The sequence below is a fragment of the Sphingobacterium athyrii genome (assembly GCF_003071065.1).
GTDB lineage: Bacteria > Bacteroidota > Bacteroidia > Sphingobacteriales > Sphingobacteriaceae > Sphingobacterium > Sphingobacterium athyrii.
On sequence record NZ_QCXX01000002.1, the window covers coordinates 1 to 230,686 of the forward strand.

Annotated in this window: 183 protein-coding genes, 6 tRNA genes, 2 rRNA genes, 1 other RNA gene and 1 pseudogene (1 of these 193 cut by a window edge); 110 read left to right on the plus strand and 83 right to left on the minus strand. The window is 39.1% G+C overall.

All coding sequences use genetic code 11. From position 1 onward, the window contains the following. The 10 genes from DCO56_RS06475 to DCO56_RS06520 form a co-directional block, all read left to right on the plus strand. Positions 1-566 (plus strand): 23S ribosomal RNA (locus DCO56_RS06475); the annotation flags it as partial. 145 nt (positions 567-711) lie between these two features. After that, a 5S ribosomal RNA gene (rrf, locus tag DCO56_RS06480) occupies positions 712-823 on the plus strand. Between the two features lie 909 nt (positions 824-1,732). Further along, a complete protein-coding gene (gene ccoN, locus DCO56_RS06485; RefSeq protein WP_108632969.1) occupies positions 1,733-3,871 on the plus strand; it encodes a cytochrome-c oxidase, cbb3-type subunit I in 2,139 nt (712 codons plus the stop codon). A 4-nt stretch (positions 3,872-3,875) separates the two neighbouring features. Next, positions 3,876-4,070, plus strand: a complete 195-nt coding sequence (locus tag DCO56_RS06490) for a hypothetical protein (RefSeq protein WP_108632970.1) — start codon at positions 3,876-3,878, stop codon at positions 4,068-4,070. A gap of 3 nt (positions 4,071-4,073) precedes the next feature. Then, positions 4,074-4,967: a cbb3-type cytochrome c oxidase N-terminal domain-containing protein gene (locus tag DCO56_RS06495; RefSeq protein ID WP_108632971.1), complete on the plus strand. Its 894-nt coding sequence runs from the start codon at positions 4,074-4,076 to the stop codon at positions 4,965-4,967. A 15-nt stretch (positions 4,968-4,982) separates the two neighbouring features. Beyond that, positions 4,983-6,371 carry a cytochrome c oxidase accessory protein CcoG gene (ccoG, locus tag DCO56_RS06500; protein WP_108632972.1) on the plus strand — a complete coding sequence of 463 codons (1,389 nt, stop codon included), beginning with the start codon at positions 4,983-4,985 and terminating at the stop codon, positions 6,369-6,371. A gap of 11 nt (positions 6,372-6,382) precedes the next feature. Next, entirely contained in the window at positions 6,383-6,805 is a 423-nt protein-coding gene (locus tag DCO56_RS06505) for a FixH family protein (RefSeq protein WP_108632973.1), read from the plus strand. 9 nt (positions 6,806-6,814) lie between these two features. Then, entirely contained in the window at positions 6,815-7,504 is a 690-nt protein-coding gene (locus tag DCO56_RS06510) for a sulfite exporter TauE/SafE family protein (RefSeq protein ID WP_108632974.1), read from the plus strand. Positions 7,505-7,561: 57 nt separating this feature from the next. After that, complete coding sequence (gene cls / locus DCO56_RS06515; RefSeq protein ID WP_108632975.1) at positions 7,562-9,025, plus strand: cardiolipin synthase; 1,464 nt, start codon at positions 7,562-7,564, stop codon at positions 9,023-9,025. 118 nt (positions 9,026-9,143) lie between these two features. Next, positions 9,144-11,867, plus strand: a complete 2,724-nt coding sequence (locus tag DCO56_RS06520) for a carboxypeptidase regulatory-like domain-containing protein (RefSeq protein WP_108632976.1) — start codon at positions 9,144-9,146, stop codon at positions 11,865-11,867. A 346-nt stretch (positions 11,868-12,213) separates the two neighbouring features. Here DCO56_RS06520 and DCO56_RS06525 read toward each other — a convergent pair whose 3' ends face one another. After that, positions 12,214-12,819, minus strand: a complete 606-nt coding sequence (locus DCO56_RS06525) for a thymidine kinase (RefSeq protein WP_108632977.1) — start codon at positions 12,817-12,819, stop codon at positions 12,214-12,216. A gap of 234 nt (positions 12,820-13,053) precedes the next feature. On the opposite strand from DCO56_RS06525, the gene DCO56_RS06530 reads away from it, so the two are divergent. Further along, entirely contained in the window at positions 13,054-14,049 is a 996-nt protein-coding gene (locus DCO56_RS06530) for a hypothetical protein (RefSeq protein WP_108632978.1), read from the plus strand. An 82-nt stretch (positions 14,050-14,131) separates the two neighbouring features. Here DCO56_RS06530 and DCO56_RS06535 read toward each other — a convergent pair whose 3' ends face one another. Continuing rightward, positions 14,132-14,758 (minus strand): substrate-binding domain-containing protein, encoded by a 627-nt coding sequence (locus DCO56_RS06535; protein WP_108632979.1) that lies wholly within the window; start codon positions 14,756-14,758, stop codon positions 14,132-14,134. 99 nt (positions 14,759-14,857) lie between these two features. Between DCO56_RS06535 and DCO56_RS06540 the strand changes: the two genes are divergently transcribed. Both DCO56_RS06540 and DCO56_RS06545 read left to right on the plus strand, forming a co-directional pair. Further along, positions 14,858-15,163 carry a YbaB/EbfC family nucleoid-associated protein gene (locus DCO56_RS06540; RefSeq protein ID WP_108632980.1) on the plus strand — a complete coding sequence of 102 codons (306 nt, stop codon included), beginning with the start codon at positions 14,858-14,860 and terminating at the stop codon, positions 15,161-15,163. A gap of 10 nt (positions 15,164-15,173) precedes the next feature. Continuing rightward, positions 15,174-15,857, plus strand: coding sequence for a metal-dependent hydrolase (locus DCO56_RS06545; RefSeq protein WP_108633683.1), 684 nt, complete (start codon positions 15,174-15,176; stop codon positions 15,855-15,857). Positions 15,858-15,934: 77 nt separating this feature from the next. Here DCO56_RS06545 and DCO56_RS06550 read toward each other — a convergent pair whose 3' ends face one another. The 3 genes from DCO56_RS06550 to DCO56_RS06560 all read right to left on the minus strand — a co-directional run bounded on the left by DCO56_RS06550 (position 15,935) and on the right by DCO56_RS06560 (position 19,793). Continuing rightward, positions 15,935-16,756, minus strand: a complete 822-nt coding sequence (locus DCO56_RS06550; RefSeq protein WP_108632981.1) for a UDP-2,3-diacylglucosamine diphosphatase — start codon at positions 16,754-16,756, stop codon at positions 15,935-15,937. A 204-nt stretch (positions 16,757-16,960) separates the two neighbouring features. Beyond that, entirely contained in the window at positions 16,961-17,824 is an 864-nt protein-coding gene (locus DCO56_RS06555; RefSeq protein WP_104380805.1) for an N-acetylglucosamine kinase, read from the minus strand. A gap of 241 nt (positions 17,825-18,065) precedes the next feature. Next, positions 18,066-19,793: an MFS transporter gene (locus DCO56_RS06560; protein WP_108632982.1), complete on the minus strand. Its 1,728-nt coding sequence runs from the start codon at positions 19,791-19,793 to the stop codon at positions 18,066-18,068. A 294-nt stretch (positions 19,794-20,087) separates the two neighbouring features. Here DCO56_RS06560 and rho point away from each other — a divergent pair, with 294 nt between their 5' ends. Further along, positions 20,088-21,587 (plus strand): transcription termination factor Rho, encoded by a 1,500-nt coding sequence (rho, locus tag DCO56_RS06565; protein WP_108632983.1) that lies wholly within the window; start codon positions 20,088-20,090, stop codon positions 21,585-21,587. Between the two features lie 76 nt (positions 21,588-21,663). Further along, entirely contained in the window at positions 21,664-22,350 is a 687-nt protein-coding gene (gene pssA / locus DCO56_RS06570; protein ID WP_108632984.1) for a CDP-diacylglycerol--serine O-phosphatidyltransferase, read from the plus strand. On the opposite strand, the gene DCO56_RS06575 is transcribed toward pssA, so the two are convergent. Beyond that, positions 22,347-22,691 carry an Hpt domain-containing protein gene (locus tag DCO56_RS06575; RefSeq protein WP_108632985.1) on the minus strand — a complete coding sequence of 115 codons (345 nt, stop codon included), beginning with the start codon at positions 22,689-22,691 and terminating at the stop codon, positions 22,347-22,349. The genes pssA and DCO56_RS06575 overlap by 4 nt on opposite strands. Beyond that, complete coding sequence (folK, locus tag DCO56_RS06580; RefSeq protein ID WP_108632986.1) at positions 22,672-23,175, minus strand: 2-amino-4-hydroxy-6-hydroxymethyldihydropteridine diphosphokinase; 504 nt, start codon at positions 23,173-23,175, stop codon at positions 22,672-22,674. Before folK ends, DCO56_RS06575 begins: the two co-directional genes overlap by 20 nt. A 121-nt stretch (positions 23,176-23,296) precedes the next feature. Between folK and sppA the strand changes: the two genes are divergently transcribed. The 3 genes from sppA (at position 23,297) to DCO56_RS06595 (ending at position 27,488) form a co-directional block, all read left to right on the plus strand. Next, the gene (sppA, locus tag DCO56_RS06585; RefSeq protein ID WP_108632987.1) at positions 23,297-25,063 is read left to right on the plus strand and encodes a signal peptide peptidase SppA; all 1,767 of its coding nucleotides are present in this window, start codon (positions 23,297-23,299) and stop codon (positions 25,061-25,063) included. A gap of 111 nt (positions 25,064-25,174) precedes the next feature. Then, complete coding sequence (locus tag DCO56_RS06590) at positions 25,175-26,365, plus strand: phosphoglycerate kinase (protein WP_108633684.1); 1,191 nt, start codon at positions 25,175-25,177, stop codon at positions 26,363-26,365. A gap of 280 nt (positions 26,366-26,645) precedes the next feature. Continuing rightward, entirely contained in the window at positions 26,646-27,488 is an 843-nt protein-coding gene (locus DCO56_RS06595; protein WP_108632988.1) for an endonuclease/exonuclease/phosphatase family protein, read from the plus strand. Here the strand turns inward: DCO56_RS06595 and DCO56_RS06600 are convergent. After that, positions 27,485-30,334: a TolB family protein gene (locus tag DCO56_RS06600; RefSeq protein WP_108632989.1), complete on the minus strand. Its 2,850-nt coding sequence runs from the start codon at positions 30,332-30,334 to the stop codon at positions 27,485-27,487. The genes DCO56_RS06595 and DCO56_RS06600 overlap by 4 nt on opposite strands. A 644-nt stretch (positions 30,335-30,978) precedes the next feature. Here DCO56_RS06600 and mgtE point away from each other — a divergent pair. The 5 genes from mgtE (at position 30,979) to DCO56_RS06630 (ending at position 33,948) form a co-directional block, all read left to right on the plus strand. Continuing rightward, entirely contained in the window at positions 30,979-32,355 is a 1,377-nt protein-coding gene (gene mgtE / locus DCO56_RS06610) for a magnesium transporter (protein ID WP_108632991.1), read from the plus strand. A 256-nt stretch (positions 32,356-32,611) separates the two neighbouring features. Next, positions 32,612-32,685: transfer RNA gene (locus DCO56_RS06615), tRNA-Asn, on the plus strand. Between the two features lie 49 nt (positions 32,686-32,734). After that, positions 32,735-32,808: transfer RNA gene (locus DCO56_RS06620), tRNA-Asn, on the plus strand. Between the two features lie 94 nt (positions 32,809-32,902). Beyond that, positions 32,903-32,976, plus strand: a tRNA-Asn gene (locus DCO56_RS06625). 57 nt (positions 32,977-33,033) lie between these two features. Further along, complete coding sequence (locus DCO56_RS06630; RefSeq protein WP_108632992.1) at positions 33,034-33,948, plus strand: PfkB family carbohydrate kinase; 915 nt, start codon at positions 33,034-33,036, stop codon at positions 33,946-33,948. A gap of 7 nt (positions 33,949-33,955) precedes the next feature. Here DCO56_RS06630 and DCO56_RS06635 read toward each other — a convergent pair whose 3' ends face one another. The 3 genes from DCO56_RS06635 to murB form a co-directional block, all read right to left on the minus strand. Next, positions 33,956-34,201, minus strand: coding sequence for a cytochrome b5 domain-containing protein (locus DCO56_RS06635; RefSeq protein ID WP_108632993.1), 246 nt, complete (start codon positions 34,199-34,201; stop codon positions 33,956-33,958). A gap of 32 nt (positions 34,202-34,233) precedes the next feature. After that, on the minus strand, positions 34,234-34,743 hold the full coding sequence (locus tag DCO56_RS06640) for an RNA polymerase sigma factor (RefSeq protein WP_108632994.1): 510 nt from the start codon (positions 34,741-34,743) through the stop codon (positions 34,234-34,236). A gap of 261 nt (positions 34,744-35,004) precedes the next feature. Continuing rightward, positions 35,005-36,021: a UDP-N-acetylmuramate dehydrogenase gene (murB, locus tag DCO56_RS06645; protein ID WP_108633685.1), complete on the minus strand. Its 1,017-nt coding sequence runs from the start codon at positions 36,019-36,021 to the stop codon at positions 35,005-35,007. A gap of 104 nt (positions 36,022-36,125) precedes the next feature. On the opposite strand from murB, the gene DCO56_RS06650 reads away from it, so the two are divergent. Then, complete coding sequence (locus DCO56_RS06650; RefSeq protein ID WP_108632995.1) at positions 36,126-36,740, plus strand: TetR/AcrR family transcriptional regulator; 615 nt, start codon at positions 36,126-36,128, stop codon at positions 36,738-36,740. Here DCO56_RS06650 and DCO56_RS06655 read toward each other — a convergent pair. Then, positions 36,737-37,723 carry a YpdA family putative bacillithiol disulfide reductase gene (locus DCO56_RS06655; protein WP_108632996.1) on the minus strand — a complete coding sequence of 329 codons (987 nt, stop codon included), beginning with the start codon at positions 37,721-37,723 and terminating at the stop codon, positions 36,737-36,739. The genes DCO56_RS06650 and DCO56_RS06655 overlap by 4 nt on opposite strands. 30 nt (positions 37,724-37,753) lie before the next feature. Continuing rightward, positions 37,754-39,946: an FUSC family protein gene (locus DCO56_RS06660; protein WP_241254789.1), complete on the minus strand. Its 2,193-nt coding sequence runs from the start codon at positions 39,944-39,946 to the stop codon at positions 37,754-37,756. 257 nt (positions 39,947-40,203) lie between these two features. On the opposite strand from DCO56_RS06660, the gene DCO56_RS06665 reads away from it, so the two are divergent. The 4 genes from DCO56_RS06665 (at position 40,204) to DCO56_RS06680 (ending at position 44,829) form a co-directional block, all read left to right on the plus strand. Continuing rightward, on the plus strand, positions 40,204-42,780 hold the full coding sequence (locus DCO56_RS06665; protein ID WP_108632997.1) for a phosphoenolpyruvate carboxylase: 2,577 nt from the start codon (positions 40,204-40,206) through the stop codon (positions 42,778-42,780). Positions 42,781-42,855: 75 nt separating this feature from the next. Then, a complete protein-coding gene (locus DCO56_RS06670) occupies positions 42,856-43,401 on the plus strand; it encodes a hypothetical protein (protein WP_108632998.1) in 546 nt (181 codons plus the stop codon). A 391-nt stretch (positions 43,402-43,792) separates the two neighbouring features. After that, on the plus strand, positions 43,793-44,671 hold the full coding sequence (locus tag DCO56_RS06675; protein WP_108632999.1) for a Ppx/GppA phosphatase family protein: 879 nt from the start codon (positions 43,793-43,795) through the stop codon (positions 44,669-44,671). Positions 44,672-44,745: 74 nt separating this feature from the next. After that, positions 44,746-44,829, plus strand: a tRNA-Leu gene (locus tag DCO56_RS06680). A 111-nt stretch (positions 44,830-44,940) separates the two neighbouring features. Here DCO56_RS06680 and DCO56_RS06685 read toward each other — a convergent pair. After that, positions 44,941-45,390 (minus strand): SRPBCC family protein, encoded by a 450-nt coding sequence (locus DCO56_RS06685; RefSeq protein WP_108633000.1) that lies wholly within the window; start codon positions 45,388-45,390, stop codon positions 44,941-44,943. Positions 45,391-45,394: 4 nt separating this feature from the next. Then, positions 45,395-46,066 carry a DinB family protein gene (locus tag DCO56_RS06690; protein WP_108633001.1) on the minus strand — a complete coding sequence of 224 codons (672 nt, stop codon included), beginning with the start codon at positions 46,064-46,066 and terminating at the stop codon, positions 45,395-45,397. A gap of 317 nt (positions 46,067-46,383) precedes the next feature. Between DCO56_RS06690 and DCO56_RS06700 the strand changes: the two genes are divergently transcribed. From DCO56_RS06700 to DCO56_RS06725, 6 genes are all read left to right on the plus strand, one after another. Further along, positions 46,384-46,992 carry a TetR/AcrR family transcriptional regulator gene (locus DCO56_RS06700; RefSeq protein ID WP_108633003.1) on the plus strand — a complete coding sequence of 203 codons (609 nt, stop codon included), beginning with the start codon at positions 46,384-46,386 and terminating at the stop codon, positions 46,990-46,992. 74 nt (positions 46,993-47,066) lie between these two features. Next, a complete protein-coding gene (locus DCO56_RS06705; protein WP_108633004.1) occupies positions 47,067-49,820 on the plus strand; it encodes a TonB-dependent receptor in 2,754 nt (917 codons plus the stop codon). Between the two features lie 27 nt (positions 49,821-49,847). Further along, positions 49,848-51,122 (plus strand): parallel beta-helix domain-containing protein, encoded by a 1,275-nt coding sequence (locus tag DCO56_RS06710; protein WP_108633005.1) that lies wholly within the window; start codon positions 49,848-49,850, stop codon positions 51,120-51,122. 2 nt (positions 51,123-51,124) lie between these two features. Then, positions 51,125-52,201 carry an SO2930 family diheme c-type cytochrome gene (locus tag DCO56_RS06715; RefSeq protein ID WP_165308299.1) on the plus strand — a complete coding sequence of 359 codons (1,077 nt, stop codon included), beginning with the start codon at positions 51,125-51,127 and terminating at the stop codon, positions 52,199-52,201. A gap of 39 nt (positions 52,202-52,240) precedes the next feature. Further along, positions 52,241-53,632, plus strand: coding sequence for an aldehyde dehydrogenase family protein (locus DCO56_RS06720; RefSeq protein WP_245935786.1), 1,392 nt, complete (start codon positions 52,241-52,243; stop codon positions 53,630-53,632). 24 nt (positions 53,633-53,656) lie between these two features. Then, positions 53,657-54,247, plus strand: a complete 591-nt coding sequence (locus DCO56_RS06725) for an LOG family protein (protein WP_108633008.1) — start codon at positions 53,657-53,659, stop codon at positions 54,245-54,247. A 706-nt stretch (positions 54,248-54,953) separates the two neighbouring features. On the opposite strand, the gene DCO56_RS06730 is transcribed toward DCO56_RS06725, so the two are convergent. From DCO56_RS06730 to DCO56_RS06770, 9 genes are all read right to left on the minus strand, one after another. Further along, positions 54,954-55,748 (minus strand): (Fe-S)-binding protein, encoded by a 795-nt coding sequence (locus DCO56_RS06730; RefSeq protein ID WP_108633687.1) that lies wholly within the window; start codon positions 55,746-55,748, stop codon positions 54,954-54,956. A gap of 7 nt (positions 55,749-55,755) precedes the next feature. Beyond that, entirely contained in the window at positions 55,756-57,054 is a 1,299-nt protein-coding gene (locus DCO56_RS06735; RefSeq protein WP_108633009.1) for a 4Fe-4S dicluster domain-containing protein, read from the minus strand. Positions 57,055-57,248: 194 nt separating this feature from the next. Further along, positions 57,249-57,920: a TetR/AcrR family transcriptional regulator gene (locus DCO56_RS06740; protein WP_181390486.1), complete on the minus strand. Its 672-nt coding sequence runs from the start codon at positions 57,918-57,920 to the stop codon at positions 57,249-57,251. Positions 57,921-58,360: 440 nt separating this feature from the next. Beyond that, on the minus strand, positions 58,361-58,927 hold the full coding sequence (locus DCO56_RS06745) for an OmpH/Skp family outer membrane protein (RefSeq protein WP_108633689.1): 567 nt from the start codon (positions 58,925-58,927) through the stop codon (positions 58,361-58,363). A 103-nt stretch (positions 58,928-59,030) separates the two neighbouring features. Further along, on the minus strand, positions 59,031-59,564 hold the full coding sequence (locus tag DCO56_RS06750) for an OmpH/Skp family outer membrane protein (protein WP_108633010.1): 534 nt from the start codon (positions 59,562-59,564) through the stop codon (positions 59,031-59,033). 374 nt (positions 59,565-59,938) lie between these two features. Continuing rightward, a complete protein-coding gene (gene bamA / locus DCO56_RS06755) occupies positions 59,939-62,503 on the minus strand; it encodes an outer membrane protein assembly factor BamA (protein WP_108633011.1) in 2,565 nt (854 codons plus the stop codon). A 115-nt stretch (positions 62,504-62,618) separates the two neighbouring features. Beyond that, entirely contained in the window at positions 62,619-63,356 is a 738-nt protein-coding gene (locus DCO56_RS06760; RefSeq protein WP_108633012.1) for an undecaprenyl pyrophosphate synthase, read from the minus strand. Between the two features lie 234 nt (positions 63,357-63,590). Further along, positions 63,591-64,475, minus strand: coding sequence for an NAD kinase (locus DCO56_RS06765; RefSeq protein WP_108633013.1), 885 nt, complete (start codon positions 64,473-64,475; stop codon positions 63,591-63,593). 50 nt (positions 64,476-64,525) lie between these two features. After that, complete coding sequence (locus DCO56_RS06770) at positions 64,526-65,188, minus strand: CBS domain-containing protein (protein ID WP_121123996.1); 663 nt, start codon at positions 65,186-65,188, stop codon at positions 64,526-64,528. A 245-nt stretch (positions 65,189-65,433) separates the two neighbouring features. Between DCO56_RS06770 and glsA the strand changes: the two genes are divergently transcribed. Continuing rightward, positions 65,434-66,267: a lyso-glycine lipid O-acyltransferase GlsA gene (gene glsA, locus DCO56_RS06775; RefSeq protein ID WP_108633015.1), complete on the plus strand. Its 834-nt coding sequence runs from the start codon at positions 65,434-65,436 to the stop codon at positions 66,265-66,267. 5 nt (positions 66,268-66,272) lie between these two features. Then, the gene (gene glsB / locus DCO56_RS06780) at positions 66,273-67,232 is read left to right on the plus strand and encodes a glycine N(alpha)-acyltransferase GlsB (protein ID WP_108633016.1); all 960 of its coding nucleotides are present in this window, start codon (positions 66,273-66,275) and stop codon (positions 67,230-67,232) included. Positions 67,233-67,283: 51 nt separating this feature from the next. On the opposite strand, the gene DCO56_RS06785 is transcribed toward glsB, so the two are convergent. From DCO56_RS06785 to DCO56_RS06795, 3 genes are read right to left on the minus strand one after another with little or no spacing between them, the layout of a single operon-like run. Then, positions 67,284-68,018: an MIP/aquaporin family protein gene (locus DCO56_RS06785; protein ID WP_108633017.1), complete on the minus strand. Its 735-nt coding sequence runs from the start codon at positions 68,016-68,018 to the stop codon at positions 67,284-67,286. 9 nt (positions 68,019-68,027) lie between these two features. Beyond that, entirely contained in the window at positions 68,028-69,527 is a 1,500-nt protein-coding gene (gene glpK / locus DCO56_RS06790; protein ID WP_108633018.1) for a glycerol kinase GlpK, read from the minus strand. 26 nt (positions 69,528-69,553) lie between these two features. Continuing rightward, on the minus strand, positions 69,554-71,131 hold the full coding sequence (locus DCO56_RS06795; protein ID WP_108633019.1) for a glycerol-3-phosphate dehydrogenase/oxidase: 1,578 nt from the start codon (positions 71,129-71,131) through the stop codon (positions 69,554-69,556). 368 nt (positions 71,132-71,499) lie between these two features. Between DCO56_RS06795 and DCO56_RS06805 the strand changes: the two genes are divergently transcribed. Beyond that, the gene (locus DCO56_RS06805; RefSeq protein WP_108633021.1) at positions 71,500-72,006 is read left to right on the plus strand and encodes a thioredoxin family protein; all 507 of its coding nucleotides are present in this window, start codon (positions 71,500-71,502) and stop codon (positions 72,004-72,006) included. A 44-nt stretch (positions 72,007-72,050) separates the two neighbouring features. On the opposite strand, the gene DCO56_RS06810 is transcribed toward DCO56_RS06805, so the two are convergent. Beyond that, positions 72,051-73,442: a type III PLP-dependent enzyme domain-containing protein gene (locus tag DCO56_RS06810; protein WP_104380843.1), complete on the minus strand. Its 1,392-nt coding sequence runs from the start codon at positions 73,440-73,442 to the stop codon at positions 72,051-72,053. Positions 73,443-73,550: 108 nt separating this feature from the next. On the opposite strand from DCO56_RS06810, the gene argS reads away from it, so the two are divergent. The 3 genes from argS to DCO56_RS06825 are packed head-to-tail and all read left to right on the plus strand — an operon-like array spanning position 73,551 to position 77,619. After that, positions 73,551-75,335, plus strand: a complete 1,785-nt coding sequence (gene argS / locus DCO56_RS06815; protein ID WP_108633022.1) for an arginine--tRNA ligase — start codon at positions 73,551-73,553, stop codon at positions 75,333-75,335. Between the two features lie 4 nt (positions 75,336-75,339). Then, positions 75,340-76,416 (plus strand): oxidoreductase, encoded by a 1,077-nt coding sequence (locus DCO56_RS06820; protein ID WP_108633023.1) that lies wholly within the window; start codon positions 75,340-75,342, stop codon positions 76,414-76,416. A 57-nt stretch (positions 76,417-76,473) separates the two neighbouring features. After that, entirely contained in the window at positions 76,474-77,619 is a 1,146-nt protein-coding gene (locus tag DCO56_RS06825; RefSeq protein ID WP_108633024.1) for a BaiN/RdsA family NAD(P)/FAD-dependent oxidoreductase, read from the plus strand. Between the two features lie 89 nt (positions 77,620-77,708). Here DCO56_RS06825 and DCO56_RS06830 read toward each other — a convergent pair whose 3' ends face one another. Next, entirely contained in the window at positions 77,709-78,782 is a 1,074-nt protein-coding gene (locus DCO56_RS06830; RefSeq protein ID WP_108633025.1) for a helix-turn-helix transcriptional regulator, read from the minus strand. A 158-nt stretch (positions 78,783-78,940) separates the two neighbouring features. Here DCO56_RS06830 and rnpB point away from each other — a divergent pair. Both rnpB and DCO56_RS06840 read left to right on the plus strand, forming a co-directional pair. Then, positions 78,941-79,318, plus strand: an RNA gene (gene rnpB, locus DCO56_RS06835) — RNase P RNA component class A. A 65-nt stretch (positions 79,319-79,383) separates the two neighbouring features. Next, positions 79,384-80,775 carry a sigma-54-dependent transcriptional regulator gene (locus DCO56_RS06840; protein ID WP_108633026.1) on the plus strand — a complete coding sequence of 464 codons (1,392 nt, stop codon included), beginning with the start codon at positions 79,384-79,386 and terminating at the stop codon, positions 80,773-80,775. A 139-nt stretch (positions 80,776-80,914) separates the two neighbouring features. On the opposite strand, the gene DCO56_RS06845 is transcribed toward DCO56_RS06840, so the two are convergent. From DCO56_RS06845 to DCO56_RS06860, 4 genes are all read right to left on the minus strand, one after another. Then, positions 80,915-81,574 (minus strand): HAD family hydrolase, encoded by a 660-nt coding sequence (locus DCO56_RS06845; protein ID WP_108633027.1) that lies wholly within the window; start codon positions 81,572-81,574, stop codon positions 80,915-80,917. Between the two features lie 75 nt (positions 81,575-81,649). Then, on the minus strand, positions 81,650-83,551 hold the full coding sequence (locus DCO56_RS06850) for a DUF3857 domain-containing protein (protein WP_108633028.1): 1,902 nt from the start codon (positions 83,549-83,551) through the stop codon (positions 81,650-81,652). Beyond that, the gene (locus DCO56_RS06855; protein ID WP_108633029.1) at positions 83,548-85,524 is read right to left on the minus strand and encodes a DUF3857 domain-containing protein; all 1,977 of its coding nucleotides are present in this window, start codon (positions 85,522-85,524) and stop codon (positions 83,548-83,550) included. Before DCO56_RS06855 ends, DCO56_RS06850 begins: the two co-directional genes overlap by 4 nt. 66 nt (positions 85,525-85,590) lie before the next feature. After that, the gene (locus DCO56_RS06860) at positions 85,591-85,965 is read right to left on the minus strand and encodes a hypothetical protein (protein ID WP_108633030.1); all 375 of its coding nucleotides are present in this window, start codon (positions 85,963-85,965) and stop codon (positions 85,591-85,593) included. Between the two features lie 432 nt (positions 85,966-86,397). On the opposite strand from DCO56_RS06860, the gene DCO56_RS06865 reads away from it, so the two are divergent. Further along, positions 86,398-86,922 (plus strand): hypothetical protein, encoded by a 525-nt coding sequence (locus DCO56_RS06865; RefSeq protein WP_108633031.1) that lies wholly within the window; start codon positions 86,398-86,400, stop codon positions 86,920-86,922. A gap of 102 nt (positions 86,923-87,024) precedes the next feature. Further along, entirely contained in the window at positions 87,025-87,903 is an 879-nt protein-coding gene (locus DCO56_RS06870; protein ID WP_108633032.1) for an OmpA/MotB family protein, read from the plus strand. Between the two features lie 85 nt (positions 87,904-87,988). On the opposite strand, the gene DCO56_RS06875 is transcribed toward DCO56_RS06870, so the two are convergent. The 3 genes from DCO56_RS06875 to DCO56_RS06885 all read right to left on the minus strand — a co-directional run bounded on the left by DCO56_RS06875 (position 87,989) and on the right by DCO56_RS06885 (position 92,262). Then, positions 87,989-88,624 carry a gluconate 2-dehydrogenase subunit 3 family protein gene (locus DCO56_RS06875; protein WP_108633033.1) on the minus strand — a complete coding sequence of 212 codons (636 nt, stop codon included), beginning with the start codon at positions 88,622-88,624 and terminating at the stop codon, positions 87,989-87,991. Positions 88,625-88,627: 3 nt separating this feature from the next. Further along, complete coding sequence (locus DCO56_RS06880; RefSeq protein WP_108633034.1) at positions 88,628-90,364, minus strand: GMC family oxidoreductase; 1,737 nt, start codon at positions 90,362-90,364, stop codon at positions 88,628-88,630. Between the two features lie 305 nt (positions 90,365-90,669). Next, positions 90,670-92,262: an ABC-F family ATP-binding cassette domain-containing protein gene (locus DCO56_RS06885; protein WP_108633035.1), complete on the minus strand. Its 1,593-nt coding sequence runs from the start codon at positions 92,260-92,262 to the stop codon at positions 90,670-90,672. A 270-nt stretch (positions 92,263-92,532) separates the two neighbouring features. Here DCO56_RS06885 and DCO56_RS06890 point away from each other — a divergent pair, with 270 nt between their 5' ends. Continuing rightward, complete coding sequence (locus tag DCO56_RS06890; protein ID WP_108633690.1) at positions 92,533-93,873, plus strand: sigma-54-dependent transcriptional regulator; 1,341 nt, start codon at positions 92,533-92,535, stop codon at positions 93,871-93,873. Next, positions 93,870-95,597 carry a sensor histidine kinase gene (locus tag DCO56_RS06895; RefSeq protein WP_108633036.1) on the plus strand — a complete coding sequence of 576 codons (1,728 nt, stop codon included), beginning with the start codon at positions 93,870-93,872 and terminating at the stop codon, positions 95,595-95,597. Before DCO56_RS06890 ends, DCO56_RS06895 begins: the two co-directional genes overlap by 4 nt. 524 nt (positions 95,598-96,121) lie before the next feature. On the opposite strand, the gene yiaA is transcribed toward DCO56_RS06895, so the two are convergent. Continuing rightward, positions 96,122-96,589 (minus strand): inner membrane protein YiaA, encoded by a 468-nt coding sequence (gene yiaA, locus DCO56_RS06900; RefSeq protein ID WP_108633037.1) that lies wholly within the window; start codon positions 96,587-96,589, stop codon positions 96,122-96,124. A gap of 143 nt (positions 96,590-96,732) precedes the next feature. Between yiaA and DCO56_RS06905 the strand changes: the two genes are divergently transcribed. After that, entirely contained in the window at positions 96,733-98,241 is a 1,509-nt protein-coding gene (locus tag DCO56_RS06905) for a hypothetical protein (protein WP_108633038.1), read from the plus strand. Here the strand turns inward: DCO56_RS06905 and DCO56_RS06910 are convergent. Both DCO56_RS06910 and DCO56_RS06915 read right to left on the minus strand, forming a co-directional pair. Continuing rightward, a complete protein-coding gene (locus tag DCO56_RS06910) occupies positions 98,235-98,858 on the minus strand; it encodes a murein L,D-transpeptidase catalytic domain-containing protein (protein ID WP_108633039.1) in 624 nt (207 codons plus the stop codon). The genes DCO56_RS06905 and DCO56_RS06910 overlap by 7 nt on opposite strands. A 61-nt stretch (positions 98,859-98,919) precedes the next feature. After that, positions 98,920-100,023: a DUF695 domain-containing protein gene (locus DCO56_RS06915; protein WP_108633040.1), complete on the minus strand. Its 1,104-nt coding sequence runs from the start codon at positions 100,021-100,023 to the stop codon at positions 98,920-98,922. A gap of 212 nt (positions 100,024-100,235) precedes the next feature. Here DCO56_RS06915 and DCO56_RS06920 point away from each other — a divergent pair, with 212 nt between their 5' ends. The 10 genes from DCO56_RS06920 (at position 100,236) to DCO56_RS06965 (ending at position 110,781) form a co-directional block, all read left to right on the plus strand. Then, a complete protein-coding gene (locus DCO56_RS06920; RefSeq protein WP_241254786.1) occupies positions 100,236-100,712 on the plus strand; it encodes a BON domain-containing protein in 477 nt (158 codons plus the stop codon). Between the two features lie 13 nt (positions 100,713-100,725). Beyond that, positions 100,726-101,145, plus strand: coding sequence for an SH3 domain-containing protein (locus DCO56_RS06925; protein WP_108633042.1), 420 nt, complete (start codon positions 100,726-100,728; stop codon positions 101,143-101,145). A gap of 177 nt (positions 101,146-101,322) precedes the next feature. Further along, a complete protein-coding gene (locus DCO56_RS06930) occupies positions 101,323-102,192 on the plus strand; it encodes a hypothetical protein (protein WP_108633043.1) in 870 nt (289 codons plus the stop codon). Between the two features lie 269 nt (positions 102,193-102,461). Next, a complete protein-coding gene (gene tyrS, locus DCO56_RS06935; protein ID WP_108633044.1) occupies positions 102,462-103,664 on the plus strand; it encodes a tyrosine--tRNA ligase in 1,203 nt (400 codons plus the stop codon). A 132-nt stretch (positions 103,665-103,796) separates the two neighbouring features. Then, positions 103,797-105,554 carry an aromatic amino acid hydroxylase gene (locus tag DCO56_RS06940; protein WP_108633045.1) on the plus strand — a complete coding sequence of 586 codons (1,758 nt, stop codon included), beginning with the start codon at positions 103,797-103,799 and terminating at the stop codon, positions 105,552-105,554. 81 nt (positions 105,555-105,635) lie between these two features. Next, a complete protein-coding gene (locus tag DCO56_RS06945; protein ID WP_108633046.1) occupies positions 105,636-105,995 on the plus strand; it encodes an S-adenosylmethionine decarboxylase family protein in 360 nt (119 codons plus the stop codon). Positions 105,996-105,998: 3 nt separating this feature from the next. After that, positions 105,999-107,435 (plus strand): hypothetical protein, encoded by a 1,437-nt coding sequence (locus DCO56_RS06950; protein WP_108633047.1) that lies wholly within the window; start codon positions 105,999-106,001, stop codon positions 107,433-107,435. 14 nt (positions 107,436-107,449) lie between these two features. After that, positions 107,450-107,668 (plus strand): DUF350 domain-containing protein, encoded by a 219-nt coding sequence (locus tag DCO56_RS06955; protein WP_108633048.1) that lies wholly within the window; start codon positions 107,450-107,452, stop codon positions 107,666-107,668. Continuing rightward, a complete protein-coding gene (locus DCO56_RS06960) occupies positions 107,661-109,175 on the plus strand; it encodes a polyamine aminopropyltransferase (RefSeq protein WP_108633049.1) in 1,515 nt (504 codons plus the stop codon). The genes DCO56_RS06955 and DCO56_RS06960 overlap by 8 nt, the downstream gene beginning before the upstream one ends. Then, positions 109,153-110,781, plus strand: coding sequence for an FAD-dependent oxidoreductase (locus tag DCO56_RS06965; RefSeq protein WP_108633050.1), 1,629 nt, complete (start codon positions 109,153-109,155; stop codon positions 110,779-110,781). The genes DCO56_RS06960 and DCO56_RS06965 overlap by 23 nt, the downstream gene beginning before the upstream one ends. A 102-nt stretch (positions 110,782-110,883) precedes the next feature. On the opposite strand, the gene DCO56_RS06970 is transcribed toward DCO56_RS06965, so the two are convergent. Then, positions 110,884-111,786, minus strand: coding sequence for a flavin reductase family protein (locus tag DCO56_RS06970; protein ID WP_108633051.1), 903 nt, complete (start codon positions 111,784-111,786; stop codon positions 110,884-110,886). A gap of 13 nt (positions 111,787-111,799) precedes the next feature. Further along, positions 111,800-112,774, minus strand: coding sequence for a fumarylacetoacetate hydrolase family protein (locus DCO56_RS06975; protein ID WP_108633052.1), 975 nt, complete (start codon positions 112,772-112,774; stop codon positions 111,800-111,802). Positions 112,775-113,087: 313 nt separating this feature from the next. On the opposite strand from DCO56_RS06975, the gene DCO56_RS06980 reads away from it, so the two are divergent. The 8 genes from DCO56_RS06980 to DCO56_RS07015 all read left to right on the plus strand — a co-directional run bounded on the left by DCO56_RS06980 (position 113,088) and on the right by DCO56_RS07015 (position 123,098). Then, complete coding sequence (locus DCO56_RS06980) at positions 113,088-114,245, plus strand: homogentisate 1,2-dioxygenase (RefSeq protein ID WP_108633053.1); 1,158 nt, start codon at positions 113,088-113,090, stop codon at positions 114,243-114,245. Between the two features lie 29 nt (positions 114,246-114,274). Then, positions 114,275-115,402 (plus strand): 4-hydroxyphenylpyruvate dioxygenase, encoded by a 1,128-nt coding sequence (gene hppD / locus DCO56_RS06985; RefSeq protein WP_108633054.1) that lies wholly within the window; start codon positions 114,275-114,277, stop codon positions 115,400-115,402. Further along, positions 115,374-116,642 (plus strand): Glu/Leu/Phe/Val dehydrogenase dimerization domain-containing protein, encoded by a 1,269-nt coding sequence (locus DCO56_RS06990; protein WP_241254785.1) that lies wholly within the window; start codon positions 115,374-115,376, stop codon positions 116,640-116,642. The genes hppD and DCO56_RS06990 overlap by 29 nt, the downstream gene beginning before the upstream one ends. 789 nt (positions 116,643-117,431) lie before the next feature. Next, positions 117,432-118,211 (plus strand): N-formylglutamate amidohydrolase, encoded by a 780-nt coding sequence (locus DCO56_RS06995; RefSeq protein ID WP_108633055.1) that lies wholly within the window; start codon positions 117,432-117,434, stop codon positions 118,209-118,211. After that, a complete protein-coding gene (locus DCO56_RS07000; RefSeq protein WP_245935787.1) occupies positions 118,201-120,033 on the plus strand; it encodes a peptidase MATCAP family protein in 1,833 nt (610 codons plus the stop codon). The genes DCO56_RS06995 and DCO56_RS07000 overlap by 11 nt, the downstream gene beginning before the upstream one ends. Positions 120,034-120,046: 13 nt before the next feature. Beyond that, complete coding sequence (locus tag DCO56_RS07005; RefSeq protein WP_108633056.1) at positions 120,047-121,060, plus strand: ATP-grasp domain-containing protein; 1,014 nt, start codon at positions 120,047-120,049, stop codon at positions 121,058-121,060. A gap of 238 nt (positions 121,061-121,298) precedes the next feature. Then, the gene (gene lplA, locus DCO56_RS07010; protein WP_108633057.1) at positions 121,299-122,282 is read left to right on the plus strand and encodes a lipoate--protein ligase; all 984 of its coding nucleotides are present in this window, start codon (positions 121,299-121,301) and stop codon (positions 122,280-122,282) included. Positions 122,283-122,330: 48 nt separating this feature from the next. Then, positions 122,331-123,098, plus strand: coding sequence for a methyltransferase domain-containing protein (locus DCO56_RS07015; protein WP_108633058.1), 768 nt, complete (start codon positions 122,331-122,333; stop codon positions 123,096-123,098). An 11-nt stretch (positions 123,099-123,109) separates the two neighbouring features. Here the strand turns inward: DCO56_RS07015 and ybaK are convergent, their stop codons facing one another. Both ybaK and DCO56_RS07025 read right to left on the minus strand, forming a co-directional pair. Further along, positions 123,110-123,586 carry a Cys-tRNA(Pro) deacylase gene (ybaK, locus tag DCO56_RS07020; protein ID WP_108633059.1) on the minus strand — a complete coding sequence of 159 codons (477 nt, stop codon included), beginning with the start codon at positions 123,584-123,586 and terminating at the stop codon, positions 123,110-123,112. Between the two features lie 8 nt (positions 123,587-123,594). After that, the gene (locus tag DCO56_RS07025; protein ID WP_108633693.1) at positions 123,595-125,256 is read right to left on the minus strand and encodes a DNA polymerase/3'-5' exonuclease PolX; all 1,662 of its coding nucleotides are present in this window, start codon (positions 125,254-125,256) and stop codon (positions 123,595-123,597) included. A gap of 259 nt (positions 125,257-125,515) precedes the next feature. Between DCO56_RS07025 and DCO56_RS07030 the strand changes: the two genes are divergently transcribed. Further along, the gene (locus DCO56_RS07030) at positions 125,516-126,640 is read left to right on the plus strand and encodes a lipid II:glycine glycyltransferase FemX (protein ID WP_108633060.1); all 1,125 of its coding nucleotides are present in this window, start codon (positions 125,516-125,518) and stop codon (positions 126,638-126,640) included. Positions 126,641-126,643: 3 nt separating this feature from the next. Here DCO56_RS07030 and DCO56_RS07035 read toward each other — a convergent pair whose 3' ends face one another. Then, entirely contained in the window at positions 126,644-127,900 is a 1,257-nt protein-coding gene (locus DCO56_RS07035) for a BamA/TamA family outer membrane protein (protein WP_241254783.1), read from the minus strand. 288 nt (positions 127,901-128,188) lie between these two features. On the opposite strand from DCO56_RS07035, the gene DCO56_RS07040 reads away from it, so the two are divergent. From DCO56_RS07040 to DCO56_RS07050, 3 genes are all read left to right on the plus strand, one after another. Continuing rightward, positions 128,189-128,617, plus strand: coding sequence for a nuclear transport factor 2 family protein (locus DCO56_RS07040; protein ID WP_108633061.1), 429 nt, complete (start codon positions 128,189-128,191; stop codon positions 128,615-128,617). A 73-nt stretch (positions 128,618-128,690) separates the two neighbouring features. Beyond that, entirely contained in the window at positions 128,691-129,068 is a 378-nt protein-coding gene (locus tag DCO56_RS07045; protein ID WP_245935753.1) for an ISAon1 family transposase N-terminal region protein, read from the plus strand. Next, positions 129,061-130,044, plus strand: a complete 984-nt coding sequence (locus DCO56_RS07050) for an ISAon1 family transposase (protein ID WP_245935752.1) — start codon at positions 129,061-129,063, stop codon at positions 130,042-130,044. The genes DCO56_RS07045 and DCO56_RS07050 overlap by 8 nt, the downstream gene beginning before the upstream one ends. A 108-nt stretch (positions 130,045-130,152) precedes the next feature. Here the strand turns inward: DCO56_RS07050 and DCO56_RS07055 are convergent. The 3 genes from DCO56_RS07055 to DCO56_RS07065 all read right to left on the minus strand — a co-directional run bounded on the left by DCO56_RS07055 (position 130,153) and on the right by DCO56_RS07065 (position 131,460). After that, positions 130,153-130,226, minus strand: a tRNA-Ala gene (locus tag DCO56_RS07055). A 77-nt stretch (positions 130,227-130,303) separates the two neighbouring features. After that, positions 130,304-131,053 carry a BlaB/IND/MUS family subclass B1 metallo-beta-lactamase gene (gene bla / locus DCO56_RS07060; protein WP_108633062.1) on the minus strand — a complete coding sequence of 250 codons (750 nt, stop codon included), beginning with the start codon at positions 131,051-131,053 and terminating at the stop codon, positions 130,304-130,306. Between the two features lie 68 nt (positions 131,054-131,121). After that, positions 131,122-131,460, minus strand: a complete 339-nt coding sequence (locus DCO56_RS07065) for a cupin domain-containing protein (protein WP_108633063.1) — start codon at positions 131,458-131,460, stop codon at positions 131,122-131,124. A gap of 198 nt (positions 131,461-131,658) precedes the next feature. On the opposite strand from DCO56_RS07065, the gene DCO56_RS07070 reads away from it, so the two are divergent. Then, a complete protein-coding gene (locus DCO56_RS07070; protein WP_342749292.1) occupies positions 131,659-133,599 on the plus strand; it encodes an AAA domain-containing protein in 1,941 nt (646 codons plus the stop codon). 49 nt (positions 133,600-133,648) lie between these two features. Here DCO56_RS07070 and DCO56_RS07075 read toward each other — a convergent pair whose 3' ends face one another. Then, the gene (locus DCO56_RS07075; RefSeq protein ID WP_108633065.1) at positions 133,649-135,172 is read right to left on the minus strand and encodes an acyl-CoA dehydrogenase family protein; all 1,524 of its coding nucleotides are present in this window, start codon (positions 135,170-135,172) and stop codon (positions 133,649-133,651) included. A 183-nt stretch (positions 135,173-135,355) separates the two neighbouring features. Then, entirely contained in the window at positions 135,356-136,222 is an 867-nt protein-coding gene (locus DCO56_RS07080; protein ID WP_108633066.1) for a helix-turn-helix domain-containing protein, read from the minus strand. A gap of 378 nt (positions 136,223-136,600) precedes the next feature. On the opposite strand from DCO56_RS07080, the gene DCO56_RS07085 reads away from it, so the two are divergent. Both DCO56_RS07085 and DCO56_RS29210 read left to right on the plus strand, forming a co-directional pair. Beyond that, positions 136,601-137,809 carry an exo-beta-N-acetylmuramidase NamZ family protein gene (locus tag DCO56_RS07085; protein WP_108633067.1) on the plus strand — a complete coding sequence of 403 codons (1,209 nt, stop codon included), beginning with the start codon at positions 136,601-136,603 and terminating at the stop codon, positions 137,807-137,809. Positions 137,810-138,091: 282 nt separating this feature from the next. Further along, a complete protein-coding gene (locus DCO56_RS29210) occupies positions 138,092-138,262 on the plus strand; it encodes a hypothetical protein (protein WP_181390487.1) in 171 nt (56 codons plus the stop codon). Between the two features lie 29 nt (positions 138,263-138,291). Here the strand turns inward: DCO56_RS29210 and DCO56_RS07095 are convergent, their stop codons facing one another. Both DCO56_RS07095 and DCO56_RS07100 read right to left on the minus strand, forming a co-directional pair. Next, positions 138,292-138,642, minus strand: a complete 351-nt coding sequence (locus DCO56_RS07095) for a DUF2200 domain-containing protein (RefSeq protein ID WP_108633069.1) — start codon at positions 138,640-138,642, stop codon at positions 138,292-138,294. A gap of 62 nt (positions 138,643-138,704) precedes the next feature. Beyond that, positions 138,705-139,274, minus strand: a complete 570-nt coding sequence (locus tag DCO56_RS07100; protein WP_108633070.1) for a hypothetical protein — start codon at positions 139,272-139,274, stop codon at positions 138,705-138,707. Positions 139,275-139,499: 225 nt separating this feature from the next. On the opposite strand from DCO56_RS07100, the gene DCO56_RS07105 reads away from it, so the two are divergent. Together DCO56_RS07105 and DCO56_RS07110 are read left to right on the plus strand one after the other, a co-directional pair. Then, on the plus strand, positions 139,500-140,249 hold the full coding sequence (locus tag DCO56_RS07105) for a HesA/MoeB/ThiF family protein (RefSeq protein ID WP_108633071.1): 750 nt from the start codon (positions 139,500-139,502) through the stop codon (positions 140,247-140,249). A gap of 100 nt (positions 140,250-140,349) precedes the next feature. Next, positions 140,350-141,039: a hypothetical protein gene (locus DCO56_RS07110; protein ID WP_108633072.1), complete on the plus strand. Its 690-nt coding sequence runs from the start codon at positions 140,350-140,352 to the stop codon at positions 141,037-141,039. A gap of 14 nt (positions 141,040-141,053) precedes the next feature. On the opposite strand, the gene DCO56_RS07115 is transcribed toward DCO56_RS07110, so the two are convergent. After that, positions 141,054-141,815: a helix-turn-helix domain-containing protein gene (locus tag DCO56_RS07115; protein WP_108633073.1), complete on the minus strand. Its 762-nt coding sequence runs from the start codon at positions 141,813-141,815 to the stop codon at positions 141,054-141,056. Positions 141,816-142,586: 771 nt separating this feature from the next. Here DCO56_RS07115 and DCO56_RS07120 point away from each other — a divergent pair. The 3 genes from DCO56_RS07120 to DCO56_RS07130 all read left to right on the plus strand — a co-directional run bounded on the left by DCO56_RS07120 (position 142,587) and on the right by DCO56_RS07130 (position 150,715). Next, a complete protein-coding gene (locus DCO56_RS07120; protein WP_108633074.1) occupies positions 142,587-145,724 on the plus strand; it encodes a GH92 family glycosyl hydrolase in 3,138 nt (1,045 codons plus the stop codon). A 398-nt stretch (positions 145,725-146,122) separates the two neighbouring features. Beyond that, complete coding sequence (locus tag DCO56_RS07125) at positions 146,123-148,441, plus strand: GH92 family glycosyl hydrolase (RefSeq protein ID WP_219929338.1); 2,319 nt, start codon at positions 146,123-146,125, stop codon at positions 148,439-148,441. Positions 148,442-148,471: 30 nt separating this feature from the next. Then, positions 148,472-150,715, plus strand: a complete 2,244-nt coding sequence (locus tag DCO56_RS07130; RefSeq protein WP_219929339.1) for a GH92 family glycosyl hydrolase — start codon at positions 148,472-148,474, stop codon at positions 150,713-150,715. Between the two features lie 79 nt (positions 150,716-150,794). On the opposite strand, the gene DCO56_RS07135 is transcribed toward DCO56_RS07130, so the two are convergent. The 3 genes from DCO56_RS07135 to DCO56_RS07145 all read right to left on the minus strand — a co-directional run bounded on the left by DCO56_RS07135 (position 150,795) and on the right by DCO56_RS07145 (position 152,204). Then, complete coding sequence (locus DCO56_RS07135; protein WP_181390488.1) at positions 150,795-151,337, minus strand: GNAT family N-acetyltransferase; 543 nt, start codon at positions 151,335-151,337, stop codon at positions 150,795-150,797. 38 nt (positions 151,338-151,375) lie between these two features. After that, a complete protein-coding gene (locus DCO56_RS07140) occupies positions 151,376-151,879 on the minus strand; it encodes a YfbM family protein (protein WP_108633077.1) in 504 nt (167 codons plus the stop codon). Positions 151,880-151,970: 91 nt separating this feature from the next. Further along, complete coding sequence (locus DCO56_RS07145; RefSeq protein ID WP_108633078.1) at positions 151,971-152,204, minus strand: hypothetical protein; 234 nt, start codon at positions 152,202-152,204, stop codon at positions 151,971-151,973. Positions 152,205-152,571: 367 nt separating this feature from the next. On the opposite strand from DCO56_RS07145, the gene DCO56_RS07150 reads away from it, so the two are divergent. After that, on the plus strand, positions 152,572-153,075 hold the full coding sequence (locus DCO56_RS07150; RefSeq protein WP_108633079.1) for a hypothetical protein: 504 nt from the start codon (positions 152,572-152,574) through the stop codon (positions 153,073-153,075). A 19-nt stretch (positions 153,076-153,094) separates the two neighbouring features. Further along, positions 153,095-153,973 (plus strand): hypothetical protein, encoded by an 879-nt coding sequence (locus DCO56_RS07155; protein WP_108633080.1) that lies wholly within the window; start codon positions 153,095-153,097, stop codon positions 153,971-153,973. Positions 153,974-154,084: 111 nt separating this feature from the next. Here DCO56_RS07155 and DCO56_RS07160 read toward each other — a convergent pair whose 3' ends face one another. Continuing rightward, positions 154,085-155,185, minus strand: coding sequence for a glutaminyl-peptide cyclotransferase (locus tag DCO56_RS07160; protein ID WP_108633081.1), 1,101 nt, complete (start codon positions 155,183-155,185; stop codon positions 154,085-154,087). A gap of 538 nt (positions 155,186-155,723) precedes the next feature. On the opposite strand from DCO56_RS07160, the gene DCO56_RS07165 reads away from it, so the two are divergent. Continuing rightward, positions 155,724-156,470 (plus strand): DUF72 domain-containing protein, encoded by a 747-nt coding sequence (locus DCO56_RS07165; protein WP_108633082.1) that lies wholly within the window; start codon positions 155,724-155,726, stop codon positions 156,468-156,470. 15 nt (positions 156,471-156,485) lie between these two features. Here the strand turns inward: DCO56_RS07165 and DCO56_RS07170 are convergent, their stop codons facing one another. The 5 genes from DCO56_RS07170 to DCO56_RS07190 form a co-directional block, all read right to left on the minus strand. Continuing rightward, positions 156,486-156,818, minus strand: a complete 333-nt coding sequence (locus DCO56_RS07170) for a hypothetical protein (RefSeq protein ID WP_108633083.1) — start codon at positions 156,816-156,818, stop codon at positions 156,486-156,488. A gap of 11 nt (positions 156,819-156,829) precedes the next feature. After that, complete coding sequence (locus tag DCO56_RS07175; protein WP_108633084.1) at positions 156,830-157,150, minus strand: hypothetical protein; 321 nt, start codon at positions 157,148-157,150, stop codon at positions 156,830-156,832. Positions 157,151-157,186: 36 nt separating this feature from the next. Beyond that, complete coding sequence (locus DCO56_RS07180; RefSeq protein WP_108633085.1) at positions 157,187-157,501, minus strand: hypothetical protein; 315 nt, start codon at positions 157,499-157,501, stop codon at positions 157,187-157,189. Positions 157,502-157,828: 327 nt separating this feature from the next. Beyond that, positions 157,829-158,836: an alpha/beta fold hydrolase gene (locus DCO56_RS07185; protein WP_108633086.1), complete on the minus strand. Its 1,008-nt coding sequence runs from the start codon at positions 158,834-158,836 to the stop codon at positions 157,829-157,831. Positions 158,837-158,861: 25 nt separating this feature from the next. After that, a complete protein-coding gene (locus DCO56_RS07190; protein ID WP_108633087.1) occupies positions 158,862-159,971 on the minus strand; it encodes an L-dopachrome tautomerase-related protein in 1,110 nt (369 codons plus the stop codon). A gap of 255 nt (positions 159,972-160,226) precedes the next feature. On the opposite strand from DCO56_RS07190, the gene DCO56_RS07195 reads away from it, so the two are divergent. From DCO56_RS07195 to DCO56_RS07220, 6 genes are all read left to right on the plus strand, one after another. Then, positions 160,227-160,823: a sigma-70 family RNA polymerase sigma factor gene (locus DCO56_RS07195; RefSeq protein ID WP_108633088.1), complete on the plus strand. Its 597-nt coding sequence runs from the start codon at positions 160,227-160,229 to the stop codon at positions 160,821-160,823. 64 nt (positions 160,824-160,887) lie between these two features. Further along, positions 160,888-162,072 carry a FecR family protein gene (locus DCO56_RS07200; protein WP_108633089.1) on the plus strand — a complete coding sequence of 395 codons (1,185 nt, stop codon included), beginning with the start codon at positions 160,888-160,890 and terminating at the stop codon, positions 162,070-162,072. Between the two features lie 50 nt (positions 162,073-162,122). Next, positions 162,123-165,572, plus strand: a complete 3,450-nt coding sequence (locus tag DCO56_RS07205; RefSeq protein ID WP_245935788.1) for a TonB-dependent receptor — start codon at positions 162,123-162,125, stop codon at positions 165,570-165,572. A gap of 2 nt (positions 165,573-165,574) precedes the next feature. Next, positions 165,575-167,242, plus strand: a complete 1,668-nt coding sequence (locus tag DCO56_RS07210) for a RagB/SusD family nutrient uptake outer membrane protein (protein ID WP_108633091.1) — start codon at positions 165,575-165,577, stop codon at positions 167,240-167,242. A gap of 22 nt (positions 167,243-167,264) precedes the next feature. Beyond that, positions 167,265-168,764 (plus strand): Gfo/Idh/MocA family protein, encoded by a 1,500-nt coding sequence (locus DCO56_RS07215; RefSeq protein WP_108633696.1) that lies wholly within the window; start codon positions 167,265-167,267, stop codon positions 168,762-168,764. Between the two features lie 7 nt (positions 168,765-168,771). Then, positions 168,772-169,749 (plus strand): Gfo/Idh/MocA family protein, encoded by a 978-nt coding sequence (locus DCO56_RS07220; RefSeq protein ID WP_108633697.1) that lies wholly within the window; start codon positions 168,772-168,774, stop codon positions 169,747-169,749. Positions 169,750-169,843: 94 nt separating this feature from the next. Here DCO56_RS07220 and DCO56_RS07225 read toward each other — a convergent pair whose 3' ends face one another. Further along, entirely contained in the window at positions 169,844-170,554 is a 711-nt protein-coding gene (locus DCO56_RS07225) for an alpha/beta hydrolase (RefSeq protein ID WP_181390489.1), read from the minus strand. 231 nt (positions 170,555-170,785) lie between these two features. Then, positions 170,786-171,850 (minus strand): NADH:flavin oxidoreductase, encoded by a 1,065-nt coding sequence (locus DCO56_RS07230; RefSeq protein ID WP_108633092.1) that lies wholly within the window; start codon positions 171,848-171,850, stop codon positions 170,786-170,788. A gap of 111 nt (positions 171,851-171,961) precedes the next feature. On the opposite strand from DCO56_RS07230, the gene DCO56_RS07235 reads away from it, so the two are divergent. Further along, entirely contained in the window at positions 171,962-172,297 is a 336-nt protein-coding gene (locus DCO56_RS07235) for a winged helix-turn-helix transcriptional regulator (RefSeq protein ID WP_219929340.1), read from the plus strand. A 44-nt stretch (positions 172,298-172,341) separates the two neighbouring features. Here the strand turns inward: DCO56_RS07235 and DCO56_RS07240 are convergent, their stop codons facing one another. The 4 genes from DCO56_RS07240 to DCO56_RS07255 form a co-directional block, all read right to left on the minus strand. Further along, positions 172,342-173,085 carry a hypothetical protein gene (locus DCO56_RS07240; protein WP_146190993.1) on the minus strand — a complete coding sequence of 248 codons (744 nt, stop codon included), beginning with the start codon at positions 173,083-173,085 and terminating at the stop codon, positions 172,342-172,344. A gap of 14 nt (positions 173,086-173,099) precedes the next feature. Beyond that, positions 173,100-173,630 carry an NADPH-dependent FMN reductase gene (locus tag DCO56_RS07245; RefSeq protein ID WP_108633094.1) on the minus strand — a complete coding sequence of 177 codons (531 nt, stop codon included), beginning with the start codon at positions 173,628-173,630 and terminating at the stop codon, positions 173,100-173,102. Positions 173,631-173,884: 254 nt separating this feature from the next. Next, positions 173,885-174,418 carry a GNAT family N-acetyltransferase gene (locus tag DCO56_RS07250; protein ID WP_108633095.1) on the minus strand — a complete coding sequence of 178 codons (534 nt, stop codon included), beginning with the start codon at positions 174,416-174,418 and terminating at the stop codon, positions 173,885-173,887. Positions 174,419-174,579: 161 nt separating this feature from the next. Next, positions 174,580-174,975 carry an NUDIX hydrolase gene (locus DCO56_RS07255; protein ID WP_108633096.1) on the minus strand — a complete coding sequence of 132 codons (396 nt, stop codon included), beginning with the start codon at positions 174,973-174,975 and terminating at the stop codon, positions 174,580-174,582. A gap of 103 nt (positions 174,976-175,078) precedes the next feature. On the opposite strand from DCO56_RS07255, the gene DCO56_RS07260 reads away from it, so the two are divergent. The 3 genes from DCO56_RS07260 (at position 175,079) to DCO56_RS07270 (ending at position 177,837) form a co-directional block, all read left to right on the plus strand. Continuing rightward, entirely contained in the window at positions 175,079-176,782 is a 1,704-nt protein-coding gene (locus DCO56_RS07260; protein WP_181390490.1) for an N-6 DNA methylase family protein, read from the plus strand. Between the two features lie 94 nt (positions 176,783-176,876). Further along, positions 176,877-176,950 (plus strand) — tRNA-Ile (locus tag DCO56_RS07265). A gap of 590 nt (positions 176,951-177,540) precedes the next feature. Continuing rightward, the gene (locus tag DCO56_RS07270) at positions 177,541-177,837 is read left to right on the plus strand and encodes a hypothetical protein (protein ID WP_108633098.1); all 297 of its coding nucleotides are present in this window, start codon (positions 177,541-177,543) and stop codon (positions 177,835-177,837) included. A gap of 316 nt (positions 177,838-178,153) precedes the next feature. Here DCO56_RS07270 and DCO56_RS07275 read toward each other — a convergent pair whose 3' ends face one another. Then, positions 178,154-178,549: a hypothetical protein gene (locus DCO56_RS07275; protein ID WP_108633099.1), complete on the minus strand. Its 396-nt coding sequence runs from the start codon at positions 178,547-178,549 to the stop codon at positions 178,154-178,156. Between the two features lie 537 nt (positions 178,550-179,086). Between DCO56_RS07275 and DCO56_RS07280 the strand changes: the two genes are divergently transcribed. The 4 genes from DCO56_RS07280 (at position 179,087) to DCO56_RS07295 (ending at position 182,838) form a co-directional block, all read left to right on the plus strand. After that, positions 179,087-180,058: a hypothetical protein gene (locus DCO56_RS07280; RefSeq protein ID WP_146190995.1), complete on the plus strand. Its 972-nt coding sequence runs from the start codon at positions 179,087-179,089 to the stop codon at positions 180,056-180,058. Between the two features lie 264 nt (positions 180,059-180,322). Further along, the gene (locus tag DCO56_RS07285; RefSeq protein WP_108633101.1) at positions 180,323-181,024 is read left to right on the plus strand and encodes an RNA ligase family protein; all 702 of its coding nucleotides are present in this window, start codon (positions 180,323-180,325) and stop codon (positions 181,022-181,024) included. After that, a complete protein-coding gene (locus DCO56_RS07290) occupies positions 181,025-182,131 on the plus strand; it encodes an AAA family ATPase (RefSeq protein ID WP_108633102.1) in 1,107 nt (368 codons plus the stop codon). 134 nt (positions 182,132-182,265) lie between these two features. Beyond that, positions 182,266-182,838: a Crp/Fnr family transcriptional regulator gene (locus tag DCO56_RS07295; RefSeq protein WP_108633103.1), complete on the plus strand. Its 573-nt coding sequence runs from the start codon at positions 182,266-182,268 to the stop codon at positions 182,836-182,838. A gap of 34 nt (positions 182,839-182,872) precedes the next feature. Here DCO56_RS07295 and DCO56_RS07300 read toward each other — a convergent pair whose 3' ends face one another. Next, positions 182,873-183,358 carry a hypothetical protein gene (locus DCO56_RS07300; protein WP_108633104.1) on the minus strand — a complete coding sequence of 162 codons (486 nt, stop codon included), beginning with the start codon at positions 183,356-183,358 and terminating at the stop codon, positions 182,873-182,875. Positions 183,359-183,926: 568 nt separating this feature from the next. On the opposite strand from DCO56_RS07300, the gene DCO56_RS07305 reads away from it, so the two are divergent. From DCO56_RS07305 to DCO56_RS07315, 3 genes are all read left to right on the plus strand, one after another. Then, the gene (locus DCO56_RS07305; protein WP_108633105.1) at positions 183,927-184,427 is read left to right on the plus strand and encodes a DUF2199 domain-containing protein; all 501 of its coding nucleotides are present in this window, start codon (positions 183,927-183,929) and stop codon (positions 184,425-184,427) included. 434 nt (positions 184,428-184,861) lie between these two features. Beyond that, positions 184,862-186,253 (plus strand): 3-keto-disaccharide hydrolase, encoded by a 1,392-nt coding sequence (locus DCO56_RS07310; protein ID WP_108633106.1) that lies wholly within the window; start codon positions 184,862-184,864, stop codon positions 186,251-186,253. Positions 186,254-186,264: 11 nt separating this feature from the next. Beyond that, complete coding sequence (locus tag DCO56_RS07315) at positions 186,265-187,680, plus strand: Gfo/Idh/MocA family oxidoreductase (RefSeq protein WP_108633107.1); 1,416 nt, start codon at positions 186,265-186,267, stop codon at positions 187,678-187,680. 547 nt (positions 187,681-188,227) lie between these two features. Here DCO56_RS07315 and DCO56_RS07320 read toward each other — a convergent pair. Then, positions 188,228-188,587 (minus strand): winged helix-turn-helix transcriptional regulator, encoded by a 360-nt coding sequence (locus DCO56_RS07320; RefSeq protein WP_108633108.1) that lies wholly within the window; start codon positions 188,585-188,587, stop codon positions 188,228-188,230. Positions 188,588-188,747: 160 nt separating this feature from the next. On the opposite strand from DCO56_RS07320, the gene DCO56_RS07325 reads away from it, so the two are divergent. After that, positions 188,748-189,272: an NAD(P)H-dependent oxidoreductase gene (locus DCO56_RS07325; protein ID WP_108633109.1), complete on the plus strand. Its 525-nt coding sequence runs from the start codon at positions 188,748-188,750 to the stop codon at positions 189,270-189,272. A 779-nt stretch (positions 189,273-190,051) separates the two neighbouring features. Here DCO56_RS07325 and DCO56_RS07330 read toward each other — a convergent pair. The 3 genes from DCO56_RS07330 to DCO56_RS07340 all read right to left on the minus strand — a co-directional run bounded on the left by DCO56_RS07330 (position 190,052) and on the right by DCO56_RS07340 (position 195,359). Then, on the minus strand, positions 190,052-191,725 hold the full coding sequence (locus DCO56_RS07330; RefSeq protein ID WP_108633110.1) for a M1 family metallopeptidase: 1,674 nt from the start codon (positions 191,723-191,725) through the stop codon (positions 190,052-190,054). A gap of 3 nt (positions 191,726-191,728) precedes the next feature. Continuing rightward, positions 191,729-193,903 (minus strand): S9 family peptidase, encoded by a 2,175-nt coding sequence (locus tag DCO56_RS07335; protein WP_108633699.1) that lies wholly within the window; start codon positions 193,901-193,903, stop codon positions 191,729-191,731. 67 nt (positions 193,904-193,970) lie between these two features. Next, on the minus strand, positions 193,971-195,359 hold the full coding sequence (locus DCO56_RS07340) for an aminopeptidase P family protein (protein ID WP_108633111.1): 1,389 nt from the start codon (positions 195,357-195,359) through the stop codon (positions 193,971-193,973). Between the two features lie 544 nt (positions 195,360-195,903). Between DCO56_RS07340 and DCO56_RS07345 the strand changes: the two genes are divergently transcribed. The 4 genes and pseudogenes from DCO56_RS07345 to DCO56_RS30045 form a co-directional block, all read left to right on the plus strand. Further along, the gene (locus DCO56_RS07345) at positions 195,904-196,788 is read left to right on the plus strand and encodes an AraC family transcriptional regulator (protein ID WP_108633112.1); all 885 of its coding nucleotides are present in this window, start codon (positions 195,904-195,906) and stop codon (positions 196,786-196,788) included. A 337-nt stretch (positions 196,789-197,125) separates the two neighbouring features. Beyond that, on the plus strand, positions 197,126-200,359 hold the full coding sequence (locus tag DCO56_RS07350; RefSeq protein ID WP_108633113.1) for a SusC/RagA family TonB-linked outer membrane protein: 3,234 nt from the start codon (positions 197,126-197,128) through the stop codon (positions 200,357-200,359). A 45-nt stretch (positions 200,360-200,404) separates the two neighbouring features. Next, positions 200,405-201,916 carry a SusD/RagB family nutrient-binding outer membrane lipoprotein gene (locus tag DCO56_RS07355; protein WP_108633114.1) on the plus strand — a complete coding sequence of 504 codons (1,512 nt, stop codon included), beginning with the start codon at positions 200,405-200,407 and terminating at the stop codon, positions 201,914-201,916. A gap of 106 nt (positions 201,917-202,022) precedes the next feature. Then, positions 202,023-202,202: pseudogene (locus DCO56_RS30045) on the plus strand (transposase); the annotation flags it as partial. A 465-nt stretch (positions 202,203-202,667) separates the two neighbouring features. On the opposite strand, the gene fabF reads toward DCO56_RS30045, so the two are convergent. From fabF to DCO56_RS07375, 3 genes are all read right to left on the minus strand, one after another. After that, positions 202,668-203,906: a beta-ketoacyl-ACP synthase II gene (gene fabF, locus DCO56_RS07365; protein WP_108633116.1), complete on the minus strand. Its 1,239-nt coding sequence runs from the start codon at positions 203,904-203,906 to the stop codon at positions 202,668-202,670. A 63-nt stretch (positions 203,907-203,969) separates the two neighbouring features. Continuing rightward, on the minus strand, positions 203,970-204,563 hold the full coding sequence (locus DCO56_RS07370; RefSeq protein WP_108633117.1) for a TetR/AcrR family transcriptional regulator: 594 nt from the start codon (positions 204,561-204,563) through the stop codon (positions 203,970-203,972). Between the two features lie 85 nt (positions 204,564-204,648). After that, entirely contained in the window at positions 204,649-205,275 is a 627-nt protein-coding gene (locus tag DCO56_RS07375) for a helix-turn-helix transcriptional regulator (RefSeq protein WP_108633118.1), read from the minus strand. 197 nt (positions 205,276-205,472) lie between these two features. Here DCO56_RS07375 and DCO56_RS07380 point away from each other — a divergent pair, with 197 nt between their 5' ends. The 5 genes from DCO56_RS07380 to DCO56_RS07400 all read left to right on the plus strand — a co-directional run bounded on the left by DCO56_RS07380 (position 205,473) and on the right by DCO56_RS07400 (position 210,056). Continuing rightward, on the plus strand, positions 205,473-206,099 hold the full coding sequence (locus DCO56_RS07380) for a superoxide dismutase (protein ID WP_108633119.1): 627 nt from the start codon (positions 205,473-205,475) through the stop codon (positions 206,097-206,099). A gap of 45 nt (positions 206,100-206,144) precedes the next feature. Then, on the plus strand, positions 206,145-206,636 hold the full coding sequence (locus DCO56_RS07385; RefSeq protein WP_108633120.1) for a DUF2480 family protein: 492 nt from the start codon (positions 206,145-206,147) through the stop codon (positions 206,634-206,636). Between the two features lie 7 nt (positions 206,637-206,643). Then, on the plus strand, positions 206,644-207,216 hold the full coding sequence (locus DCO56_RS07390; RefSeq protein ID WP_108633121.1) for an NADPH-dependent FMN reductase: 573 nt from the start codon (positions 206,644-206,646) through the stop codon (positions 207,214-207,216). 255 nt (positions 207,217-207,471) lie between these two features. Continuing rightward, entirely contained in the window at positions 207,472-209,418 is a 1,947-nt protein-coding gene (locus DCO56_RS07395) for a sensor histidine kinase (protein WP_181390491.1), read from the plus strand. A gap of 14 nt (positions 209,419-209,432) precedes the next feature. Further along, positions 209,433-210,056, plus strand: coding sequence for a response regulator transcription factor (locus DCO56_RS07400; protein ID WP_108633123.1), 624 nt, complete (start codon positions 209,433-209,435; stop codon positions 210,054-210,056). A 17-nt stretch (positions 210,057-210,073) separates the two neighbouring features. On the opposite strand, the gene cydB is transcribed toward DCO56_RS07400, so the two are convergent. Both cydB and DCO56_RS07410 read right to left on the minus strand, forming a co-directional pair. Beyond that, positions 210,074-211,150 (minus strand): cytochrome d ubiquinol oxidase subunit II, encoded by a 1,077-nt coding sequence (gene cydB, locus DCO56_RS07405; protein ID WP_108633124.1) that lies wholly within the window; start codon positions 211,148-211,150, stop codon positions 210,074-210,076. Positions 211,151-211,156: 6 nt separating this feature from the next. Further along, positions 211,157-212,500, minus strand: coding sequence for a cytochrome ubiquinol oxidase subunit I (locus tag DCO56_RS07410; protein WP_108633125.1), 1,344 nt, complete (start codon positions 212,498-212,500; stop codon positions 211,157-211,159). Positions 212,501-212,750: 250 nt separating this feature from the next. Between DCO56_RS07410 and DCO56_RS07415 the strand changes: the two genes are divergently transcribed. Further along, a complete protein-coding gene (locus DCO56_RS07415; protein ID WP_146190996.1) occupies positions 212,751-213,734 on the plus strand; it encodes a hypothetical protein in 984 nt (327 codons plus the stop codon). A 640-nt stretch (positions 213,735-214,374) separates the two neighbouring features. Continuing rightward, entirely contained in the window at positions 214,375-215,739 is a 1,365-nt protein-coding gene (locus DCO56_RS07425; RefSeq protein WP_245935789.1) for a sulfatase-like hydrolase/transferase, read from the plus strand. A 65-nt stretch (positions 215,740-215,804) separates the two neighbouring features. Here DCO56_RS07425 and bglX read toward each other — a convergent pair whose 3' ends face one another. The 5 genes from bglX to DCO56_RS07450 form a co-directional block, all read right to left on the minus strand. Next, positions 215,805-218,081, minus strand: a complete 2,277-nt coding sequence (bglX, locus tag DCO56_RS07430; RefSeq protein WP_108633129.1) for a beta-glucosidase BglX — start codon at positions 218,079-218,081, stop codon at positions 215,805-215,807. A 179-nt stretch (positions 218,082-218,260) separates the two neighbouring features. Beyond that, a complete protein-coding gene (locus tag DCO56_RS07435) occupies positions 218,261-219,646 on the minus strand; it encodes a glucoamylase family protein (protein WP_108633130.1) in 1,386 nt (461 codons plus the stop codon). 78 nt (positions 219,647-219,724) lie between these two features. Continuing rightward, complete coding sequence (locus tag DCO56_RS07440) at positions 219,725-221,155, minus strand: RagB/SusD family nutrient uptake outer membrane protein (RefSeq protein ID WP_108633700.1); 1,431 nt, start codon at positions 221,153-221,155, stop codon at positions 219,725-219,727. Positions 221,156-221,174: 19 nt separating this feature from the next. Beyond that, on the minus strand, positions 221,175-224,282 hold the full coding sequence (locus DCO56_RS07445) for a SusC/RagA family TonB-linked outer membrane protein (protein ID WP_108633131.1): 3,108 nt from the start codon (positions 224,280-224,282) through the stop codon (positions 221,175-221,177). 266 nt (positions 224,283-224,548) lie between these two features. Then, positions 224,549-227,434, minus strand: coding sequence for a triple tyrosine motif-containing protein (locus DCO56_RS07450; RefSeq protein ID WP_108633132.1), 2,886 nt, complete (start codon positions 227,432-227,434; stop codon positions 224,549-224,551). Positions 227,435-227,755: 321 nt separating this feature from the next. Between DCO56_RS07450 and DCO56_RS07455 the strand changes: the two genes are divergently transcribed. Then, positions 227,756-230,686, plus strand: partial view of a SusC/RagA family TonB-linked outer membrane protein gene (locus DCO56_RS07455; protein ID WP_108633133.1) — the 5' portion only. It continues 171 nt past the right edge of the window; the window shows 2,931 of its 3,102 coding nt (coding positions 1-2,931); the start codon lies at positions 227,756-227,758; its stop codon lies beyond the right edge, outside the window.

Sequence of the window (230,686 nt, forward strand, 5' to 3'; positions counted from 1 at the left end):
GGAGTGCAATGGCATAAGCTTGCTTGACTGTGAGACCTACAAGTCGAACAGGGTCGAAAGACGGACATAGTGATCCGGTGGTTCTGTATGGAAGGGCCATCGCTCAAAGGATAAAAGGTACGCTGGGGATAACAGGCTGATCTCCCCCAAGAGCTCATATCGACGGGGAGGTTTGGCACCTCGATGTCGGCTCGTCACATCCTGGGGCTGGAGAAGGTCCCAAGGGTTGGGCTGTTCGCCCATTAAAGTGGCACGCGAGCTGGGTTCAGAACGTCGCGAGACAGTTCGGTCCCTATCTGTTGTGGGCGTTGGAAGTTTGAGTGGATCTGACCTTAGTACGAGAGGACCGGGTTGGACAGACCTCTGGTGAACCTGTTATGCCGCCAGGTGTACGGCAGGGTAGCTACGTCTGGAATAGATAAGCGCTGAAAGCATCTAAGTGCGAAACTAGCCACGAGATGAGACTTCCTTATAGGGTCGTAGGAGATGACTACGTTGATAGGCCATAGGTGTAAAGGTTGAGAGACCAAAGCCAAGTGGTACTAATAGCCCGAAGCTTTCTCAAGCAGACAGACACTGTTGTCTTCCTCTTTAATTTTTGAAGTAATCTTTCAATATATATGTCATTTAGACGTGGACATGGATACGTGCTATCTGGGACCTAACAGGATCTCAATACTCATATCTCATATCTCACATCTAAAAAGATCTTTAGGTGCCTATATCGGCGGTGTCTACCTCTTCCCATTCCGAACAGAGCAGTCAAGCCCGCCAGAGCCGATGGTATTGCCGTAACAGGTGGGAGAGTAGGTCGGTGCCTTTTTTTACACGGAAGCCCTTGCTGGAAACAGTCAAGGGCTTCTTTCGTTTAGGTCATATCTCCTTTCCGGAAGATCTTTTATTTGTCCCCCAGTTCTTTTATCCCCCTTTGCCGATACTATGCTTCCGGCCGATGTTCTCTATGAAGAAGCGCCGGGCAGGGAAACCCTGGGGAACAGCTACGGAACAAGGATCCAAAAAACCATTCAGAATAGCATTCCTCGAAAGAACTGGGTTATGATCTAATCCCACAACCGATCTTAATACATTTGATTGTTAAAAATACATGTTCGATGGTAGGTTATTCACGGCGATCCGAAGTTTTAGGAAAAACGATACATCATTACGATGGCTAGAGTCGCCGGAGGTCGGTCATATATCATAGGACTGACTTAGCACATGTTAAATTTCTCTTTTGATGGAGCTGAAGAGAACAAGCAAAGAGAAATCGAATGGGCAACACGTAATCCATGCGAGCGAGTTTGGCTATTCTGTCTACTACAAATACCTATTTGCCGCCAGAATGAATCATAATGGTACAAGAATCTTAACTTTCTTGCATAGCGGGGTATCCCGAAAAGAGGTATAGAGAGGAGAGAACAAAATACGACAGGAAATTAGGCTAAAAATGAGGGTAAATCGAGTTTCCAATGTGCTTTCCATAGTAATAACAACCTAGCGATTCTATTGGCGAAAGTGACAGATATCACTTTTATTCCTAGACTTTGTACAGTAAACTATTTTATTTCTTACGTTTTTGATTTAAATATCTTGAAATCAACCAAAACAGACGACAGAAAACAGATTATCGCAATTTATATAAAGTGATGTACATCACTTTTGTACGCCTTGTACATCATTAGATTGTCATAAAATGCTGCTTACTTTTGATTCAGAATCAACAATTTAAGTAATGCAGTTAGAGCAATTTAATTACGACAATAAAATTGTCAGAAATTTCGGAATCGCTACCATTATTTGGGGGATAGTTGGTATGACCATAGGATTGCTTGTGGCAACGCAGCTTGTTTGGCCTCAAATGAACTTCGGATTACAATACACAACGTTTGGCCGTGTACGCCCAGTACATACCAACGCCGTGATATTCGCGTTCGTAGGTAATGGTATTTTTATGGGAGTCTACTACTCCTTGCAACGGGTACTTAAAGCGCGAATGTTTAGTGATGCTTTAAGCAAGCTCCATTTTTGGGGTTGGCAGTTAATTATTGTCGCCTCGGCTATCACTCTTCCACTAGGACTTACTTCAAGTCACGAGTATGCCGAAATGGAGTGGCCAATTGATATCGCAATTACCCTTATTTGGGTGGTGTTTGGGATCAATATGTTTGGTACAATTATCAAAAGGCGTGAACGTCATATGTACGTCGCAGTTTGGTTCTATATTGCCACATTTGTTACGGTAGCGGTGTTGCATATCGTCAACTCCATTCAACTGCCGGTGGCAGGATGGAAAAGCTACTATGTGTATAAAGGTGTACAAGATGCACTTGTGCAATGGTGGTATGGCCATAATGCTGTAGCGTTTTTCCTAACTACTCCTTACTTGGGAATGATGTACTACTTTTTGCCAAAAATGGCTAATCGTCCGGTTTATTCCTATAAATTAAGTATTCTGCACTTTTGGTCATTGATCTTTATCTATATCTGGGCCGGACCTCACCATTTGTTATATACCGCATTACCAAGCTGGGTTCAGTCCCTAGGCGTAGTATTTTCGATTATGCTGATTGCACCAAGTTGGGGCGGTATGATAAACGGTCTGTTGACCCTGCGTGGTGCCTGGGATAAAGTACGGACTGAACCTATGTTGAAATTTATGGTCGTCGCACTGACCTGTTACGGTATGGCAACGTTTGAAGGACCGATGCTGTCTTTAAAGCAGGTAAATGCGATTGCACACTTTACCGATTGGATCGTTGCGCATGTACACGTTGGTGCATTGGGCTGGAATGGTTTTATGACATTCGGTATCCTCTATTGGCTAATCCCACGTATTTATAAAACAGAACTTTACTCTAAGAAATTAGCCTCAACTCACTTTTGGATCGGTACACTTGGAATTCTATTTTACGCTATTCCGATGTATTGGGCAGCGGTTGTACAAGGGCTAATGTGGAAAGAGTTTACACCAGAAGGCGTATTGAAATATCCAAACTTCTTAGCAACAACATTGGAAATTTTACCAATGCATATGATGAGAGCTTTGGGTGGGGCACTTTATTTATCAGGTGTCTTCCTGATGACGTTCAACCTGATTAAGACCATGAAGCAAGGTAAGCTCATGGCCAATGAGCCTGCCGAAGCACCAGCTTTATTACCGGTTCAGGTCAATGAACAGTCCCAGCACCGTCGTCTTGAGCGTAAACCCATATTGTTCATGGTACTGGCGCTTATCGCGATTCTGATCGGTGGTATGGTTGAGATGGTTCCTACATTTACCATTTCCAAAAACGTACCGACGATTGCAAGTGTGAAGCCTTATACAGCACTGGAACTGCAGGGACGTGATCTTTATGTCAGAGAGGGCTGTGTCAATTGTCATACACAAACAATCCGCCCGTTTAGATCGGAGACTGCCCGTTACGGTGAATATAGCAAAGCTGGCGAATATGTATACGATACACCATTCTTATGGGGATCGAAACGGACCGGGCCGGATTTACATCGCATTGGTTCCAAATATCCAAATAAATGGCATTTTGATCATCTTTTGGATCCAACCATAACTTCTCCGGGAAGTATTATGCCTTCTTATCCTTGGCTAATAGACCAGCAGTTGGATAACTCTATTTTGAAAGATAAAATGGAAGCTCTCCGCAAACTAGGAATTCCCTATACGGATGTGGCGATAGCGAATGCGGAACAAGATCTGCATAAACAGGCGCAAAAAATTGCTGACGATCTGAAACAGAATCAAGTCAATGTATTGGCCGATCGCGAAATTATAGCAGTAATCGCTTATTTACAACGACTCGGAACGGATATAAAAGCAGCTCCGAAAGCGGCTGAGGATGTTAACGTAATTCAATAAGACTATGTTTAAACAAATCACAAATTTGAACGGAAGTGAGCTTTACCTTATTGTATCACTTTGGATATTCCTGATTTTCTTTATTTCGGTCGCAATCATGTTGTTTCGCATGAAAAAGGACTATGTAAACTATATGAAGGAGCTGCCTTTGGAGGAGGAAACTGAAAAGGAAACGAATCATTCACCTGAAAGTATATAGTATATGAGTTTATTATTAGATACTGCACCTGCTACAGTAGAAGCCATTCCGTCTTCTTGGGGTTTTGGTACAGATAATTTATACACAGATATCTTAATTATCGTATTGATAGTCGTGATGTTGGCCCTTCTGGCCTCGGCACTCATGGTTAACCGCGCAATGAAATCTATTATTAAGATTACGATGCCTGAATTGATCAAAGAGGGAGAGCTCAAGAAATTAGCCAATAGAGGATGGTTGAAACGATCTTGGAATAAGATCATGGGAATAAGACCTATCTCTGAGGAAAAGGACATAGTCATCGATCACGAATATGATGGTATCCGGGAACTGGATAACCCCATTCCAATCTGGTTTAATTTTTTGTTTTATGGAACAATCTTTTTTGGGGTGGTCTACTTATTCATCTATCAGGTTTCCGGGATTGGTATGAATCAAGATCAGGAGTACGCGCATGAGATGGTTGTTGCGGAAAAGGAAAGACAGGCGTATTTAGCTGCTTCTGCCAGCAATGTTGATGAAAATACGGTTGAATTTGAACCAGACATGGCGGTTGAAGGAAAAGCAATATTCGCTGCAAACTGTGTCGCCTGTCATGGTGGAAACGGGGAGGGTGGTATTGGCCCCAACTTGACGGATAAATTTTGGTTGCATGGCGGTGAGATTAAAGATCTCTTCAAAACTATTAAGTACGGTGTTCCGGATAAAGGAATGGTGCCTTGGGAGCAGACCTTAAGTCCGGCGCAAATTGCACAGGTGGCAAATTACATAGTTACGCTGAGGGATACACACCCTGCCAATCCAAAAGAACCACAAGGAGAAGAAGCTACCTATGGAAATGCTGAGGGTACAACCAAAGCAAATGACGGCACTGGGGCAGAAAAAAAAGCTGAATAGTAAATCAAGATTGAAATGAGTACAGTAGTAGTTAATAATGCCAATAATGGTGGATCTAAGTCAAAAAAGAGACAGTGGATCTATGCAAAAAAACCGCAGGGAGCACTTTATAAAAAGAGACAGTGGGTTGGTTATACACTACTACTGTTCTTATTTGTAGCTCCTTTCGTCAAAATAAATGGTGAGCCGTTCTTAATGTTCAATATTATTGAACGGAAATTTTCGATTTTAGGAAACCTTTTTTACCCCCAGGATCTCTATATATTTGTTTTTGGGATGCTGATCGTCATGGTCTGCGTGGTGTTATTTACAGTGGTCTTTGGACGTGTCTGGTGTGGATGGACATGTCCACAAACAATTTTTCTCGAACTGATCTTCAGGAGGATAGAATATTGGATCGAAGGGGATTGGCAGCAACAAAAAAAGGGCGATGAAGGTCCCAATACCGATCAGAAACAGATGAAGAAGCTGTTGAAGCATGGCATATTTCTGATTATTTCGTTTTTTATATCGAACATCTTTTTGGCTTATATCATCGGTTCGGATGCATTGATTAAAATAGTCACCGATCCATTGGATCAGCATATTGCCGGCTTAATCTCCATCATCGTATTCACGCTGGTATTTTATGCGGTATTTGCCTATATCAGGGAAATCGTCTGTATTGCAATTTGTCCCTATGGAAGATTGCAAGGTGTCCTTCTGGATGATCAAAGTATCACAGTGGCCTACGATCATAGACGTGGTGAACCCAGAGGAAAGCAGCAAAAAGGCGCTTCTACCTCGCATGGGGATTGCGTGGACTGCAAACTCTGTGTGCACGTTTGTCCTACAGGAATTGATATCCGTAAAGGCCTACAATTGGAATGTGTGAGCTGCACGGCATGTATTGATGCCTGTGATGCTGTTATGGAAAAAATCGGAAAGCCCAAAAAGCTGATCGGTTTTTACCCCATGGGGGAGATTGAAGGTACGCTCAAGAAGAAAAGCAATATGCGGGCGGTGGCATACACCATTGTCTTGGTGCTGTTGCTATCGGTATTTGGTTTTTTGCTGTTCAATCGCTCCCAGGTTGATGGTCGATTGTTACGGGCAAAAGGAAGTACCTATCAGCTTCGGGATGATAAGACAATCAGTAATCTTTACGCCCTGGAGTTAATTAACAAATCTGGCAAAGAGATGCCTTTTCGATTAGTATGCGAGGATCCGAGACTCAAAATTCAACTGGTTAATCCTATCCAAAAGCTTGGTAAAGATGGACATGCAACTTTAAGCTTTTTTCTGATTATCGCGAACAAGGATGTCGAAACATATAAAAGTAATATCAAATTATCTATCTATTCAGGAGATAAAAAAGTTGAAAGCTTAAAAACAACTTTTATTGCTCCTCCCGGGATGAATTAACAAATAGAACAATGAATTGGGGTACAAAAATTTTTTTGATCTTAGCGGTATTTATGTTGTGCATCGTTGCGGCTGGATTTTACATGGTCACTCAAGATACGGACAGCTTAGAAGAAGACGATTATTATGAACAAGGCTTGAATTATGATCAGGCTTATGAAAAAAAACAGAATGTGCTGAGCATGAAAGAGACGCCGACGGTTGAGCTCAGAAAAGATACACTTTATATACATTTTGTCTCGAAAGTGAACAAAGGGAAACTATTATTTCGTAAACCATCGGATAGTAAGCTGGATAGGGAGCTGCCATTCCAGACAACGGGCAATGTGCTGGCATTGCCTATTTCCACATTCGACAAAGGAATGTGGAATTTGTATGTTGACTGGAAAAGTGAAGGCAAGGATTTTTTATTTGAGGAGCATATTTTATTTTAAACCGGGAGCATGAGCTATACCTACTTTGCATTCTTTATGGGTTTATTTGGAAGCATACATTGTGCTGTCATGTGCGGTCCCTTAATTTTTGCCATTGAGGGCAGGCATGGGCTGAGTTGGTCTATTTTTCTGAACAAGGTAATGTATCAATTAGGCCGGGTTTTGACCTATGGTAGTCTGGGATTTCTTTTGGGAACCATTGGTACATTTGCACAAATTCAGGGCTGGCAACGCGCATTGAGCTGGGTCACAGGGGTAATATTGGTGCTGATCGCTGTGTTTCAGCTTGTAGGGAAAAACAACCTTATTATAGCCCGCTTGCAGACTCGTTCCGTGCAGCCCTTTGTCAGACTTCTGTCGAAATGGTTGTATAGACCGGGGGGGAGTTTTATTGCGGGCATATTGAACGGATTATTACCTTGTGGTATGGTATATATGGCGTTAATGTCCGCAATGAATGCCGACAGCCCACAACAGAGTTTCCTATTTATGTTGTGTTTTGGATTGGGTACTATTCCACTGTTGTTTTTGTTTTCCTTATTGGGGAACTTCTCCAGATCTTTCAAAATTAGCTTTTCAAAATGGGTACCTTTTTTATATTTCCTATTGGGGATCTGGTTTATACTTAGAGGGGCGAACTTAAATATCCCTTATTTAAGTCCTCTTATCCATATTGACGGTGCAATAAACTGTGCTTAAGGGCATACAATTTGTCGGGGCTAAGTATTATATTTGATATTAAACTTAGCGCATCATATGGAGGTACTTCATTATATTTTACAAATTGCTTTACAATATTACTGGATTCCCTTACTTGTCTTATATATTGGTGTAATCGGCACCATCTTGATTGAAAACCGTAATCCTGCCAAAACGATCGCTTGGATTATGGTGATTGTTTTTCTGCCTGTAATCGGTCTGCTCAGTTATTATTTCTTTGGTCAAAAATTTAAGAAAGTTAAAAGAATGAAGCGGATGTACCGCGAGCAATCAAAAAAATTACTAGATGCCTGGCGCAAGGAATCGGAAATTATGGAGGAACATATTGATACCCTGAACGAACGCATAGGGAGTTTGGCTATGGTCTATCGGTACCTCAAAAACCAGAAAATATCCACATTCTCCCTAAATAACGATGTGACATTGTTTATTAATGGCGAGGAAAAATTTCCGGTATTGATTCAGCAACTGAAAGATGCGAAACATTCCATTCATATGGAATACTATATTTGGGAAATGGATGAGGTCGGACGCGAAATATTGCAAATATTAGAAGAGAAAGCAAAAGCAGGAGTGACAGTACGTTTGATCCTGGACAGTTTTGGTGCTCCTGATGTAATTAAATATTTACATAGACATAAGCCTGATTTTCTTTTTGAGCCCTTTCTTCCCGTCACTTTTTCTTCCTTGGCCAATAGCAATTATCGAAATCACCGAAAGATTGCGGTCATCGATGGAAAAGTAGGTTTTGTTGGGGGAATCAATATTTCAGATCGTTATATCAATAATGGAAAAAATGATATTTATTGGCGCGATACAGCAATGATGATCATTGGAGCGGCCGTAAATACCTTGCAAATTCAGTTTTGGAATAGCTGGAATCAAACGGATGCAGAATCATTTGAACTAGGTAAAGGCTATTTAAATAGATTTCCGATCGCTGATGAGGACGCGAGTGGTGTTGGCTTTACAGCGAGCGATCCCGGCTCTCCGGCTCCATTCAATATGGAGGCAATTATTGCCGGAATCAATGAAGCAAAGGAATATGTACAATTGTGTACACCTTATTTTATTCCGAGTGATCAACTGACGACAGCATTGATGCTGGCAGTTTCTTCAGGGGTTCGCGTTGATCTGATGTTGCCGGCAAAATCTGATTCCTTTTTTGTACAGCATGCTTCCTTTTCCTTTATCAAGCCGCTGCTCGAAAGGGGAGTAAATGTATATCTTTATACCAAAGGATTTCTACATGCCAAAACGATCTGTATCGATGGTAAACTAGCCTATATTGGCACGACCAACCTGGATATCAGAAGTTTTTATATCAATTTTGAGATATCGGGGATTGTTTCTGACAAAGCGCTTTGTGAACGTCTGAACAATCAATTTCTTGCGGATATTGAAGCTTCGGATTTAATCACAATTCGTAAATGGATGCAAAGAAGCCGCTGGAAACGGGGGGTCGATTCCATCTGCCGTTTATTGGCGCCTTTACTTTAGCAGTTTGCTTGAATGCAGGTATAATGTTATAATAAATGTTAAAAATGCCATAATAGGACTGGCCTTTGGGTAAAATTGAATATATTTAGCTATTCTTTTTTTAATTCTAAGACTTTCAATGAAGCACATAAAACTATTGACTTTATCGATAGGGATTTTAGGAGTCGGGTCAACATACGCACAGACTGCACCTACATTACCTATTAATACGATCGTAGAACGAGTTCAAAAATATTTTCAAGGTTACCCAACAGAAAAAGTACATCTGCACTTTGATAAACCTTATTATGCCGTGGGGGACACGCTATGGTTTTCTACTTATTTATCCCGGAATCTTCCAGAATATGAGCCGAGCAAAATCGCCTATGTAGAAGTTTTGAATAGCCGCGATTCACTTATTCAGACCTTTAGGGTTCCGTTGGATAAAGGTGTTGGCAATGGCCAGATGGTGCTCGATCCACAGTTCATGGTGCAGGATAACTATCGCTTCAGAGCTTATACCAAATGGATGTCAAATTTTGACGCTTCTTACTTCTTCAATAAAATTGTTCCAATAGGTGATGTGATCAATAAGAAATTGACCACAAATATTGAATTTCAGAATAACCTCAGTGGAAATAAAAGTCAGGCCGTCATACAGTTCAGGGATCGTACAGGCAAGCCTATGATTAATTCAAAGATCAACTGGGAATTTGTGTCTGGATGGGAAACTGTCGATAAAGGCAAAGGTGAAACGGATGCCATGGGGAAGGTGACGATCAATTTATCGGCAAAAGAAAAGGCTAATCTGGAGAAAGGACAATTAAAGGTGAGTATCCAGGAAAATAAAAATGAAAAACCGCTGTCCAGTTCTTTTCTACTGAAAAATGCCCTCTGGGATGCGGATGTGCAATTTTTTCCTGAGGGTGGAGACTTAATCGCCGGACTTGCTAAAAAGGTGGCTTTTAAAGCTGTGGGATCTGATGGCAAGAGCCTGAAAGTAAAAGGCTCAATTCTCGATTCAAAAGGAAAATCTGTTGCAGAATTTGAAGATTTTGGATCGGGAATGGGGTATTTCTCCTTGTTGCCTTTAGCTGGAGAAAACTACCAGGCCGTCATCAAATTTGACAATGGACAGGAACGTAAATATAAGCTTCCGGCTGTTGCTAATGATAAGGCAAATGTTGTATTTGTCAAGCAGGATGAAATAAATGCCGAATTTGCTGTTGTGACTAGCGAGGATAATTTTTCGAAAAACCCTGCTCAATCTTACTATGTATTGGTTCAGTCGAATGGTCATCTCTGTTTTGGCGCTCAGGTTAATCTAAAATCTTCATCTGCGCTGGTCAATATTCCAAAAGAAAGATTACCTAACGGTATCGTTCAGGTCACTTTAATGACTCCTGACGGCAAACCTGTAAGCGAACGCCTGGCATTTGTACAGAGTGAGAAATTACTCAACATTCAGATCGCCAGTGACAAACAAAGTTATAAAGCGAAAGATCTGGTCAATTTAAAGCTTTCCGTTGATAATAATGGACAGAAATATCCAGGCAGTTATTCCGTTTCAGTAATTGATGAGTCTAAGGTCCCTTATAATGACCAAGCTGACCTCTCCATCGTTAGCAATTTCCTGCTGACTTCGGATCTGAAAGGAAATGTCGAAAACCCGAATGCTTATTTTGATGAAAAAAATCCAAACCGCGAAAAGGCCTTGGATGCCTTATTAATGACACAGGGCTATCGCCGTTTTGATTATCCTGCATTAATCGCTGAAAAGTTACCTCCGGTTAGTTTTCTTCCTGAACAAGGGATCGAGTTATCGGGGATTCTGCGTATGAATACCGGTCGTCCATATCCGAACGGAGGTCTGTTGTTGTCTGTACCTTCACGGAATATCAAAAAGGATGTATACACCGATCAAAATGGCCGATTTACATTCAAAGACCTTGTTTTTCCTGATTCATCTAAAGTGACTGTAAATGCGCGGTCAAATGATAATTACCGGAGCTTGGTGATCAATATGGATCAGAGTTATTATCCCGAAATAGATAAGAATAATGGCTATAAAAGCTACTTTGTCCCCAATATAGACCAAGCAATTGCGCCTTATCTGGATAATAGCCGAAAAGAGTACCGAAAATCCATTCTGTTGGATGAAGTAGAGGTGACGGGAGTTCAGAAAAAGGTCATCACCAATAAGGATTTTCCATCGATTTCGGGTTTGTCTATGCCTGAACATCGTATCGAGCCAGAACGCTTAACAGGGTGTAATGTGTTGACTATGTGTCTGCAGACTGTTTTAACGGGAATCACCTACGACCCCCAAACATTGAAATATTATGTTTCGCGTGATTACAATGCGGGTGGACGTACACCCGTTCAGTTTTTCCTAAATGGTATGGCTATAGACGAGCCCGGATTGAATAGCATCAATGTAGCAGATATCGAGGGAATAGAAATCTTTTTGCGTGACGAATTGGGTACGGTATCAAGAATGTATCAAAACAATGGTGTTGTCTCTATTTATACTAAGAAAGTGGAGGCCAAGAAACCTCGGATGGCTTTGAGTGAAATTGAGAAACTCCTGCCAAAATCGAATGTTATAGACATGTTCCCACTAGGCTATGTTAAAGAACGTAAGTTCTACACGCCAAAATATGATACACCAGAGCGAAAATCGGCAAACGACCTACGGACCACCATTTATTGGAATCCAAAAGTAACAATCACCGAGACTGGTGAGGCCGCCGTTCAATTCTACAATGCGGATGGAAACGGCAATTATAAAGTGATTGTCGAAGGGATGGATCAGACGGGTAATATCGGTCGAAAAGTGATCAACTATCGCGTACAGCCCTAATGAGATTGAGCTTAACGTAATACAATATAAACGCTGTTCTTGAAAAAGGCAGCGTTTTTTTTTAGCACAAAAAAACACCTCCTTGATGGGCAAGGAGGTGCAAACTAACCAATTATAAACCTAAATTATGAAAAGTATTTTGTCGCTTTTGAAAGCGTATATCTTCTTATTTGTAAAGTATATTTCAAATCCTATGCCAAATTGATTCTGGGTCTATCTGGCAGTTATTTCTAACAGAAATGTTATAAATAAATCCGGTAAATGCAATCGGCAAGCAGCTGTTTTTGATCGGAAGGAACGACAGATGCCCAGTAGAAGAATGAAATGACTAGTGGAGGTCGTATTCCTAACGTTGATTACGCGAGTGACCCTGTTGATCCAAATGGTAATAACATTGCCTACAGCGTGGTTCATAGGCTTCCTTTTCACCGAGTAGCACGGTTTGTGTGTCATCTGTGAGCCGATAAGAATAATTCGCTGGAGCGCCACATTGCATGCATACTGCGTGAACTTTGGTGACATGTTCAGCTACCGCCATCAAACTAGGTATTGGACCGAAGGGTTGACCTTTATAATCCATATCCAATCCGGCAATAATCACACGAATTCCACTGTTTGCCAATTTGACACACACTTCTGTCAATCCGTCATCAAAAAATTGTGCTTCATCTATGCCAACAACTTGAGTAGCCGAACTCAATAGCAGGATTGCTGAAGAATTTTCAACCGGAGTAGAGGGGATACTATTGCTGTCGTGGGAAACGACCAATTTTTCATCATATCGTTTATCGACTGCAGGCTTGAAAATTTCAACGTTTAGGCGTGCATATTGTGCGCGTTTTAGCCTGCGTATCAATTCTTCGGTTTTGCCTGAAAACATTGATCCACAGATAACCTCAATACTTCCATATCGAGCCGGTCTCAATGTCAGATTATGTTCGGAAAAAAGCATTTGATTAAATTATTTTTTTCGGATGGCCAGCAAATAAGGTATTATTTGTCCATAGACCTCCTATTATATTCTGTTTTTGACAATGCTAATATCAGAATTAAATATTAAATTTGAGTAGCAAAAAAGTGACTGCAAATTCAAATATTTATAAATCAAAGGATTGAGTTTTCCACTTTTTAAGGTAAGGAATGTAAAGGAATTATAAACGATTAACAGGCGATTTCAAATAGAATTATGGGTACTAAAGAAGAAATTTTTAATAAGATAGGAGATTTATTACAGGATTTGAATGCACAGTATTTGGATTTGTCGGAAAAAGACGGTACTGCTGAATTAAGTGATTGGGTGAGTTTGGAAGCGAAAGCGCAATCTGTGGCAGCTTATATCACTTTACTTAAGACAGACACTGTATTACAAGGCGGGCAAGTTCAAAATACCTTAAAAGAATCGGCGTTGGAGAGCAAAAAAATAGCGTTCAATGATTATTTTACACCACCTTCTTCGATACGGATAGCTAACCCGCCCATTGTTGAAACTGAAAACACCGTACAGCATATTGTGGATAGCGGCACATCTAAAAACTCAAATGAAGCTGCTGTTGAAGCACAAGCGGAAGTAGAAGAAACAGTGGAGCTGCCAGCAGTCTCGTATACGCCAAAGATCGCTGATGAGGCTAATTCAACAGCCGTTGATCAGGCTCCACCTACAACACCTGAAGCTACTGTAGAACCTGTTGAAGAAAATCAGTATACCATAAATGAACCCAAGATAGATCTCATTGATGAGGAACCAGTGGTGGTGACCGAGGTTATAGAAGAACCAAAACAGGTGATCATCAAAGAAGTTCAAGAGAACCTTATCCAGGAAGAGGTCAATACGGTAATGGAGGAGGCTCCTTCCAGACCGCTCACCTTAAATGAGATTATCTCACAGCAAAAGCAGGCCGGAGTACAGAACCGGGTATATCAAGTCAATCAATCCGGAAGTTCAGATAAACTGACAGATATCAAAACCGGAATAAGTTTGAACGATAAGCTTTTATTTATTAAAGACTTATTTAATGGCTATAGTTTGGCTTATAGCGAAGCGGTAGAGTTATTAAACAGATTTAGCAGCTATGCAGAAGCTGATGCATTTTTGCAAACCAATTACGCGATCAAAAACAGGTGGGCAGATAAACCCCATACCGTTGAAAAGTTATACGAGGTATTGCGGAGAAGGTATAGCTAGTGCGTAATTTCATCACAAAAAAAGCATCTTTAATCAATTTAAAGATGCTTTTTTTATGAAAGAGATATTAAATTGTTCACTACTATTTCAATTGAAATTGTAACCAGTCTTTGCCTTCGTGGCCATAAACGAAATATTTTGGCTGAAAGATCTCCGCTAACGATTCCAGCTCCGTAAGGTATTCGTATCCCGGGGTCTGGGCAAAACCGGGTTTTGTCATGATAAAAAGCTGATCGAGTTCAATTGCCTTTGATTGTGCAATTGAGGGATCATTTAATAATAGCGGAATACGGGTAAATACAGTTTCGTCGCTGTCGATAAGGATAATTTTATCTGCCTCATGCGGAGTTGTCGTAGGAATTCCGCCTGCTATTTTGATAGACTCCTGAAGATAGGCCGATTCATTGATTTCCAGTGGTTCAATTTGATCTAAAACCAATACTTTGGGTCTGTCACTGGCCGTTATAAATTTGAGCTTGTGAACCAAGATGCTGGTTTCATCTTCTATTTTTTCAATAAGCTCATTGATGTTTTCTTCGCTGTTTAATTCTTCGCCAAGCGTATTGATATAAGCAATGACGTCTTCGATGCTCACGATTGCCGATTGCTTTGCTGCTAACTTAGCGTATGTTTCCGGTGAGAAAGTGCTATTATTTAGATTCAGCTGTTCCAAAAAATGGGCAACTAATTTTTCCTGATTGCTTTGCATGCTGCAAAAATACAAAAAGGCGAGCATTAGCGAAAGTAAATTAGCAATAGTAGGTATTGGAGGATTTTTGTAAATTGGCATCAAATAAATGTGATAGATATGTTTGACAAATTATTTCAGGCACAGCAAAAGGCAGAAGAAATCAAGAAAAGACTAGATACAATTTCGGTATCCGGTGAGGCTGAAGGTGGTTTGATCCGAGTAGTAGCAACAGCCAATAAAGAGATTAAAGAGATTACGATAGATCCTGTTTTTTTGTCTAATGCAGATAAAGAAGAATTGGAGGAATTATTGGTTGTTGCTTTAAACAAGGCAATCGTCCAAGCAGAGAGTATCAGTCAGGCTGAAATGCAGGCAGCGAGTAAGGATATGTTAGGCGGTTTAGGCGGCTTATTTAATCAATAGCAATATGATCATGAAAGCAACTTATTACGGTCAATCTTGTGTTGAGTTTGATTTTGATGGAACGAAGGTATTATTGGACCCGTTCGTAACGTATAATCCACTGGCGAAAGCAATTGATGTAAATGCGATTAAGCCCGATTACATCTTTTTAAGCCACGGACATCAGGATCATGTCGCAGATATGGCGACCATCCAAAAGAATAGCGATGCTACAGTATTGGCCATTGTAGAAACAGCGGCATGGGTAAGAAGACAGGGCGTGCCAAACGAAAAGGTGATTGAGTTCAACCTTGGCGGTACGATACAGCTGCCTTTTGGCACTGTCAAGATGGTTTATGCTGCACATACGAATAGTACGCCCGATGGGCAATATGGTGGATTTCCGGTTGGATTTGTCTTTAATGTACAGGGGAAAAAGATCTATTTCGCCGGCGATACAGCGTTGACCATGGAAATGAAACTGTTGGCAGATCTGAAATTAGATTGGGCATTTTTACCAATCGGTGGATATTATACCATGGATGTCGATGACGCGATCAAAGCAGCGGAGTTTATTAACTGTTCACGTGTGGTAGGGATTCATTACGATTCATTTCCGCCAATTCAGATTGATAAACAAAAGGCTTTAGACAAATTTCAAAACGAAGATATTTCACTTTCTCTTCCAAAAATAGGGGAAACAATAACGTTGTAAAAGATAAAAAGGCCGAACTAGTTCGGCCTTTTTTGCTTAAATAAGTTCTGTGCAGCTATGTGGCACCCATTTTCCGCCTAGGATGAGATAACGATTTTCTTGAGATCTTCTAAGCTGAAAAGGGGAGTGTCAATGATTTTGTTTTTAAGGATATGTTCCTTATTCTCTTCAAAATAGAATAGCTTCCATTCACCATTTTTGTATTCTAAGCTACTGAGATTTTCGATCCAATCACCGGAATTCATATAGGTGCAGGTGCCTTTTCGGGTGATAACTTCCTTTATCTGGGGTTGATGAATATGACCGCAGATCACGAAATCATAATTTTTTTCAATCGCCAGTTCCGTTGCTGTATGCTCAAAGTCCGAGATGTATTTGACGGCCTTTTTAACAGAGTTTTTTATCTTTTTTGAAAGCGAATATTTCTCTTTTCCCATTTTATCCAGGCAATAGTTAATGACATTGTTGAGCTGTATCAGCTTATCATAACCCCAGCCGCCAAGTTTTGCCAGCCATTTCGAGTGATGGATGGATGCATCGAAAACATCCCCGTGAAAGATCCATACTTTTTGATTATTGAGTGAAAGAAGGAGTTTGTTGCTCAGTTTGATATTACCAAGTTTAAGATCCGTAAATTTGCGGAGCATTTCGTCGTGATTGCCGGTTATGTAATGGACTTCGGTACCCGTTGAGCTCATGTCAATGATCTTCTTGATAACCTTTAAATGATCCTGCGGAAAGTAGCTTTTCTTAAATTGCCAGATATCGACAATATCGCCATTGAGGATCAATATCTTGGGTGCGACAGATTCCAGGTAAAGTAAAAGTTCTTTGGCTCTACTTCCGTATGTACCTAAGTGTATGTCTGAGAGTACAAGTATATCAAGGCTTCTTTTCATCGGAATAAACTATAAATATTCTTTTTACAAAAAAAAGGTAAATTTATTGTGTACTGATGAAATTCCTGTTATTAAATCATTAAAATATCCTGTAAAGCAGTATAAGTAAGTTTATTAGAATTTAATATTAGCTTTTTTATTCAATAAAAAAGGTGTCTGATCCAGATCAGACACCCTATAATATGTTAAAGATTATTTACCTTCTTATTTGGCAACTGCAGCTGCTCTATCAATGTGGAACTGGACAAGATCATCAATTGGAGAACGCAGGATTTTGCCTACTTTCATACCATATTGTTCTGCCTTTTCAGCCAGTACGTTTCTGAAATTGTAACCTACTGAACCAATGCAATTGAAGGTATAGCTTTGATAATTAGGGTATTTGCTGACTAAATTTCTAAAGAAAGCTTCAAATGCTTCATCGACAATATTACGTGTATACTCAATGTTCACATTGTTGTCATAGACGAATTTGCTGAAACTTGCACAGAAACGGTTAGGCATTGGTTTGGTATAAACCGCATCCATGATTTCGTCTTTTGTCATTTTGTACGTGTTCCAAAAAACTTCTTTAACATCTTTGGGCATTAAATTACGAACATAGTCTGCAAGTAATTTTTTACCAATATAACTACCCGATCCCTCATCACCTAAAATGTAAGCTCCGGAGTCAATATTTAATGTAATTTCTTTACCATCATAGAGACAAGAATTTGTTCCTGTACCCAAAATTGCAGCAAATCCGGCTTGAGATCCTAATAATGCTCTTGCAGCAGCAAGTAGATCGTGTCCTACTTCCACTTTCGCAGTAGTAAATACTTGTTTTAAAGCATCAACTACAATTTGAGCTTTTTCTTTATTATGGACACCAGCACCATAATAATTTACTTCCGCGATTTTTTCAAAAGGTAAATCCTGCGGTAATCCTTTTTTTAGGGAGTTTACAATGTATTCACTGTCAACAAAATAAGGGTTATAACCCTCGGTATTGAAGTAGATCTTTTTATTTGAATCATCTAACAAACACCAGTTTGTTTTTGTTGATCCCCCGTCAGCAATGATTATCATTATTGAGTAGTTTTAATTGTGTTTATCGTTATAAAATGAGTAATCAATTCATTAATCAATTCCCCGAAAATACATTTTTTAATTTTAAATATCATAACTTATCCATGTATTTTTAAAAAAATAAATTTTAAGAATTTGCTCATTATATAAAAAAACTGGCTTAACGGTGTTGTTAAGCCAGTTTTTGAATAGTGTAATAAAATTGTTTAAATAGTGTACTATTTACAATTAGTTGATGCGATTAGTGACCTCCTTCAGCCTCGATTTCATCAATATTGATTCCTTGTTTGGTTAAAATTCCTTTGACAAATACAGCAAAGAAAACAATATAACAGAATCCGATTAATGGTAGGATATAGGAGTTGTGTATTCCGATAAGATCGGCCAATTTTCCTTGGATAGGAGGAAGGACACCACCACCAAGAATCATCATAACCAAGAATGCTGAGCCCTGAGCGGTATATTTTCCAAGACCAACGATTGATAAACTGAAGATGGATGACCACATAATTGAACAAGCAAGACCTCCTGATAAAAATGCATAAATAGCAATTGTACCTGAAGAGAAAAGCCCGATTAACATGGCAATGATTCCAAATAAACCAAAAATAATCAATGTACGTGCAGGTTTTTCTTTACTTAGGTAGAAAGCCACGATTTGCAGAATAATACAGATCACATAGTAATAAAGGTGTGACATTTCGAAGCCTGCAAGTGTATTGACACCAACAATGATCGAAAACGCAACCAAAGGGACGATGATTAGTAAACCGTTTTTAGTCGATTTGCTCAGGTTGAATGCAGTAATTGCACCTGCCCATCGACCGATCATCATACTTCCCCAGTACATGGATACATAGGGTGTGATCTGAGAAGATTGTAGGTGACCAAATTCTTTTAAAGTCAACAACTCACCTAAGTTGCTACCAATCGCTACTTCAATACCAACATAGATAAATAATGCAAGCATTCCCAATGCTAGTTGTGGGTATTTCATTGCTCCCCATCCTTCCGGATTCTTTTTAGCACTTCTGTTTGAAAAGAGTAAGCCGCCGATGACAACGATTAAAGCACCTGCTAACCATAGCATACGTTGTGTTTCCAGCGGTTTGGCAACTTCCTTAATGTGTGCTTTTAATTGATCTATCTGAACCTGGTCGGTCAGGCTTGCTACTTGTTGGTGTAGTTGTTCGATGTGCAATGCAAGGTCACTCTTGTAACTTAAAAATACAGGTGCGAACATGCCGAATAATAACACCGTCATGATGATCAAAGTGCGTAAAGCCTTGTTGGCTTTTTCCATTGGCTCATTGCTGATTCCAGCCGGTACTTTTTTGCTAAAGTTGAACAATGCCGCAGCGAGGAGAAACAACAGACCCACACCAACGTAGAGGTAGACCACTTTATTTAAAGGTAGATTGGCAATCTCAGAATCAGAAATAGGTTCGAATGTTCCGAAAAGGGAGAACCCAATCACTAAGGGGCCTATGGTTGTTCCAAAGGAGTTGATACCACCACCAAGGTTGACACGGGAAGCTCCTGTCTTTGGATCCCCTAATAAGACGGCGAAGGGATTGGCTGCAGTTTGCTGCAAGGAAAATCCCAGTGCAACCACAAATAACCCCAACAACATGCCAATATATAGATTCACCTCGACTGCCACAATCATTGCTGCCGCACCAAGTGCTGAAAATAATAGACCATAAACGATACTTTTTTTGTAACCCCATTTTCCAACGAGATCTTTGCCGCCTATCGAACTAAAGATGAAAAGGAGCAATGCACCGATATAGTATGCCGTATAAAAGGCAAAGTCTATAAGTTGCGATTGAAATTGGTCCAGGTGAAAATAATTCTTGCAGAATGGGATAAATACGCTATTTCCCGCCGCAATAAACCCCCAAAAGAAAAACACAATAATCAATGTGTAGAGTGCGGGGTAATTGGTTTTAGTTTGTTGCTGTTCCATATAAGGGATCTAAAAACTTAAATTTTGAAAGGTACGAACTTATGAAAAAAAATATAAAATTCAATCTAAAAATGTTGTTAAATCGTTTTACTAGCTACAATAGTAAATATTTTTTTTGAAATATTTTGAAATAACAAAATTTGTTTTTTTCTTTGTCTAGGTTCTCAAGATTTAATCCACTTCGGTTTAAAAGAAATCATTAAGTTCTTCATTCACTTAAACAAGGAAACAAGCTTAAGTGTGTAATCAGAATAAAGCTCAAAAGAAAATCCAAAAATCATACACAACACATTAATGGATATTAACGAATTAAACGCTAAACTCGTATCGGAATTGCGCGAGATTGCTAAGTTGATCGGTATCGCAGATGCTGATAAATTGCGTAAGCAAGAATTAATAGAAAGAATTAGCAATACCGGTGGGGAAGAAGAAGCAGCTCCGGCTTCTACAGAAAATGTTGCTAAAGTGGAGGAAGACAATCAGGAACAGGCTGAACGTACACGTAAACGTGTGAGAACGGTGAAAACCGCAGAGCCTGTGACTGTAAGAAAACGTGAGGCTGTCGAAAGTGAAGAAAGCAGTCCTGCGGTAGATACAACTCCGACAACAGATAAAGGTTCCCAACCTGAAAAAACTCTTCAAACTCCTAAAGCTGAAAATACTTCCTCCAGTACAGATTTCGACAATGTTATCGTTAATGAGGGTGTTTTGGAAATTATGCCTGATGGCTATGGTTTCTTGCGTTCTTCGGACTATAACTACTTGACATCTCCGGATGATATTTATGTATCACAGTCTCAGATCAAATTATTTGGTCTGAAAACAGGGGATACCGTTCGTGGCTGTATTCGTCCGCCAAAAGAAGGTGAGAAATATTTTCCTTTGGTTAGAGTAGAAGCTATTAACGGACAGAATCCTGCAGAAGTACGCGACCGCGTGCCTTTTGACTATTTGACTCCATTATTTCCGGATGAGCGCTTAAATTTAGATATGGGTATGGGTAATTACTCTACACGTATCATGGATTTGTTTACACCTATCGGAAAAGGTCAACGTGGACTGATTGTTGCGCAACCAAAAACAGGTAAAACAAATTTGTTGAAGGAAGTTGCTAACGCAATCGCCAAGAATCATCCTGAAGTATACCTTATCATCTTATTGATTGATGAGCGTCCTGAGGAGGTTACGGATATGGCAAGAAGCGTACGTGCGGAGGTTGTTTCATCTACTTTTGATGAACCTGCTGATCGTCACGTAAAGATTGCTAATATCGTATTGGAAAAAGCGAAGCGTATGGTAGAGTGCGGTCACGATGTGGTTATCCTGTTGGATTCTATCACTCGTCTCGCTCGTGCTTACAATACTGTTGCTCCCGCTTCGGGTAAGATCCTGTCCGGTGGTGTGGATGCAAATGCGCTACATAAACCAAAACGTTTCTTTGGTGCGGCTAGAAATATCGAAAACGGCGGCTCATTGACAATCCTTGCGACAGCCTTGACAGATACAGGTTCCAAAATGGATGAGGTGATCTTTGAAGAATTTAAAGGAACTGGTAATATGGAGCTGCAATTGGATCGTAAATTGGCAAACAAACGTATCTTCCCTGCAATTGACATTACAGCATCTAGTACGCGTCGTGATGATCTATTGACAGACAAAGAATCATTGCAACGCATTTGGGTGCTTCGTAATCACTTGTCGGATATGAATTCTACAGAAGCAATGGAATTCTTACAGGGACAAATGCGTGGTACTAAATCAAATGAAGAATTTTTGATCAGTATGAATGGGTAATCCCATCAAATTTTGATATTTTAGCCATCATTTCTAACCGAATGATGGCTTTTTTTATAAAAAATAAATCACTTAGATGAAAAAACATATTCCAAATTTGCTGACCTGTCTGAATCTTTTTAGTGGTTGTATTGCTGTGCTGATGGCCTTGGAGGGGAATCTTAAAGCAGTGACCATCTGTGTTCTTGCCTCTGGAATATTTGATTTTTTCGATGGCATGGTTGCCAGACTACTCCATGTAAAATCACCTATTGGCAAAGAATTGGATTCGTTGGCTGATATGGTCAGTTTTGGATTTTTACCGGGTACGATCATGTTTACATTGTTGCAGAAAGCGCTTCCTGATGCTTCCTTACTGCCGTATCTAGGGTTTATTATAACCGTATTTTCGGCTTTGCGTTTGGCCAAGTTTAATTTGGACGAACGACAAACTTCCGATTTTATTGGACTTAATACCCCAATGAATACTTTTTATGTACTTTCATTGCCTTATATTGCGGATAAGTATCCTGAACTCATTATAAATCCAATATTTTTGATTTGTAGTGCACTCTTGACTAGTTACTTGTTGATTAGCGAGATTCGACTGTTTTCGATGAAATTCAGTTCAATGGACTGGGCGACGAATAAATATCGCTTTATTTTTCTATTCTTAACTTTGGTTTTATTTGCAATCGGGCAGTTTATGGCTTTACCAGTTATTCTACTTTTGTATTTTATACTGTCGGCCTTGCACTTCAATAAAAAAAACGATCTGGCTTAGATCGTTTTTTCGTATTGTTCAAGTTCAAATAACAGTTCTTTCATTTCGATATCCAAGACGTGAAAAGTCGCTCGGAGTCCCTCTAAGGATTCCTGATTTTTGGCATTCATTTCCAATTCTTCAAATTTGGCTTTTAAATGGAATGCCCCGATATAGTCCATCGTCGGTTTGATGTGGTGAGCGGCATCAGCAATTTTTTGATGGTCACCTTCAGCTAGTGCATTTCGTAAGTTGTCCAAATCTACGGGGGTTTGAATAAGATACATTGATACAAATTGTTTGATCAAATCTGAATTGTCAAACATGTTTTGCTTGATCAGGTCAATGTCGATATGGTTCATCGTTGCTAATTTTCTTTACGGGTAATTCGTCCTTGCAGTTATGCAATAAATATACGTTATTTTTTTTGTAAACGGGGTGAATGTAGTCCGGCGCTATTTCTGCTAAGGGCGCTAAGGTGAACCGTCGTTCTGAAATAAACGGATGTGGTATAATTAGATTTGGGTAGTTGACAATTTCGTCGTTGAAATAAAGTAAATCAATGTCAATCGCTCTTTGGCCCCATTTCTTTAGACGTACTCTTCCCAGATCCGATTCAATCTGCTGTGTGCGATTCAAACAATCCATTGGGGATAAACCGGATTTTATTAAGATGACCTGATTTAGGAATGCGGGTTGGTCTTCAACACCCCAGGCGGCGGTTTCATAAATGGAAGATGCCATCAAAATTTCTCCAACCTGTTTTTCAAGCGCTTGCTTTGCCCGTAAAAGTTGTCGCAGACGATCTCCCAAGTTGGTCCCTAATAATATAAAAATCTTATTCATCCTACTAAATTAAGGCTTTATAGAATAAAATACTGGGGGAATAAAAAATATTGCACTACCTTTAGTGTAAAATAAATCTTTTCATTTGCAAGATTGTAAAAATTGGGATTAATTATAAAATATGAGATCATTTTTTAAGTATGTATTGGCTACGATTACAGGGATTGTGATATCTTTTGTGATTTTGTTTATTGTTGTTATGGGTATCATCGGGGCGCTTATCAGTTCGGCGTCTTCGGAGCCGGAGGTTGTTGTCAAAAGCAATTCGGTGTTATTTTTATCCTTTGACTATGATATCAATGAACGGAACGACAATAATCCTTTTGGAAGCTTAAATCTTCCAGGTTATTCCACCAAGAGTATTGGTTTGGATGATATCCTGGGTAGAATCAGATATGCAGCAACGGACGGGAGTATTAAGGGAATTTATATCGATGCGGGAAGTATCGGGACTGGTTTTGCGAGTTTGAAAGAGGTGCGGGATGAACTGCTGGCTTTTAAGAAAACAGGGAAGTTTATCGTTGCTTACAATGCCGGCTACAATCAAAAAGCATATTATGTGGCGAGTATTGCGGATAAAGTGTATGTCAATCCACAAGGAACCATTGATTTTAGGGGGCTTGCGAGTTCGACCATGTTTTACAAAGATCTATTGGATAAAGTGGGGGTAGAGATGCAGATTGTGAAAGTAGGTACATTTAAGAGTGCGGTGGAGCCCTTTTTCTTAAATAAAATGAGTGATCCAAACCGTCTACAGGTGACATCATATCTGGGAAGTATATACGAAACTTTTATTAATGAGATTTCGACAAGCCGGAATATTCCTGCGGACACGTTACGCGGTATAGCGAACAATTACCTGGTTAGAAGTGCAGATGATGCGGTGCGCTATAAGCTCGCGGACGCTAAGATTTATAAAGATGAATTGTTGGCTGATTTAAGAAAACGACTGAAGATAGGGGAGAAGGAAGAAATATCATTTGTTTCGTTATTAGATTATAATAGGAAGCTGAAGGATGATGGTAGTGGATCTGAGGTGGCTGTTCTTTATGCGGTTGGAGAGATTGTGGATGGCGAAGGGACGCGCCCGGGTGAAATTGGTGGCGATAAATTTTCAAGGGAATTACGTAAGTTGAGAGAGGATGACGCTGTCAAGGCTGTTGTGTTGCGTGTGAATTCTCCCGGAGGCTCAGCCCTTGCCTCGGACATCATCTGGCGTGAGGTCATTTTGACTAAAAAGGTTAAACCTGTCATTGTTTCAATGGGTGATGTTGCCGCTTCAGGAGGATATTATATATCGGCTGCTGCCGATTCAATATTTGCCGAGCCAACGACCATTACAGGATCAATCGGCGTATTTGGTGTAATACCGAATTTCCAGAATTTAATGAACAATAAAATTGGCGTGCACTACGACGGTGTGAAAACCGGAAAATTTGCGGATTTGAATACGACTTTTGATCGTCCTTTGACAGCTGAAGAAAGGGATATCATCCAGCGTGAGGTTGATAAGGTATATGCTACCTTTACAAAAGTTGTAGCGGAAGGGAGAAAGATCCCCTTGCCAAATGTTGATAGCATTGGTCAAGGCCGGGTTTGGACAGGTGCTCAGGGCTTAAGTAATAAATTGGTTGATCGTTTGGGCAATCTTGATGTTGCTATTCAGGCAGCAGCTAAAAAGGCTAATCTAAACAAGTATAAAGTAACGCAATATCCTGAAAAGGAAGATCCGTTCACTTCGATATTGAACAATTCAAAGGAAAAAGTTCAGGCTTGGGTAGCGAAAGAACAAATGGGCGAATACTATCGTTATTTCGATGTGATGCGGCAGGCAACTACACAAAGCGGTATTCAGGCAAGGTTACCTTACACCGTAGAAATTCATTAATGATAATTTAATCCGATAAAAAGGCATTTATTTGATGAAAATAAATGCCTTTTTTCTATATTTAGCTGTTCGTTTGGCAAACGACAGATCCTAAAACATTAAAGTTATATGATGAAAACAGTAGACGATTTAAATTTTGCAGGTAAAAAAGCCTTGGTTCGCGTAGATTTCAACGTTCCTTTGGATGAGAATTTCAATATTACGGATGATAATCGTATTCAGGGAGCTGCTCCGACAATAAAGAAAATTTTGAATGATGGCGGAAGTGTGATATTGATGTCCCACTTAGGAAGACCAAAAGATGGTCCTACTGATAAGTATTCATTAAAACATATTGTTGCTCACCTCTCTAAGGTGTTAGGTACAGAGGTTCAATTTGCCAATGATTGTATTGGAAATGAAGCTGTAGAAAAAGCTGCGGCATTGCAAGCTGGTCAAGTTTTATTACTTGAAAACCTACGTTTTTATAAAGAAGAAGAAAAAGGTGATGTAGGATTTGCTGAAAAGCTTTCAAAGTTAGGTGATGTATATGTGAATGATGCTTTTGGAACTGCGCATAGAGCACATGCTTCAACGGCGATTATCGCACAGTTTTTCCCTTCAGCTAAATATAGCGGTTATTTGATGGCTGCTGAAGTAGGTAATGCGGAGAAGGTGTTAAATAATCCGGTTAGACCGTTTACAGCGATTATGGGTGGTGCGAAAGTTTCTGATAAAATCCAGCTCATTGAGGCATTATTGGATAAAGTGGATAACTTACTGATTGGTGGAGGTATGGCGTATACGTTTATCAAAGCAAGAGGTGGCGAAATCGGTAAGTCATTGGTGGAGATGGACAAGCTTGACCTAGCCAATGAATTGGTAAAGAAAGCGAAAGAAAAAGGAGTAAATTTGGTTATTCCTACAGATGCGCAAATCGCTGATGCATTTTCTAATGATGCAAATGTATATGATGGTCCAAATGATCAGATTCCTGCAGACCTTCAGGGCTTAGATATCGGTCAGGATTCGGCAGCGAATTTTGCGTCTATTATCAAAGATTCAAAAACAGTCCTTTGGAATGGTCCGATGGGAGTTTTTGAGTTTGATACTTTTGCAAAAGGTACGAAAGCTGTGGCCGATGCGGTTGTCGAGGCGACGAAAAATGGTGCATTTTCTTTAATAGGAGGTGGAGATTCGGCTGCTGCTGTAAGTAAATTTGGTATGACTGAAGATGTCAGTTACGTGAGTACGGGTGGTGGCGCATTGCTGGAATATATGGAAGGAAAAGTTCTTCCCGGTGTAAAAGCACTGGAAGAGTAATAGCTTAAAAAAAATAGTATGGAAAAGGGATAATATTGTGTTATCCCTTTTTTATTGCAAAATGTTTCTTATCCATGCATTGAAACTTGTTTCGGTTGAGAAGCATGCTTTAGTATTAGGCGCCAATGGTTTTGAAAAAGACAGCTTTGGTTTAGAATGAGCCATATTTTCTCGCTAATGTCAGATTTAAATCAATTATCTGTTAAATATCTGTATGGCAGTGGCGAGTATTTATTGTATTTCTTAAATTTATGATGACATGATTATATAGGTTTTATTGATGGATGCTAATCACAAAAAAGATAAAGATAGTTCGGGTTTTTTTTCGGTGTTGACTTATAATGTAGCGGGATTGCCGGGGTTTATTTCTTCTGCGATTACGGGTAGAAGCAGAAGTATTGCTGAAATAGGCAAAAAGATTAATCCTTTTGATATTGTGAACGTGCAAGAGGATTTCAATTATAACAATAGTCTCTATTTGGGCGGGAATCAACACCCTTATCGTACCAAACCTAAGGGACGCGTACCCTTTGGAGACGGTCTCAATACCTTGTCCCATTTCCCTATGTCGGATGTTGTGCGAGTTCCTTGGAAAAAGCGTACCGGAGCTGATTTTCTGACACCCAAAGGTTTTACCCTGGTCAAGGTGGAGATCGTTGCTGGGATATGGCTAGATGTCTATAATGTACATGCGAATGCCCAGAATAATAGACGGGCTTCCAGTGCGAGAAGGGATAATCTTAATCAGTTGCGTGATTATATCGGCGAGAATTCTAGTGAAAACGCGCTGATTGTTATGGGGGACTTTAATGCACATTATAGTTTCGGTGATGATAACCTGCACGATTTTATGGAGTCAACCACATTAGTAGACAGTTGGGTTGAACTCCAGAACGGAGGACTTGTACCGGAAGCAAAGCATGCGTTTAAACCGCCTCATATGCTGTCAATCGGTAATCAGAGCGAATCAATAGACAAGATTCTCTATCGTAGCAATAGCCATCTGAGTTTGGCCGCCCGTGATTATAATATAGAACACAACCTATTTACGAATGTCAGGGGCTTGCCTTTGTCAGATCACTATGCTTTAGCGGCTAATTTTAATTGGGCCGTTCATCCTTAATAGGTGTAATTTAAACTTACGGTTGGTACGATGCGCTGTGTTGTCGTATTATCATTGATGTAAGTGCCTTTCACGACAAACTCAAAGTCGGGCAGCGGATATCTAAAAGCATTGAAATCAAAGGAAAGGTATGCTCCAAAGCTCTTCGGTGCCGCTTCCTTATGTTTATGGATATTCTGATAGTCCGCAAATAAACCACCTTTTATACGTTTTATATAGGCTAGTGATCCTACCCCAAAATCAGGATAGGCAATAGGGAATCTATAGTTGATCAGTAACGTGTTTTTCACTTTCTCATATTTATAATAACTAAACCCGCTGACCAAGGGAATGTCGTTGATGTATTCATAGATACCTGTTCCCGCCTGTGCGCTTAAGCGGACCTGAAATCCATGGTTATTCATGAATCCGGGGAGATAGAATACCGTTCGTGCGGATAGAATTTCACCTTTGGCCTTGTTTTCAAAAGGAGTGTGTCTGTAGGTTACACTAAAATTCTGTCCCCATCTCGGATATTGGTCCATCGTTGCCATGCGGGCATTTCGATTGAAATAAAGTTGGTAAGTCAATGGAAATGCAGTCTCGTAATTAAAGTTTTTAAGGTCATTGCGACTTAAATTGTAGCGTTTCAAATAAGCCGTTGCAAAATTGAATCCCATTGAATAATTGTAATCAAGTCTATAAAAGGACAACGGGATGGAAATCTGTGACGAAACGTAATGTTCTCTCCAGTCGAATCTAATGCTGCTGTCCGGTTTGTTGGGAATCGTCGCAGCTGCGATCTGACCTCTGTTTTCATAACGGAGGGAGAATTTTGGAAAATATTTATTATACGTTAGCTCGGCAGAATAAATACCTTTTCGGATGTCCGTGTCGTATTCGTAACCAAGTGCAATTTGGGTGGTGTTTAAAATGTTATTTGAAAGCCAAAAAATACCCGGTTTGAAATTGTCGAAACTTTCAAAATTGCTGCTGCTTAGTGAGAGACTATGGAAGTTGAATGTTCGGCCGGGTCCTTTGTAGGGTGTGATGATGTATTTTTGGCTGGAATCCGGTGCAGTGGCGGCAATATTGAATATACTGTCCTTTTGTACAGCTGCGGAATAGTAATGGGAAAAATAATCAGTTTCCGGTTTGATTTCAAAGACGGTGTCTATGTTTGTCTGACTGATTTTATAGCCATTATACTGATAGTTATTAAAAAGTAATCGCTTGGTGTCCTTATCATAAAAGGGATTAAAAGCACCAAATGGCGCTTTCGTCAAGAGCTGTTTGGCGCCCGACTGACGATCTATCTTGTAAATGTTGTCAATACCATTAAAGTTTGCTTTGACAAGGATATTCATACCCGGAAGGTATTGAGGTCGTTCGTATTGTTGGTTGCCCCAAGGAGTCAGGTTTGTTATTTTATCATTTTTAAGATCAATCTCACAGAGTGCCGTTCCAATTTCTGAAAGGCGGATCGCAATGATTTTATCGCCTGTGGCATTAAATGCAGGATGCTGAAGCTGCTCGGACCCCGGGGTTTTTACACGCTTGATTACAGAGCCGTTTTTAAGGCTTATGAGCGTAAGATAGCTTGTGTTGGATAAATCTACTTCGATGCAGGCGATAGACTCTTCTATGGGGCTAAATACGGGTGAGTAATACCTGGATTGCTTGGTAAGTGTTTTAATTTCTCCAGTTTTCCGGTTCATTAAGTTGATGACACTGTATGTTCTCTTATTATAACGTGGATCTTTTCGGAGTTCATCCCATACGATGTATGTGCTGTTGATGTCGAAATGCGGTGTCAGCTGGATACCTGTTTTTACAAGTTGTGCTTCCGATTTCTTATCGTTGTCATAAGTATATATCGCATTTGTTTTTTCTGGATTTTGCTTGATGAAGTAAATCAAATTTCCACTTGATTTTGGTAATAGATTGTTGTTGTAATAGCGGTTATTTTGACCAGAAATTTCAACGTAATTTTGGGCGGAATAATTTGCTGTTTTTGCCTTCCATATCGTGTCCAATTTTGCGATCGTTTTGTTAAATAAATAACTGCTATTTCCACCTATTTTTTTCTTCAATACACGATTGATATTATAGGGGTAGAGCGGCCGTTTGTTGAGCTCTGAAAATAAATCTGCTTCGTAATTTGATGGCAGTTCAGACTTCAGCGTTGATGTCATCAGGTAGCCAATGGTGTAGTAACTGGGGACAATATCCTTAAAGGATCCGAGTAAGTATTTGTTGAAACTGTAGTTGTGTTTCGATTGGAAGTTGGCTTTGATCGGCATTTCAAAAGAAGGCAATCGCCCCCTTCCGCCATGAGAATAAATGGTTTCAGTTAGTGTGGCGTCACCCTCAAAAAACCAGGAAGGAACTGTAAGTCCATAATAAGCTAAGGCTAATTGTTCAAAAAAAGGAGCTCCCAATTTTCCTGTCAATTTGTCAAATTGACTAACGTGTCTAGACTCGTGGAGGATCAGATTAGGTAGCCAAGTTTGGTTGTCGGGTTCAGCTCCGGCGGTGCTATAGAGTTCGGATTTGCGAGGAGATAATTGCACAAAACCATTTGTCTCTAGGTTCGTGTTGTGTATAATGAAAGGAATTTTTCGAGGTGTTATTTTGTAATTTCTACTTGTTGTGCGCAAGGAGTTGTGGACCTGATTTGCTAGGGTAGGGGCTTTGTCTTTCATCTCTTCAGGGAAAATGAGTTTAAAATTAGGTGTCTCAATTTTGAACCATTTCTGACTTAAGGGGGCTTGGCTATCCTCAAAAAACTGTGCAAAAGCACTTTTTGAAGATATTGTTAATGTTAATAGTGTTAAAGCGCTGGTAATTATATTTTTATACTTCATTTATATGGCTATTTTTCAATTTGCTATTTTTTTTAGCTAAATATTTTGATTTTATATAAATCTTATGTTTTTATTGATTTTATAAATATGTTGATTTATATATATTTATGGTTTTATTGTGTTTATGTTTTTTGCTGTCTATTTGTTGTTTTTTATTGATTTTAGTTAACTGCTTTCGTCGTGGAAATTTGTTTTTCAACTGGAAAGAAGTATGTGACGAATATACTTAAATATTCATCCATAAGATAGCGCGTGTCAAAAAATATTTGGATATTTTTTGCAGCTAAGAATTTAGAGATAAGGTCTGACGAAGCTGCAGTTCTTGTAGTGTTGTACTTGTGGATCCTTTAAATTTTCTGATGGGTTTTATAAAGGAAAAAGCCCGGGGGAAGATTTTATTGAGAAGTGGCCCTTCCATTTTTCTTGATCGAATCCTGGGTTGTTTTTGTGATACATTTGATGATGACAAAATGTCTTTATTTAAAAGAACTGCATTTGTTAGGTGCATGATTGAAAGAGGGATTTTACCACAGTTTCGATATCTTTTTATTATTTATTTTTTTATTCAGAATTTACGTTAAAAAAGCGATTTTTGTAACATATAATTTTTTACCGATGTAGGATTTTAAAATCGAAAGGAAGATATGGAAGAACTGGAAATGCAGGTAAGTCAAATAGAACAATTGATAGCAAATGAAGACTTTGTTGGGCTGGAGGAATTCCTAAATGAATTGAATATTTCTGAAGTAGAGGAGCTGATTGATGAACTGCCTGAACATGGTCCACTCTTTATCGAATCCTTAAATTTAAATCGTGCGGTAAACGTTTTTCGTATCCTGGATTTTCCTACTCAAAATCGAATTTTTAAAAGACTTTCTAAGGCTAAAATAAGTGCATTAATTAATGAATTACCTCCTGATGATCGGACCTCTTTTTTCTCCGAAATGAAGGATGATATTAAGCATTTAATATTACTATTACCGCCTAAAGATCGGGTTGAGGCGCTCGCATTATTGGGGTATCCTGAAGACAGTGTCGGACGGTTAATGACGCCAGATTATATTACGGTAAAAGCACACTGGAGTATCGAAAGAATATTAGGGCATATCCGTCGATATGGGAAAGATTCTGAGACCATAGATGTGCTTTATGTCATAGATTCAAATGGTAAATTGATCGATGATATTCGTATTAAAGATGTTTTGATGGCGGAGCCCGAAACAATTGTAGGGGACCTTATTGATTACCGCTTGATTTCCCTGAATGCTTATGATCCGCAGGAGGAAGCCATTAATATTTTCCGGATGAACAATAGGGTTGCGCTTCCGGTTGTGGACGGGCAGGGGGTGATGCTTGGGATCGTTACCGTGGATGATATCTTATGGTTGGCCAATGAGGAGTATACGGAGGATATGCAGCGTATTGGAGGGACTGAGGCGTTGGATGAACCCTATTTGGATGTTTCTATTAAAAACCTCGTGAAAAAGCGGGCTGGCTGGTTGATTGTTTTATTTCTGGGGCAGTTGTTGACCGCGACGGTCATTGAGCATTTCGAAGAGCAGATGGCAAGTGCCATCATGTTATTCGCTTTGATGCCGGTCATTATTTCCAGTGGTGGCAATAGTGGCTCACAGGCTTCGACATTGATCATCCAGGCGATGGCATTGGGTGAGGTGACTCTTTCGGATTGGTGGCGTGTTATGCGCAGGGAGATATTGTCCGGTCTGCTGCTTGGGCTTATTTTGGGTGCATTGGGCTTTTTGAGGATTATGGCCTGGCAGTCTTTTGCGCATACCTATGGTGAATACTGGGTATTGGTCGCTTTAGTGATTTCATTATCCTTGATCGGTGTTGTTCTGTGGGGGTCGCTTATGGGTTCCATGTTGCCCTTTGTGATGAAAAGATTGGGAGCGGATCCGGCGAGCTCATCGGCACCATTTGTGTCCACGCTAGTTGATGTTACAGGTCTTCTCATTTATTTCACGGTGGCCACACTCATCCTGAAAGGGGTGTTGCTCTAAAGGTCCGTTTGATTTGATTCGTTGGGAGCAATCGCTAAAGGTGTCTTTTTATGTGGCAGTAAAACCTGGATTATGCTGTTTGAATTGCTTAAAGGAGGTTTTTGCCCATGATTCCAAAAAAGGAAAATAAATTATTCTTGTTGGATTTTAGGAAGTTGTAAAAAATGTGTTCAAAAAATTTGTAGTATTCTAATAATCTTCCGATACTTGCATCACGGAAACGCGATAGAGTCTCCGGAAAAATTGAAAAAAATACTCCTGAATAGCTCAGCAGGTTAGAGCATCTGACTGTTAATCAGAGGGTCGCTGGTTCGAGCCCAGCTTCAGGAGCAATTAGAAACTTACATAACCGGAGTTTTTAAAGTATTTAGTTTTTCATTCCTGAATAGCTCAGCCGGTTAGAGCATCTGACTGTTAATCAGAGGGTCGCTGGTTCGAGCCCAGCTTCAGGAGCAATAAGCAAATGATAAAATTATTTGCGAATACTATAAAAATGTGCTATTTTTGTGCATTCGATGAGAAAGAAGTTTCTCGGAAAAATAAAAATTCCTGAATAGCTCAGCAGGTTAGAGCATCTGACTGTTAATCAGAGGGTCGCTGGTTCGAGCCCAGCTTCAGGAGCAATATTGAAACCGGCTTTATGCCGGTTTTTTTGTTTACCATGCTTATTAAAAAACTATGAGTTTAGTAATTATTGGTACGGTGGCTTTTGATACAATTGAAACACCGTTCGGTAAAACTGACAAAATTCTAGGTGGTGCCGGTACCTTCGCGGGTATAGCGGCATCCTATTTATGTGATCAGATCAAATTGGTCAGTGTTGTTGGAGAAGACTTTGGAAGCTCCAATCTAGCACTTATAAAAGATCATGGTATCGATGTTTCAGGTGTTCAGATAGTTCCGGGAGGACAAACATTTTCTTGGTCCGGAAGATATCACAATGACATGAATAGCCGCGACACGTTGGCGACTGACTTAAATGTACTGGCAGATTTCGACCCGATTATTCCTGATAGTTATCAGGACTGTGAGTATCTTCTGCTCGGGAATCTAACACCTCAGGTGCAGTTAACGACGTTGGCCCGTCTAAACAGGAAACCAAAACTGGTGGTGCTGGACACGATGAATTATTGGATGAATGTTGCCTTGGATGATTTAAAGAAAGTTCTCCAAAAGGTTGATGTCTTGACAATCAATGACGCTGAGGCTAGACAACTATCAGGTGAATATTCTCTGGTCAAAGCCGCAGAAGTTATTTTGGCAATGGGCCCAAAATATTTAATCATCAAAAAAGGGGAACACGGTGCATTGCTTTTTGGTGAAAATCAGATTTTTTCTGCGCCAGCACTACCTCTAGCCGATGTATTTGATCCTACAGGAGCAGGAGACTCTTTTGCAGGTGGTTTTATCGGCTATCTTGCCAAAGTGAAAAGCATCAACTTTAACAACATGAAAAACGCCTTGATTTTTGGGTCAGTATTGGCTTCCTTTTGTGTAGAGAAGTTTGGGACAGATCGTCTTGTAGAGCTCACCGATGGAGACATACAGAAGCGTCTGAATGCCTTTGTTGCGCTGTCACAGTTTAGTCTATAAGTTCTAATTAGCCTTTCAAGATTCCAATAACTTCGAATTTAGAAAATACAGTATCTGAATGAGGAGCATCTATGAGCTCCTCAGTTAGATCTTGGCCTGCCCAATGTTCATAGTGCAAGCCATTTTTCCAAAGCCTACTATCACTCACATCATAGATGTAACTATTATAAGCCACCCAAATTTGCGGCTTATCTTGTCCATTTCGCAATGCGAGCTGGCTCTTACTATATTCGGGTAATCCTTCTTTTGTCATCACGATCTATCAGAAGGCGAAGATAGAAAAAACTAGGCGACTTTATAAGCAGATAGTGACCGTTTCATTAATTTCCGTGCCACATGTATTCTTGTCTTTACAGTTCCGATAGGGATGTTTAAATGTTCTGATATCTCATGGTATTTAAATCCTTCGAAATAGAGGGAAAAGGGGACGTAGTATTCTTCTGAAAGATTAGACAGGGCTTCGTGAATATCCTCCATGACAAACTTACTTTCTCCTTGGTTGCTTGAAGCGGATATTAATAGATTTGAATTGGAGATATCCTCATCCTTTGTAATAAAGGAGTTCGTTTTTACAATCCGTCTATAGTTATTTATAAACGTATTTTTCATGATGGTATAGAGCCATCCTTTTAGGTTAGTGCCCTCTTTAAAATTTTTGAAATAGGTTACAGCTTTGAGGATGGTGTCCTGTACAAGATCATTAGCATCTTCATAGTCGCTGGTAAAATTTCTGGCGTAGAGTTTTAGTGAGTCCGATTGCTCAATAACCATGCTGTCAAATTCATTCTTTGTCATAGCTTAATGAATTATAACTGTTCTTTTTAGAAAACAGTAAGTTTATAAATGCGGTTCGTTAAGTATGAGGCAAATAATGCGCCAAAATCCTTAAAAAATGGATTTCTTAATGTAATTTTAAGATTATTTTAAGGCATGCAATCGTGTGCGTGTATTAACCCTAAGTAAATAAGACGGGCTTTAGTTGATGTTGAGATGAAATAGAGGCTATATTATTGTTCTTTTAAGTTTCTAAGCGATACAAATATTTTTTTTGATTCTTTACAATAAATTAACTTCGCGCTCGAGCGTAATGCCAAATTTGTCTTGTACATCTTTAATAATCTGGACAGAAAGGTTGTAAATTTCCTGACCGCTAGCATGTTGTCTATTTATTAGTACAAGCGCCTGATTTTTCCAGACACCAGCTTGACCATAATCTTTTCCTTTCCAGCCGCATTGTTCTATTAACCATCCGGCGGCCAGTTTTGTTTGTTGGTCGGGCATCGGATAATGTGGGATCGCTGGATAAAGTGCCAATAACCTTTCAAAATTATCCGCAGCGATCACTGGGTTTTTAAAAAAGCTTCCGGCGTTGCCAACTGTACTTGGGTCCGGTAGTTTTTCCACACGAATTTTTGATACTATGGTTGCGATATCAGCGATGGATGGTTGAGTTATATTTTCTTTTACGAGTTCAGCTTCAATGGCACCGTAGCTTGTATTTATTTTAGGTGTAAGACTTAGTTTATAGGTTACCTCCGTAATAATAAAGCGGCCCTTGTACTCCGTTTTAAAAATACTGTCGCGGTAGGAAAAATTGCAGTCTTCCTTTTTGAATGTTTTAAATGTGCCCAGTTTGGTGTCAAAAGCTTCGCAGGTATGAAAAACATACATTAATTCGGCCCCATAAGCACCGATATTTTGTACGGGCGATGCACCTACAGTTCCGGGAATAAGAGCCATGTTCTCTATTCCTGCATAATTTTGTCTGATGCAATGCCAAACAAAGTCATTCCAAATCTCCCCGGCTTTTGCGGTGACATATACATGATCCGATTCAATTTTGGCCTGTATACCTTTGCTGGTCATTCGGATAATATACCCATCAAATGGTTTGGTGAATAAAACATTGCTTCCCGCGCCAAGAACAAAAAAGTTTTTGTTGAAAAGCCCTTGTTTAAAAATTTCGGTCAATGTCTCGTTATCATTCACTTCGATCAAGAAATTTGTCTTTTCTTCTATTCCAAATGTATTGAAAGGTTTCAAAGAGATATTCGATTGAATGTTTAATTCCATATTGACTTTAGTTTTCAAAAATTCAAAAAAATCCGCTATCTTTAGCATGATAATCGGTAAAGATAGTATAAACCGTTTATTTAACGATAAAAAATATAAGTTTAATGGGTAACGCAGATGTAAAAAGGATCAAAATTCTAGAAGCTGCAACAAGGCGCTTTGCACACTTTGGAATGGCTAAAACGACAATGTCGGAGATTGCTAAGGATCTTAATTTTTCAAAGGCACTGCTTTATTATTATTTTCCCGACAAGAACAGTCTGTATTCTGCTGTTTTTGAATATGTTATCGATAAGATGATCGAGGAGATCGAAACAGTTATCGACAAAGGTGGAAATTTTGAAGAAATCATGATGTACTCCATTGATATGCGTGTCAAGGCAATCAATCAATATTACAATTTGTTTGAATACACCATGAAGATGGTCAAAGAACTTCCGGATGAATTGGAACAAGTATTCAAAGAATCTTATCTACGGGAGGTTGAAATCATTGAAAAAATTCTGAAGATTGGAATAGACGCCCAGGAGATTCAGGTAGATGATCTCAACGAGACAGCCCGTATTTTATTGTATTCGTTATTTGGTATGCGAATGGGGATCTTGAAAGATATGAAAAATATGCTCTTCCCCACGAAAGAAGAATTTGATCATATCCTCAGTTTACAGAAGAAAATGATGAAAATCTTCTTAAATGGTTTGCGGTATCAACAGCGTTAAATCGGCATTGTTTGTATATGTTCGATGATCTGCCTGGCGTGGATACGTGAATTTTCAATAAACCAAAGGTGGGTATTTAATCCACCACAGACAACCCCTGCTAAGTATAGGCCTTTTATGTTTGTTTCCATTGTCTGCTCATTGTGGCAAGGGATGCAAGGAGCCTGTTCTGGGATGTCAACTCCTATTTTGCGTAGAAAGTCAAAATTTGGCCGATATCCAGTCAGCGCAAGTACAAAATCATTTTCGATTTCCAGGATGCCTGTCGGTGTTTGAATGGTGACGCTTGTTTCGGTAACCGCTGTTAATTCACTGTTGTAAAGTACATCAATTTCTCCCGCAGCAATTCTATTTTCGATATCCGGCTTTACCCAATACTTGACTCTTGGGCTGATTTCATTGCTCCGAATGACCAATGTTACCTGAGCACCTTTTCGAAATGTTTCCAGGGCAGCGTCTATGGATGAATTGCTTGCTCCAACAACGATTACTTTCTGTCCGCTGTAGTAATGCGGATCATTGTAATAGTGTCGTACTTTGCCAAGTTCTTCTCCGGGGATATTGAGTAGCATAGGGATATCATAGAAACCCGTAGCAATAATGACTTTTTTTGTCGTGTAATTACGTTTATTGGTTTTGACGTTAAAATAAGCAGGATCTTTTTTTGTAATATCCAATACTTCTTCAAACAGGTGGGTATCCAGTTCAAATTTTTGCTGGATACGTCTGTAATATTCCAGCGCTTCGGTTCTTCGCGGTTTTGGATTGGTGGTCACAAAGGGAATGTCCCCAATCTCCAGTCGCTCAGAAGAAGAAAAAAAGGTCATATTTTGCGGATAGTTATAGAGCGAATTGACTAAACATCCTTTTTCCAGAATAAGATAGTTGAGATTGGCCTGTTTTGCTTCCAGGGCACAGGCGAGACCGATGGGGCCTCCGCCAACGATAATGATGTCATAGGAGGCTGTTGTATGTTCACTCATAATGTAAATTTCGTGAATTTTTGGGATAAATTAGCTTGCCAGTTTAGATAATTCCGTTGCTTGTTCGGCGGCACTTTTATCATGGAGATCCCGAACAATCTTATTTAAATCCTGGGCAATCTTGTACAGGAATTCCAATTGCTCTTCCAATAGTTTTCCGTCAGCAGAATTGATGTCGCTGTTGTCGAAGCGATGATTCGATATTTCGATTTCCATGGGCGAAAATACGCTACTGGAATCTGATGAATAAAGCAATTGAATAGATTGGTCCAGGCTATTTAATATTTTCCGTATGGTCCGAACATGGTCTTTGTTGAGGTAGTTATTGTCCATTTCATCCAGATGGTTCATCAGTGTAACAGAAAAGGAGGCCAGAATATGGTTGAATATGACAAACTTATTGACCTCTTTGCTGTATTTTTGCCTTTTTTTGGGTTCAGTCAGCATACGTTGAAAAGTGGAACCCATATTTGCGGTTTCGACATAAACGGCTTTTCTTGCTAACTTGTAATCTGTAATCGATGGCGCCTGGCCCGCAATTTCCTTTAATGCCTGAAAGATATAATTATAATTGGCGATCAAAAGCTTGCGCATGGATTCCTTCACTTGCATGCTTTCCCAATTCGGGAAAATAATATAGCTGGAGAGGAAGGCGATCATTCCCCCAATAAATGTGTCCAAGATCCTTTCTTTGGTTACTTCTAGCGTATTGGAACTGATAAAACTGAACATGATCAATACATAAGGCGTCATGAAAAGTACAGCAACGACATAATTGACTCTGAATAAGCTGTATGCTGTCAGGAAGAAAAACACCAGCAGTACAAATAGTATGGTTGGATCATGTATTGTCAATAGGATGCCGGCTCCGATCAATCCACCGATGGTCGTTCCGATAAGGCGTTGTATATTACGTTCTTTCGTAAGGCCAAAACCGGGTTTTAGGATAACCATGATCGTCAGCAGTATCCAGTAGACATTGTTGGTGATATTGGTTGTCTCAAAAACGTAGTAGGTGACCGACATCACGATTGCCATGCGGCAGGCATGTCTAAAAATTGTCGATTTTAAGGTCAGGTTTTCACGGAATTTCTTCAGGTCGATGGCTGAACTTTGAACGAAACGTTTGGCGTCATCAATTTCTTTCTTTTTGACGTCGTCAGGTTGCAGGTGAGAATAGCCGTAGATATTTTTTATACGACGGACCAGGTCACGTAAATTGATCAGTACTTTACGCAGGGCAAAGGTGCTGTATTGATTTTCTTTGTCAAGCTGGTCAATTTTAGCATGGAGACGTGTGAGGTCTGCATCGAAATCATAGAGGGGTTTGGGCTGAATATTCGTGTTGAGCTGGTAGGCCAAATTGTCGAGTTCGTTCGTGTATTTTAAAATAACGTTCTTGAAGTCCTCTAGGATACCCGTTGGGCCGAAACGTTCGCTAATCGTGTTGTAATCATAATGCGCGGCCATACTTTGCTCAAATAGATCGACAATATCGTTAAAGATCAAGGTGAGATACCGGCCTACTTTTGTGGTGTCTTTAATGGATCTTTTGCTTTGGAATAATAAGTCCCTTACATTTTCCTGATGTTGGTTCACTTCAACCTGTTTGTCAATCAATTTCAGGTAATTTTTGTCATTGTCAATTTTCGCATCGTAAAAATTAGCTTTCAATCGAATATAATCGGCAACATAACGGATGGTTTCTGCAAGTTCCTGTTCGGCTAACCGATAGGGGCGTACCTGTGTAATAGAAAGACTGATCGCAATATACCAGAGTCCACCAAGGGTGTAAAAGCCCAGATAACTGATGGCTTGATCCAAGGGATAGTGCGTCTGCACGTGGATTAGCATCATCAATATGCACATTAGGCCAACATTGGCTGCCCGGCTATTGAATACGGCAAACATGGCAAAGATAAAGCAGGCGATTCCGATGAAAATGGCAAGGAGATATACATTTTGATTGACAATATTGGTCAGGATAAATGTCAGGGTGGTCAGTATGGCCCCGGCAAACATACCTTTTCGTCTATGGCTTGGTGCTCCGGGCGTATCGGATAGCCCGACCAAAAGGGCGCCCAGGGATACAATGGTTCCATTGGTAAACTGGCCTATGGTGGCAAAAATGAGGACAGGTACAATGCATCCGATGGTAATTCGCAATCCATCCGCAAAATATTGACTATAGAAAAAACTTTTTATTTCTTGTGTCTGTTTCATAATGTATAGCACAAATATACGAGATAAGGCTATATTAGCCTGAGGTTTCCCTGCTTGTTGCGATAATATACTAAAAACGAAAAATTACGAATTTTCATTAATATCTTTATAATATTTTGATGTTTTTTTTGATTAATTTATATTTTTTTATTTGTTTAAATATAATATTGCTATATTTGGTGCGTAGGGTAATTTCAGATAATACAGAAAATCAAGAGTCGCCTAAACTCTCTTGACCATTTTTCAAAGATTTAAATATGAAGCAAAGTAAAAATGAAGCCGTCTTTCAGGACGAGGTATTGACACGCTTTGAGCTTTTTAAAAGTTTGTTTTTAACATTGCCATTCCAACGTGTTAAGGATACAGGTACTTTATTGCCATTTTTTGCAAAGCAATGTGAGAAGGGGGTTGACCAACATTTAACTCCAGATGAGATTATAAAGAGTTTTTTTGATCAGCATGAAGAGTTTTCTTCGGAAGAACAGCGTATTGATTTATTGTTTCGTTTTGTGCAGTATATAGAACGCCAGGTGGTATTGTTTGATGCGATAGAGGATTCATCATTTCAAATGGTGGGCCGCGGCGACGATGAAAATGTATTGGGTGCATTGATCAAAAATGCCGAAGGCAATGGTGACATGCGACGCAAAATCGTTTCCAAATTAAAGGATTTCTCCGTTCGTCTGGTACTGACAGCACACCCTACTCAATTTTATCCAGGGCCAGTACTGGGGATTATCAATGATTTGATTGATGCGATAAAGACCAATGATCTTCATAGCATACATTTATTACTGCAACAGCTTGGCAAGACGCCATTCATCAATAAAAATAAGCCAACACCGGTAGATGAAGCTGCCAGTTTAGCCTGGTTTCTGGAAAATGTATTTTATAAAGTCGCTTCAGAGATCCAGTCTTTTATTGACGATGAATTGGATGTCGATACGGAGGAAGTAAAACAGCTGATCGAATTGGGCTTTTGGCCAGGAGGAGACCGTGACGGAAATCCAAATGTCAGCGTTGAAAGCACCAAGAAGGTGGCGGCTTTATTGCGTACTATTTTGTTTAGATGTTATTACCGCGATTTCCGTATTGTAAGACGCCGCATTACATTCAGAGGGGTCGAAGAGTATATGGAGAACTTGCAGACCTTATTTTACGACAATAGCTTTAATCCTGTTGAAAACCCCGCAGATGAAACGGATAACATTATTACGAACTTAAAAGCTATTAAAAATGTTCTGGAAGAATATCACAATGGTCTTTTTGTTGAGATTGTCGATGACTTGCTTCGTAAGGTAATGACATTCGGTTGTTTTTTCACGACTTTAGATATTAGACAGGATAGCCGTATTCTACGTGAAGCAACAAATTATTTGATTCAACAAAATCAGGAGGCCACTGGCGTTCCATTGAATTATTTGGAACTGAATGAAGCGGATAAACAAAAGGCGTTGAAGTTTAAGGAATTGGATCTAAGTGTAGGTGATGATGCAGATCCATTGACAAAAGACACCTCTGGCGTAATCAAATTGCTTAAGGAGATCCAACGTTCGGGGTCTGAGCGCGCTGCACAGCGTTTTATTATTAGTAATTGCCAGCAAGCAAGTGATATCCTTGGATTGCGTCAGTTGTTTTTGTGGTCTGGCTGGAAGAAAGATGCATTAACAATTGACTTTGTACCACTATTTGAAACAGTGGATGATCTGACCAGAGCTGCTGATGTCATGAAAACGCTATATAGCAATAAAGAATATAAGGCACATCTGAAACGCAGAGGAAACAAGCAGACCATTATGCTGGGCTATTCGGATAGCACAAAAGACGGGGGATATCTGATGGCAAACTGGTCAATCTATAGAGCGAAAATAGAGTTGACTGCAATATCGCGTGAATATGATATTGATCTTGTCTTTTTTGACGGCCGTGGTGGACCTCCGGCACGTGGAGGAGGTAAAACACAACGTTTTTATGCTTCCATGGGTAAGGAAATTGCCAATGATCATATTCAATTAACGATACAGGGACAGACGATCAGTAGCCAATATGGCTCGTTGGATACGGCTCGATTTAATATCGAGCAGCTCCTACATGCCGGTATTATCTCTGATTTAAAACAACGGGTAGGGGATACGCTGACCAAACATCAGCAAGAAATTATTGATAAATTGGCCGAATTGAGCCATCATAAATTTATGGATCTTCGTACCAATAAGTTGTTCCTGCCTTATCTGGAAACGATGTCTCCGTTGAAAGCACTTTCATCCATCAATATTTCAAGTCGTCCCGTGAAAAGGAATTCGGGACGTGAGTTGCGTCTTGAGGATTTACGGGCGATCAGTTTTGTGACTTCGTGGAGCCAGCTGAAGCAAAATATCCCTGGATTTTATGGGGTAGGGACTGCTTTGCAATGGGCCGAGAAAAATAATCTATGGAAAGACGTGCAACAGCTATATGTTTCTTCGGGCTTCTTCCAGACCTTGATTGACAATTGTATGATGTCCATGACCAAATCTAATTTTGATATCACAGCTTATATGAAGGACGATAAGGTGTATGGTGAATTTTGGAAAAATCTTCATGCGGAATACCAGATTACCAAAGAGTATCTGTTAAAACTCAGCGGGACATCTAAATTGATGGAGAACTACCCCGTCGATCGTGAGTCAATTTTGGCGCGAGAAAGCATCGTATTGCCTTTGTTGGTGATCCAACATTATGCGATTCGTGCACTCAATTCGGATAAATTAGATGAGGCACAGCGTGAGGATTATTCAAAACTGATCGCACGCACAATATTCGGTGTGATTAATGCGGGAAGAAATGTTGCTTAATTTTTGCTTCTTTTCGCCGATTAGGTTTCGAAGAATGTATATTTTATCTACTTTTGTATAATTAACAAAATTGATATGAAGATTAATAAGTTATTTATTGTAGCTGCTTGTGCGAGTACTTTATTTGCGTCTTGTGGTGAAACAGCTGCAAATAGACAGCGTCAATATGCCAATGCATCTTTAGCAGACGGCGATGCCTTTGCCATGATTAAATTCGTTGGTGAGGAAGGAAACTATTTAGTAAATCTTGCTGATGTGGCTGCAAAGCAATCCGCATCAACAGAGGTGAAGAATGTAGCAGCTAAAATTAAAGAAGCTTACGCGACTGTATTGCCCGAGTTGGACGGTTTGGCAAAAGAACTGCATGTAGGTGATGCACAACGTGGTGTGCCTGCTTTTCAAACTCCGGCGTCAATCGGATCAGATAGCACTGCGGCATTCAATGATAAAGCGTTTTTAGCATTGGTATTGGAAAAACAAGGTGAGATCAATAGCAGATTGTCTCACGAAGAACATAACACCAACAAAGAGGTTATTCATATTTCGGAAGAATCTTTGAAGAAAGTTGAAGAAATCTATAAATTGGCTGGTGGTAAAGTTGAAGGGCACGGTCATCACTAATTAGCGACTATATAAGAAGAAAAAGGAATATTTACTCCGGTGAATATTCCTTTTTTTATGCGATTGTTTCCTTGTCATTCCCTGTAGATAAATGATTGGTCTATACTCATAGCAAATAAGACCGCTGTGAAAACGATTGAACTGCACGAAGATCTTTACTGGGATTTTCAAAAGATTTCTGAGTCTCATTTTAAACGCTGTAATTCAATATAGGGTTTATTTTTCGGGGTGGGAATAGATCCGGTTTTCCATTCATGCAGGAGAATCAAAAAAGAAATAATTTGTTGAGTTGTTAAATTAATAATAACTTAACATTACTATAATGCAGTTGTTAATAACTGTGTTTATTTTAGCATGATTTAATCAAATAATATATAAGAAACAACATAACGTGAGATACGCTGCTATAGATATAGGCTCCAATGCGGTCCGTCTTTTGATCGCTGATATCATTGGCCAAAAGGATCAATACAATTTTAAAAAAAATACGCTTTTACGTGTTCCTTTACGTCTGGGCGATGATGCATTTATTCAACAGGAAATTTCTCCCCGAAAGGCGGAGAGCTTGATAAAAACAATGAAGGCATTTCGTGAATTGATGGATGTTTATCAAGTGGAAGACTATATGGCTTGTGCGACCTCTGCGATGCGTGATGCCAAAAATGGTCCGGATATTGTTGCGGAAATTAAGAAAAACGGGATCAATATAGATATTATCGAGGGGGCTAAGGAAGCTGAGATTATCTACAATAGCCATTGGGATAATAAGATGGAAAAAGATAAAGTGTATCTTTATATTGATGTAGGTGGTGGTAGCACTGAATTGTCTTTATTTGCGAATGGTGTTCTGGTAAATTCCAGGTCCTTTAATCTAGGTACGATACGTATTTTGGATAATCAGGATAAAACAGAGACCTGGGACGAGCTCAAAGAGTGGGTCCGGAGCAATACGCATATGTATAAACAGGTCATTGGGATCGGAACAGGAGGCAACATCAATAAATTGGCACGGTTGTCTGATGAAAAAGTTGATAAGCCATTATCATACGCCAAATTAAAAGCTGTTTATGAGCATTTGGCATCATTTTCTTTAAAAGAACGTATTATTTTATTGGGACTCAACGAAGATAGAGCTGACGTCATCATTCCTGCAAGTGAGATTTTTCTGACGATTATGAAGCATGGCAGGCTAAAACAGATCATTGTACCCCGCGTTGGATTGGTTGACGGAGTAATTAGAACCTTGATCAATAGGAATTTAGTGAAATAAAGCATTAAAAAGCATTTTTCGCCTTGCAAAAGAAGGAAAAATATTTATTTTTGTGATACCAAAGGCGAATATGAGCCCAGGTGGCGAAATTGGTAGACGCACCATCTTGAGGGGGTGGCGCTCGTATGGGCGTGGCAGTTCGAATCTGCTCCTGGGCACTTAAAAAAGGCCAAATCTTAATTAAAGATTTGGCCTTTTTTCTATTTCAACGATCCCATCTTTTTTAAAAGAAGAGATTGGATCAAGCATAAGATTGAACTTATCAATTGCTATTTCTCACTGATTTCTTTCAGTATTTGTAATGCTTTTGGCCATGTTTCGTCAAAGTAATCCAAATACTCTTCATTGGTGTCCAAATCGATCTTTAACAGGGTTTTACTGCCAAGATCCTCAAAGGTGTAATTTTCAAACGAACCGGCCCAGTCTTCGACTGCGGGTCCTTCGGTAATCTCTTTGCCTTTGTTTAATATACCGTAATGACGAATGGATATGTATTTATTTGGAATATGATCGGCTATCTCCGCAACCATACCTTCTTTTTCACCATCTTTATTAATGCCTATAAAATAAATCTTGGCACCCTTTTCCCAGCTACCTTCAAAGTCAGAAGTTGGATTGAAAGCAGCCGTCCACTTTTTATAGGTTTCTTTATCGAGCATGGTTTTAAATACATGATCGACCGGCGCGTCGATGGTGATCTGATAATTCATTTTCTTCATATTCTTATTGTTTTGGGAAGTTAGGATCTGCTTTTACCTCTGCAATCTGTTTGGTATGTCGAGCACAATGTGCGGCAATAAACATTAAACCTTGGTAACCGTCGACGACGCCTGTCGGGTAATCGTTGATATGACTGCGAAGGTCTTTTGCATCCGCTTTCGTAATGTAATCGATCACTGGTTGTCGCGCAGCACGAAAATCAGCCAATGCCGTTTTTGAATCTTTGTATATGCCGGTTGGTTGAAGTTCTTTTGGAGCCTGAAATTTATGGCTTCGATCTGTAATTGTCGTTTTTAGATTGTCGTCGGTCATTTGCACCTCGCTCTTTCTTTCGGGCTGTGGCGCCTTGGTCAATGCGGCCTTTGCCATGTCAAATATCATTCGTTCAGATAGTACAATATGTTCCAGGCATTGGCTGATTGACCATTTGTCCGGAGCAGATTTAAATTGTAACTGAGCTTCACTGAGTCCTGAAACTTGTTTTTCGAGTTCGTTCGTCGTCTCATTGAAGTACTGCAATAGGGAATCTGTGCCCTCTTGCTCTTTTGTGCGTGTAGTTTGCTCAATTGCTTCAATAGCATCGTGCTGACTTGCTGCTTGTCTTGGAGCTGGGGTTGATGAAAGGAGTACTGCGCTAAAGCCGGCAATCGCTATCATATTCATAATCTTGTACATGTTTATAATTTTTTTAATTGTTAAACGTCACTTTCTTTTTACAATTATAATTCATTTTTGTTTTTTTATTCTTTTCATAAGGCAAGAAATAGGATAGGATGTATGCCTTTAAAGACTGCCTTTTTTACGATAGTAAATCTAAAAATGCTTATGAAATGTTAAATTTAATTTATAATAAGAATAGGCCGGAATCAATAGGAGGACCTAATGGCTTATTTAAAAGGACTATAGGTAAGATTTATTTTATATATTTTCAATTTTCAAACATTTTATTAAAATGTTTGAAAATTGAAAATATATAACTAACTTTAATTCAGATGAACAAAAAGGAACAGGTTAAGGTGCGGATTGGTCAGGCCGCAATGGAGTGTTTTGAGCGATATGGCTTGGAAAAGACAACATTGGACGATATCGCAAAAGCGGTTGGATTGAACAAAACGTCTCTTTACTATTATTACAAGAACAAGGAAGATATTTTTATAGAGGTTGCTATCCGTGAAGGGGAATCCTTTATAGGTGCGTTGCAGCAGAGTACATTAAAGAAAAAAGGAGTGGAGCATCAGATTGCCTTTTATCTGGAATCAAGATTGAACTATTATACGAATGTACTGAATATGAATCGGGTATCGGTAGAGTCACTGGATAAGATTTTACCTCGTTTTTTTGAACTGTATGATGCGATGATGGTGCAAGAGAAAGACTTTCTGACAAAGCTTTTAGTGCAAGCCACCGTTCAAGAACAGCTAGATATGGAAGATCCGGATAATACGGCCTCGGTATTGATCAATTTTGCGAATGCGTTAAAGCATAGTACCGAGCAACAAGCAATCCTAAAGAAGCAAGTCGAAATCGACTATACGCAAAGTCTTCGGGATACTAAATTTTTGGTTTCCCTGATTTTTAAGGGAATCAGAAAGCGGGGATGATGACCTGTTTTAGGGAATCATGGATGGGTAAAGTGAAGCATTGAAGCGAATATTATACGCTAACCAATATAAACATGAAAAAAATTACCTTATTCATCCAGATTCTCTGTTTCTGCGCTCCACTGTCGTTGGTTGCGCAACAGACGATCAACGGGCGCGTGCGTAACAGCCTGACCGGAGAAGCAGCTTATGCAGTCTCCATACGTATAAAAGACGGTAAAGAAGGCACCTTTTCGGACGATCGAGGTCGTTTTCAATTGAAAACGACCAAAACTTTACCACTCATCCTATCTATTTCTGCAATCGGTTTTGAACCCAAAGAGGTTGTTGTTGAAAGTTTGGCTTCCACGTTGGAGATTCCGCTGAATGTTTCGCCGATCTTAGGACAGGAGGTGGTGGTTTCTGCAAGCCGAACGGTGCAGACCAAACTTTCTTCTCCGGTAACTATTGAGCAAATCAGTAATAAAGATATTCATAACGCAGCGCAGATAAATTACATGGATATGCTGCAGGGGCTGCGGGGAGTCGATGTTACCGTATCGAGTATTGGTTTTACGAGTGTCACTACACGTGGGTTCAATACGAGTGGAAATACAAATTTTACACAGATTGTTGATGGGATGGACAACCAAGCTCCGGGCTTAAACTTTCCGTTGGGTTCCGTGATTGGCCTGACCCAACTTGATGTCGACAATATTGAGTTATTGTCTGGCGCATCTTCCGCTTTATATGGCTCACGAGGACTCAATGGAACCATGATCGCTACAGGAAAGAATCCATTCAAATATCAGGGATTAAGTGTATTGGTAACTCAGGGGGTCAATCATTTAAATCCTAAAAAGAACAATGATCCAGTCCCCACTTCACCCTACTATGACTGGTCCGTTCGCTATGCCAAGCAGCTCAGTAATCGGATTGCTTTTAAGATCAACGGTCAATATACACAAGCAAAGGACTGGGTCGCCAATGATGAGACAAACAAAAACGGTTTGGGTACAGCGCTCACAGATCCCAATTATAATGGTGTGAATAGGTATGGTGGGGCAACTTCGGTAGATATCAATCCTTTCCTGGAAGCTGCTCTTGCAGGAAATCCGGATTTGAGGCCTATTGTTGAACCTTTACTTGCCCATCCAAATTATGTCTCGCGGACAGGCTACCCTGAGTATGGATATCTCGATAATCGGGCAAAACTTTTTAAGGTGAACGGCGAATTTCGTTACAAAATTTCACCTGATATCGAAGCGATTGCCTCAGCGACTTTCGGTACCGGAAATATTGTGTATACCAATGATACCCGCTATCAGTTGAAAGGATTTAAAGTAGGCCAATACCGTTTGGAGGTACGGAGTGACAAGTGGTTTGTCCGGGCGTATACGACTCAGGAAAATTCAGGCAAAACACTCGTGGCCGGACCGACTGCGCAATATATCAATGAGTCATGGAAAACCAGTTACGATGGCAATGTAGGGGGCTGGTACCCTGAATATACTGCTGGTCTCCTTCAGGCACTGGCCTCGGGGACAGCACTTACAGATGCCCATCTGCAAGGACGTAGTTTGGCGGATCAAGGACGGGCGGAACTAGGTACTGCGCTATTTAATAGACTCAAAGACAGCATTAGTAATACGCCAATTTCTGAAGGGGGAACGTTATTTCTGGACCGAAGTAAGCTATATAATACCGAAGCACAGTATAATTTCTCGGAACATATCAAATTTATGCAGGTCATAGCAGGCGTAAATTGGCGTTTATATAGCCTGAATTCTAAAAATACTTTATTTCCGGATAAGGATAAACCGATTCACGTCAATGAATATAGTGCCTACCTTCAACTCGCGAAAAAGATTATGGAGGAACGGATGCATATCGCTACTTCTTTTCGGTATGATAAGAATACCTTGTTTGCTCAACCGAAACTTACATCGCGTGCATCAATGGTATACGAAGTGCTAAGACAGAATTATTTACGTTTTTCTTATCAAAATGCGTATAGCTTTCCTTCAAATATTCAGGCGCTCCAAAATACATTGAACGGCTATAATAGTTTTTCATCCGGTGGATCCTCGCTATTATTGATCGATAATTATCAATTTGACCGTTATCCTCCTTACACATTGGAAAGTGTGCAAAAATTTCAGGCGACAAATGATCCGAAGGTACTTCAGCAATTTAAGTTTGACAATATAAAACCACAGTCCGTAAATGCTTTTGAACTGGGATATGCAGCCGTGTTTGGTAAGCGTGTCATGGTTGATGTACTCGGTTATTTTTCAACATGGAAGAATTTTATCGGTTATGCCAATGTCGCAAATACACCGGGCACTGACGATATCAATGCTTTTAAGGATCATGCAACCTATGTCCAATATAATGTGGCCTTTAATGGTGGAGAAACCGTAAATACATACGGCTATGCCGCAAGTGTGAGTATAGATCTAGGTCGGAATTTTATGACAAAGGCAAACTATTATTCGGATTATCTTAAGAACAAAAATAATAGCCAGATCAACAACTTTAATACACCGAATTATCATGTCAATTTTGAATTTGCAAATAGTGGATTCGGTAAAAAGCAGGTCTGGTCTTTTAGCACATCCCTTCGTTATAGACCCGGATATTATTATGTTGTTTCAGGCGGTCTTGCTGCGGGACAGGTGCCTAGTTCGACAGTAATTGATGCGCAAGTGAGCTATAAGTTTATTAAAGCCCGTTCTGGTATTCGCGTCGGTGGAACAAATATTACGAACAAATACTATTCTACAGGTATCGCAAACCCTCGCATCGGTGCGGTGTATTATGTCACCTATGCTTATAATATTTTTTAACCAAAATAAATCATAAAAAAATAAATCATGAAAGGATATGTAAAAAACGGGCTCATAATGGTGTTCATAAGTTTCGCCTTTTGGAGCTGCAAGAATCAACAAAGTAAAGATTATCATGTGCTGACTTTTGGTCCCGGGCAGGAGGAAGCAATTGAAGAGGCTTTTCTGTCGATTAAAGATAGTACAAATATACATTTGAAATCAGGTAAATATCGTTTTGATAACCTGAGTATAGCCCAGGTCAACCATATTAAAATTGAAGGCGAGGGGCACGAAAAAACCATCATCGACTTTTCGGGCCAGACACAGGGGGGAGAGGGCATCCGTATTACTGATGTCAAGGGGCTGACAATCGGAAAGATGACGATCCGGGATTCAAAAGGAGATCTATTGAAGATAAACAACAGCCAGGACATTATTATTGCAGACCTGCATAGTATATGGAGTTCGGCTGACTCTACCAGTGGCGGATATGGAATTTATCCGGTGCTCTGTAAGAATGTTCTTATCGAGAATTGCTATGCCGAAGGCGCTTCTGATGCAGGTATTTATGTTGGGCAAACCAAAGGAGTCGTGGTAAGAAAATGTAAGGCATCCAAAAATGTAGCTGGCTGTGAAATTGAAAATACGACTGATGCGGAGGTGTATGACAATGAGTTTTATGGAAATACCGCCGGTTTTTTAATTTTTGATTTGCCCGACCTGTCCCAACGGGGCGGACGAGTGAAGGCTTATCGTAATAAGATTTATGATAATAATTTTAGAAATTTTGCAAAAGGAGGTAGTTTTGGGACATTTTGGGGTGTCGGAAATGCCTCTCCCGGAAGTGGAATTATTATCCTTTCCACATCAAATATCGAATTGTATAACAATACGATTGAACACAATAATACTTCGGCTATTACCATAGCTTCTGGTTTTGCTGTGGATGAGAAGGCCGCTGAGCGCATCAATAACAACTACTCGCCAATACCCTCGCAGATTAAAATCCATGGAAATAAAATAAGCATGGGAGACAAGTTTCCTCAGCCTGCTTATGAACACCGCATTGGCCAATTAATTATTGCTACTGAGGCGCAGCTCAATGTCGTGGAACCCAATCGTTCAGTGAAAAGAATTCCTGCAATTCTATACGATGGTATTTCCAGTAATATTATGACAAATGGTACTGCCCCAAATCCGGATGCTATTTGCATTGATCAGCCCGGCGAAAATATGTTTGTGTCCGCAGATTTTAAACATGCGGGCCAGGGAGACAAATGGAAACCATCAAGCAATGTGAAACCATTTCAATGTAAATAGCCGTGAAAAATATAAAACTAACCCTAGTTGGGATTGTTATTTTGTGTGTGTTCCTATTGATTTTACAACAAAGCTGCCGGCAAGGGAAAAATAAATCGGAACAGGTCAGTAGTTCATTCGTGTTTAAAGAAAAGCTTTCTGATTATGGATTTTTCAAGGGAAGGTTGAGTGATCTATTGCCGAAAGAAGGTATTCTCCCTTATGAATTAAGTACACCTTTGTTTTCAGATTATACTGTTAAAGATCGTTTTATTGTTCTTCCTACTGGAAAATCAATTGCGTACACGTCACAAGGACCTTTAGATTTTCCGGATTCAACAATAATCGTTAAAAATTTCTCCTATATCAATGTTCAGGGGCAGAAGATTATTATTGAAACACGTTTATTGGTCAAAGACCCCGCAGATCATAACTGGAAAGTCATGAACTACCTTTGGAATGTGGAGCAATCAGATGCGATTAAGCATATTCGGGGGGCAAAATTGGCGATCACTTTGGTCGATAACAATGGGAATAGGAATAAGACAAATTACATGGTGCCAAATACCAATGACTGTAAGCGTTGTCATAATAATGCATCGAAATTAATGCCAATAGGTCCTAAAGCCCGTAATCTGAATTTTGTCCGTTCAGGCGATTCTGTCAATCAATTGGCTCACTGGAGTACCAGGGGATTGTTGAAAAATATGCCCGACTTAAAACATGTCGCGCAATTGCCGATATGGACGGATAAGACCAAATTTAGTCTCGAAGATCGTTCCCGGGCTTATTTAGATGTCAATTGCGCCCATTGTCATACAAAGGGCGGGGATGCGTTTAATACAGGATTATTCCTCAACTACGAAGAGGATACACCGGCACATCTGGGTGTGGATAAGGCTCCTGTATCAGCAGGAGGAGGAGCAGGTGGATTAAACTATGATATTATACCCGGGGATTCGGAGCATTCTATCTTGTTGTATCGAATGAATAGTATAGAACCCGGGACAGCAATGCCTGAATTGGCCCGAAGTATAATCCATAAGGAAGGTGTGGATTTGATTCGGCAATGGATAGATAATATGCCAAAGAAAAAGTAACATTATTTTCACCTTCCGATTTATATTAATTCGAATAGCATGATCGATCAAATAGATTCCATATTTCAGCAACAGCAACTCTTTAAAATTGAATTGCGACATAGCGATGTCCATGAACGGATAGAAAAGTTACGCAGATTACGCCGCGTAATTGAAAGCAACGAAGATTTAATTTATGAAGCGCTGGCAAAAGATTTACGCAAATCAAGAAATGAAGCTGCAATAAGCGAGGTATTATTTATTTATGGTGAAATCGAGTTTGCCATTCGTCATTTGCGAACATGGATGCGGCCAAAACACGTGGGGAGGTCAATGACGAACCTACTGGCAAAAAGTTCGATTGTATATCAGCCCAAAGGGGCTGTTCTGATTATATCTCCCTGGAATTATCCCTTTCAGCTTACCATGAGCCCTTTGGTATCAGCCGTTGCTGCAGGTAACTGTATTGTTTTGAAGCCGTCTGAACACAGTCCATATACTGCATCCCTAATTCGGACGATGATTTCCGAAGCATTTGATGTCAAAGAAATCGTTTGTATCGAAGGTGAAAAATCTACAGCGGAGACACTTCTGAAACTTCCTTTTGATCATATTTTCTTTACTGGTAGTTCAGTGGTGGGCAAACAGATTATGAGAGCTGCTTCTGACCATTTAAGTTCCGTAACCTTGGAACTCGGCGGGAAATCACCGGTTATACTGGATGAAACAGCTCATCTCGAAAAGGCGGCAAATAAAGTCGCCTGGGGGAAATTGATCAATGCTGGGCAGACTTGTATTGCTCCGGACTATGTTCTTCTTCCAACAGGATTGCGTGATGAATTTGTAAAACATTACTTAAATGCTGTGAAAAAAATGTTTTTTACAGGGAGCGGTGAAATAGACCCGACGCGTTACGCGAAGATTATCAATCAGAAGCATGCTGATCGCCTCAGTACTTTGATCGCCAGATCGGTTGAAGATGGGGCAACGTTGGTTGAAGGAGGCCAGCTGTCGGAGGATTTAACTTTAAATCCGACCTTGTTGACGGGTGTTTCTTTGGATAATGCGATCATGAGCGAAGAAATATTTGGTCCCATCCTTCCGATTATAACTTATGACAACTTGGAAGATGCAATTTCTATCGTAAATCAAGGCGAAAAACCATTGGCATTGTATATTTTTAGCGAAAGCAGGCATCATACCCAGCTTATCATCCAACAGATAGCTTCCGGAGGTGTCTGTGTCAATGATGTGCTGATCCATGTCTCTAATCCCCATTTACCATTCGGAGGAGTCAACGGTAGTGGCCAAGGAAGCTGCCATGGTTTTTTTGGCTTCAAGGCATTTTCACATGAGCGTGCTATAATGCGTCAATCTAAATATGATCTTTCGAAATGGATTTATCCGCCTTATAAAAATGGAATATTTAAATTGCTAAAAAAATGGATTTAGGCTGCTTATTTTTTATACTTGTATATGAATAAAATCAAAAGCATTGTTGTATTTTGCGCTTCCAGTTTGGGCAATTCCACCATATATGAAGATCAGGCGAAATACGTAGGTCATACTTTTGCGCAACGGAATGTTCAATTGGTATATGGCGGTGGACGCGCTGGATTAATGGGCGTGGTTGCAAACGCCGCTTTGGAAAAAGGTGGCTCGGTCATTGGCGTTATTCCCCATTTTTTAAACTCAAAAGAGCGGGAACATCGAGGTGTAACGAAGTTAATCATAGTAGACAGTATGCATGATCGTAAAAGAATCATGAATGAATACGCTGAAGGAGTAATTGCACTGCCCGGTGGATTTGGAACACTGGAGGAGCTTTTTGAAATGACGACCTGGGCGCAACTGGGGCTACATAGAAAACCTGTGGGATTGTTGAATATTAACGGGTTTTATGACCACCTAATCAAGTTTATGGACCACATGGTTCATGAAGGTCTTTTAAGGCCGGAGAACCGCGAGATGCTGTTGGTCGGCCAGACAATTGAAGAACTTTTAGATAAGATGGAAAACTATGCCCCGCCGGCAGTAACGAAATGGATCGAAAAAAATGAGATTTAAAAAAACGTTGTTGTTTTAACGGGGGTGCTTTCTAATATGGTCTTCATATGGCTCTTATTCTTTGTGGAGACCATTCTTGTTGCATTTTGATATTGTTTCGGAGTTTTGTAACAAAAATTCTTTATCTAATTATGCTATAATTCAAAAGCCTTGCTATACCTTTATTAATTACTGCTCCTTTCTGTCTTGATGCACGGAGGATTTCATGTGACAGTTATTGCTCTCTCCCAATATGATCCATGAAGTAAAACAAGTTTCCAATGCATTCATTTGTCTATAGATTATCATGTTATTGTTTTCTGGGATTTACATTTGTAACAGACAAATTTGATTTTGTTTTTACAGGTCTGATAGCCCGGACGTTCCCTTAAATGTTATGCTGAAATATTTCGCTACCTCCTCTGGGGAACGATTGTTTTTTTTTTGAAATTTACAATTTGATCAATTTTTTCTAGAAAATGGTCAATAGATAATTTGGCAATGCGCTCTATCTTTGAAATGGCTATCAACTTGGTTTGATTGATGGGGAATAAGAGAAATTTACCCATCGTTAGCTCGATCATAGGTACCCATATTTTAACCGGCGGGGTGCCTATGACAGCTAACTTTTAGCAAACGTTAAAGGGTAGTGTCCTTTTAACAAAAAAGGCTTGATCTTCGGATCGAGCCTTTCTTATTTTATATCGTGATTTCTAAACTGAAATAGTTAAAGTTTATTTGCCCGGGCTGTTATTTCTGCAATATCGAGTACCTCTATTTCGGACTCTTTCTCTTTTATTTTTACACCGTCTTTTAACATCGTCATGCAGAAAGGGCATGCCGCAGCAACAACCTGTGGCTGTATTCCTATTACCTCTTCAATGCGCTCAATGTTGATGTCTTTCTTGCCCGGTTCGGGTTCTTTAAACATTTGGCCCCCGCCGGCGCCGCAGCATAGACCGTTGCTCTTGCAGCGTTTTAATTCAACAAGTTGTGCATCTAGACTTTCAAGAACTTTTCGAGGTGCTTCATAGACTTCATTTGCGCGCCCTAGGTAGCAGGGATCATGATAGGTTATTTTTTTTCCCTTAAAAATATTATTGTCAGCCGGTTTCAACTTGCCCTCGTCGATGAGACTCTGGATCAATTGCGTATGATGAATGACTTCATAATGACCACCCAAAGCAGGATATTCATTTTTAAGCGTGTTAAAACAGTGGGGACAAGCGGTTACGATTTTTTTGATTTCGTAGCCATTCAAAACCTCTATATTCATCATGGCTTGCATCTGAAATAAAAACTCATTTCCACTTCTCTTAGCAGGATCACCGGTACAGCTTTCCTCTGTTCCAAGAATAGCATAGTTAATACCAACGTGTTGGAGAATTCGACAGATATCACGTGTTATTTTTTGCGCGCGTTCATCAAAGCTACCGGCACAACCCACCCAAAATAATATATCGGGAGTTTCTCCCTTAGCTAACAGTTCAGCGACTGTTGGAACTTTCAATTCATTTTCCATCATTAAACTATTGTTGTTGAGTCCAATTTGCGCGGTCCATTTGTGCATACTTCCATGGAGCACCATTATTCTCAATGTTTCCAAACATATTATTAATACTTGCGGGCGCCTGAGATTCCTCCATAATCGCAAACCGACGAAGTTCTATGATAATGTCCAATGGGTTAATATTGACAGGACATTGCTCTACACAGGCATTGCAGCTCGTACAAGCCCATAATTCTTCCCGACTGATATAGGTATCGATAAGAGACTTGCCATCCTCCACGAAGCTGCCGTTTACCTTAATGTTATCACCTACTTCGGTTAGCCTATCCCTTGTGTCCATCATTATTTTTCGTGGTGACAGAAGTTTTCCTGTGATATTGGCAGGACAGGAGGATGTGCAACGGCCACATTCGGTGCAAGTATAGGCATCCAAAAGGCTTTTCCAGGTTAAATCCTGGACATCTTTGGCTCCAAAACGAGCTATCCCATCCGAAGATGGTGGCGTAAAGCTTGGATCAAGCATTGCTTTTACTTCATTTGTCACAGCAGCCATATTGGATAATTTCCCTTTGGCATCCAAATTTGAAAAATAGGTGTTCGGAAAAGCGAGTATGATATGCAAGTGTTTTGAATAGGGGAGGTAGTTTAAAAAAGCCAATACACCTAATATATGAAACCACCAACAAGATCTTTCGATGGTATATAAAGTCGCAGTTGAGGTAGGCAAATAGGGCAAGAGATAGTGACTCACCGGAAACGAACCAACAGACTTAAAATGCTCGAATCCATAAAGCTGTAATTTGAGATCGGTCGCATTCATCAGCAGAAAAGCCGACATCAGCAGAATTTCTGTGACCAAGATGATATTAGCGTCGGTTTTGGGCCAATTATTAAGCTCTTTACTGCTCAGGCGATTTACCCGAATGACATTTCTTCGAATCAGGAAGACTAAGCAGGACACCAGTACCCCAAGTGCCAGCCATTCAAATGAACCGATCAAGAAATTATAAAAGCTTCCCATAAACGAAAATACCCGATGGGTTCCGAATAAACCATCAATAATGATCTCTAGCATTTCAATATTGATGATAACAAAGCCTAAATAGACAAATAAGTGCAGAATGGCAGGAATAATGCGCTTAAACATCTTCTTTTGCCCAAAGGCAACCAAAAGCATTGTTTTCCAACGCTCCGAAGGCCTATCAGAACGATCTAACTCCCGACCTAATTTGATATTACTATAGATCCGCCGTGCATTTTTACTAAAAAAAAATAACGCGCCCAGAAAACAAACTGCAAATATTAGTTGACCTATCATATGCTCGAATATTGGTTACATAACAAATATACCATATTATTTTGTTATGCTAACATAGTAAAAATAAATCAAAAAATTAGATTGTTCATATCATTTTCTGAAAATATTTAAGGAAGAGATAGCGGGAATGGGAAAAGAGACTTCCAAGAAATTATCGGCATTTCTTGGAAGCTGAGGTTATTTTATTTATCAAGTTATTCTACGTCGGAAAATGTCTGCTTAAGAATTCTTCCAATCGTTTTTTCGATACGTGTTTTTCCTTCTTCTGTATTGATATCTATGCCACAGAACGTGCTGCCCGTCGATTTGGCCTGTAAGCTGAGGTAGTAAATTCCACTAACCAATAAAGCTAATGTCGCTCTTATATCGTTTTCAGAATTTTCAAATTTTGGATCAAAGTATTTAAATAATTCTTCGCCAAGAGCTTCACGGCGATCAGCTATATTTTTTAGTGCTTTTGTTTTTTCACCCAGCCCCCAATGGATGATTTTTTGTTTGGTTTTATCTTTTAAAAATGTATTCAACTGGGATTTAAGTAATTCATTTACCAGGTCAACATCAATATCCTCTGGATTTGATATCATCTGTTCCAAAATTCCTTTATCTCCGATTTGCCAAAAGTCCTTTTGTGTCAGATAAGCTTCAACCAATTGGTCAAGACCGCCAAAATAGTTCCAGATAAGCGCTTTATTTAAACCACATTCAAGTGCGATATTCGGACCGTTCAAGGCATGATAACCTTTCTTTTGGATGACTTTTCCTACCGCAGCAATCATCCGTGCTTTGGTCCGTTCTTTGTCCCGGATGGGACCAGATGTTACTTTTCTTTCTTTCTTTGGATGATCCTCAGTTACTTTCTTTTTCATTAGAATAATTTGTTTATTCATTACCAATTTGTTTTCAAAGGCATTCATGCTGCCTTCGTCGGTTTAATAGCACTGAAGCTATCATAGACTGAGTTATATAAGCCTTTGAGCTGATTTAAGCCCATGATAATTTCATGCGATTAAAACCATTTTTAGCAATGAAGCTTTCATAAGCTGTCCTCTTTGTTCGTTAATAAACAAATTTGAGCTCATGATGTTTTCATTAGGGTAGATATGTATTTTTTTACAATATCTAAATTTTAGCTGGTAAATGCAAGAAAATCGTATGACAGATTTTTTTTCCTATTGATGAGTCGACTTTAGTAGCTATTTCTGTAACATTATTAACTGCTAATTTCAGGGAGTGGGTAATAAAAAGAGGCAATAAAAAAGGGATTATTCATCTGAATAATCCCTTTTTTATGCTGTAAAATATGTTATTATTTTTTCGCTGGTGCTGCAGGTGCTGCTGTAGCAGAAATACCTAATTTTGTTTTAACGGCAGCAGTCAAATCTTCGCCACCTTGGAAATAAGGAATATTGGTGCTTGAGATATCAAATACATAAGCCATACCTTTTTCTTTGGATACTGCGCTTACCGCCTCAGCCACTTTTCTTTGAATAGGAGTAATTAACTCATCTTCTTTTTTACCCAACTCCTCTTGCGCAGCTTGTTGTGCTGTTTGAATACGCGATTGAATATCTTGTAACTCTTGTCCTAATTTATTGATTTCAGGATCAACGGTCTCTTTATTCGCTTCACTTCTGTTACGTAATTTATCATTGGCCTCTTTTTGTTTGGTTTGATAAATGGTAACCATATCTTGAATTTCTTTTGTTTTACCATCGCTCAATGTTTTCAATTGGCCTTCAGCTGTTTTATAATCTGAAGTGGATTGAATGATTTCAGCGAAATTGATATGACCAAGTTTTTGCTGAGCATTTGCGAATTGAGTTGAGAAAAATACTGCCACTATAGCAACCGCACCTTTTAATAAATTTTTCATGCTTTTCATTTTAATCTAATAAGCCATCTCTATGGCAATCTTTTAGTTTTCTAATTAATTACTATTTGTATTACTTGTGTCCACAATGATAATAAACTCCAGCTTAGTTTGCAAGACTAGGATTAGGTTTATAACCTAATTTTGTAATGACTTCATTACTTTTGTTCAATTTTTGGTTCGCATATAGGAATGTGGACTCTTTTCCTTTATCCATAATGAAATCAATATTCTGTGCCGAAGCCACTTCTTGTATTGCTTTTGCAACACGGTCCTGAATAGGCTTTACCAGTTGTATACGTCTTTTAAAAAGTTCACCCTCGAATCCGAATTTTTGTTTTTGATAATCTTTTACTTCTTTTTCTCTGGTAACGATTTCGTCCTCACGACGGCGACGCATATCTTCGTTTAATAAAACTTGATCTTTTTGATAAGCCTGATATAATTTTTCTATTTCAGCATATTTTTGATCCACCTCTTCCTGCCATTGCTTAGAAAGATCATCCAATTGTTTTTGTGCGGCGGTATATTCGGGGACATGTTTTAGGATATATTCTGAATCTACATACGCAAGCTGTTGAGCAAATGTCGCTGTAGCACTCACGACTACAAAAGCTATAACTAACAATATTTTTTTCATATTTCCTGTAAGTTTTATAGACTATAATTTATTATTTAACATTAATTTACTTTATGACAATGTACAAGCTCAAAAGTTTAATCTGACAAATTGCCTTAAATAAATTTACGGCTCAAAAATAACAAAAAAGATGCAATCTAACAGATATTTCTCGGGTTTAACACTATTTAACTTGTTGGCCGATTCTCACGATGCCTTTCTAGAAAGGGCGGTATGTCTAACCTTTGTTGCTGAAAATAAGCTTGCTTCAATATAGGAAGATTTAAATATATCTCGCATCAAATTTGAAAATTAATTTGATACAAAAAAAGCTATCGTAGTTTGTACGATAGCTTCTTTATTAAGATTGATCTAAAGGGTGTAATTATCCCCAATTAGAATCCACCCATATTTTGCATAATGCTAAATGTAAAGTTTTGTTTCCAGGTACTGCTCGGTAATCCTGGGATAGGATCGAATGCGTGACCGTAGTCAATTCCCAGCATACCAAAGATAGGTAGGAAGATACGGGCACCTACACCTGCTGAACGACGTACTTTAAATGGATTGTATTCAGTGAATTTGTTCCAGGTGTTACCCGCTTCGGCAAATGCCAGTACGTATACCGTCGCCTGATCATTTAACATCACAGGATGGCGCAATTCCATTTGATATTTCGTATAGATCGGGCTACCTGAGTTTCTTGCTACATTTACATTTTGAGTACCTTCTGGAATAATCACACCATTTGCATAACCACGCATAGCGATAATTTCTGAACCCTGAAGGTAATCAAATCCCTGCATACCATCACCACCAAGCTTGAATCGTTCGAAAGTGGAAATTTCTGTTTTGTTGGAATACTTACCTAAGAAACCAAACTGTGCCTGAGCTTTGAATACTAACTTTCCTACAATTTTTGCATACCATTGTGAATCGAATTTCCATTTGTGGTATTCAGTCCAGCGGTAACGATCTTGAGGAGTACCGTTTTTATAGTCAATATTATTGAACAATGAATAAGGAGGCGTTAATTGCACTGAGAATTTGATGTTCGAACCCGAAGTAGGGTAGATCGGTGCATCTATCGAGTTCCGGCTAAATTCTTGTGTCAAGTTAATATTGTATGCCGTACCATTGTCAAACAAGAAATAATTACCATAATTTTGAAGTTTGTAACGTTGGAACGACAATGAAGTATTGGCTTGGAACCAGTTATCTGGCCATTGTAAACGCTTACCTAAGGTTGCCGTAATACCTGTCATCCAAATCCGGTTCAACTCCGAATCTTTTACAATTTGCTCACCAGTATAATAATTGAATCCACCATAGGATGAACTAGAGGTATAAGCACTTAAACCAAAATAGATAGGTTTTTTTCCACCTAACCAAGGTTCTGAGAAAGAGAAGCTGTATGATTGGTAACGTTTACCAGAAGTCTGACCACGTACACTTAATTTTTGACCGTCACCACGAGGAAGGGGTTTCCATGAACTTTTATCAAAGAAATTACTTGTAGAGAAGTTATTAAAGGTTAATCCCAGTGTACCGATGATCTGTCCAGCTCCATAACCTCCCGAAAGCTCTACTTGATCAGAGGGTTTCTCTGTCACATTGTAAACAATATCTACCGTTCCTTCTGCATAGTTCAAATTGGTTGGAACCGGATTTGTTTTTTGCTCATCAAAATTTCCTAATTGGGCAATTTCACGCACACTTCGCATAATTTGCTCTTTTGAGAATTTTTGCCCCGGTTTCGTATAGATAGAACGTAAAACCACACGGTCATTCGTGACATCGTTACCTTTTACAATAACGTTGTTAATGGTATATTGAGCACCTTCATAGACGCGTAAATTCAAATCAATGGTGTCATTATAAACACGTGTCTGTTCAGGATCTACGGAGAAAGTCAAATATCCATCGTTCATATAGATTGATGAAATATCATCGGAATTTCGACCACCGCCCAACAATTTGGTATTCAGTTTTTCTTCGGAGAATACATCTCCGCGTTTAATCCCTAAAATCTTATTCAATAAGGTATCGGAATATTTTGCATTTCCTGTCCATACAATATTACCAACGTAATATTTAGGTCCTTCGTAAATATCAAAATTTACCAATACATTTTTTTCTCCATCCCGAATGACCGTATCCTTTAAGATTTCGGCATCACGATAGCCTTTGGCCGCCAGTTTTTTGATCAGGTTCTCTTTACCTTCCTTATACTTCTCTTCTTTGAATTTACCCGGGCCAAAAATGCGGTACCACATTTTCTGTTTGATTGGTTTGGCCATTTTCCGCAGTTCTTTCTGAGAAAAATGCTCGTTGCCCGTAAAGGTCATTTTTTTAACCCTTACCTTGTGTTTTTTATCCACATCCGCAATCAGGATTTCATTGTTGGCCTGTGCCGAATCCTTAACTGTTCTTAGTTTAATCTCCGGATATAAGTATGCTTTTTCCTTTAAAAAGCGTTGGATTGTTGCCCGTGTGGTGTTCATCAAATTTTCATTGACGATTTTACCCGTATTGCTATTTAAACGTTTACGGACTTCTTCCGTTTGGCTTTTGCTCAGTCCATTAATGTCAATACGGGTCAAACGAGGGCGTTCTACTACGCGGATGGTCAAAAAGATGTTTTCGCCTTCAATTTTGTCTGCCCATAATTCGACATCGTCGAAGAGGCCTTGAGCCATCATATCTTTTACTACTTTTGCAGTCGCTTCACTTGGCACTTCCAAATATTGACCTACCGACAATTTAGATATGGTAATTAATACGTTTTTATCCAAAAATTGTGTTCCGGTTACATCAACAGCACTAATTACATAGTTTTTAGGGTTGAGATAACTGATTTTTTCGGGGTCATTTAAGTTGAACGCACCTTTTTCCTGTCCGTAGACAAGTTGCATTGATGAGAGACCAAAAAATAGTATTACGGGTAGTATACGCTTCATTTATCTTGAATTATTGGCGCTAAAGTACACCAATCAGTTGTTAATTTTTGTTAATTAAGAAAATTTAACCAGCTTGTTTTTTATTCAAATCAGTTGACAAATTTAATAAAATCATTTATAACTGTTCACTTGTTTTTCCAAACCTTCTTTCTCGTTGCTGATATTCTACAATTGATTTATATAAATCTTCTTTTGTAAACTCTGGCCACATCTTGTCTAGGAAGCATAGTTCAGAATAAGCAATTTGCCACAGAAGGAAATTACTAATCCGAAGTTCTCCGCTGGTTCGGATCAATAAATCTGGATCCGGAAGATCTCGGGTATAGAGATTAGCGGAAAAGATATCGTCATTGATATCTTCAATGGCTATTTCACCTGCATTTACTTTTTTAACCAAATTTCGGGTGGCTTCCACAATTTCCTGACGTGAACTATAGCTCAGCGCAAGCGTTAATGTACAATGTGTATTGTCTTTGGTGGCGTCAATTGTTTCCTGAAGTTTTTTTTGTGCATTTGTTGGGAGCTTGCTGATATCTCCGATGGCATTTAATCTAACACCATTTTCCTGAAATGTCTTGATTTCTTTTTTTAAAGAGGAGACCAAAAGTTCCATCAGTGCGATCACTTCTAATTTTGGCCGATTCCAGTTTTCCGCCGAAAATGCGTAGAGCGTTAAAAATTTGATGTTGGCCTGAACACATCCTTCTAAGGCTTCTCTTACTGCTTTCACGCCATTTTGGTGTCCGAATACACGGAGTTTGCCTTTTTGTTTTGCCCAACGGCCATTACCATCCATGATAATGGCAATGTGCTGGGGTAATTTAATTTTATCAATTTGATCTAAAAAGCTCATTGTTGCTATTTTCAATAAATTAACACTTTAGCTTAGTCACAGCTTATTTGCGTGTTAAAAACCAGATACTGGTTGTCTGTGTATTATCTTTAAACGAATTTTGACCTCGCAGAATGAATTCGTTTGATCACTAGTGTTGAATCCTCATTATAGATACCTTATGTACCTTATTATGCTTATTTGTTCCAAATATCGATTTTTAATTGGAAATTCAGAAGTACAATATGATAAAGATTAATAGTTTCTGACATCGATACCCCAGAGCAGCTTTTCTCTTAATGTGCTAAAAAAGCTTTCGTGCGGAAGACGAATCAGATTAATCGTAAATGGGGCTTGTTTGATTGTCAGTTTGACAGAGGTGTCAATAGACTCGTTTTTTGAGTCACAGCTGAGTATGTATTGATTGCTTCGGCTCTCAATTTCAAGTTCAAGCGTGAATTGATTTGAAATAACGATTGGTCTGACATTAAGGTTGTGTGGTGAAATCGGTGTAATGACAAAATTTCCACTTTCGGGCATAATGATCGGGCCTCCACAGCTCAGTGAATAGGCTGTAGAACCAGTAGGGGTGGCGATAATCAAGCCATCCGCCCAATAGGAATTGAGCAGTTCACCGTTAATTCGTGCATTGACTGTGATCATGGCAGAGCTGTCATAACGAAATACCGTAATATCATTAAGCGCATAATGATTGCCCTGGAACAAATTGATCTGTTCAGACTCTACGGAAAGAAGAACGCGTTTTTGGATATCGTAACGATTGTTTAATATATCATCTATTGCATGTTCGAAATCATTTTTATTAATGGAGGCCAAAAAGCCCAAACGTCCAAAATTAATTCCTGCAATGGGAATCCCAGAGTCTCTAATGAGTGATACGGCGGACAACATCGTTCCATCGCCACCTAAACTGAGCATAAGATCTGCACTGTTTTTAATTTCCTCGTATGTATGGTAAGTAGGGAAATTAAAATCACATTCAAACTGCGTTGTCAAGAACTTATAAAAGGGTGCGTAAACCCAAATATCAACGTTTTTACTAACGAGGTATTTAAATAAGTGCTTCACATGTGCTATAACGGAGGGTTGAAACTCTCGTCCATATATCGCAATTCTCATATTTTTTGAATTTATGGGGCAAAGATGAGAAAAAAACTAATCTTAACTAATTAAATGTTGATGTAATTCATAAGCTGCTGATACCGTTCGGCTGTGTCATCAAATGCGGCAACAGTATTGTGTGTCTCCATAATTATATAATTATGTCTTAAGAATGAATTAAGCAATGCATTGATATTGGATTTATCTACTTTTAGCGTAACTTCAATCGAGTCGCTTTCGAGATTTATTTTTGTAGCGCAATTGAGGATTCTACAGTTGTCACTTTCTACCAGGTGCGCAATTTGAGATAATGAAAAGTCATGTAATCCAATTGATAGGACAATAATAGCTCCGGATTCATTTTGAGACTGGATCAATGAAATTGCTTTTAAAATATCTAATTGTGTAGAAACACCAACATATTTGTTATCCTGGTCCAAAATAGGCACCAATGAACTATTATATACAGTCATCATGACCAGGCCATCATAGGGATGTTGGTTAAATTTAAGCTGTATCGGCGCCGTATTAATTTTAATAGCGGAAATAGGAGCTTCTTCATTGTCGGCATCCAATAAAATTGACTCGTTGACGAATCCAATATATTCATCTCCATTTAAAACAACCAATTCTTTACAAAGCATGTCCTGTAGTTTTTCTAATGCCTGCTGTATTGAATCAGCCTTTTGAATGCTGAAATCTGCGTTTGAAAGAAATTGTCCTATTAACATACCCAAACTTAATAAAAAAAAATGATGTGAAAGGGAAATTTTTACAGATCCGATTCCTTCAGGAAACATTGGCTTTTTTGAGTTTAACGGATAAAATAAAAGTAAGTAATCACATTATTGCAAATAAGTACAATTTTAATGTTTAAAATTGTACTTTTATTAGCATTCTGTTAGTATTTTTGTCAGCAATTTGATATATGCTTAAATAGGGCAAGTAGGTATTTTTAGTCAGAAAAATAAGATTGATGATTACGAGTGAGAATAAAAAATTTATTGATATACGCGAAGTTATTCACAAAAAAAATGCTGGACTAGCAAAATGGATTCCATCTTTCCTGCTGAACTATCTGAAGAAAACGATCCATGAGGATGAAATCAATGATATCATGACACGCTTTGCCGATTTGCAAGGGCTGGACTTTGTCGACGCGTTAATCAATGATCTGGGGGTAAAGGTGAACTTATACGGCGCAGAAAATATTCCGGTGTCTGATTCGGTAATTTTTGCATCTAACCATCCTCTGGGTGGATTGGATGGTATTGCATTTATGCATGCGATCGGAAAGCATCGCCGGGACGTGAAATTTTTGGTCAATGATATCTTGTTGAATATAGGTAATCTGAGGCCTTTATTTGTGGGGGTGAATAAATTAGGGAGTCAGGGTAAACAAGCCATTTCGGCAATTGAGGAAGCTTACGGTGCGGATGATGCCCTGCTTGTATTTCCCGCGGGGCTAGTTTCTAGAAAGCAGAAAGATGGGCGTATTGAAGACCTGGAATGGAAAAAAAGTTTTATTAGTAAAGCGAAAAAATATAAAAAAGATGTCATTCCGGTACTGATTGACGGCAAAAACTCTAAGTTTTTTTATAATTTTGCAAGGCTTAGACAAAAAATAGGTCTTAAGGTAAACATTGAAATGTTATATTTACCCGATGAAATGTTTGCCCAGCGCGGGCATACCGTTAACATTATAGTAGGAAAGAGAATCCCTTATACAGCGTTTGATCAATCAAAAAACGAAAAGACTTGGGCTGAAGAAGTGAAAAGAAGGGTTTATGGATTAGCTCAAGAAAAATAGAATTTATGCAAGAAATTATACCTCCAGTTGATAGAGAATTATTGAAAGCCGAATTGAATAAGGAGGTTTTTTTACGCTATACCAACAATGGAAATAACGAGATATACTTAATCAACTATCATAACTCACCAAATGTGATGCGTGAGATCGGTCGGTTACGAGAGTTGACGTTCCGTGGCGCAGGAGGAGGTACAGGGCTTTCCATCGATATTGATGAAAACGATACATGCGAAGACTGCTATGATCAATTGATCGCTTGGAATCCTGAAGATGAAGAAGTTGTTGCGGGATATCGCGTGATTAAATGTGCCGAAGCAGGAGAGTCAAACGGTATTCCCAATTTATCTACAGCTCATTATTTTCAGTTTTCTGACCAGTTTACAAAAGATTATTTACCGTATACAATTGAACTGGGCCGATCGTTCGTGCAGCCTAGGTACCAGCCGGCAATTGATAATAGAAAGGGGATTTTTTCGCTAGACAATTTATGGGATGGTTTGGGCGCTTTGGTTATGCTGAACCCTGAAATTAAGTACCTTTTTGGAAAAGTAACGATGTATCCGCATTATAATAAGGATGCTAGAGATATGCTGCTTTACTTTATGGATTACTATTTTCCAGATCACGATAAATTGGTTGTTCCACTTCCTGACCTTGAAATTAAAAATGACTATGATCGTTTTGTGGGTGTTTTTGACGGATTGGATTATAAGGAAGGGTATAAAATATTAAATAGTCATGTCAGGGCATTAGGTGAAAACATTCCACCCTTAATCAATACTTACATGAACTTGTCACCAACGATGAAGTCTTTTGGCACTGCCCGAAATGATGAGTTCGGTACAGTAGAAGAGAAAGGGATATTGATTGTTATTGAAGATGTTTATCCAGTAAAAAAGGAACGACACATGAATACTTTTGAGCGGGACCGTGAATATGGTTGCCGAAAACCAAAACGGGTATAAAATAACAAAGGGATTCAATTTATTGAATCCCTTTGTTATTTTATACTTTATTTATTTTATTAAAATATAGACAACAAACGCTAGCACCGCTCCGGTGATAGGTCCTATAATGGGAATCCATGCATACGACCAATCCGAATCTCCTTTCCCTTTAATTGGCCAGATTGCGTGAAATAGACGGGGACCCAAATCCCTTGCAGGGTTAATTGCGTAACCTGTTGTTCCGCCTAATGATAATCCAATAGCCCAAACCAAAAAAGCAACAGGTATGGCACCTAAAGAGCCCATTCCAATAGGTTCAGTCTTTCCATTGATGGTCACATCTTGTCCGGTGATAAAAAAGATGACAAAAATTAAGACGAAAGTCCCGATGATTTCACTCGCTAGATTCGTCGCGGTATTTCGGATGTTTGGGATCGTAGCGAAAACACCTAGTTTTGTGGTAGGGTCGGCTGTGGCATCAAAATGATCTTTGTGTATAATGTAAGTTAGCAATGCTCCACAAAAACCGCCCGCAATTTGGGCAAGAATATAGCCCGGTACTTCTGTCCAGGGTAGCGCTTTATGAAGTGCCATGGCGATTGTCACTGCCGGGTTTAAGTGAGCGCCTGTGTAAGGGCCTGCGAATACGACTCCGATGTATACGGCTAAAGCCCATCCGGTAGTGATGACGATCCAGCCGCTGTTTTCTCCTTTTGTTCCTTTTAAGATCACATTCGCAACAACACCGTTACCAAGAAGTAGAAGGAGTGTGGTGCCGATAAATTCTGCTAAATAATGGTTCATAAGTATTGGTTAGTTTTCGGTCCAGAATTGTAATGCTTTAACACCTTTGGTCCATTGCTTAATAATTTGCTGGGTTTGTTCTTCTTGTTCTTTTTCCGGTTCAAAAAGACGGTCTTGCGCCCAGAATTTTGAAAGTTCTTGTTCGTCCTTCCAAAAGCCAACTGCCAATCCTGCCAGGTAAGCTGCTCCCAGAGCTGTTGTTTCAGTGATTTTAGGTCTAATGACATTGCTGTTCAGTACGTTGGCCTGAATCTGCATCAGAAGATTATTTGCCGTTGCTCCGCCATCTACACGAAGTTCCTTGATCGGTATTCCGCTGTCAGCTTCCATGGCCTTTAAAACATCACTGGTTTGGAGTGAAATAGCTTCCAGTGAAGCTCGGGCAATATGCCCGTTTGTCGTTGCTCGTGTTAGTCCGAATATCGTGCCTTGTGCCCTAGCGTTCCAGTAGGGCGCGCCCAGCCCCGCGAAAGTGGGAATAAAGGTTACTCCACCGTTATCTTTTTCGGAGAGTGCCAACTGTTCAATATCCGCGGATTTGTAAATAATATTAAGATTATCCCGTAGCCATTGAACCAGCGCGCCGCCTATAAATATACTTCCTTCTAAAGCATATTCAGTTTTTCCGTTAATCTTCCAGGCTACGGTTGTCAGTAGGTTGTTTTTGGACATAATTGGCTTATTGCCAATATTCATTAACATGAAACATCCTGTGCCATAAGTATTTTTTACCATGCCTTTTTCAATGCATTGTTGACCAAAAAGCGCTGCTTGTTGATCCCCGGCAATTCCGGCAATTTTGACTTTATGTGCGAAGATTGTTGTTCTGGACTCACCATATATTTCGCTACTTTCCTTCACCTGAGGTAGCATGGAGGCGGGGATATCAAATAATTCAAGAAGCTCGGCATCCCAGTCCATGGTATGGATATTGAACAGAAGTGTACGTGAAGCATTGGTCACATCGGTAATGTGAACATCTCCGCGTGTAAGATTCCATACCAGCCAGGTGTCAATAGTGCCGCAGATCAGCTCACCATTTTGGGCTTTTTCTCTTGCGCCATCGACATGGTCAAGAATCCATTTTATTTTCGTCGCCGAAAAATAAGGATCCAGGATAAGTCCCGTTTTTTTCTGGATCATTTCATGTTTGCCCGATTGACGGAGTTCATCACAATAATCCGCAGTACGTTTATCTTGCCATACAATGGCATTGTAGATCGGTTTGCCGCTTTCCTTTTCCCATACAACAATAGTTTCCCGTTGATTGGTTATTCCGATGGCGGCGATGTTTTTGCCATTCAGTCCGGCCTTTGTTGTTGCTTCGGCGGTGACACCGGCTTGTGTGGACCAGATTTCATGTGGGTCATGTTCTACCCATCCCGGTTTTGGGAAGATTTGTGTAAATTCTTTTTGTGCAATTGAAACGATATTTCTTTCTTTATCAAAAATGATGGCTCTGGAGCTTGTTGTACCCTGATCCATGGCCAAGATGTATTGTTGTTCCATAATTGATTACTGCTGGTTATTTTATATTAGTTTAAGATATAATTTTTTGCTACTTTCTCGAAGTTTTCGATCTGATTTTTTTGCCAGTTCTCGTCTTTGCCTAATTCTTGAGCGATTATTTTAGCGACTTCAGGAGCTGCGGCAATGGCTGCTCTGGCATCGAGAAATAGAATACGTACACGACGTGAAAGTACGTCTTCTACCGTTTGTGCCAATTCATTGCGAACAGCCCACACCACTTCTGCTTTTTTAAATTCTAGATGATTCACTATTTTTTCATTCCAGACAGGATTTTCTTGCGCGAGCGCATGTATCGCTTCCTGGTCAGCGCCATAAATATACATGTGGTTGCTTCTGTCGGTTGTAGGGATGGCGCTATAAATCTTTTGTGTCGCTGAGTTGCTTTCCTTTTTGGGTAAACAGCCAATTTTAATTGCTTTATCGACTGTATCTTGTCCCATTCTGCGAAAGGTAGTCCATTTTCCTCCAGTTAGCGTCAGTAATTTTGAATCGCTGACAATAACTTTGTGGCTTCGGGAAATTTCTTTGGTTTTGTTGGAATTTCCGGTTGGAGCCGCGAGGGGTCGAAGACCGGCAAATACAGCAAGTGCATCTTGACGGGTGGGCTGCTTGGTGAGATAGCGTCCAGCAGTTTTTAAGATGAAGTCGATTTCTTGTTCGAGTGCTACAGGTTCAAGACTATGTTCGTCAATAGGTGTATCTGTGGTTCCTGCAATAACCCGATTGTGCCATGGAACAAGAAAGAGCACCCGGCCATCGTCCGTTTTAGGGATCATGATCGCATCGTCACCGGGGAGGAAAGATTTGTCAAAAACAAGATGGACACCTTGACTTGGCCTTACCATCTGTTTTGCTTCGGGTTTATCCATTTTTAGAATATCATCGACAAAAATTCCCGTAGCATTGATGATAGCTTTGCCTTGGATTGTGAAAACTTCTCCAGTGTCAGTATCTTGTGCAATAACACCATTTACTTGGCCTGCATTATTTTTGGTAAGGTTGGTTACGCGTATATAGTTCAATGCTACACCACCCATTTGAATACAGGTTTGTGCCACATTGACCGCGAGTCTTGAGTCGTCAAATTGACCATCCTGATAAACAACGCCGCCATAGAGCCCTTTTGTCCTCACTGTACTGATTCTTCGTTGTGTTTCCTCCTTATTGATATGTATGGATTTTCCTAGACTTAGTTTGCCCGCTAGGAAATCGTATATTTTCATGCCGATAGTGTAGAAAGGGCCGTCAAACCAACTGTAATTAGGAATTATAAAAGATTGATTTTTAACTAGATGAGGTGCGTTTTGCTGTAATAGCCCCCTTTCATGAAGTGCTTCTCTGACTAAGGAGATGTCTCCTTGGGCGAGGTAACGTACACCGCCATGGACAAGCTTTGTTGCTTTGCTGGATGTACCTTTTGCAAAATCGACTTGTTCCAATAATATCGTTTTGAATCCTCTACTAAGTGCATCTAGTGCCACACCTAAGCCACTAGCTCCACCTCCTATCACAATAACATCCCACTCACTTGTGTCTTTTATTCTTTCTATTAATCTTGACCTTTTGAATTCTTTTTGTTTCATTTTGTTTCGTTTTTGGTCCTGAGGTTATATCCCTTAGTATGAATCGTTTTAGCCGATTAGTACTAAGTTATAGTATATTTATGAGATTTTAAAGGAATTTGTTAAAATTATTTAAAAACATTTTATGTTTTATTTTCTTTTGTTTTGTTTTGATATCTATATTTTTAGTGTTTTAAATAGTTCGTTACCACCGGTGTTTTTTGTGAAAATTTTAAAAATAATTAAGGTAACATTGTTACTATGGCCCTATATATGTCCCTTGCCTTTTTTCGAAAAGAACGATATAATGTTTAACCATTATAATAGGCTTATGTTTTGGTTTGGGAAAATGATTTTGTAATTTTAAATCATTAATAATTTGTTGAATAATGAGAAGGATTAAATTGTTGTTTTTAGGAATGGGGGTATTAATGGGTGTCCAATTGCCGCATTCAATTGCCTTTGCGCAGGAAGCCCCGAAGATTCAATCGGAACTTTCCAAGCCATATCATCCAGAGGCTGATGCACAGAAAGACATTGATAGCTTATTGAAATTGGCCAAGAAGGAAAAGAAGAATGTCATTATTCAGGCCGGTGGGAATTGGTGTGTATGGTGTCTGCGATTTAATGATTATATCCATAAAACGGCAAGCATAGACAAATTGTTAAAAAGTCGTTTTCTCTATTATCACCTAAATTATTCGAAAGAAAACAAGAATGAGATGGTTTTTCAGAAGTATGCACCTGAGGGTGGAAAGTTAGGATATCCATTTTTTATTGTATTGGATATAAACGGAAAGACACTTCATGTACAGGAAAGTGGCAGTCTGGAAAAGGATAAAAGTTATGACGAAGAAAAAGTATTGAAATTTTTCAATGCCTGGGTGGCTAAATAAAAAAATCCTGTCAACTGACAGGATTTTTTTATAATTTTTTATTTTTATTGGTAGCCCAATAATTTCATGACCTGTTTGGAATTTTGTTCCTCCCCAAAGACTTCGTAATTGAAAGTTTCATCTCTATTTCTTCGTACCAATACATGTTTAGGCGAAGGAAGCAGACAATGATGAATTCCACCGTATCCACTCAATACATCTTGATAAGCTCCGGTGTGGAAGAATCCTAGGTATTGTACTTTACGTGTTTTAGGCATAAATACAGAGTTCATGTGTGCTTCCTGATTGTAATAATCCTGGCCATCACAGGTGATCCCACCTAAGTTCACACGTTCATATTCCGAATCCCAATTGTTGATTGGTAATAAAATGTATTTTTGGTTTAAAGCCCAAACGTCTGGTAAGTTGGTGATGAAAGACCCGTCAATCATAAACCAACGTTCGCGATCATTTTGTTGCTTACGTCCCAAAACTTTATAAAGAATTCCTGACGCTTCAGCGACTGTATATTTGCCAAATTCAGTAATGATATCCGGCTCCATGACTTCATGGTGCGCGCAAATCTGTTTGATCCTGTTGACAATTTCATTGACCATATATTCATAATCGAAATCATGTACCAATGAATCCTTAAAAGGCATGCCACCACCAATATCCAAAGTGTCTAAATCAGGATTTATTTTTTTGAATTTACAATAGAGCGTGACGTATTTCTCCAACTCATTCCAGTAATACGGTGTGTCTGATATACCCGAATTAATAAAAAAATGAAGTAGCTTCACCTTAAAATTTGGATTGTCAACAATCTTATTATTGTAAAAGTCGATGACATCTTCTTGCCGAATGCCCAATCTGGAGGTGTAAAATTGAGAATCTGGCTGCTCCTCTGAAGCGACCCGGATCCCCAAAGCACATGGTTCGTCTAATTCAATCTCATCATCATAGAGATTGAATTCCTCCTTATTGTCCAAGACAGGAATAATGTTTGTATAACCATCATGGATCATATCAACAATATACTGTTTGTACTGATAGGTTTTGAATCCATTACAGATGACTGTAATGTCTTTTGTTACGGTACCTTGTCTTTCCAATGAATCGATCATCGGCATGTCAAACGCAGATGAAGTTTCAAGGTGGATATCATTTTTCAAGGCTTCTTCTACAATGTGCTTGAAATGGGAAGATTTAGTACAATAACAGTATTTGTAAGATCCGCGATAGTTGTGTTTCAGAATTGCGGTCTGAAAAAGGATTTTCGCTTGTTGAATTTTTTTGCTGACGATAGGCAAATAGGTAAAACGTAACGGCGTACCGTACGTTTCTATCATTTCCATTAAATTCAAATCGTGGAAATACAATTCGTCGTCGATGATTTCGAATCCGTCCTGGGGAAAACCAACACTTAAGTCAAGAAATTCCTGATAGCTCTGCATTTTTTATTATTTTTGCAAAGATATACTTTAATGGTGAATACCTAAATAAGGAATGTTATTTATTTCCAGTTCACTATCAGGAAGTTGTAAAATTTACAAAATCATTAAATGGCAAATTCTATTCAAAGGCGACTTGTTGAAGTCACAGTACAGGCTGTTAAAGCGCTTTACAATGCAGATATTTTAGAACATCAGATAGCTTTACAAGCGACCCGAAAGGAGTTTGAAGGGCAGATTACGATCGTAACTTTTCCAGTAACGCGCTTCTCAAAATTGTCTCCGGAGCAGACCGGAGCAGCAATCGGTACCTATTTACAGCAGCATATTACTGAAATCTCAGACTTCAACGTAATAAAAGGCTTTTTGAATATCGTGCTTTCTGATGACTACTGGGTTTCCTTATTGAACAATACGATTGTTGCCAGAGATTTTGGCATCTTTCCAGCTAATGGAAAGAAGTTGATGGTGGAATATTCTTCGCCGAATACGAATAAGCCTTTACATCTGGGGCACATCCGAAATAATCTATTAGGGTATTCTGTTGCTGAAATTCTCAAAGCCTATGGTTATGAAGTCATCAAAGCCAATTTGGTGAACGATCGTGGTATCCATATTTGTAAGTCCATGTTGGTCTGGCAGAAATTTGGTGCGGGGGAGACGCCTGAATCCACAGGCATGAAGGGTGATCACCTTGTCGGTAAGTATTATGTCGTTTTTGACAAGGAGTATAAAAAAGAAATAGAGTTGCTGAAAGCCGAGGGGCAATCCGAAGATGAGGCGAAAAAGAATGCGCCATTGATGAAAGAGGCTCAGTCTATGCTTCAAAAATGGGAGGCAGGAGACGAAGAGGTAATCAGGCTTTGGAAAACCATGAATAGTTGGGTCTATGCCGGTTTTGAAAAAACCTATAAGCAGTTGGGGGTAGACTTTGATAAATATTATTACGAATCCGACACCTATCTTTTGGGTAAAGATATTATTCAGGAGGGACTGGACAAAGGCGTTTTCTTTAAGAAAGAAGACAATTCGGTCTGGATAGATCTGACAGACGAAGGATTAGACCAAAAATTGGTTCTCCGTGGGGATGGTACTTCAGTCTATATTACACAGGATTTGGGTACTGCACAGCTTAAATATGATGAGTTCAAAATGAGTGAATCCATTTATGTTGTCGGTAATGAGCAGGATTACCATTTCAAGGTCTTGTTTTTGATCCTCAAAAAACTGGGTAAATCATGGGCGGATGGTTTGTTCCACTTATCTTATGGCATGGTTGATTTACCTTCCGGTAAAATGAAGTCACGTGAGGGAACGGTGGTGGATGCCGACGACTTAATGGCCGAAATGCTTAAAACAGCACAGGAACGTACGGAAGAACTTGGGAAAACCGAAGGCTTGGCTGAAGATGCCAAGGCTGCACTTTATAACACCATCGGGATGGGTGCGTTGAAATACTTCTTATTAAAAGTAGACCCAAAGAAACGTCTATTGTTTGATCCAAACGAATCGGTAGATTTTCAAGGTCATACCGGACCTTTTATCCAATATACACATGCGCGCATCAAATCTGTTTTGAGTAAGGCTGAATTTGATGCGAATAGTCCGGTATCGGTACTTCCTTCAATTTCATCTTATGAGCGTGATCTGATTCAGCAGTTGGGTGCCTTTCCGGAAACTATTGAGGCATCTGCACAGGAATTTAGTCCAGCGCAATTGGCCAATTACGTTTACGAGGTTGCCAAGTTATATAATAAATTTTATCACGAAGAGAGTATATTAAAGGCCGAAGCCAACGATGTAAAGAATTTTAGATTACATCTATCAGCGGCAGCAGCGAAAGTTATCGCCAAAGGAATGGGGTTGTTGGGTATATGTGTGCCGGAAAGAATGTAACGATATGAGGAAGATTCGTGTTGGCCTTATAGGCTTTGGTATTTCAGGACAGGTTTTTCATGCTCCTGTAATGCGTTCTATCGTGGCACTGGAACTTGTAAAGGTTACCGCGCGCAAGGCTGAGCAACAGGCGCTATTGAAAGAGCGCTTTCCGCAAGCGGAGACTGCACTGTCCGCTGATGAAATTTTTGCTGATGAAACCATCGAACTGGTCGTGATTGCTACCTCTAACGATATGCATTATCCAATGGCAAAACGTGCTTTGGAGGCTGGAAAACATGTCGTTGTTGAAAAACCGTTTACAAATACGGTAGAACAGGCAGATGAGTTGATTGCGCTCGCCAGAGAAAAGAATTTGGTGCTTGCTCCCTATCATAATCTGAGATTTACTTCGGATTATCGAACGGTAGAGAAAATTATAAAAGGTGGCCGATTGGGACGGATCGTAAATCTGGAATCAAGATTTGACCGTTTTCGGAATTATTTGAGACCCAATGCATGGCGTGAAGAGAATTTGCCCGGATCAGGTATATTTTACGATTTGGGTCCGCATCTTATCGACCAGGCTTTGCAATTATTTGGAAAACCGAATGCTGTATTTGCAGACCTTGCGATACAACGGGATCACGCAAAGACCATTGATAATTTTGACTGTATTTTGTACTACGATAATTTGAGAGTTTCGCTCAAAGGATCAATGCTTGCGAAAGAACCGACTCCACGATATCGCCTCTTTGGTATGAACGGAAATTTTGTAAAAAATGGTGTTGATCCCCAAGAAGCATTATTGCGGGACGGTAAGTTCCCTGATGAGGACCCCAATTGGGGCGAAGAGGAGCCCAGTATCTATGGTAAACTGAACATTGTTGAAGAAGGTAAAGATGTGGAAGAAATTATTGTATCAGAAAAAGGTTCTTATCCTGACTTTTATCAAAATGTTGCGGATACTATTTTAGGTCAAGCCACCTTAATAGCTTCGCCGGAACAGGCTCGAGATGTGATTCGTATCATCGAACTTGGTTACCAGAGTCAATCGGAAAGACGGGTCATTTCTACAGAAGATCAATTGATTGCTTATTAATATAAGACTGTGAATACATACGATGCGATTATAATTGGCGGTGGTGCCTGTGGTTTAATGTGTGCGGCACAAGCTGGACTGTTGGGAAAGAAAACATTGTTGTTGGAACGCAATGATAAAGTGGGAGCCAAGATCCTGATTTCAGGTGGCGGAAGATGCAATTACACAAATACCGGAACTACAATTGCTAATTTTATCTCTGAAAACCCGGATTTTTTGCACGGCATATTTAAGCAATGGACAGTCGAAGATACCATTGATTTTTTTGAAGCATACGGTATTAAAGGGCAAGAAAAGACTTTAGGGCAATTGTTTCCAGCAACGAATAAAGCGAAAGATATCGTTGCGGTATTTTCGAAGATTCTTTATGAAACTGAACAGGATATAGCGCTCAGCACGCTCGTGAAATCGGTGGAAAAGAATGCTGATGGGTTTACGGTTCATGTAGAAAGTCCGAAAGGAGAGCATCTGTATAGAGCTAAAAAGCTGGTGATTGCTTCAGGGGGGCTCCCAGTTCAGAAGCTGGGCGCATCTGATTTTGGATTACGTATTGCAAAACAGTTTGGCTTGGAGCTTGTTGCTACGGCTCCTGCATTGGTTCCTTTGACAATCACGGGAAAAGATGCAGATTGGTACAGTTCGTTGTCAGGGAATTCCGTGTTCTCCAAAGTATCTGTTGCGGGTATGTCTTTTGAAGAGAATATTCTGTTTACGCACTGGGGATTAAGTGGCCCGGCAATTCTTCAGATATCAAGTTATTGGCGGCCGGGGCAGGAAATTATCCTTGATCTGCTGCCTAATTTTAATTTAGATAATCTTATCAAACAAGAGCGCCAAGTCGGGGGAAAGAGGCTTGTTTCACAACTGCTGAATGACTATTTTAGTCGAAAGTTGGTGGATGCGCTCGGCAAATTCCTTGCATTGGATATCAAAATAGCATCCCTGAGCAAAGCTGACGCTAAGTTGATTGTTGATACGGTTCATCGTTTTAAGGTCAAACCTGCAGGTGATAAGGGATATGATAAAGCCGAGGTGATGCGTGGTGGTGTTTCCACAGCGGAATTGCGCGGCAAGACATTAGAATCCAAGAAAATACCCGGTCTTTATTTTGGAGGTGAGACTGTCGATGTTACAGGCTGGCTTGGTGGCTATAATTTCCAATGGGCCTGGGCAAGCGGTTATGTGATTGCGCAAGCTATTTAGCGCCCAAGATAAACAGCCGGCTTACCGGGGAAATGTCCTGAAGGTGAACTGCGGAACGATCATAGCTCAATACCGTTACATACAGATTTTTAGGAAAGACGATTAGAAGCGTGCTGATTCTGTGCGGTATCAGTTGGCTTTTCCGACCGATCTAGATATAATTGAGCTGCCGCAGTTAAACGTTGTCTTATCCGGCTTTGTAAATTGCGCGGAGTCAATACTTTGATCGCTTCGCCAAATCCTAAAATTTCCCGCTCCAATTCAAAATTCAGGACAACATCTATACGGATTAAGACTGATCCGTCCTCCTTTTTGTCTAAAATCTGCTGAGAGGGATGTATCGGTTTGGTTTCTACATAAGGCGCATTTCTGGCGTTGATCTCTAGTATCACACGTTGGCCACGATCTTTTTGTGTTTTAGTAACTCCTATGGTATCGGAAAAGTATCGTTCAAAATCTATTCCTGTATAGGCGATGTATGAATTTTTACCCATCTCCTCAATTGTATTAATTCGGTCCAACGCAAGTGTCATCAAACCCTCGCTTTTTTTATGGTGGCCAATCAGAAACCATCGGTTACGGTATTCTTTTAAGAGATAGGGTGAGAAAATGAGGTCCTGCCGTTGCGTTGCTTTGAAAGACTGGTAACTGATGAGAAGTGGTGTTTTTTCACGAATGGCCTGATGGAGGGGACTAATAAATGATAGCCCCTTCAAAAGATTGTTACTCTCCATTTGGATAATGGCGGGTTGATTGTCTTTTTTAGTGTGTATACTGTCCTCAAGGCGTGCGACTATATCACTCATTTCGTCGAAGCTTGAAAAACCGCTGACATGTTTTAAAACCTCTACAGCTTCCTTCATTTTTTGCATATCTCCAACAGAGATAGGCGAGTTGCTGATACTGTATTTTGGGTCTTCGTAGGTGTAAAATTTGCGATGTGTGACAATAATGGGGGCATTATATCCCAATTTATTGCTTCTCATCAACTGTATATCGCCCTGAATAGTTCGTTTGCTTATACCGTTTTTGATTCCTTCAAATTCATAAAGTGCATCGGAAACCTTTTCCATTAAGTCTTCTAAAGTCCATTTACGATGTCTTAGACGCAGACAGCTGTCTATTGTTTTGTAACGGATAAGTGCGAGTTTATTTAATGCCATATGTTTACTGATGGAAGTTTAGATGAAAATACAAACTTTATATTATCTACGCAAAGGGACTGCGTAAATTTTAACTGTCTTCAACGCGTTAAAGGAGCAGCATTGAATTTTTAAGGAAATTCGCTGTTTATCCAAGTAAAATAGCTACTTTTGCGGAGAAGCAAACTGGTTCTATCGCTGCTCTTTCGGGAGGAGAGGAAAGTCCGGGCAACATAGAGCGACACGCTTCCTAACGGGAAGGATGCTATCAAAATAGCAGACAGAAAGTGCCACAGAAAATATACCGCTTTTCGGAGTAAGGGTGAAAACGTAAGGTAAGAGCTTACGGTCTTGTATGGTAACATATATTACGGTAAACCTCGTGTGTTGAAAGACCAAATAGGTTACGAAATCTGAAGGCTGCTCGTCTTCTTTCAATTTATTGGAATTCGTAATGGGTAGGTTGATTGAGTTTGTCAGCGATGGCAAATCTAGATAAATGATAGAAATTCCACTTCGGTGGTCTACAGAACCCGGCTTACAAGGTTTGCTTCTTTTTCGCTAATTGCTAAAAAAACCTTATATTGATTTCCATAATTGAAAATAGCATAACGCTGAATTTATGAGTACAATTTTAATCATTGACGATGAACGCGCCATCAGAAGTTCTCTGCGTGATATCTTGGAATATGAAGATTATACGATTTTAGATGTTGACAATGGCCGGGATGGATTGGATATTTTAAAAAAAGAAAAGATCAACTTGGTGCTATGTGACATCAAGATGAATAACATGGACGGAATGGAGGTGCTGTCCGAAGCACATCAGACCAGCCCAGACATTCCTTTTATTATGATTTCCGGTCATGGCACGATTGAAACAGCAGTTGAGGCGGCAAAAAAGGGTGCTTTTGATTTCCTTGAAAAACCATTGGATTTAAACCGATTGCTTATTACGGTTCGAAATGCATTGGATAAGAGTTCACTAGTCACCGAAACCAAGGTATTAAAACGTAAAGTCAGCAGTTCAAAGACAAAAGATATATTGGGTGAATCCGGAGCAATTAAACGGATCAAAGAAACAATAGATCGTGTTGCTCCGACGGAGGCAAGAGTATTGATTACAGGGGCAAATGGTTCGGGTAAGGAGCTTGTGGCCCGTTGGCTGCATGAAAAATCAAATCGTTCACAGGCACCATTGATCGAGGTAAACTGTGCTGCGATTCCTTCGGAACTGATTGAATCCGAATTGTTCGGGCATGAAAAAGGTTCCTTTACTTCGGCGATTAAACAACGGATAGGTAAGTTTGAACAGGCCAGTGGTGGAACATTGTTTTTGGACGAGATAGGTGATATGAGCCTTTCTGCTCAGGCTAAGGTTTTGCGGGCTTTACAGGAACATAAAATTACCAGAGTGGGGGGAGATAAGGAAATTGATGTGAATGTACGTGTTGTCGCTGCAACCAACAAAGATTTGCTAAAAGAAATCGAAGAGGGTAATTTTAGAATGGACTTGTATCACCGTCTTTCGGTAATTTTAATCCATGTGCCGTCATTAATTGATCGCGTTGATGACATCCCTTTGCTTTCCACCAACTTTTGCGAAGAAATATGTATGGAGTACGGTATTCCTGTGAAGGAAATAACGAATGCTGCAATGAAAGAATTGAGCCATCTCCCCTGGACAGGAAATATTCGTGAATTGCGGAATATGATCGAGCGTCTAATTATTTTGAGTGATAAATCCATTACTGATAAAGATGTTGTTGCATTCGCTAATCCTTCGCGTGAGCCAGTAGGTGGAGTTGCCTATGAAAAAGGGGCAGTAAATTATGGGTTGGATATGGATTCGTTTGATTCGTTCCAGGATTATAAGGATCATGCGGAAAAAGAATTTATAAAATATAAATTGGAAAAGAATAATTGGAATGTGTCCAAGACTGCGGATGACCTCGATATACAGCGTAGTCATCTCTATAGTAAAATTGAGAAATTTGGTCTCAAAAGAGATTAATATAAAATAAGGGCTTTCAAAAGAAGCCCTTATTTTATATTAATCTAGCGATGTATTTTACATTAAAAATCATGGTTAAGTAGCTGTATTGTTAAAATAATCTTAACATGATTTAATAAGCTGTCTAATCAAGATTTTTCTATTGCAGTATTGCTTTCACATTTGCTACTGAAATCTCAGTATAGTTTCTGACATAAGTATCGCTTACAGGAAGCTCTTGTTGTTTATGCGTTGATAATACAGCAACAACCTTCATTCCCGCATTCTTAGCAGCTGTAATACCCGAAAAGGAATCTTCAAATACAATACATTTTTCAATCGGCATACCAAGATTTTCAGCTGATTTCAAGTAAACTTCGGGATGTGGTTTATGAAGTTTCACATCTTCGCTGCTTAATGTGGACGAGAAAAGATCCCGGATCTTTAACTCATCCAAGATCAGATCCATATTTTCCTTGGGTGCAGATGTTGCTACTGCAAGTTTAAATCCATTGTCTTTTAACTCTTTTAAAAATTCTATTAAACCTTTAATAGGAGCTACATGTTCTTTGTAGATCACTCTAAAAAGCTGTTCTTTTTCAAATTCAAGCGTACGCAATTCTTCAGGAGATATTGGTCGTTTAAAAAAATGCTGCATGATATAGCTGTTGTGTTTGCCATACATATGCTGTTCAAATTCTTCTTCAGTAGCCTGCTGTACGTTATGGTTTTTAAAAAAAGCTCTGAAAGCTTCTGCGTGGAAGGGATTTGTGTGACTTATAACCCCGTCCATGTCAAAAATTGCCGCGTATTCTGTCATTTGGCTAATATACAATAATTGCTTTATTTGATTGTTTGTCGACTTTCATATTCCAGTAAATATTTTAGGATACTGTTACAATATGCCTAGATTATAACGACCTTTATCGGAACTGCTTACTTCTCTATGAAACTGGAAGAAATCTTCGTAGTTACTTGCTGGATAATTCCCTTCGAAGAGCTCCAATTTTCGATACGTTAATAATTTATTTCCTTTTATTTCTGATTTAAATTCATATTTACCAAATGGTTTTTCGATGATCTTCTGTTCAGGTGTTATATTTTTTACGATGTTGTCCGGGAGTGTGATGCTAATGCTGTCAATGTCAATAAACCCACGTTCTATAAAAATATCCTCTGTACGATTTTTATTCTCAGAAATGCTGGATTGTGTATTGAAGATATTGGGCTGGATCAGCATTTTATTACCATTTTTCACAGCATAATTTTTAATGAAAATCGTTAGGTTTTCTTCAATAAATGGTTTCTCCTGTTTGTGTTCGGCGTATTTTACCTGGTCGAAATTGATATTGTCGATGTTATAATACTCGGCCAATAATTTGGTTTTCTCATTGTTGTTCGCTAAAAGTATCTCCATATGGTTTTCATATTGCGTGCCATAAAACTTCGTGTTTAAAACACCTTTTATGCTGCCGTCATCAGCGAGTGTCAGGTCAGCATTGCGAAGCTGGAGATTGGTTGAGTTACTATATTTTGGCGTATGCATAATCACCCCGCCATTTTCGGTACAGGCAATGACGTCCCTGTCATCCGTAAAATTGCTGAGGAATCCAAAAGGAAGGTTCTGACTGGTACATTCCAGCCAAGTCGTGTCATTTTTGAAGGGGACGCATAGGATTGCATGATTGCCATCCTGTACGTTTGCAAATGTCTTGTGGAAATTCTCCTTGCGTTTTCCGGCTTCAACCATACAATAGTAAGAAGGTATATCAACTGCTGATAACATACTTCTCATATAGTTCACCAGGGCTTTGCAATCACCATATCCTAAACGGTCAACCTCAGATGCAGGAAAAGGTTCAAGTCCGCCTATTCCGATCTGAATGCTGATGTATCTCGTGTTTTTTTGCAGATAATCGTATAGAATTTTTGCTTTTTCCCGATCCGATGAAGCATTCTTTGTCAGTGATATGAATTTCTGTTTTGAGGCTTCGGTAAGATCTTCCTTTTTGCTCAATAATTTGGTTGTAAACCAGTCTCCGTATTCTTTCCAGTCGCTAAAGTTGCCTTCTTTTCCGTAGTAGACAAAGTTTTTAGGAACGATCAATACACTTGTTCTTTTTAGATTGGGATTGGGGCTATAAGACTCCTCTTTTTTAGCGGGAATTTGTTCTGTGCTCCAGATTTTGCTGACTGTTTTGTCGGTTTTCTCCTCTTTAATAGCACCTTTATAGTTTTTTGACTCGATGCGGAATTCAGTGCCAATCGGTGTTATAAATTGATAGCTGCTTTTTTCAATGGAAACATTGTTCGAAACTTCAGGAGTCCATGAAGGAATAATCAAGTTTTGTTTATGTTTTACTTCGTATTGATATTCAATTGTATAGGGGTAACTGTGGTAATCGGGAACATAGAGCTTCATCCTCGAATCCGCAAACATCGTACTGTTGTCGACAGCACTAAGATCTTTAAAATCCTTACTTGCTATTTTTTTCTGTAATATCCCCATCTCATTATAAATCGCTCCTTTGATGCTCTTGATCTCATTTGATTTGTTATAATGTATTGGAAGGGCAGCATAGTAATCCCCATTTTTATTATAAACGGTAATGGCGCGCGTGACGGTTTCAATAACTTGCTCCGGGGATTTTACGTCCACCACGGTTTTGTCATTTCTAACGGTGGCTACGGCCCGGCTCTTTAATGCACTCGGAATGTTGGCAATATCATAGTTATCTTGTCCAATAGCGGCAATTGGAAGGAGGAAATAGATTAAATTGGCAATTAACGTTTTCATTTTTTTGTGGTTAATCTAATATCTAATTTTTGCTGTTGTATAATACGTGAATAAAGCTCTTTTAAGGAGAAGTACTCGTCTACCGTGAATATGGGCTTGTTAAAACTCAGGCTTCCCAGAACTTCCAGTTTATTGTCATTTAGTTGTGTCATATATTTATATCGCGCAGCGGATTCAGGAAGAGCCAAAGATACGTTTTGAGGTTTATCAGTTACGTCATATTGTTCCGGGATTTCCAATTGGATAGTATATTGAAGCTTAGACTTAAATCCCATATCTACCGGATAGGTACGGTCCTGAATTTTGAATGGATTATAGGATATACGGTCGATGACGTTAGGAGCAAACGATAATATAGTACTTCCTTCTTGCTTATTGACATCTAGTGTAATATCAAATGTCTCGTTTAATACCTGATCAACCTCGTTGAGATGTTCAATTTTAGCATTTGTAAGGCTGACGTTGGGCATCTCTTCATCCAGTTTCTCCCAATATTCTTCGAGGGAGTTGAATTTGGCGATATGTTGTCTTTTCAAAAGCGCTTTATTGCCTTGACTGCTTATGGTGAGTGTTCCTTTAAGCTGGCCTTGGTCGTTTAGTACGCCTATCAAGGTATAGTATTGTTCGGATATCTCTTCGGAAGCTAATGGAAACCAGTCTGAACTCTTTTTGGAGTATATGATTCTGCCGCGTTCATTGAGACATTGTAGTGGCAATGAGCCAAAGGGAAGATAGGTGTTCGATGCATCCAGTTTATATTTTGTTCCATCGATGTCAACGCAGGCGATAACATAGTCAAAATCTGATAATACAGGGAATAGTGAATTTGGGGTGCCATTTCGTCTAGTCGATAGAATAATTGGATAAGCGTCTAAATCCGCAGCCTGTAAAGCCGTGACCAGCGCTAAATTGATATCACCAATATTGCCGGTTCTTTTTTCCAAAGCTTTTTCGATTCCGCTTTCTGCATATTTCCCGAGATAGTTATTCCATTTTATCTGTTTCTTGATATAGTCATAGATTTTGTTGGCCTTTACCAATTTTGAATCATTTGGAGATAAAAGCGTTGACAAGGTAGTTTTGAAGAGATCTGTTTTCTTCAATTGTCCACCAAAGGTCTTCTCATTCATTAATTCTGTGTCAACATCTTTCCATGTCTTACTAAAGGTTTTTTTAACACCGGTACTTGGATAGAATATAGATTCGAGTTCATAATATATTGCGGATTTAAAATTTTTTGGAGAAGTCATAAAGTCTTCTTCAATAAAAGCTGGAATATTGGACATCGTATAGGTGAGCTTTGAACAATCCATTCTTATTCCATCCAAAAAGAGATATTCCTTCAAAACTTCTCCTTTTTTTTGGTCATCCAGTTTATATGGACCACGCAATACGACATTATAAGTAAAAGATGCAGGTATAATAGCGATACATTGGCTCTTTAATTTAGGAATATCATCCTGAAATACCCATGTCTTAAAATTAAATAGATCCTGTTCGAGTGTTCGATAAGAAACTTCTATGATGGATCCTTCTTTAATATTGGGAAGCGTAAATTTATTCAGATCAAGGTAAGCCGAGTAATTTTCTTTAAAAACCTTTTTATTCTCAAGTTCTGTTCGATTGATCTGCCCGTTTTCCAAATTGTAGGTAACAGCCTTTAACTCGTCCAGATGGTCACGGATATAACTCCCTCTTTTGTAGGATGGTATTTCGAAGTTAGCTTTTTTAAATCCTTCTTTGTTATTTATACGAATAAGCACATGGTACTCATGCATTAATTTTACCCGGTGGTCATAGTCATCGACGAAGACTGCGCTTTGCCCAAATTCTTTTAAGACAATAGCATCGGCATTACTGTCGAGTGGCGTAGGCGAAAAATCCGAAATAGAGATTCTACCAAAATCGAAATTTTGACCAAATATAGTTGGACAAAAATAAAATATTAAAAATAGCGTTAAAAAATGGCGCATAACTTAGGCGTAATTTGTTTACGAATATAAGTTTTTGTCCAAAATTAAACGATAGCTTTAAAAATATTATTTGTCTATTTGTAGTAGATTGTTAATGACTTCGGTGATATTATCGATATCTTCACCATCCTCCAGCATCGAAAACGCGAGATATGTTGCATAGATCTCAGGACTGAATTTAACATGTTTGTCTGAAATAAACTTGTCGATCTGCTGCTCATTGCATTCGAAATTTATACTTTGCAACTCGTTGAACAGGTTGGTTGAGATTGTTTGATGATTTTCCCCACAGGCAAATCCTGCAATAATATGGAATAGAAATTTATCGGTTATTTCGTCATCTTCCTTTTTGAACATAGCACGAATATGCTTATAATCGAATTTAGTTTTTGCACTATTGACTATAGTGTCCCAAATCTGATACTCCGCTTTTGTCTCCATAGCTCACTTTAAATTTATATTGGTATAAGCAATATACTAAAAATAATTTTATTTTGGGCAAGGATGGAAGCAAGATTTCTTTGGAAGTGGCGTGTATGCTATTTTTTTTGTACGCCATCCAGACGCAAATTAAGACATTAAGAGGTTGAAAATCATTTCACCTAATAAACATCCCAATAAGATGCCGGAAATAACGGATAGACTTATTTTTAACCAGATAGGGCTTGTTGTTAACGCTAATTTCATGCTGTAAAAATGCATTAAAAAAATCCGTTAAGAAAGAATTTTGCTGGAGAAAAAGCCTATTGTAGTCATATCATGACATGAAACTATGGGCTTTGTGGTATGATAATTGAAAATTAATATTTGAATTCGATTTTTTTAGTAATTTAAGTCGGAAAATGATTTTTTGAAATAGCCTGATTTATAATTATGATGACACGAATAGTATTGACAGTATTTCTGTTTACAATGGCAAAGATGGGGCTGGGGCAGCAGTTGAATATTGATAAGATCCGGAAAGATTATGCTGAGGCCGTTAAGGATGAGGATTTATGTGAACGGAATTTTGAAATACTCGATGAAGGTGCTAAATCCACTACAGAAAAAGTTTACCGGGCGGCTTATGAGATATTAATGGCTAAACACATGGGTAACCCCTTTAAAAAAGTCGGTCAGTTTAAAGAAGGTAAGAAGCATTTGGAAGAATTGATTAAAGATAATCCCAATCATATAGAAGCCAGGTTTATTCGATGGAGTGTGCAGGTCCACGCGCCTTCATTTTTGGGATATAAAGATAATATTATTGAAGATAAGAACTTCCTTATCAAAAATCTTCATAAGTTGCCAAATGAAGAAGCAAAATCAATCATTTACAATTACCTGAAAGGAGCCAATTCCTATCTGAAAGGGGGGCAGATATTCACTACGGTTGATTTAAAGGAACTTGGACAATAGACGTTAAAGGATGTTAATTCAATAGAATGCTATTTTTTTGGCTGCAATATTGCTTTATTTTAGTTCGACGAATTAATTCAACATCTACAAAATTAGAATGCTATGAAGAATATAGTTTTTCCGATGTCCATACTGACCGCAAGTTTACTTTTTACGGCATGTGGTGTCAGTAAAAAAACATATGTAGGTTTGCAGACAGAGTATAAAACCTTGCAGACACAATATCAGGATAGCCAACTTCAATTGACTGAAAGTCGGTCACGGATTAAGAGTTTGGAAGATCAATTGGCTTCAGAACGGCAAAATAATGCTGATCTTAAGGCGGCTTATGCAGCGTTACAAAGTTCTCTGGATAAGAGTATCAATCAAAACTCACAGGGAAATGTCAATATTTCCAAACTTGTTGATGAAATCAATGCTTCAAATAAGTATATCAAACATCTTGTTGAAACAAAGAACAAGTCTGACTCGTTGAATTTGGTGTTGACAAATAACCTGACTCGATCACTGAGCCGTGAGGAGTTACAGGAGGTTGATGTTCAGGTTTTAAAAGGTGTAGTATATATATCGCTAGCAGATAATATGCTGTACAAGTCTGGTAGTTATGAAATCAGTGATCGTGCTGACATGACGCTGAGCAAAATAGCGAAGATTATTCAGGATTACAGAGATTACGAAGTATTGATTGAGGGTAATACAGATACTGACCCCATTTCAAAACCAAACATCCGGAACAACTGGGATTTAAGTACATTAAGAGCTTCTTCTGTTGTTCAGGCCTTACAGACTAAGTACGGAGTGGATCCCAAGCGATTGACAGCAGGGGGTAGAGGAGAGTATAATCCTGTTGCAGATAATTCAACCGCTCTTGGAAAGCAACGCAACCGTAGGACACAGATTATTATTACACCGAAGCTGGATCAATTTATGGAATTGATTGATAAAGCCCCGGAGCCAACTGAGGTAACACCGGAACAATAAGTTAATCCCAATATCGCTCCGTGGAGCGATAGGAGATACTGTTTAAATAAAAAATCCTTTCCGATCTTTGGAAAGGATTTTTTATTTACCCGAAAAATTTACTTGGATCAAAACCATGTTCCTTCAGTACATCGTCTGGAACACCGTTCCAGACCCCCGGTTTATTGCCGGCATATCCTATATCTTTGATACCTATCTCACTGGTATAAAATCCGGAAGAGGTGAGGTTGCGCATCAATGAAAAGAACGCGGCGCCCTGTTGCATTTCTGGTTTTGCCAGCTCAGGATAAGCAATTTCATCTACGAGTGCAAGTTGATCTTTGCTGGCACACTTTATAAATACATTACCATACCGTCTTTTAGACTGAAGATCCAGCCAACGTAGACCGCCCCGCATCGGGATCTTATTGTCGGGTAAATCTTTGACAATAAACTCGATAAAATCGGGCACTCCCGCCTCTGAAGCACTTCCTGATGTGCTGTCCTTTGGAATAATGATATCGGCTAAAACAGTAATTGTTGCCATTTCATGTTCATCAAAAAACTTTTCTGCCTTTAACTGCGCTGTCCTTTCATATTCAAAATCCTGAACACCGGGCAATTTATCCGCATTATTTGCAGTTGTAGCGTTTTTAGCGTCTTTGGAATTACAAGCTGCGGTTAAAAGACCAGATCCAGCCGCAATAAAGCCTAATGCTTTTAGAGATTCTCTTCTATTCATGCTTTAACCATTTAATTTTTTCTTTTCCTGTAATATGTATTCTGCCGTGCGCATTGATAGAGCCAGAATTGTCCATGTGAGATTTTTATCACCTTGTTGTACAAATGGACCGGCGTCTACTACATAGAGATTTTTGCAGTCATGGGCTTGTCCCCATTTGTTTAATACTGAAGTTTTAGGATCATTGCCCATTCGGGTTGTGCCCCCTTCATGAATAATTTTTCCTGGGGCTTCCAAACCGTATAAGGTATCTGCACCCGGAATTTTAGACGTAATGACAGCACCCATTTCATGCATAATGGATTGAAATGTTTCTTGCATGTGTTTGGCTTGTGCTATTTCTTCATTTGCCCATTTGTAATTAAAGCGGAGTACCGGAATGCCAAATTTGTCAACTTGGTTAGGGTCAATTTCACAATAATTATCTTTTCTTGCCAATGCTGTACCGCGACCTGCCATACCAACATTTGCACCATAGTAGCTGCGGAAATCTTCTTTCAGCGCTGTGCCATATCCGCCTTTCGCTTTTGTTTTTCCATTGGCACCTTTTCCGGTATCATTTACGTTTGGTACCCAGTTTAAAAAGCCATAGGATGGCATATGCAAACCACCGCCGTATTCAATATGATAACCTCTTGGGAAATTCAGTTTTGCGTTGTCTTCCCACCATGGTGAATAGATATGCACGCTCCCCACCCCGTCTTCGTTATATCTCTTACGATCGAGAAGTTGGGGTAAATATCCAGACAGGCTGGCTCCAGTCGAATCATGGAGATATCTTCCGACTAAGCCACTGCTATTTCCTACACCGCCGGGGTGCGATTTCGATTTTGAATTTAGCATGATCCGGGCGCTTTCGCAGGCACTCGCACCCAGAATAACCGTTTTTCCTTTTACGGTATATTCTTGTAAATCTTTTGTGTCAACATAGGAAACTCCAGTAGCGATGCCCTCATCGTTGGTCAATACTTCCCGAACCATTGCATTGTCGATCACTTTTAGATTCCCGGTTTTCATTGCTGGAATCACCAGGCAAGATGATGATGAGAAATCCCCATATACTTTACATGCACGGCCGCATTGTCCGCAATAGAAACAGGTCCCTCTGTCTTTAATGTCTTTGGAAACCTCGGTCAGTACCGCACCACGCCCCGGAATGACAGGTACACCGGCTTTCTTGGCGCCTTTTGCAATATATAATTCGTTGAGTCGAGGTTTTGGAGGTTTCATAAAAATACCATCAGGTTCGTTATGTATGCCCTCCGCTGTTCCATAAATACCGATCATGCGGTCTACGCGATCATAAAATGGTTTCACTTCATCATAAGTGATCGGCCATTCATCCGTGACCCCATCTTTCGGTTTAAAATCATCAGGTCCCATCCGCAAAGATATACGTCCCCAGTGATTTGTTCGACCACCCAGCATTCTTGCTCTGAACCATTCGAATTCGGTTCCATTTACTTTACTGTAAGGCTCGCCCTCAAGTTGCCAACCGCCAAAGGCAGCGTCGAAATCGCCAAAAGGCCGTGTGGTACCGGCTCCTCTTCGTGGGGACTCCCATGGCCAACGTAACTGTAACGAATCTTTTGCCGGATCATAAAAGGGACCAGCCTCCAGCATCAATACTTTGAGACCTGCATGCGCCAGGATATATCCGGCCATACCCCCTCCGGCACCAGAGCCGACTACGATCGCGTCAAACAATTCGGGATTTTCTTTAATTTGATAATTTGACATAATTAAATTGAGTAATTAATTGAATACCCGATGAGATACATTTCTTGAGCGATTTAGCTATCTATGGGACGGTTCAATTAATTGATGGTTATTGTTTCATGTTTAAAATCATCGTGAATATATTGATAAAATTTTATTTTTTTTCAATTTAATTTATCGTTTTAGCAAGTTTCTAAATAAAGAATAGAAGATTGTTACAAATGTCGTGTTGATTATTTGAATGAAACGAGCATGATGTGGGTGCCCAGCGTAAAATGGTACCGATATTACTCGCACAAGAAATATCGGTTACCGCTTGATCTGACTTAATTTTTTAAGTTGATTGTGCTATCTATTCCAATCTCTTGCTGAAATATTTCATCATGCGAAATAACAAGCAGTGTACCCTTGTAACCTTGAATTGCATGGGTAAGTACACGAATATTTTGGATATCTAAATTATTGGTAGGTTCATCCAATACGATCAGATCCGGAGCCTGCTGTTTAATTGTTAGGCAGCACAGGATCAGACGCATTTTCTCTCCGCCACTTAGAAATTTACAAGATTTGTCCCAGTCATCTTTCCCGAATAGAAAACGGTTGAGTCTAATTTTGATTTCGTGTTCTGGTAAGGATTCTGTATTGTAATTTTGAGCCTGTTCATAAACGCTCAGCTGCGGATCGATAAGTGAATACTCTTGGTCGAGGTAGATAGCGCTGAAGTTATGTCGTTCAATTCGACCTTGCGTAGGAGTGAGACGGCCTAAGAGCAATTTAACCAATGTCGTTTTGCCGGAACCATTGTTGCCCTTTATAATAACTCGGTCTCCACTGAATAGCTGTAAGTCAATATTTTCCTTCCATAGTGCAGTTGAATTGTATTGAAAATTGATGTCTGTGGCTTTAATGATGCTTTTTCCGAGTGGGAAAATACTGTTTCCCAAATCAATTTTGATTTCATCCAATGCAGCTTTTGTACTCCTAAGCCCTTGGAGATTGGATTGGATATCGCCAATTTTGTCTTGGTGAACACTTTTGATTTTGGCCGTGCTTTTTTCCGCATTGTTCCGTAATGTGTTCATCATAATACGGGCAACACCTGCTTTCTCCTGTTTTTTTTGACCGCGGTTGTTTAATCTATTTTGCCTTTCAATGGTTTCTCTTTCTTTTTCTTTTGCAATTTTGACTGCTTTTTCCTGATGTTGTATGTCCTGTTGTAAAGCATGACGTTCTATTTCTTTTTGCGACTCATAAAATGCATAGTTTCCGCCGTACCGTTTGATGCCCTTTACTGTCATTTCTAAAGTATCTTCCAGAAGGTTGAGGAGCATTCGATCATGGCTGACGACTATGATGGTTTGCTTTGAAGATTCTATCCAGCGATAAAGCTGCTTTTTGCTTTCAAAGTCCAAATGATTGCTGGGTTCATCTAAAAGAATAAGTTCACAAGCGTGAATCTGGATACCGGCCAACAGTATTTTAGTTTTTTGTCCGCCGCTGAGATCGGACATTTTCTTTTTCAAATGAATTTCTGGTAGATTCCAATACCTGAAAGCTTCCTGACAGCGTTCTTCCAGTGTCCAGTCCTCTTGAAGATCATTGAAATTTTGTTCGGAAGCATCGCCTTCTAGAATAGCATATAGTGCTTCCAGCTTTTTGTCAATGCCCAAAGCTTGGGCAACAGTAAACTCGTCATACTGTCCGGTAACCTGCGGGACGTACAAGGGGCGGGTATCGCAGTGTATGCTTCCTGCACTGGGAGATAGATCTCCGGCCATCATACGCAGTAATGTGGATTTACCGACACCGTTGTTGCCAATTAATGCTATTTTCTCTTGCGAGTTGATTGATAGACTTATGTTTTCAAACAATAAATCTTTATTTGGATGTATATAGGATACCTGTTGTAATGAAATCATGCTAAAATTCTTTAAATGTTAAAACAGACCATTTCGATAAGCCATTTATCGCTGGTATTGATGACGTTCTAAAGAATTTTAATCTTACATACAGTTTTATTTAGTTGTGGTACTGCAAATATACAGCTTTATTTTTGATCTCAAAAGTTTGTTTTTGATCTATAGTCAAATTCCTTAATACTTGGCTACAAAAATATAGGGTAATAGGTTGAATTTTGAGTGTATATTATTGCTGTTTGCGTGGAACAAATCGTAATTTTGAAAAAAAACATGGTAAATAAAATACTTCTTATAGATGACGAGGAGAAACTTCGTAAACTGCTCGCTAAGATTATCACTTTGGAGGGGTTCGAGGTAATCGAGGCCGCTGATATTAAATCTGGCTTGAAAAAGCTTGATGTTTTCGATATCGATGTTGTATTGTGTGATGTTAAGTTGCCCGATGGCAATGGCGTGGAAACCGCAAAACTGATCAAGGAACGTTATCCTATTGTTGAAATTATACTATTGACTGCCTATGGTAATATTCCAGATGGAGTTAAGGCAATAAAAAATGGTGCATTTGAATATATAACCAAAGGTGATGACAACAACAGGATTATTCCTTTGCTCTATAAAGCCTGTGAGAAGGTTGCGCTCGCCCGAAGGGTGAGACAATTGGAAAAGCAGTTGGGTGCTAGACTCTCATTTGATAAAATTATAGGAAGCTCTGCTGCCATAAAGTCTGCAATCGCTTTGGCTCAAAAAGTTTCTGTTACGAATACGACTGTGCTTTTAACCGGGGAAACGGGGACAGGTAAAGAGGTGTTCGCACAAGCGATCCATCAAGCTAGTCCGCGAAAGGAACGTAGTTTTGTCGGAATAAATTGTGCGGCTTTCACGAAGGATCTGTTGGAAAATGAATTGTTCGGACATAAATCAGGTGCATTTACGGGCGCAACAAAAGACCAGCGAGGTCTCTTTGAAGAAGCGCATTTGGGGACCATTTTTTTGGATGAGATCGGGGAGATGGCGATCGAACTTCAGGCCAAAATCCTACGTGTACTAGAGACAGGGGAATTTTTAAAAGTAGGTGATTCCAGGCCAACAAAAGTGGATGTCCGTATTATTGCCGCAACCAATAGGGATCTTGAAGCTGAAATTGATGCCGAGCATTTTAGAAGCGATTTATTTTATAGACTATCGGTCTTTACGATACAGCTACCGCCTTTGCGCCAACGTGTTCAGGATATTCGGTTATTGGCCCAATATTATGCCGATATTTTCGCCCTAAAATCGAATATCAAACCTTTACAAATGACAGCCGAATTTGTCGCTGCTCTCGAACGAAATGTGTGGCGGGGAAATATCCGTGAACTAAAAAATGTAATTGAACGCAGTGTCATATTAAGCGAAGATGGACGGCTGGATGTCGACAGTCTTCCTTTTGGAGTGAATAGTTCGAAAGCCAACGATGTGTTATCCTCCAGTTTTTCCATGACAACTGTAGAACGCCAGCATATTCAGCGCGTATTGCAGCACACAAATGGAAATAAAGCAGAAGCAGCGCGCTTGTTGGAGATCGGTGTAGCCACCTTGTATCGAAAAATTGAGGAATATAAAATACAATGAAACTTAAGGCAAAGCTGACTTTCGGTGTAGGTTTTTTATTTTCCATGATCCTGTTTTTGGCCGTTTTAAGTGGCTGGAAAATCAGTCGTTTAAAACAGGATACCAATAATATTTTAGTTGCAAACTACAATACACTACAGTATTCAAGGAATATGCTGCTTGCCTTGGAGCAACTTCATGCCGACTTGAGCGGGCTGGAGCTTTTTGCACAGAACTTAAAATTGCAACAGCAAAATATGACCGAAAATGGAGAAAAAGAAGCTACCGCACGTGTGAGTTTACATTTTTCAGCACTCCAACGGCAGCCATCAAATCTTGTTTTAATCGCTGATCTCAGGAAAGATATATCTCAATTGATGTATCTGAATATGGAAGCGATTGAGCACAAAAGTAAAATAGCAGATGACACGGCAGAAAAAGCAATTCTAGCCATATCGGTAGCAGGAACGATTTGTTTTATGATTGCTTTTGTGCTGCTTATTAATCTTCCTGCGACAATCGCAAACCCAATTGCCCAATTAACGGAGAGCATACAGCAGATCGCCAATGGAAATTATCGACGACGCTTGCGTTTTGAGCGAAATGATGAATTTGGTCTCGTGGCCCAGTCCTTTAACACCATGGCTCAAAAGCTTGAAGAATATTCCGAAAGTAAGCTGGGGAAAATATTGGCTCACAAAAAGCGGATTGAAGCATTAATAGCGAATATGCATGATGCGGTTATCGGCGTTGACGAAGAGGGGAAAGTACTTTTTGCGAATGAACAAGCCTGTCTGATAACTGGGGTAAAATTGAATGATTTTGAGGGAAGAAAATTGCAGGACATTGCTCTGTCTAACGATTTGGTAAATTGTTTAACAGGTAAGCTGTCGCATGAGCACCGAGAGAAAACGAATGCAGACCCGATTAAGGTGTTTGTCAATGGTAGGGAGAGTTATTTTGAGGAAGAGATTATCCCTATTAACATTATTCCAACAGGAGAAAGTGATTTTCAATATATAGGACAGTTTATCTTATTAAAGAATATAACCACATTTAAGGAGCTTGATGTCGCCAAAACAAATTTTATCGGAACAGTTTCTCATGAGTTGAAAACACCGATTGCTTCCATACGAATGGGAGTCCAGTTGTTAGAAAATAAGCAGATCGGTGCGTTGAATGACGAACAGAAAGAATTGCTTGTTAGCATTGCCGACGATACAGATCGTTTGTTACGTATCACTGGTGAGCTGTTGAATACGGCTCAGGTCGAAAGTGGTGCAATTCAGATGAAACTGATTCCAGTTGATGTAGCACCAATAGTAGAATATGCTGTATTGGCCAATAAGTCGATGGCTGAGCAGCGAGGAATTCATGTTGATGTTCATGTAGCGGAAGATTTGCCGTTAGTCATGGCAGATAGTGAAAAAGCGGCCTGGGTATTGACGAATTTACTGTCTAATGCAATCCGGTATTCCAATGAACGGACTTCAGTTTCTATTCTAGTCAGCAAGCACGAGTCAGGAGTGTTTATAAGTGTACAGGATGCAGGGCAGGGAATCGCGCCACAATACCTTGCCAAAATTTTTGAACGATATTTTCGTGTTCCAGGGACAAACAAAGAAGGTACAGGCTTAGGGTTGAGTATTAGCAAAGAATTTATTGAAAGTATGGGCGGGAATATTAGCGTGGAAAGCGAATATGGTGCTGGAAGCACATTTTCATTTTTTCTCCCTGTAGCCTAAATAGCGCAACCCTATCAATCTTTAAATCTATTTTCAAAATAGAGCGGTTTTTCCATTCAGAGGCCTTTTGGTTGGTCTTTTTTACGACCAAGCTTGGGGTAACATAGCACATTTATTGCCGTTTACTTACTCTTTCATTACTTTTTCATGGTCAATACAGCAACGAAAAGGCAACGAAACAACAACCAAATACCAGAGAAATAGCAAAGAAATAGAGAAGCAGAAGTAAAGCAGAAGCGAGTCAGGTCCCTAGAAAGTACGAAGAAACGGCCTATAATAACCAAAGAATCACCAAAGAATCACCAAAGGATAACCAAAGGATCACCAAAGAATAAGCGATAAATAAGCAGAGAAATAGTAATAAATAAGCAAAGAATAAGCAAAGAATAACCAAAGAAAAAGGCCATATCTCATTGCTTCTTTTTGAAAAAATCGCTTTTTGATATGACCTTTTTCTGTTTTCTTTAGTGATCTACAATAAATCCTGCGGCGTGCCAAGCAGCGGCCGCAGGACAGGCAAACCGCTAAAGTTTTATTTCATTATCGTCAATAAGCTTAGCGTCCCGTGTGTTTTTCTGAACGGCAATCGCCGAGAATATACTTAATGAAAAAGACATGGCGTAAAACCCTTTTTCGCTCAGCAGCAAATCTGCGTTCCATAATCCTACCACAAGTAAGACTACGGCGGCAATGGTTGCAAACCAACTTAAGCCGTAATAAAGTTCAGTTACTGCAAGCCCTTCGGTTTTATCTCTGACACTTTTCTGAACAGAGATAACTGCAAATAAGGCAAACAATAGGATGGTAAAATAATATCCTTTTTCATTTAATGCCATTGAGGCATTCCATAGCCCGATGCAGTAACCAATAGTTCCAACCAGCAATGCGGTCCACGATGCGCCAATGAACGCTCCTGTTGGTTTGAAAGGATTTCTTGTGTTTGAATCCTTTTTCGAAATTTTTTCTTCAATCATGTTTTTTAGCGGTTCCATAATTTTTATTTTTTATTGTTGTTTTTTTTTTATTTGTTGATTCAAATATCAGAAGGATCTGAGCTAATAGAAAATCAAGTTATTTAAAATACTGATGATATTTTTTTATTTATTAGATTTGATTTTGATGTAAATTTGAAGTTATGGATTCAATTGCAGAACTTATTGGTATATTAAATAATGAAGATATTAAAGAGTTTAAGGGGTTTTTAAAAAAGAAAAACAAACGAAACGATGTCAAGAATATCAGGTTGTTTGAAATTTTAGAAACTGATGATATAAATAGATTAAAAAAACTTTATGGTTCTTCAAAAAATAAAGATGCTTATCATGCACTAAGGAAAAGATTACATGATAGTCTTTTATTTTTTATTTCAAACAAGACTTTTGAACGCGATAATAGTGAGGCACATGAAGCGCTGAGATTGCTGATCGTTGGCCGTTTCCTACTGGAAAATCACCTGATAAAACCGGGCTTTAAATGCTTACAACGGGCTGAGCATAAAGCTTTACTTCTGGAGCAGTTTAGTCTGCTCAATGAAATCCTACAAGTTAGGTTGCAATATGCCTATCTGGAATCTCATCCTGAATTAGAACTATTGGTGGATCGTTTTAGAGTAAACCAGCATAAAATGCAGCAGGAAGCAAAGTTTCAAATTGCTTATGCAATTCTCAGGGTCGAATTGCAGGATATTCATTTAAAGGGGAAGATTGTAGATCTGAATAAATTAGTGCTTGATACAATCGGTAAATATGATATTTCATTACATGAATTATTGTCTTTTAAGTCGCTTTATCAGCTTTTGTTTATCGCTAACGAGTATGCAATGATCCATCAGAATTATGCGTTGGTTCGGTCATTTTTGAAAACAAGTGACGAATTTATAACAAGGCAAAAGGTAAATTCAGTGCATCACTCGTTTTACTACCTGCATATCCTTTATTACCTTGCAAATTTCAATTTACGGAATAAGCTATTTGATGAAAGTCTAACCTATTTAGAACAGTTGATTGCAGGCTGTCCTCCGGGGACAGTGCTTCGTGCTCAATTTCATTTGCGTTATTATTTACTAAAGGCCTTAAACTACCATTATATGGGCGAAGGAGTACAGGCCCTTGCTATTTTAAGACTTGGGATCCAGCAATCAACATTGAAGTCCAATGAAGCTGATCTTGCCGACTTACAATTATGTCTAGTTATGTTTTTGACGCAATTTCAAGATAAACTAGCATTGACAGAATTAAGGAAAATGATTAGGACGGATGCTTGGTATGAGAAGAAAATGGGTATGCTCTGGACGATCCGCAAGAGTTTGTTGGAGATATTGATCCATATTCAATTTGGGGATATTGACCTTGCAGTTTCGCGTATGAAAAGCTTTAAGCGTCGGTATAGAAGATACTTGGAGACGGTTCGGGAAGGTCGCGTTGTCCATTTTTTAAGACTGGTTGAAAAGTATCTCCAAAACCCGGCGATGGTGAAAAATAAAACCTTTATCGCCGCCATTGACAGCATGGCTCAAGATAACGAAAATCAAGATTTATTTGTGCTGGGATTTATTGCCTGGTTAAAATCATTGATCACATCGGAAAGTCCTTATCAAGCTTTATTGCATCTGGTCGGAACATTGAAGTTGAAAAAAGATCAATAATAAATAGTCAAGATGATCTGTTTTGGAGAAGGGTCAATAACAGCCTGCAATCTTTCGTAGAATTTTACATTTACCATCGGGCAGCCCTGGCTCAAACATATGGAAGCAACCTGTTCATCATAGGGCATGCTATTGTATTTATGCAAAACAATGTTTCTGCTATAGGCATTGCTATTGGAATCTTCAAGTCCATACAACTTATAAGCCTTTCCGAAGTGGCCATTGTAAGATGGGCCGATCGAGTACATGCCTAATGAAGTAGCATAAGAGTTTTCCGTATTACTGAAATGAAGTTGACCAGCTTTTCCGGTTTCCGAGCCAGAGCCATGAGCCACTAAACCCTGATCCAGTATCCGGTTGTTTTGAAGGTCGACAACAAAAAAACGATTCCTGCCTGAGGGTCTTCTCATATCGAGAAGAAAAGCAATCTCTTCATTGTATTTTTTTTTATTTTCAACCAGGCTTTTGACCCGATTGAAGGCTTTATTATACCGCTCCTGGTCTGATAAGGTCGTGTTTTCAGTGCGCTCTGCAAAGGACCAGTTATTAGTTCGGGATATTTTGAAAGCGATTAAACCGATCCCGATTATGATCATGAACGCAATAAGTTTATTCATTTATTAGAAATAATTTCTTGTTTATAAAGGGATGCCTATCTATTTTTTGCGGTTTATATCGTTATTCCACTGTTCTGTTAAATCGCTCAAAAGATTTCCAATATTTATCTTTATAGATTGTATAGTCTATCTGGAGCTGATTTTGATACTGTGTTATTAGCTGATCTATCGTTTGGGAGGATTTTCTAAATTCCGTGCAAGCGAGATAAACTTCCCTTAAATTGTCCGCAGTTTCCCGGCCAATATTGAGGTAGCCAATATCATGTGGAAGACTAGCCATGAGTTCATCCTCAAATTTATCCATTAAGTCGTATGTTTTCTGGTCAGGCATACCGTTTGTGGCAGTTCCGTCATAATTGATCCGTAATGTTACGATCCAGGGGTGTGAGGCCTTTCCGTCCCAGTCTAATAGTGTTGTGTTTATTATGGCTAAAATAGGTAGGTCATTTTCCATTACACCCTCAAAAGCAGCGTAGGAATCATTTTCGATTTCGTGTCTTATATCTGTATATTTTTCAATAAATTCTTTTTCCCGCCATATTAAATAGTCTTTTAACTTGTTCAGCGGGATGAGCTCTCCAGTTGCTTGTTGGCTTGACGTGACATTTAAGTTGTCAATGGTGATGATCGAATTTAGCTCGCCGATATAATTATCCAAGAAGATTTCAACGCCATGAGCGATGTTAGCTTTGTTTTCTTCCGTATAATCGGGGTGGACAATAATTATATCGACATCATCGGGACGGTATCTATGCTCGATGGGGTAAAAATACATCGTGTTAATATCAAAGGAAAATCCATACATTGTTATTTTGAATTTCTCCATATCCTCGATTGCCGGTTTTAAAGCCGTGAATTTCCAGTTTGGAAGGGGAGGCGCTGCATCAACTAGGGCCTCAACGAATGCGATATTTTTTACAACGCCATCAGGAGTAATGACAAGTTCAGCTGTATTATCGTTATACATTCCTGTTAAAAAATAGAGCTCTTTTCGGAGTGCGTCAATTCTTGGAGAAAGTTTGCTGAAAAAATTCTGATCGATATCATCACTATTTTTTACTGTTTGGAAAAAAGCCTGCTCGTTTTTTGTAAACCAATTCCAGAAATCCTGTATACTATCTTTTTTATTTTCTTTCTTACCAAAAATATTGTTCAAAAATCCCATAATTCCTATTTATTCGATTGAATCCCTATATTGTATGTAAAAACTGTTACATCTTTGCTATTAAAATTAATGATATAATTAGGATCCAACAAGTGATTTGCTGTTTAAAAATTATCTGACAAACAATTGATCGATCAGTTTGTTAAGGATATTGTTGGAAATTATAAATTAATATTGAGCATATGAAATTTTGCAAATTAACATTTTGCCTTTTGGCAACATCTGCAGCACTTTCTTTTTCTGCATGTAAATCAGGATTATCGGATGATAAACTAGAGGAAAAGATAGAAAATGCACTTACGGGACGTAAAACTGTTGATGTTGAGGTCGAAAAAGGAAAGGTAATCCTTAGCGGCACTGTAGCGTCAGAGGAAGAAAAACAACAGATTGAATCGATCGCAAAAACAGCAGGGGATAAGGATGTCAAATCTATTCAAAATGATATCGTTGTGAGTGCACCTGTTGCAGCAACACCGGCACCGATTACAGTATCGAATAATGATGCTACACTTGGCGCAGCCGTAAATACGTTTATGAAAGATTTTCCATCCGTTCAGGCGAGTGTTAAAGATGGGGTTATTTCGGTAACAGGAACGTTGGAACAGGCAAAGATTGTTACATTGAAACAAGGTTTGGATAATCTAAATCCAAAAAAAGTGGATTTGAGTGGTATTGTTGTAAAAAAATAAAATAGCAAAAATTATGTCATTACAAGAAAAATATAAAGTTCTTTTGGATACTGCGCAATCTTCAGGTGTTAATGATCTGAATTATGCTGAAATGGATGGTGTGCTTCAGATTAGGGGTACTGCGCCTACCGCTGATGTGAAAAATAAACTGTGGGAAATTTATGGAAATATAGATCCAAACTTTCAGACAGGTGATGTCGTCTTAAATGTTGATGTGGCTACAGAGGTGCCCGGAAGCCAGGTGAAGGTAATTACAGAGAATAGCAACTTAAATATTCGAAAAGGCCCCGGAACTGACCAGCCTATTGTAGGAAAAGCAGCGAAGGGCGAAATTATCACATTGATTAGCAAAGCAAACGACCAATGGTGGTTAGTGAGGACCAACGATAATGAAGAAGGGTACTGTTATGCTCAATACCTTGAGTCGGTCTAATAAGATCAGTTCCTGAATAAAATATAAGGAGATCTATCTTAGGGATATTTCTCCTTTTTTTTTCTGTATGCTGTTGTTTTAGCGCTTTATATTCCCTGTTTAAATTTAGTTTCATCTGGACTTGCAGTTTTTGGTGTAATAATTGTACTATATGTTTTGCAACAAACTTATTACAATATGTCGAAATTGAAATTCTTCTTGTTCCCATGTATTGCTTTGTTGGGACAAATAGTCGTAGCTCAGGAGTATGTTCGTTTGGATAAAGACAGGTATCAGTTACATTTATCAGAATCTCCAAAAGATACTATTAACATCGTTGAAAAAGGACAAGTCACTAAATTGAAGCAAGGAAAATATATTGTGCAGCAAAATCAATTTATGGGCCCGTCTAATGCCTTTATTGCGGTCAACAAAGACGGTTTAGTGGATGGAAATTTTAAGATTGAAAAGGAAGGAAAGCGTGCTTTGGTCCAGGTCAGGCACGGTGTGATGCAGCAAATGGAGGTGAAAGCGGATGCAGTAATGGATTTTCAGTATACGATTACGGATACTTCAAGTGTACAGCGCGATTTTCGAAACGGTAAAATCAGCCAGGAAAAGATAGTGATTTATCAACCTAATATAGGAAAGAAGAAAGTATTAAAGACTTTTTTTGACAGCTACTATATCGTTGAAAACGAGTTTGACCACAGTAAATCGGAGTATGGCCTGGATAACAAGTTGCTTTATAAAGCGAAGTTGGATTGTGTCGGTCAGGTCGTCGAATCGAAGTCGTTCAACAGGGACGGCCAACTACTTAAACATACCTATAAAAAAGATAAAGTCAATTACACCGACTTATATCAGCATAATAACCTTGTCGAGAGACTGTACAAATTCAATGGTTCGAGTTATAGGGAATATTTTAAGAACCAATTATTATTGAAGAAAATTGTTGAGAAAAAACGAAATGGCCGAGTTGAAAGATATGTATATAATGCCGAGGGTAAATTGCTGGAGAAAAGTGAAGGCAGCAATTTGAAAAAGACAGACGGGAGTAATGTATAATAGCGTTTTTGATCAGTAGGAAGCAAAACCCGGCCTTCGGTAGAAGCTGACCACGTATTATACCGCCTTTTTTGAATTTTAAAATTATAGCATTACCTTTGCCTAGGCAATGAAGAAAATGAACAACATATTACGTCTTCCATTTTTCTTTAATTATTATCTCCCGATAGTAGTTCGGGAACCTTATGCCTATTAAAATTTAGAAAATTTAATTATTTATATAGCTAAGCCCGAACATAACGTTCGGGCTTTTTTGTTTTTATAGCATTATGTTAACAGATTTAGAAGAAAACATTGAAATTATGTTGCCAAAGGGTGGGCTGAGGTCCAAATTGCAACAATCTAAAGAAACTGGGCGTCCGCTGATTATTAAACTGGGCTTTGATCCTACTGCTCCGGATCTTCATCTGGGGCATGCTGTCGTGTTGAAAAAGCTTAAGCAATTTCAGGAATTGGGCCATCAAATCATCGTTTTGGTTGGGAGTTTTACTGCGCGGATAGGAGATCCAACTGGCAAAAATAAAGCGCGTAAACCGTTGAATCAGGAAAAAATAGCTGAGAATGCTGCAACCTATATCGCACAGTTAGCCAAAATTATCGATATGTCAAAGACAAAGGTTGTCTTTAATGGCGATTGGTTAGATAAATTGGATTTTTCGGAGGTTATTCAGCTTGTTTCAAAAGTGACAGTAGCGCAGCTTATGCAACGACATGATTTTCACAAGCGTTTTACGGAAAATCAGCCTATTGCCATGCATGAACTTATCTACCCGATACTACAAGGTTATGATTCGGTGCACATCAGAAGCGATATTGAGATTGGGGGGACAGACCAATTGTTTAATTGTACAATGGGGCGACAGCTTCAGGAATCTTTCGGTATGGATCCTCAGGTTGTGCTCTGTATGCCACTGCTCAGAGGATTGGACGGTAAGGAGAAAATGAGCAAATCACTGCACAATACCATTGGTCTGTTGGATGAGCCGAATGAAATGTTCGGCAAAGCAATGTCTATTCCCGACAGCTTAATCCCGGATTATATTGATCTCACAACAGACTTTACTGCGGCGGAGAAGAAAATGCTAAAGTCACGCATGGAAATGGGCGAAAATCCGATGGAAGTCAAAAAGCTTATTGCACATAATCTTGTATGTCAATATCACGACCAGCAGGCGGCAATGGACGCAGCGGATTTTTTTGCCAAACAATTTCAGCGAAAGTCTTTTGATGATAAAAGTTTTGTAGAGGTATCACTGCCACTTGCCAAGACACAATTGGGTCCTGTTACAAAGCTTGTTGATCTTTGTCACTTTTTAAAAAAGGATCAGAGCAAGTCCGCTGTCCGTAGACTCATATCCGAAGGAGCAGTTCAGATTGATTCGACTAAATGTCTGGATCCGGATCTGCCTATTGACCTGACGACTGGTTTTAGAATTAAATTAGGAAAAAGAAGTTTTTTTAGATTTGTTTAGGAAGGTTTTATGAGTCATACCTTTGATATATTTTGTAAAAAAGCACGAGAATATAAAGTTGCCCTTTCGGAAACCATAAATATTTTCTACCTTCATACAAAGTCTCACACTTTATTTTGATACCGATTATAAATGGAAACATATAATAATGTTGTTTTGGAGCAGTTGCCCAAACATTTAAAGCGCTATGTAGTCGCCCAGCAATACGAACGTTATACGGCTTTGGATCAAGCCTTGTGGCGCTATGTCATGCGCCAAAATTATTCCTTTTTAAAAGATGTCGCTTATTACCCATACATACCAGGATTGAAGAAAGCGGGGCTTTCCATTGCGCACATACCGGATCTGCAACAAATGAACGATAGTTTGAAATTAATCGGTTGGGGGGCTGTAACGGTTGATGGATTTATACCACCGGCAGCTTTTATGGAATTTCAGGCGCATCGGGTATTGGTCATTGCCGCAGATATCCGACAATTGGAGCATATCGAATATACACCAGCACCGGATATCATTCATGAATCTTCTGGACATGCGCCCATTATTGGTGAGCCCGACTATGCTGTTTATTTACAGTACTTTGGCGAAATCGGGACAAAAGCATTGTCGTCCCGGAAGGACTTCGAATTATATGAGGCTATTCGTCATTTGTCAATTTTAAAAGAGCATGCGGGCACAACCGAAACCGAATTGGCGGAAGCTGAAAACCGGTTGAAGATTGTCCAGGATAATATGGGCGAACCTTCGGAAATGGCTTTGCTAAGTAGATTGCACTGGTGGACTGTGGAGTATGGTCTGATCGGTAGTCTGGAAGATCCCAAGATTTATGGTGCGGGGCTACTCTCTTCCATTGGTGAAAGTGCCAGCTGTATGCAGAAATCGGTACCTAAGCTTCCCTATGATTTAAATACTGTAGCATATACCTATGATATCACTAAGCCACAGCCACAGTTGTTTGTAACACCCGATTTTGAACATTTAATGGATGTCCTGAATCAGTTTGCAGATACTATGGCCTTCCGGGTTGGCGGAAAACAAAGTTTGGAAAAAGCGATTGACTGTCAGGCTGTATGCACGATTGTTTATAGTTCTGGATTGCAGGTGTCCGGTGTTTTTAAGGCGGCAAATGCAGATCAGTCTATTTCCTATATACAAACAGTAGGCCCCACTGCATTGGCGTGTTCTGGGAAGCAATTAGAAGGACACGGGATAAATTATCATCGGGAGGGCTATGGTTCTCCGGTCGGTCTTCTCGCAGATAGCAATAAAGATTTGGAGGATTTCTCAGACGAAGATTTGACCACTTATGGTATTAGTCAAGGAAAGCGATGTTCTTTACGGTTTTATTCAGGGGTTGAAGTTGAGGGCGTTGTTTTGAAGGTTGTACGTCAGGCGGGTAAAGTTGTGTTGATTTCGTTTGAAGATTGTGAAGTCTACCGAAATGACCGGAGGGAAGTTTATTTTAAACCTGAATGGGGAGTTTACGACATGGCTGTAGGGACCGAGATTATTTCAGTATTTGCGGGGGCTGCCGACAAAGATGCTTATGAGTCTATTGAAGAAGAGACGGAGAAGCCATCCGTTTTATCGTATACGCAGATTGAAGACTCAAAATTGCTTGTCTTGCATGCACAGATCGGAACACTCCGCTCGGGATCTTTTGATGCTGAGCATTGGACGGCTATCTTTGGTCAGCTGGATTCCGACACCACAGATCACTGGCTCGCGCTCGTCGAGCTTTACGAAATCGCCTGGGCACATCATGCCTATGATTTAGCTGAAAGTGCTGAACGCAAGCTTCTAAATATTATTACAAGACGACCCAACTTGAAAAAGCTGATAGATGACGGTATCCGGGTAGCGAAAGAAGAACCCTTAAATAATCATTGAGTGAAATGATTGATTCCCATAGTATAAAAATCTGGTAAAACTTTTTATATTTGGAACGTTTAATTTATCCAGTTATTTCTGATGAACGAAAAGTATACTCCCGGAAAACACCTGTTGATGACATTGCAGGTAGAGGAGGTATCGTTATTGACAACCATAGATGCTTTTTTGGAATTTACCAAAAAGCAGATGAATGTCCATAATTTGCAAATTGTAGGTATTTCCACCCATTCTTTTGAGGGCGGTGGATTTACCGCTGCTATTTGTTTAATGGAATCCCATATCTGTATCCATACCTGGCCGGAATTTGGACAATTGACATTAGATGTTTATCTCTGTAATTATCTAAAAGATAACAGTGAAAAAGTTTTGCATTTGGGTAAGCTCTTCAAAACTTATTTTAATGCGATAGTTATTAACGAAACTGTGGTTAATCGGTAGTTTATGGACGTAATATGTAAAAAATGTGGCCATGCACACCGATTTAAGATCGAGGTAACCGACTTTTCAGGTTTCGTTTGTGCAAAATGCCATAGTTATTTTAAAGGTAAGACAGTTGAAACCTTAACGTATGTGAAGGAATTTTCGGCCCCTTTAGCCATGCAATGGGCTACGTTAGGTGAATCCGTTCAATTCAAGAGAAATAGTTATTATATTATCTCCAAGATACAGCGCTTTACAAAAAGCGGCGAATATGGAAATGAGTTTGTGGGGTTAAACGCGAATCAAGACGATATTTATTTCAGCGATGGCGTAGACTATGCTTGTGCCTTACATACCATTGATCGAGAGCAGGTGACGCTTTTACCAAAAGGCAACACCTGTAAGTTTGGTAATAGACACTATGATCTGGAGTATACCGAGGAGCAAACTGTTGTCTATGCGGAGGGCTTTGTATTTGAAGATCTGGAATCGATGTCAACGACCCTTACCTATATTCAAACAGTTAATGAGGATCGTTTTATTTCTCAGGAATTTATTGATAACGATGTACAGTATTATCAGGGAATTTACCTGGAGGATGAGAGCTATTATAAAATTTTTGACACCTATAACGACTATATTGCCCAAAAGGAGATTGTAGGGACGAAGCTGAGAAATATTGGTGTCTTTGCTGTTTTGCTATTGGCAGCTCTATTCTGGATTTTAAACTGGGGACAGATCGGTAAGGATACGTATAAGTTTGATGAAAAATTCCCCGGAAAAAAGGCAAACTCGGAATTTGTTGGCGCCTCTTTCGAATTAAAAGGCGATAAACCCAAGAAGCTGGTCCTGGAGGGAATATCTGAATCTAAAAGCCATCCTATCCAGCTGATGATCAAATTGGTCAATGAAAAGACAAATGAGATTATTGAGTCAGGTACAGCTGTCCACGAGAATAATGATGTTAATTATGCCAGTGGATTGACTGTCGATTTTTGTCGTATCCAACCCGGGATCTATCACCTGGTTTTTGTGACCTCTTCAACCAATGGTGCCGCCGATATGGATGTTAATTTTGAACTCACAGAGGACTATAAATTAACATACGGAGGTACCAGTTATACCTTTTTGATTCTTTGTTTGGTGAGCATTGTTATACTTGTGGGGATTTTTAGACATAATATTCTGGCGATTAAAAATAAAGATTTTGTTGCTCGGGCTGAAGGTTTAGGTTATTTCGATATCTTAAAATTTGATCGGCTGGGTGTAGCTTTAGTTGCTTTTTTTGCCTTTTTTGTTGCTGTTAACCTATTTGTAAATTCCTCTACAGATTGTAAGACTACAATGCGGACGAGCACCTTGGAAGACCATACTTATACAGGATCAAGATCGCATTATCGTCGATCCTTTTATGGTAGCGGAGGTAGTTATAGTGGATATGGTTCAGGTCATAAATAAAAATTAATATAAAAATGAATTACGAATTGTTTTATAAAGGAATTGCAGCATCATTGATTTATTCGCTTATTGGAATTGCTGTATTGTTATTGGCCTATTGGCTTATCGAGCGATTGACACCGGAACAATCTTGGCAGGAGATCGTAAAGAACAAGAATATAGCTTTAGCGATTGTTTTTGCGGCTTTTATATTAGGCATATCGATTATAATAGCTGCGGCAATACATGGGTAAAAAGAGCAATCTGCCCATTTTTCTCTTATTTGCGGTATTTGTCATTGCAACTTGCGGGCTTATTTACGAGCTGGTTGCGGGTGCATTGGCGAGCTATTTATTGGGAGATTCAGTCAAGCAGTTTTCATTTATTATCGGTACCTACCTGTTCTCGATGGGGGTGGGATCTTTTTTAGCGAAGTACATCACCAAAAACCTCTTTGACCGGTTTATTGATATTGAACTCTTGATCGGGGTCATTGGCGGTTGCAGTTCTGTCGTTTTATTTTTACTGTTTCAGCAGGTTGAACACTTTCAATTTGTACTTTATTTCTTTGTTTTTCTGACAGGCTGTCTCTGCGGTATGGAGATACCCTTATTGATGAATATTCTAAAAGATAGGGTTCAGTTTAGGGACTTGGTTTCCAATGTATTTGCTTTTGATTATATCGGCGCTTTGATCGCTTCGGTACTGTTTCCTATCCTGCTGATTCCGAGGCTGGGCGTGATGGGAACATCCCTGTTTTTTGGGATCATCAATATTTTAGTAGGCGTCTTTCTATCATTCTATCTTGCTAAAAGACTTAAAAATCCCAACTGGATTAAAGCTAAGTCACTAGTTTGTCTGGTATTGCTTTCGGTTGTATTTTTTTATTCCGATGATTTGCTTAAATATTCCGAAAGTCAATTATATGGGAATAATATTGTCTATAAGCATTCTACACCCTATCAACGTATTGTTCTGACGGAGAGTAAGGGTGAATATCAATTGTTTCTAAACAATAATTTACAGTTCAACACCAAAGATGAATATCGGTATCATGAGGTTTTGGTGCATCCGGCGATGTCTATGGCCAAAGATGTATCGCATGTATTGGTGTTTGGCGGTGGAGACGGGCTTGCTGTCCGGGAGGTTCTTAAATATCCAGGTGTAAAAAAGGTTACATTGGTGGATTTGGACGAGGGTATGACCAAATTGTTCCAGACAAATGAATTACTAGTCAGTCACAACAAGGGCTCGCTGAACGACGCAAGGGTAAAAGTGATCAATCAGGACGCATTTATCTGGGCAAAATCTGCAAAGGAAAAATACGATGTCATGATTATAGATTTTCCGGATCCGTCAAACTATAGTCTTGGAAAATTATATACGACAAGTTTTTATCAAAGTCTATTGCCGCTTATGACACCTTATACCATGGTGTCGGTACAGACAACTTCGCCTTATTTTGCACCCAAATCTTACTGGTGTATCCATGAGACAATCACCACGGTTTTTCCAAATACTGTCGCCTATCATACCTATGTGCCATCCTTTGGCGAATGGGGATTCTGTCTATTTTCAGCAGATATGACACAGCAATTTAAGCGTGTTGCCCGACGGGTGGATAAGCTGCGTTATTATAACTATCATTTTGGGGAATTGACAGAGTTTCCGGCTGACATGCGGGCGGATCATGTAGAAATAAACCGTTTGGACAATCAGATTTTAGTGCGGTATTTTGATGAAGAATGGAGTAAGATTTAATCCCTCGCGGCGTGGTTTTCTCAAGCTTGCATTTTTGGGGGCAATCGGCCTGCAGTTTGCTCAGGCCTGTAAGAAAAAGATGAACCGTATTTTTTTGCGTCTCACAGGGACAGATCATATTTTGGGGCATCGTCTGCGATTCCCGGATTTTCCCAAATCTACAAAAGTTATTGAAATACCCATTCTGATTCTCGGTGGTGGTGTAAGCGGACTATCTGCTGCCTATCGTTTGCAACAAAAGGGAATGAATGATTTTCTACTTTTGGATATGGAATCTGAAGTAGGGGGTAATGCGCGTCATGGCGAGAATGATTATAGCCGTTATCCGTTAGGAGCACATTATCTTCCTATTCCGAATGCTTCCAATAGGGAACTGCTGCAGTTTTTGGAGGAATCGAAAATTATCGTCGGCTGGACGAATGAGGGTGTTCCATTATTTGATGAGGAACAATTGTCCTTTGCGCCTCATGAACGACTTTTTATCCATAACATCTGGCAGGAAGGCATTGTTCCAAGTTATGGATTAACCCCGCAGGAGACGGCCGAAATAGAACGTTTTATGGTGAAAATGAGTCAGTTTAAACACTTGAAAGGTGCTGACGGAAAGTATGTTTTTGATATCCCGATGCGCAATGCTTCGCAGTCTGACGATCTCAAAAGATTGGATGTCCTGACAATGCGTTCATGGATGGAATCAGAGGGGTATAAGACGGAGCCTGTCTTTAGTTATGTGAACTACTGTTGCCGTGACGATTATGGAACGGGTATCGCGGCCACTTCTGCTTTTGCTGCTATACATTATTTTGCGAGCCGAAAGCACGATTGGTCTGCCTATCAGGATCTGGTGCTCACCTGGCAAGAAGGGAATGGACGATTGGTCAGCCATTTGAAAAAATATGCGGATGGTAGGGTATTGAATCAACATCTGGCTTATCAGATACATGTAGGGCAAGATGCTGTGGAAGTGTCCGTCTTCGATGATAAAAAGAAATTGTCAAAAACCATTAAAGCCCAGAAGGTGATCAATTGCTGCCCACAATTTGTCAATCAGTATCTGTTGCCAAACCGTACGGCATTGACGAAAAAATTTCATTATGCACCTTGGATCGTAGCGACTATCGTATTGCATCGTTTCCCTTTTACGGATGGTGCGACACTTTCCTGGGAAAATATTATTTATAACGGAAAGGGATTGGGTTATGTGTATGATCAACACCAGAGCCTGAATCAGCTGCAAAGCCCTTTTGTGATTACCTACTATCATAGCCTGGGAGATGGGGACCTTAATGGAAACCGGAAGCAGCTATATCAGTGGACAGACCAGCAATGGAAAGAGTTTATTATGGAAGATCTGGAGAAGGCACATTATGGAATAGAAAATGAAGTCATCAGTATAGAAGTCTTTCGACACGGACATGGTATGATCAGCCCTGTCAGTGGTTTTCTATCAGACGAAGCGCGTAGAGAACTGGCAAAACCTATTGCTGATAAAGTCTATTTTGCACATTCTGATTTAAGTGGTATATCTATTTTTGAGGAAGCCTTTTATCAGGGAATCACCGTAGCCGATCAGGTTTTCGCTGACCTTGGTCAAAAAGAAGCATAGCTGTCTGTCTATGCTTCCGGATTTCTGTCGGGCTGCTATAGGTATTGCGTACCCGATATTTTTATAGGTTTGCTTATTTGTAGTATTATGCAACGAAACTTTTTATAGGCTTAATAATACCTGCCATGCTTTGTCTAATTGCTCCGTATCCAATAATTGCGCAGCGTAAGCATGTACTTTTTGTGTTAATTGCGGTGAACCTTGTTGAAAATTCAGTCGGAGATAGTTTAAATATTTATCCTCTTGGGTGGCTTGCTCTAGAACTGGTAAGGATTCTACATTGGCCAATAAGCCGAGATGGTTTCCAGTAAGTACTTTGGAAAGTCGAATACCTTCGGGCAGCTGATCTACGCCAATACCCAGACTGCGCAGTGGTTTAGGAACAATAAAGAGGTTTTCATTGGTTACACGGCAGTACCAGTCACCGCCGAGACGGGCGACCAGATCTAGTTCCTCTTGTTTTATCGTATTGTTTTTGTGTAAGAGTTCTTTGTGTACATGCATATAGAGTACTTCCGCAATAACGAGATTTCCTGCTCCGGGTTCGTCACTTAGGGCGATCACTTCTCTCACACGACATTCCAGTTGAACCGGAGATTCCGCTACCCGTGGTGGGCGAACATGTAATGATGGGATCGGTGTAAACCCAGATTTGTCAAATTCATTTACCTCCTTGCTATACTCTGTACTGGCCAGTGACTGTTGCTGTACCATCGCATAGTTTACGATATTGATGACAACCTCATTGACTTCCTGAATATTGTCCAGTGTATGTTTGGTACTGCCATCACGCATGCGACGCAAGGGTGAGAATACACATATTGGTGGTTGGTGTGACATCAGGTTGAAGTAGCTGAAAGGACTCAGGTTGACATTGCCCGCCGCATCGATGGTGCTCGCAAAACAGATGGGACGAGGTGCAATGGCATATTTGATTAAATTATCAATGATGGCCTTATCAGCCGAGGATTCAAAAGTGACTGTATCGAAAGAAGAAGAATTCATTTTTTGAATAGATTTATTGGTGGTATAATACTACGGAATTGGAAAGTTTGCCCAAGCCAGTTATTTCGAGCTCGACCTGATCGCCTACCTGTAGCCATTGATCCTGATGAGCGGGATTCTCCATGCGCCCAGTGCCGTTGAGTTCCAAAAAACATCCTGTTCCAACTGTTCCGGAGCCGATCACATCTCCCGGAAAGAGACGTACACCATAGGAGACGCGTTCGATAATTTCGGCAAATGTCCAGTGCATTGTAGCAAAATTACCGGAAGAAACCTGTTGACCATTCACGCGGCATGACATGTCGAGATTGTATCTGTCACCAATATGATCTCCTGAAGAATTAATTTTATAAGGTTCCAATTCGTCCTTGGTGACTAACCATGGACCAATTGCCGTAGCAAAATCCTTTCCTTTTGCGGGCCCCAAGCTCAATTTCATCTCGTCCATCTGGAATTTTCGTGCGCTAAAATCATTCATGATCATGTATCCGGCAATATATTTATCAGCCTCTGAGGCAGGGATATTTATACCTGTTTTATTGATCACGATGGCCACTTCAAGCTCAAAATCCAGTTGCTCAAGATGCAGTGGCATACATTGTATCGGGCCGGGACCTTGTATGGCCTGATGATTGGAGAAGTAAAAAACAGGAAATTCATCGAATTCAGGAATCATATCCAGTCCGCGGTTTCTTCTTGACGTCGCTACGTGCTGCCGAAAAGCATAGGCATCACGCACTGATGTCGGATGCGGTATCGGTGCAACAAGCTGAATATCTTGCAATAACTGGTAAGGTCTGGACATCCGTCCCTCCAGCAATGCACTTTGATAATACTTTAAATCATTTATGGCTTCATCTCCACGGATCAAAAAATCAGCCATATCGGTCGGAAGGGAAGGTGCTATCTCCGAGCAGGTGTATACCCGGTCATTGATTACAATACCTAATTCATGTTGGCCATTTTTCGTGCACGTAACAATTCTCATATCAGAATATTCTATTGGTTATTCAATCTTTGAATGCGACACAAATATATCGTATAAGTTTTGAAAAAAATATTTCTTCGCTTGAAAATAGAAAAATATTCTTACCTTTATTATAACATTATAAACTAGTAAAAATGATCAATCGTGGAATACATCGCTTTGCGTCATCCATGCCCTATATTGCTTTTAATAGAGCAATTATAGCTGATATCGTTTTTGCCCAATACTAATCCCTTCGAATTTTTTGCCAATCGATGCTATTGGCAACGTTGATATTCATTTATTTTTTATAACCCTTTTAAATCGTAGAATTATGCCATTTTATGTTAAACAAGGGCAAATTCCAGCACAGCGACATACTGTTTTTAGAAAGCCCGATCACACGCTTTATGCAGAAGAACTGGTTTCTACCCATGGCTTTTCCAGTCTTTATTCGCTCGTGTATCATTGCCACCCGCCTACGTTGGTCAAACAGATCCGTGAACCTTATGATGTTACTCCAAAGATTGCCCGTGAAAAACATCTTAAACATACCAGTTTAAAAGGATTTCAGGTTCAGGCCAAAGATGATTACCTGGAAAGCCGCACACCTGTTCTGGTCAACCAGGATCTACACATCTCACTGGCTGCCCCCCGTCAGTCCATGACGGATTATTTTTATAAAAATAGCCAGGCCGATGAGATTATTTTCGTGCACCATGGAACAGGGAAACTCAAGACGGGATACGGAAGCATTTCCTTTCAGTATGGTGATTATCTGGTTGTCCCTAGGGGTACAATTTACCAGATGGAATTTGATCAGACTGACAACCGATTATTTATTGTTGAATCGTTTTCCCCGGTACGTACGCCAAAGCGGTATCGGAATGAATTTGGTCAGCTGATGGAGCATGCACCTTTTTTCGAACGTGATATCCGTGTACCACAGGATCTGGAAACTTTTGACCAGCTGGATGATTTTGAAGTGAAAATCAAGAAACAGGGATTGATTTATCCTTACATCTATGGAAGCCACCCTTTTGATTTTATTGGTTGGGATGGCTATCATTTCCCTTGGGCATTTTCCATTCATGACTTTATGCCAATTACTGGAAAATTGCATCAGCCACCACCTGTTCATCAGACCTTTGAGACCGATACCTTTGTGTTGTGTAGTTTTTGTCCACGTCTGTATGACTATCATCCAAAAGCTGTACCTGCGCCTTATAACCACAGCAATGTAGACTCAGATGAAGTGCTATATTATGTGGATGGTGATTTTATGAGCCGGAAATCGGTTGAAAAAGGACAGATTACATTACATCCGGGCGGTATTCCGCATGGACCACACCCCGGTACGGTCGAAAAAAGTATTGGACAAGTTAAAACCGAGGAACTAGCGGTCATGATCGATCCTTTCCGTCCCCTGATGCTGACCGAAGAAGCGTTAAAAATTGAAGATCCCGATTACTTTAAATCCTGGATGAGTTAAGTTAAATACGAATAACCTTTATATAAATTATGGCAAATACATTTGCAGAGAAGATTGCCCAAGCGCAAGATTTTCTACCTATTAATGGAACTGATTACATTGAATTTTATGTGGGGAATGCGAAGCAGGCTGCACATTACTACAAAACAGCCTTCGGTTTTCAGTCGGAGGCTTATGCAGGGCCAGAGACCGGTATTAGGGACCGGGCGTCTTATGTCTTAAAACAAGATAAAATTCGATTGGTGCTGACTACGGCACTTAAATCGGACCATCCTATCGCAGAACATGTCAAAAAGCATGGCGACGGTGTCAAAATATTAGCTTTATGGGTCGATGACGCCCGAAAATCATTTGAAGAGACGACCAAAAGGGGAGCAAAGGTTTATCAAGAACCGCAACTTCTCAAAGATGAACAAGGGGAGGTCTGGACTGCAGGGATATACACCTATGGAGAAACGGTACACCTCTTTGTAGAGCGAAAAAACTACAGTGGTTTATTTATGCCCGGATATGAAAAATGGGAAAGCGACTATAACCCTGCAGAGACTGGTTTGCTCTATGTCGATCATTGTGTAGGCAATGTAGGCTGGAATAAAATGAATGAAACGGTCCAATGGTATCAGGATGTGATGGGCTTTGTCAACATCTTGTCCTTTGATGATAAGCAGATCAATACTGAATATTCGGCATTGATGAGCAAGGTGATGAGTAATGGCAATGGTTATGTAAAGTTTCCGATCAATGAGCCTGCGGAGGGGAAAAAGAAATCTCAAATCGAGGAGTATCTTGAATACTATGAAGGTGAAGGTGTGCAGCATGCGGCATTGGCGACGAAGGATATTGTACGTACAGTGAGGGAACTCAAATCCCGGGGTGTCGAATTTCTGGGAGCTCCTCCCGAAGCATACTATGACATGCTACCGGAAAGGGTCGGAACGATAGATGAGGAAATCCGGATCATCCAAGAACTGGGTATTTTGGTCGATCGTGACGAAGAGGGGTATCTACTCCAAATTTTTACCAAACCTGTAGAAGACCGACCTACCTTGTTCTATGAGATTATTCAGCGAAAAGGAGCCCAGAGTTTTGGTGCAGGTAATTTTAAGGCACTTTTTGAAGCAATCGAACGTGAGCAGGAACGCAGAGGTAATCTATAAGGATATGTTGGGTATGAAAGAATTATTGCGCGCATTTGAGCACAGGAGTCCAGAAATCGTATTTGAGTGGAAAGATAGTGAAACTGATGCCAAAGGATGGATTGTTATCAATTCGTTGCGGGGTGGTGCAGCAGGTGGAGGTACACGGATGCGGGCAGGCCTGGATCGGCATGAAGTAGAGTCCCTTGCCAAAACAATGGAAGTAAAGTTCACGGTTTCAGGTCCCGCTATTGGTGGTGCCAAATCTGGTATTGACTTTGATCCACATGACCCACGCAAAAATGAGGTTTTAGACCGTTGGTTTAAAGTAGTGACACCGCTATTAAAAAATTACTATGGGACAGGAGGGGATCTTAATATCGATGAAATTCATGATGTCATTCCATTGACCGAAGAATATGGGCTATGGCATCCGCAGGAAGGAATCTTGAATGGACATTTTAAGGTAAATGAGAGCAACCGTATCCACCAAATAGGACAGTTGCGCTATGGCGTTTCCAAAGTATTGGAGGACAATACCTATAGTCCGGATTTAAAGCGTAAATATAAGGTTGCAGATATGATAACAGGCTATGGAGTCGCCGAATCTATCCGTCATTATTATCAGCTTTTTGGCAGTGACTGTAAAGGAAAACGTGCAGTTATTCAGGGCTGGGGAAATGTTGCTGCCGCCGCGGCTTTTTACCTCTCTAAGCTGGGGGTGAAAATTGTCGGAATTATTGATCGGGCCGGTGGTTTAATCAATCGTGAAGGTTTTAGCGAAGCAGAAATTACGCACTTATTTCTGGATCGTAGGGGAAATGAACTGAATTCACCTGATTTGATTTCATTTGAACAGATTCAGAAGGAAATATGGGGATTGAGGACGGATATCTTTGTCCCGGCAGCTGCATCACGGTTGGTTTCCAAAGATCAGATCCAACAGCTCATGGAAAACGGGCTTGAAGTCATTGCTTCTGGCGCAAATGTACCTTTTGCTGATCAGGAAATATTCTATGGTCCAGTGATGGAGTTTGCGGATCAGCATGTTGCGGTGATACCTGATTTTATTGCGAATTGCGGTATGGCACGGGTGTTCGCCTATTTAATGCAACGGAATATAGAAATGAGTGATGATGCGATCTTCTCTGATGTTTCAAAGGTGATTTTTGAGGCTTTGAAAAAGATAAGAGATTCTTCCGCCGATCGCACACAGATTTCTTCTAGAGCATATGAAATTGCCTTAAAACAACTGATTTAATTCTTTTACAGGAGTCGTTAAACGAAAAACACTTGAAGCGGGGAACTTCAAGTGTTTTAACTAACCAATTATTAACCTAAATTTATGAATGCTTAAAACAGTGCAATACCTGTGCCAAAACTTATTTACCTAAGATGAATAAATTGTCATTTTTTTGTTAACTTATGATTTCACTTCCAATTTGGACAAACACCTCATATCGTTGATTCTTAAAAGTTAATTCTCGATTGAATCGTGATCAGTTACAGTCGGATTAAGGTTTGTAGGGTATTGAGAATTTTTACCATTTTTTATTGTTTAAGATACTGATAAACAGAAACTCCTGAAGCGGGGAGCAACAGGAGTTTTCCTAACCAATTATTAACCTAAATTTATGAAAAGTACAAGTATAACGTGATCTCAACATAAAATGTTTCAACTATTTTCACTTTTCTGGATTTTTTAACATTTTTTAGTATTTCTATATTGATTTTCGGTAAGACTTTATAGCAAACATCTTCTTTTCGTATTAGAAAAATAAAAAACCTGTTAGCGGGGACTAACAGGTTTTTTATAAACTAACTAATTATTAACCTAAATTTATGAAACTAGTAAATAACTTTCAATAAGAATGCCAAGGCATAAATCGACCTGCCGGTTTAACGATTTTTAACGCTTTATATATACAGGCGATAGGCAAGAGACTTTAACCTTAACCTGTTATTTTATTTTTCAAACCTTTTATTGCCTGTAAACGTTTACTTAAGCAGAGTGAGCAAATAATATGTGAAACTGTTTAAAATAAAGTACATGTCGCTGTCCTATCTTTATCAATTCGAAAATTATAGAAGTCCTTTTTGGGCTTTTGCAATCCACGATGGCCATCATATCGATGCGGATTTAGAACCGCATTTGCATATTTCTCCCGAAAATCGGTTACGAGAAGAGGATCCGTATACTGCTATTTTGGCAGAATTGCCTTTCAATCGCTTTGTTTGTGGCACATCGAGGTTTCAATTGGATTTGAATCGGAATAAAGACGGAGCAATTTATTTGACACCTGAACAGTCATGGGGAATACAGGTATGGGAAACAGATTTGCCACAGCAGTATAAAGATCAACTGTATGAATCTTATGATCGCTTATATCAAAAAATAGTACAGCAGATTCAAAATACCATCGATCGGTATGGTTATTTTGTCGTTTACGATATTCATAGTTACAATGCACGCCGCGATGGTCCGGATACAGTTGTTGACCAAATCAACAATCCGCAGATTAATATTGGTACAGAACACAACCACAGCAAATGGCAGGAATTGACCCGCTCATTTATGGATGTACTTCGTACTGGTAAAGATGGGCAGGCTTATGATGTACGTGAGAATGTTAAATTTAAGGGCGGCTTTTTGTCATCTTATTTAAATGAGCAATTCGGCGATAAGGGTTGTGTTTTCTCTATTGAGTTTCGCAAGGACTTTATGAATGAATGGACAGGAGAGGTCTACCCTCAAAAGCTACAGGAGTATAAACAGTTGTTAATGCAGAGTATAGAAACCCTTGAATCCTATTTTGCCTATGAAAGATGATGCAAAGCAGCTGGCGGGCATTCTAAAAAAGATCAAAAATAAAGAGGTTTTTCATGTTCAGATACCGCCAAAGAATAAAATGGTGTTCAATCAGGTTGTACCTTACTTATTTCTTTATCGACAGTTTTTTAGTCCAGATCCGATGCTGGCGGAATTAGTGAAATCAGAGCCCGCATATTTTAGGGTGAAGGATTCCGAAATGAATGTGTCAGACTGGATTGCTCCAATTCTCAATCAGCTTGTAGAAGAATTTGGAGCCTGCCTTATTATAGAGGCATGGACCGCAGGGCAAGGCCAGGAAGAGGATATCCAGATCCATATTGCCCGGAAAAATGTACAATCCATTGCTCAGTATCTTGGAAAACAATTGGAAACAGAGGAATCTATTGCCAAGGTTGAGATTGTGACCGAATCGAAAACCAATGCGACACAGAGTCTTTCACCTGCAAGTATTCAACTGGACAAGTTAAATAGCAATATTTTGTACATGGGGCTGGAAATCAAACCAAAGTATCTGTTAGGGACTAATCAGCAAATACTGCCGATTGACCTGCGGCATTTTCGAGAAGCGATATCTCGAAGCCTGTCCAAGACTTTTTTTGAGTTTATTCGGATACATACCCTCTCAAAACCGACATCGTTTAAAATAAGTCATCCCAAAAAGATGCTTCCATTGGCTTGGGAAATTGATCAAAAATTGGCGCGTGAAAGTCAACGCTTTGATTTTCTATTATTAATTACACCGACAAATTCTTACGATGCATGGCTACAGTTCAGAAAAGGAAATTATCGCAAAGTACCTGTTTTTCGTTACCGGCCGATGCCCATTGACCCCGATATTATTAAACGCAATTTGTATAATTTGCATATTGAAGATCTCTACGATCCATCGATTGCTTATTTGTTCCGGGATAAACGCAAAGAGCTTGATCAGATGATGAGCATGCTGAGCGAACGGGGAAAAGAGGGATTTTTACTCGGCAGCATGCAGGTGTTTGGTACCGTCAACGAAAAGCTGTTGGAAAAAGCGCAAGCCATATTAACAATTACAGCGACGGACAGAGAACATCGTACAAAGGAAGAGGATATCGTCTATGCAGAAGAGTTTGCGAAACTAGCGCAAGAGGAACTGGATTATTTAAAAAGTCAGGATCCGAATTTTTCAACTACTGTACGGCTTCGGGATGATATATACGGGGTCATGGTCAATCAGGGGGTGCTAAATATCAGTAAACAATATAGTTTGCCAAGGCATAGGGTGCAGGCATTAATCCAGCACGAAGTAGGAACACATATCGTTACTTATTACAATGGCAAACAGCAACCTTTCAGTCTTTTTAGATTGGGTGTGCCGGGCTATGAAAAGCTTCAGGAGGGTCTGGCAGTACTCGCCGAATATTTAGTTGGCGGATTGACAAATAATCGGTTGCGTATATTGGCCGGTCGGGTCGTCGCGGTATATCACATGCAACAGGGAAATACGTTTTTAGATACATTCACGCTGTTGGTTGATAAGTATCAGTTCCTACCGGAAACAGCTTTTCAGATGACCATGCGTGTTTTTAGAAGTGGCGGACTCACAAAAGATGCGTTATACCTCAGTGGTTTGATTGAACTAATAAATTATATAAAAAGTGGCCGGGATCTCACCCTATTGACCATGGGTAAGATCAGGGAGGATTATATTCCGATAGTCGAGGAACTGATGCTTAAAGGGATTCTGAATGCTCCGGTCTTGACACCTAAATACCTGACATCCCCTTATAGGGATGTACTGGCCAACCTAAAGAAAAGTAAAGGAATATTTCAGATGATACAATAATTAACGACACTATATGAAGATAGCATTTGTTATTAATCAAACGCATAAAGAAACGGAACGTTTCACAACAACTCTGCTCGCATTGAAGGCGCATCAGCTAGGACATGCGATTTATTACATCGGATTAGCAGATTTTTATTATGAATCTGCCCATATTGCTGCCCATGTGCGGGAAGTATTGCCTGAGCAGAAGGTTACTTCAGCCAAGCGGTTGATGGAGGTGCTACGAGCCACGACAAAGACAAAAATGAATATGGAGAAGATGGATGTGGTTTGGCTTAGATTCGATCCGGTTTTGGATATGGTGAATAGACCCTGGGCAGCTTCATCCGCGCTGCAGTTCGCCTCCTTATTAAAAGAAAAAGGGGTACAGGTCATCAATGATCCAGATAGTTTGAGTAGGGCAAGCAACAAATTGTATCTCGAAGGTTTTGACGAATCTATTCGGCCTAAGACAATTGTAACCAGGAATTATGCAGACGTAGTCGAGTTTTTTGAACAACAAAATAAATTGATTATTCTAAAACCCCTAAAAGGTTCAGGCGGGAAAAATGTGTTTTTGATCAATAAAGACAATCAACAAAATCTAAAGCAGACAGTAGAAGCCATAGCGCGGGACGGTTATGTGATCGGGCAGGAATATCTTCCCGAAGCGGCAGGTGGTGATATCCGTTTTTTTCTGTTGAATGGTGAACCCGTCTCCATCAATGGAAAATATGCTGCTGTTCATCGTGTGCAGCAGGGGAATGAGATCCGGAGCAATGTACATCAAGGGGCAAAAACTCAAGCCGCGATAATCTCGCCGGAGCTGCTACTTATGGTTGATAAAATCAAAGACAAATTGATACAGGATGGAATGTACTTCGTGGGGTTGGATATTGTGGGCGATCATATTATGGAAATAAATGTTTTTAGTCCGGGAGCTTTATGCCAAACAGAGGAGATTGTAAAAGAAGATTTTTCCGCATTGATTATCAAAAACCTTGAAGAAAAAATAGGATCTGCTAGAAATTCATCGGGTGTATGAAGGAGATTATATGTAATTGGTTTTATAATAAGGGAGCAGAGATCAATAATTGAACGGACTGTCTAAAAGCATACCTGATTCTGAGAACTCAGTTGTTTTTGGCGTTATTTGAAATCTCTTGGCGGTAATTAGGATTGTAGTAGGAAACTGACAAAACGCGGGATTGATGAAAATTATGAGTTTGAGATGAATCAAGCCAGTTGAATTCTTGCTAATTTTAAGAAAATAAAAAAATACGATGTTTATTATAGATTCACCTTCTCATGATGCTTATTTTAATATTGCTTCGGAGGAATATCTGCTCACCAAATATCCCAAAGAGCCTATATTTTTGCTGTATATGAATGAACCGTCAATTATCATTGGTAAATTCCAGAATACGCTCGCTGAAATAAACCTTGATTACGTGAACGATAATAAGATTAAGGTCGTTAGGAGGATGTCCGGTGGTGGTGCTGTTTATCATGATTTAGGAAACCTCAATTTTTCCTTTCATACGCTATTGGGAAATTTGGATTTTATGGATTTTTCGACTTTCACACAACCTATTGTTTCGGTTTTGAATAAATTGAATATTCCAGCAAGACTGGAAGGAAGAAACGATCTCTTGGTGGATGGAAAAAAATTTAGTGGGAATGCGAAACTCGCGAGAAATGGTAAAATGATCCAACATGGTACTATTTTAATCGATTCGCAGATGCAGATATTGAATGATGCACTGAAAGTAAATCCGCTTAAATTTATTGATAAGGCTGTCAAGTCGAACAGGGCGCGTGTAACAAATCTGATCGATTATCTCCCACCGGAATTTACAACAATAAAATTTAAGGAACTCTTGATCGCAGAGATGCAGCGTGAAAATCCGGATGCGAAGGTCATTCATTTCTCAGCAACTGATATCCAGAATATCGAACATCTGGTGAAGGAAAAATATGAAACCTGGGACTGGAATTTCGGTTTCTCTCCGAATTATAATTTTAAAAAGGCAATCAAGATTCCTGCGGGTTTTATCGAATTACACTTAGACGTACATAAAGGTTATATTGAACATGCCAAGATTTTTGGGGATTTTTTTGCTTCTAAATCTATTCACGAGTTGGAAGAACTCCTAATTGGCGAAAAGCATCAGTTGGAAGAAATTGCTGCTCTGCTGAATTCGATAGATGTAACTTCTTATTTTGGAAAAGTTGAAGCGCCTGAAATACTGGAATTGTTTAAATAAAAATTGTTTTATCAGTCCTGTAGGGCCTGAAATAAAAAAAAAGTTATTATGCCTTGGAACCCAGATGTATATAATCAGTTTAAAGACATTCGATTCAAGCCTTTTTATGATCTATCCGAACTAATAGCTTCGGAGGTAACGATGAAAGCCGTGGATCTCGGATGCGGAACCGGCGAGCAAACGGCTATTTTAAGTGACAGATTTCAACAGGCAACATTTCTTGGAATAGATTCTTCTCCGGAAATGTTATCGGCGAGTAGTAAACTCGAAAATGAGCGTCTAAGGTTTGAGAACGGCAATGTTGAAAATTTTTTGGAAACGGCGGGTTCATGGGATCTAATATTCAGCAATGCGGCGTTGCAATGGTTGGATGATCATCGTGTACTTTTCCCACGGCTCATTTCCAAATTGAGCCGTGGCGGACAGCTAGCTGTCCAAATGCCTTATCAACCGGACAATGTATTAAATAAAATTTTGTTTGACATGGCTGAGGAAGAGCCTTATCGAAATTATTTAGCTGGCTGGAACAGACCTTCATCCGTGCTAAGTATAGACGATTATGCATCAATTTTGTTTGATTCGGGCTTGAAGGAATTGAACCTGTCCCTTCGTATATATCCAATTATTGCAGCAGAATCGGATACACTTTATAACTTTATTTCTGGATCGGCATTGATTCCTTATATCGAACGATTGGACGAAGATAAGCGCCCTGATTTCATTGCTGATTTTAAAATGCGCATAAAGCAATTTTTTTCGAAATTTCCGGCGATCTACGCTTTCAAACGTATTCTATTGTATGGACGGAAGGATTAAAAAGGAAAATTTTAAACACTAATTAAGTCTGACCAGATGGCTTGTGTCAACGTTGCGAGGTCATTAGGATTTAGTATCATCTGAAGGCCCCTTTTTCCTGCGCTTATAGAAATTTCCTCTTCTAACTGAGCGGCTTCTTCGATAAATGTCGGAAATAATTTCTTCATACCAATAGGGGAGCAACCCCCACGAATATAGCCTGTTACAGTTAGCAGGTCTTTCATGGGGAGCATTTCGCAATTTTTATTGTTGGCGGCTTTTGCGATCTTTTTTAAATCGAGCTGAGCATTTCCGGGAATTACGGCAACAATGTATGGATCTTTATTTCCTTTTAATACCAGTGTTTTATAAAGTGTTTCAGGGGATAGACCCAAGGATAAAGCCACATGATCAGCACTTACATCATGATCATCAACTTCATATTCTCTTAAACTATATTTTACTTTTGCCGTATCTAAAAGACGAACGGCATTTGTTTTATGTGACATGACGATCTCTATACGCTTTTGCGATTTGTAAAATAGTTTGTAATCTCTGCCAACGTATATGTATTAAGGCAATTTTTTGACTCAAGTCCACCTTTTTGTGCAACAAAAATACCATACTGCATGTCCAGTAGACCCTCAGTGCGATGCGCATCGGGGTTAATGGATAACAATACACCTTTTTCCACAGCATAGCGATGCCATCTCCAATCTAAATCTAGTCTTAAAGGGTTCGCATTAATTTCAATGACGACCTGATTAGCGGCGCAGGCATCAATTATTTTTTTAAAGTCGAGTGGATAGCCCGATCTACTTAATAAAAGACGGCCTGTTGGATGTCCCAAAATTGTTGTATATGGGTTTTCAATTGCTTTAATCAATCTGGCGGTTGCTTTTTCCTCATCCATCTTTAAGTTGGAGTGAACAGAGGCGACAACAAAGTCAAATTGTGCTAGTACCTCATCGGGGTAGTCCAGTGATCCGTCGCTTAGAATATCGGATTCTATCCCTTTAAAGATTTTAAAAGGCGCTAGTTTTTCATTTAAGCTGGCAATTTCCTTCCATTGTTCTACCAATCTCTCGATGGAAAGGCCATTTGCATAGACGGCAGTCCGTGAGTGATCACATATTCCAAGATATTCAAGACCTAGTGTATCTTTACAATGAAGAGCCATTTGTTCTAAATTATGTACACCATCACTGTAGGTTGAGTGATTGTGTAGTGTTCCCTTAAGATCTTTAAATTGTATTAATTGTGGTAGAGTATGGTTCTGAGCGCGTTCGATTTCGTCGAGACCTTCACGTAATTCTGGTTCAATATAATCAAGCCTTAAATTGCGATAAATTGCCTCTTCGCTGGAAAGTGAAGGTAGATCAGAAAGAATGTTGAACAGAAGATCCAAATGTGCAGCAGAACCTGTACTGAGAATGAGGTCGCGATAGAAATCATTGATATTCGTACTGAAAACCTTGAATGTAAAACCGAATTCATCTGTGATTTCCAAAGAATTTTCTGTTTTCTCTACCAATGTGTAATTAATCAGAAATTTTTCTACGGCTTCAATGCTTTCGGAAATGAGAAGATCTACCGTACTTAATACTTCGCATTTTCTTCTAAAATCTCCTGTGAAAGATAAGAGCGAAGAAGGAAAGTGTGTTTTTAGAACAGTGTAGAATACATCGGCCTGAGGCAATACCTTTGCATACAGAAACCACCCTTGATTCGATATTGAAAATTCGATGGATTTTTTTATTTCTTCCTGGGTTTTTAATCCAAATCCCTTGGCTTCAACAAGACGGTTTTCATTGCAGGCATACAGTAGTTCACCGACGCTTTCAATCCCTAGGTCTTGCCAGATAATCTGCACCTTTTTGGGGCCTAGACCTTTTATGTTTAGCATTTCAACAACCCCTGATGGCGTATTTGCCAATAACTCATCAAGCTCCTTAAACATTCCCGTTTGTGCCACCTCTTTTGCTTTTTCGGCTGTACTTTTTCCTATACCCTGTTGTGCACTCAATTCTTCAAGCGAGGCTTCATCGATACGAAAAGGTAATTTGTCCAATTTAAAAGATGCACTAGCCATTGCCTTTGTCCGGAACGGATTTTCGTTGTGAAGTTCCATCAATTGGCTACACAATTTAAAAATTTTAGAGATCGCTTTATTGTCCATCATTGTCGGTGAGTTGTTAGGCTACAAATATCCTAAATTTTGAACCAAAATACCAACGAAGTTGACAATATAATCCCGTTAAATAATGTGAAAAAGCCGTTTTTTATTAGAATAATTCCCTGTTTTATTAAATTAACAACAACGTGACAAATGAACACCTGTATAACCGAGCATTTTGGCTAAGTTTGTCGTTTTTGGGTATTGAAATCGATAGAGGATATTGTGTTTTTTGAAATATCCGATAACAATTAGTGGTGTTATGATAGCAGATATAAGTGACAAAGAGGTCAGCGGCCTTTACAAAACAGGTATTATTCAGCAGACAGCCTATTGGTCCGCTGTGAAAAAGATGCAGGGGATAGCGTCTAAAGCGTTTAATTTCAAATCTAAACGTTCGGATCTTTATATAGGAGTTGAAGAGGATACTTACTTTGTGGGAGATCTGTTGATTATAATCCAGACGATAGATCATGAACATAGCATAGCTTATGTACCGTATGGACCTGAAATTGAACCATCAGAAGAAAATCAAGGCCATTTTTTAGAGCAACTTTCCGAGAGTTTACGTGGGTATCTGCCTCAAAACTGTATTATGATACGTTATGATTTATCCTGGGAATCACATTGGGCGAAGGATGATGATTGTTATGACCTTTATGGAAATTGGTTAGGTGTTCCAGAAAAACGAATTCAGGAAATGCGCTTTAATTTTAATACGGAACATTGGAATTTTCATAAGGCAAATACGGATATTCTTCCTTCTAATACCATTTTTATGAACCTTAAGGGCGAAGAAGATCATTTGTTGGCCAATATGAAATCAAAAACGCGATATAATATTAATCTGGCACAAAGGAAAGGTGTAAAGGTGCGTTCCCTTGGCCTGGAAAGTCTGGAGATCTGGTATGAATTATATCGGCAGACAGCTGCCCGAAATAACTTTTTCTTACATGATATCAACTATTTTAAGATTGTGCTTTCAGCAAGAGCAAACGATACATTGTCGCCGGCGGACGTTTACCTGTTGGTTGCAGAGGTGGAAAGTCAGCCCTTAGCTGCAATGTTTCTCGTCATAGCGGCAAATCGGGGCACCTATTTATATGGGGCATCGGCTTCTGAAAATCGTAATTATATGGCTACTTATGCTTTGCAATGGCGTGCCATGCAGGTTGCAAAGGAAATGGGGTGTACCGAATATGATTTCTTTGGTGTATCTCCCCAAGCTGATCCATCACATCCCCTATACGGACTTTATAGATTTAAAACCGGGTTTGGAGGTGAAATTTATCATCGTATGGGCTGTTGGGATTATCCATTAAACAAAGAAAAGTATAGATATTACGCCTCCATGGAGTTTAAAAACCAAAGTTATCACTTGAGTTAAGTATTAAAATACTTCACCCAAAGTCAGTCTCACACCACGGTGATTCGTACTGATGCCGTAGTCAATGCCAATATTGGTGCCTGAATTTTTGTTGAATTTAATTCGGGCACCTGCACCTGTACCAATATTCCAGTCTGCAAACATGCTGTTTTTGGGGCCGTTCACAGTCGTGAAATTCATAAAAGCAACAAAGCCAAACAGCCCATTGCTGCTGATGTCACGACGATATTCTGTTTCCAGATAATACAATGATTTACCTCGGAATCTACTTACGGGGAAACCTCTTCCAGAACTATTGTAGGGGTCCCAGCCCAAATTGGGTAAATCAAGATAGGGCGCTTTACTATTGAAAACAGTCCAGAAAAAGCTACGTACAGCAATCATATTCTGCTTGTTGGGATCCTGAGTCAATCGGTGATATCTTCTGATTTCGAGAAATAAGGATTTCCAATTTTGATCACTCCCCATAAAAACCGGATTTACGCGAAATTGTAAATTGGCATAATTGCCAGACCAGGTATTAATAGAATTCGCACGCGTATCATAAATGAGATTGAGACTCAGACCCGATGAAACAGTATGATCTTTTAAATCCGTGCCATAGGGATAGGAGGTGTAGTCTGCAAGCGGAATATCACCGGTAGATTTGATGTTCATTCGGTAATCCAGATCATAACCAATTCCCATAAACAGTCCCCCGTGTATTCTTTTTAGCGCGTGTTGATATAACCTAAAATAGCTATAATCCAAATTGATCTGCTGGTCACCATGATGTTCTTTTCCGATTCCCCAGGTTTCATGGGGGTATTTTAATAGTCTGATATCACCATCAATCACCCAGGTATTATCTTTCAGCCATACATAGGAGCGGATAGGGAGGCCAAATCGCTTTCCAAAATTTGTATAGGGTGTGAAAGTGACTTTTGACATATAGGTGCTCTTGCGTTCACCTAGGTAGAATCCGGCTGTGGTACTTGTGATCAGCGCATGCCCACCTCCCGGAACGTTTGTTGAAAACGGCAAAAAAGAAAAGTAAAACTTTTTTCCTGTGCTATCGACCGACTGCGGTGGCTTTATCTTAAGGATTGCTTTTCCAATATCGATCAGGTCGCGCTGTTTACTTGTATCTGCAACATGTTTGGTAATTTCTATTTCATTGACTGGTCGTTGTGCGTATAATTTAGATTGGTATATCACCAACGAAACCATCAAAAGGGTGAAAATAGTATAAGAAGTATGTCGTCTGTCGTAGTGTGCCATGAAAGCACGCAATCTAAGAGGAATTGGACAGAATTGCAATATTCTGTGTAATAAATTATTCTTTCTGTGGAGTTTTACCGATAAGTCGACAAAGCCGAATTTTTATTCACCTACAAAAAAACGGCATTTACCGATTTTAATGTAATGTTAATCTAAATGTAATGGAATCAACACATGAGTTGTCTTAAATTTGAATCAGAAAGTAAATGAAAAAAAAGCGCAACAAATTTAGGTTGTGTGCGACTATAGAATAAGAAAATATACTAATACATTATAAATAGAAAAGATATGAAAACTTTAGTAAAAACATTTGTGGCAACAGCAATGATAGCAATCTCCACTTGCTCAATGGCTTCGGTTAAACCAGAAGAACGTAATTTAATTACAGCTGATTTGGCAATTGATGAATATGTTGGCGCAATGACCGAAGGTCAGGTAGCGAATTTAGATAGGCTATTCACTTCTGATTTTAATCAGAAAATCTGTGGTAAACAAGATTTAAATCACAGCCGATCGGAGATGATTGAGTTCTTGAAAAAACAAAAAGGAATAAAAATGAACTGTAAAACAACAACGCAGATCGTTGAAGAATTACCAGATTATGCTATTGCGAAAGTAACCATGCAATTTGATGGTTTCTCTAAGACCGATTTGATCACACTTGTGAAGGAAAACGGTGCTTGGAAAATTTCTAAATCAGTTAACTCTTACAAATAGGAATTACTGCCACAAATTGAAATGATGGGATCAAGCAGAATTCTTGGGGGGAATTGAAAAAATACTTAGTTTAGTGTTTTTAAAAACTAGAGAACACTTGGAAGCTGCCGAACGTAAATTATTATCCTTGTTAATGCCCGAAGGGCTATTAGAATATTTTCAGATTTTAGAAGTAGATCAGGTAGAAGATCAACTTCATATCTATTTAGATGAGCTTAATATTACTCCAGCGGGTTATGAAAATAGTAACCTAGAATCAAAAGGTTTTATGCCTTCTACGGAGATTTCCGATTTTCCCATTCGGGGGCAGAAAGTTACCCTGCATATCCGTCGTCGTCGTTGGACTGTTTTGGACACTGGAGAGATTATCACAAGAGATTGGAATCTAGTACGTGAGGGTACCCGAATGACAACAGAATTCGGGCTTTTTTTAAAGAAGATATTTGGATAACCATCCTGTAAGTGCCCAGTTAGTAGGTTTGTTCTTTCAGATGGATGGCAAGCTGCTACAAGATCAATATAAGAATCATCTGAGCGATTTCCATGATTGGGATCAAAAATCACATGCAGAGAATTGGACACTATTTCCACAGAATATAGCTGAACACTTAAGTATTGATGAGACCAGTTTTAGTAATGGTGAACTTTATACCATTGTAAGTAGTAAATCTGCAAAAGGTAGGAAAGGAACCATTCTAGCGACAATCAAGGGAACAAAAGCGGAAGATATTATCGCTGTATTAGAGCGAATTCCTCTTGGTACAAGAAACAAGGTTAAAGAGGTGACCATGGATATGGCTCCTAATATGGCTAAGGCTATCCGTAGATGTTTCAGAAATGCCAGGCGGGTAATAGATCGTTTTCATGTTCAAAAGCTAGCATACGATGCTGTTCAGGAACTACGGATCCAGTATCGCTGGGAAGTATTGGATATAGAAAGCCAAAAAATAAAGGATGCAAGAAAGCAAAGTCTTCCTTATGAGCCAGAGGTATTATCCAATGGAGACACCATCAGGCAACTATTGGCTAGATCTAGACATCTGTTGTTCAAGCACCCTGGGCGGTGGACAGAAAGTCAAAAACATCGTGCAGAGTTATTGTTTATTCGCTTCCCAAAGCTAAGACAAGCATATGATTTAGGGATTGCTCTGGGTGCTATTTTTACCAAATGCAAAGACAAAACACTTGCCTTTACCAAATTGGGTCTGTGGCATAATCAAGTGGAGAATGCGGGCATCCTATCTTTTGAGAGTGTAGCAAAGTCTATTGCAGCACACCACCCTGAAATCCTGCATTACTTTGACAACAGGAGCACAAATGCTTCAGCTGAGTCTTTCAATGCTAAATTAAAGGCTTTTCGCAGTGTATTCCGTGGTGTAAGAGATACTACTTTTTTCTTGTATAGGGTGATGAAATTGTATGCCTAATTATCTTTAACCCCCAAACTTTCGGTATGATCCAAATGATGTTTCGGGAAACTGAGCAATGTATAAAAACAAAAGAGGCTACTTGTGAAAAGTAGCCTCTTTTGTTTGTGGAGCATATCAGGATCGAACTGATCACCTCTTCACTGCCAGCGAAGCGCTCTAGCCAGATGAGCTAATGCCCCCTTTGTTTTTCTGTCGCTAAGATAATACCTTTTTTGTAAAAACAAAATTGCTTTTTTATTTTTTTTAGTATTATTATTTATTGCTTCTCGTTAAGCAACTCTTCGGTACGTTGTATCTGCTGATTATCCTTCCATTCATCATGTCCAGGGATAACCATTTTTATCTGGGGATACTTCGCTAATAATCTGGCTAATGCAGGCTTCCAGGCTTTGACGTCACCATCAACAATATTACCTAAATTTTTTGCCTCCGAGCTTTTGATAAAGCAACCCCCATCCAGAATTTGATAGTCCGGAAACCAGACAACGACATTATCCAAAGAATGTCCTGCACCAAAAAAGTTCAAAACGAAGGACTGACCACCGACTTTATAGGTCTTGTTGATTTTGACGAGATGCGTAGCTTGGGCTTTATGATTTGCCTTAAGCAGGTCGTTGGTCATTTTTGTCGCATAAGTTGGAATGCCGATACGATTATAATATGCAAACCCTCCCGCGCGATCCTCATGCCAATGTGTGGCATATACCGCAATGACAGGTAGTTGATGCTTTTGTTTAATACTGTCCAAAAGCGGTTGATATTGTGTCGAGTCCCAAGGCGTATCAAATAGAATAACACCCTTCTTGGTGATTAGATAGACCGCATTAGCGGCATATTTGGTGCCTTCAAAGGTATTGTAAGTCGTATAAAGATATAGCTGTGAATTGATCTTTTCAATGGATAATGGTTTTTCCTGTGCGCGCAAAGATGGCAATACACAGCAAGAAAGACCGAGAAGTAGCGTAGCTACTTTTGCGGAGAAGAGCGAAATAGTATTTTTGAACATAAGTAAATAAACGATTGTTCGGAACGAATATTGTTGAGTTGGACCTGTTTAATTCCTTTTTTTACTGGTTACAATGACCTAACGAAATCTTCTCGATGTGGCGTGAAAGAATCTATCAATTCGCCTTCTTCAAGGCATTCACAGCCGTGGATTAAATCTGGATGAATGATACAGGAATCACCGACAGTTAAAATCTCGTCTTTGCCATCAATGTGGTACCTAAACTTTCCGGCGCTGACATAAGATATTTGTGTATGTGGGTGTCGGTGTAAGGCACCGATCGCACCTTTTTGAAAACGGACTTTCATTAACATCAATTCATCGTTATAGACCAATATTTTACGTTGTACACCATCGCCTAGGTTCGTCCAGCTCTGCGCATTATCGTGTAGGAATATCTCACTCATTTTAATCGTTTATATTTTGAAAAATTAAGCAACTAATCGTTATTGCCAATAATAGCAAATAAATATGACTTTTGTAGCTCAGCTTGAAAAGTTGTTGAACAGCATCTGTCGTTAAAGAAAAATAACCTGATTTATTCGAGAAAAATCCGATAACATCTAAAAACTGATCGGCAAGGTGTTGGAAAAAACTGTTACTTTGTGTCTGATCAAAGCGAATGCACAGGTATGAATTATTTCGATGAACTTATTTCCCTATTAAATGAAGAACAGCAATATGATAAGATGCAGCATGAAGCAATATTGTTGCAAAGCAGTTTAAATGAAAGAAGGATGCAGGGGATGACTTGGTTTCCCATTCAGATTACAGATAGTGAACTGGGGCGGGGAGATTATCTGTCAGTTAGTTTAAAAAAAACAAATCATCTCGATGTTGATCATCGGTTCCGTTTCGGGATGCCTGTTTCTCTATTTTCAAACCATGACCCAAAGGCGGACAGGATAGATGGTGTTATATCTTCAGTTAATAAGGAAAGTATGCGGATTTCATTTCGTATAGAAGAACTGCCAGATTGGAGCAGAAGAGGAAAACTCGGTGTGGACTTATTATTTGACGAGCATTCATACCGTGAAATGACTAATGCGTTGCGACAGGCAAAGGAAATCGCGACTGATCCACGACAAGGCAAATTGATTAGAAAGCTTATTGGTGCAGAACAATTATATACAGAAGAAAAAGAATTATTTTTTGAGCATCCAGACCTCAATGACGGCCAGAATAAGGCGGTTCAGCGGGTCTTGGGCACAGCAGACATAGCACTTTTACATGGCCCTCCCGGCACGGGGAAAACGACCACATTGATAAAGGCAATAGCCACGTTGTTAAAGAGCAATAATAAGCAGATACTCGTTGTAGCACCGAGCAATACTGCGGTTGATCTATTGACGGAGCGTTTGGATGCTGCGGGCATAGTCGTCACACGAATCGGTAATCCCGTTAAAGTATCTGAACACCTACAGGAGTTGACCCTTGACAGTAAAATAGATCGACACAGCGCAAATAGGGATATAAAGTCTTTGCAAAGGCAAGTTCGAACCTATACGGATATGGCCCAAAAATATAAACGTAATTTTGGTAAGGCCGAACGGGAGCAAAGGAAAGCATTGTTTGACGAGGCTTACAGAATTCGTAAAGATGTGGATAGGATTCAGGATTTTATCGTGACGGATATTCTCGATCGCTCTCAGGTAATAACGGCGACGCTGGTAGGGGCAAATCAAGATGTCATCCGAAGTCGGTCATATGAGACAGTTGTTATTGATGAAGCCGGCCAGGCGCTGGAACCTGCTTGTTGGATTCCGATATTAAAGGCCGATAAATTGGTGTTGGCTGGGGATCATTGCCAGCTTTCGCCAACAGTGAAATCAAATAATGGTATGGACAATAAGCTTAGTAATACGCTTTTTGAGAAGCTTGTCAATCTTTATCCTCAAGCAGTTTCGTTGCTCGATACCCAATATCGGATGAATGAACAAATCATGAATTATCCTTCCTCAGCTCTATATGGAGGTCTGTTGAAGGCTGATCGCTCAGTAGCGCATTGGACAATAGCAAACGATACGGAACCGATCGTATATATTGATACAGCTGGGGCAGGTTTTGAGGAAACCGAAAGTGATGGTGCAATCTATAATCTTGGGGAGGCCAGTTTTCTGAAATCTCATTTAAAGACAGCCAGCGCAACTTGGGTACGATCTTCTCCAATCGAACAATGGCCTAGTGTTGGGATAATAGCACCTTACCGGAAGCAAGTGTCCATATTAAAGGAAATGTTGGAGCAGGATGAGGAATTACGGCCGTATGCTGCCATTATTAAAGTACAAACCATAGATAGTTTCCAGGGGCAGGAGAAAGATATTATTTATATCAGTTTGACGCGAAGCAATACCGAACAACAGATTGGTTTTTTATCCGATGTGCGCCGGATGAATGTCGCCATGACAAGGGCTAAGAAAAAGTTGGTTGTCATTGGCGATAGTGCAACGATAGGGGTTCATTCGTTTTACCAGCACTTTATTGCTTATGCAGAAAGTCTCGGCCAATACCATAGTGTTTGGGAATGGGATATTGCGGAGATGTAATAGAAAAGAGGGACTGTGGAAAAATTCTTTTCGCAGTCCCTCTCGATTTTTATAAAGAGGTGAAATTCATCCAGTCAGCCTTTTCGTCATAATTCATGAGCGGCTCTGCATTATTGTTATTAGATAGTTGACCTACCAACATATAAAGGTCCATACTAACGTGTTGACGTGTAATTTCAGTCATTTTATCATTAAAACCAGCGTTATTGATTTGTAAGACATATTGGAAGCAAACAACACGGGCAATTATTTTTCCTAAGGTGACCATCTCGCGCTGTTTAGGTTGAAGTGGGAAGTCGAAATTTAAAATGGAGGAGAAAAATGGAGCCGCAAGTTCGGTTGCAGGATTTATTTTCAGGAATGAAAGTAGATTGCTCTCCTTGCTTTTGCGCATCAGTTTAGCAATTGCCTCCGCAACCTGCGAATAAAGCATCTCGTTTGAACCTTCAAAAATTTGGAAAGGTCTACTATCGACTAAACCGCGTCCGGCAACATGATCCAGTCTATAGCCATTTGCCCCAGACAACTGTACGCAGATCTGTGCAGATTCGTGCATAAGATCTGTTACCAGTGCCTTGACACTGTTGGCGTCTACACTGTGGCCAGAAAGATCATTCTGAATTGAACTGATCGAACTACTATATGCACACATCGCCGAACATATCGTAAAAGCTGCTTGTAAACGGGACAATTGAAACTTCACAGCATCCAATTCATTTAAAGGAATTCCACTGACACGTCTTTCGGTACAATGTTTCATGGCCTCATCCAACATCCGTTTTATGAAACCCATACCCATGCCCGGAAATTGAAGCCTGCTTCGATGCAAGGTGTCCAACATGAGTTTTATACCAGTGCTCTCCGGGGTTAAACGGTAATCTACCGGTACTTTGATGTCTATTTTATTGATGCCGTAAGGAATGGCATATAGACCAAGACTATTATACTTTTTCAGTACTTCAATTTTCTGCTCTTCGATGGAATTGTCGGTCACAAAGAAATCTATATCCCGTACAAGTTCACCATGCTCATTTTTCTTTCGAGCAGTAACCAGCCAAAAGTCTGCAGCACCTGTCAAGCCTTGCCAATGTTTTTCTCCCCTAATATGATATTTATCTCCCGCTTGTTGGTAGGAGGTACGCATATTGAGGGCATCGCTTCCGTAAGCTTGCTCTGTGATCATCAATCCGCCCATGGCTTTATTCTCTAAAAATTGATGGAATACTTTTTCCTGAAGTAAAGTATTGCCATACTTGGCAAAAGGTTCCAAAAATAAAGCGATATTGATACCGAAGATCAGGGAAAGTGACAGAGACTCATAGGAAGCAGCGGCAAGCACCCCCAGACATTCCTTTACATGTAATCCACGGCCACCGTGATGTTCAGGAATAGCAACGGACAATGGTCTCATTGCCATGATTTCGCTTAAAAACTGCGGGGGTAAACCACGTGTTAAACTCAGGTTATTATAGTCATATTCCGTATGGAATAAGCTTGACAATCGCTCTTTGAATTTTCCGATATATAAATCGAAATCTTCGATCTGTTTTTTTTGTCCTAAAACGTTAGACATCGCTAGATATTGATTAAATGATAAAACATTTGCAATAGTAGATGTATACGATATATCCCTTATTTAAGATAGCTGTGATTTACTCCTAACATCCCATCGCTATACAAAAATAATTCATATCGCTGTGATTGGTCTGTCCACTTTTGTATAAAATATAGGACAAATCGTGCATGTCTAAAAATGTTAGGTTGCCTTGTTTCGATAAGAAGTAGGGGAAATTCCTACGATTTTTTTGAATAAACGGGAGAAATAGGAGGGGTCAGAAAAATCCAGCTCATAACAGATATCGGCAATGCTTTTATTTGATTCAAACAGAAGAAATTGACTATGCATGATAAGTACTTCTAAGATCAGTTCTTTAGAGGATTTTTTGAACACTGAAAATACACAGCGATTCAGGTAATTGGTCGATACTGCGAGCTTATCTGCATAAAAAGCAATATGCTTTTGTTTTTTGAAGTTTTTGTGCACAAGCTGTTTAAACATCATTGCAATTTCCTGCCTTCGGTTGAGCGCCTGGTTTGAAGAAGATAGCTTAATAATCTTTAATAAAAGGGATTTTAGCAAACTTTCAAACAATTCTTTATAAGGCGACTCAGAAAGTAATTCGTTGTAAAGTAATTTGAAGAGTTCGTTAAGATCTGTGCTGTCTTGTGTAGATAGGTTTAGTAGAGGCGAAATATTAAAAATATTCAGGATCTCTTGTTCCCTAAATATGGAAGTCATGGCGTTGTCATTGATCAGTACACAATGTCCCTTTGCCGATTTGTCAACAGATTTGATCGTCGAAATATTGCCGTAATTGCTAATGAGAATCGCCGGTGCTTTTACGACATATTCTTTTGCTCCAATCTTGTGTTTAAAATAACCTTCTGTTATATGTACAAGGAGATTGTATCCCAAGAAAATGGGAGGAGTGGGGAATTTGATATAAGGGGCAATTTCACTAAGCTGGAATATTTTAACTGGAGACTGCTGGTACCTCAGGTGTTCCAGACTACCTGTCATAAACCGATCTACAAATTCACCTGCGTTTACCTGCTTTTCCATTGTTGTCCATTATGTTTTTGCAAAACATCAAATTCTCCTATTTTCTGATTAATATGACGCGTTGCAAACGGATTTTACGTAATATCAGTATAATATTTCAAAGGTAATGCGATAAAATAGCTTTGTCAATATAAAATGTATGATGATTTTTAAAAATAGGTGCAATATGCTGCCATTGCTGCCAATAGCGGCACTCCATGATCGTTTTTATGCAAGGGTAAAAAACTAATCGGATTTTCTAACCATTTAAGACCTGGGCGATAGTTATGATCGATAAAAAATGATTTTGGAAAACGAAGGTTTATCATTAGCTTTAATCTTTAGCAAAATCTGAATCGTTTGTTTCTCAACGACTTCTTTATTATAAACCGAGCGAGTATGAAAATTGTATCTGTTTTTTTATCATTATTTTTTTCTTTTGTTGCTGTTCGGGCGCAGGACCGGATCAATTACTGCAATGATTACATCCAAACGGGTGCAGAACGAACTGAGCAATATATACCTTACCTCAATGGAAAGCGTGTAGCTATTTTGGGTAATCCATCTACCGTGATCAAGAAAAAACATCTTGTGGATAGCCTACTTGCCAGGGGAATTAAAATCGTAAAAATATTTGGACCTGAACATGGATTTCGCGGAAATGCCAGCAACGGAACGAAAGTGGGGGATGAAATCGATCCGACAACTAAAATTCCGGTGATCTCACTTTATGGAAATAAAAAGAAGCCTTCGGCGAAAGATCTAAAAGATATTGATGTGTTTATCTTTGATGTGCAAGATATGGGGGTGAGGTTTTACACGAATATTAATACACTTCGGGACATCATGGAAGCCTGTGCCGAAAATGAGAAGGAACTCTTGATTTTAGATCGCCCCAATCCAAATGCGTATTTAGTTGATGGCCCTATACTGGATATGAAACATAAATCGGGTATTGGTCAGTTTCCGGTTCCGATTGCTCACGGGATGACAATCGCTGAGTTTGCCCAGATGATTAACGGCGAGGGCTGGATGGCAACGACAAAAAAATGTAAGCTAAAGATCATACCCGTAGCGGGATATAATCATCAAATGTTATACAAGCTTCCGGTTAATCCTTCTCCAAATTTAAATACCGAACAGAGTATTCTACTCTATCCAAGTACCTGTCTTTTTGAAGGAGTAAAGATAAATCATGGGAGGGGAACAGATTACCCCTTCACGGTTTTTGGAAGTCCGGTTTATAAAGGATTGTATAGTTTTTCGTTTACCCCCGTGAGTAAAAAAGGAATGAGTGAAACGCCACTCTTTATGAATGAAAAATGTTATGGTTTGGATTTACGGGAATATGATTTGCAGAAGCTGGTGGATAGTAAGAAAATAAATCTTTCCTGGATGCAAGAGCTTTATCAGAATTCTCCTGAAAAAGATAAATTCTTTGATCAGTCATTTTCCAAGCAGATTGGCAGTATAGAAAAATTGGTTGGTGTTGATTCCTTTCGACGACAGATTGCAGATGGGGTTTCGGAAGCGGAAATTCGAAAAAGCTGGGAACCGGGATTAGGACGTTACAAAGAAATGAGAAAGAAATATCTTATTTATCCCTAACCTATTTATCGGTACCGGAAGCTTTTGCGCGGAGTTGTCAATGTCCTTGCAAAAGTGATAAATGCCTATGCCCCAATTTATTGGGGAATTACTATTTAACCCTCAAAAATAAATGATGTTTGATCAAAGATATTATTGCTTTTATGTTGTTTTCTTATGGGGGCTTATCGCAAATTTAAGCGTGGTCTCCGGGCAACAGCTAGCGCGAAGCGCGGACCGTCTTAACTATATCGCTGCCGCTGAAATTCGTTCGCAGCCAGTAAAAGAAATCGCCGTCTATTTGTGGATGAAAAAGGAAAATTAAAGACCAATCTGCAACAGAAGTATGGAGATAATATCAATAGGTTGTTCGCCGCCTATTTACAAATGGGCAGTATCTTTTCCACGATCTGGATAGAACACGGGACGCTTTATTTTGGGGCCGCAGACGGCGCTATTTATGCCGTTGAATAATCTCTGTATGGTCGTATTTTGGAGTTGATTTATTTTCTTAGAATTTTTTCCATTGATTTACCCTTTGCCAGTTCATCAATCAGTTTATCTAAATAACGAACTTTTTGAACAAGAGGATCTTCAATATCTTCTATACGATAGCCGCAAATAACACCAGTAATCTTTGTTGCATTGGTATTGAAATGGGGCGCTTGGTTGAAAAAATGTTCAAAGTCTGTTTTGTCGGCGATGAGCTGTTGTAAAGCCGGTATATCATAACCTGTTAACCAAAATATAATTTCATCGACTTCTTCCTTTGTGCGGCCTTTTTTTTCCGCCTTTTGTATATAATGTGGATACACACCGGCAAATGACATGCGATATATTCTAGTATTGTCCATTTTTCTTTTAATGATCGTTGATGTTTTTTGTTAATTTATCGTTTTTTGAGTATGGAACTTCTTTAAAATATAATTTTCCCTGTTCTTTTATCAAAAGTAATAGTTTTGTTGGGGCTTCCATAAAAAAGTGTTATGCGAAGTGTTGTATCCGTTTCTGAATTGAAAATGATATCTTTTGTGTTTCCTATTCTTGTCGCTGTCCCGTCATGATTTAATGCATTGTCGGTACAGCTAAAAACTCTTTTTTCAATAATTCCTTTTTTTTCAATTACTTCTAACCAGGGTGCGGATAAAACACTATACCCAACGATTTGGGCGCGATAATTTTCGCCTAAATCTTTCGTCATCTCCAAGCCGAAAGGAGACATAGACAATATCAAGGTATAAAAGGGTAGCATCATTGGCAGGATGCTACAAATTAACCCCAATATTAATCCGGACAACATAATCTTTGCCAGTATCTTTTTCCAGAAGACGACAATCACGAGTATACTCAGTCCTAGCCATGTCCAAAAAAGTAGGACGTCACTATAATAACCGATTAAACTTATCTTTTCCAGGTAGTAAGCGAGCATATCTATACTCAGTAATAACGTAATGATAATATATAGTAGTTGTATTTTTCTTTTCATTATAGTGATTTGTTGTTTAAAACACTTCTTCTTGCGTAGATTTTGTTCATATCGCTCCTATGCTTGATTCTATTGTAACAGTAAATATAGTGAACGTGGGCGTAATATACTTATTTACTGTTAGATGTCCGTCAGAAAGAATCTTTGACATTAATCGGTAAAGATGATGTAATAATTTTTAAATTATAGTCCTATCTTTATAGGATACAAAATTGTCGTTAAAAAATGAGTTTGAGGTACAAACGTAATACCATTCATATAAAAGAAGGGGAACAGCGACGCATTCAGGATTTTCGGGTGCTAATTGGGGGCTGCGGTATTGGTAGTTATATCGCTGAGTGTTTGTTGCGCATGGGGTTTGAAAATATGACCATCATTGACGGCGATATTGTCGAACTGACAAATCTTAATCGCCAGAACTATGTGGAGGGTGATATTGGGGTAAATAAGGCTATTGCTTTAAAAGACCGATTGATAGCCATTCATCCAGATGCAAAGATCAAGGCTTATCCCGAATTTCTTGATACAAACAATTTGTATAGCCTTGATTTGAACTGTGACGTAGCTATTAATGCCTTGGATTTTTCTTCAGATATTCCTTTTTTATTTGATGAATATATGGCACAGAAAAATATCGTTGTTGTTCATCCCTACAATTTGGGCTGGGCGGGCTTTTTAACTGTTATTACCCCCGAGAGCCGCAATTTGCGGTCTTTGGATAAAGAGCACCATGCATTTGAGATAAATGTCGGGAAATATATTGTCGATAGGCTAAAGGAAAAAAATATTGATACGAATTGGCTCGAAGATTTTCTTTTGGAATATGGCAAAATCGCAATGGAGTCTCCACCGCCACAGTTATCATTGGGTCTATATTTATTAGCCGGGATGGTTTGCCAAGTTGTGTTCAATATTGCTACGGATAAAGCGATAAGAGTTTTTCCTGAATCGTACTATTTATCTATGCGTGAGTAAAAGAAGCTAAATAAGTATTACCTTTTGTATTGAATCTACTTCTCTGTGAGGATCTAATCAACAAATCTATTTTAATAAAGCATTTCTGAATTTCAACTGCATGAACTGGACGCCCGAAAATTATTATTTTACCAAACTTAATAGTGCAGAACTGCCTGAACTTATTCATTTTTATTTGGTTACCGTCCAAGAACATTATAAACTCGAGGAGTATTCCGAAGAGGATTATGATATCGATTACCAATCTTTGATCGGGGAGGATTCCGTCTTTTTTGATCGGTCCATTTATTATGTTCTGCGGAATAAGATAAATAATGCGATCCATGCTTCAATTCGGATTACCTATTGGGATAAGGAAACTTGTTTGCCTATTCAGAAGTTATTCGATATTAAGACCGAAGACCTGTTGATACCCAACGTTGACAATTTTTGGCATATTGGACGCTTTGTAATTTCTGGGAAAATTATTGGAAATCGGATTAATATTCTTAAAAAAATGCTTTTCGATGCTTTTTATGGTCCTTATAGTTTAGGCAGCGGCTTAATAATTGCAGAATGTGACCGGAAGGTGGTGAACACGTTGCGTAAGCTGGAAATTGAATCTTATCAATTGGGAGATGCTATTATTTACTTTTATTCCGAAACATTGCCTATATATATTAAATCTCAATGGCTGGAAACCTTTATCAAAAAAAATAAACTTTCACATTCCAGTACCGAAAATGATAAGGACATTCAAAAATTTATAACGATGTCAAAAGATATGTTGTTCGATTCCAAAAAAAATTAGTACTGAAAGAACTATTAAAAGAGAGACAACTCGATAGCTAAAGCAGTAGCTTCCGTTATACTCTTTACTTTTAGTTTTGAAAATATCTGTTTTTTATGAAATTTAACGGTATCAATAGATACATAGAGCCTGTCTGCAATCTGATCCATTGTAAGACCCTGCGCTGAAAAAAGTAGTATATTCTTTTCTCGCGGTTTTAATTTTACACGCGGCGTTTCCACCCAGATATCTTTGACCAGATCATATTCAAATTGTCTTCCATCTTCATCAGATTTAAATCTGATGTTACCTGCATTTGCATGCGAAGACATAGAAACTAAACAAAGCGCAATCCAAGGGTTTGAATGGTTGTCCAGCAACAGCGGTTTCAATTTATGGTTAACAAGTAAAGGTTTGCTGCCGGGCTGCTTCAGATGAAAGTCGTATGATATAGAATACTTTAAACGATCATCAGCGCCTAATTTACCATAGAAATCAAAACCAACATCATTTATTTTCTTTAATAAATGAAGATCGCCTTCTGGAACATTAGTTACATAGTGATTATATCCTTCTTTCATTACTTCTGCAGGGGAACTTCCGCATAAAAAAATGGGATTGTCGGAAACAAATAAAAAACTTTTCTTTGAATAATCTATAAGATAGATGCTTTGATAGGTTAGTCGGCTTAGGGATCTTGCGAAATTAATAAATGCGTTTACGATCTCATAATCATCTTTGCTAAAGTTGTCTTTAACATGTATCGGCTTAAAAAAATCTTCAATTTTTATTTTCATAGTTTAAATCACAAAGATGATCTATTGTCACTTCGAAATTTCCAATTAGACTAATGTTATTCTCGCAAATGCAAGAATAAGCTTTCAGCCCAAAGTAATTAACAAAAAACAGGCTTTTCTGACCTTAGTCTATCTAGTACTTTGGCCAAAAGAGTATTTAATTTTTCTTATTAAACCCTTCTAACATAGCGGAGTAATATTCTACACAAATGGGTAGAATATTACTCACCATGATAAAATGTTGTATTTTACTTTGTACCTTTAATATCTTCAAAGCAATTAATATGATATAAATATACTCTATTGGATTCAAATACCCAATGGTTAGCTTTGCTTTTAATGGGAATTTTTAATGCGATACCAAATCGTAGCGAAATTATCTCCAAATTGTTTCAATCCTACTCTCCTTCTTAACATGCTAAATGATCATTATAATTTACGTCGTGGACCTTAGTAGGTATGTAAATACTTGATTTATCCCTTTTAAATAGCTTATCTATATGTATGTACATTTAATTTTTTTTTGTTTGATATTTATTATTATTTATGGTAATATTGTATGCTAGATCTATTATTTTAGGGATTTATTATGTTTTTAAACAACTTTATTGTTGTTTTTTATGTATGTACAATATTATTTTTGAGGATGATTTTCTGTATTGATGGGTGTTTTTTGTTTTTCATCTTCATTCCGATGCAAGCAATAAATGGAAACAAATAACTGTCTGAACAAAAAGACTCGCATATTTTTTATTCTAAAATCCATCAATTATGAAAAAGCATTTTCTCACTACCATTCTCACAAGCATGTTGTTGATCTCAGGGCGATTTGTTTCGGGGCAGGAGAATACTGTTTGGCAGCTGGGCAATCCAGATGGCTCCAGTAAGGAATTCGCCTTGGCTCCGCACGATTACAAGGGATTTCTTGAACATGATTTTGGTTATGAGGACAAATACTTTATTGTTGGCCAGTCTTCGTTATCCCGGGATCTTCCTTATGTATTGCCCGGACCTGCCAATGAATGGGGTGGGACAGGTGGAACTTCTGGTCTAAGAACCCACTTTTTGAATTTATACAGTGTCTTAGGTGGTCATATTGAAAATGGGAAATGGGTGCTGGAAGTAAAATTAGCAAATAACGACCCCAAAAATAAACCAACTTTACAAATCGCAATCAATGGTAAACCTTATAATTACGAACTGAAGAATGGGGACGGCCCTGCTGATCCGGCAGGTACAGGTTCAAAGCCCGGAGCCTCTACGATACGGATCACGTTACCTGAACATCTTATTTCCGAAGGATTTAACCAGGTTACACTGACCGTAATAAAGGGGGGATGGGTCGAGTTTGATTCCTTTAAATTATTGGGGCCTGATCAAGCGAAATTGTTGACAGATTACACTTCAATAGTCAAAGCAGTACGCCAGTCGGATTTTGAGCTAAAAAATGGGAACGAACGCATCCAGTATATGCTCGTTGATCTATTGAAATTGAAAGATCAGGAGCGCATAAAAGTATTGTTGGATGGAAAGAAAATTTATGATGGAACCCATGAGAAGGGATTGTCGCGACTTGAAATCCCAATGCCTTATATATCGAAAGAGATCCGAAGCAAATATGCGATATATGTCAACGATAAATTGATCAGCTCATCTTCCATACAACGTTCACCCAAAAGATTAGGCGGAGTTTCGGATTACGTCAATACCATGATAGGGGCGGCACATTCGAGATGGATGCTGGCACCGGGGCCATGGATGCCATTCGGAATGGTGAAGATCAGTCCGGATAATCAGAATATTGGTTGGCAAGCGGGGTATGAACCTTCAATAGAATCCATTGGTACATTTAGTCATATACACGAATGGACAATGGCTGGACTGGGGACATTTCCGACAGCAGGCCAATTGAGAACGAATGTGGGGGATCAATATTCTGTGAATTCAGGCTATCGTTCTGCAATAGATAAAACAAGTGAGCAGGCGCCATTAGGCTTTTATTCTGTCCATCTTCTCGATCAGGATATTGATGCAAAACTAACTGCGGGCACACGATCCAGTTTTCAAAAATATACTTATCATAAGTCGGATACCGGACGTGTAATGATTGATCTTAAAGTGAACGGCGAATATGATTATAAAATCAAAGATCTTTCCCTTAAAAAAGTTTCTGACTATAAGGTTATTGGCTACAGTAGCCCGTTGTCCGAAAATGTCTGGTCTACGGATGCAAAGCAAGATTATGTTGTCTATTTCGTAATGGAGTTTGATAAACCAATTATCAATTTTGGAACTTGGCATGACGGTAAAATAACAGCTAAGTCTGATCTAGTTGCTGACAGTGCTCAATTTGCGGGTATGTATGTTGAATTTGATGTCCGCAAAGATAACGAGGTACAATTGCGGACCGGAATTTCCTATGTTAGTGTAGCGAATGCTGCTGAAAATCTGAAAACAGAACTTTCTGATCCGTTTGGTTGGTCTTTTGAACGCGTGGTCGCCAATCAACATCGGGTGTGGAATGATTTATTGGGGCGCCTGGAGATAAAGAGCAATGACTATTTGGAAAAAGAGAAGTTTTACACAAATATGTATCGAACCTTGGCTAGTCGCAATACATTTAGCGACGTCAATGGCCAATGGCGGTCTTCTGACGAGGCAATCAGAACGATGACACATCCGGGAGATCTGGCCTTGGGCTGTGATGCTTTTTGGAATACATTCTGGAACTTAAATCAGTTTTGGAACCTGGTTACTCCAGAATGGTCGAATAAATGGGTGCGATCACAGTTGGCTATGTATGATGCCAATGGTTGGCTGGCAAAAGGACCTGCTGGGATGGAATATATTCCAGTGATGGTTGCTGAACATGAGATTCCTTTAATCGTGGGGGCATACCAGATGGGAATACGGGATTATGACGTTACCAAGGCATTTGAAGCGGTTAAGAAAATGCAGACAACGAGTCCGCTAAAATTTGAAGGAGGTTTTGCTGGTAATCGGGATTTAGATATCTATTTGAAGTATAAATATGTTCCTTATGACTTGGGGCGTTTCTCGAATTCGATGGAATATAGTTTTGACGATTGGACAGTTGGCCAATTCGCTAAATCATTGGGAAAAGAAAAGGAGTATAGCTATTTTAATGATCGGGGAAGCTGGTGGAAGAATGCAATAGACGTCAAAAGCGGCTACGCAAGGATGAAAGATGCTCAGGGAGAATGGTATCAGGATTTTGATCCCTTTAAATCCGGGGCCAATCATCATTATGTTGAAGGCAATGCCTGGCAATTGACGTTCTTTGTACCTCAGGATATTTCCGCGTTGGCAAAAATGATCGGAGAGGATGTTTTTCTAAAACGTTTGGAATGGGGATTTGGAGAGAGTGAAAAATGGCGCTATAATGGACCAAATGATCAGTATTGGGATTATCCGGTTGTCCAGGGAAATCAGCAGTCCATGCATTTTGCTTATATTTTTAACTGGTTGAACAAGCCATGGCTTACACAAAAATGGAGCCGGTCTATCGGCGAACGCTATTACGGACAGGGTATTTCTAATGCCTATTTAGGAGATGAGGACCAAGGGCAGATGAGCGCCTGGTATATCATGAATGCCATAGGACTATTTCAGTTGGACGGAGGGACACGAACAAAACCGATTTATGAAATTGGTAGCCCATCTTTTGAAGAAATTAAAATTAAGTTGGGACGACAATTTGGTCGAGGGGAGCAATTCATCATTAAAGCTAAAAATGCAAGCAAAAAGAATATGTATATCCAGCAAGCGACTTTGAACGGGAAGCCCCTGCACACATTCTATTTTGACGCCGAGGAACTGTTGAAAGGCGGCGAATTAGTTTTAGAAATGGGAGATAAACCAAATATGCAATGGGGATTGTCGCATTAGTACTACTATGTCTTTTGTCGAAAGACTATGCTAACCTTATTGTTTACTTTTTCAAAAAGCCGAAATTTTTGTTAAAGTTTGGTTAAACAGGGGTGCGGAAGATAACAATATCTGAGGAGTGGCGTTATAAGTGTAGTTTTCATAATTTAGGTTAATAATTGGTTAGTTAGTAAAAATCCTGAAGTTCCCAGCTTCAGGATTTTTTTTGTGGAGGTGCTTTTCGCTGTTGAGCTAATGCTGCACGGACCATTCCATTGGAATACGCTGACTTTACTTTGTAAGGGTCGACTCATCGAATTCAATGCCATTTTTAGTTCTGCTAAAACCTATTAACATTGTAAAATGATAGATATATGTGTCGTGGATATTTGTAAATCTTTGGTATTATCTGTAGTATTGTGACTACACTTAAAAATGAGCAACTACTGTTCCCTATTTATGGACAGGTCGTTTGCCTTTATCAAGATATGATCAAATTTATCCGTTATTTCCTTTTGGGATTATTTGTTTGGGAGAATGCGTCTGCGCAAAAACTACCGACAGACTATGTCAATCCTTTTATCGGTACCAGTAATTATGGTACTACCAATCCGGGGGCTCAAGTACCTCATGGTTTAATGAATGTATCCCCCTTTAATGTAATGGGATCATCACTTAATGCCTTCGATAAAGATGCACACTGGTGGTCTACGCCTTACGAACATAGCAATAGCTATTTTACAGGCTTTTCGCATGTTAATCTAAGCGGCGTAGGTTGCCCTGATATGGGAAGCTTGCTATTGATGCCAACGGCCGGAAAATTAGAAGTTGACTACCATCAATATGGAAGTACTTATACACAGGAAGAGGCCCATCCGGGCTATTATAGTAACGTGTTAAAAAAATACGGTATCAAAACGGAGGCATCCGCAACCGTCCGTGTGGGAGTATCTAAATTTACTTTTCCTAAAGGACAGGCTAATATTCTGCTTAATTTAGGTGAAGGACTGACGAATGAAACAGGTGCCACAGTTCGTTATGTCAGTGATACGGAACTTGAAGGTTCGAAATTATTAGGTTCGTTCTGTTATACCAATAATCAGGCTGTGTATCCGATTTTCTTTGTGATGCGAGTAAATAAAAAGCCCACTAAGAAAGGTTACTGGAAATTTCAGCGTGCTGGTGAAAAATGGGAGAATGATTGGAACAAAGATGCGGGCAAGTATAAGATTTTTACCGATTATTCGGATCAGTTGTCTGGAGATGATCTGGGCGCGTTTCTGAGTTTCGATGTTCAGGAAAATGAAAGCGTAGAGGTTCAACTGGCTGTATCCTTTGTGAGTGTCGAGAACGCTCGAAAAAACCTGCAGGCCGAGCAGCCAAGTTTTGGGTTTGAACAAACAAGAAAGGAAGCATCATCCCTATGGAACGGCGAGCTATCGAGAATTGAGGTAGAAGGAGGTACCGAAGATCAAAAGACGGTATTTTATACGGCCATGTATCACGCGATGATCCATCCAAATATCCTACAGGATGTCAATGGTGAATACCCTGCTATGGAAAATAGGAGGACACTCGTTGCGGATTACAACCGTTATACAGTATTCTCCCTATGGGATACCTATAGAAATGTACAGCCTCTTATGTCTTTGGTCTATCCGGATAAACAGGTGGGCATGATTCGTTCCATGATTGATATTTATAAAGAAAATGGATGGATGCCTAAATGGGAACTTTATAGCCGTGAAAGCTATACAATGGACGGTGATCCAGCGGTTCCTGTCATCGTGGATGCCTGGATGAAAGGCATTCGGGATTATGATATCGATACCGCTTATGAAGCATTTCTGAAGTCAGCGACCACAATCGATTCGACGAATCGAATTCGTCCTGACAATGCCGATTATGTAAAATATGGCTATGTTCCTCTTCGCGATTCTTTCGATAATTCAGTTTCTCACGCGATTGAGTATTATATGGCTGATTGGAACTTGGCGCAGCTGGCCAACTCACTGGGGAAAACTAAAGACGCACAAACTTTTGGCAAGAGAGCGCAAGGATACAAACTTTACTATTCGCCGGAATATGGTACATTCCGCCCTATTCTTCCAAATGGATCATTTTTGACCCCTTTCAATCCATTGATGGGCGCTAATTTCGAACCTAATCATGGATTCCATGAAGGGAATGCCTGGAATTATAGCTTTGCAATACCATTTGATATCCCCGGCTTAGTTCAATTGATGGGTGGTAAGAAAAAATTTGTAGACAGATTACAGACAACCTTTGACAAGGGGTATTTCGATGTCACAAACGAACCAGATATGCTCTATCCGCATGTTTTTTCGGAAATAAAAGGTGAAGAATGGCGCACGCAAAAGTTGGTGAAGCAAATTCTGGACAAACATTTTACGAATAGTCCCGGAGGGATTCCCGGTAATGATGACACAGGCACAATGTCTACCTGGGCATTAATGAATATGATGGGAATTTACCCTTTTTGTCCCGGTAGACCAGATTATACGATTGTGAGTCCTGTATTTGACAAAGTCACTATTCAACTTGATAAAAAATATTATCCTAAGTCTGATAAGGTAACCATCAGACGCGAAAAACAAGGCGATGGAGAATATATCAAAAAAATTGTGGTTGATGGAAAGTTATTAGCAGGCTTTAAGATAAGCCATCAGGTTTTGGTCAACAGCAAAGATATCCTGATTGTTACCGGAAACAGATAACACATAAAGATTAAAGAAGCTATCTACACTATGAAATATATGAAATACCTGGCATGCGCAGGGTTATTGGGTATCCTGAGCTGCGCTTCACAGAGAGATTCAGCAGAAGGTTCTTATGCAAAATCTGTCAATCCATTTATAGGGACAGATTTTACTGGAAACACCTACCCCGGAGCACAATCCCCCTTTGGTATGGTACAATTGAGTCCAGATAATGGATTACCCGGTTGGGATCGTATTTCGGGGTATTTTTATCCCGATAGTACCATTTCTGGCTTTAGCCATACCCATTTAAGTGGGACAGGTGCCGGGGATCTGTACGATATATCATTTATGCCCGTTACATTGCCTTATCAGGAAGCAGCAGCACCTTTGGGTATCCATTCCAAGTTTTCGCATCACAACGAACAGGCATATGCGGGCTACTATAAAGTCAAGCTGACAGACTACAATATTGATGTAGAGCTAACAGCAACTCCACGTTGTGGTATCCAACGCTATACATTTCCTGAGGCACAATCCGCTATTTTTTTGGATCTAAAAAAAGCCATGAACTGGGATGCGACAACAGATTCATACATCGAGGTGGTCGATTCGGTCACTGTACGGGGCTATCGATTTTCTGAAGGATGGGCGAGAGGGCAACGTGTTTATTTTGAAACCCGATTTTCAAAGCCATTCCACGCAGTTCATATAGACAGTTCAGCAATACAGTCAAGTGTTGACACCATAACAAAAACGAGCAGGCGTATCGGTACGGCTTTCAAGGCACGTTTTGATTTTAAAACAACTGCTGGCGAGCAGATAACGCTTAGTACAGCCCTTTCGGGAGTAAGTATGGATGGGGCTTCCAAAAACCTGAAAGCTGAGGTGGTAAAAGATGACTTTGATTATTATCTCAAGCAAGCTGAAGATAACTGGAATGAGGAGCTAGGGAAAATTCGTGTCCAAACGAGTGATAAAGATGAAAAAACAAAATTTTATACAGCATTGTACCATTCGATGTTGGCTCCTACCATATTTGGAGATGTGGACGGAGCTTATTTCGGTGCTGACCGAAAAATACATCAAGCAGAGGGCTGGACGAATTACAGTACTTTTTCGCTTTGGGATACCTACCGTGCTTCACATCCCTTGTTTACCTATCTTGATCCAAATCGTGTAAATGATATGGTTAAATCATTTATAGCATTTTATGAACAGCATGGTCGCCTGCCGGTATGGAATATTTATGGTAGTGAAACTGATATGATGATTGGCAATCATGCAATCCCGGTTATTGTAGATGCCTATCTGAAAGGAATAGGTAATTTTGATGTTGAAAAGGCATTGGAAGCCTGTGTCGCAACAGCGAATATCGATAATTACAGAGGTATTGGAATTTATAAAAAGTTAGGTTACGTTCCCTATGACGTTGTTGATAAATATAATGCCGAGAACTGGTCTTTGTCACGTACGCTCGAATACGCTTTTGATGATCATTGTATTGCTGTTATGGCACACAAGATTGGAAACAAAGAGGTGGCCGCTACGTTCTCTAAAAGGGCAAAAAATTATAAAAATGTTTATAATCCGGCGACATCATTTATGCAACCCCGTAACAGCCAGGGTGCTTTTGTTAGTCCATTTGATCCGGAGGATTACAGTGCTCATATCTGCGAAAGCAACGCTTGGCAGTACTTTTGGTCTGTTCAACACGACATCCCGGGGTTGATCAATCTCGTCGGCGGAAAAGAACGCTTTGGACAGAAATTAGATAGTATGTTTACCTTCCACCCGTCAGATACTAGTAAACTGCCTATTTTCAGTACGGGTATGATCGGACAATATGCGCATGGAAATGAACCAAGTCATCACGCAATATACCTATTTAACGCAATTGAACAACCCTGGAAGACGCAGCAATATGCTGCTGAAGTGATGCATAAACTCTATCTAAACAACCCGTCGGGACTAAGCGGAAACGACGACTGTGGACAAATGTCTGCTTGGTATGTATTCAGTGCACTGGGTTTTTACCCTGTTGATCCGGTAAGTGGGAAGTATGAAATCGGTACACCATTGTTTGAGCATAGTGAATTTAAACTTGCGAATGGGAAGAAGTTTACTGTGAAAGCAAATCATGTAAATAAGACCAATATTTATATTCAGTCGGTTACCTTGGATGGAAAACCCCTCGAGACAAGTTATATCACGCATGAGCAGATCATGTCCGGAGCTACCCTCGTTTTCCAAATGGGAAGTAAACCCGGTCCCGTTTGGTATAAAAAATAGCTGACAGCAATTCTTTGTTTTTGCCTACAAAATCTCCAATAAGTTCACGCTTATTGGAGATTTTTTTACGAATAGAATACTATTCAAGATTTTTATAAAAATAGGTTGTACTACAAGGGGTGCCATCGGGAAAAAGTGCGTAATTTGGTATATCTCCTACAACTTTCCATCCACATTTAAGGTATAGGGCATGAGCTGGGCTATTTGTTACAGTATCCAATACCAACAGCGATTTTTTCATTTTGCATGCGATTAACTCAAGGTGTTGCAACAGACTTTCAGCGATGCCGAGGCGTCGAAAAGATGAGTGTACCAACATCTTTGCAACATCGGCCCGGTGAGGCTGATTTTGAGGAAGATCTATCTGTAATTGTACAGTGCCTATAATCTTGTCCGATAAGGTGTCTTTTGCAATAAGTAGTACTATTTTTTTCTGTTGTACCTTTGCCAGCACTTCGTTCCAGAACTCAAAAGCTCTTTCTTTATTTATATCTTGCATAAAACCGACTGATGCTCCTCCCCGGACAATATTTAATGTTAATTCTACAAAGTCCGAAACTACGGTGTTATTCGTTTCCTTTAGTTCTTCGATGAGGATATTCCCCCTATTAGAAATATGCATGTTTTTTTTGTCTTTAGTACGTATGAAATAGTTGTTCATTAATTGAGAAATAGAATTACGGCTTCATTTTGCATGTATGCCATCTGATAAAATGCTTTTAAATCTTCGAAGTATTGAAGCAGATAATCTAATGCATTTTCATCATCCCAGATATCGGGGTAAATATCTTTTTCCAGCATGGTAGCCGCGTCAAAACGCTGAGATAACTCTTCCATGGATATATCTTGTAGTGCTAGACTGATCTGTCGTGTTTGTTCAATATTGGTATAGGTAGCTGGGCCGTAACCCATATCCTGGTTGCGGTCGATGTCATTAGGGCCAACTAATATCCATGATAAAGGGGGGGATGCCTGATCATAGGTGCCAATTGATTCTCCTGTCAATAGAAAGAAAATACCTTCCCAGGCTTTATCAATATCTATCAAATTGTCCAAATGGATGGTTTCTTTACTATATACCATATCGCTTAAGACACTGCTATCAGCGAGAAAGCTATTTAATGTCTCCAAATTGACCCGGAGAAAATTCTGTATCATACTCATGACCTCTCATTTTGTTTGACTGCATTATGATTTCAGTTTTACAACCTATGTTGTACCACTAGTTCTATTATGAAAATGAAATGTATAATTATTATTTGTCGCTTCTTGTAAACGCAAAATAGATTACATATAGCCAGCCCAAGATACCGTGGATAAGAGCCCAGAGGATAGATTTGTTGCGATCCCACGAAGTAACCACGGCAATTACAGAACCAAGTCCAATTCCGGATTGTGTAATTGTCTGGGTCGTAGAACGGTCAATTTCTTGTCCGAAAACCACGTTAGACATTACGATGAGCATGATCAATAAAGCTAATCGTTTCATATTGTTTTATTATTAGTCCTTCTCAATTTGATTCATTATTGATTTCCTTAAGACCACTAAAATCAAGGAACTTCTGATTTGGTCATATTCTATTTCTAAGTTCTGTATTTCTTTTGTAAGAAACAAGTCAACGCACTTGACCTATGTCGCTGGATTTTCTTAATGATAATTATCTTCTATTATTTTACTGTTTCTGCTTATTGTATTTCACTAAAAATAAGTTTCATATATTATTAATTGTAGGTTTTTATTTGATTGAGCGGGAAGAGCGGGCAAATTGACAACGAATCTTAAAAGATCTGCAACGAATATTAATTACTAGGGATAATGGCAATTGAAAATACGTTATTTGTTGAAAAATCAAGAAATGAGAATTATTATTTTGACCTTAATCATCAGTATATTCGCGTTGACATCCTGCGGCGGTAATTTGGAATTCGGCTATAACGAGAAGATAGCTGGCCTTTTTCATGGCTGTAAAGAGAAGTTAGATGAGAGTTATAACAAACTGTTGGAAGGTAACTATGATGTGGACAAGGCTGACGAATTATCATACGAAATGAAACTAAAGGAGGCGCAGGCCCTGAGCAGTTATGTCAAAGGCATAAGAAGTGAAGTGAATGAACTAAAACCCAGTGAAGCTGCAAAGAACTTTCATTTGACCACAATCGCTTATATGACAAGAATTGCCGATGGTTATGGAACATTGTTGATCAAATATGTAGACGAACAGAAAAAAGGGGCAAGACAGGCCTTATTAAGGGATATCACAGACGAAAAAGATAAAATAGCCGCTTTGGCGGATACTTGTTTGCAGAAACAGGTGGAGTTTTTAAACAGGGCGGGGATAAAGGTAAATGCTGTGCAGTAACACGATTAATTTCTAATAAATGGGAATATCTTTAATCAATCACAGATTTTATTTAATTGGAGTATTACTCTCACTTGTTGTATCCTGTAAAAGCAAAGCTATAAAGCAGAAGGCCAGCTTTCTCCATCAACAGGAAATTGCACGACCAGACTGGTTAGCTGAAAAGTATTCACAGGTGACAATGATTGATGATGACCATGTGGCTGTATTAAATGGGAATTACCTCGTGGACATGCCTTTGCAGTTTAATACAGATTCAAGCTATGTATTTTATTTGAACGCAAAAATTCCGGTAGAACTCTTTAAGGAATCATTGGGATTTTACCCCGAATTAAAGCAGTTTATTCTTATTGTCCCCGACTGGAAATTCTATGCTGAGGTCAGTAAAACGACGTCAAAGGAGGGGATGTGCGTTGAGCCAGAAACGACCAATTTTTACTACTATATCAGACGTGAAGAGGATAATGTAAAAGTTGATAGTACTCGACTTGGAGGGCTGGAAAATCCAGCACTTGATTTTGACAAATCTGTGGTGCCTGACGATATGCTAACCGTGTACCGAAAGGAAAGCTATGGTTCTGTCTGTTGCCCCCGTGATCCAATGTGGGATATCGCTGATCAGGATAGTTCCTTTGTCCGTGGCTTTGAAGAAAGAAATAAATTCAAGGTAACTATGGGGAGATATATTCAAATGCAAGGGAAAGAAGGCGAAAATAGTATATATTATACATTGCCAGGCTTGACACCACTGCAGCGATTGCAATTTCTGCTTGAGAAGCGTGCGCAATGGAGGTTAAATAGAGAGGACAAGAAAATGCCGCTTTCGCCTCAATTGTTTACACCTCAATTGCATCAAATGGTAACAACGGGGTTTAACAAGTTTGAAGAAATGCCTTGACAGATGAGACATAGTTCTGAGCCGAAGACTTCTGCTTTTTAATTGTAAACAATTGAGGAAATAGCACTTTATGAATTAAAATAATTAGGTTATAAATAGGGTAGATAACGGTTAGTCCGATAGCTGTATTTCAAATGTTTTGTCCCAATTTTTTCCTGTTACAAAAAAGGTATTTGATTTTTTATTGTAGGCAATTCCGTTCAGTACATCAAGATCGACGTGTTGTGTCACATTTTCTCGTAATTTAGACAGGTCCACTAAACCTTCTATGGCCCCTGTTTTCGGATTGATAATTCCCATGACGTCTTCCATAAAGAAATTAGCATAAATTTTCCCTTTTACCCATTCCATTTCGTTGATCTGATTGACGATTTTCTCATTTGTAGCAACACGGATATAATCAATTTTAGAAAAATTATTGGGATTTAATACATAGATGTTTTCTGAACCGTCGGACATATACAAATTTTTGCCGTCTGAGGTCAGTCCCCATCCTTCCATATTTTGGAAGTATGGTAGTGTTTTAATTGTCTTTAATGTTGCCATATCATAGACATAGGCGAGGTTGTTTTTGTAAGTCAATTGATATAATTTGCCATTTAATATGGTCGCACCCTCGCCAAATATTGAGTCGGCTAATTCGACCTTTTTGATCAGTTCTCCTGTCTTTGGATTCACAATACGGATACTTGACTTCCCTTTACTTCCACTTACCCCAACACCATTGCCAGTGCTTTCCATTAGGTTATCTCCGAAAAATTCTAGGCCTTGTGTAAATGCCTTGATGTCGTGCGGGTAGGTGTTTACAATACGATACGTTAAAATTTGAGGTGGGTTTGGAGGTGAAAAGTCTATGTTTACGGTGTTTTCTTCGGATTCTCCGTTGCTAAATACTATCGCTTTAATAATTTGTTTGCCAAATTTCTCTTGCGATAATCTATAGGTTATCCTCGTGTTTTCTAAAACTTTAGCAATTGGCTTATCATTGATATAATAGTGGATGGAATCAACTTTTAAATTAGGCGTCCTTGTAATCTGAAACGATAATTCTTCATTTGTTGTATAATCTTGTTTGATCCCTTCGAAACTAAAGTTCGGGTTATTTTTTGGTAGGGTATCTGAAGAAGGTGATGTCTTTTTTTTACCGTTTTCTCCGCATCCTATAAAAAGAGATGCTACTGTTAGCAAAAATAAGGAGGGAATCGTTTTCATTTTTAAAAAGCTTTAGAATAGTAAGATTTGTTTTATACCTGAGGTAAGATAAATATAATTTCAAAAGAAACCTAAATCATGGTCGGGGAAATATTAGGTATTGAATGAGTTGATTTTCTGCTTGAAGAAGTTTCTTTCTGTTATATTCCTCTTTGATTAAATCCAGGACGTTGTTTTAGCAATACAAAAAAAACGAGATCCTACTGTGGAATCAATATTCTTTATGTTTAAATTTTTCCAAAGTTTAATAAAACAGGCTGTACGGTTTCTTCGGCCAAATAAGAGGACCTGGTTTTATTGAATGCATATTGGTATACTTTGGTGCTCCATTGATCAAAGTATACTCAAATTTTTGAATATTTAGCGAATAATTAATTCCAAAGTGTAGACTTGGCGTCTCTAAATATGGCGAAACTAAATGACTTAATTTGGATAGCGTTTTTTATCCGTCAAAACGTTAGTATGATGAGACTTGTTTCTAAAGAAACCTATAGTGGACTGTTTGAACTATTGTCCTGGTTTTAATTGTTATTGCGTTATGGAGATCCGATATTTTTCAGGCACAAGTGGAATTCTGTTGCCGTATAAGAACAAGAGCTATTATCCGAATGATTTAAAGGATAAGAGCAGACTTGCTGTATACAGTCTATTGTTCAATTCTTTAGAGGTTAACAGCTCATTTTACAAGATACCCCGCAGGGAAACTGTTGGACGATGGTCTCTAGAAACGAATGATAACTTTCGTTTTACTTTTAAGCTTTGGAAGGGAATTACGCATCAAAAGGATTTAATGTTTGATCATAGTGATGTTGTTAAATTTTTGGATGTCATTAGCGCTGTGGATAAAAAGAAGGGATGTTTGTTGATACAATTACCTCCATCAACCACATTCTCTTCGCTAAGTCATTTAGATAAACTTTTAAGATGTATTGCAACGAATATGCTAAGTTTAGGCTGGCATGTATGTGTTGAATTTCGGCATCAGTCTTGGTATTGCCAGCAAACAATGGCACTATTAAATTCTTATGGTATGAATCTGGTGCTACACGATAAAGATGCTAAGGGAATAGCCATACAGTACATTGGTAGTGATATGGTCTATATGCGTTTTCATGGACCCGAAGGTAATTATAAAGGAAGCTATGAAGATGACGTATTACATGAATATAGTGGTTATATCAAGGAATGGTTAGCTGAAGGAAAAGAAGTTTATGTATATTTTAACAATACTATCGGTGCCGCTATCGCTAATCTCAGAACATTAGAAGATTATATTAAACAATGATAATTTAGGAATGGTTTAAAATATACTCCCACGGATATATTCCTTTCCCATATAGCCATCCCAGCTTTCATGGTCACGCATAATGTGATGATAGACTGCCGCTAAAGCCTGTGCTTTGGTAAATAACGGGATACCTTTACGAATACAGTCATAATCTCCATAAATTCCATCAGAGTCATTCCATTGAAGCCACTCGAGTAATTCCTGCCGTTTCATGAGTGAAAGTCTGTCGAAAAGAGTTTTATCTTTTAAATCCAGTAGCTGATAACGCCAATCTTTTCGCTGTGATTCCATTGCTAGGATTTTTGGCAGTTGATAACCGATAATCTGTTTGATGAAAGATTCCATAAATTCAGCATTTAGTTGTTAAACATAAGTTGTATTGAGCCATTCGAAAAATTATTATATAGCTTTTTCGTATGATTTCGTAAGATCTCTCTATAAGTATATTCGACAGCCTTTGATTTGCAAAGTGGTTTTACGCCATTGTCCATGCATTTACGATCTGTGTAATTACCCTTTGGATTGTACCATTGCAACCAGTCAATAAGGACCTCCCGATCCATCACTTCAAGTCGTTGGCGTAAACCATTTATTTCGCTGTCTTTAAGCCGTTCTCGCCAGTCGGACCATATTGATCGTGATATGAATTCTCGGTTTGCTTTGAATTTATTTTCCATTGTGTTACTTATAAATTATTTTTTGTTTGACTTTATTTAAACGATCAGCTTGCTTATGATCGCATTCCCCAATTTACTTTTCATAAATAATGCAATTTGTTGTAATAATTCCGGGCTGACTTCAGGAACTCTTTCCAGATCCCGAATAAACCATTTTTGGATTACAGGATAATGTTTAATAACTGGGTCAAATTTTACTACTTCGGCTCTGGATGATTTCCCTTCAGGATCATAGTATGACCAAAGTACAATAAAGATAGTATCAGGATCCTCATCGGGATAGGGGGTATGGAAGCGAACAATATCGCCAACATGCAATTCCTTATTGTCATATCCTTTTGCCTGTTCCATAAAGACGTTGTCTAAAATTGATAGTCAAATATACTAAAAATATTAGTTTTAAAAAATTTTATTTATTTTTTTTGCTAAGTATATTAATGGTGTTCAAAGGAGCTGATTAGCATTTTTTTTATGCTAATATGTCAATGTGTTTTTATTTGCCTGCTTGAGCGATCATGTTAAAAATAGTTGCAGCGCTGATCTATCGCGTAGATGGTTTCTCTCTTAGAGAAAACATCTACGCGATAGATATTAAAAGGCGGAGTACAGAGGTTATTCTGCATTAATACAAAAGAGAAGGTTGTTTGTGCGTATGATAACCTTAAGGAAGCGATAGAATCAGTCTTTTAAAAAAGAAACAAGGGGCTTGATAAATCGCTCGAAAGCTTCAATATGAGGTAAATGTCCAACATTGTCGAGCTCAACGAGTTTTGATCCCTTGATTTTTTGTTGTGTTTCCTTTCCTAAATGCTGATATAATCCCATTTTTGCGGCCACTTTTGGATCTTTAACACTAGCTTTGCCAATGGCTGTTCTATCCCTTGTACCAATGATGAGTAGGGTGGGTGTTTTGATATATTGAAATTCGTAGACAACAGGTTGGGTAAAGATCATGTCTGATGTCTTTGCGTTCACCATGGCAACAATGGGATAATCCTTAGCTTTTGTCCAGCCCGTGAGTAGGTATACCCATTCATCATATTCTGGCTTCCAATTGTTATCGTAGTAAAATCCGTTTTGGTATTTTTTTGTAGATTCATACCCCGCTTTTAATTCCGTTTGAAAATTTTGGTCAATGGAAGTGTAGGGAGCGACAAGTTTCCAGTCTTCGAGTCCAATGGGATTTTCTAAAATAAGTTTTTTAACAGTCTCAGGATACATCAATGTGAATCGGGTAGCAAGCATCCCACCCATGGAATGTCCAAGTAAATTGATCTTATCAATACCTAATTTGTCTAGCAGTGCTTTTGTGTTTTCAGCCAGTTGCTGAAAGCTAAACTGATAATCTGCAGGTTTCGAGGATTTACCAAATCCGATCTGGTCAGGCACAACAATGCGATATCCTGCTGTATTTAAAGCTTGGATGGTTGTTTCCCAGTACGCTCCGTTAAAATTTTTGCCATGAAGCAGCAATACTGTTTGACCATTTGGCTTTTGTGACTTGACATCCATATAGGCCATCTTTATTTCTTCTGTTTGACTTTTGAGCGACAGATAATTTACTTCATAGGGATATTGATAGTTGTTGAGCATAATATCCAGCACAGGACGATCTGTCTGCGCTTTGGACAGCGAATGAACAAAGATGAGTAGCAATAGAGAGAACTGTTTGGTCAATAATTTCATTTATGTATGCTTAAGATTCAAGTAATCAATTCGGCAATTTTATTTTATAAACACGATAGGGTAATTCAACCCGGTCTACGCCATTGTTCCATTGCGGATCTCTGGATAGTTGTGCACATGAAAAGTAAAGATAACCATTACCATCTATACCCAAAGAATCGGGCCATAACAATCTGGGGTCCTGTGTCAATAGATGAATTTGTCCGTCCGGACTCAAGTATTTGATACTGTAATCCATTGAGGTGGTCAAATAAATATTACCGTTCCGGTCAGCAAGCAGGCCATGTGTAACACCTACATTTCCCATGTTTTCTACTTTGCTCTGTAACTCTTGTTGGGAGAGTTTCACATCCGAAAGATACTTTGTTGCGACGCGATATAGGTGATTTTTATTGATCGGTTTAAAGTAAAAGTAATTAAAATCATGACTTAGTGCTATTCCGTTCACATGGGAGAGGAATGGAGCGCCGTTCTTATTGCGCATTTCTATACCCGAATAGGAGATAACAACTTCGGGATCCGCTAATGTGAAGGAGCTTTTTTCCAGTACTTTTCGGCTATTTCCCGTTTGGAGGTCAAGGACAATGATTGCCGCCTGTCCTGGGTCTGAAAGATACGCCAGATTTTTTTGTATATCAATGCGGACATCGTTCAAACCCGATTTCGTTTTGTCCAGGTCATCAAATGTGTAGATACGCATGACCTTATTGTTTTTTGTGTCGATTTTTAGGAGTTTGAATTGTCCAGTGGGAGCTGCCCCATCTGGACCGAAAATGGACCCCGAAGTTGATGGTTTGGAGTCTAATACCCATAAGTAATCGGCTGCATCTACAAATATATCCTGAACATTTACAAAATGGGAATCTTCGTTCCCTTGTTCATTCCATGTTTGGTTCGGGTAGGGGATGGGTTTGCCATCGATGATTTCTGTCAATGCATACTGATAGTCTTTGTTCAGTTTAGGAAATGAGACGAATAGTCTGTTTGTTGAAGTTGCGCTAACTCCTATGGGACGATAAGAGTCAAAAGATGCCGCAACTTCCAGTTTTGAATCGAGTGCGAGTTTGTCTTGTGCTTGCATTTTAAAGCTTAACAGATGGACGGATAGGATAAAAAATGTAAGTTTTTTGAGCATATCAGGTATTTATTTAAGATCTGGTCATTGTGCCGAATAACGATAATGGTTTTTTAAAAACGAATACTCTTTTTTATAACTTCATTTTCTGCATTATTGCTTTAAGAGATGCATTGAATGGAGACTTTGTTGGTCTACCTTATTCATTAAGAGCAGGTCTGTTTTTATATATTATCTCAATGGAAGAAATAATTTAATTAAATTATTTTACATAAATTTTTGTAGTTTGGTCTTTCCGATGCATTTATCTCGACCATGATCAATAGTACCAAATCACTGGATTGTGAAAACCTGAATAAGTTAAAACAAGGAAGCGAACTAGCGTTGACCTTTTTCTATAATAAATATGCAAAGAGGGTATATGCCATGGCTTTCTATATTATCAAAGACCGCTTTTTAGCTGAGGATATTCTTCAGGAGGTATTTGTCCATCTTTGGAATTGCCGGGAGCGTCTCGGTGAAGAAAAAGAACTTTGGCTGGTTTTGTATGTCATGTGTAAGCAGAAATCACTTAACAAATTACGTAGCGTTTTGCGTTATAAAAAGCACAAAGAACACCAAGTGGATCAGATGCAAATCAATGAATCTTTTGTTGAGAATCACTTCGGGGTCAAAGATATAAAAAAACTGTTGGAGCTGGCTATGGCTGAGATGACGGTCATGCAGCGAAAAGTGTTTCAGATGAGTCGGGAAGAGGACCTGACTCATGCTGAGATTGCACAGCGCTTATCTATTTCTCCAAATACAGTCAAAAATCATATGGTGGCTGCTTTGGCTATACTAAAAGTGCATTTTAAAGGTCATGAATTTATCACCATTACTGTATTCCTTATCTCGGTTAATTTTTTTTAAATTTTTCTAGTCCTCCTGTATTACCAGTGGTGTACTCTATATAAACCTAACAAGAAAATTGGTCATGGAGTACAACAATAGATTGAAGTTTTTGCTGAGAAAATATCTTTCTGAAGATTTAAGTGCGGAAGAACACATAGAATTCTCGCAATGGATTGAAAATTTAGAGCAACAACAACTTTATGATCTTTATGACGAAGTAAATACAACGGATCCTTTTTTTGAAAATCTAGAGATCGGGTATGCACATGATCGTGTCCTTCAATCTATTCATCGCGAGATAAAACCATTCTCAAAATCAACATATCCATTCCGGTGGCTAGCAGCGGCGGCAGTTGCTGCTATATTTCTTTTTTTCATACGTGGGGATTTGTTTTTTGTTCCCGTGAAGAAGGACAAGACACCGGTTGCTTTTCAACCTGATTCATCCATACCTATATTGGACAGTAGCAGCACGGTACTTCGTCTGGCCGATGGGGAGGTGATAGACCTAAAACAACAGAACCAATCATCCGTATATTATAAAAATGGATGTCGAATTGATTTTATAGCGGGTGGGGGAATACGTTATGCTCTAGCCCCTGCTATCCCTATCATTAAACATAAAAACGTCGGGATGAACATCTTTTCTACAAAGAGAGGAGCGACATCGAATATTATATTGGAAGATGGTACTCGGGTTTGGCTTAATAGCGGCAGCTCGCTTAAATTTCCGGTCAGCTTTACTGGCGGAACCGATAGGACGGTTGAGGTTGTGGGCGAGGCATATTTTGAAGTAGCCCACAATCAGCAGAAGCCCTTTATCGTTGTATCTAATTATTCGAAAGTAACTGTTCTTGGTACTAAATTTAATATTAAAGCTTACCCAAATCAAAACCAGATACAGACCACTCTTCTACAGGGATCCGTGCGTATTAATTCTTCCAACGCGAGTTCACTACTCGTTCCGGGGGAACAGGCGATTGTGAGGAAATCGGGTAATATCAATCGCTCCAATGTCAATGTAGAAGATTTCATTGCTTGGAAAACCGGTCTTATTTATTTCAATAACCTATCTGTCGAAGAAATTGTTGGCGAATTAAGTCATTGGTTTGACATTCGGGGTATCGACAATAGGAGCCTGAACCGCGACCGGTATACTGGTTCGTTCAATAAAAATAAAACCATTGTTGAAATATTGAGTCAATTGGAAAAAATTTCCAATAACCATTTTACAATCAAAGAAAGGAGGGTGTTGATCAGAGACTAGACTATTTATAACCATCAACTACTTATAATCTAATTTTTATACCATTTATTATGATAAAGAAGTTTAAATCATCCGCGATGAAAGGCTGTTCAGGTTATTTTATAGGATGCCGTTCCTTGTCCCGGGTAATGACGATCTTATTGACAAGCAGCTTTGTACATGTATATGGACATGCTTACAGCCAAAAGTTGACCCTTAATATGAAAAATGCTTCACTGAAATCTGTATTATCACAGATTCAAAAGCAAACCAATTATGATTTTCTTATCGGCCAAAAGCAATTGGATAGAATATCAAGTATTAATCTGGTGTTTAAAAATGCTGATATTAATCATGTTCTGCACAAATGCCTGGGTCCCTATGACCTTGTCTATGAGATTAAAGATAAGACGATTTTTATTCGTGAATCGTCTACAACGAATTCCTACCCTTCTACTGGAGCAAGACAAAAAAAAGAGTTGAAAGGAATTGTAACAGATTCTTTGGGTAACGTTCTGCCTGGAGTCACTGTAAAGGTTCAGGGAACAAACAAAGCTACCTCAACCGATCAAAACGGCAACTTTTTGCTTGAGAATATTGAGCTGAATCAAATACTTGAAATCAGTTTGCTGGGTTTTGATGCATTAGAATGGAAGGTTCAAACTTATGACTTGCAGCAGATCATATTACAGTCCCAGGTGAAAGGGTTGGACGAGGTCGTTGTCGTTGGATATGGTACGCAACTCAAACGTGATCTTACGGGGGCGGTAGACCAAATATCAGGTAAAGAATTACGGAATATGCCCGTAAGGAATGCGACAGAAGCACTTCAGGGCCAAGCTGCAGGCGTACAAATAACTTCTACCGGTGGAAGTCCTGGAACTCCGCCGGCAGTTCGTATCCGCGGTATAGGGACTGTGAATGACAACAATCCATTGTACGTTGTCGATGGATTGCCCCAATCTGATATAGGTTGGTTAAACCCCAATGATATACAGTCCATGGAGGTGCTTAAAGATGCTTCAGCAACTGCTATCTATGGATCCAGGGCGGCTAATGGTGTTATTATGGTCACTACGCAAAAGGGAAGCCAAGGGGGGGATAAACTGTCCAATCTGATTGGTTTTGATACTTATTTCGGATTTCAGAATCCTGTAAAGGTATATGATATGATGAATGCGACTCAGTTTATGGACTATAAAAACCTGGCAAATACCAATGCAGGATTAGCACCTTATTTTACGGAATCAAATAAACAAGAGGTTCTTAAATTTTTGAGGAGCAATAATGGTGATGAAGAAGGAACAAATTGGTGGAAAGAAGTGAATCAAAAGAATGCATTGATCCAAAATTATGATATTTCAATTGCTGGCGGAATGAAAGACTTATCTTATCGGACAAGTCTCAATTATCTCAATCAAGAAGGGATTATTAAGGGATCTGATTATGACCGGATTTCCTTCAGAACAAATATCGAACATAATCTTAGGTCCTGGCTGAAATTGTCTGTCAACATTGGTATCGTGAGCGAAGGAAGAGGAAATGTGCTTGAAAATAGTCCAGGTTTTAATACCGCATTCATTGCTTTTGTTGCGGATCCTATTTCTCCGGTATACCGCAATAATTTAAAAGATATTCCGGGATTTCTAAAAGATGCACTTTTCCTGGATAAGATCGATATCAATAACCCTTGGTCTTTCTATAGTCCAATTTTAATGACGAATAAAGAAAATCCTGTTGCACAGACTGCTATTTATGAAAAGAATAGATGGAAAGGAAAAGCTATCAAAGGAGGAGGAAGTATCGATGTGAAACTAACGGATTGGCTCAAATTTAGGAGCAATTTGGGCTTGGATCTTGCAAATGGGGGATCCAATTCGTTCGCACCCAAATACTATCTCAATGGAAACCAGTTTAATTCGGATGCCACCGTGGGAGCCTATAACTCTAAAACAGATTACTATGTATGGGAAAATACGTTCAGCTTTGAAAAAAAATGGAATGACCATCATTTTACAGCTCTTGTGGGGACCTCGGCCGAACAGTGGTCATTCGAATCTTCGGGGGCATCGAAGCAAGGCTTTGTATCAAACGCTCCAAGCCAATGGATCATCGATGCTGGGACAATTAATCCTCAGGCTTCGGGTACCAAATGGGAAAGTGCGCTTAATTCCTATTTTGGACGTGTTTTTTATTCCTACAAAAATAGATATATGTTTACGGGGAACTTCCGTTACGACGGTTCTTCCAATTTTGGAACCGATAAGAAATGGGGGGCTTTCCCTTCTCTATCTGTGGGGTGGAATTTTGCGGATGAAGATTTCGTAAGCGAGATTACCTGGCTTTCAAAAGGTAAATTGCGCGCGAGCTGGGGAAATATAGGTAATCAGAATATTGGTCGGGGAGCTTATTTGACAACCTATTCAGGTAATCAGGGCTATTATTACTTCGGTAATTATGTTCCTCAATTAAGTGGAGGTAGTAATTATTTTGGAAATAGCAATATTCAGTGGGAAAAAACAGAGCAGCTTGATGTCGGTTTAGACCTTTCATTTTTGCAAAACAAGCTGGAATTTAATATTGATTATTATAAAAAGGACACCGAAGGAATGTTGCTGACTGTACCGTTGCCGAATTATTTGGGTTACTCAAACAGTCCCTGGACAAATGCAGGATCTGTCAGAAACAAGGGGGTGGAATTTGCTGTCAAATATCACGATAAGATAGGTGCGTTTGGCTATTCCATTGGTGCAAATGCTTCTACATTTAAAAATCGCGTATTGTCGCTCGGTGGCGGAGAGCCCATTCCGGGGGGTGGTTGGATCAGTTATACGACGACGTTGACGGAGGAAAATATGCCTATCGGTTATTATTATGGCTTTAAAACCAATGGAATCTTCCAAAATCAGGCTGAAATAGACCAGTCGGGACAAACAGGAGCTGTACCCGGCGATCTGCGATTCGTTGATGTCAATAAGGATGGTATTATCAGTAGCAGTGACAGAACATATATCGGTGATCCATTTCCAGACCTTTCTTATGGATTTACCTTAGGTGCTGACTACAAAAACTTTGACTTAAAAGTATTAGCTCAGGGGACAATTGGCAACGACATCATGAATATCGTAAAAATAGACATGAAGTCTGGTGTAGGATGGTATAATGCCCCAAAAGAATTATTGAATGATGCTTGGTCCCCCACAAACCCTAGCCAGAGTCAATTTAAAATTAGTTCGTCGAATCAAAATAATTTACAGATCTCAGATTGGTTAGTCGAGGATGGATCATACTTACGGATCAAATCTATTCAGTTGGGCTATTCATTGCCATCACCTACTTTGGAAAGGTTACAGCTGAAAGGATTGCGCGTATGGGCAGGCGCCTATAATCTGTTTACGTTTACCAAATATTCTGGGCTTGATCCCGAAATAGGGAATAGTTCTCCGTTAAATATGGGGGTGGATCAAGGATATTATCCGGTAGCAAAATCTTGGATGTTAGGTTTAAACTTAAGTTTTTAGTTATGAAAATTACAAAATTGACCCTATTGTTGCTCAGTATTCTATGTGCAAATACGAGCTGTAAAAAAGATTATTTAATCCGAGATCCATACGGCGTACTCAATGAGGAGGAATTTTTTAAAACCGATGGTGCGGGCTTGAAGCTTGTCACGAGCTGTTATCAACCATTGGCTGACGGATGGGGGTATACGGTAAATAAGGTTGCTATTATGGATGAAAGTGTAGACAATGCCGATGCTGGTGGATCGGATCCGGGTGATCGACCACAGACAACTGAAGTGGGGACAGGGCGTCCTCTAGCTTCCAATGCATTGCTTAACGAAACGTGGTCTAACCGGTACAGGGGGATCGGAAAGTGCAATCAGGCTTTAGAAGGGCTGATAAAACAGGGAGATAATTTGATTCAAAACGGCGTAAAACTTCCTAAGGAAGTATTGGCACGTTACATTGCTGAAGTAAAGATGTTACGTGCATGGTATTATTTTGATCTTGTGACGGTTTTCAAAGATATACCACTGATTGTTAACGTTGAAGAACCAACAGTGAGGAAAGCGAAGTCGCCGATTGAAGATATACGGACACATTTGATTAAAGATCTGGATGAGGCAATTGCCGAACCCAGTTTTCCACGGCGTTCTCAACTGACAACGGCTGAAGCTGGCCGCCTCTCTAAGGATGCTGCTTTGGCTATTAAGGCGAGGGCAGCGCTGTTTTTTGCCGGATTAATGGAACAGTCCCGTATGAAGGGGGATGCAAAAGCTGAGTATGAATTGGCTAAGTCAGCGGCCCAAAATATCATTACACAGGGAAACCTCGGGCTATTGGCTGATTTTAATGATCTATTTCGTGGAGATTATAAAATAGGACCATTTTCGTCGGAATGTATCTTTGGAGTCCTGCATCAATATGATCCTGCTTTTGGTCTTGGCGGTGATCCCTTTGCGATTATGAATGTAGGGCGAAACAATGTCGGTGGCTGGGGGGGAGATACTCCTACACGTGATCTGGCAAGCAGTTTTGAACCGGCTGATCCGCGCAAGATGATGACAATAATCAGCCATAATGATATATTTAAAACATCGACAGGTGGAGAAGAAGTCCACAATTATAAGGGCTATTTCAACGACTTTAACTTACAACAGAGCAGAAAAGCTTTTGTCCCGCAACAATACCGCCAGAACAACGACCTGCAACGGAGCAATTGGCAGCCGTATTGGATACGGTATTCAGAAATACTCCTGATCTATGCGGAAGCAATGATGAAACTGGGCGGGAATGTAAATGATGCCTTGGACAAACTCAATCAAGTTCGGCATAGAGCTTTTGTCACAACGAAGAAAGTGGATGAACCAGCAGTTTTTCGTCTATTTGGACAAAACCTTAAGGTAATTAATGAGCAAGAATTCCAGCGCAATTTTGCAGTTAAGCCCTCTGCAGATGTCTTGGAGGCTATTCGTCAGGAAAGAAGGCATGAACTTGCTCTCGAAGGATTTCGATTATACGATCTGATTCGCTGGGGTACTTACGCAACTACCATGAAGGCTTTCCATACGAAATACGGATTTGCCAATAAGGGACGCGATGCAAGCGATAAGAGCTGGCCTTTCCCTATTCCACAGGTAGAAATCGACCGATCCAATGGGTTATTGGCTCAAAACGAAAATTATTAATGCAAAAAAACAGCACTATAAAATGGAAAATTCGAGAAGAGATTTTATAAAAAGTACAGCCTTATTGACTGGTTTTACTATTGTGTCAAATACCGTTCTAGGAAAAAAGTTTGGGCATACTGCTCCGAGCGATAAATTGAATATAGCAGGTATTGGTGTCGGAGGAATGGGCCGCAGAAACTTGTCAAACATGAAAACAGAGCATATTGTCGCGCTCTGTGATGTAGACTGGAAGTATGCTCAAAAAACTTTTGACGATCACCCGAAAGCAAAAAGATTCAAAGACTGGCGACTGATGTTTGACCAGATGGGAAAGGAAATTGATGCAGTTATGGTTGCGACACCGGATCATTCACATGCAGGAGTTACAGCCCACGCCATTACATTGGGGAAACATTGTTATACGCAAAAACCACTTACACATTCGGTGTATGAATCACGTTTATTAACCAAACTTGCCAAACAATATGGGGTTGCCACACAGATGGGAAATCAGGGAAACTCTTTTGACTGGTGCAGAGAGATTGCTGAATGGATTCAGTCCGATAGTATTGGGGAGGTATACGAAGTGCATTGTTGGACAGATCGCCCGATCTGGCCGCAAGGTCTGATGAAACCAAAGCAGACCATGGCTATTCCTGATACCCTGGATTGGGATCTGTTTATTGGAAGTGCTGAAAAAAGGCCCTATAACAGTGTTTATACACCGTGGAATTGGCGCGGTTGGTGGGATTTTGGTACCGGAGCATTAGGAGATATGGCTTGCCATATTATGGATCCTGTCTATTGGGCGTTGGGTCTAAAATATCCGGTAAAAGTAAACGGTAGTTCGACACTGAGTAATTTATATTCGCCACCTCATGCTGAAATGGTAAAATATACTTTTCCAGCTAGAGCAAAAATGGGCAAGGTCAACATGCCTGCGGTAGATGTTTATTGGTATGATGGTGGATTGCGCCCTGAACGTCCGGAGGAACTCAAAGATGGCGTGATGATGGGCGATGAAAATGGAGGGATCATATTTGTGGGTAAAAAAGGAAAGATTATGACAGGCTGTTATGGAATGAATCCCACACTTTTGCCTGTAGAAAATATGGCTCATTTTCAAAAACCGAAACCCTGGATCCCTCGTATCCCGGGCGGTAATGGAGATATATGGAGTACCAATGCACATGAACAGGATTGGATCAGAGCAGCAAAGGAATCAAAAGGCAATCGAAAAGAGGCAAGTTCAAATTTCTCTTTCTCGGGACCTTTTAATGAAATGGTCGTTATGGGTGTATTGGCAGTTCGTCTACAGGGACTGAATAGGGATCTGCTTTGGGACGGCGAAAATATGAAGTTTACCAATATAAGCGCCAATGATGAACTTCGGGTGGTATCGGTCGATGAGTTTGAGGTCGTCGACGGCGATCCTCGCTTTATCCGTGATTATGTGAAGCTAAATGCAAAGGAAAGCGCTGAAGAATGGATCAAACACAGTTACCGAAATGGTTTTACGCTACCAGCAATGCCAAAATAAAATGATCATGAATAATAGAAGAAAATTCCTCTCACAAATGGTCCTTTTGGGGGGAGGTCTCGTTTGGGCAAATCAGTTGCCCGCTAAAACAAAAAAAGATAAGAAAAAAAGAATCGGTGTCATCGGATTAGATACTGTTCATAGTCAGATGTTCACCAAAGATATCAATGAAGGTGTGCTTTCCGATAGGGGATATCGAGTTGTGGCGGCCTATCCTGATGGTAGTAAAGATATTCCATCCGCTCTGAAAATGAAACCCGACATTATTAAAGCCATGGTGGATATGGGGGTAAAGATCGTGGATTCCATTGATCAATTATTGGTGGAAGTGGATTATGTACTCCTGGAATCGAATGATGGTAGGGTGCATTTGGAACAAGCCAAAAAAGTTATAGCGGCTGGGAAGCCTTGCTTCATCGATAAGCCCATGGCCCAGAATCTGAAAGACGTTGAAGCAATTTTTGCCTATGCAAAAAGTAAGCAGGTACCTGTGTTCTCAAGCTCATCTTTACGTTATGATTCCAACGTGCTAAAGGTAAAAGACGGTTCAATCGGACGCGTAATGGGGGCAGAGATTTATACTTATGCCGAGATTGAACCTCATCATCTGGATCTGGCCTGGTATATGATTCATGGGGTAGAAATGCTTTATGCAGTAATGGGCAAGGGCTGTGAGAAAGTAATTCGGATTTTTCACCCCGATCAGGAGTTAGCCGTTGGGTATTGGAAAGACGGGCGTATCGGCTCTGTGCGTGGGATAAGGAAAGGCGCAAACGCTATCGCGGGGACAGCTTTTGGCGAAGATGGCATTGCTGCGTTGGGACCTTTTGCTGGTTACGGTCCCTTAGTAAAAGAAATACTTGACTTTTTTGATACAGGGAGAGCGCCGGTGCATGTGGAGGAGACATTAGAGATATTCCGATTTATGGAGGCTGCACAACGTAGTAAGAAGTCAAATCAGTACGAACGCCTCTACAATATATAGTTTTTAATATGTCCTGCTACATGCGATAGCAGGACATGTTTTTTAGACATAAATGAAAGGATAAGAAAGATTTTGGAACATCAATGGCATTCTATTACTTTTTTTTAAACTTGTTTTCTCTAGTTAAAGGATTGCTTTTATTGAGGAAAGAGCTTTCGGGGATACACAGGCCGATTATCAGTTTTTCAATTTCTTTTGCGTGAGTGATTGTCATAAAATGACCAGCTCCTTGAATGAGGAAAGTAGGGGTGATATTTCTGATCGGAATTATCCGGTCTTTACTGCCATGGATATGGATTAAGTTGTCGGGGATAGTCTTGTTTTTCCAATTTATGATCTGATTGATTGCCCAAGCCAGAAATTCAGCATCTGTATCTCTTAATATTTGTTTAAGCATCATTTTATCCTCTTTTAAATGGATGCCAAATAAATAATTTGATAACACAGTGTGTAATTTTAGCAATGAGTTAGGGATACATTTATGAAGATTGATCAAACCAATAACTTTATAAAGTTTAGGAAGTTCGTTGTCGGCTTTGGTTGAAGCGAGCAATATGACCTGTTTTACATCAATAATTTTAGCAATTTCCATGGCAACCATTCCGCCAAAAGATAATCCTATAATTATAGGATGTTCGGTCGTAATTTTAGCGCATAATCGTCGTGCATAGCTAGAAATTGATTCTGTTGAACTTGGAGAGATCCATTCCAGATAGGTAACTTTTAGACCCTTAAAATTTATTTTGTTGAATACCCTTCGGTCTACACCTAATCCACTAAGTATATAAATATGGGTATCGGACATGATGATCGGTTTAAAAGCATTTTCACTGCAATTTATTAATAATGTGCTGATATCCAAAGTCAAAAAAATATTAAACTAAGGAATTTTATATGATTTCTTAAAAAAAAAGCAAGATACCCAAAGACGAGTGGATATCTTGTTTTATCCATAAAAATGAATATTCGTCTTTTATGGATTTTTAGCATATGACTGTTAATATAAATTTTTAGCGCACTTAGATCATTGATCTATTTAAGACAAAGTTGCTAAGCTTCTGGCCTCAAAGATAGACAAGTCTCCGAATTGTTCTGCTTGAACTTTCTTTACCCAATTCGGATCTTGCAAAATTGCCCGACCCACAGCAACCAAATCAAAGTCCCCTCTTTCATATCGACGTACCAATTCATCCAGTGAAGCTGGGGATGACTTAAATTCTGAATTTGTAAATACTTCACCAAAATCTTTGTCAAGTCCTACCGAACCTACCGTTATTGTCGGTTGACCAGAGACCTTTTTCAGCCATCCGGCAAAATTTAAATCACTGCCCTCGAATTCTGGTTCCCAATAACGTCGTTGACTTCCATGGAAAATATCTACACCGGCATCAACTAATGGCAAGATCCAATCTTCCATCATCTTTGGGGTAGGGGCTAATCTTGCCGCATAATCCTGCTGTTTCCATTGTGATAGTCTTATGATAATTACAAAGTCAGGTCCAACGGCTTTTCGCATTGCCTTCACTACTTCGACGGCAAATCTGGAACGCTCCTTTATCGTTTCACCACCGAATTCATCTGATCTGTGGTTCATTCCCTCCCAAAAGAATTGATCAATCAAGTAACCATGTGCAGCATGTATTTCGAAGGCATCGAAACCTAGCTCTTTTGCAGCTTTTGCAGCATCGGCATACGCTTGGATAGTATTTTCTATATCCACTAAAGTCATTGTGTCGGGACTTTCAAAAGCCGCCGGTGGAGTCCACTGCATTGGCGTATACCCTACATGCCATAGTTGAGAAGCTATTTTACCTCCTTTTGCGTGGACAGCCTCGACAATGTTTTTCCAGCCCTTCAATGCCTGGTCTCCATAGAAATTTGGAATGTCCTTTAAGTTTTTTGATGCGGGCCGCTCGATGACGGTTCCCTCGGTTAGAATCAAACCAACGTCTCCGGCTGCCCGCCGTTCATAGTAACCTGTAACGACATCTCCAGGGATTCCGTCAACAGAAAATGCTCGTGTCATGGGGGCCATGACGAAACGGTTTTTTAATACAAGATTTTTGTATTGGAATGAACTAAAAAGTGTTTGTATGCTCATTTTTTTATATCATTTACGAATTTCTTCACAAATATATTTTAAATAGTGTATTTTTGTAACTATTGATAGTGTAAAGTAGTTACCTTTGTGTAACTATCAAATGTTTTGACGATGAAAAGAACTGATTTTAAGAATTGTTCATGCGCGATGCAACGCTCTATGGGAATTTTGGGAACAAGATGGAAGCCCATTATTATATACACGCTAAGAGATCGGAAAGCCCGATTTGGACAACTCGATGCATTGATCGAAAATATTTCAAGAAAAGTACTGACATCCTCGTTAAAAGAATTGGAGGAAGATGGCATTCTTTTGAGAGAAGAATTTAAAGAGTTGCCTCCTCGGGTAGAATATTCGCTGACTCAAAAAGGGAAGGCACTTATTCCAATTATGTGTCAGTTAGCGAAATGGAATGAGGAACATTATGCAGAAGGAATCTCCATTTGATAGCAAATCAATTTGATTTCTCATCAAATCGCTTTGTTTGGCCATCAACATCCTTTAGCGTAATACCAGAGATTTGAATCACCATCATCATCGATAATTTTTATCCAACCTTGGATGATGCGTTCAATATTGTCCTTGTCATCAAGGTCAGTTTCACAAGGATGTTCTCTATATTTTGTCACCTTGACTTTACACCATTGTCCCTTTATTTGATTGGATAGTTTGATTTCGAATAGATCTCCTCGAATGGCTTCAATAATATCGCTTGAGGTATTAGGTTCTTTTCTGATTCGAAGTCCCGGGACTTTCGCATAATAACCAAGTACTTTTTCATTTTCTTCCAATAGAAAATTAATCCATGGCCTCGCTGAAAAGTACATATTGTTTAGTTCTTTAACCGAAATCCAATAATTTCCCATTTCTGTTAGAACACAAATGAAACCGTCCCGCTTTTCATAATATGGAATAGCGTAAACTTCATTGCCAATTAATTTGAAATTATCTGTCGTAAGTTTCTTTTTGTCATCGGCTGTTGCCAAAAAAATGAAATATGGTGATTGATTGTCGTCTTCCCTGATCTCCATCTTTAATTTTCCGATTACTTTTCCATTTGGCATATCGTATAGTTTAAATCCGTTTTTTGGGGATAGAATGCAACAATATTTGCTCGTATAGCGTAAAGTGTCTACGGTAGGAAGAAGAAGACCAGCCTCCTTGGTTTGTGCACTTAGAAAAAATGGTGCTATAGATAAGGCAAGGAGATAAATCCTATGGAGCAATCTTAACATATAATAGAATTTTGTTATACGAGTTGTTTCTTAAAGTTTTCTATTTTTAGGTTAAGTGCCGTTAAAAGTTCTGGGTTAATGACACCATTGTTCAGATCAAAATTCTCATAGAATTTTGGCAGGGAAAAGGTTTCTTTGATGATAGCACCAAATTGTGGAAAGAATTTTTGTGCCTCGGCCATCACATTTCCGCCGCCATAACCGCCTGGAGAGGTGGTCATTAATAACATTGGTTTGTCTTGAAACACCTTGACATTTATTCGGGAAGCCCAGTCGAAAACATTCTTAAAAGCAACGCTATAGGAGCGGTTGTTTTCCGCCAATGAACAGATAATAATATCGCTTTTGGTAATATTATCCAGAAAATGATGTGCTTCTTCCGGAAAACCATTTTTTTCCAAATCGACAGAAAAAACAGGCATATTATAATCATTTAGATCAATCAGGTTGATTTCATGGTTACCAAAACTTTTTAGAACAAACTTGACCAATTGTTTATTGATCGAAGTGGAGGAATTGCTTCCGGCAAAGGCAAATATTTTCATGATATATTTTTGTATAGTTGTCTATAGTCTAAATTTACCGAATTTTTAAATAAGATAATTCGTTATTTCATTATTCGCTCATACGTATTAGACAATACAACGAAAGGTCGATATCTCCTTTTTAAAAAAGGAGTAGCGTCATAGGTCATATTTTATCCTCTTGGATAGCTTATTCTACAGTGGGAATGAAGCAAAATTATGATTATTGCTGATAGCGTATTGAAATTAGAATGTTGTTTTCTGGCACGTTAGTATTATCTATTTTCTTTAAAAATTGAATACATTGGGATATCATAATATTTGCCATCTTTCTTTAGGTGCTGTTTTAATACGGCCTCTTTTTTCATTCCTATCTTGCCTAGAACTTTTCCAGAGGCTGGGTTATGAGGGAAATAAGTCGCAAATATTTTATTGAAATTCAGTTGGTTGAAACCGTAGTCAATCACAGCTTTCGCAGCTTCAGTGACATAGCCTTTATTCCAGTTTGGAATGCCTATCCAATAACCTAATTCGGCTTTATCCGAGCCTTCATCGTGAAGTCCTATGGCACCGAGCAATTTTCCTTTTTTTTCTCGAATTGCAAAGGTGATTCCTTTACGGTTTTGAAAGCTTTCGGTTGATAGTTTCAGCCAAAACTCAGCATCTTCCTTCCGATACGGGTATGGAATATTCGACGTATAATCGGAAAATACTTTTTCCTGAAGATATAATACAATCTGTGGAATATCTTCCACTGTTATTTTGTCGAGAATAAGTCTTTCAGTTTCTAATCTTGGAAAGTCGTTCATCCTTTTGGTATTATAAAATGGTTGTAAATAATAGAGTAAGAAGATTTTATGTTTGAAAAAAAAATAAATGTCATTTTCTGGTTACTTAAAACATTACAAACTAAATAAAAGAACAATAAAGTCGTGTTTTAGTTTAGCCATGCTAATGGTTCTCCATTAATTCAAGTTTTTTGCCAGCTGCTCATCAATCCTTTGCCTAACTTCAACACGTTCTCGTTCTTATCAGCAAAACTGATCCATTCAAAGCGCTCTATTTCGTTGGAAGCTGTCAAAATACCGGCAAATTCGGCAAAGTAACAGGACATCTGTACAATAACATTCTTTCCGCGCCCATCAGCCGCAGCTTCAAAAGTGCCAAAAAATCTGACAGAATGCTCGATAATATCTACATTTAACTCCTCACGGATTTCTCTCCTTAGACATATTATATCAGTTTCACCATGTTCTCTTTTTCCGCCGGGGAAATAAAGTTTGTCTTTACCTTTTGACTGTGTACTTAAGATTTTCTTATTAGAAATGTGAATTAATGCGACCTTATCAATGATATTATTGTCCATTTGTATTATTTAATTATTGAAGATAACAAAAATCATCCGAAAGAATTTTCTCAGATTAAAGATGGGGCGAGTAAAGTGTAATTTGATAACTTTGAGCATATTTATGAATACTATAAAAGACGGTCTAAATATCAAGAAAAATGGAGCAACATTTACCCCTGTATTGCTTGCTGAATTTTTGGCGGAAAAAATACTAAAATACAATAATAAAGATTCGGTCAGTGTGTTAGATCCTTCTTGTGGGGATGGAGCCTTATTACTTAGCATTGGAAAGGAATTGGTCTCGAAAAAAATAACCTTTGAGTTGAGGGGTGTTGATATCAATTATAATTACTTGGGTAAGGCAGAGAAAAGGCTTGAAAGTCATTTTGGCGAATCGAGATACCAGGTTCAGTATGCTGACTTTCTGGAAAGTATTTCCTTTGATGATACCCGTTTTGGAACGTCTAATGGTATTTCCATGGATATGAATCAATGTGCTGATATTATTATTGCCAATCCGCCTTACGTAAGAACGCAGTTATTAGGCGCGGACTATGCTCAGCAGATATCCAAAAAGTATGGACTTAAAGGGAAAGTGGATTTGTACTTTCCATTTATTAAGGCAATGACATTTGCTTTAAAAGAGGGGGGGATTTTGGGTGTTATTACATCAAACAAATATTTGAATACAAAAAGTGGAGAAAGCATCCGGGAGTTTCTGAGGGAGAATTATGAGATATTGGAAATCATAGATCTGGGCGATACAAAATTATTCGATGCTGCAGTATTGCCGGCTATATTCATAGGAAGAAAAACACGTACCGATAACACGGAAAGTTGCCAGTTCTTTAAAATTTATCAAGACTTTAATAGAAAAACGAAGCCAGGAGGTAAAAAAATGTCAATTTATGAGGCATTGAAAAATAACTATGTTGGCAATTTTAAACACAATGAGAATTCCTATCTATGTACATCTGGTACTGTAAAATTTGATTCATCCAATAAAAGCAACTGGATTTTGCTCGATTTGAGGGAAGAGGAATTTGTGCGCAAAATCGAGGCGGCTTGTTTTTCCAGAGTAAGAGATCATTTTAAAGTAAAAATAGGCGTCAAAACAACAGCCGATAAGGTGTTTATTCGTAAAGATTGGGGTGCTTATGATATCATTGAGCCAGAGGCAGAATTAATGTATGATTTGATATCACAAGAGAACATTAAAGCGTGGGGGGCACCTAAAACAGATTTAAGAATACTATATCCTCATTTTGATAACAAGGGTAAACGTAATCGAATAAATCTAGAGGATTATCCTAGGACAAAAGAATATTTGCTCAGTAATTTCGAAGTACTAAATAACAGGCACTATGTTTTAAAATCTGGGCGCGGCTGGTATGAAATCTGGGTTCCCCAGAACCCGGCTCTCTGGAAACTCCCCAAAGTTGTATTTCCGGATATTAGTATTGAGCCCCGATTTTGTTTTGACTCCAGTGGTAAATTGGTGAACGGAAACTGCTATTGGATGGCGGCGACAAACGAGAAAGATCTTGATATTCTTTTATTCATTCAGGGCGTCTGTAACTCTAGATTAATGAATTATTATCATTCACTGATGTATAACAATAAACTCTATGCTGGAAGAAAACGTTATTTTTCTCAATATATTGAAAACTATCCTCTTCCTAGATTCTCCAGTGCAAACTTTCAGGCTGTAGTTGCCCTTGTTAAACAACTGAATAATAGTGAAACCTTAGATAAATGCGATCTGGAAAATAAACTGAACAAATTTATTAATGAGGCATATGGACTTTGTAGGGATTTCTTTTAACGAAGACCAGTGTCTACTCCAAAAGTTATTTTTTTTGGAATTTTTATCTTGATCTTATATATTTGCAGACCTTTCAAAATAGAAGTGGAAAATTGCGCCTATAGCTCAGTTGGTTAGAGTAGAAGACTCATAATCTTTTGGTCCCTGGTTCGAGCCCAGGTGGGCGCACTTCTTTTCTACGATCAATGAATTCAATATATTTTGGTTTCTCTACTTTCTTATTTTTCGCGCGGTATCATAGAAATATTGGTTTCTTTTCATTTGGCGCTTTGTCAACAACAATAAAATCAATGGTATCCCTTTTCGTTTGTAGGCTAAAAGCTGTTACTTCATTGTTGACTACTTATTTTTGTTGAGCAGAACATAGATAATGGATAAATATAAATAATATTAAAATTTTAAATTTCATCTTTTGTGTAATAGATTAGCCGAACTCCCTCATGTCCGGTCTTTAAATATAGATATTTTTCAAGAATTGATCTATATGTACAGGATCTATAGGGTCTGAACCTAAATTGAAGTCTGAGCATAATACTATGATTTAAATTAACTAACTTAGCTATTATCTTTGGCTGCGAGGCTCGGAACATTCCCTAGCGAACTAGAAAAATGAACCGGCTTTGAGCCACTCGCCCCCGGCTTTCGGGGGCTTGTTTTTAATTTTTTAGCGCATCGGGATGTGTAAATTGGAAAACAGGCGGTAGAAGCCAATTGTCACTGTATGATGTGTTGGAAAAGCTGGTGATAAACAACAAGTAATGATAAAATTCTTAAAAACAAAAGGTACTCTTTTCTTAATCCTTGGGATATTGGGGTTTATCGGTGTTGCCGTCGCGGTTACAATATTGGGTACTGGACACTCTGCTCCCGATAAATTAATGGCGATATACATTGGGATATTCGGATTAATTCCAATCCTGCTGTTGCTTATTATCGATCGTATCTGCGTCTGGAAATTTGGGCCGGTTAAAGTAAATAAAATAGAAGTTTATGTGTTAACTGCATTCATTTTACTTTTCGTCTTAAACTGGATCCGTCTACAATTGCAGATCTAAGATAGTTTATTGTGGATGGGATACGCTGTTTGATCTGCGATAATTGGCCTATTTGACAAACGGACACGGCTTCGGACAATATTAGCACAGTGCATATGATATTGGGTAGTCAGATGCATTGTTCACTTACGACATATTAAATCCCTTGCTGATTATGTTGCATAATCTTTTCATATTGACAGGAATTATTATCTGGAATGCTTTGAATACAATATCCCGTTTATTTTCTGTTCGAGAGATTGAACGTAAACGGGATATAAATGTTAAAGGTACTTGTAAGGCTAGTCCATTGTGGGGTAATATTATCCTGGATAAATTACATGTTTACTTTATAGCGAATATTGATCGCCAATTGTCCCACGAAAGCTGCTGTTCTACTCGTGTTGTTTAGTTCCGCCATTGTTTCGGCACCATTGATCACGATGTCCTTTAAATCGGGCTGATCGTCCTTAGAAGTTGTCTCTTTGAAAAATTGAACGGCCTGTCCGAGCTCATAGCTATTTGCAATAGCTTGACTTAAGGTATCCTGTAGATCGTCAGGCATGGTCATCAATTGAAATTTTTGGCTAGTAGTCAGTGCGAAATTTGCTTCCATCCAAGATAGAAAATTTCGACGAATAGCATTTGTTTCAATTGCTAATAAACTTGCTGGCAATGCCAAGATTCGAAATTGTACTTTGGCTACGCCATGGTTGTTGAATTGTTGTTTCATTATTTGAATTCATTATATTACAATATCTCAAAATTTTATTATAAATTATCTTTTTTTTACTTAAAAATATGATAACACGACAATGAAATGTAGGTTATTGATTAGTTAAACCTCCATAAAGCAACGAATATTGATCTAAAATAGCAATTATTAACGGTTTGTCCTTCAGTCTTGGCTTGGAAGAATGTTATGATTTTGTTAATTACTTTGTAAATATTATCGTTTGTGTGTCTTGCTGTTTTATAATTTCGATATTATTTATTATATTGGTATACTTTTGTAAGTAATTTATTTAATTTTGTTGTCCTAACCAGATTATTTCGGAGAAACGTCATGAAATCTATCGTTTATTTTTTTTGCTCGCTGATGCTGTCTATTGTTTTTAATCTGAAAACAATATCGTTTCAAGGTTTTTTGGAACGATCAGATCAGTTTAAATATTGGATTTTGGTTGTCATAATGATCTGTGTTTTTTGGATTGGGGCAACAATGGTATCACTTGTGCTTAATCTGCCAACATATTGGAGTGTACCTTATATGCGTGAACGAATAGGGGAGCCTGCAAAAAACATTCCCGGTCTTGATATTATCCTGCATTTTATCGCTTTTTTTTCGCTCCTTTTAGTGTCTGTTTTTCCATTTTTATTATTGTATGTCGCGATTATCTTCGTTTATAGCCAGTCTTCGGTTGAACGTTCGGTTCTTTTTGAGCTTCATATGCAAATCTATGGAATACGCTATGCTACTATTTTTGTATCATACAGCCTGATGGTGTATATGTGTGAAAATTGGTCACTACTCTATCATTCCATTGGCCAACGGCAGAATTTGGCTGTTTTCTATAACAGACCACTTATGCAGGTTGTAAGCAATGTGAGTTCAGAGAAAGAATTAGCTGTTTCTGGGCAAATGGTAACACAGAGAAGACCTTTGATAAAAAAAAGACCGACTTTTGAACAATTTGAACAAACTGCACCGATCGTTTCGTTAAATGAATCCTGGAAAATAAAAGAAAATAGCTTAAAGAAGAAACAGCAATTCTATGGAATGGACATCGACAACATCGACGTCTATCTATTGGCTGACCTACTGGCTAAAAGGGGAGAGCTTGTCCAACAGATCAACCTGCAACAGCTGCGATTTGTTGATCTTGTTGCAGTCTACACTACAGCAGAGACCAAATGCATTATCTTGCGTAACGGAACGATATTGGACTGTCCGACAATTTTCGATCAGCTAAAAAAGGCTGGCATGGAAAACTGGCTTGTCAAAATATCAAAAAATTATGCAATAAATATGTTCTTTGTGCAATATCCGATCAAGCGTGTGGCAGATGACCTGAAGCTGCAACCCTTTATTGAGAAGATGTTGCTGCAAAATATTCGACAGGAGCAGCTTAATGAAATACTGCGGACTGGAAAAGGGCTTAGGGGGCATCAAGTAAAACTTTTCTTAAACAATCAAGAGAATTACTCCCGTATTGGCTGGGATACGCCTATTAACATCTAGATAACATCGAACCTCATTAATATAAGAACTTTTATTTATAGGTTTTGGTTATTCTGTTATGCCTGCTGGTATAACGGTTTTTTATTTTAAGAAAATTATCTATTTTTGTCTCAATAGATCATTAATGTTATATCTTTTTAAACACAGAGTCATGTAATGCTGTACCAAATATATGGGGATACGTAATCAGATGGGAGAATACCCAAACTGATTGCTGCTATACCTGTGTGTTTAAATCAACATTATTCACTTTAGTTTAAAAAAATGGAATCAACAAAATATGGTCGCACCTATCATTTCCCTTTTTCACCCGGGACAAGTAGCAACGATCGTTTTAATTATGAATACTGGAAGGATATTCAATCTTTCTCAGATTTACTTTATACCGAAAAATTGGATGGCGAAAACAACTGCCTATCCAGGCGGGGGGTATTTGCCCGGTCGCATGCGGCACCGACAACATCTCCTTGGACCGCGCGGTTGCGTGAACATTGGGGACGCTTAAAGAATGATTTAGGTAATCTGGAGTTTTTTGGTGAAAACCTTTATGCGGTACATTCAATCGAGTATACGCAATTGGAACATTATTATTATGTGTTTGCCGTTCGGGTTAAAGATACTTGGCTTTCATGGGAGGAAGTAAGCTTCTATGCAGCTTTGTTTGATTTGCCTTTGGTACCGTTGTTGAGGTCTGAAAAGGTAGCAGACATACAACAGATAATGCAATTGGAAGAAACTGTTCAAAATCTAGCTTCCCAGCCTTCGGTGTTAGGCTCTATCGATCCAAGACAGGGCACCGAATGTACCTCAGAAGGTCTAGTCTGTCGGAATGCGGATGCTTATCCAGTTTCCAGGTTTCAACATAATGTCTTTAAGTATGTGCGAAAAGGACATGTACAGACGGATGAACATTGGACAAAATCCTGGAAAAGAACAAAGCTTATTTGGGAAAGGAGAATTAGCTAGATGGAATGGAAATTAACAGCAGATAAAGACTGGTTGAAATTGGAAAAACAGTTTTCCTGGGTAGCGGACATGCAGAATGTTCCGCAGGATCCCGTTCATCATGCAGAGGGGAATGTTGCTATCCACACGCAATTGGTACTTGAGCAGTTACAACAATCCAGTGACTACAGGGGGCTTAATAGGCAACGGCAGGAGCTGCTTTGGACAGCGGCATTGCTGCATGATGTCGAAAAACGATCTACCACATCGGTAGACAGAAAAGGAAGGGTCAGTTCGCCTGGTCATGCGCGGAAGGGGGCGCAGACAGCACGTCAAATTTTGTTCCGTGATGTGGAGACACCTTTTGCCCTTCGGGAAGAAATCGTAGGGCTGGTCCGGTATCATGGACTGCCGTTGTGGCTGATGGATAAAGTTGATCCAATGCGTAGCGCCTTGGAAGTATCATTGCGGGTAAATATGCCCGAGTTGAAACTGTTGGCTGAAGCCGACGCCAAAGGGCGAATCTGTCGGGATCAAAACGCATTACTTGATGTATTAGAGCTTTTTGAACTGTATACAAGAGAAATTGGTTGTTGGTATTCACCACGATCTTTTGCGACACTGAATGCACAATTTACTTACTTCAACAAAGCGGACGGTTATGTGGATTACGTTCCTTTTGATAGGTTCAGATCTAAGGTTACTATGCTAGCTGGATTACCGGGGATGGGCAAAGATCATTATGTAACTAATCATAATGAGGATATCCCTGTCATTAGTCTAGATGATATTCGTCGTAGATACAGTATAGATCCAACAGATAGAAAACGGAACGGCTGGGTAGTGCAGCAAGCAAAAGAAGAGGCAAAGATTTATTTGCGCAGGGGACAGGATTTTATCTGGAATGCAACTAATATTACAACATTAATGCGTCAACAGTTGATCGATTTGTTTGTTAGCTATCAGGCCTATGTTAAATTGGTCTATATTGAAAAACCGTACAGCCAATGGCGTTTGCAAAATCGGAATAGGGCCTATCCTCTCCCGGACGTAGTATTAGATAAAATGCTCCACAATTTGGAAGTCCCGCAGCTGACAGAGGCACACGAGGTACTTTATTTGGCTTAATAATGAGTAAATAAAAGAAGTCTGATGTAAAAATAACCTTGTGAGATTAGTTACAAAAATCATATCACCTCAGGTTGTTTTTGGTGAATGCAATTGGAGGTGAAATTTTGATTATCAGAATAAATTAAAATGTATTGGAAACATTTAGAACACATTTAGAGAAATTTATCCAAATCGATGATTATACATTTGAAATAATATCAAAGTACTTTGATGTTATTTCAATAGCTAAAAAAGAAAACTTGCTAGAAGAGGGGAGAGTCTGTCGATATCACTACTTTGTATTGAAAGGAATATTGCGTAAGTTTTTTGTCAATGAAAAAGGTGTAGAGCAAACAACAGAATTTGCGATTGAAAACTGGTGGCTTACAGATAATATGGCGTATGAACATAAGCTTGTTAGTTCCTTCTATATTCAAGCTGTCGAAAAATCAGAGATTTTATATATCAGTCAAGAAAATCAAGAGAAATTGATGCTAGAATTTCCTATAATGGAACGCTATTTTCGTTTTGTGTATCAGAGGGCTTATGCAGCTGCGCAAATGCGTGTTAAATACCTTTTTTCATTGCCTAAAGAACAGTTTTATCGCGACATGCTACGTAAGTATCCAGACTTTGTGCAACGTGTACCGCAATATCTTATTGCATCTTTTCTAGGTTTTACTCCAGAATATCTGAGTGAAATTCGAAAAAAAATTGGTTCTTAAAATATACAATCGGCTTAAAAAAACAATTTGCAAACTAATAGCATTGATTCGAATCTGTTATCCGGTAAGGTAGCGTTTGAAAGTAAAGATTATGTTCTTTTGAATAATTCTTAACTAAATTATTGAATTTTTCAATAGCCTTTTCTTCAGATCTAGCAAAGCAATGGAGGTTGATTTCCAACGGTCTTTCGGAAGTAGCTTCTTCTATACGCAGTTTTCCAACTTCGGAAAGAACCACTGCAAATGAAGTTTTACAGATCTCTATTTCTAATTTGTTGTCAATCAACTGGGACGAAATACTGTAATAAGAATCGTTATTTTGGATTTCATCTTGGAAGGGATCTAAAAGCGTCGTTACGATGGAACGATAGCCATATTTCGCATTGCCAAAAAAATGGTCGATATATTCCTGTGCTTTTTCATAAGTAGAAAAAACACCCTCTAGATTGGTGAATACATCCGGATCTTCTTTAATCTCTTTTGAAACTACTGTATATACCTTAATGGGGGTGGTTGTCATATTTTATAATGCTACTGTCTATACATGTAAGTAAAGTTTTTCTGCAAAAAAACTAATTTGAAATTCTATCATTGATATGCTCAAGGATAAAATCGTCTTTTTAAAATAAAAAATTTCCTTTGTCTACTTTGTAGCCTATTTGGAATATATGTTTGTGCTTTAAAGTTGTATATAATTTTCGTTTTCTCCAAATTTTTTACTGATTGTTTTTATTTTATTTTTTAAAATTGAAGAACATCCCAGTATTGCCAAACTCCCTCCAATATAACTTTGAAAAGGTGAAATCGTGAAAAAATTATAGAGGTGATCTAATCAGCAGGAAGCATGCGCTAAAAATAGCTAGTTAGGGTTTTAATCGAGTTACTTTAAGTTTTGGTAGAAAAAGCGTTAACCCCAATCGTAATTGGGGACACGGAGAAGATTAAAGTTATCGAGTAATTGAAGTTTTGGCCGAAATTCTGGTGGTTAAACTTAGCAGATGATTTCTAACAATAGAATTAATTTTATGGGAATTTAAAAGTTTGATTAAGTTTGTAATAGAGAAAATTCTTTTTTTGAACGAAGATATATGAATAATTTTATTTGTAAAAATTGTGGTGTAGAACATACTGAATTGCCATCCTTAGCGTTTAATGCCCCCTTTCACTATGATATATTAAACTCTGTGGATAAAGAAAAATTTACGGATAAAGATGATGATTTTTGCGTGATTCACCACGAAGACCAGATAGATTATTTTATTCGTGCAGTTTTGCAGGTTCCGATTTTGGGCCATGATGAAACTTTGGATTACGGTGTCTGGGTTTCGGTGAGTAATGAAACGATGGACGAATACCGCCTAATGTTTGCAAATAAAGAAGCCGAGGAAAAAAACTATTTTGGGATGCTCAGTAATGAAATAGAGGATTATGAAACCTCAACAATTGGCCTTTATATGCAGGTTGTTACCCAATTAGATGGGTACCGTCCGCTATTGATACCTTACGAATCGGAACACCACTTGGTACAGGATTGGTTAAATGGTATCCATAGGGATGAAGCTATGTTACGGGTTAATTCAGTTTTGTAGGCCATAAAACTAAATTCGTTTTTTGTTCACGCGTATTGCTTAGATGTAAAACTGTTTTTAGAATTTGGTGATTTTTTGGAGATAGACCTATCTACACGTTAGGTATCTCACCTCCCAGTTTTATGCGATATATTTATATGCAACTTATAGGCTTTCCTTCCGCCATTAGATTTTTTGATGTTTCAAACGTTTTCGTAAATAAATCGTACAACTTGGTTCATTTGACCTATATTAATTAATATATTGTTTTATTAAAGCAATTGGATAAATAACCATTAGGTAAAGACAGCGCACCCATCTCCTGGATCGAAAGGGATTAAATTATATAATAACTTTAGCATCCCAATATTGAAAAATAGGTGCACATGATATGAGTAACAAACCAATATTCAATAAATAAACCGAGCATACGAGCTCAAGAAGTAACTATCACAATGAAGAGAAACACAATATTTAAGTCTGTCTTGATGGCAGCGATGGTTGGAAATTCAATTTTATCGCATGCGCAGATAAATAAGGATACGGAAAAAGGGTGGACAGACCTTTTTGATGGAAAAACGTTGAATGGCTGGAAATCTGTAGGCGGAAAAGCTCCTTATTCTATTGAGGGAGATGCAATCGTGGGGCGAATGACGAAAGGTACTCCCAATTCATTTTTGATTACCGAGAAAGAATACGGTGATTTCATATTGGAACTAGATGTTAAGCTCGAAGGTAGTCAAACAAATTCAGGAATCCAGACCCGGAGTCATCTAGACCCTAAAGCTAATGATGGGCGTGGTAGAGTGTACGGAAGACAAGTGGAGATAGACCCCTCATCCAGAGCGTGGACAGGTGGTATCTATGATGAGGCACGTCGTGGTTGGATCTATCCCTTAGATCTCAATGAAAACGCTAAAAAAGCATATAAAGCTGAAGAATATAACCACATTAGAATCGAAGCGATTGGCGATGAGCTGCGTACTTGGATCAACGATGTACCCGTTTCTTATGTAGTGGACACAATTGACAGGACAGGCTTCATCGGACTACAAGTACATAGTATCCCTTCAGAATTAGATGGAAAGAAGGTCTATTTCAAAAATGTTAAAATCAAGACAAGCGATCTAAAGTCAAAAGGTTTTCCGAAGGAGGTCTATATTGTCAATTTAAAACCAAATGAAGTCACTGATGCCGAAAAGAAAAAAGGAGTTAAGCTTTTATTTGACGGAAAAACAAATAATGGATGGCGCAGCATCCATGGGAATAAATTTCCTGATCGCGGCTGGGAGATTAAGGATGGGCAATTGACAGTTTTGAAATCTGATGGCGGTGAGTCTACTAATGGCGGTGATATTGTAACAAAGGATAAATACGCCGTATTTGATCTATCTTTTGAATTTAAGCTGAGCCCCGGGGCCAATAGTGGTGTCAAGTATTTTGTAACATTAAAAGAAAAGTCTAAAGGATCGGCTATTGGTCTTGAATACCAAGTGCTCGACGATGACTTGCATCCCGATGCGAAGTTAGGAAGAGATGGCAATCGTACTTTAGCCTCTCTTTATGACCTCATCACATCAAATAGGGATGGACGTGCGCGGAGACCGATAGGCGAATGGAATAGGGGAAGAGTAGTGGTGACAGCCGACAATAAAGTTGAACACTATCTGAATGGAATTAAGATGCTGAGTTACGAAAGAGGATCGAAGGAGTTCAAGGACCTTGTTGCTATCAGTAAATATAAGGACTGGGATAACTTTGGTGAGGCAAAAGAGGGATTTATCCTATTGCAAGATCACGGAGATAAGGTTTCATTTCGCAGTATAAAGATTAATACACCAAACTAAGCTTAGAGTTTATGAACCATTATTTATCACGCAGAAGCTTTGTTAAACAATCTGTTATTGCAGCTGGTGCTGTAATGTTATCGAATAGTGTCCTGGGGAAAGTCAATCTGGCAACACCAAATGAACGGGTCAATTTGGCCTGTGTGGGTTTGGGGAATAGAGCGGCAGATATTATAAAAGAACTTTATAAAACCGGACTTTGTAATATTGTTGCATTATGCGATGTTGATCTGGGTGCGAAGCAAACGCAGGAAATTCTGGCAATGTTTCCTGATGCACCAAAGTTTAAAGATTTTAGAGTTATGTTTGATAAAATGGGAAGTCAGATCGATGCGGTTAGTATTGGGACACCTGATTTTTCCCATTTTGCGATAACGATGTTAGCTCTCGATCTTGGAAAACATGTCTATGTGGAGAAGCCAATGGCGCGAACATTCCTCGAAGTTGAATTAATGACCAATAAAGCCAGGAAGAACCCAAAGCTTGTAACACAAATGGGAAATCAGGGACATTCCGAAGCAAATTACTTTCAATTTAAGGCTTGGAAGGAAGCCGGAATAATTAAAGATGTCACTCGGATAGATGCACATATGAACATGCCGCGGAGATGGCATGGATGGGATGTGAATATGAAAGGATTTCCTGCCGCTGAAATAATCCCGGAAACTTTAGATTGGGAACTATGGCAAATGCAAACACTAGGTCACAACTATAATAAAGATTTTGTGAATGGCCAATGGCGTTGTTGGTATGATTTTGGGATGGGAGCTCTTGGTGATTGGGGAGCACATATATTAGATACTGCGCATGAATTCTTGGATCTTGGGCTACCAACCGAAGTCAGTGCCGTTAAACTTGATGGACATAATTCGTATTTTTTCCCCATGTCTTCGACACTTAAATTTCATTTTCCCAAACGGAAAAGAATGCCTGCTGTTGACATTAATTGGTATGATGGGTTAAATAATTTACCACCTATACCAGATGGTTATGGAGTTTCGGGATTGGATCCGAATATTCCAGCTCCTAGTACAGGTAAATTGGAACCAGCAAAATTAAACCCCGGAAAAATTATTTATGGAAAGGATCTGACGTTCAAAGGTGGTTCTCATGCAAGCATTTTGCAAATCATTCCCGAAGCGAAAGCAAAGGAAATGGAATCCCGTCTTCCAGAAATTCCAAACTCACCGTCTAATCATTTTACTAACTTCTTAAAAGCGAGTAAAGGAGAAGAAAAAACAAGGTCTGCTTTTGAGATCGCCGGACCTCTGAGTCAAGTATTTTGTCTGGGAGTAATCGCCCAGCGTTTAAATACCAAATTGATCTTTGATCCCACAAAAAGGGAGATCAGTAACGATAAATTTGCCAATGCACTGTTGGCAGGACCGCCCCCCGCAAGAGGCTGGGAGCAGTATTATAAAATGTAAACTGTTCATTTTGATTTATAAAAAAAGCGAGGGATATTTAATTTATACCTCGCTTTTTTTTATTGGACTTTTATCGAGGAGCTAACTTTGTTTACTATGACGTTAAACGCCACTGTATTCAAATGCATTGTATTGCATGAGACAAATCGGATGTATTTTGATTTATCTTGATGGAAATATGAGCTATTGTAAATTTTTTTGTTAAAATGCCTTAGGATAGTTATGATGAGAACTAATATCTGGTCTGACTAATGGGAGGAAAAAGGGAGTAAAAAAATGGATTTAGATACAAACAAAAAAGGTTTTCAAACGGGGAGAATGAAAACCTTCAATAACCAATTATAAACCTAAATTATGATAGTGCAAATATAAGTGTATTTTATACACTATGCAAATTTATTTTAAAATAAAAATATCAATATGATAATGGCTATTTCAAAAGAGGTTTTGATCAAACTTTTTGATGTTATATAAATTAACGCTAAGCTGTTTGGGTCAAGCTGGAATTCAATGTTTTGCTTATCTTATTTAGAAATGTCAATAAATCCTAAAGAGAGAGTCCCTTTAGTTTTTCTCCCCATTTTCCAAGCTCGTGAATAATTGGAGATAATTCATGGCCAATTGCTGTCAATTCATATGTTACTCGTGGTGGAACTTCTGGATATACCGTACGTTTTACAACTCCACTTTCCTCTAATTTTCGCAATTGCAAGGTCAACATACGTTCGGTAATATTAGGAAGACACTTTCTGATTTCATTATATCGAAGACTTCCGTTGATTAAATAGCAACAGATAGCTAAAGACCATTGACCACCAATAATATGAGCTGCAAATACTTCAGGACACTCATTTGCTAACATTTGCTTATTGGCGAAATTACTGGAACTTTCTTTGATTTTTGTCATCACCTACATTTTTTATAGTACCGAACATTGGGTTACCACCGTACCAAAATAAGAAATATCTATCTATTTTTAATCCCAGATAGCAACACTAATGAAACTATTACAGTTATCAGATGCTGCGTGGTAAATAGTATATAAAACTTTTGAATAACTAGATATAATGAAAACGTTAGTAATGATAATTCACCCAAATATAAACGAATCAATCGTTAATAAAAGGTGGATTGAAGAATTGAAAAAATACCCGGAAAACTATGAAATCCATCAATTGCATGAGAAGTACCCCAATGAAATAATAGATGTAAAGGAGGAACAACAATTGATTGAAAAGTATGATAAAATTGTATTTCAATTTCCTTTTTATTGGTTTAATTGCCCCCCGTTTTTTAAAAAGTGGCTGGATGAGGTGTTAACATACGGTTGGGCTTATGGAAAATCAAGTGGTTATAAGTTAGCGGGAAAAAGAATCGCATTGGCATTGTCTGTTGGGGTTGATGAAAAAGAGTATTCTACTACAGGCAAGTACAAATATAACTTGGATCAATTGACTAGTCCATTTGAAATTACTTTCAATTATATTCACGCGAATTATCGTCCACTTTTCGCATACTATGGCATTGAACAAAATGTTTCGGAAGAATGGGTCGAACGGAGTGTTCCACTGTATCTTAACTTTTTAGAATAGTTGTAGGCGTCTGATACTAAATTAAGGTCGTGGGTGATTCAGTAGGCCTGTGTCATTTAAAATCAAAGGCATCTTTAGTTTATCTTATGTACATAAAAATAGCAAGGATGGTTTTCACGTGTTTCCTGTATTATTCTGATAAGATGCTTTTGAGAGTTACAAAGTGTGCTGGCAATATCTTTTAGCTAATATTTCGACCGCTATACCATTCACTAATTTGAATAAATGATGATCCAGAAACTTAAAGTACGGAAATTCGATGGCTATTAGATTATAATCGTTTAATGAAGAATAATTTGAAAAGAATTTATCATTTTCAATCAATCTTAACGCGCTAAATTTAATTTATCTTGGTAAGAGCTAAGGACAAAAAAAGGTTTTCAAACGGGGAGAATGAAAACCTTAAATAACCAATTATAAACCTAAATTATGATAGTTCAAAGATAGTGTGTTTTATACACACCTGCAAGTTTTTTTTAAAAATAATATAGAAATGAAGGTGCCGATTAAGTTTGTTTGTTATGGACTCACCGGGTAACAGTTTCTATTTATGTTTTCTAGTTTGAATAGAAGCAATTTCTTTTTCTTCCGGTTCTCTGATCTTATGTACCGAAAAAAGGGACAATATTAGTTCAGAGTTGATTAATTCATAAGAAGACCAAGAGACGTAGCTGTATATAGATTGGTGTTAAGAAATTAAAAATTAACGTATAAATGCTGTGCTCCAAAAATAGCTACATACTTTTGTTGGGGCACAGTGTCTGATTCTTGAAGAAATATTACTCCGATAAAACCCCAACATAATAATTGAACGTGTCTATATCAATATTTTCTTTATTTAATCCTGGAATTTTAATTGCCCGAAAATGCTGATCTAAATGGACCAACTGTCTGTTTTTACCCTTTATTCCAATATGTATTGGCATATGAAACCCTTTGACTTCGCTAATCCATCTTCCCAGTATTGCACCGGAAGCATCCTGTTGGATCTCTAATGTCGGAATAGATGCATGCTGAACATACTGTTCAAATACTTTTGATAGATCCAAACCAGATTGCTGGCTTAAATAACGGACAATATCATTATAGTCAACCTGTTGATGGTAAAATTTGCTGTTCAAGCCTCGTAATAACTTGCGCCATTTATCATCATTGGCTATCATCGTACGGATCATGTTGAGCATAACACCACCCTTTGGATACATATCACCGGAACCTTCTTTGTTAACGTGATACGGCCCCTGAATGGGGATGTCATTTTGAATGCCACGTCGAATACCATGGACATAAGCTTGACTAGCTTCTTTTCCATAAAAGTAATCAATGAACAAGGCTTCAGAATAGTTAGTGAAGCTTTCGTGAATCCACATATCAGCGAGATCAGCAGCGGTAATGTTGTTGCCGAACCATTCGTGGCCTGATTCGTGTACGACAATGAAATCCCATTTTTTTCCCCATCCTGTGCCTGACGCATCGCTGCCAAGATAGCCATTTTGGTAACCATTTCCATATGCAATAGCACTTTGATGCTCCATTCCCAAATGATGAGTTTCAACCAATTTGTAACCGTCCTCGTAGAATGGATAAGGGCCGAACCAATGTTCAAATGCGGTAATTGTACGCTTTGCATTGTTTTGAAGATGCGCCTTTTTATCAGCGGTATTATTCTCCCGCAGGATATAATAATCTATATCCAACGGACCTTTTTCACCTTGATGCTTTTCCTGGAAATGAACATAGTCACCAATATTGATAGCGACATTATAATTGTTGATAGGATTGACTACTTTCCAGTGAAATTTTGTATATCCGTCGTTCAGATTTTCGACCTTTGCTAATCGACCATTGGATACGTTCATTAGTCCTTTTGGGACTGCGACTGAGATGAGCATACTATCGACTTCATCATATTGATGATCTTTGTTTGGCCACCATACACTAGCGCCCATGCCTTGACAGGCTGTTGCTATCCACGCTTTTCCATTGCTGTCTTTTTTCCAGTCGATTCCACCGTCCCAAGGTGCTTTTATCGCTTCTGTAGGGTGTCCTTCATAATAGACCGTGAATTCTTCTTGGCTGCCCTTGTCGATTATCTTTGGGAAATCTACATACACCGCGTTATATTCCCGGGTAAAAGGAAGGTCTTTTCCCTGATAAACGACTTTGTTCACTTTTAAATCCGCAAATAAGTCGAATTGCAGACGCTTAAAATCTTCCGCTGCCCTGAAGCGGAATAAATTGGAGCCCGAGATGAATTTGCTATCAATATCTACCTTAATATCCAGATTATAATATTGGATGTCATAGCAAGTTCTTAGGGGTGTCAGGTTGCCCCTAAGTGAATCTGCTCGCGTGAATTCATTTTTGACTTTCATCAGCTGCGCGGCCACATGCTCGCTGTTTGCGGTTAAAATGGCATAGGCAACAAGTGCAATTAAATGTGTTCTTTTCATGGGTTATCTTCCGCCTGGAGGGCAATGTAATTTTAAATAGTTCGTAAATAATGTTTTTAGATGCTCATTGGTGCCTTTTCCTTCACTGATAGCGTGACTGCGGTTGGGATAGGACATCAATTGAAACTGAACGTTGTTTTTTATCAGTTCATCAATCAGCACTTCGGCATTCTGATAATGTACATTGTCATCACCGGTACCATGTATATATAGTAGATTTCCTTTAATATTTTTGGCATACTTTAATGGCGACCCATTTTCAAAATCTGCTAGATTTTCTTGAGGTAATCCCATATAACGTTCTTGATAAACATTATCATAAAGCAGCTGATTGGCTACTGCAGCTATCGCTATTCCTGTTTTATAGATTTGTGGATATTGTCCCAGCAGATTAAGTGTGCTTGAGCCACCTCCGCTCCATCCCCAGACTGCAATGCGTGAGCTATCTACGAAAGACCATTTCAATATTTCCTGTGCCGCCAGTGCCTGATCACGGATATTGAGCTGTCCAATATTACGGTAGATGCTTTTTCGCCATACATTGCCTTTGGGAGCAGGAGTACCACGGTTATCAAGCGAAATATAGATATAGCCGTCATGAGCCATATTTCCTTTGTATAAGCTATTGTATCCAGCACCGAAATTGTCCAGTACAGTCTGCGATGCCGGTTCGCCATACACCATAAAAACTACCGGATACTTTTTGCTGGTATCGAAATCAAGGGGTTTGACCATCCAGCCATCTAGCTCGATGCCTTCGGCAGTTTTGATTTTGAAAAATTCTGCAATACCGTCACTTGCTTTCTTTTGACGCTTAATTTCAAAGTCCACTAAGGTTTGATGGTTCGGTAGTGATACTACGGCATCATATTTAAGTTCAGCACGATTACTGAAGTTAAAGATCGCCGTCTTACCGTCTTTAGAGATATCATAGTCGCAAGTTCCCTCAAACGATGTAGGTGTGAGCCTTTTGGGAGAGCCACCTTTAGTAGAGACGCTATACAGATATTTTTGAGTCGCATTAGTAGGAGAAGCAGTAAAATAGATTGTTTCTCCTTTTGGATCTAGAAAATCAAGATTAATAATGTCATAATCTGCTTTCGTAATGAGCTTTTCATTACCTTTTAAGTCGATTTGATAAATTTTTCGCCAGCCGTCTTTTTCAGAAACCCATATAAATGCTTTCCCTTCCTGGATCCAGTCCCAGCCCGAAGGGTCGTTATTATTCCATCTTGCCTTGATATCGATCCATGAATTGCTCGTTTCGCGATGTATTGCTTGAGCTTCATGAGTAGCAATAGAAGCTGTGTAAATTTTACTCTCGTTTTGTTTCCTGTTGAGTTGCTGAAAAATAAGCTGTTTGCTGTCCAGGCACCATTCCATGCGCGGAATATAATGCTGTTCAGGATCTCCAGGGATATTGATATGATGGCTGTTTTTGCTAGCAAGTTCATAGGTCCAAATCGAGCACGCGCTTGGTGATTGTCCTACCTTTGGGTATTCGACAGGGATGGTAAAAGAGTAGAGACTATCCGTATTATTGATCATTAGAAAATTGCGGATACTACGTGCATCAAGCTTCCAGTATGCAATCGATTGGCCGTCGGGAGACCACCTAAAACCATCTTTGCAACCAAACTCTTCTTCATAGACCCAGTCAAATGTTCCATTGATCATTCGGTCAGTACCATCGGTTGTGACTGCACTGATGGCTCCATTCGTTAAATCTTCAACATAAATATTATGGTCAGCTTTGTTTACATAAGCCACTTTGTCATTTAGGGGACTGAACTTTGCAAACATCAACTGAGCTGAAGGAAACTGCTTCCCCAATTGTTTCAATTGGTTTGACTGTTTGTTATACACCCAGTAGTCCCCTCTTGTATTCTCGCGCCACACCTTCGCACTATTTGTATAGATTAAAATTAGTTCCTTATTCTTGGATATGGAAAAATTCTCAACTTTTAATGCTGTTTTCATTCCCTGAGGAACAAGTAATTCATGAGATAAAAAGATTGTTCTGGAACCGTTTTTAGGATTGACGGTTTCTATTCCTTTATCCGAAAATTCATAATATTGATCACCATTTTCCATCCAGAGTCTCTGAGCAAAGAGTGGATTGGATACGTAGATAACTAATAACAGATTGACTATAATAAAATGTCTAATTCGATTCATTTGTTTATGATGTTTGTAAGTCAAATATTCAACGCACAGCGTTTCGCCATTTCGGCTTCCGGTATCCTTAATTGGGAGCATTGTCTTTAAGCTGATAGATTTCATTTACCTCCCGTTCCAGGTATTTTCCCATACGTCTTGCCCCATTCTCCTGAATAATATAATTATCTTCGATACGGATACCGCCAAATTTGAGGTGTTTTTTCAGAAAATCATAATTGACAAAATCCCTATGCAGATTTTGCTGCTCCCAAAGCTGTGTCAGCTCGGGGATGAGATAAATGCCCGGTTCAACGGTAAGTGCGTTACCCGCTTCTAACTGCTTGCCCAGTCGTAGGGATTTAAGACCAAAAGTCTTGGTGTCTTTAGGCTCGGTTTCGGTATAGCCCACATATTGTTCACCGAGATCTTCCATATCATGTACATCCAAACCGATGAGGTGGCCGAGTCCACATTGAAAGAATAAAGCATGTGCATGGTTAGCTACTGCATCTTGCACGTTACCTTTCATAAATCCAACTTGTATCAGGCCCTCGACAAGAGCTTCACAGGCTTTTAAGTGGATATCTTTAAAGCGAGCTCCAACAGTTAATAAGCGTTCAGCAGATTTAAAAGCATGTAAAACGATCTGATAAATTTCCTCCTGTAAAGACGTGAAGCGTCTGCCTACGGGAAAGGAACGCGTTAGGTCGGAGGCATATCCGAGTGATGTTTCAACACCTGAATCGTTTAAAAGGAGGTCTCCCTCATGAACTTGATGAAATTGCATGTGGTTATGCAAAATTTCACCTCGTTTGGTAATGATCGGGGGATAAGAAAAAGACATGCCCTGATCTTGTGCAAAATGCTGCATGGCATTGCTGATCTGATACTCATAAAGACCGGGTTTGGTCATCTGAATGGCAAGACGGTGCATATCCACAGCGACGTCCACAGCTTTCTCTAATTCAATAATTTCCTCTGCTGATTTAATACTGCGTTGTGCGGCTACGGCCTGAATTAAAGCGATAGATGGTTGAAACTGTTCAACCGGACAATTAAGCAATTTCCCAAGCAATAATTTGTTGTGTGACTGATACGGGGGGAGGTAATGGATCGAATTTTTTCCGCCTTTTTTTAGGTAGTCAAAGAGTTGCTCAAAAGGAAGTACCTTATGGATACCTGAAAGTGCAGCTTTTTCTGTCAGAGTCTGCTGCTGTCCCATCCAGACAATTTCATCGATGGTCATTTCATCGCCAAACAATACGGTTTCTCCCAGGTCAATATCGAGCACAGCGGCTAATCGAGGGCTTTTTATGCCGATATAATATAAAAAACTGCTGTCTTGACGAAAGGGGTAAGTATTGTGTTCAAAATTGATCGGATTTTCAATATTTCCCAACAACAAAACTTTACCTGAAGTAAATTTTGTAGTGAGTTCGTTCCTGCGGGTAATATAGATATTTGTGTTAAACATAAATTTTTGAAAATTAAGAGCGGCAATGGGGCCGTTATCTGATGAAAATATCAAAATTATTTTTATTCTGTTGTGTGGTAGCGTTTAGTTGAGATTTCAAATGGTGTCATTTATATTATAATATGCTAGCTAATATCGTTAAAAATTTATTTTTTGATCCGTGAAATAAGTGTCGTCAATAAATTGTTTATACGCTTGATACTTTTACGCTGTTACAATTGCTTACTTCAAGTGATTTATGCATCAAAACAAAATAATATTGGTATTAAATAAAGTTCGAAGTTTCCATTGAATATTAATTATCACAATTTATCAAAGTCTAATTGTATTTTAACCTTGTTTTTTGAAAAATATTAGGTTATGTTATGTGATTTTATGGCCTACCGATTGCATAATCGGTAGATATGCTAAATATTATCCCATTATATACATATTTTGTTTTTGTTTTTATATCTATCGCGGGGGATATCTTTACTTGTTTCGTAGTTGTTATATTTATGTTAACTTAACAGTAGTAGTTTTGAACATAAACTTATGAAACCCTATGAAAACGCTCCAATTTAATGTGCCCTGTATGCAGGGACAAAGCCTCACTGTACAAGAAGATATTTTAGAAACTTTTTATCCGCACCTTCACAGACACCAAGAAGCACAGCTCATGTGGATAATAAAAGGAAAGGGAATATTGATTGTTGAAGATACGTTACACCCTTTTAAGGAAAATGATATTTTCTTCTTGGGGGCAAATCAACCACATGTATTTAAGTCGTCTTCTCAGGATGGTTTTTCAAATGAATCCCGCTCTATCTCTATTTTTTTTGATCCAAACGGTAAGCTCAAGTTAATGTTTTCTTTGGAGGAATTTGAATCGTTAAATCAGTTTATTTACAACAATTCATGTGGTTTTAAGATCCCAGATGAATATTTCATGCAAATTTCAGAGAGAATTTTACAATTGAAATCTTCAGATCAGATGGATAAATTGATGCATTTTTTCTACCTTTTGCGATCTTTGGCGACTATATCGAGGGACACAGATCCACTTTGCGCGGAAAGAGGTGAAGTGATACTCGACCCGATTCATAGCTCCAATCGAATTGATCTAATCTGTAATTATATTAAAGAAAATTATAAACATGATCTTAGTCTCGAGGATGTCGCTGACCACGCAAACCTGACGCCTCAGGCATTTTGTAGGTTTTTTAAAAAACATTGTGGGGTTACTTTTGTCGCATATTTAAATCGAATACGAGTTAAAGAGGTTTGTAATCAATTGAACGAAGATCATCTAGATAGTGTTTCGTTTATCGCGTACAGTTGTGGATTCAATAGTATTACCAATTTTAATCGTGTATTTAAACAGATTATCGGCTGCAATCCTAAAGAATATGTTCAACACTATAAACAGACACTCTACTCAGTTATATAAACATAAGAACCTTGCAATGTAATTCTTTCCTAATATTTCGTCTTTGAATTTCAAATATAGGATGATTTTTTACTTGATCTTGTTTTTTTTGTTTTAAACTTTTGTTTTTTATTTTGGTTTTGTTTGTTTTTTATTGGGATGTAATGGAAAAGTGATTGTTAATGTGTTTTTTTTGTGCTATTTCGGTTTTGTGTCTTGATATTTGTTGATTTTATTTAACATTTGTGGTTAATAATCGGGTAATAGTTGTCAAGATTCGGTTAGTAAAGAGGATGAGAGGTCGATAACTTAGTTTATAATAAAAAGCACTATAAACTAAACATCTGAAACTAAACTTATGAACAGAAAAAGCATTGCTATGCTAGCCGCTACAGTCTTAGTAAGCTCGGCAGTATATGCGCAAACAGTTTTGAAGGGGAAGGTGGTCGACCAAGACGGGAAACCTATCCCTGGGGTTACAATCACACTTAGAGATGGAACCGGTACACAGACTGGGCAAAATGGAGAATTTACAATAAACTACAAACAGGCCGGGCAACTAAGTGTTTCGGCTATTGGTTACAATCGTAAGGAGGTTAACCTGACCAACCAGACGACACTAGAAGTTACTCTATTGTCCGATGAAAGAAATTTGGAAGAGGTAGTTGTAACCGCCATGGGCATTACTAGAGAAAAAAAATCTTTAGGTTATGCTACTCAAGAAATTAAGGCGAGTGAGTTAACTGATGCAGGACAACATAGTTTAACAGGCGCTTTGGCGGGTAAAGCAGCGGGAGTGCAAGTCAATCAATTTGGTGGTGCAATAGGTTCTTCAGCTCGTATTTCAATTCGAGGCAATTCCTCGTTACAAAAAGATCAGCAACCATTGGTTGTTGTTGATGGTATCCCAATTACAAATGATGCACAACGTTCGGGTGATAATACCTACACAGGGGTTGACTATGGGTCGGGATTGAACGATATTAACCCGGATGATATTGAAAGCTTTAATATTTTGAAAGGTGGGGCGGCAGCACTCTACGGTATGCGTGCAGGGGCCGGCGTTATTATGATTACAACGAAATCCGGTAAACGTGCAGCCAATGGGGTACAAATTTCCTATGATGGAAATTTTTCCATTGATAGGGCCGTCAATTTACCAAAGTACCAAAATCTTTATGGCCAAGGGTCTAGAGGAGATGAGTATAGTTACAAAACTTTAGGAGAAGGAGAATCGTATCAGGACTATGTTCTTAAGAATGCTTTTAGTTATGTTGATGGTACGGGGGAATTTGGCGTCAATGATAATATAGATGAATCTTGGGGGGCAAGGATGGATATTGGATTGATGATTCCACAATTTAATAGTCCGGTTGTAAATGATGTACGTCAGGCTACTCCTTGGATTTCCCATAAAAATAATGTAAAGCAATTTTTTCAGACAGGTTTTTCTCAAAACCATAATATCTCCCTGCTTTCTAAAACAGATCGTTCTTCGACTCGTGCATCTATTTCTTTTAGGGATCAACGTGGAACTGTTCCTAATACAGATCAAAAAAAATATACAGCTCAGTTAAATAATGAATATAAAATTAGTGACAAATTTTCTTATGACATAATGAGTAATTTCACACGTACCGAAAGTAATAACCTAGTTATGCAAGGGTACGATAGCGCGAATCCGATGAATGGATTGATCTGGTTTGGACGACAGGTAGATATGCAAGATCTGAAGAATAATTGGGATCAGCGTGATGAGCAAGGAAATTACACTTATTATAATTGGAATTCCGCGTATCATATGAATCCATTTTATACCATGCATGAGTCTCAAAATGCACTTAAAATGAACCGTATTTTCGGAAAAACTTCATTGCATTATCAACCTTTTGATTTTTTGAGATTTGAAGGCCGGGTGGGTTTAGATTATTATAATACGCATACTTTCGAAACAACCTATTTTAACTATGACAATCAGAACGGAAAATTCAATGAAATGAAGAATAGCAATTCTGAATTCAATGCAGACTTTATCGCAAACTTTAATAAACAATTTGGTGATCTAAGTTTAACAGGAATTTTAGGTGCTAATTATCGAGATTACCAATTTGAAACAAATACACTAGGAGCGAAAGGATTGAATGTATTAGGCGTATATACAATCAGCAATAAAATTGGGGATGCTTATACTTTGATGGATCATGCTAAAGGACGTTCAAATTCTGTCTATGCACAAGCCAATTTAGGATGGCGTGATCAGTTGTATTTAGATGTAACGGCGCGGAACGATTGGTCGTCGACATTAAAAAAATCGTTTTTTTATCCGTCAGCTAGTTTAAGTTGGTTACCTACAACGAGTTTTGAAGGATTGAAAAGTGATTTCCTGAATTTCTGGAAGTTGCGGTTTAATATCGTAAAGGTCGGTAATGCGACGCGTCCATATCAAAATGGAAATTACTATTATGCACAGACAGATTCTTATAATAATTTAGCTCAGATGTATAAGAGTATGACTTATGCAATTGAAGGCTTAGAACCAGAAGCAATTACTTCATACGAAATCGGAACAGAGTTAGGTTTATTGAAAGATCGTTTACACGTAGATTTTACCTACTATCAAAAGACAAATAAAAAGCAATTGCTTCAGGTTTCAACGTCCAATGTGGTTGGTTTTAGCTCGATCTTCCTGAACGCCGGTGAGATCAAAAGTAAGGGTGTTGAACTGCAGTTACGAGGGGATATTCTAAAAAGAGAAGATGGACTAAATTGGACAACAACAGTTAACTTCTCGAGGGATAAAAATAAGGTTGTTGAACTTTATCCACAATTGGATTTAAAAGATTACAGGATTGGCTGGACTTGGGGTATTTCCAATATGGCATCTGTGGGTAAGCCTTGGGGGAACTTAGTTGGCCCTGGCTTTGATCGTGTAGAGGATGGTCCAATGAAAGGAGCGATAAAAATTGGTAATAATGGATTGGTTGCTACCCCGCTAGATGCTCAGGATATTGGTAACGCTGTGCCGGATTTCTTAGCTTCTATGCGCAACGATTTTACCATCAAAGATTTCAGATTTGGATTTATGCTTGATTTTCGAAAAGGTGGTGATGTATGGTCACAAACCATGTCCCATGGTTATGTTACAGGTATAGCTGAAATTACAGCTGCTAATGGCATTCGTGAACGCGCAATTGTGGCAGGTAGAGATGTAATGACGAACGAAAAATTTGCGATGTCGGATGGAAATGGTGGCTGGGTCGAAAATACGATCGAGACCAGTGCTCAAGATTGGTACGAAAACGGTGGAATTGCTGAAATGTATGTTTTTGATGGTTCCTTTTTGAAATTGAGAGAAGCTTATATATCATATAACTTACCTAAACATCTCTATAGTAAAATAAAAGGAATTAAGCGTGCTAATATTTCTGTCACGGGAACGAACTTAGCTATGTTGTGGGTGCATAAATCTAATACGATGCGTTTAGATCCGGAAGCGGGAGGTGTTTCGAGTGATTCAAGAGGAGTAGGATTTGAACAAGCGACTGTCCCTAATTCAAGAAGTATAGGTCTTAAACTTGGTTTTACATTTTAAATTTCAGGATAAAGTTTAGAACTAAATAAAAATAAATTTATGATTATGAATACTTTTATTAAAAAACTAAAATATACACCAATTCTAGCAGCACTTTTAATATCGGGATGTACCAAAAATTTTGAAAAAATTAATACGGATCCAGATGCATTAACAGATGTTCCACCACAGAATATGCTGGTAAATGTGATGAGAAATGCGGGAGATCAATTTGGTGGCGATATAGATGGGTATGGTACATTTGCAGGTTACATTGTTAAAATTCAATATCCAGATAATCTAGGGGGGCTGATTCCTTCGAATAATACTTACGGTAATCGTTGGGCAGCTTGTTATTACAATATCACCCAAATGATGGATCTATTGAAGAAAACAGAGGATAAAGCGGAAGGATATAAAAATACCCGAATTATTGCTAAAATATGGAATAACTACATGTGGTCCTATTTATTGGATGGTTGGGGAGATATCCCTTATTCAGAGGCGTTTCAGGGTCGACCAGAAGACGGATCTATTTTGAAACCCAAATATGATAAACAAGAAGATATCTTTCCTGCGGTCTTAAAAGACCTTAAAACTATAGCTGATGAATTGGCTGCTGGGATAGGTACAGATGAAATAGGTGACTATGATATTATTTATGGAGAAGCCAATAGCGGTAGTGCAGACATAAAGGAACAAATGTTAAGATGGCAAAAATTCTGTAATTCACTACGTTTACGTATGGCGATGCGAATTTCTTCCGTTGCTCCGGCATTAGCGAAATCCACTATTGAGGAAATTGCGGGTAATACAAAAAAATATCCTGTTATTGAAACAAATGCCGAAAGTTGTCAGATGTTCTTCCCTGGTACTCTACCTTATATGGAGCCTTGGTATGAATCCGGTATCTACGGTAAGCGTATCAATAATTGGGGAATGTTTGATATTTTTATTGATCATTTAATTGCCACAAAAGATCCAAGAATAGCTTCGATTGCAGGAAAAAATAATGCGGGTAAGTATGTCGGATTTGTAAACGGTTCATTGACCAATCCCTCTCCCTCAACCTCGATTTCTTGGATTGGTGATCATTATATCAACAATCCCGCTGGAGCAGTACCTTTCTATAGGGCTTGTGAAACTTATTACATATTAGCAGAGGCAGCTTTGTCAGGGTACAATGTTGGAATTTCCGCAAAAACAGCTTATGAAACGGCAGTTACGCTTTCTATGCAAGATAATAATGTAGCAGCTGAAGATATCACAACGTATCTTGCTGATGCAGGTAAGTTTGATGATACGAAAAGCCGTATTTACTGGGATATGTGGGTAGCGTTGTTTAAAGAAAATTTTGAGGCATGGAGCTTATATAGGAGAACTGGTATACCAACTACAAACTATCCTTCGAAAATTCAAAAATTCGAAACAGTGCACACCGATCAACCATGGCGTTTGCCGTATCCGAATAATGAATATTTGTATAATGCAGAAAATGTTAAGGCTGCAGCAAGTGGAACGGTTGATTATAATTGGGGTAAGCGACTATGGTGGGCTAAAGATAACGGTAAAGAATAGTTTCATATGTTTATTTTTACGCAGCGGGGTAACTTCGGTTATCTCGCTGTTTTAGTTGTACTCTCCCTGATTATTTTTTTTAAAAAAAACTTGTTGATCAACGGTTTGTGCCGGAGTTTCTTTTCTCAATTCGACAGCGGTTACGGTTTGCAAGAATAAGCGCATCAAGGCGAAGACGGTATTTAAAGGAATAGCTGTAGCTAGAAAATCTACAATGGACTGGTTCCATAACTTCAAACTTCAATTAGTCATAAATGATAGAGGCGAGATTTTGAATGTTCTGATTATGGCATGGACGCAAGACCTCTGCTTCGCTATCGTTCCGTGTCTCCTTCGATGCATCTTCGTATCAGGATCAGGATGTATCCGTGGTGAGAGCGACATGAGTCCGTGGTGAGTCCGAGTTTAACTCGGAGATAAGACAGTAGCATGGCTGTTAGAAAACGCTCTTATCTGCTCCCAAGTACGAATAAGGCTGGAAGATGCCTCGAATCATCTTCGAAGAACGGGTAACTAGTCGATAAGACATTGACTCAGTTCTGAAAAGTAGCTTTGTTACGTGGACTTATTGTCGTACTCGGTTAAAAATAAGAAATCTAGTTTGCTGATAACAAGAAATTGAATAGGCATAAAAAAAGGTTTTCAAACGGGGAGAATGAAAACCTTAAATAACCAATTATAAACCTAAATTATGATACTACAAAGATAGTGTGTTTACTACACTTTGTCAAGAGTTATTTCAAAAAAAATGTTAAATCTTTTTAAAAAGAATACTTGAATTGTGCCCACCAAAACCGAAGGCATTACTCATGGCTGTTTGAACTGTCTTTTCCAACGGTTGGTTTACAACAATATTGATTCCATCGGGGATTGTAGGGTCTATATTTTCGATGTTTATAGTTGCAGGAATTACATTGTTGTTTATGGATTTTATCGCAATAATCGCTTCAATTGCACCTGCAGCACCTAGCAGGTGACCGGTCATTGACTTGGTCGAACTGACCCAGAGGTTGCTGGATTTACCAAATGCCAGTTGCATCGCTTTCAGTTCAGCAATATCACCGACGGGAGTAGAAGTAGCATGAAGATTTAAGTAATCTAATTGATCACTGTTTATTTGGGCTTCTTCCAGAGCAAGTGACATTGCTTTTGCTGCACCTATGCCTTCTGGGTGAGGCGAAGTCATGTGATAGGCATCAGCAGTCATGGACGCGCCGACAAGCTCAGCATAGATCTTTGCACCTCTTTTCTTGGCATGCTCATATTCTTCCAGTATCAGGGCCCCGGCGCCTTCTCCCATGACGAACCCATCCCGATCTCGATCAAATGGCCTACTTGCCGTTTTGGGATCATCATGCCTACCCGACATTGCTTTCATGGCAGAGAAACCTCCTACCGAGGCAGGAGTAATGGGAGCTTCCGATCCGCCGCTAATAAAGACTTTTGCTTTTCCTAACCGAATATAATTGAAAGCATCCATGAACGCTGTATTGGAGGTTGCACAGGCAGATACAGTTGTATAATTGATGCCCTTCAGACCGAATTTCATTGATATCATTCCCGAAGCCATATTAACAATAAGCCTTGGGACGAAAAATGGGCTGAATCGAGGGACATAATTACCCTTTACATAGTTTTCAACTTCATTTTCGAATGTTTCCATTCCCCCTTGTCCAACACCCCAAATAACACCAAAATCGAATGGATCCATTGTATTCGGATCCAGACCGGAATCTTCTAAGGCTTGCGATGCGCTATATAGGGCATATTGTGTAAAGAGATCACTTCTCTTGATCTCATTACGATCGAGGTATTTTTCCGGTTGAAAGTTTTTGATTTCGCTCGCGATTTGCGTCCGAAATAGAGACGCGTCAAAGCGGCTGATGATAGCTGTACGGTTTTCACCGTGTAAAATATTATCCCAGAATGTATCAATGTTATCTCCTAATGGGTTGATTGTCCCCATTCCGGTAATTACAACTCGTTTCATTTTTTTATTTTTTTTAGAATTAATGTGTTAATATACCGATTGGTATGTGTTTTGTTGAGAAAATTAAAATTTTATCTCCCGATCCACCATGTCTTTCATATTGTCTATTACGATGGTAAGATCTTTACCACGTCCGGAGATTTTTGCAAGTAAAATTCCACCTTCAATCATCGCCATGAAGGTAATTGCAAAGTGTTCAGCAGAAATATGCTGTTTAAACTCTCCACTCGTAATTCCTTCTTCTAATATAGAAATCAATCGTTGCCGCCAAAGCGTAAATGATCGTTTGACTTTTGGCGTTAAAAAAGGGAGCGAGTCATCAGCCTCAATAGCAGCATTCATCAACGGGCATCCTCCTGATGCAGCGATGTTTTTGAAATTTTCTTTGTAAAAATCAAAAAATGCATAAAGCTTCTTTAAAGCAGTTCTGTGTTGACTAATCAGCTGATCTACACCATCAGCGATTTTTTTACTTTGATAGGTATAAACATGAAGTGCTAGGTCATCTTTATCTTTGAAATTACCATAGATACTGCCTTTAGTTAAACCTGTAGCTGTAGTGATGTCTGAAAGTGAAGTAGCAAAGTATCCTTTTTTATTAAAGATAGGGGCTGTCTTCTCAATGATAAATTGTCGGGTCTGTTCTGCTTTTGACATGATGACGCTGTTCTTTGGTTTCAAAGATAAAAAATACTTTTCGGTATATTATTAATTTCTGTAGGATGCGACTGAAAAAGTTACATTATTTTCTTTCAGTTATGCTGTAAGTGCAACGGGAACCATTTTCGATAATGTATTCTATTCTGCTGATCGAATATGATGGGCCGATAAGCTGTTGAAAATTGCGAAGTTCTGAACGGCAGAAACCTTGGCATTCTGTTGCCGCAGCACATATGGGACAGTGATTCTCAATGAAAAGGTAAGATTCTCCCTCTTTTTTCCATTCCGCCATATATCCTTCTTCCGTTCGCTTCGTTGCCATAATATCAAGTTTATTCTCCAGCGTCTCCATGCCAGATAATGCATTTTTATACCGCTGATATACTTTTGACTCTCGATCAGTGATCAACAGATCGAGCGCATTCTCGCCAAGCAATTGTTTAATGGATTGGAGCAGTTGGACGGTAATATCAGCGTGACTATCTGGAAATTTTGAAAGTCCCAGTGCTGAAAGACAATAGTAGGTTGACGGTCGACCGATCCCCTCGCTTCTTGTATAGGATTCAATAAGCCCTTGATTGGCAAGGTTGAGGAGGTGTTTGCGAGCCCCTTCTTTCGTGATCAAAAGCTCCGTGGCAACCTGAGCGGCGGTAACTTCACCTCGCATTTTTAATAACATCAATATTCTATCTGCAGGTGTTTTTTGCATTTGACAATAAAAAAGTTGTTTTAATGTTTTCTGAACAAAGATACTATTTTTTCAATTGTTGCTATAATCAATAGTATTAAAGTTTTTGTCTAGCAGAGGATAAATTTTATGACATTAATAAAACAACTATTTGGTTGTTTTATTAATGTCTATTAGTTAGTTTTGATTCATTATTAAAACAATAAAACTAAAATAACATGAGCAAATTTCAATTACCAGATTTATCATATGCCTATGGGGCACTTGAACCTTATTTTGATCAGGAGACAATGACGATTCATCATCAAAAACATCATCAGGCCTATGTTGATAATTTAAATAAAGCCGTAGTCGGTACAGGTGCTGAAGTTATTGAATTGCAGGATATTCTGGCGGAGGTGAGCCAATATAGCCCAGCTATTCGCAACAATGCCGGAGGGCACTACAATCATTCCTTGTTTTGGCAAATTTTATCTGCAACACCGAAAACAGTACCTACTGGAAAGTTAGCAAAGGAAATAGATGCAACTTTTGGTTCCTTAGATGAGTTGAAAACAAGGATAAAAAACGCAGGACTCGGACAATTTGGTTCTGGATGGTCTTGGCTTTATATTAAATACAATGGTACTTTGGATGTAGTAGCGACGCCCAATCAGGATAATCCTTTGATGGATACCCAATTGACGAGTAGGGGTGTGCCTATCTTGGGTGTTGATGTATGGGAACATGCCTATTATTTGAAATATCAGAATAAAAGAGCCGACTATTTGGATGCGTTTTGGTCTGTCTTAGATTGGTCTGCCGTCGAAAAGCAGTACGAAGAAGTGATCGATAAATTGATTTAAAACCTTGAACATTCAATTAAGCGGATATACTAATTATAAAATAACATGTTTGTAAATAAGGTTGAAAATTCGGGTATATTGGCGCTCGATCTCATTGATTTCAAAACTACACTTGAAATTATAGAATTTGACATAAAAGCTCTTTTTTACCAAGAAATGATCGTCAAAGAAAAGGAGTTTAAAGCGGCTCTTGCCGCATTGGAATTGACACCCTTTATAGGCAAAGCAGTCGCATTTACTTGCTCCGTTGACGCAATTATTCCACCTTGGGTATATATGGCGTTAGCCGAAAAATTCCATCCTGACGTAGTATATTATGATTTTAAAAGTGTGGAAACAATGGAACTGGAGTTATGGACACAGCATTTGAAGCTCGCGGATCTTTCCTTGTATCGGGATCAAAAAGTTGTTATAAGGGCGCGACCAAATATGCCTGAATCACTTTATATATTGGCTACTTCACGTTTAATTCCGATTGTCAAAACATTGATGTACGGGGAAATCGGTATGCCAAAGGTTATTTTTAAAAGAACATAAAGAAATCATGAAAGCATTAATATTTAATGGAGCTTTGGAGCGGAGACAAGAATCTACTTCGGGTATATTATCTGATTATTTCGCTGAACAACTGAATCAGCTTGGGATAGCGAACAGCGTGTTTAATCTGGCTGATAGTGGTATTCCACTTTTTGATAGTAGTCTTAGCAGGATTCCGAATAGTGTAAAGATTATGAATAATCTTTTTTTGGAGGCAGATGTACATTTTTGGCTATCTCCTTTATATCACGGAAGTATCCCTGGTGTAATGAAAAACTGTTTGGATTGGCTGGAGATAAGCGCAAAAAATAGTCCGGCATATCTTACGGATAAAAATATTGGGCTGGTTTGCTGGGCAGATGGGGTGCAGGCTTTACAAGGGATCAACGCAATGGATACGATAGCAAAATCATTACGGGCATGGACCCTGCCTTTTAGCGTGCCTATTGTTAAAAGTGGACTATTTGAAACCTCTAGTTCAAGGAAGCTTTCTTCAACCTATCAATGTAAATTAGACCTGTTGATTAATATCGCAACAACTAGAACCGCAGTGTTTGAAACATTATCGGGACGTTCATAAAAATTTTATTTTCATAAAAGCAGTTTAGATAATTGCTGCGTCGGAGAATATAAAGCACCTTGATCACTATCGAGGTGCTTTATATATTTTTAAAATTGCTTAGTTTTGAAGGACCATGTGTCGAAGAGTTCGTGTCCACCGAATTTTCCAGAATCACACATTTAACGAGGCGCATCTCGCTAAAAATGCAATAAACTGTTTTTATTGTTCATGTTATATAAGGTATCTGATTAAATGGGCTTACAATGTCGGGTTTTGTTAAAGTTAATTGTATGCTGTGCGATGTGTTTTGCTGCACAGACGACAAAAGCGCAGGGTTTTCTGCCCTTAAATGAGGAGAAATATCGGGCTGATGCCGAAATGCTGTTGAAATCAACTTCAGATGACAGCGTAAAAACACTACAGTACTTTTATTTGGCGGATTACTACAGGTTTCGTGATACAGCGAGATTCTGGGAAAATATGCGGCGGGGGGAGCAGATGGCCAAACCATTCAAAAGCCTTCAGGCCATGGGGGCACTTTATAAAAGCTTCTTCTATGGCCAATTTTTAGATAGTGAGCGTGCAAAGGTTGAAGCCCAAAAATGCGTGGATATCCTGGGGAATGCCAAGCAGCCCTTTCAGCAGCAGCTCTTAGCCAAAGCTTGGTATAATCTGGGCTTAATTCGATTTCCGAAAAAAGGGTTTGCTGATTTTTTGGATATACTCAATGGTAAATGCCTGCCATATGCCAAAGCACACGATCCCCTCATGGAAGGTGCGATAAATACGATGATCGGTATGACCTTTATGTCATCCAATCAATTGGTAAAAGCAGATGAGTATCATCAGATGGCGATCAAACAGCTCGAACAACAACCAGCGAGCACAGCATTACTGGTAGCCTATTTAAATGCCGTTAGTACATATTGTTATCAAGTAAAATCAAAAGAGGCCCGGCAATTGTTAGATAAGGTCAAGGTAATGTTAGGAGACAACCCCAACTCTTCTCAGTTACCCAATTACTATTACAATGAAGCGCTCTATTTTACGACAAAGCAACAGACAGATGAAGCGTTACGTATGTTGAATATTGGTTTGAAATGGTCGAAGAAAATGAACAATTGGAAATCCTATCAGATGATGCTGTTTAGAAAGTTTAATGTCTATTTGATGCAGAAAAAATATGCTGAAGCGAAACTTTCATTGGAAGAGATTATAAAAAATGGATTGTTGACACGTGATCTTTACAACAGTAAAATTGTTTATAGCCAATTGGCTACTGTGAATGAATTGATGGGGGACTACAAAGAAGCACTTAAGATGTCCAATGTGGCGAGTAAGCTCTCTGATAGTATACAGAAGGTACAGCTTTTGGAGAAGATGAACGAAATGGAGGCTAAATACAAAACCGTAGAAAAAGAAAAATTGATTTTAAATCTACGTGCAGAAAAAGATCGCAATCAATTAAAGATCTTGCTTGTTTTAGGTATTGCTATTTTACTTTTTATCGTTGTTTTATTTGTTACATTTTCCTATAAAAAACAACGGAAACTGAATGGACAGATCCAGATGAACCATGAGATTGCTTTAGAGAAATTGGCAAAGGAAAAGCAGTTGCAAATTTCCGAGTCCATGCTCAAAGCTGAAGAGCAGGAACGGCAGCGTATCGCACAGGATTTGCACGATAGTATTGGCGGAATGTTGACAGGATTAAAGTTTAAGATCGCTGGAGGGCAGACTGATGAATTCAATTTGACGGATGAATTACCTCACAAACTGAACGATATTTTGGGCGAAGTTCGACGGATATCGCATAATCTGATGCCCGAGTCATTGCGGCAATTTGGTCTGATAGCAGCATTGGAACAATTGTGTCTTTCGATGAGAAATAGTAAGGTTCAGATCCAATTTGAAAATTATGAGGACGAAGTGCGCCTGGACTTCCAAAAAGGATTGGCAATATATCGGATTGTCCAGGAGGCGATCTCAAACGCATTGAAATATGCAGATGCAGACCTCATTATTGTTCAGGTAAGTAAATCACAGGGGATATTGCAGATTTTGATAGAAGACAATGGAAAAGGGTTTGATTCTTCCGTCGCAAATTATGGAATGGGATTAAATAATATGGTAAAGAGAATTAAATGGATTAATGGATCTATTGATATGCAGAGTAAAATTGGATCTGGTACCCAAATTGAAGTAGGAGTAAGTGTTTAGTTAAAGACTAATGTATGAAAATTATTGCCATATTGGATGACCATCCTTTATTATTGGAAGGCGTAACGTCTTTTCTCAATAACCAAAACGGGTATAAAGTATATTCATTTCTGGAGGAAGTATCATTGATCGAATTTTTGGATAGTACAAGTGTAGATTTGGTGCTTATGGATATGCAGCTTGTGAATACCAGCGGATTGGACGTCTGTTTGCAAGTGAAGAAGCTGTTTCCCATGATTCCGGTTATTGCACTGAGTAATCTGGCAGATCGTAATCTTATTTTTCAGTTTATGCGAAATGGGGGAAAAGGTTACATATTAAAAGATGTGTCTAACGGAGAATTCCTTCGTTGTGTAGAGCTTGCATTAAATGGACAAGAAGCGCTCTGCGATAGTGCAAGGGCGCTTTATGTTGGGGCAATATCTTCTATGGAATCTCTTCCTCGTTTAACACAAAGGGAAAAGGAGATTTTAATTATGATATCCAATGGCCACACCAGCAATCAGATCGCTGAGAAGCTGTTTTTAAGCCCCGTTACGATAGAAACACATCGGCGCAATCTCTTGACAAAATTTAAGGTGAAAAATATGGTCGAATTGGTGCAACTTGCCTTGAAGCACAAATTATTAGGTCTTTAAAACGTCATATAATTGTTTTAATGTTCACCATAACCTACATCATCTAATTTTCCTTTAAAGACTCGAAATTGGATGATAAAATAAGCGACTACCAAAATTGCCGCAAAAATAAACCATCCTAAACCTACAGCGAGCCCATATTCATTTGCAGCAGCATTCTGTATGGTCAGTGATGGGTTTATAGTATTGGTCGAAGGAAGTAGGGTAGGAAACATGGAGGCTACTGTCGTCGCAAAACTTCCTAGTATAAATAGCGCTGAGAAGAGAAAACCGATGCCATCTTTTTTGAATGTTCTGATCCAAAACTGTCCAAACAAGCCAATAGTTGCGATCAATGGGAAGATCCAAAGCCAATAATGATTTTGCAGATTATTCAGGGATATCGGTTTTACATAATGCCAGACATAAGCCGATAGGAGGACTAATGCAAGCAATACGAAATTCAGTTTAAATATGATATTTTTAAGCCGTTGATTTAAAGTACTGGATGTTTTTAATATGACCCATCCAGCACCATGGATTGTCAGCGTAACGACTGCCACTAAACCTAATATTACCGTAAACCAGTCAATAATGCCTTGATGTTCGGCAAGAGGATCAAAGGTGGGATTCCAGAGTGCTAGGAAGAAATAATGCGGTTCCTGAGTAGATACGCCATTTTCGACCATGCCGAGGTTAACTCCTCGGACTACATTGCCTAAAGCGGCTCCAAAAAAAAGCGCAAGAAGCAGGCTCGCCAGACCAAAAGCTTTGTCCCACAGGGTTTCCCAAAGCCTATGATGCACTTGACCTCTCAGTTCAAGACTTATTGCCCTAAAGATCAGTAACCATAATACCAGCATGAGAGGGAGATAGAATCCACTGAAAGATGACGCATAAAGTGTGGGAAAAGCAAAGAATAAAACTCCACCCGATGCGATCAGCCAAACTTCATTGGCATCCCAAAATGGACCGATTGCATTTGTTACAGCCTTCTTCTCCTGTTCGGTCTTAGCAAAAAATAAATGCACAATTCCCGCTCCAAAATCATATCCGTCGAGGACTACATAGATACCCAACATGAAAGTTAATACAACAAACCAGAATATTTCCATGACAAATTAGTTTAAAGCGATAGGAGTATGAGGCTCGGGGCCTTTTCGAATAATTTTCAATACTAACATAAGGAACAACAATCCCAAAAGAATATAGAGTCCGACAAATCCCAATAAGGTAAATAACGTATTACCAGAAGATACCGTGGGCGATACGCCATCTACCATACGCATCAGATTGTAGACCAACCAAGGTTGTCGTCCTAGTTCGGATGTATACCAGCCTGCCGTATTGGCGATATAGGGAAAAGGGATCATAAACATAATAATCCACAGTAACCATTTGGTCTGATACAACTTATTTCGCCAAAGTAAAAAGCTGCCCAATACCATGATTCCAATGAATATTGTCCCTAAACCAACCATGATGTGATAGCTATAATAGAGCCCCGGAACATTTGTGGGATGTAATGAGCCGTCGAACTCGTTTAGCCCTTTTATTTCAGCATCCCAGCGTTGGTAGGTAAGAAAACTTAGGACATTTGGGACAGCAATTTTATTGTCAAGTTTTTTGTTTTCCATATCAGGTTGGCCGATAAGGACAATCTCGGACCCCCCTTTTTCTGTTTTGAAGATACCCTCCATCGCTGCGAATGATGCTGGTTGGTATTTAACAACATTTTTGGCGGCAAGGTCGCCTGTTGGGAATGCGAGTATAACGGATGAAATGGCGCCAAAGATAACACCGCTTTTTACGAATATTTTTCCAAATTTGCTATGTCTATCGCTGAGGAGGTAGAAAGCTCCGATAGAGGCAACAAAAAAAGAACTTGTAACTAAAGATCCAGCTTGATTGTGGAGATAAGAAGGCCATAACCATGGATTGCTAAATAAAGAACTGAAATTGTTCAGCACAAACTTGCCATTTTCGAGAATTTCATAGCCTACAGGGTGCTGCATCCAGGAATGCGTGGCAATAATTAGAAATCCACTGGCCCAAGATCCAATGAATACCATCAAACCGGAGAGAAAGTGTAGCTTGTGACCAAGTAATTTTTCTCCGAAGAGAAACATTCCCAAAAAGGAAGACTCCAGGAAAAATGAAAACATTCCTTCCATTGCTAAGGTCTGTCCAATGATCCCCCCTGTAAGTTCAGAGAATTTTGCCCAATTTGTGCCAAATTGAAATTCCATGGGTATACCTGTCACAACACCCATGGTAAAATTGAGTGCAAAGATCTTCATCCAGAATTTTGAAGCATTGTTGTAATCTTCATTGTGAGTTTGTAGAAATTTCCATTTGAAATAGACGATCATCAATGATAATCCCATGGTCAATTGGGGAAATAAATAGTGGAATGTGATTGTAAAGGCAAATTGAAGCCGATTATAAAGAATCATGTCTTCCATGGATCCGAAGTTTTGGTTAATGACATTTAAATATAACCATTTTTTTGTCGTGCCGGCCTCTTAATTCGCTTTATTTTTTTTGATAAAATGCAATATTGTCGAATAAATTAACTGTCGTTAACTTGTATCCATAACAGAAAATAGATCAGCGATCGACCAGATAAAATAGCCTTTTTAATAAGTCTGTTTTTTTGTCTTATCTTCGTCCAAATAATGGAAAATAGCAAAAGAGAAGAGAAACATCGGAGACATGAAAAAAGCGATAATTTTAATGGGTATTTTGCTGATACCTATACTTTTTATTGTGCTCAACAATAAGGACAGGGGAAAAGTTTCGAAGGATAATATCATATTTCGAGATAAATTATCCGACTATGGATTGTTTAAAGGGAAAATAGCCGATCTTGTACCAAATGACCAAGGTATTTCTTACGAATTAGCTTCGGCATTATTTACAGATTATGCCGAAAAAAAACGTGTTATTTTCCTTCCAAAAGGAAAGAAAATTGTGGCATCAGATAATGGATTGCCAAATTTTCCGGACGGAACCATTATTGCTAAAACTTTTTTCTACCCGAAAAGGGGTACTTCCCAAGAGTCAAAATCAATATTGTTGGAAACGCGCCTCCTGATTAACGAAAGTGGGCAATGGAATGCAGCGACCTATCAATGGAATTCGACTCAAGATGAAGCGTTCTTACTAGCTGACAGCGCAGCGGTTCCCGTTTTATTTTTAGATGGTAAAAGCGTAAAAAGGCAGACAAATTATATTATTCCGTCCCGCACAGATTGTATTGCCTGTCATCGTCAGGGAGATCGCATACTACCTATAGGTCCCAAGATTAGAAATTTAAATCGGGTAGTCTTGCGGGACCGTGATACAATCCAACAATTGGAATATTTGAAAGCTAGAGGTATAATAGATATTCCACCATTGAGACTAGGTTCGCTGCCTAGCTACGATGACCTGAACCAATCTACTGCGCATAGGGCAAGAGCCTATCTGGAGGTGAATTGCGCACATTGCCATAACCCTATGGGAACAGCCTATATGACTATGCTGGATCTTAGATTCGAAGCTCCGATTAACGAAACCGGAATTTGGCTTAAACAGGCAAAAATTATTGGACGAATGTCGGTATTGGGTGAGATGCATATGCCTCAAAAAGGAACTACTCTACTTCATGAGGAGGGTATAACGCTAATTAAAAGCTATCTTCAGTCCCTCAAATAAATATTTAATAAATTTTTAAAGTGCTGATAATTAGTGTGTGGAGAGCTTTTTTTTGTTCATTGCAGATCAGATTTTGCCTGTGTTTTTAATAATATCTATAGAATTAGTAGATTATATTGAAATATCTTTTATATTTGTGGGAGACAACAAAGATATTAAAGACAAAAAATGGTGTCTTCTTGGCAGAATAAAATTTTAATACATGGTGAACTATATCAACATTAGTAAAATCACATTCGTTATAAATATTACTGTAAAGTCTTTAATGGCTAAATCCTCTTCTGTAAGAAAAATGCGAATGTGTATTATAGGATAAATTTCCCTTATCTTTTCTCAAATTGACATTAGGGAGGCGCTCGCCTCCCTCAATGTCTTCAAAATAGAAACAAGTTTTCGATTGGCGTTGGCACTTGTTCGTATTCAGGAATAACATCCTATTTAGATGTTTTTGACATTATTGATCGAAATAATAATGTTGAGATTATCATTGAAGAAAACATTAGAAAAGCATGTTTTTGACCAAAAAATAGTTCTTGTCATCCATTTTTCAAATGAGACTAACCAAAATACTAATTTAGCATAAAATCCAAATTGGTAATTTCTTATATTGCGACAATGTTTCCAATTAAATAATGCTATCATGATACGGTATACCAAACTTTTCATGGCAATGACCATGTTTCTCTTCGCTACATTTGTTAATGCACAAAATAAGAAGCCCAATATAATTCTGATTCTTACAGATGATTTAGGGTATAGTGACCTCGGCTGCTATGGGAGTCCAAATATTTCAACCCCTTTTTTGGATTCTATCGCCAATCGAGGCGTGCGGGCGACAAACTTTATGGTGTCAACTCCCTCTTGTACCCCTTCTCGGGCATCTTTGCTGACCGGACGATATGCTTCTCGTTATAATCTACCGGCGCCAATTGGTCCGGGATCAAATCTCGGACTACCTGATGAAGAAGAAACCATTGCCGAGCTGCTAAAAAAAGTAGGTTATAGGACAGGTCTGATCGGTAAGTGGCACCTTGGCGATAAACAGGCGTATCATCATCCCAATAAGCAAGGATTCGATTTTTTTTATGGTATGTTATATAGCCATGATTATCGAGACCCTTATGTAAAAACAGATTCAGTCATAAAAATTTTTAGAAATAGGAAGCCAGAGGTTGTAGCACCTGATGATTCAGATTTAAGTACATTATATCATAAGGAAACGGTGAGTTTTATAGAAAACCAGGATAAAGATCATCCTTTCTTTTTGTATTATGCGCATAATTTTCCTCATTTACCATTGGCTTTTGCCAACAAAAAGAATAAGTTTGTTGATCAGCAGAATGCAGGACCATTGGGCGCAATCATGCGTGAGTTAGATCATAATTTTGCCGAGCTCTGGAAGACCGTAGTGAAAAAAGGATTGGCGGATAATACGATTTTGATTTTCTCCAGTGATAACGGTCCTTGGATTGCATATCCTTCAAGGATGTCGGACGACCATGCGACCAAAAACTGGCATGTGGGGACAGCCGGTGTATTTAAAGGATCGAAAGCTGAAACTACTGAAGGTGGGGTCCGTGTCCCATTCATCGTGTACGGAAAAGGATATGCACAGGAAGGTAAGGTAATTAGACAAGCGATCAGTAATTTGGATCTGTTGCCAACGATAGCAAAATGGACAGGGGCCCCTCTCCCAAAAAAATCCATCGACGGTCAGGCGATAGATGCCTTACTAAATGGTAAAGCGAAAGATCTAAAAACACCACATCGCCCGATATTTTTGGTAAACTACGGCCATGTAGAAGCTGTCCGGTCGGGAGATTGGAAATATAGGCGTATACCAGCTGGTGTCAACCAGATATCTGGAAAACCTTATGATGCGGTAGAAGAATTACATAATATTGCATGGGATCCGAGCGAAAGAACGAATATCATAATGGATTATCCGGAGATAGCGCAAGAACTTCGAACCTTGTTCGAGGGCTTTGATGGAAATATGAAGTAAAAGATGAATCAAATTTTAAAAAAAGCGACACCTTTTTCAAAAGGTGTCGCTTTTTTTGCTTTAGCTTAAAGCAGTTTGAAGGAAACTTCTTTAACATCTCGACTATTGGGACCAATGTAAATTTTAAAATCCCCGGGTTCAGCAACATAATTAAGATCATTATTAAAGAACTTGAGATCTTTGAGTTGAATATCAAATTTAACTGACCTGACTTCGCCTTTCTTCAAAAATATTTTTTGAAAACCTTTTAATTCTTTAACCGGACGGGTGACAGAACCAACTAAGTCCTGAATATATAATTGAACGGTCTCCTCTGCGTCGTAGTTACCTGTATTGCTAATATCAATACGTGCTTGAATGGTGCCATCGTTGTCCAATGTGTTTTTATCCAGATGAATCTCTCCATAAGCAAAGGTCGTATAACTCAATCCATAACCGAAAGGGTAGAGTGGGGAATTGCTAACATCTAAATAGTTTGATTTAAACTTTTCAAAATCCCCGGAGTTTCCATAAGGTCTTCCTGTATTTTTATGTGCATAATAGATTGGGATCTGACCAACATTGCGCGGAAAAGTCGCTGTAATCTTTCCTGAAGGAACAACATCTCCATATAAGACATCAGCAACAGCCTTTCCCGTTTCCGAGCCGCCGAACCAAACATTTAAGATCGCCGGAACATGGGCATCTTCCCAAGTAAGCGTTAGCGGTCTCCCTGTAAATAATACGAGCACAATTGGTTTTCCTGTTGATAATAATGCTTTTAAAAGGTTTTGTTGATTTTTAGGTATGTCCAGCTCGGAGCGGCTTGAGCTTTCTCCGGACATTTCTGAAGATTCTCCGAGTGCGGCAACAACAACATCTGATTGTTGAGCAACTTTTACGGCATCTGCGATAATTTCTTCTTCTTTCCGAGGATCTCTTACTATTGTACGCCCAAACATTGTCGCATGCTTTTGGTAGGTAGGATCTTCCAGCAGATTCGTTCCAAGATGTGTCAGGATGTTTACTTTATTACCCAGCACCGCCTTCATTCCTTCTACTAATGATGCTGTTTTCTCTAATTCTGCACTCACGCTCCAGGTACCCGGCATATTAGCTCCTGAATTGGCTAAAGGGCCAATGACGGCAACTGTGCCCGTTTTTTTTAACGGAAGAATCTGATTTTCATTTTTCAGCAAAACGAATGATTTAGCGGCAATTTCTCTTGCCTTGGCATGATTTGCAGCCGAACCTATCACAGTTTTCGCACGCTGATCATTACAATAACGGTATGGATCTTCGAATAGCCCCAATTTATATTTTGCTTCCAACACAAAACGGCAAGCTCTGTCGATATCAGCGAGTTTAACCTTGCCTTCGTCAAGCGATTTTTTCAGTGTTGTGAGAAAACCTTCACCTACCATATCCATATCAACACCAGCGTTCAGACTTAATGCCGAAACCTGTTGTAGATCGCCGAGGCCGTGCGCTGTTAGTTCATTGACAGCCGTATAATCTGTTACAACTAAGCCTTTAAAACCCCATTGCTTGCGTAGCACATCGGTCATCAACCATTTGTTGGCTGATGCGGGTACGCCATTAATATCGTTAAAGGAGGTCATTATACTGCCAGCTCCGGCATCTATAGCTGCTTTGTAAGGTGGTAGATATTCATTGTACATGCGATGGAGGCTCATGTCCGTGCTATTATAGTCCCGTCCGCTTTCTGCTGCGCCATAGAGTGCAAAATGTTTGACACAGGCCATCATTGTGTTGTGTGCTGCTAAATTATCCCCCTGGAAGCCTTGGACGATAGCCTCAGCTACTTTTGAGCTTAGGTAAGTATCTTCACCAGCACCCTCGGAGATACGTCCCCATCTCGGGTCTCTGGAAATATCCACCATCGGCGAAAAAGCCCAGTTAATGCCATCTGCTGTCGCTTCTTCTGCCGCTATGCGGGCAGATTGTTGAATTAAACCCATATCCCATGTCGCCGCAAGGCCCAAAGGAATAGGGAAAACAGTGCGATAGCCATGTATGACATCCATACCGAAGATAATTGGAATCTTTAGCCTAGACTGCTTGATTGCAATTTCCTGGGTCTTGCGAATTTTGGATGGCGTACTCATACTAAAGATACCACCAATCTGGCCATTTCGAATTTTAGCGTCCACGTCTGTGGAAACCGTTGTTCCTGTTGTCGCCTCGCCGCCGGTAACAAGATTTAGCTGCCCGATCTTTTCTTCGACTGTCATCTTGGCCATAAGCTGGTTAATGAACTCATCCATTTTTTGATTTGACTGTGCTGGACTCACATGCCAAGCAAGAAATGCAAGAAGGAATGTTCCTACTACTTTTTTCATTGTATTTTTTTGTACGTTATGAACTAAATGTTTTAATTGAGTGCATAACACCCGATTTAGTTGCTGATTTTATAAAATAAGCTTGTGTTGACTAAGAGCTTCTTGTTGACAATTTTATATTTTCGTGGAGGGAACCATTTTCAACGTGTGACAGATTAAAAATGATTCCGAATTTCCCACTACTTTAGATAGGGACTTGTAAAACCAAGTTTTTTCAATCCCTGCTGAATCTCTGGTGCTTGCATGAATAAGTCCCAGATTTTTCCTGTTCTATAATTTTCGATCATGACGATAATGGGACCTTGATCGATGGCAAGATAACGTTGAGGGTACCAATTTGCAGTTTCGCTATAAGCGTCATAATATCCATATTTTCCCCAGACTTTATTACCAAATTGTTTGTTCAAGTATTGGGCAAACTGAATACTTTCATGAGGTGTATAGGGCATAGATGACAAGGCTGCTGTTGGTGAGATTACACCGGGATCGTTGTCCGGGTGGTGTGCATCGTAGCCTTTAATAGAATAACTGGCTGTCCAACCCCAGCCTTTTTCAGCACCATAACCTTTATATCCTTTTGGATTTTGGTTGGCATAGGCTAAATTTATCTTAGCATGGTTGCTTGTTGCTTCCCAATAATCTGCGTACTGATCTTTTAATCCTTTGGGGCTTAGTCCTAAATAGGAATAATGCTCCCAAAAAAGCGGACCAACTTCACCTTCTTTGGCATTATGTTTAAGTATGAGCGGAATATCATACTTTTTGGCTGTGCTTTTGATTGCTCCAGATCTTGCCCAGCCCTCATGATATACAGCGGGTGCAATGGGATGAGTGGGAGAGGAGGCAGCCAAGATATAAGTAATAAGACATTCATCATATCCTCTAACAGGGTGGTTTTGCTGAAAGTTAAATTTTGGACTCCAATGCCAATAAATGACGTTTTGTCCATTCGTATAATGATTCCAATTTATTCCCTTCCAGAGTTTGTCGGCTTTTTGAGCAACCAATTGAGCTGAATCACCTTTATCCTTTAGATATTCACGGATGGTAACCAGACCTTGAGCCAAGAAAGCGGTTTCCACAATGTCGCCTCCGTTATCTTTTTCACTGAAAGGTTTGGCCGTCCCCAGTTCTCCATCATACCAATGTGCCCATGCGCCTTTGAACCGTTCGATCTTGCCTAGATAATTCATGATATGATCCAACTTTTGGACACCTTGTTCCTGACTGATAAATCCACGTTCCATGGCGACAATCATGCTCATAATCCCGAATCCACTACCACCTATGGTAATTACATTACGGTCGTTTTCTGGATAGACACCGTCCATATGAATACGTTCCCGAGCAAGGCCGGAAGTAGGTTCGGCGCCTTCCCAGAAATATTGAAAGGTATGTTGTTGAATACTGGTCAACAACGAATCTTCGTTGAAATGATGACCATTGATTGAATCAGTTTTTGATGGGCTGTCTGTATGGTTATTGGAGGCGTTTTGGCATGAACTGCTGAGAAGAAGCGCCAGAGCAATACCAGTTAAGTAAGGATATGCTGTTCGATTTCTCATGGCTAGTGTTGTTTAAAGTCTTAAAAAAATGTTCAAACGACCTATGGTCGTTTGAACCAAAGTTATAGTTTGTGTGTATTACCAGCCTGAATTTTGCGGCATTTCCGGAATCTGAATACGTTGGTCTTCCGGAATCGGAAATAACAGCATTTTGTCTTGGAAGGTTTTTCCGTCCGCGGCCATCGCTGTTTTTGCTTGTTTAGTACGGATGAGATCAAACCAGCGGTCATGTTCAAAGGCGAGTTCAAGGCGCCTTTCTTTCCAGATCAATTGACGAAGCTGCGTCTGATCTGTAGTCGTTATTTCTGCTAATTTTACCCGTTTACGGACAGTGTTTAAAGCATTTAAAGCTTCGTTACTGTTTCCTAATTCGTTGGAAGCTTCTGCTAATATTAAGTAAATTTCGCCCAAACGCAGGTAACGTACATTTTTATCTGTGTCGCCAGCTCCACCGTTCGCAGACGAATACGCTTTTTCATTGTACATCGGATTTTCTACGCCATTGTCAATCAGACGGCCGTCGTAAAGTGTTTCGCCTCTGAAAATAATCGTTGCATCGCGACGAATATTATCTTTTTCGGCATTAAAGGCGTCCAATAAGTTTTGACTTGGGATATTAAAACCCCAACCTAAATTGACAGCTCCTCCACGAGGTGCTTGCACTTGACTATATTGTTGAATTCCATGGGCAATGGAGCTTCCTCGGGCCTGCCATTCGAAGAGCGATTCCGAACCATTTTCACCTTCTAATCTCCAGATTTTTGCATAATCAGTTTCTAAACTATAGCCTCCAGAGTTGATAACTGTTTTTGCCAGGTCGGCAGCTTGTTGCCATTTGCTCTGATACAAATACACTTTTGATAATAATCCTTGCGCAGCACCTTTGGTTGCTCTTCCTAGGTCCTTAGCTGCATATGCAGATTTAATAGGTAGATTGTCAATAGCAAATTGTAGATCGGCTTCAATATAGGCATAGACCTCAGATGCCGGTTCTCGTTTTATCAAATCACGATCTTGGATAGGCACATCGCCCCAACCGCGGACTAGATAAAAGTAATTTAATGCGCGCAGAAAACGAGCTTCGCCAATCAGACGATTTTTATAAGCCTCGTCCGTTAACCCATACTTTTCTGTATAATCGATGGCCTGAGAAGCTCGCCCAATAGATTTATACCACCGCTTCCACATCGATAGGAAAGATCCTGCTGTTGATGTGTAGGTTAAGTTATCCAATAATAATTTATCACCACCTGCATCAGTAGAAGAACTACCCTTATCTGCATTATCAGAAATCATTTCCGTCACTCCTAGAAAAGAAAAAGCATAGTCCCAATCTGTAAACATGCCATAAATCCCATTGACAAATTGTTCTGGGGTATTTACAGTTTCACTGTCTTCTGCTTCCACACGTTCTTTTGACGGAACATCAAGAAAACTATTGTCTTTGCAGGATTGTAATACAAATCCCGAAGTTAGAAGAACTGCTATATAGAGTTTATTAATTTTCATGTTGATCATCATTTAGAGATTAAAATTGCATATTAAGTCCAAAGAGGAAATTTCGCGTGGTTGGGTAAGCTGAAAGCTCAATTCCTGAAGTTAAATTCGGGCTTCCGTCACCGGCTAATTCTGGCGAAAAACCACTATAATTTGTAAACATAAACGGATTTTGAGCCGTTACATATAAACGTAATTTAGATTTCGAGCTATATAAATTGTTAAAGGTGTAACCTAAAGTGATATTGTTGATTCGGAAATAACTTCCTGACTCTAAATAATAATTAGAAGGTAAATACGATCTGTCTGCTCCCGGATGCGCATTTGTATGGTTATCTGGAGTCCAGCGATTTTCAAAAGTTTCTAAATCAACATTTTGACCAGCATTCATACGTGCACTTCTTAATCCGTTGTAGATTTTGTTGCCCGAAACCCCATATCCCGAAAGATTAAAGTCTATTGCTTTGTAATTGATCCCCAGATTTATACCGTAAGTCGACGATGGTAAAAATGAACCAAAGAATATACGGTCACGTGAGTCAATGATACCATCGTTATTCTGATCTTTAAATTTCAGATATCCCGGTCTAGCTGGACCATTCGATGGATAATTTTTGACATCTTCCGCATTCTGAAATACACCATTTGTTTCATACATCCACCATCCATAAATGGGTTGCCCAACACGTAATTGTTTTGTTAATTCTCCATTGTTGAGACTGCCGCCTTGATCACCATCGTATGCTGCTTTGACTTCCTTAACAGTATTTTTGTTGTAAGAATAATTTACGCCAACTGTATAGCTGAAATCCGGAGAAATTGATTTATTCCAGTTTAAGGCGAATTCAACCCCTTGATTTAAGATTTTGGCCCCGTGATCATAAAATTTTTCTTCATAAGCAGAAGTGAACGTCGGAGTGACCAATAAGATTGCATTCGTATTCATTTTATGATAATAATCAATCGAACCCGAAAGTTGATTATTTAAAAATGCAAAATCTAGCCCAGCTCCAGTTTCTTCTGTAACCTCCCAACTCAAATTTTTTGCAGGGGTACCATAAGCACTTCCAAATACCATCGTTTGTTCGGGGCCAAATACGTAGTTGTAATTTGAACTTTCCGGACTCTGTAGAATGGTAGATACATTTAATGGGATATCTTGGTTACCAAGTTTTCCCCAGTTTCCACGAACCTTCAATAGGTTGATCCAGCTAACATCTTTCATGAAATCTTCATTGGTAACAGTCCATCCTAAGCCAACGGAAGGGAAAGTACCCCAATATTTTCCTGTATTGCGAAAGACACTAGAACCATCACGTCGCAATGTTGCAGTTAAATAGTATCTACTATCATAATTATACTGGACACGTCCGAAATAGGAGGCTAGTGCTCGGGGGGTATAATAGGTCTGTAATGCAATACGATCATAGTCTGCTCCCGGTGTATTATTAGCAAGGTTAATATTCCAATATTGTTCCTTTTCAGGAACATCATATCCAGTCATGCTCGTCATGCTATTGATATCATATTTTTCCCGTGACATACCTAAAACAGCTTCAATATGATGTTTTTCGAAACTTTTATTAAATGTCAAAAAGTTCTCCCATGACCAACGAAATTGTTCTAAATCAACGTAGTTTAAACTGTTGTTAGCAAATTGAATATCATCCGGAGATGCCGCTTTGCTCGAGGCAAAATCTTCTGCTGTTTTCTGTGGATTAGCGTTAAGCCAACGATCTTTTATATCAGTAAAAATACGTTGTTTGGAATAAAATTTATTGCCACCAATGCGTGAATTGACTTTTAAATAGTCGGTAATTTTAAATTCACCTTCAAAACTGCCTTGTAGACGAAGTGTATTTGTTCTTTCATTTTGACGTAGCACCTCGTACAAGGGATTTCCTTCATCATTTAATTTGGCAATAATATCACCAGATTTGCCAGTTATTCCCCCCAGACCGGTAGTTTGATTATAATATCCAGTGCCATACCGACCATTGTCATACCGGACGGGCATTATTGGCGCTTGTCGATAAGCGGTGTTAAATGCACTAAACGGTTTGGGAGTGGCGTTTGTTAAAGTTAAATTTAAATTTTGACTGAATTTCAGACGATTATCTAAAAATTTGTATACATTATTATTTCGTAAGGTATTTCTAACAAATTTTGAACCATCCAAAATTCCATTTTCGGTAAAATTGTTGGCAGATACGAAGTAGTCTATTTTTTCAGTGCCCCCGGAAATATTAACCGAATTATTAAATACTGAGCCTGTTTTTAATAATTCATCGTACCAATCCGTATCATAGGTTTGTTCTTTTTTTAGGCTATATTTTTCCCCGGTCGAAGACCAATATTCATTTGCATATTGTGCAAATTGTGATGCATTAGCCATTTTAACACGGTTGAGAATTTTCTTCAGCCCAGCATAGCTTTCATAATTGATGTTAACAGAACCAGCCTTCCCCTTTTTTGTAGTCACAATAATGACACCATTTGCTGCCCGAAGACCATATATGGAAGCCGAAGATGCATCCTTTAATACATCCATCGATTCGATATCCGAAGGATTGATATTATTGATGTCCGTTTGTGCAATACCGTCAACGATATACAATGGATTTCTTCCACCTAAAGCCGTTCCCAATCCACGAATGATAACATTTGGCGAAGAGCCTGGTGCTTCATTTGCGATGATATTTAAACCTGCAGCTTTGCCTTGTATGGATTGCATCGCAGACATTGCCGGTTGCTTCGTGATATCGGATGACTTCAAGGAGCTAATTGATCCTGTCAAGTCAGCCTTTTTTTGTGTACCGTAACCGATGACAACAACTTCTTCCAAGGCTTTATTTTCATTCTCTAAAAATACATTGAGTTGCGTCTGATTACCGATGTATACCGTTTGTTTGCGATAACCTAGAAAGTTAAATACCAGTGAATCGGTAGGAGCGGCATTGATCTGAAATTTCCCCGTTGCGTCGGTTTTTGTAGATACTGTTTTCCCTTTAATACTAATGGTGACCCCAGGCATGGATACCATGCTTGAGCCATCTTTGACTACCCCTTGTATAGAAGTTTGTCCATAGGCTACCGAGACGACCATGGATGTCAAAAATAATGCGGATAGATTCCTCATATCGTAAATTTTTGGTGTTTGTTTAAAATACAGTTGGTTATTTCCCTGAAGCAAATATGTTGATGTAGTACAACTTCGCCAAAATTTAACATTTTCACATCACTACTACAGTTAATTTTTACTTTCTCAAAGTAAATTTGTTTTTACTTTAAATAGCTGATAGTAAAAATATAAAGAAGTGTTTTTATACAAAAAAAAGCATGCGTTAGTGTGAAGGTGACACTAACGCATGTGTGTGGTAATGATGTAGTGTTTGTGGCGAAATTTTAACGTTCCAATAGGAATTCAGAGAGGTTTTTATCTGTTGGAATACCCAATTTCTTACGCAAACGATAGCGCCTGATTTCTACCCCCCGCGTACTAATGTTGAGTAATGAAGCAATCTCTTTACTCGACATATTGAGCCGCAGGTAAGCACATAATTTTAGATCATTGGGGACAAGGTCTGGAAATTCATGCTTTAATTTTTTAAAGAAATTCTCATGCGATTCATTAAAACTCTTCTCAAAAATGTGCCAGTCACGATCATCGTTATGGGCATCTTCGATCAGCTTATTTATTTTTTTCAGTTCGTCAGAACTTAGCTTGTTGCCTTCTGCATCTTTAAGCTGCTTGAGTTCATCGTGCAGATTGTTCAACATTTCATTTTTATAGACAATATTGAGTGCAGCGTTGGCCAGTTCCTTGTTCTTTAGATTAAGTTGATCTTCCAGTTGTTGGTTCTTCAATTTAATCCATTCCTTTTCCTGCTGTTCGGCTTCTCTTTCCAATGCAATTTTCTTCTCTTCCAGCCATTTTCGCTTCGCCTGAAACTGTCTCTTTCTTTCTCGTTGAAGATTAAAATTATAAAGAAGATAAACCATTCCGCCGGACATCAAAATATAAATGCTTTTTGCCCACCAGGAGAGGTACCAGGGATATTTAATGGTGAGAGCAATCGTCTGTACCTCCGAAGTCAAGCCAGTGTTGGTTCTGGCCCTTACTTTAATTTCGAAATGCCCATAGGGCAAGTTTGTAAAATCTTGAAAGGCTGTTTCACTCCATTCAGACCATTTTCCTGAATACCCGTCGAGGTAATATTGGTATTGTAATGGTGAAGAGGAATAATAAGGGCTTGAGAAGCTCACCCGGAGATTGTTTTCGGATGAGGCCAATTCAAGGTCAGCCCCCGGTAAGATAGTTTCTCCGGTTGTGAGATTGGTCAATTGAGCAATCTGCGGTGGCGGCAATATAAATTTAGCGGGCTCATCAGAATTTCGGTAAATGGCAAAACCATCGTCCAAGCCAATGAGATAGTAGTGATTTTCTATGGGTAGGATGTTTTCATAATTATTCATCATACGATCTTGCAAAGGGCTGAGGAGATTGGAGTCTATCTTCAGTTTTCCTTTGCTATCAAAATCCACTTTGGCAATTTTTGTCTTCTGAATAAACCAATAACTATTGGTGTTGATGGGAATTATCTTATTTGAATTTTTGTAACTTCCTAATGCATTGTTCAATTCATCGGAATAGCTAAAGCGTTTGACAATGTTATCAAACTGCATGAAGCCACTGTCTGTGGCGAAAACGAGATTATTTTCTAAGGTATAAATTCCATTAAATCTTCGTTTAGCAGCGAGACTGTCTTGCATCGATGTAAATTGGATATGTGCTTTTTGGAAGCTCGGATCAAAATTAATTAACTGTACCTGTCCCCAATCCCCAATCCAAAATGAATGGTTATCTTTTTGGGCAAGGAATCGAACAGGTTCTTTGATTGAAGAAAATTGCTGCACAAATTGAATTTGTTTACCATCAAAAACGAATTTTGATAATCCGGTATAATTCCCCTGAAGAATATTTTTTGTTCCAAAGATAGGTTTGAATATCCAGCCCCCTGTAATTTGGGAGATCTTTTCCAATTTACCACCGACCAGTTTGAAGGTTCCTTCATTATGACCGCAAATGAGGTCTTCACCGAAAATGGTCAATGTCCAGACTTGACCATTTGAATTGGGGACTTGTACAAAATCTAATGAATTATAATTGTTTAAACCCTTCCATTCACTGACGAATAAGCCCTTATTTGTCCCTAAGTAAATTTTCCCCTGGTAAATAATTGAAGTATACACAGTACCTATCTTGCCTACAAAGTCGGTGTAGAAAGATAAAGATGAGTTGATTTCGATACGGTCAATTCCATTATCGAGGCCTACCCAGATATTTTGTTGTTTATCCTTTACGATGCTAAGTACCGTATTATTCTGTAAACCATTGTTTTTATTGATATGTTGAACAATTTCTCCAGTTTTATTGATAATAATCACGCCATTTTGAATGGTGCCAAAAGCATATTGACCATCGTATAAATAAATACCGTTATTTATTTGAGATTGACTAAGAATAGCATTGGCTGGAATTAACCATTGTTTAATTAAACCGTTGGACGCCATCAGATAAAGCCCGTGTCGGGCAGTAGCAACTATTGAGTGATCCTTATCAAAGGGTAATATCGCTAAAATATTTTTATCCCGGAGAATCTCCTTGCCTTGTACAGGGACCAGCTTTCCGGCTCTAAATTCATGTAGACCACTGGGGAGCTGTTCAAAAAATAGCTGATTGTTGAGCTGATGGGGAAATAAGAATGGTTCACCTTTAGCTATAAGTGGTCTGATTTTATTGTTTTCCCAGATGTAGGACTTAGAAAAAGTGTGGAAGAATACACGATGATCCTCCACGATAATTTTCCAGATCTCCTCATTTGGAAAATAAGTCTTGTCTGCTACCAATTTGGATAAGCTATGATAGGTCATCTCTCCAAATGCCTTTGAAGTCCAGTAGCCGAATTCACCTCGTCCGCCTGTATATACTCTTCCAGCTTTATCAACAGCGACACTACGTACTGTTGAGTGGTTGGGAAGTGGGTACATGCGCCAGAATTGTCCGTCAAATCGTAGCAAACCTTCTGTATTGGCGCTATAGACCCGTCCTTCTTGATCGATAGCCAATGACCAATTCTGGTTTCCAGCTTTGTATTGGCTTTTTTTGTATTGCTTTACAAATGGTGTTCCCGTAGGTATGATTGTCTGGCAATAGCCGGTATCCATATTAAGAATAAAAAAAGCGCAAAACCAAAAGATACAGGCAATGCTATATTTTTTTGATATCATCGAATATCTCACTTTAAATTGATTTGAAAAGCAATATATAGATTTTATCGCAAATGGGCGAATGCGAGCCGCAGATGATTGTTATTATAGACATTTAAGCTATTTTTTTAAACAAAATAGTCGAAATCGTTTTCGCATTTTTAATCCCCTAATTCCATGAAGTCTATTCGTTTTTTAATTACCTTGGAAACAAATAACCAAACAAAAGACAACTATGACTTGAACAAATCTTTAAAAATTAGATTTGGATTCAAACGAATTGCTCAAGGAGGGAATCCATCAATCAAAACGTAAACCCAAAAAACACTAAACAGTAAAATTATGAAATCAAAGCTTTTCGGAAGAGGGCCCTGTGCGCTTATTCCCTATGCTTCCATGGCAATATTTTTGTCACCGGGACTATCATTGGGAATAACTAAAAGCCAAGACAGAAGTACCCATCTTCAAATTAATCAGGAAGAATTAGAAATCAGAGGTAAGGTTGTCAACAAAGATAATTCTCCTTTGCAGGGAGTATCCATAAGTGTAAAAGGAATCCCCGATCGGAGTACCCAGACCAACGATAAAGGGGAATTTATGATCAAGGTGCCTGCACATGCAACTTTAACTTTTTCATCCATAGGCTACGCTGGACAAGAAATTAAACTTGGGGCGAATCAAAAGACAGTACAGCTCACCTTACAGTCGAACGAGTCACTTATGGATGAGGTTGTTGTCGTGGGCTATGGAACACAACGAAAAAGTGATTTAACAGGTTCTGTCTCTTCCATTAATGCAAATCAAATTAATGCGTTTCCATTAGCCGGTACTGCACAAGCATTGCAGGGAAGAGCCCCCGGAGTCTCAGTGACCAGCACGAATGGAGAGCCCGGTAAAGCTCCTCGTGTACGGATTAGGGGTGGTAGTTCCATCAATGCGAGTAGTGATCCATTGTATGTGGTTGATGGCTTTCCGGGTAGTTCGGCCCCCGCTCCTGAAGATGTTGAATCTATCGAAGTATTAAAAGACGCTTCTGCAACAGCTATTTATGGTTCCAGAGGGGCTAATGGAGTGATCATGATAACAACAAAAAAAGGACGTTCAGGCAAACCTGTTATTGAATTAAATAATTCCTTTGCTTCACAGAAAGTAGGGAAGCGCCTTTCGCTATTAAATGCGTCGGAATTTGCCGCTTATATTAACGATACCTATACGAATGCTGGAAACAATAATCTACCATTCAAAGATCCGAAATCCCTGGGTGAAGGAACCGATTGGCAGGATCTTATTTTTAGAAACGGAAACCAGTTGAATAATCAAGTCTCCGTGTCGGGAGGCAGTGACAATATAAAATACTATACTTCCGTCAGTCATTTTGGACAAAAAGGAACTGTGATCAATTCCGATTTTAGAAGACTTTCCGGAACTTCAAATTTAGAAATGAAGGTTTCTGATCGAATCAAAATCGGAACCAGACTGCTGTTTAATCGCAATAAGTTAAATGGTGTAAGGACACAGGAGGGAAGTAGCGGAACGACAGGTGCGGGAGTGATCTCTGCAGCCTTGCGCTTTGAACCCACACAGGGAGTTTACGATGAGGAAGGAAAATATACCTTAAAGCAGTTCGGTGATCCGCATGATAATCCGGTGGCTGCTGCGATGGAAAGAAAAAACGAGGTGATTACAGATCTATTTCAGGGGAATGGATTTGTGGAGTTGGGGATCCTCAAAAATCTGATCTTTCGTAGCACCTTTGGTGTACAGGTCAGTAATCAACGTACAGGTAATTATGTATCAAAAGAACTTGTCGAAGGGAGGAATTTCGGTGGAGTTGGATCGATCGCGGCACATAAAAATACCAATTTGATCAATGAAAACTTCCTGACATATACACAAACCTTTCACGAAGACCATAATCTGAATGCTATGGCTGGTTATTCCTATCAGAGTTCTAGAAATGAAACCTGGCAGGCCAATAATCGAAATTTCATTTCAGACAGCTTTAGCTATTGGAATCTAGGTGCTGGGTCCAATTATCAAAATGCGTCCTCAAATCTTGAAGACTGGGTAATGTCTTCATTCTATGGACGTTTAAATTACAATTACAAAAATCGCTACTTTATTACCGCTACGGGCAGGTACGATGGATCCTCAAAGTTTGGTGACAACAATAAATGGGCTTTCTTTCCTTCTGGAGCGCTTGCTTGGAATGTGAGCCAGGAGCCGTTTATGAAATCGATCGATTGGCTGAGCAATTTAAAATTGCGAACAAGTTATGGTGAAACTGGAAACTCTGAAATTGGTTCCTACCAATCTTTGGCTAGATTCTCACCTACCTTGACAACAATGGGCGGAAGTCCAGTTAACGCAGTGCGTCCCACGAATGTCGCCAACCCGAATCTGACTTGGGAAACAACCAAACAGACAGACGCCGGATTGGATATCGGCATTCTAAAGAGCCGAATCAACCTATCAGTAGACTATTATTACAAAAAAACGATCAATCTCTTGTATCAGGTGCCACTGCCGCTCTATTCGGGTTTTACTACAGCGCTTCAGAATGTAGGAAGTGTACAAAACAAAGGTTGGGAATTTGGTTTGCAGACAACCAATCTCAATGGCGCCTTTGGATGGAAAACAGATTTTAACATCAGTTTCAATCGCAACAAGATTTTGCAGCTTCCTGGAGGCGAGATTCGATATAATACAATCCCTGGTCACATGCTTTCAACGGATTCGCAGCTGCTCCGTGAAGGAGAGGTACTCGGTGCATTTTTTGGATGGGTGACAGATGGAATTTATCAGCAGGGTGATGATTTTAGCGCACAGCCAAATAAGAAACCCGGTGATATTCGCTATAAGGATTTATTTGGCCGCGATAAAAATAACCAATTGACTGCTGGCGCAAATGGTGTTGTGAATGCCGATGACCGTACAATTATAGGCGATCCAAATCCTGATTTCACCTTCGGTTTTAACAATGATTTTAAGTACAAGAATTTTGATCTGAATATTTTTATGCAAGGAAGTTATGGCAATGATATGTTGAACATCACACGAATGGAACTGGACTGGATGGCCGGGAAAGGAAATGCCACTAAGGATGCATTGCGACGCTGGACACCCGAAAATACCAATACTGACGTACCAAGGGCAAGCTCAACTAACAATCCCGAAGTTTCCTCGCGTTGGGTAGAAGATGGCTCTTACCTCCGGTTAAAGAATCTTGCTCTTGGCTATAATTTTTCTGAAAAGTCACTCGAAAAAATTCAT

Coding starts and splice junctions, on each gene's coding strand:
- ccoN (WP_108632969.1), top strand. CDS start 1,733: ATGCAGTTAGAGCAATTTAATTACGACAATAAAATTGTCAGAAATTTC.
- DCO56_RS07350 (WP_108633113.1), top strand. CDS start 197,126: ATGAACAGAAAAAGCATTGCTATGCTAGCCGCTACAGTCTTAGTAAGC.
- DCO56_RS06600 (WP_108632989.1), bottom strand. CDS start 30,334: ATGAAGTATAAAAATATAATTACCAGCGCTTTAACACTATTAACATTA.
- DCO56_RS07380 (WP_108633119.1), top strand. CDS start 205,473: ATGAGCAAATTTCAATTACCAGATTTATCATATGCCTATGGGGCACTT.
- DCO56_RS06760 (WP_108633012.1), bottom strand. CDS start 63,356: ATGAGCTTTTTAGATCAAATTGATAAAATTAAATTACCCCAGCACATT.
- DCO56_RS07130 (WP_219929339.1), top strand. CDS start 148,472: ATGAAATATATGAAATACCTGGCATGCGCAGGGTTATTGGGTATCCTG.
- DCO56_RS06650 (WP_108632995.1), top strand. CDS start 36,126: ATGGGTAACGCAGATGTAAAAAGGATCAAAATTCTAGAAGCTGCAACA.
- DCO56_RS07300 (WP_108633104.1), bottom strand. CDS start 183,358: ATGACAACCACCCCCATTAAGGTATATACAGTAGTTTCAAAAGAGATT.
- DCO56_RS07235 (WP_219929340.1), top strand. CDS start 171,962: ATGAAAAGAACTGATTTTAAGAATTGTTCATGCGCGATGCAACGCTCT.
- DCO56_RS07415 (WP_146190996.1), top strand. CDS start 212,751: ATGAAAAAAGCGATAATTTTAATGGGTATTTTGCTGATACCTATACTT.
- DCO56_RS07140 (WP_108633077.1), bottom strand. CDS start 151,879: ATGAGTATGATACAGAATTTTCTCCGGGTCAATTTGGAGACATTAAAT.
- DCO56_RS06975 (WP_108633052.1), bottom strand. CDS start 112,774: ATGAGAATTGTTACGTGCACGAAAAATGGCCAACATGAATTAGGTATT.
- DCO56_RS06525 (WP_108632977.1), bottom strand. CDS start 12,819: ATGCTTTTTTCCGAACATAATCTGACATTGAGACCGGCTCGATATGGA.
- DCO56_RS06865 (WP_108633031.1), top strand. CDS start 86,398: ATGATGACACGAATAGTATTGACAGTATTTCTGTTTACAATGGCAAAG.
- DCO56_RS07340 (WP_108633111.1), bottom strand. CDS start 195,359: ATGTTTAACACAAATATCTATATTACCCGCAGGAACGAACTCACTACA.
- DCO56_RS07015 (WP_108633058.1), top strand. CDS start 122,331: ATGCCTTGGAACCCAGATGTATATAATCAGTTTAAAGACATTCGATTC.
- hppD (WP_108633054.1), top strand. CDS start 114,275: ATGGCAAATACATTTGCAGAGAAGATTGCCCAAGCGCAAGATTTTCTA.
- DCO56_RS06690 (WP_108633001.1), bottom strand. CDS start 46,066: ATGTACAAGATTATGAATATGATAGCGATTGCCGGCTTTAGCGCAGTA.
- DCO56_RS07375 (WP_108633118.1), bottom strand. CDS start 205,275: ATGCAAAAAACACCTGCAGATAGAATATTGATGTTATTAAAAATGCGA.
- murB (WP_108633685.1), bottom strand. CDS start 36,021: ATGGAATTAAACATTCAATCGAATATCTCTTTGAAACCTTTCAATACA.
- DCO56_RS06895 (WP_108633036.1), top strand. CDS start 93,870: ATGAAACTTAAGGCAAAGCTGACTTTCGGTGTAGGTTTTTTATTTTCC.
- DCO56_RS07115 (WP_108633073.1), bottom strand. CDS start 141,815: ATGAAAATAAAAATTGAAGATTTTTTTAAGCCGATACATGTTAAAGAC.
- DCO56_RS07080 (WP_108633066.1), bottom strand. CDS start 136,222: ATGGAAAAGCAGGTAAACGCAGGTGAATTTGTAGATCGGTTTATGACA.
- DCO56_RS06765 (WP_108633013.1), bottom strand. CDS start 64,475: ATGAGAATTGCGATATATGGACGAGAGTTTCAACCCTCCGTTATAGCA.
- DCO56_RS06725 (WP_108633008.1), top strand. CDS start 53,657: ATGAATAAAATCAAAAGCATTGTTGTATTTTGCGCTTCCAGTTTGGGC.
- DCO56_RS06965 (WP_108633050.1), top strand. CDS start 109,153: ATGAAGAATGGAGTAAGATTTAATCCCTCGCGGCGTGGTTTTCTCAAG.
- DCO56_RS06820 (WP_108633023.1), top strand. CDS start 75,340: ATGAGGAAGATTCGTGTTGGCCTTATAGGCTTTGGTATTTCAGGACAG.
- DCO56_RS07190 (WP_108633087.1), bottom strand. CDS start 159,971: ATGCTCAAAAAACTTACATTTTTTATCCTATCCGTCCATCTGTTAAGC.
- DCO56_RS07225 (WP_181390489.1), bottom strand. CDS start 170,554: ATGTCCGATACCCATATTTATATACTTAGTGGATTAGGTGTAGACCGA.
- DCO56_RS06915 (WP_108633040.1), bottom strand. CDS start 100,023: ATGGGATTTTTGAACAATATTTTTGGTAAGAAAGAAAATAAAAAAGAT.
- ccoG (WP_108632972.1), top strand. CDS start 4,983: ATGAGTACAGTAGTAGTTAATAATGCCAATAATGGTGGATCTAAGTCA.
- DCO56_RS07440 (WP_108633700.1), bottom strand. CDS start 221,155: ATGAAAATTAATAAACTCTATATAGCAGTTCTTCTAACTTCGGGATTT.
- DCO56_RS06495 (WP_108632971.1), top strand. CDS start 4,074: ATGAGTTTATTATTAGATACTGCACCTGCTACAGTAGAAGCCATTCCG.
- DCO56_RS07325 (WP_108633109.1), top strand. CDS start 188,748: ATGAAAACGTTAGTAATGATAATTCACCCAAATATAAACGAATCAATC.
- DCO56_RS07085 (WP_108633067.1), top strand. CDS start 136,601: ATGAAAATTGTATCTGTTTTTTTATCATTATTTTTTTCTTTTGTTGCT.
- DCO56_RS06540 (WP_108632980.1), top strand. CDS start 14,858: ATGTTTGACAAATTATTTCAGGCACAGCAAAAGGCAGAAGAAATCAAG.
- DCO56_RS06890 (WP_108633690.1), top strand. CDS start 92,533: ATGGTAAATAAAATACTTCTTATAGATGACGAGGAGAAACTTCGTAAA.
- DCO56_RS06635 (WP_108632993.1), bottom strand. CDS start 34,201: ATGACAAAAGAAGGATTACCCGAATATAGTAAGAGCCAGCTCGCATTG.
- DCO56_RS06830 (WP_108633025.1), bottom strand. CDS start 78,782: ATGGCATTAAATAAACTCGCACTTATCCGTTACAAAACAATAGACAGC.
- DCO56_RS06630 (WP_108632992.1), top strand. CDS start 33,034: ATGAGTTTAGTAATTATTGGTACGGTGGCTTTTGATACAATTGAAACA.
- DCO56_RS06910 (WP_108633039.1), bottom strand. CDS start 98,858: ATGAATAAACTTATTGCGTTCATGATCATAATCGGGATCGGTTTAATC.
- DCO56_RS06940 (WP_108633045.1), top strand. CDS start 103,797: ATGGAAACATATAATAATGTTGTTTTGGAGCAGTTGCCCAAACATTTA.
- DCO56_RS07355 (WP_108633114.1), top strand. CDS start 200,405: ATGAATACTTTTATTAAAAAACTAAAATATACACCAATTCTAGCAGCA.
- DCO56_RS06970 (WP_108633051.1), bottom strand. CDS start 111,786: ATGAATTCTTCTTCTTTCGATACAGTCACTTTTGAATCCTCGGCTGAT.
- DCO56_RS07155 (WP_108633080.1), top strand. CDS start 153,095: ATGGGAATATCTTTAATCAATCACAGATTTTATTTAATTGGAGTATTA.
- DCO56_RS07005 (WP_108633056.1), top strand. CDS start 120,047: ATGAAGATAGCATTTGTTATTAATCAAACGCATAAAGAAACGGAACGT.
- DCO56_RS06955 (WP_108633048.1), top strand. CDS start 107,450: ATGAATTACGAATTGTTTTATAAAGGAATTGCAGCATCATTGATTTAT.
- DCO56_RS06710 (WP_108633005.1), top strand. CDS start 49,848: ATGAAAGGATATGTAAAAAACGGGCTCATAATGGTGTTCATAAGTTTC.
- DCO56_RS06660 (WP_241254789.1), bottom strand. CDS start 39,946: ATGAAACAGACACAAGAAATAAAAAGTTTTTTCTATAGTCAATATTTT.
- DCO56_RS07385 (WP_108633120.1), top strand. CDS start 206,145: ATGTTTGTAAATAAGGTTGAAAATTCGGGTATATTGGCGCTCGATCTC.
- DCO56_RS06505 (WP_108632973.1), top strand. CDS start 6,383: ATGAATTGGGGTACAAAAATTTTTTTGATCTTAGCGGTATTTATGTTG.
- DCO56_RS07030 (WP_108633060.1), top strand. CDS start 125,516: ATGATAGCAGATATAAGTGACAAAGAGGTCAGCGGCCTTTACAAAACA.
- DCO56_RS06490 (WP_108632970.1), top strand. CDS start 3,876: ATGTTTAAACAAATCACAAATTTGAACGGAAGTGAGCTTTACCTTATT.
- DCO56_RS07435 (WP_108633130.1), bottom strand. CDS start 219,646: ATGAGAAATCGAACAGCATATCCTTACTTAACTGGTATTGCTCTGGCG.
- rho (WP_108632983.1), top strand. CDS start 20,088: ATGGATATTAACGAATTAAACGCTAAACTCGTATCGGAATTGCGCGAG.
- DCO56_RS06840 (WP_108633026.1), top strand. CDS start 79,384: ATGAGTACAATTTTAATCATTGACGATGAACGCGCCATCAGAAGTTCT.
- DCO56_RS07095 (WP_108633069.1), bottom strand. CDS start 138,642: ATGGACAATACTAGAATATATCGCATGTCATTTGCCGGTGTGTATCCA.
- cydB (WP_108633124.1), bottom strand. CDS start 211,150: ATGGAAATATTCTGGTTTGTTGTATTAACTTTCATGTTGGGTATCTAT.
- bamA (WP_108633011.1), bottom strand. CDS start 62,503: ATGAAGCGTATACTACCCGTAATACTATTTTTTGGTCTCTCATCAATG.
- DCO56_RS07330 (WP_108633110.1), bottom strand. CDS start 191,725: ATGAAAAGAACACATTTAATTGCACTTGTTGCCTATGCCATTTTAACC.
- DCO56_RS06520 (WP_108632976.1), top strand. CDS start 9,144: ATGAAGCACATAAAACTATTGACTTTATCGATAGGGATTTTAGGAGTC.
- DCO56_RS07370 (WP_108633117.1), bottom strand. CDS start 204,563: ATGTCAAAAGCAGAACAGACCCGACAATTTATCATTGAGAAGACAGCC.
- DCO56_RS07160 (WP_108633081.1), bottom strand. CDS start 155,185: ATGAAAACGATTCCCTCCTTATTTTTGCTAACAGTAGCATCTCTTTTT.
- mgtE (WP_108632991.1), top strand. CDS start 30,979: ATGGAAGAACTGGAAATGCAGGTAAGTCAAATAGAACAATTGATAGCA.
- DCO56_RS07335 (WP_108633699.1), bottom strand. CDS start 193,903: ATGAATCGAATTAGACATTTTATTATAGTCAATCTGTTATTAGTTATC.
- DCO56_RS07170 (WP_108633083.1), bottom strand. CDS start 156,818: ATGGAATCTTTCATCAAACAGATTATCGGTTATCAACTGCCAAAAATC.
- DCO56_RS07270 (WP_108633098.1), top strand. CDS start 177,541: ATGATAAAATTCTTAAAAACAAAAGGTACTCTTTTCTTAATCCTTGGG.
- DCO56_RS06810 (WP_104380843.1), bottom strand. CDS start 73,442: ATGCAGAGCTATCAGGAATTTCTTGACTTAAGTGTTGGTTTTCCCCAG.
- DCO56_RS07165 (WP_108633082.1), top strand. CDS start 155,724: ATGGAGATCCGATATTTTTCAGGCACAAGTGGAATTCTGTTGCCGTAT.
- DCO56_RS06545 (WP_108633683.1), top strand. CDS start 15,174: ATGAAAGCAACTTATTACGGTCAATCTTGTGTTGAGTTTGATTTTGAT.
- argS (WP_108633022.1), top strand. CDS start 73,551: ATGGCAAATTCTATTCAAAGGCGACTTGTTGAAGTCACAGTACAGGCT.
- DCO56_RS06885 (WP_108633035.1), bottom strand. CDS start 92,262: ATGATTTCATTACAACAGGTATCCTATATACATCCAAATAAAGATTTA.
- DCO56_RS06555 (WP_104380805.1), bottom strand. CDS start 17,824: ATGATAATCATTGCTGACGGGGGATCAACAAAAACAAACTGGTGTTTG.
- DCO56_RS07400 (WP_108633123.1), top strand. CDS start 209,433: ATGAAAATTATTGCCATATTGGATGACCATCCTTTATTATTGGAAGGC.
- DCO56_RS07260 (WP_181390490.1), top strand. CDS start 175,079: ATGAATACTATAAAAGACGGTCTAAATATCAAGAAAAATGGAGCAACA.
- DCO56_RS07280 (WP_146190995.1), top strand. CDS start 179,087: ATGCGTGAACGAATAGGGGAGCCTGCAAAAAACATTCCCGGTCTTGAT.
- cls (WP_108632975.1), top strand. CDS start 7,562: ATGGAGGTACTTCATTATATTTTACAAATTGCTTTACAATATTACTGG.
- DCO56_RS06870 (WP_108633032.1), top strand. CDS start 87,025: ATGAAGAATATAGTTTTTCCGATGTCCATACTGACCGCAAGTTTACTT.
- DCO56_RS06575 (WP_108632985.1), bottom strand. CDS start 22,691: ATGAACCATATCGACATTGACCTGATCAAGCAAAACATGTTTGACAAT.
- DCO56_RS07390 (WP_108633121.1), top strand. CDS start 206,644: ATGAAAGCATTAATATTTAATGGAGCTTTGGAGCGGAGACAAGAATCT.
- DCO56_RS06930 (WP_108633043.1), top strand. CDS start 101,323: ATGTCGAAATTGAAATTCTTCTTGTTCCCATGTATTGCTTTGTTGGGA.
- DCO56_RS06795 (WP_108633019.1), bottom strand. CDS start 71,131: ATGAAACAAAAAGAATTCAAAAGGTCAAGATTAATAGAAAGAATAAAA.
- DCO56_RS07105 (WP_108633071.1), top strand. CDS start 139,500: ATGAGTTTGAGGTACAAACGTAATACCATTCATATAAAAGAAGGGGAA.
- DCO56_RS06535 (WP_108632979.1), bottom strand. CDS start 14,758: ATGCAAAGCAATCAGGAAAAATTAGTTGCCCATTTTTTGGAACAGCTG.
- DCO56_RS06665 (WP_108632997.1), top strand. CDS start 40,204: ATGAAGCAAAGTAAAAATGAAGCCGTCTTTCAGGACGAGGTATTGACA.
- DCO56_RS06745 (WP_108633689.1), bottom strand. CDS start 58,927: ATGAAAAATTTATTAAAAGGTGCGGTTGCTATAGTGGCAGTATTTTTC.
- DCO56_RS06950 (WP_108633047.1), top strand. CDS start 105,999: ATGGACGTAATATGTAAAAAATGTGGCCATGCACACCGATTTAAGATC.
- DCO56_RS07285 (WP_108633101.1), top strand. CDS start 180,323: ATGGAATCAACAAAATATGGTCGCACCTATCATTTCCCTTTTTCACCC.
- glpK (WP_108633018.1), bottom strand. CDS start 69,527: ATGGAACAACAATACATCTTGGCCATGGATCAGGGTACAACAAGCTCC.
- DCO56_RS07210 (WP_108633091.1), top strand. CDS start 165,575: ATGAAAATTACAAAATTGACCCTATTGTTGCTCAGTATTCTATGTGCA.
- DCO56_RS06850 (WP_108633028.1), bottom strand. CDS start 83,551: ATGAAAACGTTAATTGCCAATTTAATCTATTTCCTCCTTCCAATTGCC.
- DCO56_RS07175 (WP_108633084.1), bottom strand. CDS start 157,150: ATGGAAAATAAATTCAAAGCAAACCGAGAATTCATATCACGATCAATA.
- DCO56_RS06550 (WP_108632981.1), bottom strand. CDS start 16,756: ATGAAAAGAAGCCTTGATATACTTGTACTCTCAGACATACACTTAGGT.
- DCO56_RS06750 (WP_108633010.1), bottom strand. CDS start 59,564: ATGAAAAAAATATTGTTAGTTATAGCTTTTGTAGTCGTGAGTGCTACA.
- yiaA (WP_108633037.1), bottom strand. CDS start 96,589: ATGGAACCGCTAAAAAACATGATTGAAGAAAAAATTTCGAAAAAGGAT.
- DCO56_RS07120 (WP_108633074.1), top strand. CDS start 142,587: ATGAAAAAGCATTTTCTCACTACCATTCTCACAAGCATGTTGTTGATC.
- DCO56_RS06785 (WP_108633017.1), bottom strand. CDS start 68,018: ATGAACCATTATTTAGCAGAATTTATCGGCACCACACTCCTTCTACTT.
- DCO56_RS07040 (WP_108633061.1), top strand. CDS start 128,189: ATGAAAACTTTAGTAAAAACATTTGTGGCAACAGCAATGATAGCAATC.
- DCO56_RS06880 (WP_108633034.1), bottom strand. CDS start 90,364: ATGTCAAATTATCAAATTAAAGAAAATCCCGAATTGTTTGACGCGATC.
- DCO56_RS07100 (WP_108633070.1), bottom strand. CDS start 139,274: ATGAAAAGAAAAATACAACTACTATATATTATCATTACGTTATTACTG.
- DCO56_RS06735 (WP_108633009.1), bottom strand. CDS start 57,054: ATGATAGGTCAACTAATATTTGCAGTTTGTTTTCTGGGCGCGTTATTT.
- DCO56_RS06825 (WP_108633024.1), top strand. CDS start 76,474: ATGTGTGCGGCACAAGCTGGACTGTTGGGAAAGAAAACATTGTTGTTG.
- bglX (WP_108633129.1), bottom strand. CDS start 218,081: ATGAAAAAAGTAGTAGGAACATTCCTTCTTGCATTTCTTGCTTGGCAT.
- DCO56_RS06960 (WP_108633049.1), top strand. CDS start 107,661: ATGGGTAAAAAGAGCAATCTGCCCATTTTTCTCTTATTTGCGGTATTT.
- DCO56_RS06560 (WP_108632982.1), bottom strand. CDS start 19,793: ATGGAACAGCAACAAACTAAAACCAATTACCCCGCACTCTACACATTG.
- DCO56_RS07230 (WP_108633092.1), bottom strand. CDS start 171,850: ATGAGCATACAAACACTTTTTAGTTCATTCCAATACAAAAATCTTGTA.
- DCO56_RS07135 (WP_181390488.1), bottom strand. CDS start 151,337: ATGCATATTTCTAATAGGGGGAATATCCTCATCGAAGAACTAAAGGAA.
- DCO56_RS07185 (WP_108633086.1), bottom strand. CDS start 158,836: ATGAAATTATTGACCAAACAGTTCTCTCTATTGCTACTCATCTTTGTT.
- DCO56_RS06905 (WP_108633038.1), top strand. CDS start 96,733: ATGGATTCAATTGCAGAACTTATTGGTATATTAAATAATGAAGATATT.
- DCO56_RS06640 (WP_108632994.1), bottom strand. CDS start 34,743: ATGACAAAGAATGAATTTGACAGCATGGTTATTGAGCAATCGGACTCA.
- DCO56_RS06995 (WP_108633055.1), top strand. CDS start 117,432: ATGTCGCTGTCCTATCTTTATCAATTCGAAAATTATAGAAGTCCTTTT.
- DCO56_RS07025 (WP_108633693.1), bottom strand. CDS start 125,256: ATGGACAATAAAGCGATCTCTAAAATTTTTAAATTGTGTAGCCAATTG.
- DCO56_RS07315 (WP_108633107.1), top strand. CDS start 186,265: ATGAACCATTATTTATCACGCAGAAGCTTTGTTAAACAATCTGTTATT.
- ybaK (WP_108633059.1), bottom strand. CDS start 123,586: ATGTCACATAAAACAAATGCCGTTCGTCTTTTAGATACGGCAAAAGTA.
- DCO56_RS07320 (WP_108633108.1), bottom strand. CDS start 188,587: ATGACAAAAATCAAAGAAAGTTCCAGTAATTTCGCCAATAAGCAAATG.
- DCO56_RS07215 (WP_108633696.1), top strand. CDS start 167,265: ATGGAAAATTCGAGAAGAGATTTTATAAAAAGTACAGCCTTATTGACT.
- DCO56_RS06855 (WP_108633029.1), bottom strand. CDS start 85,524: ATGCGCCATTTTTTAACGCTATTTTTAATATTTTATTTTTGTCCAACT.
- DCO56_RS06720 (WP_245935786.1), top strand. CDS start 52,241: ATGATCGATCAAATAGATTCCATATTTCAGCAACAGCAACTCTTTAAA.
- DCO56_RS06770 (WP_121123996.1), bottom strand. CDS start 65,188: ATGTTAATAGGACAATTTCTTTCAAACGCAGATTTCAGCATTCAAAAG.
- DCO56_RS06595 (WP_108632988.1), top strand. CDS start 26,646: ATGGATGCTAATCACAAAAAAGATAAAGATAGTTCGGGTTTTTTTTCG.
- sppA (WP_108632987.1), top strand. CDS start 23,297: ATGAGATCATTTTTTAAGTATGTATTGGCTACGATTACAGGGATTGTG.
- glsB (WP_108633016.1), top strand. CDS start 66,273: ATGCAAGAAATTATACCTCCAGTTGATAGAGAATTATTGAAAGCCGAA.
- DCO56_RS07255 (WP_108633096.1), bottom strand. CDS start 174,975: ATGGACAATAATATCATTGATAAGGTCGCATTAATTCACATTTCTAAT.
- DCO56_RS07450 (WP_108633132.1), bottom strand. CDS start 227,434: ATGATATCAAAAAAATATAGCATTGCCTGTATCTTTTGGTTTTGCGCT.
- glsA (WP_108633015.1), top strand. CDS start 65,434: ATGATTACGAGTGAGAATAAAAAATTTATTGATATACGCGAAGTTATT.
- DCO56_RS06925 (WP_108633042.1), top strand. CDS start 100,726: ATGTCATTACAAGAAAAATATAAAGTTCTTTTGGATACTGCGCAATCT.
- DCO56_RS06655 (WP_108632996.1), bottom strand. CDS start 37,723: ATGAGTGAACATACAACAGCCTCCTATGACATCATTATCGTTGGCGGA.
- DCO56_RS07345 (WP_108633112.1), top strand. CDS start 195,904: ATGAAAACGCTCCAATTTAATGTGCCCTGTATGCAGGGACAAAGCCTC.
- fabF (WP_108633116.1), bottom strand. CDS start 203,906: ATGAAACGAGTTGTAATTACCGGAATGGGGACAATCAACCCATTAGGA.
- pssA (WP_108632984.1), top strand. CDS start 21,664: ATGAAAAAACATATTCCAAATTTGCTGACCTGTCTGAATCTTTTTAGT.
- DCO56_RS07150 (WP_108633079.1), top strand. CDS start 152,572: ATGAGAATTATTATTTTGACCTTAATCATCAGTATATTCGCGTTGACA.
- DCO56_RS07250 (WP_108633095.1), bottom strand. CDS start 174,418: ATGAACGACTTTCCAAGATTAGAAACTGAAAGACTTATTCTCGACAAA.
- DCO56_RS06875 (WP_108633033.1), bottom strand. CDS start 88,624: ATGAATAGAAGAGAATCTCTAAAAGCATTAGGCTTTATTGCGGCTGGA.
- DCO56_RS07195 (WP_108633088.1), top strand. CDS start 160,227: ATGATCAATAGTACCAAATCACTGGATTGTGAAAACCTGAATAAGTTA.
- DCO56_RS06510 (WP_108632974.1), top strand. CDS start 6,815: ATGAGCTATACCTACTTTGCATTCTTTATGGGTTTATTTGGAAGCATA.
- lplA (WP_108633057.1), top strand. CDS start 121,299: ATGTTTATTATAGATTCACCTTCTCATGATGCTTATTTTAATATTGCT.
- tyrS (WP_108633044.1), top strand. CDS start 102,462: ATGTTAACAGATTTAGAAGAAAACATTGAAATTATGTTGCCAAAGGGT.
- DCO56_RS07075 (WP_108633065.1), bottom strand. CDS start 135,172: ATGTCTAACGTTTTAGGACAAAAAAAACAGATCGAAGATTTCGATTTA.
- DCO56_RS07445 (WP_108633131.1), bottom strand. CDS start 224,282: ATGAGGAATCTATCCGCATTATTTTTGACATCCATGGTCGTCTCGGTA.
- DCO56_RS06530 (WP_108632978.1), top strand. CDS start 13,054: ATGGGTACTAAAGAAGAAATTTTTAATAAGATAGGAGATTTATTACAG.
- bla (WP_108633062.1), bottom strand. CDS start 131,053: ATGTTCAAAAATACTATTTCGCTCTTCTCCGCAAAAGTAGCTACGCTA.
- DCO56_RS07310 (WP_108633106.1), top strand. CDS start 184,862: ATGAAGAGAAACACAATATTTAAGTCTGTCTTGATGGCAGCGATGGTT.
- DCO56_RS07410 (WP_108633125.1), bottom strand. CDS start 212,500: ATGGAAGACATGATTCTTTATAATCGGCTTCAATTTGCCTTTACAATC.
- DCO56_RS06670 (WP_108632998.1), top strand. CDS start 42,856: ATGAAGATTAATAAGTTATTTATTGTAGCTGCTTGTGCGAGTACTTTA.
- DCO56_RS06700 (WP_108633003.1), top strand. CDS start 46,384: ATGAACAAAAAGGAACAGGTTAAGGTGCGGATTGGTCAGGCCGCAATG.
- DCO56_RS07200 (WP_108633089.1), top strand. CDS start 160,888: ATGGAGTACAACAATAGATTGAAGTTTTTGCTGAGAAAATATCTTTCT.
- DCO56_RS07245 (WP_108633094.1), bottom strand. CDS start 173,630: ATGAAAATATTTGCCTTTGCCGGAAGCAATTCCTCCACTTCGATCAAT.
- DCO56_RS06945 (WP_108633046.1), top strand. CDS start 105,636: ATGAACGAAAAGTATACTCCCGGAAAACACCTGTTGATGACATTGCAG.
- DCO56_RS07275 (WP_108633099.1), bottom strand. CDS start 178,549: ATGAAACAACAATTCAACAACCATGGCGTAGCCAAAGTACAATTTCGA.
- DCO56_RS07145 (WP_108633078.1), bottom strand. CDS start 152,204: ATGAAACGATTAGCTTTATTGATCATGCTCATCGTAATGTCTAACGTG.
- DCO56_RS06730 (WP_108633687.1), bottom strand. CDS start 55,748: ATGGAAAATGAATTGAAAGTTCCAACAGTCGCTGAACTGTTAGCTAAG.
- DCO56_RS07000 (WP_245935787.1), top strand. CDS start 118,201: ATGAAAGATGATGCAAAGCAGCTGGCGGGCATTCTAAAAAAGATCAAA.
- DCO56_RS07205 (WP_245935788.1), top strand. CDS start 162,123: ATGATAAAGAAGTTTAAATCATCCGCGATGAAAGGCTGTTCAGGTTAT.
- DCO56_RS07305 (WP_108633105.1), top strand. CDS start 183,927: ATGAATAATTTTATTTGTAAAAATTGTGGTGTAGAACATACTGAATTG.
- DCO56_RS07110 (WP_108633072.1), top strand. CDS start 140,350: ATGAACTGGACGCCCGAAAATTATTATTTTACCAAACTTAATAGTGCA.
- DCO56_RS07065 (WP_108633063.1), bottom strand. CDS start 131,460: ATGAGTGAGATATTCCTACACGATAATGCGCAGAGCTGGACGAACCTA.
- DCO56_RS07290 (WP_108633102.1), top strand. CDS start 181,025: ATGGAATGGAAATTAACAGCAGATAAAGACTGGTTGAAATTGGAAAAA.
- DCO56_RS07180 (WP_108633085.1), bottom strand. CDS start 157,501: ATGGAACAGGCAAAAGGATATGACAATAAGGAATTGCATGTTGGCGAT.
- DCO56_RS07035 (WP_241254783.1), bottom strand. CDS start 127,900: ATGGCACACTACGACAGACGACATACTTCTTATACTATTTTCACCCTT.
- DCO56_RS06740 (WP_181390486.1), bottom strand. CDS start 57,920: ATGAAAAAGAAAGTAACTGAGGATCATCCAAAGAAAGAAAGAAAAGTA.
- DCO56_RS07220 (WP_108633697.1), top strand. CDS start 168,772: ATGAATAATAGAAGAAAATTCCTCTCACAAATGGTCCTTTTGGGGGGA.
- DCO56_RS06860 (WP_108633030.1), bottom strand. CDS start 85,965: ATGGAGACAAAAGCGGAGTATCAGATTTGGGACACTATAGTCAATAGT.
- folK (WP_108632986.1), bottom strand. CDS start 23,175: ATGAATAAGATTTTTATATTATTAGGGACCAACTTGGGAGATCGTCTG.
- DCO56_RS06590 (WP_108633684.1), top strand. CDS start 25,175: ATGAAAACAGTAGACGATTTAAATTTTGCAGGTAAAAAAGCCTTGGTT.
- DCO56_RS07425 (WP_245935789.1), top strand. CDS start 214,375: ATGATACGGTATACCAAACTTTTCATGGCAATGACCATGTTTCTCTTC.
- DCO56_RS06805 (WP_108633021.1), top strand. CDS start 71,500: ATGAGAAGGATTAAATTGTTGTTTTTAGGAATGGGGGTATTAATGGGT.
- DCO56_RS06705 (WP_108633004.1), top strand. CDS start 47,067: ATGAAAAAAATTACCTTATTCATCCAGATTCTCTGTTTCTGCGCTCCA.
- DCO56_RS06845 (WP_108633027.1), bottom strand. CDS start 81,574: ATGACAGAATACGCGGCAATTTTTGACATGGACGGGGTTATAAGTCAC.
- DCO56_RS06685 (WP_108633000.1), bottom strand. CDS start 45,390: ATGAAGAAAATGAATTATCAGATCACCATCGACGCGCCGGTCGATCAT.
- DCO56_RS06980 (WP_108633053.1), top strand. CDS start 113,088: ATGCCATTTTATGTTAAACAAGGGCAAATTCCAGCACAGCGACATACT.
- DCO56_RS07240 (WP_146190993.1), bottom strand. CDS start 173,085: ATGTTAAGATTGCTCCATAGGATTTATCTCCTTGCCTTATCTATAGCA.